General features: G+C 71.0%; 191 protein-coding genes and 20 pseudogenes (2 of these 211 only partly in view). 99 read left to right on the top strand and 112 right to left on the bottom strand.

Features of this window, described 5'->3' with window-relative positions; translation table 11 throughout:
- Window positions 1–1,967 carry the 5' portion of a SpoIIE family protein phosphatase gene (locus ACQEV8_RS02150; RefSeq protein ID WP_432956844.1) on the bottom strand. 130 nt of this gene lie to the left of the window's left edge, so 1,967 of the gene's 2,097 nt are visible here — the first part of the coding sequence; the start codon lies at window positions 1,965–1,967; its stop codon lies off the left edge, out of view.
- A gap of 243 nt (window positions 1,968–2,210) precedes the next feature.
- Here ACQEV8_RS02150 and ACQEV8_RS02145 point away from each other — a divergent pair, with 243 nt between their 5' ends.
- The 3 genes from ACQEV8_RS02145 (at window position 2,211) to ACQEV8_RS02135 (ending at window position 5,295) form a co-directional block, all read left to right on the top strand.
- Complete coding sequence (locus ACQEV8_RS02145) at window positions 2,211–2,579, top strand: hypothetical protein (RefSeq protein ID WP_215123612.1); 369 nt, start codon at window positions 2,211–2,213, stop codon at window positions 2,577–2,579.
- Between the two features lie 107 nt (window positions 2,580–2,686).
- A complete protein-coding gene (locus tag ACQEV8_RS02140) occupies window positions 2,687–4,702 on the top strand; it encodes an FAD-dependent oxidoreductase (RefSeq protein ID WP_432956842.1) in 2,016 nt (671 codons plus the stop codon).
- A gap of 32 nt (window positions 4,703–4,734) precedes the next feature.
- Window positions 4,735–5,295, top strand: a complete 561-nt coding sequence (locus ACQEV8_RS02135) for a PadR family transcriptional regulator (RefSeq protein WP_432956840.1) — start codon at window positions 4,735–4,737, stop codon at window positions 5,293–5,295.
- A gap of 65 nt (window positions 5,296–5,360) precedes the next feature.
- On the opposite strand, the pseudogene ACQEV8_RS02130 reads toward ACQEV8_RS02135, so the two are convergent.
- Together ACQEV8_RS02130 and ACQEV8_RS02125 are read right to left on the bottom strand one after the other, a co-directional pair.
- Window positions 5,361–5,905 (bottom strand): annotated as a pseudogene (locus ACQEV8_RS02130) (hypothetical protein).
- Between the two features lie 226 nt (window positions 5,906–6,131).
- The gene (locus tag ACQEV8_RS02125) at window positions 6,132–7,130 is read right to left on the bottom strand and encodes a fibronectin type III domain-containing protein (RefSeq protein ID WP_432956838.1); all 999 of its coding nucleotides are present in this window, start codon (window positions 7,128–7,130) and stop codon (window positions 6,132–6,134) included.
- Window positions 7,131–7,541: 411 nt separating this feature from the next.
- Here ACQEV8_RS02125 and ACQEV8_RS02120 point away from each other — a divergent pair, with 411 nt between their 5' ends.
- Window positions 7,542–8,255, top strand: a complete 714-nt coding sequence (locus ACQEV8_RS02120) for a glycoside hydrolase family 75 protein (protein WP_432956835.1) — start codon at window positions 7,542–7,544, stop codon at window positions 8,253–8,255.
- Window positions 8,256–8,353: 98 nt separating this feature from the next.
- Here the strand turns inward: ACQEV8_RS02120 and ACQEV8_RS02115 are convergent, their stop codons facing one another.
- The 5 genes from ACQEV8_RS02115 to ACQEV8_RS02095 form a co-directional block, all read right to left on the bottom strand.
- Window positions 8,354–8,764, bottom strand: coding sequence for a PTS-dependent dihydroxyacetone kinase phosphotransferase subunit DhaM (locus tag ACQEV8_RS02115; protein WP_432956833.1), 411 nt, complete (start codon window positions 8,762–8,764; stop codon window positions 8,354–8,356).
- Window positions 8,757–9,356 (bottom strand): dihydroxyacetone kinase subunit DhaL, encoded by a 600-nt coding sequence (gene dhaL, locus ACQEV8_RS02110; protein ID WP_432956831.1) that lies wholly within the window; start codon window positions 9,354–9,356, stop codon window positions 8,757–8,759. The genes ACQEV8_RS02115 and dhaL overlap by 8 nt, the downstream gene beginning before the upstream one ends.
- 47 nt (window positions 9,357–9,403) lie before the next feature.
- Window positions 9,404–10,396 carry a dihydroxyacetone kinase subunit DhaK gene (gene dhaK, locus ACQEV8_RS02105; RefSeq protein WP_432956829.1) on the bottom strand — a complete coding sequence of 331 codons (993 nt, stop codon included), beginning with the start codon at window positions 10,394–10,396 and terminating at the stop codon, window positions 9,404–9,406.
- Window positions 10,397–11,816: 1,420 nt separating this feature from the next.
- Entirely contained in the window at window positions 11,817–12,995 is a 1,179-nt protein-coding gene (locus ACQEV8_RS02100) for an alpha/beta hydrolase family protein (RefSeq protein ID WP_432956826.1), read from the bottom strand.
- 563 nt (window positions 12,996–13,558) lie between these two features.
- Window positions 13,559–14,170, bottom strand: a complete 612-nt coding sequence (locus ACQEV8_RS02095; RefSeq protein WP_432956824.1) for a TetR/AcrR family transcriptional regulator — start codon at window positions 14,168–14,170, stop codon at window positions 13,559–13,561.
- Between the two features lie 300 nt (window positions 14,171–14,470).
- On the opposite strand from ACQEV8_RS02095, the gene ACQEV8_RS02090 reads away from it, so the two are divergent.
- Window positions 14,471–15,031, top strand: coding sequence for a hypothetical protein (locus tag ACQEV8_RS02090; RefSeq protein WP_432956822.1), 561 nt, complete (start codon window positions 14,471–14,473; stop codon window positions 15,029–15,031).
- A 27-nt stretch (window positions 15,032–15,058) separates the two neighbouring features.
- Entirely contained in the window at window positions 15,059–16,669 is a 1,611-nt protein-coding gene (locus tag ACQEV8_RS02085) for an alpha/beta hydrolase (RefSeq protein WP_432956820.1), read from the top strand.
- A gap of 480 nt (window positions 16,670–17,149) precedes the next feature.
- Here the strand turns inward: ACQEV8_RS02085 and ACQEV8_RS02080 are convergent.
- A pseudogene (locus tag ACQEV8_RS02080) lies at window positions 17,150–17,495 on the bottom strand (helix-turn-helix domain-containing protein); the annotation flags it as partial.
- Between the two features lie 74 nt (window positions 17,496–17,569).
- The gene (locus ACQEV8_RS02075; protein WP_432956819.1) at window positions 17,570–18,115 is read right to left on the bottom strand and encodes a GrpB family protein; all 546 of its coding nucleotides are present in this window, start codon (window positions 18,113–18,115) and stop codon (window positions 17,570–17,572) included.
- Between the two features lie 536 nt (window positions 18,116–18,651).
- Between ACQEV8_RS02075 and ACQEV8_RS02070 the strand changes: the two genes are divergently transcribed.
- Window positions 18,652–19,170, top strand: coding sequence for a hypothetical protein (locus ACQEV8_RS02070; protein ID WP_432956817.1), 519 nt, complete (start codon window positions 18,652–18,654; stop codon window positions 19,168–19,170).
- Window positions 19,171–19,311: 141 nt separating this feature from the next.
- A pseudogene (locus ACQEV8_RS02065) lies at window positions 19,312–19,802 on the top strand (hypothetical protein); the annotation flags it as partial.
- Between the two features lie 245 nt (window positions 19,803–20,047).
- On the opposite strand, the gene ACQEV8_RS02060 reads toward ACQEV8_RS02065, so the two are convergent.
- The 4 genes from ACQEV8_RS02060 to ACQEV8_RS02045 form a co-directional block, all read right to left on the bottom strand.
- Entirely contained in the window at window positions 20,048–20,575 is a 528-nt protein-coding gene (locus tag ACQEV8_RS02060) for a DapH/DapD/GlmU-related protein (RefSeq protein WP_432972329.1), read from the bottom strand.
- A 429-nt stretch (window positions 20,576–21,004) separates the two neighbouring features.
- The gene (locus tag ACQEV8_RS02055; RefSeq protein WP_432956815.1) at window positions 21,005–23,812 is read right to left on the bottom strand and encodes a family 78 glycoside hydrolase catalytic domain; all 2,808 of its coding nucleotides are present in this window, start codon (window positions 23,810–23,812) and stop codon (window positions 21,005–21,007) included.
- Window positions 23,809–25,116: an MFS transporter gene (locus ACQEV8_RS02050; protein WP_432956813.1), complete on the bottom strand. Its 1,308-nt coding sequence runs from the start codon at window positions 25,114–25,116 to the stop codon at window positions 23,809–23,811. The genes ACQEV8_RS02055 and ACQEV8_RS02050 overlap by 4 nt, the downstream gene beginning before the upstream one ends.
- A gap of 174 nt (window positions 25,117–25,290) precedes the next feature.
- The gene (locus ACQEV8_RS02045; RefSeq protein ID WP_432972326.1) at window positions 25,291–26,310 is read right to left on the bottom strand and encodes a LacI family DNA-binding transcriptional regulator; all 1,020 of its coding nucleotides are present in this window, start codon (window positions 26,308–26,310) and stop codon (window positions 25,291–25,293) included.
- A gap of 461 nt (window positions 26,311–26,771) precedes the next feature.
- On the opposite strand from ACQEV8_RS02045, the pseudogene ACQEV8_RS02040 reads away from it, so the two are divergent.
- Window positions 26,772–28,958: pseudogene (locus tag ACQEV8_RS02040) on the top strand (alpha-L-rhamnosidase N-terminal domain-containing protein); the annotation flags it as partial.
- 50 nt (window positions 28,959–29,008) lie between these two features.
- Here ACQEV8_RS02040 and ACQEV8_RS02035 read toward each other — a convergent pair.
- Complete coding sequence (locus ACQEV8_RS02035; RefSeq protein WP_432956811.1) at window positions 29,009–29,170, bottom strand: hypothetical protein; 162 nt, start codon at window positions 29,168–29,170, stop codon at window positions 29,009–29,011.
- Window positions 29,171–29,264: 94 nt separating this feature from the next.
- Here ACQEV8_RS02035 and ACQEV8_RS02030 point away from each other — a divergent pair.
- Window positions 29,265–29,534 (top strand): annotated as a pseudogene (locus ACQEV8_RS02030) (discoidin domain-containing protein); the annotation flags it as partial.
- Window positions 29,535–29,965: 431 nt separating this feature from the next.
- Window positions 29,966–30,133 carry a hypothetical protein gene (locus tag ACQEV8_RS02025; RefSeq protein ID WP_432956809.1) on the top strand — a complete coding sequence of 56 codons (168 nt, stop codon included), beginning with the start codon at window positions 29,966–29,968 and terminating at the stop codon, window positions 30,131–30,133.
- A gap of 67 nt (window positions 30,134–30,200) precedes the next feature.
- On the opposite strand, the gene ACQEV8_RS02020 is transcribed toward ACQEV8_RS02025, so the two are convergent.
- Both ACQEV8_RS02020 and ACQEV8_RS02015 read right to left on the bottom strand, forming a co-directional pair.
- Window positions 30,201–32,840: a family 78 glycoside hydrolase catalytic domain gene (locus ACQEV8_RS02020; protein WP_432956807.1), complete on the bottom strand. Its 2,640-nt coding sequence runs from the start codon at window positions 32,838–32,840 to the stop codon at window positions 30,201–30,203.
- Window positions 32,837–33,580, bottom strand: coding sequence for an alpha/beta hydrolase (locus tag ACQEV8_RS02015; RefSeq protein ID WP_432956805.1), 744 nt, complete (start codon window positions 33,578–33,580; stop codon window positions 32,837–32,839). The genes ACQEV8_RS02020 and ACQEV8_RS02015 overlap by 4 nt, the downstream gene beginning before the upstream one ends.
- A 218-nt stretch (window positions 33,581–33,798) precedes the next feature.
- On the opposite strand from ACQEV8_RS02015, the gene ACQEV8_RS02010 reads away from it, so the two are divergent.
- The 5 genes from ACQEV8_RS02010 to ACQEV8_RS01990 all read left to right on the top strand — a co-directional run bounded on the left by ACQEV8_RS02010 (window position 33,799) and on the right by ACQEV8_RS01990 (window position 40,311).
- Entirely contained in the window at window positions 33,799–34,806 is a 1,008-nt protein-coding gene (locus tag ACQEV8_RS02010; RefSeq protein ID WP_432956803.1) for a LacI family DNA-binding transcriptional regulator, read from the top strand.
- 398 nt (window positions 34,807–35,204) lie between these two features.
- Window positions 35,205–36,764, top strand: a complete 1,560-nt coding sequence (locus ACQEV8_RS02005) for an ABC transporter substrate-binding protein (protein ID WP_432956801.1) — start codon at window positions 35,205–35,207, stop codon at window positions 36,762–36,764.
- Between the two features lie 9 nt (window positions 36,765–36,773).
- A complete protein-coding gene (locus ACQEV8_RS02000) occupies window positions 36,774–37,715 on the top strand; it encodes an ABC transporter permease (RefSeq protein ID WP_432956800.1) in 942 nt (313 codons plus the stop codon).
- Complete coding sequence (locus tag ACQEV8_RS01995; RefSeq protein ID WP_432956797.1) at window positions 37,712–39,472, top strand: dipeptide/oligopeptide/nickel ABC transporter permease/ATP-binding protein; 1,761 nt, start codon at window positions 37,712–37,714, stop codon at window positions 39,470–39,472. Before ACQEV8_RS02000 ends, ACQEV8_RS01995 begins: the two co-directional genes overlap by 4 nt.
- Window positions 39,469–40,311, top strand: a complete 843-nt coding sequence (locus tag ACQEV8_RS01990) for an ABC transporter ATP-binding protein (RefSeq protein WP_432956795.1) — start codon at window positions 39,469–39,471, stop codon at window positions 40,309–40,311. The genes ACQEV8_RS01995 and ACQEV8_RS01990 overlap by 4 nt, the downstream gene beginning before the upstream one ends.
- A 34-nt stretch (window positions 40,312–40,345) precedes the next feature.
- Here the strand turns inward: ACQEV8_RS01990 and ACQEV8_RS01985 are convergent, their stop codons facing one another.
- Together ACQEV8_RS01985 and ACQEV8_RS01980 are read right to left on the bottom strand one after the other, a co-directional pair.
- Window positions 40,346–41,368: a zinc-dependent alcohol dehydrogenase family protein gene (locus ACQEV8_RS01985; RefSeq protein ID WP_432956793.1), complete on the bottom strand. Its 1,023-nt coding sequence runs from the start codon at window positions 41,366–41,368 to the stop codon at window positions 40,346–40,348.
- Window positions 41,369–41,442: 74 nt separating this feature from the next.
- On the bottom strand, window positions 41,443–42,696 hold the full coding sequence (locus tag ACQEV8_RS01980; RefSeq protein WP_432956792.1) for an MFS transporter: 1,254 nt from the start codon (window positions 42,694–42,696) through the stop codon (window positions 41,443–41,445).
- Window positions 42,697–42,907: 211 nt separating this feature from the next.
- On the opposite strand from ACQEV8_RS01980, the gene ACQEV8_RS01975 reads away from it, so the two are divergent.
- Both ACQEV8_RS01975 and ACQEV8_RS01970 read left to right on the top strand, forming a co-directional pair.
- A complete protein-coding gene (locus ACQEV8_RS01975; protein WP_432956789.1) occupies window positions 42,908–43,006 on the top strand; it encodes a hypothetical protein in 99 nt (32 codons plus the stop codon).
- Window positions 42,993–43,280, top strand: a complete 288-nt coding sequence (locus ACQEV8_RS01970) for a hypothetical protein (RefSeq protein ID WP_432956787.1) — start codon at window positions 42,993–42,995, stop codon at window positions 43,278–43,280. Before ACQEV8_RS01975 ends, ACQEV8_RS01970 begins: the two co-directional genes overlap by 14 nt.
- Before the next feature lie 32 nt (window positions 43,281–43,312).
- Here ACQEV8_RS01970 and ACQEV8_RS01965 read toward each other — a convergent pair whose 3' ends face one another.
- Window positions 43,313–44,311, bottom strand: coding sequence for a LacI family DNA-binding transcriptional regulator (locus ACQEV8_RS01965; protein ID WP_432956785.1), 999 nt, complete (start codon window positions 44,309–44,311; stop codon window positions 43,313–43,315).
- A gap of 204 nt (window positions 44,312–44,515) precedes the next feature.
- On the opposite strand from ACQEV8_RS01965, the gene ACQEV8_RS01960 reads away from it, so the two are divergent.
- From ACQEV8_RS01960 to ACQEV8_RS01950, 3 genes are all read left to right on the top strand, one after another.
- A complete protein-coding gene (locus tag ACQEV8_RS01960) occupies window positions 44,516–45,676 on the top strand; it encodes an MFS transporter (RefSeq protein ID WP_432956783.1) in 1,161 nt (386 codons plus the stop codon).
- Entirely contained in the window at window positions 45,676–45,819 is a 144-nt protein-coding gene (locus ACQEV8_RS01955; RefSeq protein ID WP_432956781.1) for a hypothetical protein, read from the top strand. Before ACQEV8_RS01960 ends, ACQEV8_RS01955 begins: the two co-directional genes overlap by 1 nt.
- A gap of 103 nt (window positions 45,820–45,922) precedes the next feature.
- Window positions 45,923–46,492, top strand: coding sequence for an alpha/beta hydrolase (locus tag ACQEV8_RS01950; protein ID WP_432956780.1), 570 nt, complete (start codon window positions 45,923–45,925; stop codon window positions 46,490–46,492).
- Here ACQEV8_RS01950 and ACQEV8_RS01945 read toward each other — a convergent pair.
- Window positions 46,455–47,495: a LacI family DNA-binding transcriptional regulator gene (locus ACQEV8_RS01945; protein ID WP_432956778.1), complete on the bottom strand. Its 1,041-nt coding sequence runs from the start codon at window positions 47,493–47,495 to the stop codon at window positions 46,455–46,457. The genes ACQEV8_RS01950 and ACQEV8_RS01945 overlap by 38 nt on opposite strands.
- 347 nt (window positions 47,496–47,842) lie before the next feature.
- On the opposite strand from ACQEV8_RS01945, the gene ACQEV8_RS01940 reads away from it, so the two are divergent.
- The 4 genes from ACQEV8_RS01940 to ACQEV8_RS01925 all read left to right on the top strand — a co-directional run bounded on the left by ACQEV8_RS01940 (window position 47,843) and on the right by ACQEV8_RS01925 (window position 54,177).
- Window positions 47,843–48,793 (top strand): carbohydrate ABC transporter permease, encoded by a 951-nt coding sequence (locus ACQEV8_RS01940; RefSeq protein WP_432956776.1) that lies wholly within the window; start codon window positions 47,843–47,845, stop codon window positions 48,791–48,793.
- Window positions 48,794–49,166: 373 nt separating this feature from the next.
- Window positions 49,167–49,610: a carbohydrate ABC transporter permease gene (locus ACQEV8_RS01935; protein ID WP_432956775.1), complete on the top strand. Its 444-nt coding sequence runs from the start codon at window positions 49,167–49,169 to the stop codon at window positions 49,608–49,610.
- A gap of 56 nt (window positions 49,611–49,666) precedes the next feature.
- Window positions 49,667–50,938 carry an ABC transporter substrate-binding protein gene (locus ACQEV8_RS01930; protein WP_432956773.1) on the top strand — a complete coding sequence of 424 codons (1,272 nt, stop codon included), beginning with the start codon at window positions 49,667–49,669 and terminating at the stop codon, window positions 50,936–50,938.
- Window positions 50,939–50,973: 35 nt separating this feature from the next.
- Complete coding sequence (locus ACQEV8_RS01925) at window positions 50,974–54,177, top strand: family 78 glycoside hydrolase catalytic domain (protein ID WP_432956771.1); 3,204 nt, start codon at window positions 50,974–50,976, stop codon at window positions 54,175–54,177.
- A gap of 295 nt (window positions 54,178–54,472) precedes the next feature.
- On the opposite strand, the gene rph is transcribed toward ACQEV8_RS01925, so the two are convergent.
- Window positions 54,473–57,070, bottom strand: a complete 2,598-nt coding sequence (rph, locus tag ACQEV8_RS01920; RefSeq protein ID WP_432972323.1) for a rifamycin-inactivating phosphotransferase — start codon at window positions 57,068–57,070, stop codon at window positions 54,473–54,475.
- Window positions 57,071–57,363: 293 nt separating this feature from the next.
- Between rph and ACQEV8_RS01915 the strand changes: the two genes are divergently transcribed.
- Together ACQEV8_RS01915 and ACQEV8_RS01910 are read left to right on the top strand one after the other, a co-directional pair.
- The gene (locus ACQEV8_RS01915) at window positions 57,364–57,927 is read left to right on the top strand and encodes a snapalysin family zinc-dependent metalloprotease (RefSeq protein ID WP_432956769.1); all 564 of its coding nucleotides are present in this window, start codon (window positions 57,364–57,366) and stop codon (window positions 57,925–57,927) included.
- 17 nt (window positions 57,928–57,944) lie between these two features.
- Entirely contained in the window at window positions 57,945–58,811 is an 867-nt protein-coding gene (locus ACQEV8_RS01910; protein ID WP_432956768.1) for a helix-turn-helix domain-containing protein, read from the top strand.
- A gap of 32 nt (window positions 58,812–58,843) precedes the next feature.
- On the opposite strand, the gene ACQEV8_RS01905 is transcribed toward ACQEV8_RS01910, so the two are convergent.
- The 5 genes from ACQEV8_RS01905 to ACQEV8_RS01885 all read right to left on the bottom strand — a co-directional run bounded on the left by ACQEV8_RS01905 (window position 58,844) and on the right by ACQEV8_RS01885 (window position 60,510).
- Entirely contained in the window at window positions 58,844–59,191 is a 348-nt protein-coding gene (locus ACQEV8_RS01905; RefSeq protein WP_432956766.1) for a lasso peptide biosynthesis B2 protein, read from the bottom strand.
- Window positions 59,188–59,445 carry a lasso peptide biosynthesis PqqD family chaperone gene (locus ACQEV8_RS01900; RefSeq protein ID WP_432956764.1) on the bottom strand — a complete coding sequence of 86 codons (258 nt, stop codon included), beginning with the start codon at window positions 59,443–59,445 and terminating at the stop codon, window positions 59,188–59,190. The genes ACQEV8_RS01905 and ACQEV8_RS01900 overlap by 4 nt, the downstream gene beginning before the upstream one ends.
- On the bottom strand, window positions 59,426–59,638 hold the full coding sequence (locus ACQEV8_RS01895; protein ID WP_432956763.1) for a hypothetical protein: 213 nt from the start codon (window positions 59,636–59,638) through the stop codon (window positions 59,426–59,428). Before ACQEV8_RS01895 ends, ACQEV8_RS01900 begins: the two co-directional genes overlap by 20 nt.
- Window positions 59,635–59,775: a hypothetical protein gene (locus ACQEV8_RS01890; RefSeq protein WP_432956761.1), complete on the bottom strand. Its 141-nt coding sequence runs from the start codon at window positions 59,773–59,775 to the stop codon at window positions 59,635–59,637. Before ACQEV8_RS01890 ends, ACQEV8_RS01895 begins: the two co-directional genes overlap by 4 nt.
- Before the next feature lie 216 nt (window positions 59,776–59,991).
- The gene (locus tag ACQEV8_RS01885; RefSeq protein WP_432956760.1) at window positions 59,992–60,510 is read right to left on the bottom strand and encodes a hypothetical protein; all 519 of its coding nucleotides are present in this window, start codon (window positions 60,508–60,510) and stop codon (window positions 59,992–59,994) included.
- 181 nt (window positions 60,511–60,691) lie between these two features.
- Between ACQEV8_RS01885 and ACQEV8_RS01880 the strand changes: the two genes are divergently transcribed.
- Window positions 60,692–62,407: an IlvD/Edd family dehydratase gene (locus ACQEV8_RS01880; RefSeq protein ID WP_432956759.1), complete on the top strand. Its 1,716-nt coding sequence runs from the start codon at window positions 60,692–60,694 to the stop codon at window positions 62,405–62,407.
- 20 nt (window positions 62,408–62,427) lie between these two features.
- Here the strand turns inward: ACQEV8_RS01880 and ACQEV8_RS01875 are convergent, their stop codons facing one another.
- On the bottom strand, window positions 62,428–63,639 hold the full coding sequence (locus tag ACQEV8_RS01875) for a cytochrome P450 (RefSeq protein ID WP_432956757.1): 1,212 nt from the start codon (window positions 63,637–63,639) through the stop codon (window positions 62,428–62,430).
- Window positions 63,640–63,764: 125 nt separating this feature from the next.
- Between ACQEV8_RS01875 and ACQEV8_RS01870 the strand changes: the two genes are divergently transcribed.
- A complete protein-coding gene (locus ACQEV8_RS01870) occupies window positions 63,765–64,424 on the top strand; it encodes a TetR/AcrR family transcriptional regulator (protein WP_432956755.1) in 660 nt (219 codons plus the stop codon).
- 6 nt (window positions 64,425–64,430) lie between these two features.
- On the opposite strand, the gene ACQEV8_RS01865 is transcribed toward ACQEV8_RS01870, so the two are convergent.
- Window positions 64,431–64,829, bottom strand: a complete 399-nt coding sequence (locus tag ACQEV8_RS01865; protein WP_432956752.1) for a winged helix-turn-helix transcriptional regulator — start codon at window positions 64,827–64,829, stop codon at window positions 64,431–64,433.
- A 156-nt stretch (window positions 64,830–64,985) separates the two neighbouring features.
- Here ACQEV8_RS01865 and ACQEV8_RS01860 point away from each other — a divergent pair, with 156 nt between their 5' ends.
- Window positions 64,986–65,837 (top strand): NAD(P)H-binding protein, encoded by an 852-nt coding sequence (locus ACQEV8_RS01860; protein WP_432956750.1) that lies wholly within the window; start codon window positions 64,986–64,988, stop codon window positions 65,835–65,837.
- Between the two features lie 11 nt (window positions 65,838–65,848).
- Here ACQEV8_RS01860 and ACQEV8_RS01855 read toward each other — a convergent pair whose 3' ends face one another.
- From ACQEV8_RS01855 to ACQEV8_RS01825, 7 genes and pseudogenes are all read right to left on the bottom strand, one after another.
- On the bottom strand, window positions 65,849–66,304 hold the full coding sequence (locus ACQEV8_RS01855; RefSeq protein ID WP_432956748.1) for a DUF6174 domain-containing protein: 456 nt from the start codon (window positions 66,302–66,304) through the stop codon (window positions 65,849–65,851).
- A 112-nt stretch (window positions 66,305–66,416) separates the two neighbouring features.
- A complete protein-coding gene (locus tag ACQEV8_RS01850; protein ID WP_432956747.1) occupies window positions 66,417–67,316 on the bottom strand; it encodes a TauD/TfdA dioxygenase family protein in 900 nt (299 codons plus the stop codon).
- A 63-nt stretch (window positions 67,317–67,379) separates the two neighbouring features.
- Window positions 67,380–68,294 (bottom strand): ABC transporter permease, encoded by a 915-nt coding sequence (locus tag ACQEV8_RS01845; RefSeq protein WP_432956745.1) that lies wholly within the window; start codon window positions 68,292–68,294, stop codon window positions 67,380–67,382.
- On the bottom strand, window positions 68,291–69,127 hold the full coding sequence (locus tag ACQEV8_RS01840; RefSeq protein ID WP_432956743.1) for an ABC transporter ATP-binding protein: 837 nt from the start codon (window positions 69,125–69,127) through the stop codon (window positions 68,291–68,293). Before ACQEV8_RS01840 ends, ACQEV8_RS01845 begins: the two co-directional genes overlap by 4 nt.
- Window positions 69,128–69,132: 5 nt before the next feature.
- Window positions 69,133–70,149, bottom strand: coding sequence for an ABC transporter substrate-binding protein (locus tag ACQEV8_RS01835; RefSeq protein ID WP_432956740.1), 1,017 nt, complete (start codon window positions 70,147–70,149; stop codon window positions 69,133–69,135).
- Between the two features lie 269 nt (window positions 70,150–70,418).
- Window positions 70,419–71,648, bottom strand: coding sequence for an acyl-CoA dehydrogenase family protein (locus tag ACQEV8_RS01830; protein ID WP_432956738.1), 1,230 nt, complete (start codon window positions 71,646–71,648; stop codon window positions 70,419–70,421).
- 82 nt (window positions 71,649–71,730) lie between these two features.
- Window positions 71,731–71,919, bottom strand: a pseudogene (locus ACQEV8_RS01825) (amino acid ABC transporter permease); the annotation flags it as partial.
- A gap of 182 nt (window positions 71,920–72,101) precedes the next feature.
- On the opposite strand from ACQEV8_RS01825, the pseudogene ACQEV8_RS01820 reads away from it, so the two are divergent.
- A pseudogene (locus tag ACQEV8_RS01820) lies at window positions 72,102–73,201 on the top strand (winged helix DNA-binding domain-containing protein).
- A 76-nt stretch (window positions 73,202–73,277) separates the two neighbouring features.
- Complete coding sequence (locus ACQEV8_RS01815; protein ID WP_432956736.1) at window positions 73,278–73,859, top strand: Rv1733c family protein; 582 nt, start codon at window positions 73,278–73,280, stop codon at window positions 73,857–73,859.
- A gap of 66 nt (window positions 73,860–73,925) precedes the next feature.
- Here the strand turns inward: ACQEV8_RS01815 and ACQEV8_RS01810 are convergent, their stop codons facing one another.
- The 6 genes from ACQEV8_RS01810 to ACQEV8_RS01785 form a co-directional block, all read right to left on the bottom strand.
- Entirely contained in the window at window positions 73,926–75,161 is a 1,236-nt protein-coding gene (locus ACQEV8_RS01810; RefSeq protein ID WP_432956734.1) for a cation:proton antiporter, read from the bottom strand.
- A gap of 6 nt (window positions 75,162–75,167) precedes the next feature.
- On the bottom strand, window positions 75,168–75,653 hold the full coding sequence (locus tag ACQEV8_RS01805) for a cation:proton antiporter regulatory subunit (protein ID WP_432956731.1): 486 nt from the start codon (window positions 75,651–75,653) through the stop codon (window positions 75,168–75,170).
- Between the two features lie 131 nt (window positions 75,654–75,784).
- Window positions 75,785–76,240, bottom strand: coding sequence for a hypothetical protein (locus ACQEV8_RS01800; RefSeq protein ID WP_432956729.1), 456 nt, complete (start codon window positions 76,238–76,240; stop codon window positions 75,785–75,787).
- Between the two features lie 148 nt (window positions 76,241–76,388).
- The gene (locus ACQEV8_RS01795) at window positions 76,389–78,062 is read right to left on the bottom strand and encodes a purine-cytosine permease family protein (RefSeq protein ID WP_432956727.1); all 1,674 of its coding nucleotides are present in this window, start codon (window positions 78,060–78,062) and stop codon (window positions 76,389–76,391) included.
- A gap of 124 nt (window positions 78,063–78,186) precedes the next feature.
- The gene (locus tag ACQEV8_RS01790; RefSeq protein ID WP_432956726.1) at window positions 78,187–79,449 is read right to left on the bottom strand and encodes a glycosyltransferase family 39 protein; all 1,263 of its coding nucleotides are present in this window, start codon (window positions 79,447–79,449) and stop codon (window positions 78,187–78,189) included.
- Window positions 79,446–80,768: a glycosyltransferase gene (locus ACQEV8_RS01785; RefSeq protein WP_432956724.1), complete on the bottom strand. Its 1,323-nt coding sequence runs from the start codon at window positions 80,766–80,768 to the stop codon at window positions 79,446–79,448. The genes ACQEV8_RS01790 and ACQEV8_RS01785 overlap by 4 nt, the downstream gene beginning before the upstream one ends.
- Window positions 80,769–81,060: 292 nt before the next feature.
- Between ACQEV8_RS01785 and ACQEV8_RS01780 the strand changes: the two genes are divergently transcribed.
- Window positions 81,061–81,366 carry a hypothetical protein gene (locus tag ACQEV8_RS01780; RefSeq protein ID WP_432956723.1) on the top strand — a complete coding sequence of 102 codons (306 nt, stop codon included), beginning with the start codon at window positions 81,061–81,063 and terminating at the stop codon, window positions 81,364–81,366.
- A 70-nt stretch (window positions 81,367–81,436) separates the two neighbouring features.
- On the opposite strand, the gene ACQEV8_RS01775 is transcribed toward ACQEV8_RS01780, so the two are convergent.
- Together ACQEV8_RS01775 and ACQEV8_RS01770 are read right to left on the bottom strand one after the other, a co-directional pair.
- Window positions 81,437–81,946, bottom strand: a complete 510-nt coding sequence (locus tag ACQEV8_RS01775) for a SigE family RNA polymerase sigma factor (protein ID WP_432972320.1) — start codon at window positions 81,944–81,946, stop codon at window positions 81,437–81,439.
- A gap of 186 nt (window positions 81,947–82,132) precedes the next feature.
- Window positions 82,133–82,492 (bottom strand): annotated as a pseudogene (locus ACQEV8_RS01770) (DUF6479 family protein); the annotation flags it as partial.
- A gap of 102 nt (window positions 82,493–82,594) precedes the next feature.
- On the opposite strand from ACQEV8_RS01770, the gene ACQEV8_RS01765 reads away from it, so the two are divergent.
- The 6 genes from ACQEV8_RS01765 to ACQEV8_RS01740 all read left to right on the top strand — a co-directional run bounded on the left by ACQEV8_RS01765 (window position 82,595) and on the right by ACQEV8_RS01740 (window position 89,021).
- Window positions 82,595–82,969, top strand: coding sequence for a ferredoxin (locus tag ACQEV8_RS01765; protein WP_432956721.1), 375 nt, complete (start codon window positions 82,595–82,597; stop codon window positions 82,967–82,969).
- Between the two features lie 113 nt (window positions 82,970–83,082).
- Window positions 83,083–84,261 carry an acyl-CoA dehydrogenase family protein gene (locus tag ACQEV8_RS01760; RefSeq protein WP_432956719.1) on the top strand — a complete coding sequence of 393 codons (1,179 nt, stop codon included), beginning with the start codon at window positions 83,083–83,085 and terminating at the stop codon, window positions 84,259–84,261.
- Between the two features lie 110 nt (window positions 84,262–84,371).
- Complete coding sequence (locus ACQEV8_RS01755) at window positions 84,372–84,641, top strand: hypothetical protein (protein WP_432956717.1); 270 nt, start codon at window positions 84,372–84,374, stop codon at window positions 84,639–84,641.
- A gap of 448 nt (window positions 84,642–85,089) precedes the next feature.
- Window positions 85,090–86,037 (top strand): hypothetical protein, encoded by a 948-nt coding sequence (locus ACQEV8_RS01750; protein ID WP_432956715.1) that lies wholly within the window; start codon window positions 85,090–85,092, stop codon window positions 86,035–86,037.
- 172 nt (window positions 86,038–86,209) lie between these two features.
- A complete protein-coding gene (gene istB / locus ACQEV8_RS01745; protein ID WP_432956712.1) occupies window positions 86,210–87,346 on the top strand; it encodes an IS21-like element helper ATPase IstB in 1,137 nt (378 codons plus the stop codon).
- A gap of 889 nt (window positions 87,347–88,235) precedes the next feature.
- Entirely contained in the window at window positions 88,236–89,021 is a 786-nt protein-coding gene (locus ACQEV8_RS01740; RefSeq protein WP_432956711.1) for a hypothetical protein, read from the top strand.
- Between the two features lie 88 nt (window positions 89,022–89,109).
- Here the strand turns inward: ACQEV8_RS01740 and ACQEV8_RS01735 are convergent, their stop codons facing one another.
- Window positions 89,110–92,148, bottom strand: coding sequence for an aminotransferase class III-fold pyridoxal phosphate-dependent enzyme (locus tag ACQEV8_RS01735; protein ID WP_432956708.1), 3,039 nt, complete (start codon window positions 92,146–92,148; stop codon window positions 89,110–89,112).
- A gap of 891 nt (window positions 92,149–93,039) precedes the next feature.
- Here ACQEV8_RS01735 and ACQEV8_RS01730 point away from each other — a divergent pair.
- The 5 genes and pseudogenes from ACQEV8_RS01730 (at window position 93,040) to ACQEV8_RS01710 (ending at window position 98,329) form a co-directional block, all read left to right on the top strand.
- A complete protein-coding gene (locus ACQEV8_RS01730) occupies window positions 93,040–94,257 on the top strand; it encodes a PucR family transcriptional regulator (RefSeq protein WP_432956706.1) in 1,218 nt (405 codons plus the stop codon).
- A 594-nt stretch (window positions 94,258–94,851) separates the two neighbouring features.
- Window positions 94,852–95,535 (top strand): haloacid dehalogenase type II, encoded by a 684-nt coding sequence (locus ACQEV8_RS01725; protein WP_432956704.1) that lies wholly within the window; start codon window positions 94,852–94,854, stop codon window positions 95,533–95,535.
- 140 nt (window positions 95,536–95,675) lie between these two features.
- Window positions 95,676–96,245, top strand: a complete 570-nt coding sequence (locus tag ACQEV8_RS01720; RefSeq protein WP_432956703.1) for an NAD(P)/FAD-dependent oxidoreductase — start codon at window positions 95,676–95,678, stop codon at window positions 96,243–96,245.
- A 91-nt stretch (window positions 96,246–96,336) separates the two neighbouring features.
- A pseudogene (locus tag ACQEV8_RS01715) lies at window positions 96,337–97,345 on the top strand (NAD-dependent succinate-semialdehyde dehydrogenase); the annotation flags it as partial.
- A gap of 1 nt (window position 97,346) precedes the next feature.
- A pseudogene (locus ACQEV8_RS01710) lies at window positions 97,347–98,329 on the top strand (D-2-hydroxyacid dehydrogenase).
- A 54-nt stretch (window positions 98,330–98,383) separates the two neighbouring features.
- Here the strand turns inward: ACQEV8_RS01710 and ACQEV8_RS01705 are convergent.
- Window positions 98,384–100,137: pseudogene (locus ACQEV8_RS01705) on the bottom strand (ABC transporter permease subunit).
- A 6-nt stretch (window positions 100,138–100,143) separates the two neighbouring features.
- Window positions 100,144–101,661, bottom strand: coding sequence for an ABC transporter substrate-binding protein (locus tag ACQEV8_RS01700; protein WP_432956702.1), 1,518 nt, complete (start codon window positions 101,659–101,661; stop codon window positions 100,144–100,146).
- 205 nt (window positions 101,662–101,866) lie between these two features.
- Between ACQEV8_RS01700 and ACQEV8_RS01695 the strand changes: the two genes are divergently transcribed.
- The 3 genes from ACQEV8_RS01695 to ACQEV8_RS01685 all read left to right on the top strand — a co-directional run bounded on the left by ACQEV8_RS01695 (window position 101,867) and on the right by ACQEV8_RS01685 (window position 107,187).
- Window positions 101,867–102,715 (top strand): oxygenase MpaB family protein, encoded by an 849-nt coding sequence (locus ACQEV8_RS01695; RefSeq protein WP_432956701.1) that lies wholly within the window; start codon window positions 101,867–101,869, stop codon window positions 102,713–102,715.
- A gap of 66 nt (window positions 102,716–102,781) precedes the next feature.
- Window positions 102,782–105,010, top strand: coding sequence for a tetratricopeptide repeat protein (locus tag ACQEV8_RS01690; protein ID WP_432956699.1), 2,229 nt, complete (start codon window positions 102,782–102,784; stop codon window positions 105,008–105,010).
- A gap of 599 nt (window positions 105,011–105,609) precedes the next feature.
- Window positions 105,610–107,187, top strand: coding sequence for a phytoene desaturase family protein (locus tag ACQEV8_RS01685; RefSeq protein ID WP_432956697.1), 1,578 nt, complete (start codon window positions 105,610–105,612; stop codon window positions 107,185–107,187).
- Between the two features lie 4 nt (window positions 107,188–107,191).
- Here ACQEV8_RS01685 and ACQEV8_RS01680 read toward each other — a convergent pair.
- Window positions 107,192–108,972, bottom strand: a pseudogene (locus tag ACQEV8_RS01680) (serine hydrolase).
- A 161-nt stretch (window positions 108,973–109,133) separates the two neighbouring features.
- On the opposite strand from ACQEV8_RS01680, the gene ACQEV8_RS01675 reads away from it, so the two are divergent.
- The 3 genes from ACQEV8_RS01675 to ACQEV8_RS01665 all read left to right on the top strand — a co-directional run bounded on the left by ACQEV8_RS01675 (window position 109,134) and on the right by ACQEV8_RS01665 (window position 113,154).
- Complete coding sequence (locus tag ACQEV8_RS01675) at window positions 109,134–110,246, top strand: NAD(P)H-dependent flavin oxidoreductase (RefSeq protein WP_432956696.1); 1,113 nt, start codon at window positions 109,134–109,136, stop codon at window positions 110,244–110,246.
- Window positions 110,243–111,793 carry an acyl-CoA synthetase gene (locus ACQEV8_RS01670; RefSeq protein ID WP_432956693.1) on the top strand — a complete coding sequence of 517 codons (1,551 nt, stop codon included), beginning with the start codon at window positions 110,243–110,245 and terminating at the stop codon, window positions 111,791–111,793. Before ACQEV8_RS01675 ends, ACQEV8_RS01670 begins: the two co-directional genes overlap by 4 nt.
- Before the next feature lie 101 nt (window positions 111,794–111,894).
- On the top strand, window positions 111,895–113,154 hold the full coding sequence (locus tag ACQEV8_RS01665; RefSeq protein WP_432956691.1) for a DUF418 domain-containing protein: 1,260 nt from the start codon (window positions 111,895–111,897) through the stop codon (window positions 113,152–113,154).
- 52 nt (window positions 113,155–113,206) lie between these two features.
- On the opposite strand, the gene ACQEV8_RS01660 is transcribed toward ACQEV8_RS01665, so the two are convergent.
- Window positions 113,207–115,633 carry a penicillin acylase family protein gene (locus ACQEV8_RS01660; RefSeq protein WP_432956689.1) on the bottom strand — a complete coding sequence of 809 codons (2,427 nt, stop codon included), beginning with the start codon at window positions 115,631–115,633 and terminating at the stop codon, window positions 113,207–113,209.
- Between the two features lie 156 nt (window positions 115,634–115,789).
- Between ACQEV8_RS01660 and ACQEV8_RS01655 the strand changes: the two genes are divergently transcribed.
- The 5 genes from ACQEV8_RS01655 (at window position 115,790) to ACQEV8_RS01635 (ending at window position 120,318) form a co-directional block, all read left to right on the top strand.
- Complete coding sequence (locus ACQEV8_RS01655) at window positions 115,790–117,313, top strand: acyl-CoA synthetase (RefSeq protein WP_432956687.1); 1,524 nt, start codon at window positions 115,790–115,792, stop codon at window positions 117,311–117,313.
- Between the two features lie 27 nt (window positions 117,314–117,340).
- Window positions 117,341–117,652 carry a trypco2 family protein gene (locus ACQEV8_RS01650; protein ID WP_432956686.1) on the top strand — a complete coding sequence of 104 codons (312 nt, stop codon included), beginning with the start codon at window positions 117,341–117,343 and terminating at the stop codon, window positions 117,650–117,652.
- 10 nt (window positions 117,653–117,662) lie between these two features.
- Window positions 117,663–117,905, top strand: a complete 243-nt coding sequence (locus tag ACQEV8_RS01645) for a hypothetical protein (protein ID WP_432956684.1) — start codon at window positions 117,663–117,665, stop codon at window positions 117,903–117,905.
- 101 nt (window positions 117,906–118,006) lie between these two features.
- On the top strand, window positions 118,007–119,986 hold the full coding sequence (locus ACQEV8_RS01640; RefSeq protein WP_432956683.1) for a DUF4158 domain-containing protein: 1,980 nt from the start codon (window positions 118,007–118,009) through the stop codon (window positions 119,984–119,986).
- Window positions 119,935–120,318, top strand: coding sequence for a hypothetical protein (locus ACQEV8_RS01635; protein ID WP_432973403.1), 384 nt, complete (start codon window positions 119,935–119,937; stop codon window positions 120,316–120,318). Before ACQEV8_RS01640 ends, ACQEV8_RS01635 begins: the two co-directional genes overlap by 52 nt.
- Window positions 120,319–120,504: 186 nt before the next feature.
- On the opposite strand, the gene ACQEV8_RS01630 is transcribed toward ACQEV8_RS01635, so the two are convergent.
- Entirely contained in the window at window positions 120,505–120,882 is a 378-nt protein-coding gene (locus ACQEV8_RS01630) for a MerR family transcriptional regulator (protein ID WP_432956681.1), read from the bottom strand.
- Window positions 120,883–121,005: 123 nt separating this feature from the next.
- On the opposite strand from ACQEV8_RS01630, the gene ACQEV8_RS01625 reads away from it, so the two are divergent.
- Window positions 121,006–121,947, top strand: coding sequence for an aromatic alcohol reductase (locus tag ACQEV8_RS01625; RefSeq protein ID WP_432956680.1), 942 nt, complete (start codon window positions 121,006–121,008; stop codon window positions 121,945–121,947).
- Between the two features lie 169 nt (window positions 121,948–122,116).
- On the opposite strand, the gene ACQEV8_RS01620 is transcribed toward ACQEV8_RS01625, so the two are convergent.
- Window positions 122,117–122,986, bottom strand: coding sequence for a recombinase family protein (locus ACQEV8_RS01620; RefSeq protein WP_432956678.1), 870 nt, complete (start codon window positions 122,984–122,986; stop codon window positions 122,117–122,119).
- 204 nt (window positions 122,987–123,190) lie between these two features.
- Here ACQEV8_RS01620 and ACQEV8_RS01615 point away from each other — a divergent pair.
- Window positions 123,191–123,493: pseudogene (locus ACQEV8_RS01615) on the top strand (AraC family transcriptional regulator); the annotation flags it as partial.
- 149 nt (window positions 123,494–123,642) lie between these two features.
- On the opposite strand, the gene ACQEV8_RS01610 reads toward ACQEV8_RS01615, so the two are convergent.
- The 3 genes from ACQEV8_RS01610 to ACQEV8_RS01600 form a co-directional block, all read right to left on the bottom strand.
- A complete protein-coding gene (locus tag ACQEV8_RS01610; protein WP_432956675.1) occupies window positions 123,643–123,996 on the bottom strand; it encodes a hypothetical protein in 354 nt (117 codons plus the stop codon).
- A gap of 80 nt (window positions 123,997–124,076) precedes the next feature.
- The gene (locus tag ACQEV8_RS01605; RefSeq protein WP_432956673.1) at window positions 124,077–124,787 is read right to left on the bottom strand and encodes a maleylpyruvate isomerase family mycothiol-dependent enzyme; all 711 of its coding nucleotides are present in this window, start codon (window positions 124,785–124,787) and stop codon (window positions 124,077–124,079) included.
- Window positions 124,788–124,798: 11 nt separating this feature from the next.
- Window positions 124,799–125,308 (bottom strand): N-acetyltransferase family protein, encoded by a 510-nt coding sequence (locus ACQEV8_RS01600; RefSeq protein ID WP_432972317.1) that lies wholly within the window; start codon window positions 125,306–125,308, stop codon window positions 124,799–124,801.
- Between the two features lie 389 nt (window positions 125,309–125,697).
- On the opposite strand from ACQEV8_RS01600, the gene ACQEV8_RS01595 reads away from it, so the two are divergent.
- The 3 genes from ACQEV8_RS01595 to ACQEV8_RS01585 are packed head-to-tail and all read left to right on the top strand — an operon-like array spanning window position 125,698 to window position 127,561.
- Window positions 125,698–125,898 carry a hypothetical protein gene (locus ACQEV8_RS01595; protein ID WP_432956671.1) on the top strand — a complete coding sequence of 67 codons (201 nt, stop codon included), beginning with the start codon at window positions 125,698–125,700 and terminating at the stop codon, window positions 125,896–125,898.
- 45 nt (window positions 125,899–125,943) lie between these two features.
- Window positions 125,944–126,795 (top strand): alpha/beta fold hydrolase, encoded by an 852-nt coding sequence (locus tag ACQEV8_RS01590; protein ID WP_432956670.1) that lies wholly within the window; start codon window positions 125,944–125,946, stop codon window positions 126,793–126,795.
- A gap of 37 nt (window positions 126,796–126,832) precedes the next feature.
- The gene (locus ACQEV8_RS01585; RefSeq protein ID WP_432972314.1) at window positions 126,833–127,561 is read left to right on the top strand and encodes an alpha/beta fold hydrolase; all 729 of its coding nucleotides are present in this window, start codon (window positions 126,833–126,835) and stop codon (window positions 127,559–127,561) included.
- Here ACQEV8_RS01585 and ACQEV8_RS01580 read toward each other — a convergent pair.
- Complete coding sequence (locus tag ACQEV8_RS01580) at window positions 127,533–129,404, bottom strand: sulfatase (protein WP_432956668.1); 1,872 nt, start codon at window positions 129,402–129,404, stop codon at window positions 127,533–127,535. The two genes, ACQEV8_RS01585 and ACQEV8_RS01580, sit on opposite strands and share 29 nt — an antisense overlap.
- A 115-nt stretch (window positions 129,405–129,519) precedes the next feature.
- Entirely contained in the window at window positions 129,520–131,139 is a 1,620-nt protein-coding gene (locus ACQEV8_RS01575; RefSeq protein WP_432956667.1) for an acyl-CoA synthetase, read from the bottom strand.
- Window positions 131,140–131,314: 175 nt separating this feature from the next.
- Between ACQEV8_RS01575 and ACQEV8_RS01570 the strand changes: the two genes are divergently transcribed.
- The 8 genes and pseudogenes from ACQEV8_RS01570 (at window position 131,315) to ACQEV8_RS01535 (ending at window position 137,938) form a co-directional block, all read left to right on the top strand.
- Window positions 131,315–132,115: a crotonase/enoyl-CoA hydratase family protein gene (locus ACQEV8_RS01570; protein ID WP_432956665.1), complete on the top strand. Its 801-nt coding sequence runs from the start codon at window positions 131,315–131,317 to the stop codon at window positions 132,113–132,115.
- 44 nt (window positions 132,116–132,159) lie between these two features.
- Window positions 132,160–133,101, top strand: coding sequence for a Zn-ribbon domain-containing OB-fold protein (locus ACQEV8_RS01565; protein ID WP_432956664.1), 942 nt, complete (start codon window positions 132,160–132,162; stop codon window positions 133,099–133,101).
- A complete protein-coding gene (locus tag ACQEV8_RS01560) occupies window positions 133,098–134,162 on the top strand; it encodes a thiolase domain-containing protein (RefSeq protein ID WP_432956663.1) in 1,065 nt (354 codons plus the stop codon). The genes ACQEV8_RS01565 and ACQEV8_RS01560 overlap by 4 nt, the downstream gene beginning before the upstream one ends.
- Window positions 134,159–135,316: pseudogene (locus tag ACQEV8_RS01555) on the top strand (thiolase domain-containing protein); the annotation flags it as partial. The gene ACQEV8_RS01560 and the pseudogene ACQEV8_RS01555, both read left to right, overlap by 4 nt.
- 114 nt (window positions 135,317–135,430) lie before the next feature.
- Window positions 135,431–135,673 carry a DUF397 domain-containing protein gene (locus ACQEV8_RS01550; protein ID WP_215123856.1) on the top strand — a complete coding sequence of 81 codons (243 nt, stop codon included), beginning with the start codon at window positions 135,431–135,433 and terminating at the stop codon, window positions 135,671–135,673.
- Window positions 135,674–135,835: 162 nt separating this feature from the next.
- Window positions 135,836–136,729, top strand: a complete 894-nt coding sequence (locus ACQEV8_RS01545; protein WP_432956661.1) for a universal stress protein — start codon at window positions 135,836–135,838, stop codon at window positions 136,727–136,729.
- Window positions 136,730–136,768: 39 nt separating this feature from the next.
- A complete protein-coding gene (locus ACQEV8_RS01540) occupies window positions 136,769–137,368 on the top strand; it encodes a CGNR zinc finger domain-containing protein (RefSeq protein ID WP_432956659.1) in 600 nt (199 codons plus the stop codon).
- Window positions 137,369–137,440: 72 nt separating this feature from the next.
- Window positions 137,441–137,938: a hypothetical protein gene (locus tag ACQEV8_RS01535; protein ID WP_003987988.1), complete on the top strand. Its 498-nt coding sequence runs from the start codon at window positions 137,441–137,443 to the stop codon at window positions 137,936–137,938.
- A 74-nt stretch (window positions 137,939–138,012) separates the two neighbouring features.
- Here ACQEV8_RS01535 and ACQEV8_RS01530 read toward each other — a convergent pair whose 3' ends face one another.
- The gene (locus ACQEV8_RS01530) at window positions 138,013–139,152 is read right to left on the bottom strand and encodes an aminoglycoside phosphotransferase family protein (protein WP_432956658.1); all 1,140 of its coding nucleotides are present in this window, start codon (window positions 139,150–139,152) and stop codon (window positions 138,013–138,015) included.
- A gap of 234 nt (window positions 139,153–139,386) precedes the next feature.
- On the opposite strand from ACQEV8_RS01530, the gene ACQEV8_RS01525 reads away from it, so the two are divergent.
- Window positions 139,387–140,880: a DNA-binding protein NsdB gene (locus ACQEV8_RS01525; RefSeq protein WP_432956657.1), complete on the top strand. Its 1,494-nt coding sequence runs from the start codon at window positions 139,387–139,389 to the stop codon at window positions 140,878–140,880.
- Between the two features lie 5 nt (window positions 140,881–140,885).
- Here ACQEV8_RS01525 and ACQEV8_RS01520 read toward each other — a convergent pair whose 3' ends face one another.
- The 3 genes and pseudogenes from ACQEV8_RS01520 to ACQEV8_RS01510 form a co-directional block, all read right to left on the bottom strand.
- Window positions 140,886–142,295: a PP2C family protein-serine/threonine phosphatase gene (locus ACQEV8_RS01520; protein WP_432956655.1), complete on the bottom strand. Its 1,410-nt coding sequence runs from the start codon at window positions 142,293–142,295 to the stop codon at window positions 140,886–140,888.
- Between the two features lie 271 nt (window positions 142,296–142,566).
- A pseudogene (locus tag ACQEV8_RS01515) lies at window positions 142,567–143,660 on the bottom strand (chemotaxis protein).
- A gap of 76 nt (window positions 143,661–143,736) precedes the next feature.
- Entirely contained in the window at window positions 143,737–145,311 is a 1,575-nt protein-coding gene (locus tag ACQEV8_RS01510; protein WP_432956654.1) for an alpha/beta hydrolase, read from the bottom strand.
- Window positions 145,312–145,585: 274 nt separating this feature from the next.
- On the opposite strand from ACQEV8_RS01510, the gene ACQEV8_RS01505 reads away from it, so the two are divergent.
- The gene (locus ACQEV8_RS01505) at window positions 145,586–146,593 is read left to right on the top strand and encodes a chaplin (protein WP_432956652.1); all 1,008 of its coding nucleotides are present in this window, start codon (window positions 145,586–145,588) and stop codon (window positions 146,591–146,593) included.
- Between the two features lie 25 nt (window positions 146,594–146,618).
- Here the strand turns inward: ACQEV8_RS01505 and ACQEV8_RS01500 are convergent, their stop codons facing one another.
- The 3 genes from ACQEV8_RS01500 to ACQEV8_RS01490 form a co-directional block, all read right to left on the bottom strand.
- Window positions 146,619–147,353 (bottom strand): class I SAM-dependent methyltransferase, encoded by a 735-nt coding sequence (locus ACQEV8_RS01500; RefSeq protein WP_432956650.1) that lies wholly within the window; start codon window positions 147,351–147,353, stop codon window positions 146,619–146,621.
- Between the two features lie 6 nt (window positions 147,354–147,359).
- Window positions 147,360–148,328, bottom strand: a complete 969-nt coding sequence (locus ACQEV8_RS01495; protein WP_432956648.1) for a hypothetical protein — start codon at window positions 148,326–148,328, stop codon at window positions 147,360–147,362.
- A gap of 131 nt (window positions 148,329–148,459) precedes the next feature.
- The gene (locus ACQEV8_RS01490; RefSeq protein WP_432956647.1) at window positions 148,460–148,945 is read right to left on the bottom strand and encodes a nucleoside deaminase; all 486 of its coding nucleotides are present in this window, start codon (window positions 148,943–148,945) and stop codon (window positions 148,460–148,462) included.
- Window positions 148,946–149,053: 108 nt separating this feature from the next.
- Here ACQEV8_RS01490 and ACQEV8_RS01485 point away from each other — a divergent pair, with 108 nt between their 5' ends.
- On the top strand, window positions 149,054–149,977 hold the full coding sequence (locus tag ACQEV8_RS01485; RefSeq protein ID WP_432956646.1) for an NAD-dependent epimerase/dehydratase family protein: 924 nt from the start codon (window positions 149,054–149,056) through the stop codon (window positions 149,975–149,977).
- A gap of 144 nt (window positions 149,978–150,121) precedes the next feature.
- Here the strand turns inward: ACQEV8_RS01485 and ACQEV8_RS01480 are convergent, their stop codons facing one another.
- A complete protein-coding gene (locus ACQEV8_RS01480; RefSeq protein WP_432956644.1) occupies window positions 150,122–150,385 on the bottom strand; it encodes a GlsB/YeaQ/YmgE family stress response membrane protein in 264 nt (87 codons plus the stop codon).
- A 173-nt stretch (window positions 150,386–150,558) separates the two neighbouring features.
- The gene (locus ACQEV8_RS01475; protein WP_432956642.1) at window positions 150,559–150,999 is read right to left on the bottom strand and encodes an SPW repeat protein; all 441 of its coding nucleotides are present in this window, start codon (window positions 150,997–150,999) and stop codon (window positions 150,559–150,561) included.
- Window positions 151,000–151,227: 228 nt separating this feature from the next.
- Here ACQEV8_RS01475 and ACQEV8_RS01470 point away from each other — a divergent pair, with 228 nt between their 5' ends.
- Window positions 151,228–151,407, top strand: coding sequence for a hypothetical protein (locus ACQEV8_RS01470; RefSeq protein ID WP_432956640.1), 180 nt, complete (start codon window positions 151,228–151,230; stop codon window positions 151,405–151,407).
- A gap of 286 nt (window positions 151,408–151,693) precedes the next feature.
- On the opposite strand, the gene ACQEV8_RS01465 is transcribed toward ACQEV8_RS01470, so the two are convergent.
- On the bottom strand, window positions 151,694–152,743 hold the full coding sequence (locus tag ACQEV8_RS01465; protein ID WP_432956639.1) for an acyl-CoA dehydrogenase family protein: 1,050 nt from the start codon (window positions 152,741–152,743) through the stop codon (window positions 151,694–151,696).
- 55 nt (window positions 152,744–152,798) lie between these two features.
- Window positions 152,799–153,902 carry a substrate-binding domain-containing protein gene (locus ACQEV8_RS01460; protein ID WP_432956636.1) on the bottom strand — a complete coding sequence of 368 codons (1,104 nt, stop codon included), beginning with the start codon at window positions 153,900–153,902 and terminating at the stop codon, window positions 152,799–152,801.
- A gap of 76 nt (window positions 153,903–153,978) precedes the next feature.
- Between ACQEV8_RS01460 and ACQEV8_RS01455 the strand changes: the two genes are divergently transcribed.
- The 4 genes from ACQEV8_RS01455 to ACQEV8_RS01440 all read left to right on the top strand — a co-directional run bounded on the left by ACQEV8_RS01455 (window position 153,979) and on the right by ACQEV8_RS01440 (window position 157,919).
- The gene (locus ACQEV8_RS01455; protein ID WP_432956634.1) at window positions 153,979–154,416 is read left to right on the top strand and encodes a MarR family winged helix-turn-helix transcriptional regulator; all 438 of its coding nucleotides are present in this window, start codon (window positions 153,979–153,981) and stop codon (window positions 154,414–154,416) included.
- A gap of 191 nt (window positions 154,417–154,607) precedes the next feature.
- Entirely contained in the window at window positions 154,608–155,498 is an 891-nt protein-coding gene (locus ACQEV8_RS01450; RefSeq protein WP_432956632.1) for a glycoside hydrolase family 19 protein, read from the top strand.
- A gap of 96 nt (window positions 155,499–155,594) precedes the next feature.
- Entirely contained in the window at window positions 155,595–156,959 is a 1,365-nt protein-coding gene (locus ACQEV8_RS01445; protein ID WP_432972311.1) for a phospholipase, read from the top strand.
- Window positions 156,960–157,001: 42 nt separating this feature from the next.
- Window positions 157,002–157,919, top strand: coding sequence for an oxidoreductase (locus tag ACQEV8_RS01440; protein ID WP_432956631.1), 918 nt, complete (start codon window positions 157,002–157,004; stop codon window positions 157,917–157,919).
- Here the strand turns inward: ACQEV8_RS01440 and ACQEV8_RS01435 are convergent.
- From ACQEV8_RS01435 to ACQEV8_RS01425, 3 genes are all read right to left on the bottom strand, one after another.
- Window positions 157,916–158,374 carry a pyridoxamine 5'-phosphate oxidase family protein gene (locus ACQEV8_RS01435; protein WP_432956629.1) on the bottom strand — a complete coding sequence of 153 codons (459 nt, stop codon included), beginning with the start codon at window positions 158,372–158,374 and terminating at the stop codon, window positions 157,916–157,918. The two genes, ACQEV8_RS01440 and ACQEV8_RS01435, sit on opposite strands and share 4 nt — an antisense overlap.
- Before the next feature lie 413 nt (window positions 158,375–158,787).
- On the bottom strand, window positions 158,788–160,023 hold the full coding sequence (locus ACQEV8_RS01430; RefSeq protein ID WP_432956627.1) for an IS701 family transposase: 1,236 nt from the start codon (window positions 160,021–160,023) through the stop codon (window positions 158,788–158,790).
- Window positions 160,024–160,075: 52 nt separating this feature from the next.
- A complete protein-coding gene (locus tag ACQEV8_RS01425; RefSeq protein WP_432972308.1) occupies window positions 160,076–160,471 on the bottom strand; it encodes a tautomerase family protein in 396 nt (131 codons plus the stop codon).
- A gap of 127 nt (window positions 160,472–160,598) precedes the next feature.
- Between ACQEV8_RS01425 and ACQEV8_RS01420 the strand changes: the two genes are divergently transcribed.
- Together ACQEV8_RS01420 and ACQEV8_RS01415 are read left to right on the top strand one after the other, a co-directional pair.
- Window positions 160,599–160,991: a VOC family protein gene (locus ACQEV8_RS01420; RefSeq protein ID WP_432956625.1), complete on the top strand. Its 393-nt coding sequence runs from the start codon at window positions 160,599–160,601 to the stop codon at window positions 160,989–160,991.
- Window positions 160,992–161,035: 44 nt separating this feature from the next.
- Window positions 161,036–162,115: an adenosine deaminase gene (locus ACQEV8_RS01415; RefSeq protein ID WP_432956623.1), complete on the top strand. Its 1,080-nt coding sequence runs from the start codon at window positions 161,036–161,038 to the stop codon at window positions 162,113–162,115.
- On the opposite strand, the gene ACQEV8_RS01410 is transcribed toward ACQEV8_RS01415, so the two are convergent.
- The 3 genes and pseudogenes from ACQEV8_RS01410 to ACQEV8_RS01400 form a co-directional block, all read right to left on the bottom strand.
- Entirely contained in the window at window positions 162,097–162,612 is a 516-nt protein-coding gene (locus ACQEV8_RS01410) for a mycothiol transferase (RefSeq protein WP_432956621.1), read from the bottom strand. The genes ACQEV8_RS01415 and ACQEV8_RS01410 overlap by 19 nt on opposite strands.
- Before the next feature lie 27 nt (window positions 162,613–162,639).
- The gene (locus ACQEV8_RS01405) at window positions 162,640–164,139 is read right to left on the bottom strand and encodes a carotenoid oxygenase family protein (RefSeq protein WP_432956619.1); all 1,500 of its coding nucleotides are present in this window, start codon (window positions 164,137–164,139) and stop codon (window positions 162,640–162,642) included.
- A gap of 67 nt (window positions 164,140–164,206) precedes the next feature.
- Window positions 164,207–165,120: pseudogene (locus ACQEV8_RS01400) on the bottom strand (LysR substrate-binding domain-containing protein).
- A gap of 120 nt (window positions 165,121–165,240) precedes the next feature.
- Here ACQEV8_RS01400 and mgrA point away from each other — a divergent pair.
- Window positions 165,241–166,233: an L-glyceraldehyde 3-phosphate reductase gene (gene mgrA / locus ACQEV8_RS01395; RefSeq protein WP_432956617.1), complete on the top strand. Its 993-nt coding sequence runs from the start codon at window positions 165,241–165,243 to the stop codon at window positions 166,231–166,233.
- 50 nt (window positions 166,234–166,283) lie between these two features.
- Here the strand turns inward: mgrA and ACQEV8_RS01390 are convergent, their stop codons facing one another.
- Entirely contained in the window at window positions 166,284–166,571 is a 288-nt protein-coding gene (locus ACQEV8_RS01390; RefSeq protein WP_432956615.1) for a DUF1905 domain-containing protein, read from the bottom strand.
- A 345-nt stretch (window positions 166,572–166,916) separates the two neighbouring features.
- On the opposite strand from ACQEV8_RS01390, the gene ACQEV8_RS01385 reads away from it, so the two are divergent.
- Both ACQEV8_RS01385 and ACQEV8_RS01380 read left to right on the top strand, forming a co-directional pair.
- The gene (locus ACQEV8_RS01385; protein WP_432956614.1) at window positions 166,917–167,327 is read left to right on the top strand and encodes a hypothetical protein; all 411 of its coding nucleotides are present in this window, start codon (window positions 166,917–166,919) and stop codon (window positions 167,325–167,327) included.
- A gap of 47 nt (window positions 167,328–167,374) precedes the next feature.
- Window positions 167,375–169,705 (top strand): FHA domain-containing protein, encoded by a 2,331-nt coding sequence (locus ACQEV8_RS01380; RefSeq protein WP_432956612.1) that lies wholly within the window; start codon window positions 167,375–167,377, stop codon window positions 169,703–169,705.
- Between the two features lie 413 nt (window positions 169,706–170,118).
- Here the strand turns inward: ACQEV8_RS01380 and ACQEV8_RS01375 are convergent, their stop codons facing one another.
- Complete coding sequence (locus ACQEV8_RS01375; RefSeq protein ID WP_432956610.1) at window positions 170,119–170,457, bottom strand: hypothetical protein; 339 nt, start codon at window positions 170,455–170,457, stop codon at window positions 170,119–170,121.
- 185 nt (window positions 170,458–170,642) lie between these two features.
- On the opposite strand from ACQEV8_RS01375, the gene ACQEV8_RS01370 reads away from it, so the two are divergent.
- Window positions 170,643–171,629, top strand: coding sequence for a serine/threonine-protein kinase (locus ACQEV8_RS01370; protein WP_432956608.1), 987 nt, complete (start codon window positions 170,643–170,645; stop codon window positions 171,627–171,629).
- A gap of 10 nt (window positions 171,630–171,639) precedes the next feature.
- Here ACQEV8_RS01370 and ACQEV8_RS01365 read toward each other — a convergent pair whose 3' ends face one another.
- Window positions 171,640–172,938 (bottom strand): streptophobe family protein, encoded by a 1,299-nt coding sequence (locus ACQEV8_RS01365; RefSeq protein ID WP_432956606.1) that lies wholly within the window; start codon window positions 172,936–172,938, stop codon window positions 171,640–171,642.
- A gap of 139 nt (window positions 172,939–173,077) precedes the next feature.
- Here ACQEV8_RS01365 and ACQEV8_RS01360 point away from each other — a divergent pair.
- Both ACQEV8_RS01360 and ACQEV8_RS01355 read left to right on the top strand, forming a co-directional pair.
- Window positions 173,078–173,937 (top strand): annotated as a pseudogene (locus tag ACQEV8_RS01360) (DUF6777 domain-containing protein); the annotation flags it as partial.
- Between the two features lie 18 nt (window positions 173,938–173,955).
- Complete coding sequence (locus ACQEV8_RS01355; protein ID WP_432973400.1) at window positions 173,956–174,252, top strand: hypothetical protein; 297 nt, start codon at window positions 173,956–173,958, stop codon at window positions 174,250–174,252.
- Window position 174,253: 1 nt separating this feature from the next.
- Here ACQEV8_RS01355 and ACQEV8_RS01350 read toward each other — a convergent pair whose 3' ends face one another.
- From ACQEV8_RS01350 to ACQEV8_RS01340, 3 genes are read right to left on the bottom strand one after another with little or no spacing between them, the layout of a single operon-like run.
- Window positions 174,254–174,670, bottom strand: coding sequence for a PRC-barrel domain-containing protein (locus ACQEV8_RS01350; protein ID WP_432956604.1), 417 nt, complete (start codon window positions 174,668–174,670; stop codon window positions 174,254–174,256).
- Window positions 174,667–175,251 carry a PRC-barrel domain-containing protein gene (locus ACQEV8_RS01345; RefSeq protein WP_432956602.1) on the bottom strand — a complete coding sequence of 195 codons (585 nt, stop codon included), beginning with the start codon at window positions 175,249–175,251 and terminating at the stop codon, window positions 174,667–174,669. The genes ACQEV8_RS01350 and ACQEV8_RS01345 overlap by 4 nt, the downstream gene beginning before the upstream one ends.
- Window positions 175,248–175,388: a hypothetical protein gene (locus ACQEV8_RS01340; RefSeq protein ID WP_432956599.1), complete on the bottom strand. Its 141-nt coding sequence runs from the start codon at window positions 175,386–175,388 to the stop codon at window positions 175,248–175,250. The genes ACQEV8_RS01345 and ACQEV8_RS01340 overlap by 4 nt, the downstream gene beginning before the upstream one ends.
- Before the next feature lie 191 nt (window positions 175,389–175,579).
- Here ACQEV8_RS01340 and ACQEV8_RS01335 point away from each other — a divergent pair, with 191 nt between their 5' ends.
- The gene (locus tag ACQEV8_RS01335; protein WP_432956597.1) at window positions 175,580–176,044 is read left to right on the top strand and encodes an ATP-binding protein; all 465 of its coding nucleotides are present in this window, start codon (window positions 175,580–175,582) and stop codon (window positions 176,042–176,044) included.
- Between the two features lie 252 nt (window positions 176,045–176,296).
- Here the strand turns inward: ACQEV8_RS01335 and ACQEV8_RS01330 are convergent, their stop codons facing one another.
- Window positions 176,297–177,181, bottom strand: coding sequence for an RNA polymerase sigma factor SigF (locus ACQEV8_RS01330; RefSeq protein ID WP_432956595.1), 885 nt, complete (start codon window positions 177,179–177,181; stop codon window positions 176,297–176,299).
- Between the two features lie 275 nt (window positions 177,182–177,456).
- On the opposite strand from ACQEV8_RS01330, the gene ACQEV8_RS01325 reads away from it, so the two are divergent.
- The gene (locus ACQEV8_RS01325) at window positions 177,457–177,849 is read left to right on the top strand and encodes a helix-turn-helix domain-containing protein (RefSeq protein ID WP_432956594.1); all 393 of its coding nucleotides are present in this window, start codon (window positions 177,457–177,459) and stop codon (window positions 177,847–177,849) included.
- A 21-nt stretch (window positions 177,850–177,870) separates the two neighbouring features.
- Here ACQEV8_RS01325 and ACQEV8_RS01320 read toward each other — a convergent pair whose 3' ends face one another.
- The 3 genes from ACQEV8_RS01320 to ACQEV8_RS01310 all read right to left on the bottom strand — a co-directional run bounded on the left by ACQEV8_RS01320 (window position 177,871) and on the right by ACQEV8_RS01310 (window position 180,433).
- A complete protein-coding gene (locus ACQEV8_RS01320; protein WP_432956593.1) occupies window positions 177,871–178,473 on the bottom strand; it encodes a ClpP family protease in 603 nt (200 codons plus the stop codon).
- On the bottom strand, window positions 178,473–179,114 hold the full coding sequence (locus tag ACQEV8_RS01315) for an ATP-dependent Clp protease proteolytic subunit (RefSeq protein ID WP_432956592.1): 642 nt from the start codon (window positions 179,112–179,114) through the stop codon (window positions 178,473–178,475). The genes ACQEV8_RS01320 and ACQEV8_RS01315 overlap by 1 nt, the downstream gene beginning before the upstream one ends.
- A 107-nt stretch (window positions 179,115–179,221) precedes the next feature.
- Window positions 179,222–180,433 carry an epoxide hydrolase family protein gene (locus ACQEV8_RS01310; RefSeq protein WP_432956591.1) on the bottom strand — a complete coding sequence of 404 codons (1,212 nt, stop codon included), beginning with the start codon at window positions 180,431–180,433 and terminating at the stop codon, window positions 179,222–179,224.
- A gap of 124 nt (window positions 180,434–180,557) precedes the next feature.
- Between ACQEV8_RS01310 and ACQEV8_RS01305 the strand changes: the two genes are divergently transcribed.
- Complete coding sequence (locus ACQEV8_RS01305) at window positions 180,558–181,040, top strand: VOC family protein (protein ID WP_432956590.1); 483 nt, start codon at window positions 180,558–180,560, stop codon at window positions 181,038–181,040.
- 39 nt (window positions 181,041–181,079) lie between these two features.
- On the opposite strand, the gene ACQEV8_RS01300 is transcribed toward ACQEV8_RS01305, so the two are convergent.
- The 5 genes and pseudogenes from ACQEV8_RS01300 to ACQEV8_RS01280 form a co-directional block, all read right to left on the bottom strand.
- Complete coding sequence (locus tag ACQEV8_RS01300) at window positions 181,080–181,955, bottom strand: aminoglycoside phosphotransferase family protein (protein ID WP_432956588.1); 876 nt, start codon at window positions 181,953–181,955, stop codon at window positions 181,080–181,082.
- 33 nt (window positions 181,956–181,988) lie between these two features.
- On the bottom strand, window positions 181,989–182,891 hold the full coding sequence (locus ACQEV8_RS01295) for an SGNH/GDSL hydrolase family protein (protein WP_432956585.1): 903 nt from the start codon (window positions 182,889–182,891) through the stop codon (window positions 181,989–181,991).
- Between the two features lie 114 nt (window positions 182,892–183,005).
- Complete coding sequence (locus ACQEV8_RS01290) at window positions 183,006–183,890, bottom strand: geranyl diphosphate 2-C-methyltransferase (protein ID WP_432956583.1); 885 nt, start codon at window positions 183,888–183,890, stop codon at window positions 183,006–183,008.
- Window positions 183,891–183,934: 44 nt separating this feature from the next.
- Window positions 183,935–184,948: pseudogene (locus tag ACQEV8_RS01285) on the bottom strand (family 2 encapsulin nanocompartment cargo protein terpene cyclase); the annotation flags it as partial.
- Window positions 184,949–185,728: 780 nt separating this feature from the next.
- Window positions 185,729–187,186, bottom strand: a complete 1,458-nt coding sequence (locus tag ACQEV8_RS01280; RefSeq protein WP_432956581.1) for a family 2B encapsulin nanocompartment shell protein — start codon at window positions 187,184–187,186, stop codon at window positions 185,729–185,731.
- Window positions 187,187–187,825: 639 nt separating this feature from the next.
- On the opposite strand from ACQEV8_RS01280, the gene ACQEV8_RS01275 reads away from it, so the two are divergent.
- Window positions 187,826–188,626: a VOC family protein gene (locus ACQEV8_RS01275; RefSeq protein WP_432956579.1), complete on the top strand. Its 801-nt coding sequence runs from the start codon at window positions 187,826–187,828 to the stop codon at window positions 188,624–188,626.
- A gap of 41 nt (window positions 188,627–188,667) precedes the next feature.
- Complete coding sequence (locus ACQEV8_RS01270; protein WP_432956577.1) at window positions 188,668–189,384, top strand: ribonuclease H family protein; 717 nt, start codon at window positions 188,668–188,670, stop codon at window positions 189,382–189,384.
- On the opposite strand, the gene melC2 is transcribed toward ACQEV8_RS01270, so the two are convergent.
- On the bottom strand, window positions 189,385–190,206 hold the full coding sequence (gene melC2 / locus ACQEV8_RS01265) for a tyrosinase MelC2 (RefSeq protein WP_432956575.1): 822 nt from the start codon (window positions 190,204–190,206) through the stop codon (window positions 189,385–189,387).
- A gap of 31 nt (window positions 190,207–190,237) precedes the next feature.
- Window positions 190,238–190,606, bottom strand: coding sequence for an apotyrosinase chaperone MelC1 (melC1, locus tag ACQEV8_RS01260; protein ID WP_432956573.1), 369 nt, complete (start codon window positions 190,604–190,606; stop codon window positions 190,238–190,240).
- A gap of 397 nt (window positions 190,607–191,003) precedes the next feature.
- On the opposite strand from melC1, the gene ACQEV8_RS01255 reads away from it, so the two are divergent.
- Together ACQEV8_RS01255 and ACQEV8_RS01250 are read left to right on the top strand one after the other, a co-directional pair.
- Window positions 191,004–192,467: an MFS transporter gene (locus ACQEV8_RS01255; RefSeq protein WP_432956572.1), complete on the top strand. Its 1,464-nt coding sequence runs from the start codon at window positions 191,004–191,006 to the stop codon at window positions 192,465–192,467.
- Window positions 192,464–193,048, top strand: coding sequence for a TetR family transcriptional regulator (locus tag ACQEV8_RS01250; RefSeq protein ID WP_432956571.1), 585 nt, complete (start codon window positions 192,464–192,466; stop codon window positions 193,046–193,048). Before ACQEV8_RS01255 ends, ACQEV8_RS01250 begins: the two co-directional genes overlap by 4 nt.
- Here the strand turns inward: ACQEV8_RS01250 and ACQEV8_RS01245 are convergent.
- Window positions 193,038–194,759 carry a cholesterol oxidase substrate-binding domain-containing protein gene (locus ACQEV8_RS01245; RefSeq protein ID WP_432972305.1) on the bottom strand — a complete coding sequence of 574 codons (1,722 nt, stop codon included), beginning with the start codon at window positions 194,757–194,759 and terminating at the stop codon, window positions 193,038–193,040. The two genes, ACQEV8_RS01250 and ACQEV8_RS01245, sit on opposite strands and share 11 nt — an antisense overlap.
- 154 nt (window positions 194,760–194,913) lie before the next feature.
- Here ACQEV8_RS01245 and ACQEV8_RS01240 point away from each other — a divergent pair, with 154 nt between their 5' ends.
- The gene (locus tag ACQEV8_RS01240) at window positions 194,914–195,897 is read left to right on the top strand and encodes an aldo/keto reductase (protein ID WP_432956569.1); all 984 of its coding nucleotides are present in this window, start codon (window positions 194,914–194,916) and stop codon (window positions 195,895–195,897) included.
- Window positions 195,898–195,942: 45 nt separating this feature from the next.
- Here ACQEV8_RS01240 and ACQEV8_RS01235 read toward each other — a convergent pair whose 3' ends face one another.
- Window positions 195,943–196,287: a hypothetical protein gene (locus ACQEV8_RS01235; RefSeq protein ID WP_432972302.1), complete on the bottom strand. Its 345-nt coding sequence runs from the start codon at window positions 196,285–196,287 to the stop codon at window positions 195,943–195,945.
- Between the two features lie 225 nt (window positions 196,288–196,512).
- Between ACQEV8_RS01235 and ACQEV8_RS01230 the strand changes: the two genes are divergently transcribed.
- Window positions 196,513–196,938, top strand: a complete 426-nt coding sequence (locus ACQEV8_RS01230) for a DUF6328 family protein (RefSeq protein ID WP_432972299.1) — start codon at window positions 196,513–196,515, stop codon at window positions 196,936–196,938.
- Between the two features lie 45 nt (window positions 196,939–196,983).
- On the opposite strand, the pseudogene ACQEV8_RS01225 reads toward ACQEV8_RS01230, so the two are convergent.
- The 3 genes and pseudogenes from ACQEV8_RS01225 to ACQEV8_RS01215 all read right to left on the bottom strand — a co-directional run.
- Window positions 196,984–197,403: pseudogene (locus tag ACQEV8_RS01225) on the bottom strand (SsgA family sporulation/cell division regulator); the annotation flags it as partial.
- A 62-nt stretch (window positions 197,404–197,465) separates the two neighbouring features.
- A complete protein-coding gene (locus tag ACQEV8_RS01220) occupies window positions 197,466–198,527 on the bottom strand; it encodes a hypothetical protein (RefSeq protein WP_432956568.1) in 1,062 nt (353 codons plus the stop codon).
- 60 nt (window positions 198,528–198,587) lie between these two features.
- The gene (locus tag ACQEV8_RS01215; protein ID WP_432956566.1) at window positions 198,588–199,559 is read right to left on the bottom strand and encodes an LLM class F420-dependent oxidoreductase; all 972 of its coding nucleotides are present in this window, start codon (window positions 199,557–199,559) and stop codon (window positions 198,588–198,590) included.
- A 73-nt stretch (window positions 199,560–199,632) separates the two neighbouring features.
- Between ACQEV8_RS01215 and ACQEV8_RS01210 the strand changes: the two genes are divergently transcribed.
- Entirely contained in the window at window positions 199,633–201,066 is a 1,434-nt protein-coding gene (locus ACQEV8_RS01210) for a serine hydrolase domain-containing protein (protein ID WP_432956564.1), read from the top strand.
- Here ACQEV8_RS01210 and ACQEV8_RS01205 read toward each other — a convergent pair.
- The 6 genes and pseudogenes from ACQEV8_RS01205 to ACQEV8_RS01180 form a co-directional block, all read right to left on the bottom strand.
- A complete protein-coding gene (locus tag ACQEV8_RS01205; protein ID WP_432972296.1) occupies window positions 201,058–202,695 on the bottom strand; it encodes a serine/threonine protein kinase in 1,638 nt (545 codons plus the stop codon). The genes ACQEV8_RS01210 and ACQEV8_RS01205 overlap by 9 nt on opposite strands.
- A 342-nt stretch (window positions 202,696–203,037) precedes the next feature.
- The gene (locus tag ACQEV8_RS01200; RefSeq protein ID WP_432956563.1) at window positions 203,038–204,000 is read right to left on the bottom strand and encodes a threonine/serine dehydratase; all 963 of its coding nucleotides are present in this window, start codon (window positions 203,998–204,000) and stop codon (window positions 203,038–203,040) included.
- 99 nt (window positions 204,001–204,099) lie between these two features.
- Entirely contained in the window at window positions 204,100–205,263 is a 1,164-nt protein-coding gene (locus ACQEV8_RS01195; RefSeq protein ID WP_432956560.1) for a polyprenyl synthetase family protein, read from the bottom strand.
- Entirely contained in the window at window positions 205,260–206,324 is a 1,065-nt protein-coding gene (locus tag ACQEV8_RS01190; protein ID WP_432956558.1) for a tetratricopeptide repeat protein, read from the bottom strand. The genes ACQEV8_RS01195 and ACQEV8_RS01190 overlap by 4 nt, the downstream gene beginning before the upstream one ends.
- A 196-nt stretch (window positions 206,325–206,520) precedes the next feature.
- Window positions 206,521–207,198 carry an AIM24 family protein gene (locus ACQEV8_RS01185; protein ID WP_432956555.1) on the bottom strand — a complete coding sequence of 226 codons (678 nt, stop codon included), beginning with the start codon at window positions 207,196–207,198 and terminating at the stop codon, window positions 206,521–206,523.
- A 79-nt stretch (window positions 207,199–207,277) separates the two neighbouring features.
- Window positions 207,278–208,713, bottom strand: a pseudogene (locus ACQEV8_RS01180) (CAP domain-containing protein).
- Window positions 208,714–208,991: 278 nt separating this feature from the next.
- Between ACQEV8_RS01180 and ACQEV8_RS01175 the strand changes: the two are divergent.
- Window positions 208,992–210,236, top strand: coding sequence for an SGNH/GDSL hydrolase family protein (locus ACQEV8_RS01175; protein WP_432956554.1), 1,245 nt, complete (start codon window positions 208,992–208,994; stop codon window positions 210,234–210,236).
- A gap of 65 nt (window positions 210,237–210,301) precedes the next feature.
- On the opposite strand, the gene ACQEV8_RS01170 is transcribed toward ACQEV8_RS01175, so the two are convergent.
- The 4 genes from ACQEV8_RS01170 to ACQEV8_RS01155 all read right to left on the bottom strand — a co-directional run bounded on the left by ACQEV8_RS01170 (window position 210,302) and on the right by ACQEV8_RS01155 (window position 216,832).
- The gene (locus ACQEV8_RS01170) at window positions 210,302–213,238 is read right to left on the bottom strand and encodes a helix-turn-helix transcriptional regulator (RefSeq protein ID WP_432956552.1); all 2,937 of its coding nucleotides are present in this window, start codon (window positions 213,236–213,238) and stop codon (window positions 210,302–210,304) included.
- Window positions 213,239–213,354: 116 nt separating this feature from the next.
- Window positions 213,355–213,717 (bottom strand): UBP-type zinc finger domain-containing protein, encoded by a 363-nt coding sequence (locus ACQEV8_RS01165; RefSeq protein ID WP_432956550.1) that lies wholly within the window; start codon window positions 213,715–213,717, stop codon window positions 213,355–213,357.
- The gene (locus tag ACQEV8_RS01160; RefSeq protein ID WP_432956549.1) at window positions 213,714–215,159 is read right to left on the bottom strand and encodes an ATP-binding protein; all 1,446 of its coding nucleotides are present in this window, start codon (window positions 215,157–215,159) and stop codon (window positions 213,714–213,716) included. Before ACQEV8_RS01160 ends, ACQEV8_RS01165 begins: the two co-directional genes overlap by 4 nt.
- Entirely contained in the window at window positions 215,156–216,832 is a 1,677-nt protein-coding gene (locus tag ACQEV8_RS01155; protein WP_432956547.1) for an FAD-dependent oxidoreductase, read from the bottom strand. Before ACQEV8_RS01155 ends, ACQEV8_RS01160 begins: the two co-directional genes overlap by 4 nt.
- A gap of 198 nt (window positions 216,833–217,030) precedes the next feature.
- On the opposite strand from ACQEV8_RS01155, the gene ACQEV8_RS01150 reads away from it, so the two are divergent.
- Entirely contained in the window at window positions 217,031–217,906 is an 876-nt protein-coding gene (locus ACQEV8_RS01150) for a universal stress protein (protein ID WP_432956545.1), read from the top strand.
- 30 nt (window positions 217,907–217,936) lie between these two features.
- Here ACQEV8_RS01150 and ACQEV8_RS01145 read toward each other — a convergent pair whose 3' ends face one another.
- From ACQEV8_RS01145 to ACQEV8_RS01135, 3 genes are all read right to left on the bottom strand, one after another.
- Window positions 217,937–219,169 carry a DUF4032 domain-containing protein gene (locus ACQEV8_RS01145; RefSeq protein WP_432956543.1) on the bottom strand — a complete coding sequence of 411 codons (1,233 nt, stop codon included), beginning with the start codon at window positions 219,167–219,169 and terminating at the stop codon, window positions 217,937–217,939.
- 41 nt (window positions 219,170–219,210) lie between these two features.
- Window positions 219,211–219,957, bottom strand: a complete 747-nt coding sequence (locus ACQEV8_RS01140; RefSeq protein WP_432956541.1) for an MBL fold metallo-hydrolase — start codon at window positions 219,955–219,957, stop codon at window positions 219,211–219,213.
- Between the two features lie 115 nt (window positions 219,958–220,072).
- Window positions 220,073–220,696 (bottom strand): alpha-ketoglutarate-dependent dioxygenase AlkB, encoded by a 624-nt coding sequence (locus ACQEV8_RS01135; RefSeq protein ID WP_432956539.1) that lies wholly within the window; start codon window positions 220,694–220,696, stop codon window positions 220,073–220,075.
- 117 nt (window positions 220,697–220,813) lie between these two features.
- On the opposite strand from ACQEV8_RS01135, the gene ACQEV8_RS01130 reads away from it, so the two are divergent.
- Entirely contained in the window at window positions 220,814–221,446 is a 633-nt protein-coding gene (locus tag ACQEV8_RS01130) for a TetR/AcrR family transcriptional regulator (protein ID WP_432956536.1), read from the top strand.
- A gap of 17 nt (window positions 221,447–221,463) precedes the next feature.
- Complete coding sequence (locus ACQEV8_RS01125) at window positions 221,464–223,137, top strand: FAD-binding dehydrogenase (RefSeq protein WP_432956534.1); 1,674 nt, start codon at window positions 221,464–221,466, stop codon at window positions 223,135–223,137.
- 17 nt (window positions 223,138–223,154) lie between these two features.
- Here the strand turns inward: ACQEV8_RS01125 and ACQEV8_RS01120 are convergent, their stop codons facing one another.
- The 3 genes from ACQEV8_RS01120 to ACQEV8_RS01110 all read right to left on the bottom strand — a co-directional run bounded on the left by ACQEV8_RS01120 (window position 223,155) and on the right by ACQEV8_RS01110 (window position 225,153).
- A complete protein-coding gene (locus tag ACQEV8_RS01120; protein ID WP_432956533.1) occupies window positions 223,155–223,505 on the bottom strand; it encodes a DUF488 domain-containing protein in 351 nt (116 codons plus the stop codon).
- Window positions 223,506–223,580: 75 nt separating this feature from the next.
- Window positions 223,581–223,832: a WhiB family transcriptional regulator gene (locus ACQEV8_RS01115; protein WP_193478998.1), complete on the bottom strand. Its 252-nt coding sequence runs from the start codon at window positions 223,830–223,832 to the stop codon at window positions 223,581–223,583.
- 103 nt (window positions 223,833–223,935) lie between these two features.
- Complete coding sequence (locus ACQEV8_RS01110; RefSeq protein WP_432956531.1) at window positions 223,936–225,153, bottom strand: saccharopine dehydrogenase family protein; 1,218 nt, start codon at window positions 225,151–225,153, stop codon at window positions 223,936–223,938.
- A gap of 112 nt (window positions 225,154–225,265) precedes the next feature.
- Between ACQEV8_RS01110 and ACQEV8_RS01105 the strand changes: the two genes are divergently transcribed.
- A complete protein-coding gene (locus ACQEV8_RS01105; RefSeq protein WP_432956529.1) occupies window positions 225,266–225,973 on the top strand; it encodes a TetR/AcrR family transcriptional regulator in 708 nt (235 codons plus the stop codon).
- 11 nt (window positions 225,974–225,984) lie between these two features.
- Here ACQEV8_RS01105 and ACQEV8_RS01100 read toward each other — a convergent pair whose 3' ends face one another.
- Window positions 225,985–226,473: the 3' portion of a LysR family transcriptional regulator ArgP gene (locus tag ACQEV8_RS01100; protein WP_432956528.1), read on the bottom strand. It continues 411 nt past the right edge of the window; the window shows 489 of its 900 coding nt (coding positions 412–900); its start codon lies beyond the right edge, outside the window — the gene reads right to left on this strand; its stop codon occupies window positions 225,985–225,987.

Below are 226,473 nucleotides of genomic sequence, written 5' to 3'. Positions count from 1 at the left end.
CCCTCGAGCAGGGACAGGAGGGTGTCCAGGCGTTCGTCGAGCGGGTCGCGGCGGGTCTCGACGAGGCCGTCGGTGTAGAAGACCAGGCAGTCGCCCGGCTCGAGGTCGACCGTGGTCGTGGAGAAGGGGACGCCGCCCACGCCGAGCGGCACCCCGGTCGGCAGGTCGAGCAGTTCAGGAGGGCGGCCGGCCCGGACGCGTACCGGGGGCAGATGCCCGGCATTGGCGATCCGGCACTGTCGCAGATGCGGGTCGTGGACGGCGTAGACACAGGTGGCGATGGCCTGCTCCAGTCCCTCGGTGATCTTGTCGAGGTGCTCCAGGAGCCGGGCCGGGTCGAGGTCGAGGGAGGCCAGCGTGTTGGTCGCCGTACGCAGCCGGCCCATGGTCGCCGCCGCGGGGATGCCGCTGCCCATCACATCGCCCACGACAAGCGCGGTCGTGCCGCCGTCCAAGGGAATGACGTCGAACCAGTCGCCGCCGACCTCGCTGGTGGCGCCGGCCGGCTGGTAACGGGAGGCGACCTCGAGACCGCCCGTCACGGGGGGATGACTGGGCAGCAGACTGCGCTGGAGGGTGAGTGCGGTGTCCCGGGCGCTCTGGTACCAGCGGGCGTTGTCGATCTGCACGGCCGCCCGGGCGGCCAGCTCGCGCGCCAGCAGCAGGTCGTCCTCGGCGAACGGCAGCGGATTGCGGGTGCGCTTGAGGTCCAGCGCACCCAGCACCTCACCGCGCGCGATCAGCGGAACCGCCAGATAGGAGTGCACCCCGGCCCGGCCGAGCAGCTTGGCCGCCTCCGGGGAACGGGCGATACGCGGCAGATCCTCGTCCGTGACCTGCGGCAGCATCACGGGACGGGCCGTGCGCACGCACTCGGTGACGAGGCGGTCGGGCGCGTAACGGGCCACCTGCCCCGGAGGGTCGGCCGCCTCCAGGGCCTCGACCGAGTCGTACCCCTGGACCGCCAGCGCGCGGATCACGGCCGACTCGGCGGGCCCGAGGCTGGTGCGCCGGCCCTGCACCACCGCGTCCAGCAGATCGACGGCCGCGATATCGGCGAGTTCCGGCACGGCCACGTCGGCGAGCTCGCGGGCCGTGCGGTCCAGGTCGAGCGAGGTGCCGATCCGGCCGGAGGCGTCCGCGATCAGGGCCAGCCGCCGCCGCGCGGCCTCGGCCTCGATGCCCGCCCGGTACTGCTCGGTGACGTCGACGATCGAGACGGCCACGCCCAGCACGGTCCCGAAGGCGTTCTCCAGCCGGTACAGCGAGATCGACCAGGCGTGGTCCTGGTCCGGGTCGGCCGGTGTGCGGCCGATCGTGGACTGGTCGACGACCGGCGTGCCGGTGTCCAGGACCCGGCGCGCCGCGGCCTCCAGGGCCTCGACGTCCATCTGCGGCACCACCTCGTGCACCGTGCGGCCCAGGTGCCCCTCGGCCGGCACGCCGTTGAGCTCCTCCAGAGCCGCGTTGACCGAGACGTACCGCAGCTCGGTGTCCAGCACGGCCAGCCCGATCGGGGACTGCGCGATCATCCGCGTCGACAGCGCAACCTCCCGCTCCAGCCGGTGCACGGTCGACTGGTCGGCGCACAGACCGAGCGCGTACACGTCGCCCTCGTCGTCCAGCAGCCGCATGTTGCGGAACTCCACGAGCCGTGTGCTGCCGTCCTTGCGACGGATGGGGAAGGCGCCCGCCCAGCTCTGCCCGGTGCCCATGACGTCCGCGAACAGCTTGACCACGAGGTCGACGTGCTGCTCGTGGACCATGATGCGGGCGGCGTACTCTCCGAGCGCCTCCCGCGCCTCGTACCCGAACAGCTCCTCGGCCTGAGGGCTCCACAGCACGATGCGGCCTTCGGAGTCGAGGACGACCGAGGCCACGCGCAGGACGTCGAGCAGTCCGCTCGGTCGCGCGGACCCGCGCAGGGGCTCATCGCCCTCGGCCACGGGAGACCCGGCTGCACTCATCCCACGCCCCGCCTTCGCCGATCCTCGCGGCACGCCGTCATGGTGCCGACACCCCATGTTCTACCGCGCGGAGCCGCTTTCTCGAGGCCCCTTCCGTCACCTTCCACCATCTCCCAACACGGCGCGTACCGCCCCGCAAACCGGTCACGGTTGCCGGGGCGCTGCCGGTAGTGCTCGTCGGAAGGTGGTGCTTTGCTGGGGTAGGGGCGGATACGGCAGCGTGACCAGAAGAGGAGCGTCACGATGGACCTTGAGCGACCGCACCCCCACTCCGTCTCGGTGGAGATCAGCGGATGCAGCAAGCACGACGCCCGGATCGTGTTCGACACGCTGTGCGCCTGCTTCGAGTCGGACCGGTGCGCCGACGACGTGCCCGAGGAACTGCACGAGACCCGTCCGACCGTGTGGCTCGGCACCTTCGACGTCGCCGACACGCACGAGGGCGCGCGGCCGGCCCGGCTGTCGTCCTCCGTCGACGCCGACCTGCACGGCGGGTACTGGGCGATCGAACAGTTCCGCATGAGGCTGGACTCCCTGTTCGCCGTGCAGGACCTGACCACGGTCCCCGGCGACCAGGAGAAGGAACTGCACGTGCGCCTCGAGAGCCGGTGATCCCCTGGTCGTAGCCACTGTGCCCTCCATCACCTTATGCAACTAGTTGCATAAACTGTCGGTGGTCCTCTAGAACTACGGGGACGACACCGCGCACGGAGGGCCCCATGAGCCGCTACCCACACCTGCTGACCCCCCTCGACCTGGGCTTCACGACCCTGCCCAACCGGGTCCTCATGGGCTCCATGCACGTCGGCCTGGAGGAGGCCGAAGGCGGTTTCGAGCGCATGGCCGCCTTCTACGCCGCCCGCGCCCGCGGGGGAGTGGGCCTGACCGTCACCGGCGGCATCGCACCCAACGACGAGGGACGTCCGTACGAGGGCGGAGCGAAGCTCACCACCGAGGCGGAGGCCGAGCAGCACCGGGTCATCACCGACGCCGTGCACCACGCGGGCGGACGGATCGCGATGCAGATCCTGCACTTCGGCCGGTACGCCTACCACCAGGACCTGGTCGCGCCCAGCCCGCTCCAGGCGCCGATCAGCCCCTTCCCGCCCCGCGAGCTGAGCGACGCCGATGTCGAGCGGACCATCGACGACTACGTCCGCGCCGCCCGCCTGGCCCGGCACGCCGGCTACGACGGCGTGGAGATCATGGGCTCCGAGGGCTACCTCATCAACGAGTTCATCGCCCGGCACACCAACCAGCGCACCGACCGCTGGGGCGGCTCGTACGAGAACCGCACGAGGTTCCCGCTGGAGATCGTGCGGCGGGTGCGCGAGGCGGTCGGCGAGGACTTCATCGTCGTGTACCGGCTGTCGATGCTCGATCTCGTCCCGGGCGGCTCGACGCTCGACGAGGTGATCACTCTCGCCAAGGCCGTCGAGGCCGCCGGGGCGACGATCATCAACACCGGCATCGGCTGGCACGAGGCGCGTATCCCCACCATCGCCACCTCCGTGCCGCGCGGCGCGTACACCTGGGTGACCAAGCGGCTCATGGGCGAGGTGTCCGTCCCGCTCGTCACCACCAACCGCATCAACACCCCCGAACTCGCCGAGGAACTGCTCGCCGAGGGCGCGGCCGACATGGTGTCGATGGCCCGCCCGATGCTCGCCGACCCGGACTTCGTCATCAAGGCGGAGGCCGGCCGGCCCGAGGCGATCAACACCTGCATCGGCTGCAACCAGGCCTGTCTCGACCACACCTTCAGCGGCCTGATCACCTCCTGCCTGGTCAACCCGCGCGCCTGCCACGAGACCGAACTCGTGCTCTCCCCGACCCGGCTGCGCAAACGCGTCGCGGTCGTCGGCGCCGGACCGGCCGGCCTCGCCTGCGCCGTCTCCGCGGCCGAACGCGGCCACGACGTCACCCTCTTCGACGCCGCGGGCGAGATCGGCGGGCAGCTCAACGTCGCCCGCAAGGTGCCCGGCAAGCAGGAGTTCGACGAGACGCTCCGCTACTTCCGCACCCAGCTCGACTGGCACGGCGTCGACGTACGGCTGAACACACCCGTCACGGTCGCGGACCTCGACGGCTACGACGAGGTCGTCGTCGCCACGGGCGTCAGCCCGCGCACCCCCGACATCCCCGGCGTCGACCACCCGAGCGTCCTCGGCTACCTCGACGTCCTGCGCGACGGCGCCCCCGTCGGTGACCGGGTCGCGATCCTCGGCGCGGGCGGCATCGGCTTCGACGTCGCCGAGTACCTCACGGACGGTGGCGACAAGGCCCACGAGAACCCGGCGACGTACTTCCGTCAGTGGGGCGTCGACCTCGACTACCGCGCTCCCGGCGGCCTCGTCGCACCCGAGCGGCCGGCCCCGCCGCGCACCGTCCACCTGCTTCAGCGCAAGACCTCCAAGGTCGGCGCCGGACTCGGCAAGACCACCGGCTGGATCCACCGCGCCGAACTCAAGCACCGCGGCGTCACCATGGTCCCGGGCGTCCAGTACGACCGGATCGACGACGCCGGACTGCACGTCACGGTCGACGGGGCGAGCACGGTGCTGGAGGTCGACACGATCGTGCTGTGCACGGGCCAGGAGCCGCGCCGTGCTCTGTACGAGGAACTGGTCGCCGCAGGGCGCAGCACGCACCTCATCGGCGGGGCCGACGTGGCCGCGGAACTGGACGCCAAGCGCGCCATCAAGCAGGGCACCGAGCTGGCGGCGGCGCTGTAGGGGGCCTGCCGCCCGTCCCTAGGATGACGGGTATGTCACTCCCGCACGCGATCCTCACCGCCCTGCTCGAGAAGCCGTCTTCGGGCCTGGAGCTGACCCGCCGGTTCGACCGGTCCATCGGCTACTTCTGGTCGGCGACGCACCAGCAGATCTATCGCGAGCTGGGAAAACTGGAGGCCGACGGCCTGATCCGGGCCCTGCCGTCCGAGCAGCCGGCGCGCGGGCAGAAGAAGAGCTACGGGGTCCTGCCCGCGGGCCGCGCCGAACTGGCCCGCTGGACCGCCGCCTCCCAGGACCCCAAGCCGCACCGCGACACGCTGCTGCTGCGGCTGAGGGCTGCCGCCGTGGTCGGCACGGCGGGACTGGAGGCCGATCTGCGACGCCATCTGCAGCTGCACGAGCGGCAGCTGGCGGAGTACCGGGAGATCGAAGAGCGCGACTTCCCGCCCGGCCGGGGCGGCGCCGAGGACCGGCTGCGGCATCTGGTGCTGCGGGCCGGTATCGACCTGGAGACCTTCTGGACCCAGTGGCTCAGCCGCGCCCTGACGGAATTCGCCGAACTCCCGGACGGCGAGCCGACCCGCCCGGCCTGATGGGGGTGTGACGGCGGCCCGCCCGACCGGAGCGCTTCGGGAGGGCGGGCCGCCGTCCGTACCGGTCAGAACCGGTACGGCTTGTTGCGACGGCGCAGGTACCAGGCCGTCCCGAAGAGGCCGGCCCCGACCAGCGTGCCGCCCGCCACCAGTGTGACGGTCCCGTAGTCCGTGGCGCTTCCGCCGGAACCGCCCATGACGCCGCGGGACGGCGACGCCGACGGGGACGGGGACCTCGTGGCCGTGGGGGAGGGGCCGGGGACACGACGACGGACTGGGTGCCCGCGGTCGTGCCGTCCGAGCAGATCACGATGACGGTGTACGTCCCCGCGCTGACGCTCGACCAGGCGGCGGACTGGCTGGTGGACGTCCCCGACAGGGTCACCTGGCGCCCCTGGGCGAAGCTGCCCTGACTGCTGGTGAGCAGCGAGGCGGTGCCCCAGCTGCCGTTGATCTGGGTGCACGCGCTGGTCGTGACCGACACCGTGTTACCCGTGGTGCTCACGGAGATGCCCGGGCCCGCTGCTGCGGGCACCGCGGCCAGGGCGAGGGACAGAGCGGCGGCTGCCACGGTCAGGCCGGAGCGGAGAACTGGCGATGAGTTGCGCATGTGGACTGCCCTCCGGCGGCACGGTTGGCGGTACATCCCTAGCGCCGCCGAGGGTCGGGAAACGCCCGTGCTGCCTCAGGGGTCAGCCAAAGCTCCCCGGGCCCGGGCCGCACGCCGGGTTCCGCCGTGCAGGTGACGCCGACCGTCGGCCGGGCGTCGCCGGGTACGACATCGCCGTCGGCCCGGCGTCGCCGCCGAGGGGCGCGTCGCCGCCGTGGTCTCCGCGTCACCGCCGCGCGCCCGTCGTCACCGTCCGCTCCGCCGAGAAGCCGCCCCAGATGCCGTCCGGCAGCATCGCCCGGACGCGGACGCGGTGTGTGGCACCGGCGACCTGACCCACGTAGAAACTGTGCGCCGCCCGGTCGCGCGGGGCGTTCCCGCCGTACAGGAGGGACGTGACCGCGCGGCCGTCCAGCTGGATCTGGTACTCGGTGATCTCGCCGTCCACACGGGGCGGCACCCAGCTCAGGTCGACGTGGTACGCCCCGTCCTCGCGGTGGCTCGTCGCCCGGAAGCCGGTGGGGGCCGTGGCGCGGCCGTCGTCCGTGCCCGGGGTGGTGAGACGGACGGTGGTACTGGCCGGGGAGACGTTGCCGGCCGCGTCCCTGGCCCGGACGGTGAACGCGTAGGACGTGCCGGGCCGCAGCCCCGTGACCACAGCGGCCGTCTGATCCCCGCTCACGCTGTGGATCCTCGCGGCTCCCTGGTGGATGTCGTACGACACCACGTCCCGGTCGTCCCTCGAGGCGGACCAGGACAGCTGGAGCGCCCGGCTTCCGGCCGTCCGTCCTGCGGGCGTCGAGGGGCGGGTCGGCGCCGAGTGGTCGTCCGCCACGTCAGCGGGTGTCCGCGCCCGGACCTGACGGCTGGGCGGCCCGAGCCGCCCGTCGGCGTCCCGCGCCCGTACGGTGAAGACGTACAGCGTGGACGGCCGGAGCCTGGTGACATCCACCATGTGCCTCGGACCCGTTACTTCCCCGACCTTCGTGATGCCCCGATACACCTCGTAGGCGTGGGCCCGCGCGGTCACGTTCCACATGACGTGCACGCTCGTCGCGCTGCCCGCCTCCGCGGTGAGGCCCGTCGGTGCCCCGGGCGCCCCACCGACGTCCTCTTCCTCCGCTCCGCTCCAGCCGCAAGCGGCGGCCAGTGCGAGGGCCGCGCAGAGCGCGACGCGCCGGAGGCGAAGGGCGGGAGCCGGAAACGGGGCGAGAACGCGTGGCACGGCACTGCCTCCCGGGACGGCACTCGGGAATGGTCCGGACCAATATGGCGTGGCTGACGCGGTCGCATCAAGAGGGTGGGGGAGGGTGACATGGGTGTGCCGAGACGATCGCGCGTCACCCCCGCGGTTCGTGACCACTCGGGAGGGTTACGTATGCTGATGTTCCTCACGGTCGAACTCCTGGCGGACACCGGGGAGTTCGGACCTGTCGCGCGGACCGCTGTCGTCGCAGATCCCGTGCCGGCGCGGGTGGCCGGGGCGCCCGGGTCTCACACGGACTCAGGCCCCCGGCCCCTGTCGGTGGTTGGAGGAGTGCGCCGTCCGGCCCCTTGAGGGTGACCGGATGAACAGCCCGGGGGAACAGATGCGGCTGATGGTCCGTCAGGTCCCCTCAGGAGAGGCTCACTCATCGTGCGTGTCCAGTCGCTCACACTGGCCGCGGCCAGTGCCGCCCTGCTCGTCCCGACGGCACCGGTCGCCACGCCGGCCCAGCCGCGCACCCAGCCGGTGGTGTGGCGCCCGGTGGTGGGGCGCGGGGACCCCGTCAGCGCCGCCGACCTGCTGGCCAGGGCACGGGACTGCGCTCCGGTGTCCCGCGGCCGGTACCGCAAGGACATCGGCTCCCCCGCGAAGATCCCCGTCTGCGGTACCCGCGACGCCGTCTTCTGGAAGGCGGACATGGACATCGACTGCGACGGCCGCCCCGGCCCCCGCTGCAACCGCCGCACCGACCCCTATTTCGCCGCCGGCACGGCCTACTCGCAGTCCGACGGCCGTCCCTTGAGCGCCGAACGTCTCCCCTTCATCGTCGTGCCCGCCCCGAGCCGCATCTGGGACTACCGGGACCACGGCGTGGGCGGCGGTTCGGTCGTGGCCGTCGTGTACCGCGACCAGGTGCAGTACGCCGTCGTCGGCGACACGGGCCCGCGGGGCGTCATCGGGGAGGCGTCCTACGCGACCGCCGAGGCCCTCGGCATCCGCCCCCACCCGCTCCGGGGCGGCACCGCCTCGGGCGTCACCTACATCGTCTTCAAGAACACCCGGGTGTCACCCATCGAGGACCACGCGGTGGCCGTGACGACGGGGGAGCGGGCGGCGAGGCGGTTCGTCGACGGGGCCGAGTGATTGACGGGGCCGAGTGATGACGGGCCGAGTGATGACGGGGCATCGACCATGGCTCGCCGTAACCGGGCACGCCGCCGTCCGGCGTGCCCGGCCCGGTCTCACACCTTCCGGTACGTGTACGCCTCCGCGGCGGCCGACTCCACCGCCGCCAGATCCGCACCGGTGCCCGCCGTGACGACAGCGGCCACGGCACCCTCCACGAACGGGGCGTCCACCAGCCGTGTCCGCTCCGGGAGTTCGTCGCCCTCCGCGAGCAGCGCCTTCACGGTGAGCACCGCGCTGCCCAGGTCGGTGAGGATGGCGACGCCCGCACCGCGATCGACGGACGCGGCCGCCGCGGCGATCAGTTCGGCGCTGGTGCCGAGCCCGCCGCCCTCGGTGCCACCCGCCGGAGCGACGGGCACCGCCGGGCCGCCGCCCGCGAGCCCCTTCGCCAGCGCGGCGACCGACGCGGCCACCTCCGCGCTGTGCGACACCAGCACGATTCCCACAAGCCGCTCGTCACTCATCGGCGGCCTCCACGAGCGCGGCGACGAGGAGCGCCGCCGACGTGGCGCCCGGGTCCTGGTGCCCGATGCTGCGCTCACCCAGATAGCTCGCCCGGCCCTTGCGCGCCTGTAGGGGCGTCGTCGCCACGGCGCCCTCCTCAGCCGCGGCCCGCGCCGCCGCGAACGAGTCACCGAGCGCGTCCACCGCGGGCACCAGCGCGTCGATCATGGTCTTGTCGCCCGGGGCGGCACCGCCGAGCGTCATGACCGCGTCCACCCCGGTCCGCAGCGCCTCGGCCAGCTGCTCCGCGCTGACCTCGGCGGCATCCCCGAGCGCCTTGCCGGTACGGCGCAGCAGCGTGCCGTACAGCGGCCCCGAGGCACCACCCACCGTCGAGATGAGCCGGCGCCCGGCCAGCGTCAGCACCCCGCCGGGCGTGCCGGGGGCCTCCTCCTCCAGCGCGGCCGCCACGGCCGTGAACCCGCGCTGGAGGTTGCTGCCGTGGTCGGCGTCCCCGATGGGGGAGTCGAGGGCGGTGAGCCGTTCCGCCTCACGGTCGACGGACGCGGCGGTAGCCGTCATCCAACGGCGGAAGAAATCGGCGTCGAGCACTGGATCTCCTTGCCTGGTAGATACGGGGTGATCCTTTACCCCGCGCGTCACATGCCCCAGCGCAGACCCGCCGTCTTCACCGGCGCGTCCCACAGCCGCAGCAACTCCTCGTCGACCTGGCACAGGGTGAGGGAGGCGCCCGCCATGTCGAGGGAGGTGACGTAGTTGCCCACGAGGACCCGGGCGACGGGTACGCCGCGCTGGGCGAGCACCCGGTGCACCTCGGCGTTGAAGCCGTACAGCTCGAGCAGGGGCGTCGCACCCATGCCGTTGACGAGGACCAGCACGGGATTGCGCGGCTGGAGGTCCTCCACCACGGCCTCGACGGCGACCTCGGCGATCTCGCCGGAGGTCATCATCGCCCGCCGCTCCCGGCCGGGCTCGCCGTGGATGCCGATGCCCAACTCCAGCTCACCGGTCGGCAGGTCGAAGGTGGGGCTGCCCTTGGCCGGCGTGCTGCAGGCGCTCAGCGCGATACCGAAACTGCGGGAGTTCTCGTTGACCTGCCGGGCGATGGCCTCCACCCGCTCCAGCGGCATGCCCTCGTCGGCGGCGGCACCGGCGATCTTCTCCACGAACAGGGTCGCGCCGGTGCCACGCCTTCCGGCCGTGTAGAGACTGTCGGTCACTGCCACGTCATCGTTGACCAGCACTTTCGCGACCTGGATGCCCTCGTCCTCGGCCAGCTCGGCGGCCATGTCGAAGTTGAGCACGTCGCCGGTGTAGTTCTTCACGATGAACAGCACCCCGGCCCCGCTGTCCACGGCGGCGGCCGCGCGCAGCATCTGGTCGGGCACCGGCGAGGTGAACACCTCGCCCGGACAGGCCGCCGACAGCATGCCGGGACCCACGAAACCCCCGTGCAACGGCTCGTGCCCCGAGCCTCCGCCCGAGACCAGCCCCACTTTTCCGGCCACGGGAGCGTCCCGCCGCACGATCACCCGGTTCGCCACGTCCACGGTCAGCTCCGGGTGGGCAGCCGCCAGACCGCGCAGCGCGTCCGCGACCACGGTCTCCGGGACGTTGATCAGCATCTTCACTGGAACCTCCTGATGAGACTAACATCTGGGCCTCTGACCTTCATCTTCGCAGGTCAGCTTGGGTTTGACTAGTTTTCGATCTTGGCGGTCGGTAGCCCTCCGTAGCGCGTTGTGGCGGTACTGATGCTGACCCAATGCCGACTTTGGTGACGGATCGTCAGTTGTGGGTGGTCGTCGTGTGCGAGCGGGCCGGTGATCCTCCAGTCGGCAGTATCGACCTTGCGGAAGCGAAGGTCACGCTGCTGGGGCTCGGGTGGAAGGGGAACGGGCGAGGCGTTGCCTCAATGTCCAGTATCCAGGTCACCTGCCGGATCAAAGGGCCGGAGGCTGACGGTCCAGGAAAGCGCTTGGATGCTCTGCTCGTTGCAGGTAGTGCGCCGTATAAGGGAGGCTCAGTTCACAACTGCCTTGTGCGGCCGAACCCGGAGCGCAAGCCCTGGAGCAGACCGCCGATGAGAGTTCTGCAGGCGTCTGCCGCAGTTCTTGGGTGGCGGAATCCGGCGAGACGGGAGGGCGGCGTCCCGGCAGATTCTTCGTCTGCTGGTGGTACAGCAGCTGCGTCCACATTGACCAGGCGAAACGGTAGGTGGCGCAGCCTTCGGTCGGGAGCTGGTCCGGACACGGTCCGGATCTTGCTCTGGAGGTGTCGGCTCGGTTCATGCTGCGACTGCAATGCGAGCGATTGAGAGCGAGCGGGACTTGACGGCGCAGATGGTTGCCTGCCCGGACGATGACTATCTGGGATCGAGGGGGTGGTGGTGAACCCACAGGAACAAACCGAGCAGCCCGTCAGAGCCAGCCTTTGACCTTCTCCACGAGACGGCCTGCTGCCCCAGCAAACCCAGAGCCCCGCAAACTCGTAGTAACGGCAATGACCCAGCGGTTGGGGCTTTGGTGCAGGTCACAATGCCCCGCCAGCTGCCTGGCGGCACTCGAAGGAGACGTTGTCCACTACGGGCAGGTACGACGACGGGTCGATGGTCGCGGACTGAATCCACGGCGCGGGGCGCAGCTGGAAGTCATCGTGTTGAGTCCCGGCTGAGGTCGCCACAAGCGTCTACCAAGCCACGAGTTCGGATGTGCGGGCCTTCTTCTCGGGTGCTGCACCGGCCCGCTGTGCCGGGATTTGAGCCTGCTGCGGCTGGGCTGACGCCGGGGCACGACCTCCGACTCCGCACGATCTTGGACCGGCCTACTCAGCTCCAGGTCGGAGGAGTGCGGCCGGACCGTTTTCGCGGTCTCCGAGACGAGCTGGCTGGTACACCCGCTCGGAACACTTCCGTGTCACGGTCGCCCGACTCGTTCATGCGAAGGAGGCCCCGCAGGCCCATCCGCCTGAGACCAAGGCCGGGGCCATACGTCGGGCCTTCGGCGGTGGACGGTAGCGGACTCGCGGGTAGTCGAATGGTGCCCTGTCGCCTCACGGCTGGAATGCGACCTCGGGGTGAGCGGCAGTCGGACCGGTGAGGATCGGCTGCGGTATGTCCCGCAGGTGAAGGTCGAAGAAGGCTGTCACGTAGTCGCGGGTTAGGTGCCAGCCTCGTTCCCCGGTGAGCGGCGCGGTGGGATCCGACAGGCCCAACTGGCCGGCAAGGTAGGGCAGGTCCGTGAAGGAGAAATGCTCGGCGCCGGTCACTGTCAGCCAGCGTTTCCAGCCGCTCAGGTGCGGCCATGCCTCAGGCCAGTCGGTTTTCTCGCTGCCGGGGCTGTGCGTGGACTCGGCACCGAGCATCATGAACGGGCGTCGGCCGAGCCCTGTGGCGGCAGGGTGCAGGAAGAAGTCGCCGTCCAGGTCGACTCCGGCACGCACGCGACGGTCGGTGGCCATGGTTGCCGCGGCGGCCGCGCCCCCGATCGAATGTCCCGCGATCCCGATCCGGCTCGCATCGATCGCGCGGGACAGCGCCCCGACCTTTCGGCCCTTCGTCAGCTCGTCGATCACGAAGGACATGTCCTTGGCCCGGCCGTGCGCCGCGGCTGCCTTCTCCTCACGCGTGTGGACCTGCGCGCAGGCCGCACAGGTCAGTATCCGGCCCCCGGGAAAGGCCGTACCAACGGATTCGTATGCGTGGTCCACGGAGGCAACGACGTAGCCGCGACTGGCGAGATCCTCGGCGAGTGACGTGAGTGTGGTGCGCGGCATCGAGAATCCCGGAACAAGCAGCACCAAGGGGAAGCGCCCCGGCGCCGGGAGAACACCTTCCCGGGCGGGCGTACGCGCCCCTGCGATCGTTGCGGCAGGCACCACGCCGCCGAGACCTCTGGCCTCCAGCAGGAGCTGGGCCTCGTCATCGGTCATGTATGCCGCTGGTGAACCGCTCGTGCCACGTGCTGGGTAGGACACCGACACCATCAGCTCCCGGTTGCCCGCCCTTGGCACCCACGGGTCAGTGCGGTGCCTGTCGACCAAGTGCAGGGCGCGGCGTCCCACCGTGTACGGGCCGGCGGGAAGTGGCAACGCCGGCCCGCTGGTGTACGGAACCCGGGAGGGATTCTGCGCGCCCTGGGCAATGGCGGGGGGTGCGGTGTCAAGGAGCGGGGCGGAAAGGGCGAGGGTGAGCAGACTGGCTGCAATGGCTCTGCGACGTCCGGTGGTCATACAGCCGACGCTAGACCTCCGGTGTCCCCCAACTCGTCCGTCTACAAGCTTACTTGGGCGTACCTCTGTGGTCGGATCTCGTCGGGCCGGGTTTCCCGACAGTGTGAGAGCGGAGCGGCGCGATCAGCTTCGGCCGGTCACTGAGGCTCCTCCAATTTGAAGCCGCAGGGCAAAGGGCTGGTGTGAACGGTCCTGGACAGCTGGGCGACCTACTGGCTCGGCGAGATCGCCGAAGCCATCGACGACCGCGGTGGGTGGAGAGCTTCGTACGAGCTGTCCACGGCCACGCTCGGCAGCGCAATCAGCCCTCCACCACGACCGAGGAGGTTCGCCGAGCCCTGGCGTTGGCCACCGAGTTCACCTTTCAGGCACGGCCCAAGATCCCCGAGCAGATCCCGCGTTCCCAGTCTGGGAACTCAGGGCGGCGGCGCGAGCGCCGACGAACATTGCAGTGGCCAGCCGGCCCACTGACCCGACCCGAGCATTCCTTCACCCACGAGCCGCATTTCGTCGGTCCCCCCCAACGCCGGGTGGAACCGGTGCAGAGGGGTGGTTGGTTCGGTTCACGGCCGAGTCGGCCCGGCGGGTGGTGCGGGGCTGGTGGAGAGGACATGGTCGACGGCGGCGTTGAGGGTCTCGGTCTCGGCGATAAGGACGGATTCGCGGGTGGGCAGGGCGCGTTCGACCGAGAGTCCGTTGAGGACGGTGAGAAGGAACCTGACGTTGCGGGTGTGGTCTCCCGGCGGCAGTGCGCCTTCCTCGGCGAGCACGGTCAGCCAGTGTTCGACCCTGCGCTCCGCCTCCCGCTCATGGCCGAGGTACGCGGCGCGTACCGGTTCGGTCGGCTCGGGTTCGATGAAGGTCCGATACATCGTGCCCCATGCGGTTCTCGCGTCCTCGTTGGTGCCGAGCGGTGCGAGAACCTGCCGCAGGCAGTTCAGCAGCCGTTCGCGGGGCGGCAGTGTCCGGTCCCGGATCGGGTCGCCGGGCAGCAGGTGTTCGTAGATCCGCGCGAGCAAGCTGTCCTGCAGGGCGCGCTGGGTGGGGAAGTGGAACCTCAGCGAGCCAGTGCTCACTCCCGCACGCGCCGCGACCGCTCGCACGCTCAGCTTCGCCGTCATGTCCTCGGCGATCATCTCCGCGGCGGCCTGGAGGATCTTCTCGCGTGTTTCCATGCTCCGCTCTCCTTTGCTTCTCCCAGCCCTCACACTGTACTAGCACGCCGTACTAGTACGGTGTGTTAGCGTTTCTCTAACACGCTGTACTAGTGGTGTTGCCGCTGATGTGCACAGGAGGGACGGAGCATGACCTGGAGGCAGTGGGCGGCATCGAAGCGCCTCAAGCCGGGAGACGGCAGGGAGCTCCAGCGGTTCCGCTGGTGGCAGCTCCCCCTGCGCTCCCTGTTCTGGCTACGGCTTCCCGGGGCCGGTGGGCAATCCCGCCTGCACGCCGTCGACGTACGGCACTGGGCGCGGTTGGACAACAGCAGGATCCGGGCGCATCTGTTCCTGGACGGCAGGCACGTGGCCGAGTCGAAACTGCCCGCGGTCTTCCCTGTCGACGGGGGTGTCATCGAAGTGGCGATGAGCAACTGCGGCATCAGGCGCTGTCACTACCGCCCCTTGGGCGGACAGCCGCGTCAGCTCACGCCCGACCCGGCCTCGGCGGAGGGGCGGCGGGCGCGCTTCGGCGCCCGACATCCGGGACTGAGCCGGGCGATCGGCATCGGATCGGTGTTGCTGCTTGTCATCGGTGTGGGCCTGAACCTGTTGCAGCTCGCTGAACCCGTCTCTCACATTCCTCCTGTCACGCAGCGGGTCGGGACGTTCGAATCGCCGGTACACCTGCCGATCTGGCTGAACCTCGTACTGGGGGCGGGGCCGTTCTGGCCGGCATGGAGCGCGCGCTCCGCCTGCGGTACTCCTCTCTGCTCGACGCGGCGGGTCGCTGATCCCCGAAGCGAGGAAGGCGCGACCACGTCAGCCCTCTTCGGCTGGCTTCCTACGCGACCGGCATGGCCCGGCTGCATGGAATGACATGAGTACGACGAAAGGGAAGTCATCATGATCCGTTTGAGGCCAAGGCCCGCCGCCCGGTACGGCGCGGCGTTCGCCGCAGCCCTCTTGGTCCTGACCGGGTGTTCGTCCGGCGTCTCCGGGCTGCGCAACACGTCCGCAGCGGGCGCGTCGGCCTCGGCTCCCTCCCCGGACCCGCTCACTTGGAGCGCGTGCGGGAAGAACCTTGAATGCGCCACGATCAAGGTGCCACAGGAATACACCGAGCCTGATGGCACGCAGATCCCGCTCGCGGTCATGCGACACCGGGCCACTGATCCCGACCACCGCATCGGCAGCCTGGTCTTCAACCCGGGCGGGCCCGGGGTTCCCGCCATCGAAACACTGCGTAATCTGCCCAAAACTTCCGGCACTCCTGGCGCCTTCTCGCCCGCGGTGCTCGCCAGATTCGACATCATCGCGATGGACCCGCGCGGCGTCGGCGGATCGCAGGCCGTTCGCTGCCTGACCGACAAGCAGCGAGCAGACGCCGCCGGCACCGCCTTCGACCCGGCCGTCCCCGGGGGCAAACCCCTGCCTCAGTTGCTGACCGATGCCGCCGCGTTCACCGACGGCTGTGTCAAACACCAGAGCAAAAGGTTCCTGGCCAGCCTGTCCACCGACAACGTGGCCCGCGACATCGACCAGGTTCGCTCCGCGCTGGGCGAGGACAAGATCACGTATTACGGCTTGTCCTACGGCACCGTGGTCGGCCCGATGTACGCCACCCTGTTCCCTCACCGCGTCCGCCAGATGGTGCTCGACGCGCCCGTCGACACCAATCTGTGGTTCGGCAAGTCCCTTCCCTTCCTCAACGACGTCGCCGTGGCGAGCGAACGGACGCTCAACGCCTGGTTCAAGACCTGCCGCGCCGAAGGGACCGCAGTGTGCCCGTTCGGCGCGGAAGACCCGCAGGCGGCGTTCGACACACTGATCGACACGCTGGAAGTGAAGCCGCTGAAAATCGCACCCGTCAAGGGCGCCACCCCGGGCGGCCAACTCGACGGCGCCATGGCCCTTGAGGCCACCCGGGCCCTGGCCGGCGACCAGAACACCTGGCCGTTGCTGACCTCGGCTCTGCTTGCCGCACAGGACGGCAACGGTGCTCCCCTGTACACCTTGTGGAGCAGCGTCACGGTATCTCCCTTCCCTGTCCCTACCGCGATGTTCGAAGCCCACACCGCGGTACGCTGCGCCGACTGGCAGACCCCGGCCGGCATCGCCGCGCACAAGACCGCAGCCACCAAGGCCGTCGCTGAGGCCAAGCGCGTCGGGACACGGGCCGCCTACTCCGCCCTGAACTGCGCTCGGTGGCCCGCGCCGAACAAGGACCGCGTCACCAAGCCGCTCACAGGCGCTGGTACGCCGCCGGCACTGGTGGTCGCAGGCCGGCTGGACCCCGTCACCCCCCACCACTGGGCCGAGAACATGACCCGAACCCTGGACTCTGCGGTCCTGCTCACGCGTGAAGGAGTGGGACACGGCTCCTACGGCACCAACGCGTGTGTCAATAGCGCAGTTGACGCCGCCCTCATCCACGGCACCCACCCCGCCGACGGCACCGTGTGCAAGACGGACACGCCCGCCACCACCCGCCCCCTCGTCCTCGCGAACCGTTGAGTCACAGCCGGTCCTCACCCTGATAGGGCTGTCTGGAATTTTCAGAGGGCCCCATCAACCCGCGTACGCGTACCCACGGCATGACCGTTGAGCTTGCAGAAAGACACGCTCGCGGGCTTCGTGACATGCAAGGCAGCGGCTGGGACGGCCAGTTCAGGGCCATGATTTCACGCTGTCGCGGTGAACTGAGGGCGCCGCAGGCACGGGCAGGCAGTACCTCTACCGGGTCTGCCGCAAGGAAACGGACACACCCAACCGAACTGCATACCTCATCGCGCGGACTGGCCCAACAGACGATCTACTCCTCAAGCAGGCGCCCCCTACTGGCGTGAGCACCCCGGAGGCCGGTCACAACAGCGCTTTGACCTGCTAATTCAAGATGGCTGAGGCTCACCGCTGTGAACTGAGGCTTGGCCCCCACGCCGCGTGGGAGGCTGCTCCACTGATGAACGATTGACGACCGGGTGCCGCTTTCCGTCGCACCGTCAGCGCCTTGCAGGCTGCTGTCCGGACGGCAGCGGCGAGATCCGGTGCGCGGGCCGCAAGGATCTCGACGGCTTCGGCCACGTACCAGTACGCCGTGGTGGTCCCGACGCCGAATCCGGCGGCGAGCTGGGCGTAGGTGTGCCCGCACCGCAGATGGGCCAGTACGAGCAGGGCCTGCCGGCCCTCTGGAAGCCGGCGCCACCGCGTCCCACGCTTGCGATTGCTGTCCGACCAACAGGTCGGACAGCAATCGCAGGGTCGAGGTGGCCAGATCGATACCCGATGGGTAACAAGCACACGAAGCTCCGGGCGGACAGGTTGCTCTTGGTCGACAACCCATCCACCAGGAGCTTCACCTCTTCCTTCACGCAGCGCGTGGCAACTCAGCCCGCACGCAGCCAGCTTGGCAAAGACTCAGTGCTTCTCCCACACGGGTACAGATGGCAGACCGAGTTGTGTGCGAGCACGGTTGGTGAGTTCCTGCACCAGCGCCGTCTTGGCTCGCGCATACTCACCTGGTCCTGTACCAGCGGCGACGATCGCCCGCTTGAGCGATGTGTATCTGGTCGCGTCCTCGGGATGGGCGCGCAGGTAGTCTCGGAAGATCCGCTGGTTCCGGGTAGGCCAACTCGCCAGGGTCACCACGTGCAGGATATGGCTGCGGACCCCGTCATCTGCGCGGACGTACAGCAGCCGGTCAGTCATCCCGTTGTCGTGCGGGTGAAAGCCGAGGTCGGCGAGTGCTGCCTGGTGGGGTGTAGCGTGCGTGAGGTCGTAGACAGCAGCCATCAGGTCGATGACGGGCTTGGCCGCCAGTCCCGGGACAGCCGTCGAGCCGATGTGCTCGATCTCCACGAACAGCCCAGGCGCCGCTGCTCGGAGAGCATCGATGGCGATAGCGGCCTGCCGGGGCCAGCTCGGGTCATAGTCGACTACGTGGATGCCGCTGGGCTCTGACACGGCCGTCATCCTGGTCAACGCAGGCTGCGATGTCCATCGGAATTCTGCCCAGCCACCAAGCCCGCCCTCACATCCGAGGTTGGAAAAGGCTCACTGTTTCAGTATCTGGGTCGCCGCTGGCCGGATCGGAGTCTCGGATCTGACGGTGCGGGAAAACGTGCGGATGCTCTGCTCGTTGTGGGCAGTGGGCAATCCAAGGGCCCGTCCGACGGATTTTTCCTACGGCAGGAACGATGCGAAAGTGACTGTCGATGTCGCGGTCTTGAGCCGGTTGACGCAACGCTCCACGATGCTGCGCCTGCGGTAGGCCTGGCGGCCGGATGTCGGGGCCCTCGGTGTCCACTCGCTCTGGCGCTACGAGCCCGTAGCAGTGGCTGAATGTGATGATCGGAATGGCTTTATGCAGTCCATGCCGTGCGGGGGATGGCGTTACAGCCGAGTCACGAAAATTCCGTGATGGAATCCGAAGGATTCCTGCGCCATCGTGCTACTCCCGCAGCGAGGGAGGGAACTTGCCAAACTCAGGCTCCAACTGGATGGAACAGCATCCCGTCTTGTTGGCCACCGTTACGACGGTCGTTGGATCATTGATCACGGGCGGTGCTATGTATGCGGCCCAGAGCGGCAATCGTGCCACGGACCGCCAAAACGCAGTCCAAGCGACCACAAAGCCGACGGGGAAGATCACAACTCCTGGCATCCTCAAAGCCGGTGACAAATTCCGTCTGAGCGGGTGGATCAAGGACGTGCCCGAAGGGTATGCACTCTGGGCATTCAGTGAACAGGTGTCAAGTGGCAAGCTCTGGCCGCAGTATCAGCCGTGCAGAATCGATGACGTCAGCGGAGCTTGGACGTGTCCTGACCTCCGTGTCGACGGCATTGGTGACGTCGGCCAGGACTGGCAGGTACGAGTCGCACTCGTGACGGCTCAGAACGCGGTTGACATCAAGGCCTACGCGATTGCGAAGGAGTACAAGGACGAACAGCGGGACGGCTTTGCCGGCCTTCCTGACGGCGCCATTCCGATTCACGAAGAGAAGGTGCTCGAAGAATAGGCTGAGCGCCCTCAGGCTGAGGTCGGCCGTTCGACGCTGCATACGGCTTCGCGCGTTGGACTTGACCAGCTGAACACCGGTGCCTCCGAAGCTGGTTGAGGCGGCCAGGGGTTGTCAGTGGCTGGTGGCAGGATCACCGGCATGGGTTTCGTACGTACTACTTCGCCGCGGCCCGTGGACGTGACCGCGGTCTTTCCTGAGCTGGCGCCCTTGGCGCGTCCTGCGATTCGGCTGCACCCTCGTCCCGGGTCGCCTTCGGTCGGGGAGAGCTCGGTAGGGGGGCGTTGCTGTGGCCGGCTCAGGAGCCGTGGCCGCACTGCGAAAGCTCGCACCTGCACGTGGACAGTGGGTTCCGCCAGCCGCCGGCGGAAGTGCGACTCATGAGGCGCATGCGGGCCCGGTGGCATGGTGATCACGGTGGTCCTGGGATAACGCCCGAGGAGGAGGCGATCAAAGAGCGGAACGCCGCGATGCTCGCGGAGCGACTTGACGCCGGCCCTCCGTTCCCCGCGGACTGCCCGGTCCCCATGCTGCCCGTGGCCCAGCCGTATCTGCGCGACATACCTTTGCTGCGGCCGCCCGGCCAGGCCGATCTGCTCCAGGCTCTCCGGTGTCCCTACGACCACGAACCGGTTGGAAGAAGTGCCGCCGCGTCAGGGTGTGTGACAAGCCGTTAGCCTCACTGATGCCGGCCGCACTGCTTCGACCAGCCCGCATCTTGCCGCACTCGACCCGCCGCACGCGCTGGTTGAGACGACCAGTACTGAAGGGCAGCAGAGGTCGGATGCGTTCCCACTGACGGTCGGTCAGCCGGGCGTGACGAGGCATCAGCAGACTGCAGAGGTGCTGCGCACCCGGGCCGGCAGCCCGGCCGGGCTCAATCGATGGTCTTGATCACCCGGGCGGGCACTCCTGCAACCACGGTGCCGGCGGGAACATCACGAGTGACCACCGCACCCGCAGCGACCACCGCACCGGCACCAATGGTCGCCCCTTGCGTGATCACGGCAGCCGTCCCGATCCAGACGTCGTCCTCGATGACGATCGGGGCGAAGGAGAGGTACTTGCGACGCTCGGCCAGGGGCAGTGGATGGCCTCCGGTGATGAGGCTGACCTTCGGGGCGATCATGACGCCGTTGCCGATACGGATGCCCCCCTTGTCCATGAAGGTGCATCCCTGGTTGACGAAGACGTTCTCCCCGAACGTCGTGTTGAGCCCGTACTCGGTGAAGAACGGCGGGTAGATCATCACCGACTCCGGCAGCGGGCCACCGAACACAACAGAAAGTAGTTCCGTGCGACCTTCGCTGTCGCTGAACGGAAGCACGTTCAGTCGAGACGTCGCATCGGTCACCTCCACGATCCGCTCGGCATGACGCTCGAACTCAGGCGTCTGGACATACATGACCTGCTCTGTGCGGGTAGACATGCGCTCATCCCACCACCGCGCAGAACCCTCGATCAAACAACCCTGCACCACAGCAGACACAACCAATGGTTGTGGAAGAAGTGAAAGCCTTGATCAGGCCGTGCGCCCCGGCAGCCGTCCCTTGCGCGTCGATGTCGAGAACGGCGCCCAGGTGTTGCGCGAAGGGACCGTCGACGCGTCTTTTTGTGCCCTGCAGGCAGACCAGGTTCCGGCCGGGATCAGCCCAACGACTCCTGGACGCACCCCTGGAGCATCTGCGCACCGCAGGTCCGCGAACCCGCACGACTCGTGCCGCCAGCACCAGACCCCTCCACGAGCCGCGGCCAACCGTGCACGAGGTCGTTGGGGCCGAGAGCCTCCCCCCGTCGGCCGTTCACGGTGGCCGACGGGGGTACGTTCAGTGGATCACCGGTCGAGGGCCGGCAGGTCGGCGAGGGCCTTCTCCACCGCCATGAGGACGGGCAACGGCGCTTTGTCCAGAGGTTCACGCAGTTCCCGGCCCCGCCACCACCGCGTCGTACGGCGAAACGCCTCAGCGCGCTCCTCGTCGATCCCGCGGACGGCGTCCAGCACGGCCTGATACGCCGCCCGGTCGTCGATGACGGTGTCCAGGCCGCTGCCGAGATTCAGCCGACCGCGCGGTGTCGAGGACCGGGGGTGGTGCTCGACCCAGGTGTATGCACCACTGCCCACCGCGTGGCGTGCCCCGGAGGGCAGTTCGACCACGGCCCGCGCGTTCGGAGGGACCCGGGCGTGGAAAAACACCTCGTCGCCGTCGCGCCGCCATCCCGCTTCCGCGGGTCCGTACGGTGTCTCGTGCCGGGCCGAGGCGTCGTCCAGGTCGTCGAGCAGGGTCGGTGCGATGCGGATGACCCGGTAGGCCGGTTCCAGCGGTGCGAGTCCGGCGACGTCGCGGTGCAGCCAGTCGGCCACCGCTCCCAGGGCGTAGTGGTTGAAGGACGTCATCTGGCCCGGGTTGATCGAGCCGTCCTCCAGCATGGAGTCCCACCGTTCCCACACCGTGGTCGCACCCATCGTGACGGGATACAGCCATGAGGGGCATTCCGTCTGAGTCAACAGGCGTGAGGCGGAGGCGGCATGGCCCGTCGCCGTCAGGGCCTCACAGATGATCGGGGTCCCGACGAAACCGGTCGCGATGCGGTAGCCGGCGGCGCGGACCAGGTCGCGCAGACGGTCGCCCACGGCTTGCCGCCGCTCGCCGTGGACGAGACGGAAGACGATCGCCAGTGCGTACGCGGTGGGGGAATCGGACATCATGCGCCCGCGCGGCGTGACGTAGGCGCCGCGAAAGGCCTCGGCGACCTGCTCCGCCAGATCGCCGTAGTGACGAGCATCCGCTTCCCGGCCGAGGAGAGCGGCGGTCCGGGCGGTCAGCTGTGCCGAGCGGTGGAAGTACGCGGTGGCCACGATGCCCGCGTCGGTCTTGGCGTCGCCAGGCCGCTCGGGCGGCGCGTCGGGGTCGAGCCAGTCGCCGAACTGCAGCCCTTCCTCCCACAGCAGAGCACTGCCCGACCGGTCGTGGACCACGTCCACCCAGGCCGCCATGGACGCGTAACAGTCCCTGAGCGTCGCGTGGTCCGCGAAGCGCTCCCACAGCACGGCCGGTACGACGGTGATGGCGTCTCCCCAGGCGGCGACCGGTTTGAGGAGTCCGGGTACTTGTGGGATCACCGCCGGCACGACCATCGGCACGACCCCGTCCGCGGCACGCTGTTCGAGCCGGACATCCTCCAGCCAGGACCGGAGGAAGGAGTCGCAGTCGTAGAGGAAGGCGGCGGCCGGGGCGAAGATCTGCATGTCCCCGGTCCAGCCGAGGCGTTCGTCGCGCTGCGGGCAATCGGTGGGGATGGAGAGGAAATTGCCGCGCATGCCCCACACGACGTTGTCGTGGAAACGTTGCAGCAGCGGGTGGGAGGTGGTGAAGTCACCGGTCCGGGCCATGTCGGTGTGCAACACGGCTGCCGTGACGTCCTCGGGTGCGAACGGTCCCGGCCAGTTGTCGACTTCGGCGTAGCGGAAACCGTGGAAGGTCCACTTGGGTTCCCAGATCTCCTCCCCGTCGCCGCTCAGGGTGTACCGGTCGGTCGCGGCGGCGTTGCGGAGGGGCCGGGTTCCGAGTTCTCCGTGTTCCAGGACTTCGGCGTGGCGCAGGGTGATGGTGTGGCCCGCTTCCCCGGTGACCCGGATCCGGAGCCGGCCGACGAGGTTCTGGCCGAAGTCGAGGATGGTCCTGCCGCTCGGTGAGGTCAGGACCCGTTCGACGGGGCGGTGCTCCGTCACGCGAACCGGCGGTGCCGAGCGAGGAGTCGGCGTCGCCCCGGGGACGCCGGGGAGCCCGACGCGGCTCCAGTGCGAGTCGTCGAACACCGGGCCGGACCAGCCGGGGACGGCCAGGCGGGCGTCGTAGGTCTCGCCCTGGTACAGGCTCGCCGACACCACGGGAGCACGTGTCCAGCGCCATCGTTCGTCGGTGATCACCGTGTCCACGCCGCCGTCCTCGTACTCGAGCGTGAGTTGTGCGGCGGCGGCCGGCGGTCCTTCGTAGAAGCGCTCTGCGGCATCGCGGAACCCGAAACGCTCGGTGTACCAGCCGCCGGTCAGGGTGAGGCCGAGGGCATTGCGGCCGGAGCGGATGAGTGTCGTGACGTCCGCGACGTCGAGGTGGACGCGCCATTGGTAACTGCTCCAGCCGGGCTTGAGCTCGGCGTCGTCCACCGGTGCGCCGTTGACACGGAGGTCGTAGGCGCCGAACGCAGTGGAGTGCAGCAGGGCGCGGTGGACCGGACGGGGCACCTCGAAGGTGACGCGCAGGAGATGCGGCTCGTCGGAGCCTGAGCCGATGAAGCGGGCGCGCCACTGATCGGGGGCCAGGAATCCGGCGGTCACTTCACGGTCCGCGCTCCACTCGGAGACGGAGCCGTCCTTGCCGTGCACCCGCACGCGGACGAGGGCCGTCTCGAGCGGCCGCAGTGGCGCGAAGGGCCAGTCGACCAGCACGGACTCGGGCCCGTCGACCCGCGCCGTGGAGGTCTTGCCGTCGCGGGTGACCGCGATGTCGGCGGCGGCCTGTACCCATGAGGGCAGTTCCGTCGTGGTCTTCCAGGACAGCGAGGGGCGGGAGTCGGGGACGAACGGGTCGTCGCTGTGGCCGATGCGAGGGGCGCCGGCCTGCACCTGAGCGGCGTGGGTCATCGGGCCTCTCCTGCGGCAGTCGCGGTGAGGGCGCTGGTCGTGGCCGTCGTCCCGGCCGGCGGCCGCTGGACGCGCCGGATGATCAGCATGCCGATCCCGCCGGAGACCAGGGCGAAGAAGGTCAGCAGGATGTAGAGGCCCGACGGGCTCCAGTCGATCAGTGCCGGAGTGACGAGAGCGAATCCCGACGCGGCGAAGCGGGCGACCGCCATGGTGGCCCCCTGCACCGTGGCGCGTGCGTTCACCGGGAACGACTCCTGAGTCCAGATCTTGTACAGCGCCTCTCCGACGAACGGGAAGCCGATGTTGTACAGCACCAGCGCGACGATCATGACCGGCAGGACGACGCCGCCGGTGACGGCGATGAGCAGCTGGCACGACGTGAAGATCACGACCCCTGCCGCGAAGAAGCGGCTGCGCCACCTGGTGTCGGCGATGCGGGTGAAGACGACCGTGCCGGCCAGGCCGATCAGGGTGGTGACGAAGGACAGGGCGGTCGCGAAGGTCTGGGAGCTGCCACCCACCTCGACCAGGAAGTAGGTCTTGAACGAGCCGAAGGTGTTGGCCACCAGGGTGAAGAACAGGTAGAAGAGCGCGGTCAGCAGCATCATGGCGGCCAGGGAGCGGTCGCGGAACAGAGCGCGCAGGGGCATCGCGCGGAAGGGGTCGACGCCCTCGGCGGTGTGCCGTGAGTCGGCTTCGGCCTCCAGCTGCCGGAACGGTGGGTAGAACGCGCGGAAGGCGAAGGTCGCCACGGCGAGCGCCGCGAGAGTGGCGAAGATCAGCCGGATACCGAACGTGCCGAGCGTGGAGACGGCGAAGCCCAGGGAGGTCGCGAAGACCACGCCGGCGGTCCACATCACGTGGGTGAAGGCGACGAGCCTGCCCTCGGCCCCGGCCGGTGCCCGCTCCGAGAGGACGGCGATGGAGGTCGGAAGGTCCGCTCCGGCGGCGATCCCGATCACGATGACGCCGACGACGAGCACTCCCTCGCCCGGTGCGAACGTCACAGCGAGGGCAGCCACCGCGTAGAGCAGGATCGTCAGGGAGAAGACCCGCCCGCGGCCGATGAGGTCGGCGAGGCGTCCTCCGGTCAGCGCCCCCACAGCGATGAACAGGGTCAGTGCCGATCCCAGGAGACCGACCATCCAGACGTCGAGGCCGAAGCTGTCCTTCCACAGGGCCAGCCCCAGACCGACCGAGATGATGGCGCCGGAGTCGAGGAACGAGGCCATTCCGGCGGCCACGGCCAGCATCCAGTGTCTGCGGTCGAGCTGCGGCGGCGTCGCCTTCATCTGCGCCATGAGGTGCTCCATTCTGCACGGAGGCAGGCCCGTGCCCTCCGGTGGTAATACGTTTTACCAAGTGGCGTACATGAGAGCACGGTGTTTCATGGGCCGGTCAAGGGATCGGACGGTAAAATAGTGAAACGATTTACCGGCTTGCGCGCTGGATTTGCCTTCGAAGGCGTCCAGGGTTCAGGCCCCGGCGGTGGAGGAGCGCACCACGAGCTCGGGTGAGAACTCGATCTGCGGCACCGTGCGCCCGGAGTCTGCTTTCCCGGGATCGCGCAGCGCGGCGATCTCGTCGATCAGCAGGTCGGCCGCGGCGGCGCCGAGCCGGGCGTGCGGAGTGCGCACCGAGGTCAGGGGTACGACCGTCGACTGGGCGAACTCGATGTCGTCGTAGCCCACCACGGCGATGTCCTCCGGTATGCGCACCCGGCCACCGGCCACGAAGGACTGGATGACGCCGATGGCCAGCAGGTCGTTGGCGCAGAACAGGGCGTCGGGGCGGTCGGCGGGGTCGCGTGCCGCGAGCCGGTCCGCGCAGGCGATGCCCGCCTCCACCGAGCGCTCCGGAACGGAGATGATCTCCAGGCTCGCGTCCGGCACGGTCTCGATCACCGACAGGGCGCCGCGCTGCCGGTCGGCGACCTGTCGCAGGTCCAGCGCGGACGCCACGAACCCGATCTTCCGCCGCCCCAGTTCGATCAGATGCCGGACCGCCAGCCGGCTGCCGGCGACATGGTCCGTCGAGACCGAGGCCTGCGCCGGGGAGTCCGCGCGGCGTGCGCTGAGCACACTGGCGATGCCGCGCCGGCGGAGCCGGTCGAGCTCCGGCTCGACATCGCCCACGGGTGAGATGATGATGCCGCCGACGCGCTGCTGTTCGAAGAGCTGCAGGTACTCACGCTCCCGCTGACGGGAACCGGTGTCGTTGGCCATCAACAGGTACATGCCGCGCGCGGAGACGCGCTGCTCGATGGCCGCCGCGATCTCCGGAGTCGTGGCACTGGCGAGTTCGAACGCGAGATAACCGATCACCGGACTGACCCCGGTGCGCAGCATGCGGGCCGCGTCGTTGGGTACGAACCCCAGCGCCTCCACCGCCTGCCGGATCCGCTCCCGAGTCGCCTCGGAGAGCTTGTGGGGCTTGTGGAAGTAGTTCGACACCGACGACTGGGACACCCGGGCGAGGTCGGCGACATCCCTGATGGTGACCTTGTTCAGGAGTCCTCCCAGACCCGTCCCTCAACTGGCGCCGCAGCTCAGCGGTATGGCCATGGTAATCCTGCCGACTTCGATCACCGCACGTGACCGAACGCGCAACCACATCTCAATTGACTGCAGAAATCGGGTATTGGCCGGCCAATGGGGCGCGCCTTCATCGACGGTTCGGTCTGCTGACCAGCTGAGGGGGCGGGGGCTGCCGGCGCCGGTTGTCAGGCCTCTGGGCCGCGGCGTGCTTGCGGGATCCCTCCCGGCGCCGAGTTCCGACGGCACTCGACGCCGAGCGGCGTGAGCAACGTTGCCCATTCCCATGTCCGAAGCATTGACACGGTCTCGCGGAGGGGTCAGGATCACGCCTGCACACATGGGATTGAATCGATTCAAGGCGTCTGTTCCACACCTCCGCGCCCGGCCGCTCCCCGCGGCACTCCTGGGAAGGCCCCTCGATGCAGCACGTCTCCCGCCGGTCCGCCCTGCGCTCCGCCATAGCCGTGGCCCTCGCCCCGACCCTGGGCTCCTTGGCCCTCCCCGGCCTCGCACCGGCGGCGTCCGCCGCGAACTCCTGGACCGCGAAGTGGATCTGGGCGCCGTCCAGCACCACGAACCAGTGGGTGGCCTTCCGTAGATCGTTCTCCCTCGCGACCACGCCGTCGAAGGCGGTGACGCGGATCGCCGCCGACTCGAAGTACTGGCTGTGGGTGAACGGCACGCTCGCCGTCTTCGACGGCGGGCTCAAGCGCGGCCCGAACCGCACGGACACCTACTACGACGAGATCGACCTCGCCCCCTACCTGAGGGCCGGCGGCAACACGGTGGCCCTCCTGGTGTGGCACTTCGGCAAGCAGGGCTTCTCGCACCACAGCAGCGGCAAGGGCGGGCTGCTGTTCCAGTCCGACATCCGGACCGGCACGAGCACCACCCGCCTCGTGAGCGACACCAGCTGGAAGCACACCGTCCACCCGGGCTACTCGAACAACACCAGCGGTACGCAGGTCAACTTCCGGCTGCCCGAGTCCAACATCTTCTACGACGCCCGAGCCGCCGCCGTCGTGTCGGGCTGGCGCTCGCCCGGCTTCGACGACAGGGGCTGGACGGCGCCGACCGACCACGGTGCCTCAGGCGCCTCGCCCTGGAACGCCCTCGTCGAACGGCCGATCCCGCTGTTCCGCTATTCCGGTCTGAAGTCCTACACCAACGCCGCCTCGCTACCCGCCAGGGGCTGGGGTCCCAGCGCGATCTCGGCCACCTTGCCGTCCAACATCCAGGTGACCCCGTTCCTGAAGGTGGACGCTCCGGCCGGGGCGGTGATCGGCATCCAGACCGACCACTACGACGACGGCGCGGGCCTGACCGGGATCGAGCCCGGGACGCAGTACAACGTGCGCGCCACCTACGTCTGCGCCGGCGGGGTCCAGGAGTTCGAGCCACTGGCCTGGATGAGCGGCACGGCCGTGCGGTACACGATCCCGGCGGGTGTGACGATCCTGGAGCTGAAGTACCGGGAGTCCGGCTACGACACCGACTTCACCGGGTCGTTCAGCAGCAGTGACCCCTTCCTGGACGCCCTGTGGGGCAAGGCAGCCCGCACGATGTACGTCAACATGCGGGACAACTACATGGACTGCCCCACCCGCGAACGGGCCCAGTGGTGGGGAGACGTGGTCAACCAGCTCAAGGAGGGCTTCTACACCTTCGACACCCGCTCCCACGACCTCGGCCAGAAGGCCATCGCGCAGCTGGCGGCCTGGAAGAAGGACAGCGGCGCGCTGTACTCCCCGGTTCCCACCACCATCTGGACCTCCGAACTTCCTGTCCAGATGCTGGCCTCGGTGTGGTCGTTCTGGACCTACTACCTCTACACGGGCAACGCCGACGCGATCACCGTCGCCTACCCGGCGGTGAAGGGGTACCTGAACCTGTGGAGCCTGGACGGGGACGGCCTGGTCAACCACCGGGCGGGAGACTGGGACTGGGAGGACTGGGGCTCCGACATCGACGCCCGTGTGCTGGACAACTGCTGGTACTACCTGGCCCTGGACACGGCCGCGAAGCTGGCCGCCCTCAGTGGCAACAGCGGGGACGTGGCCGGCTGGCAGTCCAGGCGCGACAGCGTCAAGGCCAATTTCGACCGCGTCCTGTGGGACGCTTCCCGGAACGAGTACCGCTCACCCGGCTACACCCGTGACACCGACGACCGGGCCAACGCCCTCGCCGTCGTCGCGGGCCTGGCCCCCGCCTCCCGTCACCGAGCGGTGACCGAGGTGCTGCGCACCCATCTCAACGCCAGCCCCTACATGGAGTTCTACGTCCTGGAGGCGCTGTACCTGATGGGCGCGGCCACCGTCGCCGAGGAGCGGATGCGCAACCGCTTCGCCGCCCAGGTCGCCGACCCTGCCTGCCACACGCTGTGGGAGCTGTGGACCAAGTCCGCCGGCACCGACAACCACGCCTGGAACGGTGGCCCGTTGTACGCGCTGTCGGCGTACGCGGCCGGAGTGCGTCCCACCGCGCCCGGCTGGTCGTCGTACGAGGTCGTCCCGCAGACCGGCACGCTCACGCGGATCCACACAGTGACCTCGACCGTGGAGGGCGACATCCGCTTCGGTATCGAGCGCGACGGCACCCGGGTGACCTTGACGCTCACCTCGCCGAGCGGGACCACCGCGAGGGTGGGCGTGCCCACCTACGGCGGCTCCCAGCCGGTCATCAAGGCGAACGGCACCACGGTTTTCAGCGGCGGCTCCGCCACCGGCGGCGTCAGCGGTCTGAGCGATGCGGGCAGGGACTCCTCATATGTGTACTTCACCGTCCAGCCGGGGACCTGGACGTTCACGGCGACGGGCACGGGCCGTCTCGACGATCTGGCCCTGGGCCGTCCGGTCACCAGCAACAGCAGTGTGGAGAACGGTGACTGGGGCCGAACCCGGCTCACCGACGGCATGCTCCGGGGCGTGACCGGTGCCAAGGGCTACACCAGCGACGAGTTCGCCGCCGCCGACGTGAGCGCCGCCCCCGTATGGGTGGAGATCGACCTCGGAGCCGACAGCGACCTCGATGCCGTACGCCTCTTCCCCCGCACCGACACCCCGGCGGCGGGCGGCGCAACCGCGGGCTTCCCGGTCGACTTCACGATCCGGACCCGACCAGATGGCTCCGGCACGTACACCACCGTGCGCACCGTCACCGGGCAGCCGAACCCCGACGGGCTCGTGCAGACGTACGGATTCAGGACGACCACCGCCCGCCATGTGCGGCTGGAGGTGACCAGGCTCGGCACGCCCGCGTCCGACGAGGACACCAAGTACCGCCTCCAGCTCGCCGAACTCACCGTCCCCACCGCCGCGACCACCATCACCAGCAACTGCACACTGGAGAACGGCGACTGGGGGAAGACCCGGGTGCTGGACGGCAGCACCACGAGTGTGGCGGGCTCCAAGGGTTTCACGAGCATCGACTTCTCCTCCGCCGATGTCAGCGACACGCCGGTGTGGGTCGAGGTTGACCTCGGCGCCGACCGGCCGATCGGCGCCGTCACCCTCCACCCGCGCGCCGACACCCCGGGGCGGGGGGTGGAAGCGCGGGCTTCCCGGTCGACTTCACGCTGCAGACCCGCACCGAGGGAGCCTCCTCCTACACCACCGTGCGGACGGTCACCGGCCAGACCAACCCCGAAGGGGGTGCCCAGACTTACACCCTCACAGCCGCGAGGGGCCGGCACCTGCGGCTGCGCGCCAGCAGGCTGGGCAGGCCGGCGTCCGACGAATCGACCCGCTACCGCCTCCAGCTCGGCGAGATCCGCATCGAGTAGAACGACTGCCGCGGGAGCCCTTGTGCGCCGGGACGGCACAGCCCTGGCCCCCACGACCTCGTCGCCGTCACCTGGTGCACGCACGCAGGACGAGGCGATGACCTCCGGACCCGAGTCCACCGACGGCCTGTTCCGAGCACCAGCCCTCGGGTGGGAGGAACCGGCCGGTCGTGCCGGGGGGCAGTTCTGCCTTCACCGTGAGAGTGTCACCACTGATCGTCCAGTCGACGGACGCCGGCCCGTACGGGGTGGTGATCGAGGCGCCCGCCGAGCTGAGCGTGGATCCGGGGCGGGGCGCGATCTCGATGGTGCGGTAGCCGGGACCGGTGGCCCGCAGCCCGGCGACGGACCGGTAGAGCCAGGCGGCGACCGACCCGTAGGCGTAGTGGTTGAACGACAGCATCGTCCCGGCCTTCTCCGTGTCGATCGTGCCGTCCGGCCGGATGGCGTCCCACCGCTCCCACATGGTGGTGGCGCCGCGCTCGACCTGGTAGAGCCAGCCCGGACACTCGGTGTTGAGCAGCAGCCGGTACGCCTCCGCGGTGTGACCGCCGGCGGTCAGGGCCGGCAGGACGAAGGGGGTGCCGAGGAACCCGGTGGCGATACGCCCGCTGTTGGCGCGCACCAGGGCGGCCAGCGACTCACCGACCGCGGCGCGTTCGGCGGCGGGCGCGATGCCGAACTCCAGGGCGAGCGCGCACCCGGTCTGAGTGGTGCGGGCGTGGTCGCCCCACTTCCGCCAGGCGGCTTCGGCGGTCCGCCGGTGCAGGTCCGTGTACCGGTCGGCGTCTTCGGCGCGGCCCAGTTCCCGGGCCGCGTCGGCGAGCAGGCGGGCGCTGTGCGCGACGAAGGCGGTGGCGACGTAGGCGGAATCGGTGGTGGCGCGGGCGGGGTCCTCCGGTGGGGCGGCCGGGTCGAGCCAGTCCCCGAGCTGTGCGTTGCCGCTCCAGGTCCCGTCGTCGTCGAGGCGGCCGGCGGTGAACTCGACCCAGGCGCGCATCGTGGCGTAGTGCCGGCCCAGCAGAGCGCGGTGGCCGTAGGCGTCGAAGAGGGCGGCCGGTACGACGGTGGCGGCGTCGCCCCAGCCGGCGGCGGTACCGGCGAACGGCAGGTCCATCGGCGGCAGTTCGCCGAGGTCGACATCGGGAATCACCAGCGGGACCGCGCCGTCCGGCCGTTGCTCGATGCCGAGGTCGGTGAGCCAGCTGTCGAGGAAGGCCCGGCTGTCGAACGTGGCGCAGGCGGTCGGGGCGAAGGCCATGATGTCGCCGGTCCAGCCGAGCCGTTCATCGCGTTGCGGGCAGTCCGTGGGGACGGCGAGGAAGTTGCCGCGCTGGGAGCGGACGACGTTGGCGTACAACGCGTTCACCCGCTCGTCGGAGCAGTGGAACTCACCGATCCGGCGCAGGTCGCTGGCCACCACGGTCACCTCGACCCGCTCGACGGAGACGCCCGGGGAGACGTCGATCTCGGCGTACCGGAAGCCGTGGAAGGTGAACTCCGGTTCCAGTTCGGCCGGGCCGCCGGACAGGGTGTACCGGTCGGTGGCGCGGGCACCGCGCAGGATGCTGGTGAGCAGCCGGCCGTCGCCGTCGAGGACCTCGGCGTGCCGGACGGTGATCGTGCTGCCGGCCGGGCCGTCGGCGCGGAGCCGTAGCCAGCCGGTGATGTTCTCGCCGGCGTCGACGGCGAGGGTGCCGTCCGGCAGCGTGCGCGGCTCCGGCTGGATGACCCGCACGACCCGCACCGGCGGGTGGGCCCGCTGGGTCAGGCCGGAGGGCAGGGGGAGCGCGGCGGCCCGCTCCCAGGCGCGGTCGTCGAAGCCCGGCAACTGCCAGCCGTGCGGCTCGTGGCGCAGGTCGCGTTCGCAGCCGTCGTACAGGTCGGCCGCTCGCAGGTCGCCGTACCCGCTCCGCCACTGGTCGTCGGTGCCGACGGTGACGGTGCGGCCGCCAACCAGGGTCACCTCCAGCTGGGCGAGCAGCGCACAGGTGTCGCCGTAGACGTCGCGGTGCTTGTGCCAGGTGAGATGGCCCCGGTACCAGCCGTCCCCGACGGCGGCGGAGAGGGCATTGCGGCCGGGGGAGAGCAGGCCGGTGACGTCGTAGGTGGCGTACAGGAGCCGGTTCGAGTAGCTGGTCCAGCCCGGTTCCAGGAGTTCGTCGGAGACGGGCCGGCCGTTGACGGCGGTGCGGTGGACGCCCAGTGACGTCACGTAGAGGCGTGCGGATACCGGCTCCGCCGGGAGGTCGAACTCCCGGCGGAGCAGCGGCACCGGGCCGGGGGAGGTACGGCCCCGGTCGCCGGGCACATGGACGGGACGGGCCGTCCAGTCCCCGTCGTCGAGCAGTGCGGCCTCCACCCGGGCGGGCTCGCTCCACTCCGTCCACCCGAGGTCGGTGCGGACTCGCACCCGCCAGAGAAGGGCCTCGCGGCTGCCCAGCGGTCCGGCCGGCCAGGGGTGGTCGGTCACCACACCGGAATCGACCTCGCCGCTGGACACCGCGCCGGTGAAGGACCGGTCGGACGCCACCTGGACCTCGTAGGCGTGCTGCAGGACGCCCGGCCGGTCGCTCGCCAGCGACCACGACAGACGGGGTTCGGGGTAGGGGGTGGCCACCAGACCGGAGTCGTCCGCGGTGCGCAGCCCGGTGACCGTCGTCGCGGTGTCGGCCGTACGGAGTGCCTCGAAGCTCGGGGTCGTCATGACGTCAGATGCCTCCGGAGGAATCGCAGCGTGGACCGGTGCAGCGTGGTGCGGTGCGGGACGGTGCCCCAGGCGTGGTCCGCGCCCTCGATGATCTCGAGTTCCGCGTTGCCGTCGTAGTGCTCCAGGTAGCGGCGTACGTAGGGGAGCGGGGCGATGTCGTCCTTGTCGCCGTGCAGGATGTGGACGGGGCCACGGTAGGGCGCGGAGCGTCCGTACACGTCGAGACCCGCGATGTCCGCCACGAGCGCGGGACTCATCCGGTGCCCGTCGGCGTCGAAGTACCCCTTCTCCTCGATCTCCGCGGCGAGGCTGCGGCCCTTGAGGTGGCCCCCGGCGAGCTCGAAGGGGGCGACGGCTGCCGGGGACCACAGGCACAGCGCGCCGATTCCCGGCTCCTCGGCGGCGACGATTCCGGCGACCACACCTCCCATGCTCATCCCGACCAGGCCGATCCGGCCGGGGTCGACGAAGTCGAAGGTCCGGACCGCCTGGAGCACCGCGCGGGTCTCGGCGATCTCACCGGTGACGGTGACGTCGAAGAAGTCGCCGTCGCTCTCGCCGTGGCCGGACAGGTCGAACCGGACCGAGGCGATGCCGTGCTCCGCCAACAGCCGTGACATGGCGACGAAGTTCGGCAGTTCGAGCCGGTTGGAGGCGAAGCCGTGCACGAACACCACCGTGGGACGGCGGGCGCCCGCCGGGCCTTCGGGGATGTGCACCGTGGAACGCAACGTCATGCCGGCGTGGAGGAAGTCGTGATGGCAGATCACGCGGATGCCTTTCGGGACGTGTCGAGCGCGGGCGTGGGCGGCGGTCCGGCCGCGACGCGCGCCTCACGTGGAGAGGGACAGGGCGTCACTCAAACGCGTCTCACTTAAACGTGTAGGTAAGCTGAGCCGCCAAGTTAGCCGTGGCCGCAGTCTTTGGCAAGACGCCCGGCAGAGGGAGGGCACGTATGACCGGAAGACCCGGTGGCAGACGTGTGACCGGCGCGGATGTCGCCCGTGAGGCCGAGGTCTCCCGCGCGACGGTGAGCTACGTCCTCAACGACTCCCCGCACCAGCGGATCCCCGAAGCCACCCGGCGCCGGGTGCGGGAAGCGGCCGACCGGCTCGGCTACGCCCCGTCGCCCGCGGCGCGCAGCTTGCGCAGGGGACGCTCGGACATCGTGCTCGGCCTCCTGCCGGACTGGCCGATCGAGCACGTCCTCGGCAGGCTGGTGCAGCAGCTGACGGCCGCCCTGGCCCTGCACGAACTCACGTTCCTCGTGCACTCGGCGGCGCACCCCGCGAGGCCCCTTGCAGAAGTGTGGAAAGCCCTGACGCCGGCGGCCGTTCTGGCGCTGGACGCGTTCCCGGAGACCGAGGCCGGTGCCATGCGGGCGGCGGGTATCGAGGTCGTCATGGCGGTGCACGGCTCGGCGGGGAGCGGGAACCGGTCCGCTCTCGTGCCGGAGGAACCCATCGGCGCGGCGCAGGCCCGCCATCTCGCCCCCACGCACCGCCGACTCGGCTACGCCTACCCGGATCTGGCGGGGCTCGGCGTCCTGGCCGGGCCGCGCCTGGAAGGCGTGCGCGAGGTGTGCGCCGAACTCGGCCTCGCGGAGCCGGACGTCCGGACCGTTTCCCCCGATCCGGGCGGCGCCGTCGAGGCGGTGCGGGCCTGGCGCGCGGCCGATCCGCCGGTGACGGGCGTCTGCGCGTTCAACGACGCCGTCGCCCTGGCCGTGCTGGCCGCCCTGCGCTCGCTCGGGCTGCGGGCCCCGCGGGACCTCGCCGTGATCGGCGTCGACGACCTTCCCGGCGCCGCGCTGGCCCGGCCGGCCCTGACCACGATCGCCCGCGACACCGACACCATCGCGCGAGTCCTGGCCCACCGCATCGTCCACGCCCTCGAAGGGACAGGAGGCCGCGCCGAGCCCGTCCCGGAGCTGCTGCGCGTTCAGGTCCGGGTGTCGGCCTGACCGGCCCGGTGTCGTGCCGGCACCGGGCCGTTGAGCAGGGGCGGCCCGGTGTCGTGCCGGCACCGGGCCGTTGAGCAGGGGCGACAGGCCGCCGAGGGTCGTTTGCCCGCCCGTCCGGGGCGGGCTCGGCGTGAGGGCGAAGCCGGCCGTCGCCGCGACCATCGGCCGCGAACCTCTTGCGCAACCCAAGCGACACAGTTAATTTACGGACACTCACTTAAAGGTGTAAGTGGCGGTCTGCGTGCCGCTGCGAACCATGCCGCCGCCAGGCCGGTCCACCTCGGTGGCTCCCTCGTGATCCACGTCGGCCAAGCCCGTACCTCTCGTGCTCCCGGCCCTTCTCGCGCCGCCCGCTCTTCCCGTTCCACACCCTCGCTCCCGACCGCACGGAGACCTCGATGAAGAGAAGAACCGCCCTCCAAGCCTCGCTCGGCGTGGTGGCAGCGCTCGCGCTCGCCGCCTGCGGCAGTGGAAACGGCGGCAGCGGTGCCGGCGGCGCAGCCGCGGACACCCTCACGATCGGCCTGTCCTCGGCTCCCAACAGCCTGGACCCGGCCCAGATCGCCACCGGACCGTTCCTGAGCTACCTCGACCCGGCCTACGCCACGCTGCTGACCCGCAACACCAACGGCTCCCTCGGGGCCGGGCTGGCCGACAAGTGGGGCTACACCGGCACCGGGAACACCGAGTTCCGGCTCCGCCTGCGCAGCGGGGTGAAGTTCGCCGACGGCACGCCCATCACCGCCGCCGACGTCATCAAGTCGTTCCAGCACTTCCAGAAGGGCAGCGGCCCCAACGCCTCCAACTACCGCCCCCTGACCTTCACCGCGCCGGACCGCACCACCGTGCTGGTCAAGAGCCCGGCCCCCAACCCGGACATGGGGGCGCTGTTCACACCCCAGTTCCTGGGCGGCGCGATCATCAGCCCCGCGGGACTGAAGGCCCCGAAGAAACTGGCGTCCGCGACCTTCGGCGCCGGGCCGTACACGTACAGCGCCGCACAGTCCGTCTCCGGCGACCACTACGTCTACGTGCCGAACAAGAACTTCTACGACCAGTCCTCCATCCACTACAAGAAGATCACCGTCCGGGTGATCCCGAACGTCAACTCACAGGTGCAGGCGCTGAAGTCCGGGCAGATCGACTTCATGTACGGCACGCCGGACGTGGCGCCGACCATCGCCGGCGACAGCTCCCTCACCGTCGTCAAGAAGCCCACCACCTGGGCGGGCCTGTTCCTCCTCGACCGCGACGGCACCGTCGTCAAGGGGCTGGCCGACGTGCGGGTCCGGCAGGCGCTGAACTACGCCATCGACCGTGACGCGATCACGAAGGCGGTCTACGGCGCCTACGGCACGCCGGTCTCCCAGCCCGCGATGCCGGGCTACGACGGCTTCAGCACCGACGCGCAGAAGATGTACCCCTACGACCCGGCCAAGGCCAGGAAGCTGCTGGCCCGGGCGGGATACGCCAAGGGCCTGTCCATCCCGGTGAACTACGGGTCGTTCGACCCCACGACCGCCAAGCTCGTGCAGGCCGTACAGGGCCAACTCGAGAAGGTGGGCGTCACATTGAAGCTGAAGGCCGCCACCAACTTCGGCGGGTGGATCGACGACCTGCTGACGAAGAAGTTCGCCGCCACCGTTCTCTCCCCCGGCCAGGGCGGCGACGCGAACTTCTACGCCCAGCAGGCGGGATTCACCAAGACCGGCATCATGAACGTCTTCGGCGTGCAGGACCCGGACGTCGACGCCGCCTACTCACGGCTCGCCGCGTCGAACGCCAAGGCCTCGGGTGCGGCGGCGAAGAACCTGACCGACGTCATCACGCGCGACGCGCTCGCGCTGCCGGTGTCCGGTGCCGACCTGATCATCATGCACAACAAGAAGCTCCACGGCGTGCAGTTCCCCCAGGGCAGTTCCCTGCCGACATCTGTCACGGCGTGGACGTCTCGGTGACGAGGACCCATGCTCCCGATCATTCTCCGCAGGCTGGGGCTGTCCGTCCCGCTGTTGCTGGTCGTCTCGGCGATCACCTTCCTCCTCGAGTCGTTCGTCCCGGGCGATCCGGCACGCACCCTGCTGGGGCTCAACGCCACGCCGGAGCAGTACGACGCACTGAGGGCCGCGCTGCACCTGAACGAACCGGTCGCCGTGCAGTACTGGCTCTACCTGAGCGGTGTCCTGCACGGTGACCTCGGCACCTCCCTGTTCACCGACGAACCCGTGCTGGGGCTGATCGGGCAGCGTCTGCCCGTCACCCTGGCGCTGGTGATCGGGGCGACGGGACTGGCGAGCCTGGCCGGTGTCCTGCTCGGGGTGTACAGCGCGACCCGCGGCAGGTTCAGCCGCCGGGTGGTCGACGTCGTGTCCCTGCTGGGCGGCGCACTTCCCAATTTCTGGATCGCTCTGCTGCTCGTCGCCCTGTTCGCCGTCAGGTTCGCGCTCTTCCCCGCCACCGGGTACACCCCGTTCGCCGAGTCCCCGGGGCAGTGGGCCGCCGGCCTCGTGCTGCCGGTGGTCGCCCTCGCGATCGGCGGAGTCGCCATGATCGCCAAGGTCACCCGCGACGCGATGCTGACCACCCTCGGCCTCGACTACGTCAGAACACTGAGAGCGTCCGGTGTCCGGCCCGCGTCCATCGTCTGGAAGCACGCGCTACGCGGGTGCGGGCTCCCGGTGGTGACCACGATCGGACTCACGATGATCGCGTTCATTCCCGGCACGATCCTCATCGAGAACGTCTTCACCCTGCCCGGTCTCGGGACCACGGTCGTGGACGCGACGAACCAGCACGACCTGCCGGTCGTGCAGGGCGTCGCCGTCACCTTCACGGTCCTGGTCATCGTGGTGAACCTCCTCGTCGACGTCCTCTACGGCCTCCTGAACCCGAAGGTACGTGCGGAATGACCACTGCCGAACCGCCCCTGAAAGCGCTGCCCCGGGCCAGGGCCAACCCCTTCGCCGGACTCTGGCGCCGTCCCCTCACCGCCTCGGCGTTCGCCGTGGTCGCCGGGATCACCGCCGCCGTGATCCTCGCCCCGCTCCTGGCACCGCACCCGCCCCTGGCTCAGGACCTGCTGGGCGCGCAGGCCGGCCCGTCGGCGACCCACCCCCTGGGCACGGACAGCCTCGGCCGCGACGTACTGAGCCGGTTGCTGTACGGCGGCCGGCCGACCCTGCTCGGTGTGGGGCTCGCCCTCCTCGTCTACGCGGCGGTCGGCGTGTCCCTCGGTGTCCTCGCCGGGTATCTGCGCGGCTGGACCGACCGGGTGATCGTCGCCGTGTCGGACGTCATGCTCTCGGTTCCCGCGATCATCGTCACGCTCGCCGTCCTCGCGATCTTCCGGCAGAGCAACGCCGCCGCCATGCTCACGATCGGCTTCTTCGCCTCCGCCAACCTCGCCCGGGTCATCCGCAGTTCCTGCATCGCACTGCGCGAGGAGCTGTTCGTGGACGCCGCCAGGGTGTCGGGACTCGGCCCGGCGCGCATCATGGCCCGGCACATCCTGCCGGGCCTGGCAGGCCAACTACTGGTGCAGCTCTGCCTGTTCGCGGGAATCGCCCTCGCCATCCAGACCGGCCTCGGGTTCCTCGGCATGGCCACCCCGGCACCCGCCCCGAGCTGGGGCGGCATGGTCGGGGAGGCCGCGCAGACCATGCAGCAGGACCCTTACCCGCTGCTCGTCTCCGGCGGTCTGATCGGCCTCATGTCCATCTCCTTCGGACTGCTCGGCGACGGGCTGCGCGACCTGGAGGAGGACCGGCGCAGAGCCACAGGCGGCCGGTTGCGGCGGCCGGTGGCCGTCAAGGACGCCACGGGTGTGCCGGATGTGCCGGCCAAGCCGTCCGACGGGGCGGTGCTCGAAGTCCGGGACTACTCGATCGCGTTCGCCACCGCCCAAGGGCCACGGACCGTCGTCGACTCCATCGGCTTCACCGTGCGCCCCGGCGAGATCTTCGGCCTGGTGGGGGAGTCAGGCAGCGGAAAGACGGTCACGGGACTGTCACTGCTCGGCCTGCTGCCTCCCAGCGGGGCCGTGACCAAAGGCTCCGCCTGGCTCTCCGGCCGACGGATCAGCGGCATGCCGGAACGCGAACTGCTGCGCCTTCGCGGCCGCGAGATCGCCCTGGTGTCGCAGGAACCCATGATGGCGCTCGACCCGTACTTCACCATCGGCTCGCAGCTGTCGGAGGTCGTGCGGCGGACCGGCGCGGTGACCGGGGGAAAGGAAGCCGTACGGGCACGCGTCCGGGACCTTCTGACCAGCGTCCACCTGCGGGACCCCGACGACGTGGCGCGCAGGCACCCGCACGAACTGTCCGGCGGCATGCTCCAGCGGATCGCCATCGCCATGGCACTCGCCGGCTCACCGAAGGTGCTGATCGCCGACGAACCCACCACGGCACTGGACGTCACCGTGCAGGCGGGCATCCTCGATCTGCTCCGGACCCTGCGCGACGAGCGAGGCATGGCGATCGTCCTCATCACACACGACCTCGGGGTCGTCGCCGACACCTGCGACCGTGCCCTCGTGATGGAACGGGGCCGGATCGTGGAGGAAGGCCCGGTCGAGGACGTCTTCTACCGGCCCCGCCACCCCTACACGAGGCAACTCATCGCCAGCACCCCCAGCATCGCTCCTACCGAGGGCAGGACCGCGTGACCGGAACACCCGTACTCCAACTCGACGGCGTCGCGGTCCGTTATCCCTCCCGCGGCTTCCGGAAACCCCCGACCACCGTCATCGAGAACGTGTCGTTCGAGGTCGGCCAAGCCGAAACGGTCGCGCTCGTGGGCGAGTCCGGCTCGGGGAAGACCACCATCGGCAAGGCGGTGCTGGGACTGACCCCGGTCGGCGGCGGACGCGTACTGCTGGACGGGCGGGACATCACCCGGCTCACCGGCCGTGCCCGCCGGCCGCTGTCCTCCGACATCCAGGCCATCTTCCAGAACCCCTACGGGTCGCTGAACCCGGCGCTGCCCGTGGGCCGGACCCTGGCCGAGCCCCTGCTCACCGCCGGTTCCACTCTCACGCGCACAGAGGTCCACGAGCGCATCGCCGAGCTGCTCCGCCGCGTCGGACTGCCGGAGGACGCCGCCGGCCGGTACCCGGCCCAGTTCAGCGGAGGCCAGCGCCAGCGCATCGCCATCGCCCGCGCGGTGGCCCGGCGACCCAGGATCATCATCTGCGACGAACCGACCAGCGCCCTCGACGTCACCACCCAGGCCGCCGCCCTTGACCTCCTCGCGGAGCTCCAGGACACGCTCGGCTGCGCCTACCTGTTCATCACCCACGACCTCGCCGTCGTCAAGGAGTTCGCGGCGCGCACCCTGGTTCTGCAGCGGGGACGCATCGTCGAGGAGGGCCCCAGCGCCGACGTCTGCGACCGGCCCCGGCACGAGTACACCCGGCGCCTGGTGGCGGCCGCGCCCGTCCCGGACCCGGTCCTGCAACGCAGACGCCGTGAACAGCGGACGGAGGCGCGGGCCGCCACCGGTTGAGCCGCCCGGGCGATCCCGGGCGGCGGCGCACGCCTCAGAGGGTGAGGAGCACCTTGGTGGCGCGGCGTTCGTCCATCGCCTTGTAGCCTTCGGCGGCCTCCTCCAGGGGCAGCGTCAGGTCGAACACCTTGCCGGGGTCGATCTTCCGGTCCCAGATGAGCTGGATCAGCTCGGGCAGGAAGCGCCGTACGGGCGCGGGACCGCCGAGGGTGTGGATGCCGGCGAAGAACAGCTCGATGCCAGGGATGCTCACGTCGTAGTTGACGCCCACATAGCCCAGGTGCCCGCCACCGCGGGTCGCGCCGACGGCCTGCATGAAGGACTCCTGCGTGCCGACCGCCTCGATCACCGAGTGCGCGCCGAGGCCGCCCGTGAGTTCCTTGATCTTCGCGATGCCCTCCTCACCGCGCTCCTCGACGATGTCGGTGGCGCCGTAGTAGCGGGCCAGCTTCTGCCGCTCGGGGTGGCGGGACATGGCGATGACACGTTCCGCGCCGAGGTGCCTGGCAGCCAGGACGGCCATCAGACCGACCGCGCCGTCACCGACGACGGCGACGGTCCTGCCGGGTCCGGCCTCGGCGGCGACGGCCGCGTACCAGCCGGTGCCGAGCACGTCGGAGGCTGCCAGCAGGGCGGGGATCAGCTCCGGGCCGGGCTGTCCGGGGGTGGCGACCAGGGTGCCGTCGGCCAGCGGGATACGGGCCTTCTCCGCCTGGGTCCCGATCCCCGCGTGCACGAACTCGGCGTGCACGCACTTGGACTGGAAGCCGGCCTGGCAGATCTCGCAGGTGTTGTCGGAGATGACGAACGATCCGACCACGAAGTCCCCGGGCTTGACGCTCTTCACCTCGGAGCCGACCTCCTCGACCACGCCCACGTACTCATGGCCCATGAGCGTGTGGTCGGCGGGCTCGATGCCGCGGTAGGGCCACAGGTCGGAACCGCAGATGCAGGTCGCGGTCAGCTTCACGATCGCGTCGGTGGGCTCGACGATCTTCGGATCCTCGCGCTCCTCCACCCGGACGTCGCCGGCCTTGTGCATCACTACTCCGCGCATGGCTGTTTCTCCTTGTTCTGTGTTCTGTGTCTGGCGCCCGTGGCGCCGGTTCCTTCTCTGCTCGTCCCGCCGGGTCAGCCGGAGGACTGGGCGGGGGACTGGGCGGGGCGGCGGCGCTGGACGAGCGCGACGGTGATCGTGGGGATCAGGGTCAGTGCCGCGATGACGGTGCCGACGGCGGCGGGACCCCTGGCCCCCAGGGAGGAATCGAGGGACAGCCCGGCGATCCAGGAGCCGACGGCGGTACCCAGGTTGAATGCCGACACGGTCAACGCGGACCCCAGAGTGGGTGCCCGGCCCGCGAAACGAACCCCGAGGGAGATGAGGACCGGGTTGGCGCCCAGCCCGAACAGCCCCAGCAGGGCGATCAGCATCACCGTGGGCACGGCGTGCCCGGCCAGCAGGCAGACCGCCAGCAGCAGGGCGGTGGTCACGGCCGGGGCCACGATCGTCGTCAGGTACGGACGGTGGTCCCCGAGGCGGCCGCCCAGGAGGAAGCCTGCCAGGGCGCCGGCCCCGAAGCCGACCAGGACCAGCGGCACGAGGCCGGCGGCCAGCCCGGCCTCACCGGTCAGCAGTGGCGAGATGTAGGTGTACGTCGACAGCACGCCACCGGTGGTGGTCGTGCAGGCCGCGAGGACCAGCCACAGGCGCTTGGAGCGCAGCGCCGACAACTCCGAGCGCAGTGAGACCGCCTGGTCGCTCTCGGAGTCGCGCGGCACCTGGCGGGCGATGAGCACCATGGCGGCAGCCCCGAGGACGGCGAGTGCCCAGAACGGCCCTCGCCAGCCCATGAGCTGGCCGGCAAAAGCTCCCAGCGGCACACCGACGACGTTGGCGAGCATCGCGCCGGCGCCGACGACACCCAGAGCGCGGGAACTCGCGGCGGGGCCGGCGGCACGGGCGGCCACCACGTTGGCCACCGCCCAGAACGCCCCGGTCGCCAGCGCCGTCAGGAACCGGGCCGCAAGCAACAGCGCGAAACTGGAGCCGAGCGCGACGATGACGTGCCCGGCCGCGAAGACGCCCAGGGCGAGGACCAGCGTCAGGCGCCGGGGCAGTCGCAGCGTCAGCATCCCCATCAGCGGCGCGCCGATGATCATCCCGACCGCGAAGACGGTGATCAGCAGCCCGGCCCGGCCCACGCCGACCTGAACGTCCTGCGCGATCTCCGGCAGCAGTCCCGCCACCACGAACTCGGTCGTCCCCATCAGGAACGTGCCCAGGGCCAGTACGTGGACGACGAGCGGAAGCCGGGTGGGCGGCCGCTCGCCGTCGGGGACGTGGCTGTCGGCAGGTGCGTGGAGGGTTCCTCCTCGCGTGGTCATACATTGTCTCCGCAACGGATCGGGAACGTGGTGCGCATCCCACGAAACAACCTCTGCCGCGCGCGAGGGAGACCGCGTTTATGGGGGTACCAGCTCACCCCCTCCTCACCTACCTGTTCGACCTGGCCAAGGCCGCCGACGCCAGATCCGCGACCCGGCGTCGTCGCAAAGCCGTCGGCATCCCCCGCGTGTCCAGTGACTGCTGGACTCCATGACGCTGTCCGCGGCGTGCGTCAGCAACGGCCGCCTGGACATGGTGGCCACGAACCCGCTGGCCCGGGCCCTGTTCTCCGCCCTTGTTCGACAGTGACACGACCGACGAGCACGTCGCCCGAACTTCGCCTGGTATCACGTCCTCGACGTGGCCTCGCACGACTTCGCCGACGACTGGGAGGCGGAGTCACAGCTTCCACCACCCCGACGCCGGCAGCCTGGAATTCGAGTACCAGCCGCTGGATCTGCCCGTGTCCGCCCATGAGGCGCACTCGCTGACCATCTGCACCGTCGGACCGGGCACCACCGACGAGGACCGGCTCAAGCTCCTCGCCGGCTGGGCGGCCACCCCGCGCGACCGGTCACCATGAGGCCGCGAGGCCCCCGTCCGGGCGTGCCCCGATCAGGCGGATTCCCGGAAGCGGAGCAGCAGGTCGTCCCGGAGGGGCTCGTCAGGCGTCTCCTTGCCGCCCAGCGTGTCGACGACGCGGCGGGCCAGACCCCGGGCGATGGCGTCGGTGTCGCGGACGACCGTCGTGAGCGGCGGCTGGGCCAGGGACGAGCCCGGGATGTCGTCGACGCCGATCACGGCCAGGTCGCGCGGGGCCCGCAGCCCGAGATGGCCCAGGCCCGCGAGCACGGCGAGGGCGATGTTGTCGTTGAACGCGCAGATGCCCGTCACCGGCGGGTCCGCGCCCAGCCACCCCTTCACCGCTTCGGCGGCGCCGGCCGCGTCGAGGGGTACCGTCCGGACGTCCGGCTCCGGCATGCCCAGTTCGGCGCAGACCTTGCGGACGCCGTCCAGCCGCGGCCCCGCCAGGACGTCCAGGCCCGGCAGGTCGGGGTAGGCGTAACCGAGCCGCCGGTGCGGTGCGGCGAGGTGGCGTGCCTGCAGTGCGCCGATCGGCTGCTCGGACACCAGCGGAGGCCGGGGCTCGCCTCGCGCCGATCCGTGCATCGCCATGACGACCTCGATGCCCGCCGCCCGCATGGCCTCGGCTTCCTGGTCGTCGAAGTCCTGGAGGGCCAGCACGGCCGCCGGGGTCATGGCCTTCCAGATGTCCCGCAGGGGGCGCGCGGGGCGCGACGACGAGTGCACCACGAAGGTCAGCCCGTTCTCGGCGAACGCGTTGGTCAGCTGCTGGATGAGCCGTCCGAGGACGTGCTCGATCGGCCAGTCGGGCAGCAGGCCGAGCACGATTTCCGAGCGTCCCGTGCGCAGGGCACGCGCCGCGGCCGAGGGCGCGTAGCCCAGCCGGGCGGCCGCGTCCCACACCCGCTGCCGGGTGGTCTCGGGGATCTTCTGGTGGGGAACGCCGTTGAGGACGTAGCTCACCGTGGCGCGGGAGACTCCGGCCTCGCGCGCCACATCCGCGCTGGTCACCCGTCTGCCCTCGGCCACCCCGGTCAGCCCCCTCGCCTCGGTCGCACCTCTTGTCAAAGCCCACGGCCGCGGTTAGCTTACCGGCCAGATCGTTCAACTGGCACGCGTAAGTGAAACGAGTAGGCGGATGCCGCTCGGAGCGTCACCCCGACGACTCGCGGCCAGGCCACCCGACGACCCGCCCCCCTTCCTTGTACTCGTCGTGCTCGTCGAGGAGGACCCATGGCCGGCATCAAGGACGCCGCGAGAACAAACCCGTGGAAGACCGCGACCCTCGCCGGTATGGCCTCCTATCTGGACGCCGCGGCCCTGGTCACGTCGGGAATCGCCATCGGCGGCTACTACGCCGGGCCGCTCCAGCTCGGCGCCGGCGCGATCGGATCCCTGCTGGGCCTGCAGACGCTGGCGTTCGCGTGCGGCGCGCTGGCCGGCGGGCGGCTGGGGGACCGGTTCGGCCGCAAGACGGTCTTCACCCTCTCGCTCGCGCTCTACGCGGCCGGTGTCCTGCTGCTCCTGGTGGCCATGGGTCCCGCTGCGTTGTACGCCGGTGTCGTGGCCACAGGCCTGGCCATCGGCGCGGACCTCCCCGTCTCGCTCGCCCTCGTCAACGAGGAGGCCCCGCCCGGCAGGAAGGGCACCATGGTGGTGTTCTCCGGCATGCTCTGGCTCGCCGGGATCGTGGCCGTGCTGCTGCTGAGCTCCTTCATGGGGGTCGGCGGCATGCCGGGCGGCCGGATCCTGTTCGCCCATCTGCTGGTCGTCGCGGTCGTCGTGCTGCTCATGCGCCTCACCCTCGGCGAGTCGGCCGAATGGACCGCCGCCCGCCGGGCCGCCGACGCACGGAGGGCGACCCGCTCCCAGGCCATCGAGTTCAGCCGCGTCCGGGACCTCTTCCGGGCACCGGCCCGCCACGCCCTGCTCGCGACGGGCCTGTACTACGCCACCTGGAACCTCGGCGCGAACACCCTCGGCCAGTTCGGCACCTTCCTGTGGACCGCGCTGGCCAAGGGCGAGGTCGCACAGTTCTCGCAGCTGACCCTGGTCGGCCTGCCGGTCGGATTCGTCGCCGGCCTGCTGTTCATGCGGGTGGTCGACAAGCCGTCCCGGCACGCCTGGTTCGCCGTCGGCTCCGGCCTGATCGTCCTGGCCTGGGCCCTGCCCGCGCTGCTGGGGCCGGGCAAGGTCGCCCTGGTCGCCGTCATGCTCCTCTCCGGACTAGGCAACTCCTTCGCCGGCGAGGCCGTCTACAAGGTCTGGTCGCAGGAGCTGTTCCCGACCCTCCTGCGCGCCACCGCCCAAGGCGTCACGATGGCCTTCACCCGGGCCGTCGCCGGACTGGCCGCCCTGGGCACCCCGCGTTCGCCCTGGGGCACACCCGCCTGATGTTCGGCGCCCTGTTCGTCCTGGCACTGGCTGCGGCCGTCATCGGCCTGTTCTGGGTGCCCCGCCTGCCCACGGACTCTCGACCCGAGCCGACGGCACCCGACATCGCTGCACCCGGCACACCCCGGGCGACAGCGGTGTGACCACAGACAACCTTCAGAAGGACCCGATGGTCATGACCCCGCCGCCCTTCGATCCGCCGCCCTTAGACCCGGAGCTCGCCGCACACCTGGAGGCGATCCACGCGTGGCTGCCGGCGGCGACCCTGACCGCATCGTCCTCGGGAGCGGCGGGCCGGCCGCGGCGGTGGCGCTGCCGGCCCGCGACCGGGGCGGCCCGCGCGCGCTCGGCCGGATGCTGATGCGCTCGATGCTCGACGACTGGAACGACACCCCGTCCGCCCACCAGATGGCGGGCCTCGGCGTGTTCGACCGCACGTCCAGCGAGACCGGGTGGAGCGCGCTGCTGGGAGCGCCGCGCTCGTGCGGCGGACGTCTCGCCTTACGCCGCGCCCGCTCGCGCGGACGACCTGTCCGGTCTTCCCCCCCGGCGTTCATCGACGTGGGCTCGGCGGAGACCTTCCGCGACGAGGACGTCACCTGCGCGAGCCGCGTCTGGCAGGCGGGCGGCAGCGCCGAGCCGCACGTGTGGCCGGGCGGTTTCCACGGGTTCGACAGCCCGGTACCCGAAGCGGCCCTCTCCGTGGACGCCCGCGCGGCCCGGATCCGCTGCTGCGCCGGCTGCTGGGCGAGTGAACCGCCGCCACGCCCCGGCCGGGCTATCGGGGAGGAGCGGCGGTGGTTCGGCGCGGCATGAGCGAGGGGGAGAGCTTGATCTGAACCGATGACTTCCCCCGGTCGGCGATTCGCTCCAGGAGGAGGCGCGCGGCGTTGTCGCCGATCTCGCGGCCCGGCTGGTCGACGCTCGTGAGGGAGACCGGGCCGAAGGAGGCGAAGGTCGTGTTGTCGTAGCCGGCCACGGAGATGTCGCCCGGCACCGACACCCCGGCTTCGGCGAAGGCCTCCAGTACCCCCATGGCGACGACGTCCGCACCGGCGAAGACGGCCGTGGGGCGGTGAGGCCGCGCGAGCAGCCGCCGAGCGCCCTCGGACCCGCCCTGCTGGGTATAGCTGGTGGAGACGACGTCGATCTCCTCCCCGAGGCCGAGGGCGCGCATGGCACGCCGATAGCCGTCGGCGCGCTGGGCGTTGGGCATCTCCTCGATGCGGGTCGGGTCGGTCTCGTGGTGCTCGATGTGGGCGATCCGGCGGTGTCCGAGGCCGGCCAGATGACGGACGAGCATGGACGCGCCCGCCACGTCGTCGTCCGTCACGGTGTCGTACGCCGGGGAGTGCCCGTGACGGCCGACGACCACGGCCGGCACGGCGGAGGCGACGCGCTCGAGACGGGCGCGCGACGACACGGGGGCGATCAGGACGACGCCGTCCATGCCGCGGTCGATCATGGCTTCGGTGACGCGAGCCTCCGTCTTCTCGTCGTTGCAGCCGCCGGGCCCGAGGAAGACCTGGTAGTCGGTGTCCGCGAGCCGGCCGGTGATCCCGTCGACGATCTCGGGGAAGAAGGGGTTGCGGATGTCGGGCAGCATCACGCCGATGGTGTACGTCTGACCGCGCAGGCCCCGGGCGGCAGCGAGCGGCCGGTACCCCAGCTCGTCGATCGCCCGGCGCACCTTCGCGCGCATCTCGGGGCTGGCTCCGTAGGCGTTGCGCAACACCTTGGAGACCGCTGTCGTGGACACCTGGGCGTGCCGCGCGACGTCGACGATCGTGACGCGGCGAGGCGGTGCCGGCTGTTCCATCCCGGGGTCCTCCGGTGCGGTGGGGAACGTTGCCGGAGAGTGTACGGACGGCGTCACCCTTCAGTAAGCCCACGGCGAGATCGTCCTGAGCCGTCGCGCGAATCGAAACCTCGGGCTGACGTAACAGCACTGCAGCGTGCGCGGCATCTTGACGACATGCAGGACGCTCTCTAGGGTCTGGCAACACCCTTTGGGAAACGTTACCCACTAGCAGGGTCCGGGGACTCCGATCCCGGTGCCCAGTCCACACCCCCAAGACGCGGAACGCGGCCGGTGGTCACACGCCGCCGAGTTGGCCGAACCAGGCCGCGCCACGGTTTGAAACGTTTCAAGGAAGAGGTCCGCCCGTGACCCTCGCTCCGCACGAGCATCTGCCGGACCACGACCGCATGCCCCGCACGGCGCCGGCGGTCAGGGCACCGCGCCAACCTCGCGCCAGACCCTCCTGGTGGTTCGCCGCCCCCGCCCTGCTGCTGTTCGCCTTCGTCGTCCTGGTGCCGAGCGCCCGCGGTGTGTACTACGCCTTCACCGACTGGGACGGCCTCGACCCCGACTTCTCCTTCGTCGGTCTGGACAACTTCACCGCCATGGTGGGCGACGCCGACGCCCAGCAGGCCGTCTGGCACACGCTGCTGATCGCCGTGTCGATCACGGTCCTCCAGAACGGGCTCGGACTGCTGCTGGCCCTCGGGGTCAACTCGGCCATCAAGTCCCGCAACGTGCTCAGGGTGTTCCTGTTCGCGCCGGCCGTGCTCACCCCGATCGTGACCGCCTACCTGTGGCGCAACCTGCTCGGTCCGCAGGGCGCCGTCAACAGCCTGCTGGGCACCGTCGGACTGGACGGCCTGCGGCAGGACTGGCTGGGCAACCCGGGCCTCGCGCTGTGGGCCCTGGTCGCCGTGATCGTGTGGCAGTACGCGGGCTACTCCATGGTCATCTTCCTGGCCGGACTCCAGTCGGTGCCCAAGGAGATCCACGAGGCGGCGGCGATCGACGGCGCCGGTCCCGTACGGCGCTTCTGGTCGGTGACCCGGCCGCTGCTGGCCCCGGCGTTCACCATCAACCTGATGCTGTCGATCATCGGCGGACTCAAGCTCTTCGACCAGGTGTACGCGCTGACCGGCGGCGGACCGGGGCACGCCACCGAGACCATCTCGACGCTGATCTACAAGGACGCCTTCACGCTGGGCGAGTTCGGCTACAGCATCGCGCTGGCGGTGGTGCTGACGATCATCGTCGCGGTCGTCTCCACCGGGCAGTACGTCGCGCTGTTCCGCAACGAGAGGGCCGCGTCATGAACCGCTACCGTCCCCGTACCCTCGCCCTGGAACTGACGATGATCGCCGCCGCGCTCTTCGTCGGCTTCCCGGTGTACGTCCTGGTCAACCTCGCCGTACGACCGGCCTCCGACACCTCCTCACCCATCGCGCCGACGGCCTCGCCGACCCTGGACAACTTCACACAGGCCTGGGAACAGGGCGCGCTCGGTGGAGCGCTCGCCAACAGCGTGCTGGTGACGGCGTTCAGCGTCGCCGTCGTGCTGGCCGTCTCGTCCCTCGCCGCCTATCCGCTGGCCCGTGTCACCTCCCGCTGGTCCCGGGGGCGTACCTGCTGGTCCTCCTCGGTCTCATACTGCCCTTCCAGCTCGCCTCACTGCCGCTCTACCAGACCATGCGCGACATGGGCCTGCTCGGCACCCCGTGGGGACTGGTCCTCTTCTACTCCGGCCTCCAGGCACCCTTCACCGTCTTCCTCTACACCGGCTTCCTGCGCGCCCTGCCCCGCGACTTCGAGGACGCCGCCCTCATCGACGGCTGCACCCCGTGGCAGGGCTTCCGGTACGTGGTGCTGCCGATGCTCAAGCCGATCACCGTGACCGCGCTGGTGCTCAACACGGTCGCCGTGTGGAACGACTTCTTCACTCCGCTGCTGTACCTCAGCGGCAGCGCCCAGCAGACCGTGCCGGTCGCGATCGCCGGGTTCGTCGGCCAGTACGTCACCGACTGGAACCTCATCTTCGCCGCGCTCGTGATCAGCATCCTGCCCGTCCTGATCGTCTATTTCCTGCTGCAGCGCAGCATCATCAACGGCTTCACGGGCGGGCTGCGGGGATGAACACGCATCTGGAAGCCCGCTCGCACGGCCGCGGCCGTTCCTCCGAGGGAGACATCATGAAGACACGCATACCCACGGCCGTTCTGGCCGGTGTGACGGCGACGGCCTTTCTGGCCGCCTGCGCGGGCGGCACCAAGGCCCAAGACTCCGGCGGCGGCAGCGGATCCAAGACGCTGACGCTGGCCTCGATCGACCAGGGGTCCGTCGAAGACGTCGTGAAGGCCTTCGAGAAGGCCAACCCGGGCATCAAGGTCCGCTACACCACCAGCGGCGCCGACCAGTACCAGCAGCAGGTCCGCACCCAGCTCGCGTCGGGCACCGCACCCGACGTGATGTCGGTCTGGCCGGGCGACGGCAACCCCGGAGCCACCCACGTCCTGGCCAAGCCCGGCTATCTGCGTGACCTCTCCGACCAGCCCTGGGCCGCCAAGATGCCCGAGGCGATCAGGACCGTCGCTCAGTACGAGGGCAAGACCTACACCGCGATCTTCGGGCAGAACGGCATCGGCGCCGTCTACAACCAGCAGGCCATGGACAAGGCGGGACTCACCCCGCCGGACACCTGGAGCGAACTGCTGGACTTCTGCAAGGCCGCGAAGGCAAAGGGGACCCCCGCCTTCGCCCTCGGCAACCAGGACAACTGGGTGACCCAGCTCGTCCAGTACGCGCTCGTCGCCACGACCGTCTACGGCCCCGACCGCGACTTCGACAAGAAGATGCAGGCCGGTCAGGCCACCTTCGCGAAGTCGCCCTGGACCACCGCCCTGGACAAGTACCTGACGATGGAGAAGACCGGCTGCTTCCAGCAGAACCCCCTGGGCACCAACTACGAGGCCAGCCAGCAGCTCGCCGCCTCCGGCAAGACGCTCGGCATCGTCCAGGGCAACTGGGTGATCGCCCTCCTCAAGGGCAAGAACCCGAAGGGCACCTTCACCTTCAAGGCGCTGCCGGCCACCGACGACCCCTCGGCGACCCTCATCCCGGCCGCGGCGGGCGCCGGTTACGGCGTCAACGCCAAGACGAAGAACGAGAAGCTGGCGCTGAAGTTCGTGAACTTCGTGATGTCGCCCGAGGGCATGAACCTGTTCGCGAAGAAGCAGGGCAGCCTGCCCTCCCTGCCCGACACCGGCTATGCGGTCGACCCGTCCCTGACCGAACTCGCCACGTTCGTCAAGGCGAACCGCACCGTGCCGTTCATGGACCAGCTCTGGCCCGACGCCAAGGTCCAGCAGACCATGCTCAGCGGCCTCCAGGAGATCTTCAGCGACCAGTCCACCCCCGGCAAGGTCCTCAAGGAAATGGACGCCGACTACCGAGCCGGCAGCTGAGACGCGTGAATCCCCCTGCAGAAGCGGAGACTGGCATGCCCGAAGGCCCGAACGGAGCGCTGAACCGCAGGCAGGTGGTCGGCACCATGGCCGGACTGGCCGCCGTGGCCGGACTCCCCGCCGAGACGGCCGAGGCTCAGGAGGAGGATGACGGACACGGCCACGGCGCCAGGGTCGTCGGCCTCGCCGTCGACGGTCGCGAGGGCACCCTCCTCGGTGTCGACGACCCCGCGCCACGGCTGAGTTGGCGGGTGACGGGAGCGGGCGCGGGATGGACCCAGTCCGCCTACCGGGTTCAGGCCGCGCGCACCGAGTCGGACCTGGTCCGGGGCCGGCTGCTGTGGGACAGCGGCGAGGTCCGCACCCGGGCCCAGACCGACATCGTGTGGCGTGGCCCCGCGCCGGCCTCGCGCGACCGGGTGGTCTGGCGGGTGCGGGTGTGGAGCACCGACGGCGGGAGGACGCCGTGGAGCCGTCCCTCCGCGTGGGAGACGGGCCTGCTCAAGCGGTCCGACTGGGGCGAGGCCCGCTGGATCGAGTACCCGGGACGCACCCTCGATGAGCCGCTGCCCGTGTTCGCCCGCGCCTTCCGGGTGGCGGCGCGGCACGGCAAGGCCGTCCGGGCCCGGCTGTACCTCTCCGGCGTCGGGCTGCACGTGGCCCACCTCAACGGCACGCCCGTCACCGACGAGGTGCTCGCCCCGGGCAACTCCAACTACCAGCTCTCCACCGAGTACCGGGTGTACGACGTCACCGGCCTTGTCCGCCCCGGCGCCAACACCCTGGGCGTCGAACTCGGCCACGGCACGGCACTGGTGACCCGGTCCGTCACGCATCCCGCCACCGGCCGCACCGCCCCGTACAGCTGGTGGCAGAGCCAGTCCAAGGGCAGCGGCAGTCTCGTCGCGCCCGCCGCCCGGGGCGCCGGCACCGTCAAGGTGAGCAGTGTGGCGGGTTACCACCTCGGCGGCACGGTGAGCATCGACACGGGCGACGGCGGCGAGCGCCTGGAGTCGCGCACCATCACCGCGATCGGCAGCCCGGGTGCCGACGGCACCGGCATCACCTTCGAACCCGCCCTCGCCTCCGGCCACGACAGCGGCGCGGCGGTCACCGGCTCCGGCAACTCCCTCGCGAGCACCGACCCCAGCGCGGGAGCCGCCGTCACACCCCGGCTGATCGCCCTCCTGGAAGTCACGCACGCCGACGGCACGGTCGAGGCCGTCGTCAGCGACCGCTCGTGGCAGACGGCGCTCGGCCCGACCACCACCGCCAACTGGTACTCCGGCTCCGACTACGACGCCCGCCGCGAACAGCCCGCCTGGACCGCCCCCGGCGCGGACCTCGGCGCGACGGCGAGGCGCCGCGACGGGACTCCCACGGGCTGGACGGCCGCCGGCATCGCCCCGCCGCCCAACCTGACCACCGAACTGGTCCACCGTGTGGCCGAACCGCTCAGGGTCGTCGACAGGATCCGCCCGGTGCGGATCACCCGGCCGCGACCCGGCGTGTGGGTCTTCGACTTCGGGCAGAACTTCGCCGGCTGGCCGCTGCTGACGCTCGACGGCCCGATCCCGGCCGGGACCACCGTCAAGCTGCACCCCGCGGAGTCGCTGAACGCCGACGGCACCGTGAACCAGGCGTCGATCATGGGTGGCGGAGCCGCCCGAGGCACCGACGTGTTCGCCGCCTACACGACGTACGGCGACCGGCGCGGCGAGAACTGGCACCCGGAGTTCCACTACTTCGGCATGCAGTGGCTCCAGGTGACCGGCTTGCCCGAGGGGTACGTCCCGACCCGGGACACCGTCACGGGCCTGCAGATCCACGCGGACGTGCCGGAGGCCGGGTTCGTGCGCACCTCCGACGAGCGGATCAACCGCGTGCACCGCATGGCCCGTTACTCGATCATGAGCAACACCATGTCCACCTTCACGGACTGTCCCGGCCGCGAGAAGCTGGCCTACCCCGCCGATTACGTACAGCCCTTCGGATCCGTGCACCGCACCTTCCGCTTCGCGGCCTACCTGCGCACCATGGAGCGGCACCTGGCCGAGGGCCAGTCCAGGGCCGGGGACGACATCGGCAACGTGGCACTCAAGGCACCGGTGTACGACTGGGGTTACACCGGCCGGTTCGGCGACGAGATCAACTGGGGCAACGGCATCGTCCTGGTGCCCTGGCTGCTGTACGAGACGTACGGCGACACCGCGACGATGAGCCGCCACTACTCGCGGATGCAGGCCTTCCTGACCTACATCCGCACACGGAAGGCCGGCACCGGGGCGGACGCGTGCGTCGTGGACGCCGCCCTGGCCGACTGGATCGCGAGCGAGAACACCTCCGGCCGTATCACGGGAACCTGGGGCTACCACCAGGTCGCCGACCGGATGGCCCGGATGGCCGCCCTGCTCGGGCGCGACGCCGACGCCGCCGAGTACCGCAATCTCGCTGCCACCATCAGGGACGCCTTCAACGACGCCTTCTACAACGCGGCCCTCGGCCGGTACACCGCCGAAGGCGGCCGGGGCGGGGCCGGTGCCACGCAGGCCGCCCAGGCCCTCGCCCTGGACGAGGGCCTGGTGCCCGAGGGGGAGCGCGGGAAGGTCCTCGACGCACTGGTCGAACTCGTCCACGCCCACCACCCGTTCGGCGGAGGCCCCCACCTCAGCGGCGGCACCATCGGCCACGCCCCGATCGTCAGGGCCCTGCACGCGGGCGGCCGGGACGACGTCCTCTGGGACGTCCTCCAGGAGGACACCCGCCCCGGCTACGGATACTTCATGGCCCCCACCACGGCCAATCCCCAGGGCCTGACGACCATTCCCGAGCAGTGGGACATGGGCAACTCCAAGAACCACATGATCCTGCTGCAGATGGAGGAGTGGTTCCACAGCGGCCTGGTCGGCATCCGCCGGGCACGGGGCAAGGCCGGCTACCGCGAGCTGGTGATCGACCCCCGCCCGGTCGGCGGACTCACTCGAGCCGAGGGGAACTACCACACCCCGTACGGCGTGGTGTCCGCCCGATGGGTCCGCGGCAATGGCCGGTTCCGGCTCGACGTCGAGCTCCCGCCCAACACCACGGCGCAGATCCGGGTGCCCACCGGCGGACGCAGGGCCCGAGTGACCGGGGACGGCGCGGTGTTCCAGGGCATACGGGGCGAACGTGCCCTCTACGGTGCGGCCTCGGGGCGGCACGGGTTCGTCGCCCGCGACAGCGAAGGGCCGGCGCGTTGACACGACCGTGTTCAGGGAGCGAAGCAGGTCGGCTCCGGCAAGGAGGCGGGGCGGGCCATCCCGCCAGATCACCCCGAAGACCGCCGGGTTCGCGGCCGCTGCCCTCGTCTTCCTCAAGGCGCGCTGCGGCGAGAAGGAAGGCGTGCCCTTCACGGCGGCGACGGTGTCGGGTGACAGTCGCCGCTCGTGGACCTGGCGTTGGCGGGCGGCTCTCTTCGCCCGACTGGGAGATGGGCACCGCGCCCAGATCATGCTGCGCGGAGCAGGCCAATCGCAGGGGAGTTGCCCTGGCAGGTCAGGACAGAATCTCGACGTACCCGTCGGTTCCGTGCACGCGGATCCGCTGCCCGTCCCGGATCAGCCGGGTGGCCTGCTCCACGCCCACGACGGCCGGCAAGCCGTACTCCCGGGCGATCACCGCGCCATGGGTCATCAGGCCGCCCACCTCCGTCACCAGGCCCGCGATTCCGACGAAAAGCGGCGACCAGCTGGGATCCGTGAAGGAAGTGACCAGGATGTCGCCCGCTTCGAGATCGGCGTCCGCCATGTCGAGGATGACGCGGGCCCGCCCCTCGATGGTCCCGGCGGAGACCGGCAGGCCGATCAGGGCACCGGCCGGCACGTCGTCGCGCCGGTACGCCCCGGTGAGGGCCTCGCCGTCCGAGGTGAGCACCCGGGGCGGTGTGAGTGCCTGGTACGACCGGAACGCCTCCTTGCGCTGCTGCACGAGCCGGTCGTCCACCCGGTGCGAGCGCACCACGTCGTGGAGTTCCTGGAACGTGAGGTAGAAGATGTCCTCCCTCTCAGTGAGCACGTCGGCCCGTACGAGGCGCTCGGCCTCCTCCAGCAGGGCCCGCTTGTAGACGAAACAGCGGCTGACGATGCCGTACTTCGGGTACTCCCGGTACCCGATGAAGGTCCTGACCCGGTCGATCATCCGCTTGGCCTCGTCGGCCTTCCGCCCGCCGTCCGGCAGGTCCCGCAGGCGCGACAGCACGTCCTGTTCCTTCTGCCACGCCTTCCGCCGGCCTTCCTCGAAACGCCGCTCGGCGGCGCCCGGCTCGAAGTTCCTGACATTGTCGAGGATCACCGGTACGAGCGTGGTCGGGTGCTCGCGCCAGCGAGGCCTCGTGATGTCGATCTCGCCGACGCAGCGCATGCCGTACCGGTCGAGGTAGGCCTCGATGGCGTCGCGTGCTTCGGTCCCGCCCACGAGCTTAGGCAGCTCGTCCAGGAAGCCCTCGTCCTCGACGCCCTTCAGGAACGTCACCAGCTCCGGATACGGGCGGATCACGTCCGCGACGTCGAGCAGCGCCAGACCCATCTCCGACGTGACGTTGTCGGGGGCGGACAGAGTGAGCGTGTCAGCCGCGTTCTTCTCGCCCAGCCACTCCCGCAGCTTCTCGTTGAGCCACCAGGTGGCCTCCATCCCCGCCATGATCGCCTGCATGCTCAGCGGATCACTGAGGACCCGCTTGTGCTCCTCGAAGGCCTCCAGCAGGAAGTCGAACAGAGCCGGTCCGCTCTTCGTCCGGATGTCCCGCTCCAGAGCGGCGACGGACTCCTGGCTGCGCTCGATCAGCTCGGTGACGACGGCGGGATCGGTCTCGATCGGGGCGGACGCGCCGCCCGCCGGTGGCCCGCCCGGACCCGCGTCCGGGAGCGACGGGACGAAGTCTTCGCGGTCGAGGACGGTCTCCAGAGCGTCCCTGGTCAGCGGATCGCCCTTCCCGATGATGTCCAGGAGGCCGGCGCGGCTCGCGGGCGAGGCAAGGCGCCGGGTGACGTCGACGAACAGCCGCCCGGCGGCCTCATGCATCGGCACCATGGCCATCAGCTGCCACATGGAGAGCCCCAGGGGCTTCATGGGGTCGGTCATCATCTGCTGATGACCGACGGAGACGTACACGTGATTCTCCTGGTCGCCGGTCTCGGGGACGGGGAACAGCGTCGTGATCGGCCGGCTCTGAACGATCCGGAAGTCGTCGTCGACCAGGCACCATTCGATGTCCTGCGGGCAGCCGAACCGCGCTTCGATCCGCCGCCCGAGCTGTACGAGCCGCACGACCTGCGCATCCGTCAGGGATGGCTGCTCCTGCCGCCGGGAGTCGACCGCCACTTCCCGCGTACCGCCGTCCGGCAGGGCGTGCACGGCACGCTCTTTGGCGGCGATCGCCTTGGCGACGACTTCGCCGTCCCGCACCTTGAAGACATCCGGGTTCACCAGGCCGGAGACCAGGGCCTCGCCGAGGCCGAAGCCGGCGTCCACGGTGGCGACCTTCCGGTTGCCCGTGACGGGGTCGGCCGTGAACAGGATGCCGGCCGCGTGCGGGAAGACCATCCGCTGCACGACCACGGCCATGTGGACCATGCGGTGGTCGATGCCGTTCCGCTGACGGTAGGTCACGGCCCGCTCGGTGAACAGCGAGGCCCAGCACCGGCTGATGTGCTGGAGGATCGCCGTCGGTCCCACGACGTTCAGGTACGTGTCCTGCTGGCCGGCGAAGGATGCCGTCGGCAGGTCCTCAGCCGTCGCGCTGGACCGGACGGCGTAGGCGGCCTGCTCGCCGAGCCGGGTGAGCGGGCGGGTGATCGCCGCCGCGAGATCGTCCGGGACGGCGATCCCTTCGATGGTCCGGCGGATCTCCGCGCTGACGGTGCGGATCGCGTCCCGGTCGTCGGGGTTCAGCCGCACCAGCTGATCGATCTGATCGTCGATCGACGGTGATTCCGCCATGATCCGCCGGAAGGCGTCCGTCGTCACGCAGAAGCCGGCGGGCACGCGGACGCCTTCGATCCGCGACAGCATGCCCAGGTGCGCGCCCTTGCCGCCGACGACCGATACCTGTGTCGCGTCAACCTCTTGAAGGTCCCTCACATACTGCTCGTTCATCGCGATAGCTCCAAGGCGGTCGTGTCGCATACCGTGCCCCCCATATCCGCAGGTTGTGGCCTGGGTCGACGATTTTGTGCCACCACCCGGGTCTTGCCGCAAGTCCCCCAGTGCGCTATACGTTGAGACAGGCAAAGAGAGCGATCTCCTTGCCTTTCTTTTTTCCGGCAAGGCCCGAACCGGCCGTCGGCCGGACGGTTCGGCTCGGATTGACGGATTCATCTTCGTCTCCGCTGGGCAGTGGGCCAGGGAATGTCATGAGCACGACTGCCTTCCCCACAAGGAGGTCGATCATGCACGTCCGTACGCTGACCGGCGGCCTGGCCGCTGCTCTGGCTGTGTCCTTCGCCCTGGCCGGTGGCCAGGCCGTGGCCGCTTCCCCCGACGCGGAGGGCGCTCCCCTCGCCGCCCGTGTCCTCCTCTACGACGCCAGCGGTTCCGCGGAGTTCAGAAGCGCGGTCGACCGGGGCGCGGCCATCTGGAACGAGAGTGTCGACGCCGTCGAGCTGCGGCCGGCCGCAGCCGGGCAACGCGCGAACATACGGGTCCTCGCGGACAACGGATGGCCACGCGCCCTGCCCACCACCCTGGGCAACGGAACCGTCTACATCGGGCGGCAGGCCGTGGACCAGGGCTACAACACGGTTCGTATCTCCGCCCACGAACTCGGGCACATCCTGGGCCTGCCCGATCGCAAGCCCGGACCGTGCTCGAGCCTGATGTCCGGCTCCACGGCGGGCACCGCGTGCGCGAACCCGTATCCGAACGCGGCGGAGAAGACAGAGGTCGAGGGGAACTTCGACGGCGCGCTCATCGGGTCGGCACCGCCGGCACGTGATGGGGTGATCGTGGACTGACGCGTGCCGCACCACACATGAGCATGGAGGTCTGGCACATCGGGCCTCTCACCCTGTTCGACACCCGCAGCACGGGCGCGCGCTTCGTGCGTTCCTACCGGAAGACGCGCCGCGAACTGGTGGACACCGTCTCCATCATGACGCAGGCCGAAGGGTTCGGCACGGGCGCCTTCGGCTGCGACGGATACCAGCCACGACTGGGACCGGGCGGCGTCGGCCTGACCCCGCACATGGTCGCGTCACTCGAGTACGGATGGTCCGGCACCGGCCGCTCCGTGGCCTTCTCGGTCGACATCGCCCAGCTCGCGCTGCCCGTCGACACGGTGCGGGCCGCTGTTCCTTTGTTGCACCACAGCGCCGTCGAACCGCTGGTGGTGCAGCACATCCGCGGGCTGCGCCGGCACGCGGACCGGTTCAGCGGCGGCCCCGAGGCGAAAGCCCTCGCCGCCGCGACCGTGCAGCTCACCCGGGCTCTGATCGTCTCGGCCGCCGGCGATGACGCCGCGCGCCGGGAGGTGGCGCGGGAGACTCTGTTCACCCGGGTCCTGGCCTATCTGCGCGCACGTCTCACCGAGCCGGATCTCACGCCGCAACGCGTCGCCCGTGCGCACGGCGTCTCCGTGCGCAAGCTCTACCGGCTGTGCGAGGAAGGCGGAGTGAGCCTCGAGAAATGGGTCATCCGCCGTCGCCTCGAAGGCGCCCGTGAGGACCTGGCCGCGGTGGAACAGGCCCATCGCACCGTGGAAGCCATCCCCCGCTCCTGGGGCTTCGCCCATCCCGCCCACTTCTCCCGCCGCTTCCGCGAGGCCTACGGCACCAGCCCCAGCGAATGGCGGCGGCACTCCCGGAACCACCTGTCCCGCCGTGCGGCGCCTCCACCGTGATCAGCGGCCGGTAGGCGGCGGTGTCCGGGGGTTCACCGACGGGGCTCCACCCAGGCGTGGGCGGCGAAAGGGGATGTGCGCACCCCGGAGCACCAGGTGGGCCAGTGGCCGTGCACCCGGCACAGCAGGGCGGTGGCCAGGGAGCGTTGGAGGCAGTAGCGGCCCGCGCACAGGGTGCTGACGGCGGTCACGTCCTGCCGGGCCCGGAGGGCTTCGTCGTAGTGGGCGGGCCGGGCGCCGCGGCGGACCAGGAGCAGGGCGGTGCGGATGCGGCGGGGCGGCAGGAGCGCGATGAGCCGGGCGGCGGCGACGGCTGTGTGGGCGGCGATGCGGCGGCTCACCGGAGGCCGGGCGCCGCCGGTGTCCAGGACCTGGCTCACGAGGCGGTCACCAGCGCTTCCTTGAGGAGGTGGTCGAGAAGGGCGGAGACGTCGGCGGCGGCGCGCTCGCGGGTCGCCGGGCGGGTCGCGGCGAGTCGGTCGGCCACCTGGTCCGGTGCGGCGCCGTCGAGGAGGGCCTTGATGACCAGTGCGCCGGTGCTGTTGAGCTGCCAGTACCGGCCGGTGCGCTCGTCGAGCAGCACCATGCCGTCGCCTGTGGGGCAGGCGGTGACATCAGGGCGAAGTCGGTGCAACGTCCTTCTCCTGTGCGTCGTGTCGGGCATCGTGGTGCTCCAGGTCGCGCAGCCAGCCTTCCGCGCCGAGGGTGGCCTCCAGTTCCGGGGCCCCGCCGGTGAGGAGCTGGGGCGAGAGCAGGGCCCGGCGCAGCTGATCCGCGTCGGCCACTCCCGCGGCCGCCAGCCGGGAGTCCTCGGCCCAGGCGGTCACTCGTCGTGGTAGAAGAACTCGCCCTCCGGCTCGCCGCCTCCCTCGCCCTGGGTGAGGTCGGCGTAGGCGCCGGCCTCGGCCGGCAGCGGCGGCTCGTAGAAGTCCACGGTCTCCATGGTCATGAGCGCTTCGTTCACAGCGGTCACCTCCGGTCGCGGGGCGGAATTCCCGCCCCCGGTAAAGCAGTTACGCATCCCAGAACAGGACGAGGACAGGGGAACTCGGACAAACCCATCGTGTGAGGGATGAGAGACCGACACCTGTCGTGCGCCGGGGAAGTGCACCGGCGCTCGGCCGAACTCCCGGACGCGCCGCCGTCCTTCACCCGGCCCGGTGGCGCCGGAGGTGTGGTGTCAGGAGAGCCCCGATGCCCGGAACACCTCGTACCCCGTCTCGTCGTCGATGCGGTGGCCGAGCCGTTCCAGGACCTCCCTGCCGTGGCGCAGCGTGCCACGCTCCAGGGAGCGGCGGACGCCCGTGTCGAGTTCGTGCCAGAGCAGGGGGTTGGCCGCCAGGATCCGGGGGTCGAGTTCCAGGCGTTGGCCGTGGACGTCCCGCAGGACCAGGTGGGACGAGACGCCGTCGTACTGCCGTACGGCCGTCAGCGCGTCCGTGCGGACGACGATCCGGCGACAAGGGGTGCGAACGGCCAGCCAGCCGGGGCCCGCGCTGACCTGCGGCGGCAACAGGACGCCGAACATCGTGGCCGACAGGACGCCCCAGAGCAGAGCCCGGAGAAGCGTCAGGCTTCCGCCGTCCCAGTCGACGAGAAGGCACATGGCGCAGAACACCAGGGAGCAGCTCCCTGCGAGTCGCGCGCCGTCACGCCAGTGACGGTCGCTGACCGGGGCTGCCGGTGAGCTCCGTTCCATGCCCTGAAGGTAGGCGGCCGTCAAGGCTCTGTGGCCCCCGCTGACGGGGTTCTGGCGCCGTCCGGGCGAACATTGACGGGATTCAGACGCGCTCGGCGGGGTCTGTCGATCCGTCGACCCGCTGCCTATGCTTCATGACGTTCCGGAACGCAGACCTCCGTACCGTCTATGGAAGGGCTCCATGGAGAGACTCCGCAGCGCGCAGTGGTACGAGGGACAGGACCGCAACGCCTACATACACCGGGCCTGGATGCGACGCGGAGTGCCGGACGACGCTTTCACCGGCCGGCCTCAGATCGCGATCGCCAACACCGCCTCGGACCTGACTCCTTGCAACGCGCACCTGAACGAGGTCGCCGCGTCGGTCCGCAACGGCGTGTACGAGGCGGGTGGCATCCCGCTCGACCTGCCCGTGGTGTCGCTGGGGGAGACGCAGGTGCGGCCCACCGCCATGCTGTGGCGGAACATGGCCGCGATGGCCACGGAGGAGATGCTCAGGGCCAACCCCATCGACGGCGTCGTCCTGCTCGGCGGCTGCGACAAGACGATCCCGTCGCTGCTCATGGCCGCGGCCTCGGTGGACCTGCCCGCCGTCGTGGTTCCCGGCGGACCGATGCTCAACGGCACCTTCCGCGGCGGCCTGCTGGGCTGCGGCACCGGCGTGTGGAAGCTGTCGGAGGAGGTCCGGGCGGGCACCCTCACCCAGGAACAGTTCACCCGCTCCGAGTCGGCGATGATCCGCAGCCGCGGCCACTGCAACACGATGGGCACGGCCTCGACGATGGCCCTGGTGGCGGAGGCGCTGGGCACGGTCGTGCCGGGTACCGCGGGCATCCCGGCCCCCGACAGCCGTCTGCTGGAGGCAGCCCACCACACGGGCCGGCTGGCGGTGGACATGGTGGGCGCCGACCGGCGACCCGGGACGTTCCTGACCGAGGCGTCCTTCCGGAACGCGATCGTCGCGCTGGCCGCGATCGGCGGCTCGACCAACGCCGTCGTCCATCTCCTGGCCATCGCGGGCCGGTTGGGCATCCACCTGTCGCTCGACGACTTCGACCGCATCGGCTCCCGGGTACCGGTCCTGGTGGACCTCCAGCCGGCCGGGCGTTTCCTCATGGAGGACTTCCACCGCGCCGGCGGTCTGCTCGCAGCCCTGCGCGAGGTACGCGACCTGCTGGATCCCGAGGCGCTGACCGTCACCGGCAGGCCGTTGGGCGACTTCCTCGACGACGCCGAGATCTGGGACGGCGAGGTCATCCGTACCCGTGCCGAACCGCTGGTCGCCGAGGGCGGCATCGCCGTACTGCGCGGCAACCTCGCCCCCGACGGCGCGCTCGTGAAGCCGGCCGCCGCCTCCCCGCACCTGCTCCGGCACCGGGGCAGGGCCGTCGTCTTCGACAACGTCGAGGACTTCCACGCCCGTATCGACGACCCCGGGCTCGACGTCGACGCCGATTCCGTCCTCGTCCTGCGCGGCTGCGGGCCCAAGGGCTACCCGGGGATGCCCGAGGTGTCGAACATGCCCCTGCCGAAGAAGCTGCTGGAACAGGGAGTCCGTGACATGGTCCGCGTCTGCGACGGCCGGATGAGCGGCACGGCGTACGGCACGGTCGTCCTGCACGTGGCCCCCGAAGCCGCTGCCGGCGGCCCGCTCGCCCTCGTACGGACCGGCGACTTCATCGCCCTCGACGTCGAGGCCCGCCGGATCGACGTCGACGTGCCCGCGGACGAACTGGCCCGCAGAAGCCCCGGCAAGGCCACTGTCACGGGCTTCGCCAACCCCCGGCGTGGCTGGGAACGCCTCTACGTCGACCACGTTCTCCAGGCGGACACCGGCGCCGATCTCGACTTCCTCGTGGGATCCAGCGGCTCCGAGGTGACCCGTGAATCCCACTGACACCGGGTCACCTCAGGGCGTCACCAGGTCACGGGCAGCTCGGTGACACCGCCGGTGAGGGTCGTGCGCACCTCCAGCTCGTCCAGTTCCCTGGCGAGCCGCAGACCGGGCAGCCGGCGCGCCAGGGTGGCGAACACGATGCGCAGTTCGACACGGGCCAGGCTCGCGCCGATGCAGAAGTGCACGCCGTGGCCGAAACCGAGATGGTTGCGTTCGGGGCGGCCGGGATCGAAGGTCTCGGCGTCGGAGTAGACGGAGGAGTCGCGGTTGGCGGCGTTGATCGACAGGACCACGGCGTCGCCGCGCCGGATGGTGACTCCGGCGACGTCGACGTCGGTGTGGGCGTACCGCAGCAGGCCGAGGTCGCCGGGCGCGCCCAGCCGCATGATCTCCTCGACGGTGGCGTTGACCCGGCCGTCGGGGTCGGCGGTCAGCGTCTGCCACTGGTCGAGGCGAGTGAGCAGGAAGAGCGTGCCCAGGCCGATGCGGTTGACCGTGGTCTCGTGCCCGGCGAACAGCAGCCCGACGCAGAGCTGGATCATGTCGGCGTAGTCGTAGTCCGCGTCGGTGCTCTGCGCCTGGACCAGGTCCGAGATCACGTCCTCGCCCGGCTGCCCGCGTTTCGTCTCGGCGAGTCCCGTCATGTACTCGTTGAACTCGTCCCGCGCCTGGTGGGCCGCCTCGCCGATGGCGTAGTCGGACATGCGCTCCGACAGCGAGGCGAAGCGCTCACGGTCGCTCTCCGGCACTCCGAGCAGCCGGCAGATGACCGCGACCGGCAGCGGGAAGGCCAGGCCGGCCTGCAGATCGACGACCCCGCCGGGGGCGGTCGCGTGCTCGGTGATCAGCCGGTCGACGCAGTCGTCGACCAGGTGCTGGACGTGATCGGTCAGCATCCGCATCCGCTTGGCCGAGAACGCCGGGGTCAGCAGCCGGCGCATCCGCGTGTGGTCGGCCTCCTCGGTGTCGTAGTTGCCGGTGGGTCCGTCCAGTACGGCTGCGGAGGTCAGGCGTGAGGCGCGTTCCGGTTCGGGATGGGAGCGGCCGAATCGCTTGTCACTGAGCAGGTCGCGGACCTCCTCGAAGCGGGTGACCAGCCAGGCGGGGTCCCCGGCCGGGGTGGTGACCGGCGTGACGGGCGCCTCCCGGCGCAGCACGTCGTACAGAGGTGCGAGGTCGAGGACGTTCGGCCTCGGGAAGGGAAGTTGCTGACGCTCGGCGGTAACGCTCACGGCGCTCCTCCTGTGATCTCCGAATGTGATCTTCGAGCCGTCCCGACCGTAGCAGTTTGTTGGCAGTAACTGTCATTAAAGTTTCGGTCAGTCCTCCCGTGTCGCGGGCATGTTTAGATCGCCTGATGGAGGACTTCGTGGTGGACAGCGGGCGCGTGCCCCGCCGGGGACGGCCGCCGGTGAGCGACGAGCAGCGCGGGCGGCAACGCCTGGACATCTCCCGCCATGCCGTCCGGCTGTTCGCCGAGCAGGGCGTGGCCGCCACGTCCGGCGAGCAGATCGCGAAAGCCGCCGGAGTCTCCGAACGCACGCTGTGGCGCTGTTTTCCCACCAAGGAGAGCTGCGTCGAGCCGCTGCTCACGCGGATGATCGACGCCTTCCGGGAGGTGCTGCACGCCTGGCCGCCCGAACTCGGCCTGATCGAGCACCTGCGCACGGCCTACCAGCCCGTCATCGACTCGTCGACCGGCGCGGATGTGGAGGCGGTTCTCGCGGTGGTCCGGCTGACCCACGACGAACCCGCGCTGCGGGCCGCCTATCTGGCGCTGCGGGAGCGTGCCGAGGAGACGTTCACCGAGGTGCTCGCCGAACGCATGGGCATGCGGAGCGACACCTTCGACGTCCGAGTGCAGGCCGCCGTGATGAGCGCCGTGCTCAAGGTCGCGGCCGACGACTTCGCCCGGGAAACGGCCGGTCGAGGCATCACCCCGGAAGTGCTGGAAGGGCATCGCGACCACCTCGCAGACGCACTCGGCCTGGTCACCCGAGGCCTCTCGGGCCACTAGGGCCACCTACCGGCGAGCCGGGTCGCCGTCGTACTCGCGGCGGGCCCGGTCGACCTTGTCCAGGTTGCCGGCCGCCCACTCGGAGAGATGCGCGAAGAGCGGGGCGAGACTGCGGCCGAGTTCGCTGATCTCGTACTCGACGCGAGGGGGAACCTCCGGGTGGTACGTGCGCACGACCAGCCCGTCGCGCTCCAGTTGGCGCAGACGCTGGGTCAGCACCTTCGGAGTGATGCGGGCGATGCGCCGTTGCAGTTCCACGAAGCGCTGCCGGCCGTGTGTGTGCAGGGTCCACAGGACTGGGGTGGTCCACCGGCTGAAGACGATGTCGACGACCGGCGAGATCGGGCAGGCGAGCGCCGGTTCGGTCGTCGCGTCGGACGCGGGCGGTGCGGTGTCCTCGGCCATGCGCTTCCCCTCCGGGCAGCCACTTTCCTGTAGGTACCTACTTTACTTCCGGTGTTAGCGTCCCGCTGTCTCGCCCGGCCTTGCCTCGCCCGGCCTTGCCTCGCCCGGCCTTGCCTCGGTCGGCGTCAACGGCATTGCAGACAAGGGGAGTTACTCATGATCGTAGTGACGGGGGCGACCGGCAACGTCGGCGGTTCGCTCGTGCGGACGCTAGCGGCGGCCGGTGAGCGTGTGACCGCGACGTCCCGGAACATCACCGGCGCGGACGTTCCGGAGGGCCTTCCGCATCGCAGGGCCGACCTGACCGACGCCGAAAGCCTTCGCCCGCTGCTCGACGGCGCCGACGCGCTGTTTCTGCAGAACGGCGGGCCCAGCGCCCATCTGCTGAATCCCCGGCGCATTCTGGACGTCGCCAAGGCCGGGGGAGTGGAGCGCGTCGTGCTGCTGTCCTCGCAAGGAGTCGCCACGCGGCCGGAGTCGGCCTCGCACGGTGGAACGGCACGCGCCATCGAGGACGCCGTACGGAAGTCCGGACTCGACTGGACCGTCCTGCGCCCCGGCGGTTTCCACTCCAACATGCTCGCCTGGGCAGAGTCGGTACGCACCCACAGGGTCGTCGCCGCGCCGTTCGCCGACGTCGGCCTGCCCACGGTCGACCCGGGCGACATCGCCGAGTTGGCCGCCGTGACGCTGCGCGAGAGCGGGCACGCAGCCCGGACCTACGAGCTGACCGGGCCCGAGCTCAGCACGCTGAGGCAACGAGCAGCGTCGATCGCGGAAGCGCTCGGCGGACCGGTCCGCTTCATCGAGCAGACTCGTGAGGAGGCCCGGGACCAGATGCTCCGGTTCATGCCCGAGGCCGTGATCGAGACGACGCTGGCCATTCTCGGTGAGCCCACGCCCGCCGAGCAGCGGATCAGCACCGACATCGAGCGGGTCCTCGGCCGTGCACCCCGCACCTTCGCGGCGTGGGCCCGGCAGCACGTCGCCGCCTTCCGTCGAGGCTGACATGGCCGGCCTCAGGCGTCAGTGCGCTCATAGGAACTGATGACGTAGCGGGCCTCGTCGTCGATCGCGTTCTCCTCCCAGTCGAGGGAGATCAGCACCGGATGACCGTCGGCGGCGTAGTCCGCCTCGGCCGTGTCGGCGTCCTCCTGCCGAGCCTGCTCCAGCTCCTTCAGGAGTTCCCCGATGGTGGGTACCGCGTCGGGTGCGCTCTCGAGGGCGCGTCGGCCCATGTCGTCGAGGCCCACCGACCTGACCACGGCACCGTCGCGGACCGAGATCCGGAAGGTGCCGAGCAGACTCCGCTCGCCTTCGCTGGACCGGAGCGTGTAGGTGTACGAGGCGGGCTCCTGCCAGGGCGCGCGGCTCGGCGCCTGCGTCCCGGCCCGTGTGTCCGTGCCGCAGCCGGCGGCCGCGCAGATCACCCCGCCGATCAGTACGCCACGGGCAGCGAGCGATGCGGCAGTCATGGCGGTGGTCCCTTCGAAGACGGCTACCGCTATGACGCCGCCCGCCCGGGGAACGTTCGGCCTGCGCAGCCGCGGGGTAGGGACTTGTGCCCCTCCCCGCGGCCCGGGTGGCTCAGGCCACGGAGGGTGTGTAGTGGGAGGCGTCGTCTCCCTCGACGACATGGCTGAGGGTGCCGTCGACGCCGACGGGGACATCGCCCGCGACGGTCACACGGTGGAGCAGGCGGGGCAGGTCGCCGTAGTCGTCGGGGGCGTAGTGCTGGGTGATGCGGTTGTCGAACAGGACGACGTCGCCCGGCCTCCAGGCGACGCGCACGATGTTCTCCGGGCGGGTGACATACGCCTGGAAGAGGCGCAGCAGATCACGGGAGTCGGACGGGCCGAGACCGACGATGCTCTGGGCGAACCCGCCGATGAACAGGCCCCGTTCCCCGGTCTCGGGGTGGACGCGGACGAACGGGTGCGCGGTGCGGTACTTGCGGGAGACGAACCGCTTGCGGTGTTCGGCCGCCTTCTCGCTTTTCGGGGCGGCGTAGTCGTAGTCGTTGGTGTGGACGGCCCACAGTGTGTCGGCCAGCTCGCGCAGCGGCTCGGGCAGATCCCGGTATGCGGCGGCCGAGTTGGCGATGAGGGTGTTGCCGCCGTAGGGCGGGACCACGATGCTGCGCAGCGTGGACGCCTTGGGGGGTGTGCGGACGAAGGTGACGTCCGTGTGCCACTGGTTGGCGCGGATGCCCTCGTCGCCGTCGACGGGCAGGATCTGCGGCTGGCCTTCGACGGAGGGCACCGTGGGATGCGCCGTGGTGAGCTCGCCGAACAGCGAGGCGAAGCGGAGCTGGCCCGCGTCATCGAGGTTCTGGTCGCGGAAGACGAGCGCCTTGTGCTCCAGAAGCGCGGAGTTGATCTCGAATACGAGGGCGGGGTCGAGGTCGCCGGAGAGGTCCACGCCGAGGATCTCTGCCCCGATGCGTCCGCCGATCCTGCGGATGTCGAAGCCGGTGCTGGTGGTCATGTGCGGTGTCCTTTCAGAGGTGCCTGTGAGAAGTGGGGGGTAGGTTCCGCCGGGCGCGCCCGGTCAGCTGTCCGCCGGCAGTCGCCAGGAGCTGAGCCGTCGCTCCACCGCCACCAGGAACTGGTTGAAGGCCACTCCGATGGCGGAGATCGTGACGATGCCCGCGTACATCTGCGGGATCGCGAAGTTGTACTGCGAGGCGTTGATCAGATAGCCCAGACCCGCCTTGGCGCCGATCATCTCGGCGGCGACGAGCACCAGGATCGACACCGCCCCGGCCAGCCTGACGCCGGTGAACACGACCGGTACCGCGGACGGCAGGATGACCTTCTGGAACAGCCTGGGCACGGACAGGTCCATCGACTTCGCCAGCTTCAGCAACGTCGGGTCGACACCCCGGACCGCGCTGATGGTGTTGAGCAGGATCGGCCAGGTGCACGCGTACACCACGATCGAGATCTTCGAGGTCTCGCCGATGCCCAGCAGCAGCACGAACACCGGCAGCAGTGCCAGCGCCGCGGTGTTGCGGAAGACCTCCAGCAGCGGGCCGAGGAAGTCGGCCACCGGCCGGTACCACCCGATCAGCAGTCCGAGCGGCACGGCGACCGCCACGGCGAGCCCGAATCCGCTGAACGAACGCACCAGGCTGGCTCGGGCGTTGTCGGCGAGCGAACCGTCGGCGGCCAGGCCCCACCAGGCGCGGGCGACCTCGCTGAACGGCGGCAGGAACGTCCGGTCGACCAGCCCCAGGCGCGGCGCGGTCTCCCACACGAGCAGCAGAGCCACGATCGCCGCGGACCTGGTCGCCCCGCTCACCAGCAGATCCGGCAGCCTGCGCACCACCCGGCGGGCCCGGGCCGTCGTGACGGGGACCCGGCGCGCCTGCGGCGGCGGCACCCCGGGGGAGGCGACCGAGGCCGGCCCGGTGGAGCCGGACGTCGTGCTCTTCTCGGTGACCGTGTCGGTTGCCGGACTCATACGGCGGCCGCCTCCTTCTCCAACTGCTGGGCCCTGGCGACCTCGTCGTGCAGCAGCGACCAGATCTCGTGCCGGTGGTGTGCGAACTCGGGACTGGAGCGCAGGTCGTCCGTCGCGTCCCGGGAACCGAGGGCGACCGGCACGATCTGCTTGACGCGGCCCGGCCTGGACGTCATGACGGCGACGCGCTGTCCGAGGTAGACGGCCTCGTCGATGCCGTGGGTGATGAAGACGACGGTCTTGCCGGTGCGCTGCCAGATGCGCAGCAGCTCGTCCTGGAGCGACTCGCGGGTCTGGGCGTCCAGCGCGGCGAACGGCTCGTCCATCAGCAGCACGTCGGGGTCGTAGGCGAGGCTGCGGGCGATCGCCACGCGCTGCCGCATGCCGCCCGACAGCTCGTGCGGATGGCGGTCCGCGAAGCCGGTGAGACCCACCAGGTCGAGGAACTCCCGTGCCCGAGAGGCGCGTTGACGTCGCGGGACGCCGGTGGCCTCCAGGCCGAACTCGACGTTTCCCTGCGCCGTACGCCAGGGCAGCAGCGCGTACTGCTGGAACACGATGCCGCGGTCCAGGCCCGGTCCGTCGACGGGCCGCCCGTCCAGCAGGACGCGTCCGCCGGAGGGCCGGGTGAGCCCGCCGAGCAGATCCAGCAGGGTCGACTTTCCGCAGCCGCTGGGACCGACGAGGACGACGAATTCGCCGGCCGCGATCTGCAGATCGATTCTGTCGAGTGCGGTGAAACGGGTGGTCTGCCGTGTCCCCCTCCGGTTCTTGACGGTGAATTCCTTCGTCACGTTCTCGAACTCGATCTTCGGTGTGGTGGATTCCGGCATGAGGTTCAGCTCCCGCTGGCGTTGAACTCGTTGGTGTAGAGGTCCGACAACGTGATCTGGTCCTTCTTGATGTCTCCGCGCCCGGCCAGCCAGTCGATCCACAACTGGAGTTCCTTGCCGGTGATGCGGCCCGCCTTCTCGGCGACGCCCGTGGACCGCCAGTACTTGAGGGGCGCGGGGTCCTCGTTGCGGCCGCGTTTCTTCACGATGTCCGTCATTCTGGCGACGACTTCCTCGCGTGGAGTGGAACGGGCCCATTCGATGGCCTTTCCGGCGCCGGTGACGAAGGTTCGTGCGGTGTCGGGGTTCTGCCGCAGGAAGCGGTCGGTCATCACATAGGTGCCGGCGCTGAACGCGCCGAGCAGCTGGTAGTCGGTGAACAGGGGGCGTATGCCTCCGGTGGCCAGGGCCTTGTCGCGCAGGAGCCCGCCGAGTACGGCCACGTCGATCTGCTTCTGACGCAGGGTCTGCTCGGTGTTGACCGGCGGGACGACGAGGGGCTCGACCCTGCCGATGTCCGACCCCGACAGGCCGCCCCGCTGCAGCCAGATGTCGAGCATGGCCTCGGAGTGGGCTCCGAGGGTGTTCATCCCGACCTTCTTGCCGAGCAGGTCCCGGGCCGAGCGCAGAGGGCTGTCCCGGAGGACGTAGAAGCCGTTGTAGGCGTCCTTGTCGGCGCCGTAGTAGCTGATGACGGCCTTGATGGGCGCCTTGTTGGCGGCCAGTTTGACGACCGCGCCGTTGAACGCGCCGCCGAAGTCGATCTGGCCGGTCGCCGCGGACTGGATGTCCTGCGGCCCGCTGATGGTGTCGCCGACCCAGTCCAGCTTCACGTCCCCGAGACAGCCGAGGTCCTCGGCGAGTTCCGGAAGGATGACCTGACCGGCCCAGCCCTGATAGCGGAGCGTCTTGGTCCCGCCCTTGCCGGAGGCGGCACCGGCGGTCGTACCACAGCCCACCGCCACCGCCGAAAGACCGAGCAGGGAGAGGAATTGGCGTCGGGTCGATGCCGTCGTGGCCATGGAAAGAGTCCATTCGAAAGCTGGGGGTGAGGGCCTGGATGCCTTCTTGGGAAACTCGGCAGGAAATACCAGCGAGGAATCAGTCGACGACGAGGGCGGTGGAACGGCCGTGGTGGTCGACTGTCAGAGGGAGCGGGGACAGTGGTTCCCGGAATTGCTCACGAGAATGAGAATCGCAGCGAAATCCGGCCAGGTCAACGGCGATCGGGCGGGTGACACAAGAGTGAAGTGCGCTGTTCACAATCACCGTCGAGCCGGCCCGGTGAGGGTTACACGGGCAGGACGAAAGGAGGGTGTGCGCCGTTGAGGAAGTAGTCCCCGACATCGCGGAGCCGGTGGGCGACGGGCTCGTACAGGGTGTGGGTGCGGGCATTGCGCCAGAAGCGGTCGAAGCCCAGCCGCGCGGACGCGGAGCGGACACCGATGATGTCGAGGGCGCGAGCGGTGGACTCCTGCACGGCCTTGGACGCGGCGGCTTCCGCCATGGCCACGAGGACGGAGATCTCCGCGTACTCCTCGTAGCCGAGGTCCTCGCCGCGTGCCAGCCCCTCGCGCACGGCGTCCCGCGCCTGGTCGGCGAGCGCGGACGCGGAGCGGGTGAGCACGGTGAGCTCCCCGTACGCGGTCAGCACCTGCGGGTCCTGGGGCGAGCCGACCGGCCAGTCCGGGTGCCAGGGGGAGTGGCCGCTCCTGCTGTACTCACGGGCTTCGGCGAGCACGCCCTCGGCCATGCCGAGACGGAGCTGCACCGAAAGAAGACGCCCGACCGGGGACACCAGGGCGGTGCGGGGCGACAGGACTTCCTCGTCCGCGGCCAAGGAGCCCAGTACATCGCCAGGGGATACCGGTACGGCGTCGAACTCCGCGCTTCCACCGGCCGCGAGCCGCTGCCCGAAGGGGTCGGTGTCGCCGTCGATCACCACGCCCGGGAGGGCGGGGTCGACCACGACGGCGAGCGGCTCGCCGGTGTCGGACCGTACCGCCCGCACGGCGAGACGGTCGGCGACCAGGACGCCGGCGGCGTAGCTCTGGCGGCCGTTCAGCACGTACCCCTGCGCGTTCCTGCCGAGTGACAGTGCCGGTTCTTGCCGTGCCAGACCACCGCCCCAACACCACTGCGCCGCTGCGGAGCGCTGCGCCAGTCCGGCGGCGAGAGCGGGGTCGGTGAAGAACCGGGCGCTCCACGACATGAAGTAGTGACAGCCCAGCAGTTGGCCGATCGCGGCGTCGGCCGCCGCGATCTCCCGGACCGCGGCGTATGCCGTGGGCCAGTCCTCACCACCGCCCCCGAGCCCGGCCGGTATCAGGAGCGTCAGCAGGCCCGACTCGCGCAGCCGGGAAACCTCGTCGAACGGGGGCTTGCCGGCCTGGTCCCTGGCCACCGCGTCCGTGGCGAGGTCGTCCGCCGTCTCACGGGCCACATGCAGCCAGTGCGTACGTCCGGGTCCGGTCGGCTCGGACTCCGAGCCGGGGCCGGCCGGCGCAGGGGCTGGGCCCATGGCAGAGGTCTCCTCAACTTGTGTGGGGCATGCATCATCCTGCGCAGCGGCCCGAGGCGCCGTCAATGCTTTCCTAGTAATTCTATAGGAAACATAGGGAACGAGGGGAGCGGCGGTATCCGGCCAGCCGGGCCCTCAGCCTCTGCGCGGGCGTGGACGGCAGGGCCCGCGCCGCACCCCGCGCGTAGTGGCGCTCGACGTAGAACTTCCCCACGCTGAGCACGGTGGTGACGGCGATGTACCAGAGCGTGGCGACCATCAGCAGCGGGATGCCATGGCCGACCTCGAAGCCGAGCCGGCCCTGCTGCGGTCCGGGTCCTGACGGCGCGACACCTCGGCACGACACCGGATGCGGTCACGACCTGGCCGCATCCCGTGCGACGGTGACCCGGCAAGCGGCCCGGACCACTCGAACCACGGGTCGGCACACGACTCGAAGGCCGAGGTGCTCCTTTGACCGTTCTCGACGCCCGCGCGCTCAACCGCGCCACCCTCGCGCGGCAGTTGCTCCTCGACCGCGCGGATCTGCCGGTGCTCGACGCCGTCACTCATCTGTGCGGTCTCCAGGCACAGGAGCCGCAGGAGCCCTTCATCGGGCTCTGGTCCCGGTTGCGGGCCTTCGAGCCGACGGCGCTGTCGGACCTGCTGACCGGGCGGCGCGTGGCGCGCACCCACCTCATGCGCCGCACCGTCCACCTCGTCACCGCCGACGACCTGGTGGCCTGGCGGGCGCGCCACGACGCCATGCTGCGCCAGCGGGTGCTCGGCACCTACCGTCGCGAACTGGAAGGCGTGGACCTCGGCGAACTCGGGGCGGCCGGGCGGTCCGTCATGGCCGACGGCGAACCTCGCACGATGGGCGAACTCGCGCGCGCTGTCCTCGACCGCTGGCCGGCGGCGGGGCCCCGGCCCCTCGGCGAAATGCTGATCGCCGGACTGCTCCCGACGGTGCAGCTCCCGCCGCGCGGGCTGTGGCGCACCACCGGGGAGCGCGCTACGAGCTGGTCTCCGCCTGGCTGGGGCGCGAGATCGACCCACCGCACCCCGACGGCTCCGACCCCGTGGGGCAGGCACTGGTACGGCGTTATCTGGCCGCGTTCGGCCCCGCCGCCTCGGCCGACCTGCGCGCCTGGTGCGGCCTGGCCGGACTCCCCGCCGCCGTCTCCGCCGTGCGCGAGGAGCTGGTCTCCTTCCGTGACGAGCGCGGCCGGGAACTGCTGGACCTCCCCGACGCGCCGCGCCCCGACCCCGGCACCCCCGCCCCGGTGCGGTTCCTGCCGGCCTTCGACAACGCCATACTCGGCTACCACGACCGCGGCCGGATCATCGACAAGGCCCACCGCGGCCTGTCGGTCGCGGGCGCCCGTGTCGTCCTGGTCGACGGCCGGGTCGCCGCGACCTGGAGCGTCGAGGCGGACACCGTCCTGGTCACCCCGCTGGGCCGCCTCACCCGGGCCGAGCGCACCGCCGTCGACGAGGAGGGCCGGGCGATGGCGTCCTTCCTCTCCGGCGGCGACAGCCACCGGGTACGGATCGAGGCGTCCCCCGGCTGAGCGCCGCGCCGACAGGGGCACCGATCAGGCGCACACTGGAAGGGTGCTGCCGGTGCTCACGAGGGGGTGTCGGCCGATGGAAGCGTCAGAGCGTACGACCATGCGGTGGTGGCGGTGGCGACGCAACGCGCTCAAGCGGCGCGTGGACGTCGTCGAAGCCTGGGTCGTGCTCGCCGGCTGGGTGTTCGCCCTGCTGGGCGGGCTGGCCGGGGGGCTGATGGCGGCGGGCGCGGTGGAGCAGGCCGTGGAACGGCAGCGGGCCGGGAGCCACCAGGTCTCGGCGGTCGTCGTCAAGGACGCGCCGGGTCCGTCACCGGCCCGCGCGGCGAGCGACCACCGGGTGTGGGGCGAGGTGCGGTGGACCGCGCCGGACGGTTCGGCCCACAAGGACGAGGCACGGGTGCCGCCGCGGGCTCCCGCCGGGAGCACGGTCTCCGTGTGGGTGAACAACAGCGGTGACATCACGACCCCACCGGTGTCCGAAGGCGAGGCCTGGCTCCACACCACCATGGGCGGTGCCCTGGCCGGAGCCTTGGCCGGCGGGGCGGTGCTGGGAGCGTCCTGGCTGATCCGGCTGTCCCTGGACCGGCGGCGCATGGCGCAGTGGGACGCGGAATGGGCGCGGATCGACGCACGGCGGGGATGGAAGACCGGCTGACCGGGAGCCACCGCCGACGGGGGCGTGGGGCTCGGAGTGCCACAGCTGTACTACTGCCGAGGCGCGTCAGGCACGGCCGACCGGGTCCTGGCCCTCGATGCTCTCGTGGGCACCAAGAGCGACGGGCGCGGCCTTCCTCCGTCGTGCCCGTCCCGTCAGGAGCGTCGCCACGGGCTCGGTCCAGCGGGCGGTCAGCGGGCCGACGAGGACCAGGATGAGGACGTACGCCGTCGCCAGGGGGCCCAGGGAAGGCTCGATGCCGGCCGTGACGGCGAGCCCCGCGATGACGATGGAGAACTCGCCGCGGGCCACGAGCGTGCCGCCGGCCCGCCAGCGGCCCTTGGGCCCGATCCCGGCCCGGCGCGCGGCCCAGTAGCCGGTGGCGATCTTCGTGGCGGTGGTGACGGCCGCCAGCGCGAGGGCGGGCAGCAGGACGGGCGGGATGCTGGCGGGGTCGGTGTGCAGGCCGAAGAAGACGAAGAACACCGCGGCGAACAGGTCCCGCAGCGGCGCGAGCAGGCTCGTCGCACCCTCGGCGACCTCGCCCGACAGCGCGATGCCGACCAGGAAGGCGCCCACGGCCGCGGACACCTGGAGCTGCTGGGCGAGCCCGGCGACCACGAGGGTGACGCCGAGCACCACCAGCAGCAGTTTCTCGGGATCGTCGCTGGAGACGAAGCGGGAGACATGGCGGCCGTAGCGCACCGCCAGGACGAGGACGACGGTGGCCACGCCCAGGGCGATGGCCAGTGTGACGGCGCCCGCGGCCAGGCCCACCCCGGCCAGCAGCGCAGTGACGATGGGCAGGTAGACCGCCATGGAGAGGTCCTCGAGGACCAGGATGCTCAGGATGGCCGGGGTCTCCCGGTTGCCGAGCCGTCCCAGATCACCCAGCACCTTGGCGATGACGCCGGAGGAGGACACCCACGTGACGCCGGCCAGCACCACGGCGGCGACCGGGCCCCAGCCGAGCAGCAGGGCCAGTGCCGCCCCGGGCAGGGCGTTGAGGACGGCGTCGACGACCCCGGCTTGATAGTGGGTTCTGAGGTTGGAGACCAGGTCGGCGGCCGTGTACTCCAGGCCCAGCATGAGCAGCAGCAGGATGACGCCGATCTCGGCGCCGATCGCGACGAAGTCCTCGCTGGCGCCCAGCGGAAGCAGCCCGCCCTTGCCGAACGCGAGCCCGGCCAGCAGATAGAGGGGGATCGGCGAGAAGCGGAAACGCCCGGCGAACCGGCCGAGCAGCCCGAGCCCGAGGATGAGGCAGCCGAACTCGATCAGGAAGACCGCGGAGGAGTGCATGGCGGGTCACTCCCGCCCGAGTATCTCGGCGGCCGCCTCCACGCCCTCGCGGGTCCCGATGACGATGAGGGTGTCCCCGCCGGCGAGCCGGAAGTCCGGCGCGGGGGAGGGGATCGCCTCGGCCCGGCGCAGCACCGCCACGACGGACGCGCCGGTGTCGGTGCGGATCCGGGACTCGCCCAGCACCCGGCCGTTCCAGTGCGAGGAGCCGGACAGTTCGATGCGCTCGGCGACGAGCCCCAGGTCGGTGGTGGACAGCAGGTTCGGCGTGTGGTGCGCGGGCATCAGCGCGTCGATGAGTGTGGCCGCCTCCTCCGTCGTCAGGCGCACCGAGAGGTCGCAGGCGTCCGGGTCGTCCCTGCGATAGGCGCTGATCGTCCGGTGGCCGTCCCGGTGGGCGACCACAGACAGACGGCGGCTCTCCCGTGTCGTCAGGTCGTAGCGGACCCCGATGCCCGGCAACGGCGTACTGCTGAGGCGTGGCGCGCTCATCCCTGTCCCCCTTCGGTCGGCGTGCGCGTTGCGGTGACTCGCCTGCGGGGGCCGCGCCCGGACGAGCGACCGGATCCGGCCTGTGGGCTCATCCTAGGCGGCGGGGCGGAAGGGCACTCGTCCCGCGTGTGCTACCTGGACGGCTCCGGGAAGGGGGAACCGGAGGGGAAAGGGGTGGCCGAGGGCAGCCTCGCGGTCGCTCCCTCCACCTGCCGCACGGTGCCCGTTCCCGGCTGGTGGCCCGTGCCCGCGCCGGTGGAGAGCTGGGACCAGGCCCCGAGGGCCACGGCCACGGCGGCGGCGGTGGCGACGACGCGTCCCACACGCCGGGCCTTGGCACGGCGGTTCAGATCCCGCCAGGCCACACGGACCCAGAGCTCCTCCGGCTGCCACAGGTCGCCGACGGTGTGCGGGGGTTGGAACTGCCGCCCCGCCGCGCGCTCCCTCGCGGAGGGCTCCCTGGGGGCGGAGGCCCGTATGGCGTCCTCGGTGTCCGAGAGGAACCTCCGCCACACGTCCTCCGCGAGCGAGAAAACGCCGTCCGGCTCGTCGGGCGTTCCCTGTCTGCCCGGTCCTTCGGTGGTCATGTCCGTCATCCCCTCTCCGACCCTTGGCCTGATCACTGCACAGCGCAAGATCAGTATGCCGCCCGGTGGCGCGGAAGGCCTCGTCGGAGAGGGAGAAAAAACGACGGGCGGGCCGAATTCCGTCTCGGCGCCCCCGGCGCGGGGGCACTCACGCCACGGCGGGCGCCTCCGGCAGGACATGGTCGCCGACCTTGTCGGTGCTCAGGCAGAGCGAGCAGACCACGGCGTCGTGCGTCCGGCACGCGGCCACATCAGGCCGCTCGAACTGCTGCCGGCACACATGGCACTCGTACGTGACGGCGCTGGGGTTGCCGTCCTCGTCCAGGAGCGGCTCGGGGATGCCGTCGTCCGTGCGGCGCAGGTAGTACTTGCCCTTGGTGACGACGGCCATCAGCGGCGTGAGGACGAAGGCGATGACGGCCGCGGCGACGGGGGAGTACGGCTGAAGCGTGTCGCCCAGCGCGTGGAAGTACAGGGCGATGGACAGCCCGGACGCGGCGACGAAGGACACGACACCGACCGGGTTGACGGCGTAGAGCATGCCGCGGCGGAACTCGGGGGCGTGCGGGGACAGTTTCAGCACGTACTTGTTGATGCCGATGTCGGTGGCCACGGTGACCACCCAGGCGATCGCGCAGTTCGAGTAGAAGCCCAGGATGCTGTTGAGGAAGCTGAACATGTCGGCCTCCATCAGGGCCAGCGCGAAGCCCAGGTTGACCAGGACGAAGACCATCCGGCCCGGGTAGCGCTTGGTGACCCGGGTGAAGGAGTTGGTCCAGGCGAGTGAGCCGGAGTACGCGTTCGTCACGTTGATCTTGATCTGGCTGATCACGACGAGGGCCACGGCCAGCGGGAGGACGATCCAGGACGGCATCATCGCGTCGAAGGCGTGCTTGAACTGCTGGATCGGTTCGGGGGCCGCGGTGGGACCGACCTCGGCGATGATGTAGACCGCGAGGAACACACCGATGGCCTGCTTCAGCGCGCCGAGCACCACCCAGCCCGGGCCGGCCATCACCACGGCCGTCCACCAGCTCCGCTTGTTCTCCTCGGTCTTGGGCGGCATGAAGCGCAGATAGTCGATCTGCTCGCCGATCTGCGCGATCAGCGACAGGCACACGCCCGCGCCCAGCAGCACGGAGGCGGTGTTGACGCCGCCCTCCCCGTCGGTGCCCGCGTAGGCGAGGAAGCGGTCGACGGTCCCCGGGTCGGTGGCGACCAGATAGACCAGCGGGCCGACCATCAGCAGCAGCCAGATCGGGGTGGTCCACACCTGGAGCTTGCTCAGCGCCGTCATGCCGTAGATCACCAGCGGGATCACCATCAGCGTGGAGACCAGATAGCCCAGCCACAGCGGCAGCCCGAGGCCCAGCTTCAGGCCCTGGGCCATGATCGAACCTTCGAGGGCGAAGAAGATGAAGGTGAAGCTGGCGAAGATGACGCTGGTGAGGACCGAACCGAAGTAACCGAAGCCGGAGCCGCGCGTGATCAGGTCCAGGTCGATGTTGTAGCGGGCCCCGTAATAGGCGAGCGGGAAGCCGGTCACGAAGATGACGACGGCGGCGACGCCGATGGCGAGAAGCGCGTTGCCGGTGCCGTGGGCCAGGCCGATGCCGGCGCCGATGGAGAAGTCGGCCATGTAGGCGATGCCGCCGAGCGCGGTCGTCGCCACCACCATCGGAGTCCAGCGCCGGTAGCTGCGCGGCGCGAAGCGGAGGGTGTAGTCCTCCAGGGTCTCCTTGACGGCCTGGTCGGAACCCGGCGCCGCCTGCTGCGCCGGTTCCGGATCGGTGACTTCTGCCAGTCGTGGCTCGGTACTCATGCCACGCCTCCTCGCTGCGGGTTGGGGACGACAGGCAGGCACGGTAGGCAGCGGGCGTTACCCCTAAATACTTCCTGCGTGAAGGGAATGTTTCGGGGCCATCTCACGCGTCGGCGGTGGCGCTCTAGGGCACTCCGAGTTCGAAGAGCACATACCCCGCGTACGACCCGGAGGCCAGCGCCGCGGTGCCGAGGACCGTGACCAGGGACGGCCACCCGAGCCGGCTCATCGCGAGGGCGAGGGGGACGAACAGCGGGAAGAGGGGCAGCAGGTAGCGCGAGACGTTGCCGAAGATCTGCTGGGTGGTCATCACCATGAGGTACGACAGCACCGTGTACACGACGAGCACGGCCGGCGGGCGCAGACGCAGCAGCACCACCGTCAGCGCCGGCACCGCCAGCACGACGCAGACGCCGATGACATCCTCGAAGGCCCTGGCGAAGAGATAGTCGAAGTGCCCGACAGGGAGGGACGTCAGCACCTTGAACGTGTGGGCCCCCCAGTCGAACTTGTGGGCCCACGCGCCGTCCTGGAGCTTGGAGTAGCCGTTGATGTCGCCCATGCGGTAGTTGACCCAGGCGAGATAGCCGAACAGTCCCAGCGGTGCGATCGCCACGGCGGCCAGCGGACGCAGCACACCGTCCGAGCGCCGGCGCAGGGACAGCAGCGCGGCGACGGCGAGGGCGGCGACCAGCGCGGCGGCGGTCGGACGGCAGAGCCCGGCCGCACAAGTCAGCAGACCAGCTGTCAGCCAGCGGCGGGACATGACGGCGTGGCAGGCCCACACGGCGAGAGCCGTGTAAAGGGATTCCGAGTAGCCCGACCACTCCGTACCCGAGCCGGGCCAGACCGCCCACAGCCCTGCCGCGACCAGACCTGCCCGGTGGCCGCCCAGCCGCCGCGCCACCGCGTAAATGCCGAGCGCCGCGACGAACGAGGCGAGCACGGACACCGTCATGCCGGCGCCGAACAGTCCGAGCCCGGTGCACTCCGAGACCAGACGCATCAGCGCCGGGTACAGCGGGAAGAACGCCGCCGAGTTGCCCTCGAGGGTGATCAGCCCTGTCGCGCCCGGGACCGGTTCCAGGGCGGGGTCGTATCCGTGCTCGGCTATCTGCTGGTACCACCAGCCGTCCCAGCTGGCCAGGACGTCCCAGGCGTGCTCGCCGCCGCCGAAGCGGGGGTTCTTCTTCCGGAAGTCGCCCGCGGAATCCAGCAGGTACATGAAGACGGCGAAGCCGGCCAGCTTCAGCACGCCGTACGTCAGCAGCACGGGCCCGTAGCGCACGGCAGCCCAGTGCAGCCGTCGGCGGAAGTGCCGGGATCTTCGGGGGACTTCAGGAACCTCGTGGCCGGACGGCGGTCGGCTCAGCTCGACGGTGCTCATGAGGATCCTGTCGTACGGCGGGTGGACGGGGCTGGGGCGTCGTCGTGCGACGCGTCGTGGCGGTCGTCGTCGCGGGCGGGAAACACCCAGGCCCGGAAGAGGAGGAAACGCAGCAGTGTCGCGGCCAGGTTGGCGGCGACGAGGGCCATGAGCTCCACCGCGTGGCCGGCCCCGGGCGCGGTGTGGTGCAGGGCGGCCAGGGAACCGCTGGTCAGGGCCAGCCCCACCAGGAACGCCGCCAGGCCCTTGAGATGGTGGCGCAGCGCACCGCCGCGTCCCCGTACCCCGAAGGTGAGTCGCCGGTTGGCCGCGGTGTTGGCGATAGCGCTGGCGAGCAGGGCGAGCGCGTTGGCGGCCTGCGCCCCCGTCGCCGGTCTGAGCCCGAGGTAGAGCAGCAGGTAGCACAGGGTGCTGGCGACACCGACGGCGGCGAAGCGCACCGCCTGCCGGGCCAGGCCCGTCGGCAGCTCCCCGGCGAGGTCGCCGTCGCTGCGGCGCAGCGCGCTCAGCGGCAGCCGCCCGCAGGCCAGGGCCCGGCCCAGCCTCGCCATGCCCCGCAGATCGGCGAGCGCCGTGGAGACGATGCGCACCCGGCTGTCGGGGTCGTCCACCCAGTCCACCGGCACCTCGTGGATCCGCAGCCCCGCGCGCTCGGCGATCACCAGCAACTCGGTGTCGAAGAACCACCCCTGGTCCTCCACCAGCGGCAGCAGCCGCTCGGCGACGTCCCGCCGCACCGCCTTGAACCCGCACTGTGCGTCGGAGAACCCCACGGCGAGCGTGGAGCGCAGCAGCCCGTTGTAGCAACGGGATATGAGCTCTCGCTTCGGCCCGCGCACCACCCGCGAACCACGCGCCAGGCGGGTCCCGATGGCGATGTCCGAGTGCCCCGAGATCAGCGGCGCGACCAGCGGTAGCAGCGCCGCGAGGTCGGTGGACAGATCCACGTCCAGATAGGCCAGCACCGGCGCACGCGACCTCGACCAGGCCATGTGCAGCGCACGGCCCCGCCCCTTCTCGGCCAGCCGGATCCAGTCCGTGCCGGGAAGTTCGGCGGCCAGCCGTGCGGCGATCCGCGGGGTCCCGTCGGTACTGGCGTTGTCGGCGATGGTGATCCGGAACGCATAGGGGAACGTCTCGCCGAGGTGCGCGTGCAGGCGCCGGACACACGGCTCGAGATCGTTCTCCTCGTTGTACACGGGCACGACCACGTCGAGGACGGGGTCCGGGTGGTCCGCGGACAGGGGCGCCCGGCGCGGCAACGCGGCGAACTCTGAGGTCGGGCGGTCGATCAGGGCCGGCCGCCGTGCGGTTCTCATGGCTGCTTACCGGTCTCTTTCTGGCGCGCGGCATACGCGAGCGCCGGTACAGGGCATGCCGAAGGCGCCCGTGTCGGTGGTGCGGTGACGGAAGTGCGGGGCGATGACGCCCTGGCGGGAACGGCCTCTCAGACGGCTACTCGGAACTGAACGATGCGGAGGGCTCCTGTGTCGTCTCCAAGGCGGACGGCGGGGCCGTCGTCCGGGTCGGTGGAGGGGGCGATGGGGAGAGTGCCGTGGTGGTGCTGCTCTCGGAGGGCGTGGCGGTCGGCGGGGGCCGGCCGGGGCGCTCGTGGTCCCGGCCGGTGTGCCGCTGCCGGTCGAGGTCGCGGGCACCGACGTCGCCGACCCGGTCGGAGTCGGGCTCGGAACCGGGGTGCCGGTCGTGGGCCCGTTGTCGAGTGTGGGCGTCGGGCTGGTCGCGGGCCGCGGCCGGGGATCCGCGGGCTGGGCCTTGGTGAGCATGCCGGGCAGCAGGGCGAGCCCGACACTGAGCCCGGCCACCGCCACGGCGGAGCTGCCCGCCTTCCACAGCATTCGCGACCGGCGGCGGGACCGGATGCCCTGGTGCAGCCGCTGCCGCTGCGCGGGCTCATAGGGAGTGTGCTGCTGGGTGTCGCGCATCAGCCGCGACAGGTCCCGCTCGAAGTCGTCCATCGTTTCTCCCTTCACCTCACGGGCCTGACGGCGTCGGACAGGATCTGGCGGAGCCGTGCCACTCCGCGTGACGCGTGGGACCGCGCGGTGCCCACGGGGCAGCCCAGCGCCTGGGCGACCTGGGCCTCGGGCAGGTCCTCGTAGTAGCGCAGCACCACCGCCGCCCGCTGTTTCGGCGACAGCAGCGCCAGCGCGGCCTCCAGCCGCGAGCGTTCCGCCACGGTGGACGACACATCGCCCGGGTCGGCCCGGTCCGGCAGTTCGTCCACCGGGCGCTCACCCCACCAGCGCCGTCGCGCGGAGCGCGCCGCCATCCGCACCAGCACCGTGCGGACATACGCCTCCGGGGCCTGCTCCGCGACCTTCGGCCAGGCGAACCACAGCTTGACCAGGGCCTCCTGCACCAGGTCCTCGGCCCGTTGCCGGTCGCCCCCCGTGAGCAGCCGCGCGACATGGAGCAGCGACGACCAACGGGCGGCCACGAACTCGTCGAAGCCGTCCGCCCCCCGAACCTGCTCCATCCTCACCGTCCCGCGTCTCAGTGGCCTCTTACACCTGTGAAAAGACGCTGGACCCCGCCCCACGCTGCACTCAGATCCTGTGATCCACCTCACTCCGGGCGGGCCCGGGCATGGAAAAGGGCCCGTGCACAGGCACGAGCCCTTCCGATGTGCGCCCGGGGTGGCGCTTGTACGCCCGGGATCACCCCCGCCCGGGCCGCCGCTGCCGAACGAACCGCTGCTGCCCTCGTTCCAGCGGGGGCGCTCCTGCGACGCGCTCGTCCGGTCGCTCACGTTGCCGTGGCCCTTCAGCCGGTGCGGCGTCAGGCGGTCCTGGCTCCGCGGCACCTCCTCGGGCTCCCGGCGCTCACTGACCTCGCGGACCGGGCCGCCCTCGGGCAGTCGCGGCTGCTCCTCGGGGCGCGGCGTGGGCAGCTCCCTGCGCTTGATGCGAACGCCGAGGACGAAGGCCCCCAGCAGCAGGGCCACGACAGCCACACCCGCCACGACCAGCCCGATGCCGAGGGCGTCACGGCCCGCGGCCATCTCCATCCATGCGGTATTCATGGCGCGCGGGTACCCCTGGTCCTCACCGTGAACCTGCCCGCATCGGTCGCCCCCCTTGGGACGCCGGGTTTGACGGGCACCGACAGGGGCTACCCGCGCGGTGTGACTTCGACGACATCCCAGCAGGAGCTGTTCCGGTTCCTGGAGGACCGCTTCGCATGCGCGCAGGCGTGTACAGAGTGCGCGCGGGCGTGCGCGCTGCGCGCGAGCCTTGTGGATCCCGACGGCACCGAGAACCAGGAGCTCGTACGACGCAAGGGCATCATGTGCGCGGAGGTCTGCGACGCGACCTGCCGTGTGCTGTCCGAGCAGAACCAGGTGGACGAGAGCACCATCCGCGCCCAGGTGGAGTGGTGCCGGACCGTGTGCCTGGAGGCCGCCCACGCCTTCGACCGGCAGCCGGGAGCGGAGGACTCGGCGGCGGCGTGCCGCGCGTGCGCGAGGGCGTGCACGGACTTCCTGGCCACGCTGAACTGAGCCCACGCTGAACCGGGCCGACCGACACCGAGGTGACATCGCCATTCCCAATTTCTGAAACACGTTCTACGGTGTGCGCCGACAGGACCGGTCTTGGGGAGCCTGGAGGCGCCGTGCACCTCGAATACACGCCCGAGCAGCAGCGGCTGCGCGCCGAACTTCGCGCCTACTTCGCCGAACTGGTCCCCGACCACGCTCAAGCCCGGCACGGCGACCCCGCCGCCCAGAAGCGGTTCTACCGCGAGACGATCCGGCGGCTCGGCACGGACGGCTGGCTCGGCGTGGGCTGGCCCGAGGAGTACGGCGGGCGCGGCCTGACCGCCATGGAGCAGTTCATCTTCTTCGACGAGGCCGCCCAGGCCGGCGTCCCGCTGCCTCTGATGGCTCTGAACACCGTCGGCCCGACGATCATGCGGTACGGCACCGACGAGCAGAAGGCGTACTTTCTGCCGAAGATCCTCTCCGGCGAGATCGACTTCGCCATCGGCTACAGCGAGCCCGGCGCGGGCACCGACCTCGCGTCCCTGCGGACCCGTGCGGTGCGGGAGGGCGACCACTACGTCGTCGACGGCCAGAAGATCTGGACCACCAACGGCGACACCGCCGACTGGGTGTGGCTGGCCGTGCGCACCGACCCCGACGCCCCGCCGCACAAGGGCATCACCATGCTGCTGATGCCGACCACAGCCCCGGGCTACTCCTGCACCCTGATCAACACCCTCGCCTCGCACGACACCACGGCCAGCTACTACGAGAACGTCCGGGTCCCCGTCTCCCGCCGGGTCGGTGCTGAGAACCAGGGCTGGCGGCTGATCACCAACCAGCTCAACCACGAGCGCGTGACCCTGGCCGCCCACGGCACCATGGCGATCCGCGCCCTGCACGACGTGCAGCGCTGGTCGACGGAGACGAAGCTGGCCGACGGCCGCCGGGTCGCGGACCTGCCCTGGGTGCGGCGCCTCCTGGCCCGCACCCACGCCCGGCTGGACGCCCTCAAGCTGCTCAACTGGCAGATGGTCAACTCCGTCCAGGAGGGCACCCTCACCCCGCAGGACGCCTCCGCCGTCAAGGTCTACGGCTCCGAGGCCCGGCGCGACGCCTACGCCTGGCTCATGGAGATCGTCGCGGCGCCGGGAGCCTTGAAGGAGGGCTCGGCAGGCGCTGTCCTGCACGGCGAACTGGAACGCGGCTACCGCTCGGCAGTCATCTTCACCTTCGGCGGCGGCAATAACGAGATCCAGCGGGAGATCATCTCGTGGATCGGGCTGGGGATGCCGCGGGTGCGCCGCTGAGCGAATGTGTGACGAGGCGTTCTAGTTGGCACAAAAGCGACATAATTAGCACTGAGCTCAATTTTCGGCGGGCCGTGTAGATCCCTCGGTGATGCCGCTGACTGGGCTTTGTGTCGGGGCCAGGCTGCGATGTTTGTGTCGAGTGCTCCCGGTCGTCCCGCGTCTACCCCCGCACCCGCACCGGCGAGGCGATCTGCCGCAGCTGCTGGCGGCTGCCCGAGGGCGACCCGGTCGCCCTAATCACCACGGCCGTCACCTCCGTCACCCCGGACGCCGACCCCGCAGCCGTCCTCCGGGGCGTCGAGTCCATCGCCCCGGTCGGCAACCTTTACCTGATGTTCCGCCTCCTCTGGGAGATCGAGGACACCCTGGCCTGCTGACCGGCGAGGCGCCAAGGCATCCGCACGGGCCGCCAGGCTGATCACCGCGCTCACCGACGTCGGGGTGTCCGTCACCGCGCCGGCCTGCAGCGGCTGCGGCGAGGTCCGGCCGCTTGAGTACGTATTCGACGGTCTGCGGTGCTGCCTACTGTGTTACCGCAAAGTGCACTCCACGGCCTGTGGATACTGCGGACATGACAGAGCCGTCGCGTCCCGTCGCCCCGACGGCTCCGCTGTGTTCGTCCTGCATACGCTACGAGACCGACCGGGTGATCACCTGTGTCCTCCGCCACCGGTGTTTGTAAGCACTTCATTGGGCTCCAGCGCACGGACCAGAAGTGGCTCCACGGCGTAAGAAGTTGATCTGGCTCCACTCGGCGTGGCTGTGCTCTTGCTTCGGAACCGTGAGTGACTTGTCATGAAAAATTGAAAATGCCATGGTCTGCGCATGACACCTGCCTTCAGCGGCTCCTCCCCCTACTGCTACTCCAACTCACTGGCGATGGTCCTAGGCGCCGACTCGCCTGCGCCCTCAGCGATTGAGGTATTGACGGGATCTCCGTTCGGCGCGCAGTTGGTCGAGGGCGGTCTGCCCCACTTCGATCCGCTCGGATGGGATCCCGACCTCGGGCTGGACCAAGCCATCGATCTGCTCGGCTGGACGTGTCAGCGGACCAGCGGCGGCGACGTGACGGAGGCCATCGACCGCCTGCGACAAGCCAGCAAGTCGGGACCAGTGCTGGTCGGCCCTGTCGATATCGGACTGCTCCTGCACCAGCCTTGGTCCGCCGGTGAGGCCAACGGCAGTGACCACTGGGTTGTCGTACTCGACGTGGACGACGAGAAGATCCTCTTCCACGATCCCGACGGCTTCCCTTTCGCCACGCTGCCCATCGGTGCCTTTGCTGCCGCGTGGAACAGCCAGCTGGTGGAGTGCGCGGGCCCCTTCACCATGCGCAGCGACTTCCGGCGCGTGCGTCAGGCCGATGTCCTCGCGGCACTGCGGTCCTCGCTGCCGACAGCGCAGCGATGGCTCGCTGGTGGCCGACAAGACGTACGCCGAGCCGGGCCCGGCGACGGCGGCCTGGGGGCAGGCGCTGCAGTGGAACGGCTCGCCGCTCACATGCTGGCCGGGCTGGATGATCGGACTCACCGTCATCTGGCGGGCTTCGCCGTCCGGGTCGGCACCCGACGGCTTTCCGACGCGTCGCTGTGGCTCGCCGAAGTCGGTGCTCTCGACGCCGCCGAAATCGCCGGCCTCCAGGCCCGGCTGCTCGGCAGCGTGCAATACGGCCTCGTCGCGGGTGAAACGCAAACAGCCGCCGCCACGCTCCGGCAACTGGCAGCCACCTACGACGACCTACGTGCCGCAGTTGCAGCGGCCTGCGGGACATAGCGCGTGCTCAGCTGCCGAGTGCACATAGCCGCCCGGCGAGTGGTCTCCCACGACGTGCCCTCTTTGGAGTGAATGCGCTGGTCCGTCCGCCCGGCGGCGGCAGGGTTTGTGCGTCGATCACGGTCATGTCGGAGGCCGTGTTGCTTGATCACGGTCATGTCGGGAGGCCGGGATGGGTTTGTCGCGGGCGGAGCTGTTCGCTGCGATCCGGAGGGACAAGCGTCTTGATCCGGAACTGTCGCAGCGGGCTCTGGCGGAGAAGTACGGGGTGCACCGCCGGACGGTGCGGCAGGCGTTGCTGTCTGCGGTTCCGCCGCCGCGGAAGAAACCGGCCCCCAGGGCCACGGTCCTGGACCCGGCCAAGCCGTGGATCGACGAGATGCTGCGGGAGGACGCGAATGCGCCGCGCAAGCAGAAGCACACCGCGCGCCGGATCCATCAGCGTCTCGCCCAGGAGTACGACTTCGACCTGGTGTCCTACTCCACGGTCTGCGACTACGTGCTGGCCAGGCGCCCGCAGATTGAGGCCGAGGTGCTGGAGGGTCGCCGGCACCTGACGGGCATGGTCCCGCAGGTCCATCTGCCCGGCGAGGAAGCCGAGGTGGACTTCGCTGATGTCTGGGTCCGATTGGAAATGGCCGCCGACGCCATGCGGCAGCGCTCCAGCTACAAGGACTTCCTCGCCGACCTGCTGGAAGCTGAGTGCGCCGAACGCGAGGAACGGCGCAAGCAGCGGCTGGTCAGGGACGCCAACTTCCCCCGGCCCAAGCGGCTGGAGGACTTCGACTTCGCCGAGAATCCCAACGTCACCCCCGAGCTCGTCGGCACTCTCTCTGATCCGGCCTGGGTCAAGGCCGGACAGCCGCTCTGCCTGATCGGGGACTCCGGCACCGGCAAGTCCCACCTGCTGATTGGGATCGGCACGGCCATGGCCGAGGCCGGTCTCAAGGTCCGCTACACGACCACGGTCAACCTGGTCAACGAGCTCGCGGAAGCCGCCGACGAGAAGAAGCTGACCCGCCTCATCGCCCGCTACGGCCGCGTTGACCTGCTCTGTCTTGACGAGTTCGGCTATCTCGACCTGGACAAGGCCGGTGCCAAGCTGCTGTTCCAGATCTTCACCGAGCGGGAGGAGCGGCGGGCCATCGCGATCGCCTCGAACGCTCCGTTCTCGGAGTGGAAGCAGACCTTCACCGATGCCCGTCTCTGCACGGCGATCGTGGACCGGGTCACCTTCAACGCTCACATCGTCGAGACGGGCACGCAGTCCTACCGGTTCGCGCAAACTCAGCGGAAACGCCGCCGCTGACCCGCACCGACAACTGCGGCCGGCCTCCCCTTCGGGAGGCCGGCCGCAGCCATTTCGGGCCCGGCCGCCAAGTCCCAGTGCCGGCCGCACCATCGCCCGTTCTCGTCCAGCCGCCGCAGACACTGGGCGGTCCGCGACCTGAGTCGAGCCGGGTCGGCAACCCTCACACGCACCTGTCGGGGATGCGCTGGCGGAGGTCCACCGAGGCTTCAAAACTACCGTCAACACCCCCCACCCGGGCCAGCGGAACCACCCGATCGAAGTGGGGCCAAATCACCTTGCTACAAGGGCGTGAATCACACCACCGCACACCCCCTCCAGCCCACCAGTGGAGCCAAAACAGCTCGGTGTCGTGGTGCCCAAAGAAGTGCTTACAGACAGCCACCGGGTTCGCCCCGTCGGGCGACGCACCAAAACGGGCCTCTCTGTCTCGCATGCTGCCGACCGACGGTGCGGATCTGTTCGTTCTGCGGCAGGGGCCCTCGCCGCTGTTACCGGGCCGCAACCGGCATGCCCCGCTGCGGCACCTGCTCACGCACTCGCCGCACGTGTGTGGGCTGCGGCAAGAACAAGTACGCCCTCGCCCGGACCGAAGCCGGCCACCTCTGCGGGGACTGCTGGCGAAAGGACCCTGCCTCCTACAATCCCTGCCGGCTCTGCGGGACGGTCGAGTATCTGACAGCTACGGACGCTGCCACGGCTGCGTCCGTGACCAGCAGGTCCGCGATGTGCTCTGCTGCGACGGCGCGATACGTCCCGATCTGCAGCCGGTCCACGATGTTCTGGTCGCCGACGGAGCGAAGGCCGGACTGAAGCGGCTGGAGCAACCCAGCTTCCGCATGATCCTCGACGCGCTCGTGGACGAAGCTGCCCGCTCACCCATGAGGGCTTGGACACGCTGCTGCCGAACAAGTCCGTGGCCCTTCTCCGGGCCGCGCTCGTCACCGCCGCAGTGCCCCCCCCACGCGACGAACAGGTCGCAGCCCTGGAACGGTGGATTGCCTCGGCAACCGAAGCAATCACGGACGACAATGGGCGCAAGCTCGTCCGGCGCTTCGCGACCTGGCACCACCTGCGACGTCTCCGGAACGAATCCGCCAAGCGACCTCTCAGCCCAACCCAGGCCGCAACCGCCCGGGCCGGCATCCGCGCCGCCGTCGCCCTGCTGGCCTGGCTCCACGAGCAGGGCACCGCCCTCGGGCAGTGCACCCAGGTCCACCTGGACGAGTGGATCGACAGCGGCAACACGACCCGTTACAACGCCCGCGGATTCATCGAGTGGTGCCGCAAGAACCGGCACATCAGCAAGGGCCTGGCAATCCCGGCGTTTGAGAAGCTGAGCCGTGTCCGGCCGACGGACGAAGTCGAGCGCTGGGCCATCACCTGCCGCCTCATGCACGGCGGGGACCTCGCCATCGAGGACCCGTTCGCCGGGACGGGAGCCGTTGACAAGGATCAGGGGACCTCCGCCGTCGTGGGGCCGAGGTCGGCGGACAGGGCCCCGCGGGTTTTCTGGCCGGGCTCGGCCCTCAGCGGGCCGATGGCCAGGGTCATGTGTGTCCTCTTTCCAGCTCAGGCCGCGGTGCGGTCGTTTGTGGTGATGAGGTCGATCGGCTGGGAGGTGCGGCCCTCCAGGGCGAGGTCCACGATGCCGCCCATGGCGGCGAGAGCTTGAAGCCCTGGCCGGAGAAGCCGGCCCGCGGGGCGCTCCTCGCGTTTCGCGGGCCACTCTCGTTCACTGCCTCAGTAGACGGTTGCCCGTCTCAGGCCTGAACGGCTGAGCGCAGTTCGGGCAGGGTCAGGACCTCGTCCAGCGCGTCGACGTAGAGATCCACGTGCTCGCGGCGGAAGGTCATGGGCGGTTTGATCTTCAGTACGTTGTCGTGCACGCCATTGGGGAAGACGATGACGCCTCGTTCCTTCATGAGCTCGGTGACCATGAATGCCTGCTCAGTGGCCGGCATCTTGGTGGTGCGATTACGGACCAGTTCGACGCCGAGGTAGAGCCCTTCTGCCCGCACGTCACCGATGAGCGGTTGGCGCTGCTGGAGCTCGCGCAGCGACTGGGCAAAGTACCCGCCCACGCTCACGGCGTTCTCCCTCAGCCCATCCTGCTCGACGATGTCGAGCACGGCCTCGCCGATCGCGCAGGAGACCGGGTTGCCGCCGAAGGTGTTGAAGTACTTCATGCCCGTGTCGAACGCGTCGGCGATCTCCCGAGTCGTGACCACCGCCGCGAGGGGATGCCCGTTCCCGAGCGGCTTGCCCATCGTGACGATGTCCGGGACCACCCCCTGGAGCTCGAACCCCCACCAAGGCCCGAGTCGTCCGACGCCGACCTGGACCTCGTCGGAGATGCACAGGGCTCCCGCCCGCCTGGCAGCGGTGAACACGCCATCGAGGTAGCCGTCGGGGAACACGATGTTCCCACCCGATCCCATCAGGGACTCGGCGATGAAGGCAGCTGGGGGTCGGCCGTCGGCCGTGATCCGCTCGATGACAGCCGCGGCGTCGCGCGCGTACTTGACTCCGGCGTCCGTGTCGTCGTACCCGTAGGTGCTGCGGTAGCGGTCCGGGATGACGACTTCGTGGGTGGTCGCGGGTGCACCGGCGCCGCCGGGGCCCTTGTAACGGTTCGGGCTGATCCCGGTCACCACACCGGTGTTTCCGTGATACGCGCCGTCGATGTTGACGATGTGCTGACGACCTGTCACCTGGCGGGCGATCCGTAGCGCCAGGTCGTTTGCCTCGCTGCCGGTGCACACGAGGAAGACGACTTCGAGCGGGTCGGGCAGGGTGGCTACCAGCTTCTGTACGTAACTGGCGATCTGCGGGTAGACGAAACGGCTGTTGGTGTTGAGCTTGCGCATCTGTCGGGTGGCGGCGGCCGTCACGCGTGGCTCGGCATGGCCGACGTGGGTGACGTTGTTCAGCGAGTCCAGATAGGCCAGGCCGTTTTCGTCGTGGAACCACACGTCCCGCCCACGCACAAGGTTCATCGGATTGCGGTAGTAGTTGCGCTGGGAGCGAGCGATGTGGCGACGGCGCACTGAGACGACGTCGTCGATGGTGGGGACCGCGGCGGGGGACTCGGTGAGCCCGAAGAGCCGGGCGGGGTCGGGTGACAGGTGGCTCCATACCTGCCGTGCGGAGGGCGGAACGGCACGAGGCGGCGGCCACGTGGCCATCCGTGCGGTGCGGTGGACCTGTACCTGGACGCGGGGCCCGAGCGGGTCCGCCTCGTCGCTTGCGCAGGCGCGTCCCAACGGCGCCCCGGCCGGAACTGTCGCCGCAACGGGCGGCGAGTCGTCGAGTCCCCACCAGCAGGTCCAGAACTCCTGCCCGTCGACCGCATGTCGCAGCACCAACGGCATACCGGGGCCACCGCGGGCCTCGACGACGCCGGACAGCGGGCTGGCAACCTCCTCGGCGTCGGCCACGATCAGCAAGCCGCCGACTTGAACCGTCGCCGGCTCGTCGGCTCCTGGGCGGCGCCGGCCCCTCAGGAGCAGCGATGCGCTGAGGTGGGGCACGTAGCCCCGCCGCCGTCGTCCGTCGAGGATGTCGTCGATGCTCGCGCGCACCGCCCTCGCGTCGTGCCAGTCGACTTCGTCGTAGAGATCACTTGCCGGTCGCAGGTCGAGCAGCTGCGCGGCCGGTGCGTGCGGGGCACCGTCTCGGGCCGCCTCCACCAAGGCCTCTCCCAAGATCTCTTCCAAACCCCGCTGCTCCCGCGTCCGGGGAAGTCCACACGCGACCCGGAACGTCGCCTCGGCGATGTCGGGGCAGGTCTCGGCCGCCTGCGCGATCGCGGGCCAGGTGTGTTGCATGCGGGTCCGCCCGTATGGCGTGTCGCTCTCGGCGACCCGGCGCGTCCACGTCACGGCGTTCATGCACAGCCGGGCGGCCGCCAACGGATAGACAGCTGCCAGTTCCTCAGCCGTGAGGGGGAGCACCGAGTGGAAGCCGGCCACGACTTCGGCCGCCGCAGCGAGCGGGTCGGCCTTGCGGACCATGGCGTAGCCCGCCGCAATCGCCACCTCTGCCGCGCGCACACTGTAGAGCGAGTCGCCCAGGTCGACGATGCCTGAGATCCGCAGCACCCCGTCCTCGTCGGCGTCGGCCAGAACGTTGGCGTCATTGAGATCCTGGTGTACGACGCTCCGAGGCAGTCGGTCCAATGCTGGCAGGAGCTCGTCGTACCAGCCCATGATCGTGCGCACCGACTCCCGCCGGTCCGCGTCCTGTACAGCGTGCAGCGACGCCTCGACGATCTCAGCGGCCCGGCGCATGTCCCAGTCGTGCGGTTCCAGGCCCACCGGTGGCTCCATGCTGGAGAGTCCGAGGCTCAGCCGCCCGGCGGCTTCTCCCAGCTGACGCAGAAGCGCCGCGGGGTGGTCGTCGAGTTCCGCCAGGGCCCGGCCCTCGATCCAGCTCATCACGCGGACCACGTGCGTTCGGCCCTCGTGGACGACGTCAGCGAGGCACTTCCCCTCGCGTGTCGGGACCAGTCGTGGCACCGGAAGGCCGGGAACGGTGGCGGCCAAATGCTGGAGGAGCGAGTTCTGCCAGAGGACGTCGGCCGAGTCCGGCTCCGCGCGGGTGACCCGCACGAAGTAGCGCATGCCGTTATCGCCGGTGGCCCGGACGTTCTGGTCTATCTCCCCTCCCAGTGGGTGCTGGACGTATCCCTCGAGTCCGAAGGACTGCCGCAGCACGTGATCGAGGAGCGAGCCGGGCAGTTGGCCGGTGTGACCGGGGATGGACGTTCCGTCCTGGCCGGTGGTGGTCGCTGAGGTCATCGGTGCGTTCTCTCTCTCGTTGTCAGGTCGCTCATCACTCACCGTGTGGGCCTGTGTCACGACGCTCAGGTCGAGGCCGGTCCCCTGCCGCCACCCGTGTCGGACCTTTGCCCGACGCTGTCAGTCAGCTCCCGGACGGTCCGATCGATGCGGTTCCTGGGAGGAGGGGGACAGGGCTGCCGCGGCTGTGTCTCGATCGCTTCACGGGCTGCGCAGATCTCGACCACGTCGACGACCGACAGGTCCAGGGCGAACTCCCCGTTGGTGCTTCCCCTCGATGCCCCACTCCGACGGCTGCAGGGGCCCGGGCCAGGACGCGCTCCAACGCCTGGTCGGCGAGCAGGTCCGAGGTGGGCCGTCCGTCAAAGGCGGAGCGCTCGTCGAGACCGGTCATCAGCTCACGCGGCGGCGGTCATGACGTCCCAGGTGACGTTCTGCTCCTCGACCCTCGCCTTGAGCTCGGCGTAGTCTCTGGGGGAGTCCTGGGTGATCTCGATCTGGATCTCGCTCTGCTTGGCGAACCGGTTGGTTCGGGCGCCTTGGTCATCGCATCCTGGTGGGCCCCGTAGCGGACGGTTGAGACCGCCCGAGGGACGCGGCCCCCAAGCAGCGCCTACTCAAGGTGACGGACTAGGGATCAGGTACTCAAGAGAGCGCCATAGCTGCTCCAAGTGCGTGGTCATGTCACGAGCCCTCTCCAGCTCGAGGTGATGCATCAGTGAAACACCGGGGAGAATTTGGCAACAAGGGACACGAGGCCGCGACATCGATCCCGTATTTTGTGCCTGTGCACAATTTTCGTCAGGGAGTCCCACCGGCATGTCAGCGGCATTTCCCGGAGACTGCCTCGTACCCGTCCGGTGACGGCTGCCGTCGGGAGAAGCGGTCCCCGTGAGCGGCCCGGGACGCCGTCAGCGTGGGGCCCGCCACGACGCCGTGCAGGCGATCGCGCGCCGGCTCCTCGAGGAACGACTCGACGAACTGACCTCTCGTGCTCTCGAACAGCTGGAAGCCGAGGAGGCCGCCTACGCGTCGGCAGACTGGGACCCGGTCCGGAAACGGGAGGGGATGCGACGTACCCTCGAACTCGCCCTGACCCGGTTGGCCGGCGGCCCCGTGCCCCGGACGGTCTCGCGCGCCACCGAGGACGTGGGGCGCGAGCGAGCGGAGCAGGCGTTTCCCCTGACCGCTCTGATGCACTCCTTCCAGCTGGACCTCAGGACCCTGTGGGAGGCCGTCCTCGCGGAGGGGCGAGCACGTGGCATCAGCGCCGATCCCGACTTCCTCGACGGGTTGATCCGCGTCTGGGAGGCGACGGACGCCAACAGCGTCGAGGTCGTCGACGCCTACCGCCGCACCGAGCGCGACCTGGCGAGCCGTCGTACGGAGGTACGCAACCGCGCCTTCAGCCGCCTGGTCCTGGAAGGGGAGCAGGATCCCTCCACCGTCGCCGAGGCCTCGACGCTGCTGGGCTTCTCCGAGAACGTCGCCCTGACCGTGGTCGTGGTCGAATCCGTTCCTACCGGGGACCCGGCTGTTTCCCAGGTCGACGATGCGCTGCGTCGGGGCGGCCTGGTACGTCACTTCGGATGGATGGGTGACGAGCTCCTCGGCATCATCGGTCACGGACGGCGCGATGAAGAGGCCATGCTTGCCATGCTCCGGCCGTTCGCCCCGTGGCGCTGCGGTGTCGCGGAAGTCCCCGGGCTGGCGCTGACGGCGCGGGGCATCCGGTTCGCGCGCGCCGCGATCCGCAGCTCCGCGCAGCCCGGAGTGCGGCACGTGGAGGACCACTGGATCGGGGCGATCATGTCGGCGCAGGAGGAGCTCACCGGTGCGATGGCCACCGGCGTGCTGCGCCCGCTGCTCGAGCTGCGCGACCGCGACAGCATCGTCGAGACCCTGCGCTGGTACCTCGACCTGGGCTCGGTCGCTGAGGTGGCCGCACGCACCTACCGTCACCGGAACACGGTGGGCAATCGCCTGCAGACAGCGGAAGAGGCGACCGGGCTGAAGCTGTCCCGACCGAACGACGCCGCCCGGCTGGTCCTCGCCCTGGCTTGGCTGGAGACGGACGCGGGCGCCCGCTTCCGGGCGACGATGCCCTGATCCACCGATCGCTGGACGGGTCGAGGCAACCGACCGGGGCCGCGACCGAGAGAGCTGGAGCCAAAGCGCGGCGGTCGGGGGCCACGTGCCCTTCATGAGGACGGCAGCCTTGGCGGCCGACAGCCCGGTCACGCCGCCGGGCAGCAGCGCCAGGCGGCCGCAGTTCGCGCCGGAGCGGCTCGCGGTGCCTCTCAGAGACCCATGCGGTTCGGGCAGAGCCGCATCGGATCCCAGACAGCAAATTGTGCACAGGCACAAAATACGCGGCCGATCTCGCGGCCTCACGTCCCTTGTTGCCGGATTCTCCACGGTGCTTCACTGACGCATCACCTCGAGCCGGAAAGAGGCTCAGCGCATCGGAGCAGTGATGACGCTGCCGCCGACTACCTGATCAGCATTCGTCGTCCCCGGCCTGCCCGGGGGCTCGTCCTCCGGCGGCGGTTCCTCGGGCACCCCCTCAGCCCCAAAACAGGTCGCCGCCCCCACACCTCGGCAACCCCCTGAACCCCCGATGCGGCCGACCTGGCCGCACTCGACGAGACCGTGACTCCCGGTTAATAGAATGTCCCATATGCCCGGAAAGAGTTGAACACCATGCGTCAGATCGTCACCTTCGATGCCTACGGCACCCTGGTCGACTTCCAGCTCGGCCCCACCACCCTGAAGGTCCTGGCCGACCGGCTGGACCTGGACCGTCTGAACGTCGACGAGTTCCTCGACGACTTCCGCATCATGCGGTTCCACGCGGTCCTGGAGGCATACCGTCCCTTCCGTGAGGTACTGCCCTCCAGCCTGGAGATAGCGATGCGTCTGCACGGTCTGGAGTACCGGCAGTCCGACGGCGAGGCCCTGGTCGAGGCCGTGCCCACCTTCGGCCCCCACCCCGAGGTCCCGGCCGCCCTGGAGGCGCTGAAGTCCCGGTACGAGATCGCCATCATCTCCAACACGGACGACGACCTCATCGCCCAGAACCTGGCGAACATCGGCGTCGAGTTCGACCATGTCATCACCGCCCAGCAGGCCAAGGCGTACAAGCCGTCCCGGCAGACCTTCGAGTACGCCTTCCAGACCATGGACATCGACCCCGCCCAGGTCATCCACGTCGCCCAGGGGTGGGAGTACGACCTCATCCCCACCCGCGGCCTCGGCCTCGCTCGCCGCGTGTGGATCAACCGCTACGGCCACAACGGCTCCATCGGCGCCCGCGGCAGCGCCGACTACCAGCCCTACGACGAGCTGCCCGACCTGTCCGGCCTGCCGGCCCTGCTCGGCTGCTGAAGCCGGGACCCGGACAAGCACACCTGGACGACCAGGACGACCCGAGGACGTACGTCATGAAGTAGCTCCCCTACTGGCTCGACACAGCTCCTGCCTTCCCCGACAGGACCGGTAAGCCGCTGCCCGAGCAGACGGACCTGATGGTCATCGGCGGCGGCCTCACCGGCCTGTCCACCGCCTACCACGCGGCACGCGAGGGCGCCCACGTAGTCCTCGTGGAGAAGGACAAGGTCGGCTCCGGCGCCTCCGGGCGCAACGGCAGCATGTGCACCCAGGGCATCACCATCAGTCCCGCCGAGGCGCGCAAGCGCTACGGGCAGCCGCGGGCCCGGGAACTGTACGACGCCTTCCGCGAGGCGGTGGACGTTGTGGAGGAGCTGACGGTCAAGGAGCAGATCGACTGCGACTTCCACCGCGTAGGGCGTCTGGGCGTCGCGTTCAAGCGGCAGCACTTCGAGAGCATGCGGGCCAAGCAGCGCGACCTGGCCGGCAACTTCGGTCACGACACCACGCTGCTGAGCAAGAGCGATCTACGTGCCGAGCTGGGCTCCGACTACTACCACGGAGCCCAGCTCGACCCGCTCAGCGCGCACCTGCACGTGGGCAAATACGTCCATGGCCTGGCCGAGGCAGCCGAACGCGCCGGGGCTCAGATCCCCGGTGTCATCAGCAGCGCGAGGTCCTCGGTGCGCGCGATGATGAGGTCGTAGGCCCCGTTGCAGAGGGGGATGCGGGGCGGGGCGATGCCGCGGACCGGGCTGGCCTCGGTGGAGCCGACGATGAGGCGGGCCTTCGGGATGATGTCTGCTCATCACCCCCTGGAACTTCCCCCTGGCCATGGGCACCCGCAAGGTCGGCCCCGCTCTGGCCGCCGGCTGCGCCATCGTCCTCAAGCCCGCACCCCAGACCCCCTGTCCACTCTCGCCCTCGCCGCGATCCTCACCGAAGCCGGACTCCCGGACGGGGTCCTCAACATCGTCACCACCACCGACGCGCCCGGCGTCGTCGAACCCCTGCTGCGCGGCGGGCAGATCCGCAAACTCTCCTTCACCGGCTCCACCCAGGTCGGCCGCGTCCTCCTGGCCAGTGCGCCGACACCGTGGTGCGCACCTCCATGGAACTCGGCGGCAACGCCCCTCTCGTCGTCTTCGGCGACGCCGACCTCGACACCGCCGTCGAAGGCACCATGGTCGCCAAGATGCGCAACATGGGCGAATCCTGCTGCGCCGCCAACCGCATCTACGTCCACACCTCCATCGCCGAGGAGTTCGCCACCCGCCTCGCGTCCCGCATGGCCGCGCTGAAGGTCGGCCCCGGCATTGAAGCGGGCGTCCACGTCGGCCCCCTCATCGACAACGCAGGCCGCAGCAAAGCCCACGACCTGGTACACGATGCCGTCAAGCGCGGAGCGAAGGTGCTCACAGGAGGCGAACTCCCGGACGGCCCCGGCTGCTTCTACCCGCCCACCGTCCTTACCGATGTCCCCGCCGAGTCCGCGATCATCGACACCGAGATCTTCGGCCCCGTCGCCGCCATCATCACGTTCGACGAGGAGGACGAGGTCGTCGCCGCCGCCAACGACACCGAATTCGGCCTGGCCTCCTACCTGTTCACCCAGAACCTCGACCGCGCCCTGCGTGTCGCCGAACGTCTCGAAAGCGGCATGATCGGCCTCAACACCGGCCTCGTCTCCAACCCCGCCGCTCCCTTCGGCGGCGTCAAGCAGTCCGGCCTCGGCCGCGAAGGCGGACGCGTGGGCATCGACGAGTTCCTCGAGTACAAGTACGTCGCAGTCCCCACCGGAGCCTGACATGCCCGACCGCCTCGTCGTCCTCTACCGGGGTAACCGGCCACCCGCCACAGCACTCATCGAGCGGCTCGCGGACACGGTCTACGCGACCGAGGAGGAGCTGCCCTACCTCCTCCCCGGCGCGGACGCCCTCTTGGCCTGGGTCACCATTACCCCTGCCATCCGCGAAGCCTGGCCCGACAACCCCGACAAGGCGCCCCGCTGGGTCCACGCGGCCTCCGCGGGCGTCGACTCCTTCCTCTTCCCCGCCCTCGTCGAGGACGTGGGCGTCACCCTCACCAACGCCCGTGGCGTCTACGACCAGCCGACCGCCGAGTACGTACTCGGACTCATCCTCGCCCTCGCCAAGGACTTCCCCGGCACCTGGGAGCACCAGCGGCGCCGCGAGTGGCGTCCGCGTCCCAGCGACGGCATCACCGGACGCACCGTTCTGGTGTGGGGGACCGGCCCATCGGACGGGCCATCGCCCGGCTGCTGCGCGCTGTGGGGATGCGGGTCTGCGGCGCCGGCCGCAAGGCCCGGTCCGGCGACCCCGACTTCGGCACGGTCCACGGACCGGCCACCGTCCCCGCGGCCCTGGCGGAGTCGGACTACGTCGTCCTGGCCGCACCCCTCACCGAGGGCACCCGGGGCATGGTCGACGCCCCCGTGCTGGCAGCGATGAAGCCGGGGGCCCGGCTGATCAACGTCGGCCGGGGCGGTCTCGTCGACGAGGAGGCTCTCATCGACCACCTCGCCGCAGGACGGCTCGGCGGCGCTGCCCTGGACGTCTTCGGCCAGGAGCCCCTGCCGGCCGGGTCACCCCTGTGGGACATGCCCGGCGTGATGATCTCCCCGCACACGGCGGGCGAGACCACCGGCGAGCGGGAGGCGCTCGTGGAGGTGTTCCTCGACAACCTCACCCGGCACAACGAGGGCCGCCCCCTGCGCAACGTCGTGGACAAGCGGCGCGGATACGTGATCCACGAGACGCACCCCGCCTGAAAGACGAGGAGCGGAACGCCCCGGCCGGCTGCCTCCACCGGCCGGGGCGTTCCGCTATTCGCTTTTCCCTCGCGCCAGAACGCTGCCCGCCACCGCCAGTACGGACAGCACCACCAGCGCCGCGGCCGGCCCGAGCACGGTCCACGGTGCCAGTTCGGCGTACGGCTGGTTCTCCGACAGGAGCCGGCCCCACTCGGGGGTGGGCGGCTGTTCGCCGAGGCCGAGGAAGCCGAGCGAGGCGAGGACCAGGACGGTGGTGGGCAGCCGGAGCAGGGCGTTGAGCAGGAGGGGCGGCAGCACCGCGGGGAGCAGGTGGCGGCGCAGCAGGTGCAGCCGCCCCGCCCCGAGTGCGACCGACGCGGCGATGTGCCCGCTCGCCCGTTCCTGTTCGAGCAGTGCGGCGGTCTGGGCGGCGTAGGGGCTCCAGCCCACCGCGCAGACCGCGCAGGCCGCGCCCCACACCGACGGTCCGGTCACGCCCGCGATCAGCAGTCCGGCGAGGACGGCGGGCAGTGTCGAAACGATCTCCGTCGGACCGGCGCTCGCCCGCGCTGCCATGCCCAGCAGCAGTCCGGTGACGGTGCTGAGCGCGGTCACGGCGAGGGCGACCCCCGCCGTGCGCACCGCCCCGTGACCCAGCCGGGCCAGCAGATCCCTGCCCAAGGCATCGGTGCCCAGCGGGTGTTCGAGGGACGGGGACAGCAGCCGCGCCGTCGTGTCGACGTCCAGGGGTCGCGCAGGAGGCCGGCTGTGACCAGGGCCAGCAGGGCCAGCGCACAGGCCGCGGTGATCCGGCGCAGGGAGCGCGGCGCGATGAGAGGGGGCCGGTGCAGCGCCGGCAGGGCGCCGTCGCGCAGGGGACGGCCGAGGAGCGCGTGGCGCAGGGCCCGGATCAGGACGCCGGCGCTCACGCCGAGCAGGACCAGGGCCAGGGTCGCGGTCTGCAGCACCGGGAGGTCCTGCGCGACGGCGGCCTCCAGGGCGAGCCGGCCGAGCCCGGGGATGTTGAAGATCTTCTCCACGGCGACCGCGCCGCCGACCAGGGCCACGACGGTCGGCAGCAACTGCGGCAGCATGCCCGGCAGGGTGCGGCGCAGTGCGTTGCGCGCGATGTGGCCGGGCGGGAGACCGACGGCGTACGCCGTGCGTGCCCACGGTTCATGGAACGCGGCGGGCAGCGCCTGGTCGAGCAGCCCGCCCAGCATCGCGCCGGACGGGATGCCGAGGGCGAGCGAGGGCAGCACCATCGACTGCGGCCCCTCCCAGCCGCTGGACGGGAACCACCCCCACCACACCCCGCACACCGTGGCCAGTACAGAGGCGAGCAGGAACTTCGGCAGCGCGGCCAGTACGGCGGCCGTCGTACCCGCACGGTCCTGCCGCAGCCGGCGCCGGGAGCCCAGGAACACCGTCCGGGCGCACACCAGCGCGGCCACCACGGCGGTGACCACGAACGCACCCAGCATCAGCGTCAGGGACACCGAAAGGGCGGCCCCCACCTGCGGCATGACGGCCTCTGAGGACACCCAGGAGACGCCCGCGTCCCCGCGCGGCAGGCCGCCGAGCCAGTGCGCGAGATGCGCGAGCGGCCCCTCGTCAAGACCCAGCTGTTCCCGTACGACGGCCAGTTCGGCGGGAGTCGGGTTCTGGTCGGCGGAGCGGGCCCGCAGTACCGTGCGGGCCGGGTCCGCGCCGGTCAGCCAGGGCAGCAGGGCCACGGCCCCGAGCAGCGCGACCGCGGCGAGCACACGGCCGGCCGCCGCCGACCAGAGGGACGGGCGGGCGGCCGGGGCGTGGGCGGCGCTCATGCGGGGCTACTTGACGCGCGTGTCGACGTCGACGAGCGAGCGCTCGCGCGGGTCGAGGATCACGCCCTCGACACCGGCCGCGATGCCCTGCACGGCCTGCTCGTGGACCAGCGGCAGTACGGCGTCGGTGCGCAGGATCTCCGCCTCCGCCTTCATGATCTTCTCCTGTCGGCGCTCCGTGTCGCGCTCCGCTGCGGCGGCCCGGATGGCCTTGTCCACCGCGGCGTCCTTCAGGCCGGGGAGGTTGTAGACGCCGTCGCTGGTGAAGTCGCTGGCGAGGTAGTCGACCGCGTCACCCGTGTCGAGGAGGGTGACTCGGGAGAAGACCAGGGCGTCGTACTTGCCCGCGAGGAGGTCGGCCTCCATCTGCGTGTACTCGCGCACGTCCTGCTTCACCGTGAACCCGGCCTTCTCCAGTTGCTGCTGGAGCACGGTCGCGGCCTCCGGAAGCTCGGCCCGGTTGGTGTAGGTGGCCAGCCGCAGGGTCTGGCCCTTCGTCTTGGACCTCACCCGGGCGGTGGTCGCCGCCTCGGCGCGCCCGGTCACCTTCACACGCCGGTCGGAGGCCCACGGGACGGCGGGCCCGAACAGGCCCTCGGCGGGGTCGGCGTAGCCGCCGAAGACGGAGTCGACCAGCGCGGAGCCGTCGACGGCCATGAGGGCGGAGGCGCGCAGGGAGGCGTCGGTGAACAGGCCGCCGCCGGTGTTGAGGATCAGGCTGTCGGTGCGCACCGAGGGCACCTCGTGCCGGGTCCCCTCGTCGAGCAGCTTCGCCTGGGCGGTGGGGATCCACTCGGCGATGTCGGCCTCGCCGCCGCGCAGGGCGTTGGCGCGGGCCGCGCCGTCGGCGATCCAGCTCACGTCGATGCCCGGCGCCTTCGCCTTGCCGCCCCAGTAGCCGTCGAAGCGGTTGAGCGTCGCCTTCGCCTTGCCGCTGAGCCGGGTGATCTCGAACGGGCCGGTGCCGGTGCCGACCGGGCTGACGGCGCCGTCCTTCGCGTACGCCTTCGCCGAGAGGATCGCCAGCGCGGGGCTGGCCAGGCGCAGCGGCAGCACCGGGTCGGGTGACTTGGTGGTGAGGGTGACGGTGTCGGCGTCCTCGGCCTTCGCGGTGAGGGCCACATCGCTCAGGACGCGGGGCTTGGGCTTGGCGCTTCCCGCGTGGTCGAGCGCGTCGACGACGGACCGGGCGGTGACCTCGGTACCGTCCTGGAACGTGGCCTTGCGCAGTTCGAAGGTCCAGCTGGTGTCGCTGTCCTGCTTCCAGGACTTCGCCAGCGCGGGCTTGGCCGTGCCGTTCCTGTCGAGGGCGGTGAGGCCCTCGACGACGGACAGCTTGCTCAGCACGGTGGCGTCGTTGCTGTACGGGGACAGCGCCTGCACCGGCGGCACGGCCAGCGCCACCCGCAGCCGGCCACCCGATCCCGCCCCGGCGCCATCGCCGTTGTCGCTCGGGGCGAAACAGCCGGCCAGCAGAGGTGTGAGAGCGAGTGCCGCTATGAGGCCGCGGGAGGTGGTGCGCATGTCGAGTCCTGTCGTGCGGGAGGCCGGGCATGCCGTTGCCGCCCGGTGCGGGCTTGATCGGCAGCCACAGCCTATAAGGGGAGCCTTACCAAACCTTTAGCCGGGTGGGTGAAATCTCAACGACTGGACGGTCCTGTGGGTGTTCTCGCGGTGTCGACCTGCTGTTCGAGCTGTGTCATCGTGGGCGCCAGGCGGAGGTGAGTGCATGACCGGCGCGGACCCGGGGCTGTTCACTCCTGATTCGGTGACCTGGCAGCTGCACGGCGACCCGATGATGTGGATCGCCGGCATCCGGGCGCTCTACCTCCAGGCCCTGCACCCGCGCGCCGTACGCGGAGTCATGCAGAACTCCGACTTCCGCCGCGACGCCTGGGGCCGGCTGATGCGCACCGCGCACTTCGTCGGCACCACGACGTACGGCACCACCGAGGCCGCCGAGCGGGCGGGCGCCCGTGTCCGGAAGATCCACCGCATGCTGACGGCGACCGACCCGGACACCGGCGAGCGCTACGGCGTCGACGAGCCCGACCTGCTCCTGTGGGTCCACTGCGCCGAGATCGGCTCCTATCTGCACGTGCTGCGCGGATCCGGGTTCCGGCTCACCGACGCCGAGGCCGACCGCTACATCGCCGAACACCGCCAGAGCGCACGTCTGGTGGGACTCGAACCGGGCGCCGTACCGGCCGACCGGGCCGAGCTGGCCGCCTACTTCGAGAAGGTGCTCCCGGAGCTGGCGGCCGGGCCCGAGGCACGCGAAGTGGACGACTTCCTCCTCCACCCGCCGACGCACCCGCTCCTGGTACCGGTGCGCGACCTGCTGTGGCGGCGCGTGGCACAACTGGCGTACGCCTCTCTGCCACCGTACGCCCACGAGCTGTACGGCAGACCAGCCCCCGCACCCGCCACCGCTGCCCGGCAACTGCGCCTCACGGGTCTCCTGTTGCGCCGGATCCCCGCACGTCTGCGATGGCAACTCCCGCCCAAACACATCCTGCGCGCCATGGCGAGGCTCGGCCCGGACGCGCGCCCGGCACCGTACAAACTCGGACGATAGGCCGCCATACTGAGTGGGCCAGTGGGAGGAGCGAGCGAACAGCTACCGGGGGGAGCGTCGCGCGACATGGGGGAGACCAGGCTCATCCACGGCCGATACCGGCTGCTCGATCTGATCGGGCGCGGCGGCATGGGCGAGGTGTGGCGGGCACGGGACGAGTCCCTCGGCCGGCACGTCGCCGTCAAGTGCCTCAAACCGCTGGGCCCCAACCACGACCACGCCTTCACTCGCGTACTGCGGGAGCGGTTCCGGCGTGAGGCCCGGGTGGCCGCCGCGCTCCAGCACCGGGGCATCACCGTCGTACACGACTTCGGAGAGTCCGACGGCGTCCTCTACCTCGTCATGGAGCTGCTGGACGGCCGCAATCTCAGCCAGCTCCTGGAGGACAACAAGCAGCACCCGCTGCCGGTCGCCGACGTCGTGGAGATCGCCGAGCAGGTCGCCGCGGCGCTGGCGTACTGCCACGAACAGAACATCGTCCACCGCGATCTGAAACCCGCCAACATCGTGCGGCTCGGCGACGGCACCGTGAAGATCTGCGACTTCGGCATAGCGCGCCTCGGCCACGACATCGGCTTCACCTCCCGGCTGACCGGCACCGGCATCGCCATGGGAACCCCGCACTACATGTCCCCGGAGCAGATCAGCGGCACCGAGGTCGACCAGCGCAGCGACCTGTACTCGTTCGGGTGCGTGCTCTACGAGATCGCCACCGGCGTACCGCCGTTCGACCTCGACGATCCCTGGGCGATCCTCGTCGGCCACCGCGACACCCCGCCCCGGCCGCTGCGCGAACACCGACGCGAACTGCCCGAGTACCTGGAGCGCGTCGTCCTGGACCTGCTCGCCAAGGAACCCGGGCACAGACCCGACGACGCCCGCGAGCTGGCCCGCCGGATCAGCATGCACCGGGCCGCGCCGGCGTCGGTGCCGACCGTCATGGCGGCCCGTCCAGCGCCTCACGCGCTGGCGGGAGCGGGCCGGCTGCCGACCTGGACCCAGGGCATGACCACCGGCCACAAGGCGGCCGGCGCCGGGCTGCGCACCAATCCGCCGGACCCGGCGGCCGGACTCTCCGGCGAATGGATCGCCAGGCCCGCCGCAGGCCCGGTCGAGAAACCCGTCCTCGAGGAACGGCCCACCCCGCCCCCGGACGCTTTGACCGCCCTGGCCGGCCGGTACAACGCGGGCCTGAGCCTCGGCCGGCTCGGCCGCTGGGCGGAAGCGGGGGAGGTGCACCGGGCGGTCGCCGCCGAACGCGAGCACCTCCTCGGCCCCGACCACCCCGACACCCTCGCCAGCCGCTACGAGGTCGCCTTCACCCTCAGCCGCACCGGCCGTGCCGCGGACGCCCTGCGCGAGTACAAGCACGTCACCGAGGCGAGGATCCGCAGCCACGGCGCCGACCACCCCGACACGCTCGCCGCCCGCCAGGAAATGGCCTATGTGCTGGGCCAGTTGGGCCGCCCCTTCGACGCCCACCGGGTGTACACCTCGGTGCTCACCGCCCGGGAGCGCACGATGGGGACCGACCACCCCGACACCCTGCGCTGCCGGCACAATCTCGCTTTCAACCTCAGCCGCCTGGGCCGCCTCGAGGACTCCTACCGCATGGCCCGCGAGGTGGCCGCCGCCCGGGCGCGGGTGCTCGGCCCCGATCACCCGGACACCCTCGTCACCCGCTACGAAGTCGCTTACGCCCTCGGCCAGTTGGGTCGCTGGGCCGAAGCCCTGGAGACCTACCGTGAGGTCGCCGGAGCCCGGGCCCGGGCCCTCGGTGCCGACCACCCCGACACACTCGCAGCCCGGCACGAGATCGGCATCAGCCTGGGCCGACTCGGCCGCAGCGCGGAGGCCCTGGACCTCTACGGCGACCTGGCCGAGGACCGCACCCGCGCCCAGGGCCCCGCACACCCCGAGACCCTGCGCGCCCGCCACGGGCGCTGCGTCAACCTGGGGCGGCTGGGCCGGTGGGAGGAGGCCCTCGCCGAGTCCCGGGACGTCGGCGCCCTCCGCGAGCGGGTGCTCGGCCCCGATCATCCGGACACCCTGGTCAGCCTCCGCGAAGTCGCCGTCGGCCTGGGCTGGCTGGCCCGCTGGGCCGACGCGCTCATCGAGTACCGGCGCGTGGCCGCCGCCCGCGAACGCGTCCTCGGCGCGGACCACCCCGACACCCTCGCCAGCCGCAACGACGAGGCGCACTGCCTGCAGCAGCTGGGCCGCGACGGCGAAGCCGTGGCGCTCTACCGCCGCGTGGCGGCCCTGCGGGAGCAGCGGGCATCGGTCGGGCGGTGACACGCGGCGGAACCGGGTCGGGCAGCCGGGAAGACGGCCGATCGGAGGCGAGGGCCGGCCTGTGCGCCCGGGTGCCCGCGCGCATCGGGAGCCGCACCGGCTGCCCCGTGGCGGGCGGCCCGCCCGCCACGACACCCGCACCGCGGAGCTCGTCGCCCGGGTGGATGCCCGCGCCGATGAGCCCGCGGCCCGTGCCGCCCCCGACGGCCGAAGGCTTCGCGGCCCCTCTTGATGCCGACGGTCGATGGGCCGCCGCCTGCCTCGATGCCGACAGTCGTCAGGCCGCCGCCTGCCTGGACGCCGACGGTCGTCAGGCCGCCGCCTGTCTCGGCACCCGCATGGCAGAGCACGCTGCCCGTCTCGATCCTGGTGGCCGAAGGGCCTGCCGCCTGCTTCGACACCGATGGTCGAGGGCCCGCCGCCTGTCTGGACGCCGACGGTCGTCAGGCCGCCGTCCTCCTCGGCACCCGCATCGCAGAGCAAGCCGCCCGACTCAATGCCGACGGCCGAACAGCCCGCCCCTCAGACTCGACGCCCCACCCGAGCACCCAGTCGCCGCCCGTCTGGCCGACCCGGATCACCCCGTGTTACGAAGAACCATGACCGCACCCGAGGGACCCCGCGCACACCGGACGTACGATGCCGTCATCGTCGGCGGTGGACACAACGGCCTGGTCGCCGCCGCCTACCTGGCCCGGGCCGGCCGCTCCGTGCTGGTTCTGGAGCAGTTGGACCACACCGGGGGCGCGGCGGTGTCCACCCGGCCGTTCGCCGGGGTCGACGCCCGGCTGTCCCGGTACTCGTATCTGGTCAGCCTGCTGCCGAAGAAGATCGTCCGGGACCTGGGCCTCGACTTCCGCGTCCGCACCCGCACGGTCTCCTCCTACACGCCCACCGAGCGCGACGGCCGGCCCACCGGGCTCCTCGTCGGCGGCGGCGAGCGGCGGACCAGGGAGGCCTTCGCCCGGCTCACCGGATCGGATCGCGAATACCGGGCCTGGCAGGAGTTCTACGGCATGACCGGACGCGTCGCCCAGCGGGTCTTCCCGACCCTCACCGAGCCGCTGCCCACACGGGAGGAACTCCGCGGCCGACTCGACGACGAGGAGGCCTGGCGGACGCTCTTCGAGGAGCCGATCGGGGTCGCCGTCGAAGAGCGGTTCGCGGACGACCTGGTGCGCGGCGTGGTGCTCACCGACGCGCTCATCGGCACGTTCGCCGACGCCCACGACCCCTCGCTGAAGCAGAACCGCTGCTTCCTCTACCACGTGATCGGCGGCGGCACCGGCGACTGGGACGTGCCGGTCGGCGGCATGGGCGCCCTCACCGACGCACTGGCCGACACGGCACGCGCCGCGGGCGCCGTCCTCGCCACCGGCCACGAGGCGCTGCGCATCGACACGGACGGCCGTACGGCCGAGGTCACCTACCGCACGGCCGGCAACGAGGACACCGTCGCCGCCCGGCACGTCCTGGTGAACGCTTCTCCGCAGGCCCTGGCACGGCTGACCGGCGACACACACCCGGCTCCCGCCGAGGGTGCCCAGTTGAAGGTGAACATGCTGCTCAAGCGGCTGCCGAGGCTGCGGGACAGCGCCGTGGACCCACGCGAGGCGTTCGCCGGCACCTTCCACATCGCCGAGGGCTACCGCCAACTGGCCGCCGCCCACACCCAGGCCGCCGCCGGTGAGCTGCCCGCAGTTCCGCCCTCCGAGATCTACTGCCACTCGCTCACCGACCCGACCATCCTCGGTCCCGACCTGGCCGAGCAGGGCTACCAGACGCTCACGCTCTTCGGGCTGCACACCCCGGCCCGCCTGTTCGACCGGGACAACGACGCCGTACGTGAAGAGCTGCTGAAGTCGACCCTCGCTCAGCTCGACGCACACCTGGCCGAATCGCTCGCCGACTGTCTGGCCACCGACGCGGACGGGCGTCCCTGTGTCGAGGCGAGGACCCCGCTCGACCTGGAGCGGGACCTCGGCCTGCCCGGCGGCAACATCTTCCACCGCGACCTGAGCTGGCCCTGGGCCCAGGACGGCACCGGCCGCTGGGGCGTGGAGACCGGCCACGCGAACGTGCTGCTGTGCGGTGCCGGAGCCGTGCGCGGCGGCGGAGTGAGCGGGGTGCCCGGGCACAACGCGGCCATGGCGGTACTGGAGAAGGAACCCCGGTGACCCCTCAGTCCGCCGACGGCGTCCATCCCGCCGCTCGAAGGCGCGACGCGTCCGCCGGGCGTGTCTCGTCGAACAAGGCGTCGCCTGCGGCCTCGACCCGTAGTCCGTCCACGTAGCATCCGCGTCCTGCATACAGCCGGTCCGTCGCGTACCGCCAGCGCAGGGCGAGTTCCCGTGCGGCGGGGACGTCCGCGGTGAGCCGGTGCCAGACGCGGCCGGACCAGCCGGTGACCGAGCCCGACGGATGCTGCCGGGGTTCCTCGCCCCGGCGGGACGTCGTGAAGGGCACCGGCTGCCAGGTCGTGCCGCCGTCGGCCGTGGCCTCCAGGACCAGGACGTCGGCCTTCGGCTCGGTGTCCCACCACAGCGCACAGCGCAGCCGCGCCCCGCCGCCGGACGTGTCGAGCGCGGGGAGAGAGAGCGTCGCCGTCGCGGAGACCGCCATCCCGGAGAACCAGGCGCCGCGCCCTCGCACCGGCCGGACCGGCACGGCCCGTGCCAGGTGGTTCGCGGCGGCGACCCGAGGGGCCGACCCCGAACGCCAACTGCGCACCGGGTGCACGGAGTTGCCCAGCACCACGAGGAAGGAGTCGGTCGTCGGGTCGAGCACCAGCGAGGTGCCCGTGAAGCCGGTGTGCCCGGCCGTGCGCGGCGTCGCCATAGCGCCCATGTACCAGTGCTGGTAGAGCTCGAAGCCGAGGCCGTGCTCGTCGCCGGGGAAGGCGGTGTTGAAGTCGGTGAACATCAGCTCCACCGACTCGGGCCGCAGGATCCGCGCCCGCCCGTAGACACCGCCGTTGAGCAGCGTACGGCCGAGGACCGCGAGGTCCCACGCGTCGGAGAACACACCCGCGTGCCCCGCGACCCCGCCCAGGCTGAAGGCGTTCTCGTCGTGCACCTCACCCCACACCAGGCCTCGGGCCAGGCCGGACCAGGGAGGGCGTGCGTCCTCCGTGGCCGCGATCCCCGGCCGCCAGGAGGCGGGCGGGTTGTATCGGGTACGGCGCATACCGAGCGGCGCGGTGATCTCCTCCCGCAGGAGGGTGTCCAGCGAGCGGCCCGTGATCCCTTCCAGCACGAGCTGGAGCGAGACGAGGTTCAGGTCCGAGTACAGGTACGCCGTGCCCGGCGCGCTCACCGGCTTCTCGTTCCAGATGAGCTGGAGCTTCTCCTCGTACGTCGGCGCGCTGTACAGCGGGATCCACGCGCGGAAACCCGAGGTGTGGGTGAGAAGCTGACGGATCGTGATGTCCTGCTTGCCGGCCCGTCCGAAGTCCGGCAGGTACGAGGCGACCTTCCCTTCCAGCTCCAGCTCGCCCCGCTCGATCTGCTGCACGGCGAGGATCGAGGTGAACAGTTTCGACACCGACGCCAGGTCGAAGACGGTGTCCTCGGCCATGGGAATCTGCTCGTCCGGCGGGAACTCCACACCGGCGTCGGTCTTCTCGTCGTAGGCCCGGTAGCGCACCGCCATGCCGATGGGCCGGTGCAGGGCGACGGTGCCGCCGCGTCCGGCGAGCAGGACGGCGCCCGCGTACCAGGGGTGCGTGGGGAGGGGCCGAGGAACGCCTCGGCGTCGGTGACGAGCCCGCGAAGGTGCGAGGGCAGCAGGCCGGCGCGAGCGGCGGAGCCGTGTCGCAGGGTGGGGCGGTGGCCGGTCGCCGCCGGGGCGGCTTCGGCGGGGCCCGCGGGCAGCGGAGCGAGGGCGAGGGCACCGCCCAGGGCCAGGCCCGCTCTGCCCAGTTGACGTCGGGTCAGTTCATCACTCGCCGGTCTGTCGGTCATCGCGCACACCCCTCCGCCTCAACCGTCGCGCATGCCCCATGAAGTATGTCCGCCACACGCCTCCACAAATAGACGGCGCGCATGAACCGGGACCACTCCGAATCTGACGGAGCATCAGAAAACCCCTTCCGTCCTCCGGAGGACTCCGGCATCCTTCGCCCATGCAGACGGAGCTGAGCCAGAAACTGGGAGTCGAGCACGCCGTCTTCGGCTTCACGCCGTTCCCCGCCGTCGCCGCGGCCATCAGCAGGGCAGGCGGCTTCGGCGTGCTCGGCGCGGTCCGCTACACCGCGCCCGACGAGCTCAAACGCGACCTGGACTGGATCGAGGCACACGTGGACGGCCGGCCGTACGGCCTGGACGTCGTGATGCCGGCGAAGAAGGTCGAGGGTGTGACCGAAGCCGACGTCGAGGCGATGATCCCCGAGGCGCATCGGCAGTTCGTCCTGGACACCCTCGCCAAGCACGGCGTGCCCGAGCTCGCCGAGGGCGAGGCGTCCGGCTGGCGTATCACCGGCTGGATGGAGCAGGTCGCCCGCAGCCAGCTCGACGTCGCCTTCGACTACCCGATCAGGCTCCTGGCCAACGCCCTCGGCTCCCCGCCCGCCGACGTCATCGCACGCGCCCACGACCAGGACGTACTGGTCGCGGCCCTCGCGGGCAGCGCCCGGCACGCCCGCAAGCACCAGGAAGCCGGGATCGACATCGTCGTGGCGCAGGGCTACGAGGCCGGTGGCCACACCGGCGAGATCGCCTCCATGGTGCTCACCCCCGAGGTCGTCGACGCCGTCGCCCCGCTGCCCGTGCTGGCCGCCGGCGGCATCGGCAGCGGACAGCAGGTGGCCGCCGCGCTCAGCCTCGGGGCTCAGGGTGTGTGGCTGGGCTCCATATGGCTGACCACCACGGAAGCGGACCTCCACTCGCCCGCCCTGACCCGCAAACTGCTCGCGGCCGGCTCCGGCGACACCGTCCGCTCCCGCGCCCTGACGGGGAAGCCCGCTCGCCAGTTGCGCACCGAGTGGACCGACGCCTGGGACGACCCGGCCGGGCCCGGCACCCTGCCCATGCCGTTGCAGGGCCTGCTGGTCGCCGAGGCCGTCTCGCGCATCCAGAAGCACGAGGTCGAACCGCTGCTCGGCACCCCGGTCGGGCAGATCGTCGGCCGCATGAACAGTGAACGCAGCGTCCAGGCCGTCCTCGACGACCTCACCCGCGGCTTCGAACAGGCCGTGGACCGCGTCAACCGCATCGCCGGAAGGAGCGGCCAGTCGTGAGCACACCCGCAGTGGGCTTCTGGGCCCAGGCCACACAGGACCCCGGCCGCAGCGTGCTCGTCGCGCCCGACGGCGAGGAGTGGACCGCCGGACGCCTGCACGCCGCCGCCAACCGGCTCGTGCACGGCCTGCGCGCGGCCGGACTCGAACGTGGCGACACCTTCGCCGTGGTCCTGCCCAACGGCGTCGAGTTCCTGACCGCCTATCTGGCCGCCAGCCAGGCCGGGTTCTACCTCGTCCCGGTCAACCACCACCTGGTCGGACCGGAGATCGCGTGGATCGTCTCCGACTCCGGCGCCAAGGTCCTCCTCGCCCACGAGCGCTTCGCGGACGCGGCACGCCACGCCGCCGACGAGGCGGGCCTCCCGGCCACCCACCGGTACGCCGTAGGCGCGGTCCAGGGATTCCGGCCTCACGCCGAACTCCTCGACGGACAGCCCGAGTCGGCGCCCGCCGACCGCACCCTCGGCTGGGTCATGAACTACACCTCGGGCACCACCGGCCGCCCCCGCGGCATCCGGCGCCCCCTGCCCGGCAAGCCGCCGGAGGAGGCCTACCTGGGCGGTTTCCTCGGCATCTTCGGCATCCGGCCGTTCGGCGGCAACGTGCACCTGGTGTGCTCGCCGCTCTACCACACAGCCGTCCTGCAGTTCGCCGGCGCGTCCCTGCACATCGGCCACCGGCTGGTCCTGATGGACAAGTGGACGCCCCAGGAGATGCTCCGCCTCATCGACCACCACCGCTGCACCCACACCCATATGGTCCCCACCCAGTTCCACCGTCTGCTGGCCCTGCCCGACGAGGAGAAGGACCGCTACGACGTCTCCGCCATGCGGCACGCCATCCACGGCGCCGCGCCCTGCCCCGACCACGTGAAGCGGGCCATGCTCGACTGGTGGGGCCCCTGTGTCGAGGAGTACTACGCGGCCAGCGAGGGCGGCGGCGCCTTCGCCACCGCGGAGGACTGGCTGAAGAAGCCCGGCACGGTCGGCAAGGCCTGGCCCATCAGCGAACTCGCGATCTTCGACGACGACGGCAACCGGCTGCCGCCCGGTGAACTCGGCACCGTCTACATGAAGATGAACACCGGCGGCTTCTCGTACCACAAGGACGAGGCCAAGACCCGCAAGAACCGCATCGGCGACTTCTTCACCGTCGGTGACCTCGGCCACCTCGACGAGGACGGCTATCTCTTCCTGCGCGACCGCAAGATCGACCTGATCATCTCCGGCGGCGTCAACATCTACCCGGCCGAGATCGAGTCGGCCCTGCTCGCCCACCCCGCCGTCGCGGACGCCGCCGTCTTCGGAATCCCGCACGACGACTGGGGCGAGGAGGTCAAGGCGGTCGTCGAGGCGGCCCCCGGACACCGGGCCGGACCCGCCCTCGCGGCCGACCTCCTCGACCACTGCGCGCACCGGCTCGCCGGCTACAAGCGGCCCCGGAGCGTCGACTTCATCACCGAGATGCCCCGCGACCCCAACGGCAAGCTGTACAAGCGGCGGCTGCGGGAGCCGTACTGGGAGGGCCGGAACCGACCGGTGTGAGGTGCGCGGCGGCTTTGGTCGCACGGACGTCATCCTTTGGTCGAAGGGCGCTCGCCCTCCGGCCGATGTCCCGCCGCGTCCCGCTTTCCTAGCTTGACGACATGACGATCGCGACCGAAGAGGGACCGCTGCGGCGGGGAGGCGTACGGCCGGGCGAGCGGGCACTCGCCCCCGATCTCGCACGCGGGATCATGCTGCTGGGCATCGTGCTGTCCAACACCGCCTTCCACCTCTGGGCGGCCCCGCGCGGGCCCTCCGGATGGCAGCCCGTGGACGGCTCGTGGCTGGACCACGCCGTGCAGTTCACCATGATCATCGTGCTCGACCTGCGGGTCTATCCGCTCTTCGCCTTCCTGTTCGGCTACGGCATGACGCAGCTCTACCTCCGCCAGACCGCCGCCGGCACCGGCCCGCGCGACGCCGCGAAGGTCCTGCGCAGGCGCAGCCTCTGGCTGATCGTCATCGGCCTGACGCACGCCGTCCTGCTGATGGCGGGGGACATCATCGGCTTCTACGGAGTCCTGAGCCTCGTCCTCGGCCTGGCCTTCCTGCGACGCGGCGAACGCGCCCTGAAGTGGTGGATCGGGATCGGAGTCGCCCTGATCGTGCTCGTCTCGGCCGGGCCGGCTCTCTCGGCCCTGCTCCGGGGCGAAGTGGGCACGTTCGGCGACGCCGGGGCCGATCCGGGCTTCACGGCGTACGCAGCGCAGGAGGAGAACTGGCTCACCGCGGCGGGGACCCGACTCCAGACCGGCCTGTTCGTCACCTTCGTCGCCGCCCCGCTGACCCTCGTCGGCGGCGGGTTCATCCTCTTCCTGCTCGGCTTCCTGGCCGCACGGCGCCGCATCCTGGAGGAACCGGGCCGCCACCGGCCGCTGTTGCGCCGGACGGCGGTGCTCGGCATCGCGGTCGGCTGGCTCGGCGCGCTGCCCGCCGCACTCGCCCACATCGGCGTCCTCCACGTGCCGGACGACACGCAGAGCGAGTCCGGAGCGCTCACGGTGCTCCGCGACATCACCGGCAACGCCGCGGGCCTCGGTTATGTCGCGGCCGTCGCCCTCTTCGCGCACTGGTGGACCACTCGCACGACCCGGCGCGGTGCGACGGCGGTGACCGCGGTGGCCTCCGTCGGCAAACGCTCCCTGTCCTGCTACCTCGCCCACTCGCTGCTCTTCGCCCCGGTGCTGGCCGCCTGGGGGCTCGGCCTCGGCGAGCACTTGGGCAGCGCCACCATGGCGCTCTTCGCGCTTGCCGTCTGGCTGGTCACGGTGGCCGGAGCGTACGTCCTGGAACGAGCCGGCCACCGCGGCCCCGCCGAAACGGTGCTGCGCCGGCTGATGTACGGCCGCCGGGCGGGATGAACGGGGTGCCGCCCCACCCTTCGACGCGGGAGCGGCACCCCACCCGACACGGTCAGTGCCGCTCGTGCACCCGGACGACCTTCAGCTTCGGCGAGGACAGGATGTCCTTCTCGCAGAAGCGCGACGTCACCCACTTCTCACCGGAGAAAAGGCGCGTCTGATCGGCGAAGTGCGGCGACTCTGGGTTCGACGACTGGGAGTACGTCAGCAGGGTGCGGGCCACCGGACAGCGACTGCCGTCCCAGCCCACCGCCTGGAGATGGCTGGAGCCGAACGGCACCTCCGTGTAGCCCCCGCCGGCCGCGTCCCACGTCGGCTGGATCACGTTCCACACGCCGAGCTGCCCCGCACCGCCCGGCACCGGAAGGCGTTCGCCGTCGCGGACGACGAACTGGTGCGAGCCGAGCGGCGCGTCGAGCGCGATGCCGGCGGCCCGCAGCTCCGTCATCGTGTCGGCGAGGGCGGTGGCCAGGCCGGGAGCGTCCGAGTTCAGCGTGTTCGGCGTTCGTACCGGATCGGCCGCCGAGAACGGCACTTTCCACAACTGGCCCGGTGGCACCGCCTGTTCCAGCCTCCGCCAGAACCGGTCGAAGAGCAGCGCGCCCCGGCTCCCGGTGTCCATGGTGCGGTCCCACGCCTTCAGCACCCCGCAGGCCTCCGACACGTCGACGGATGTGCCGTCGCTGCCCGTCGCCCTGCCGCCGGGCAGCGCGGCGCACGCCCGTGCCACGCCCTCGGCGGCGAGATCGCCCGCGGGCACCCTGTTGGCGAACTGCTGCCGCTGCAGGTCGCGCACGGTCAGACGGCCCTTGTCCGCCATCGCAGCCACGTCTTCTATCCCGCCGCGCGTGCGCAGGCCGAGCTGCGTGCCCACCGTGCCGAAGACCCGCTCGTAGCCGGTGATCGGCCGGTCGGCGTTGGTCATCCACGCGGTGCCGTTCGAGTTCTCCACGTACGGAGCGTTCTCCAGCGTCGGCATCCTCGCCGGGCCGAAGATGCCCGGCACCACGGCACCGGGATCGCTGCCGAGGGCGCAGTCGCCGCGCGAGCCGTCGAGGATCGCGATGCCCGACGCCGGATACGTGGTCCGGCCGAGCTCCGTCGAGCAGCGCTCCGCCAGCCCGTCCGTGATCCGGGGGAGCACCTGGGACTGGGTGTAGAGGGAGTGTCCCGCCCGGTCGGCGGCGATCGTGTTCACCCAGGGGATGCCCTGGTGCCGCGCGAGTGAGGCGCGGACCTCGTCCGTGCTCCGCGCCTTGCTGAAACCGAGCGAGGTGTCGGAGAAGCGGAGGTTGGAGGCGTTCGGGTCGTACAGGGCGTACGCCGTCGTGCTGGTCCACGGCAGCGGGACCTGGCCGCTGAGCGAGGTGACGACCGGCCCGTAGCGGGTCCACCACTGGGTGCGGGTCACCGGCGCGCCGTCCTTCACCGCGACCGTCACGATCCGCTTCTTCATCCGCTCCGGCTCACCGTCCACGAGGTACGTCGTGGGATCGGCCGGATCCAGCGTCAGCCGGTGGAAGCTGGCTGGAACGCCGGTCGAGACGGTGTGGCTCCACGCCACATGTGCGTTGAACCCGATGGAGATCGCCGGGGTGCCGAGCAGGGAGCCGCCGGAGACGTTCAGCTCGCCGGGGATCGTCTGCTGCGACTGCCAGAACCGGCGCCCGCCCTCCCAGGGATAGTGCGGGTTGCCCAGCAGCAGACCGCGGCCGTTCGCCGTGGTGTCGCCGCGGAAGGCGACCGCGTTGGAGCCCATGCCGGGGTCGCCCCACAGCTCGTCCGCCGCCTTCGCCACGGCCTTCACGTCCGGCTTGCGGACGGAGGGGCCGCTCGCGGCGGGCGTTGCTCCGGTCGGGGGCTTCGCGGTCGTGATCGTGTCCACGAAGCGCCCCTCGCCGGAGATCGAGGCGATGGCGAGACCGCGGGCGGCCACGTCGAGCTCGGTGACCGGACGGACCCAGGAGGCGCCCGCACAGGCGGGATCCGTGGTCTTGTTCTTCTTCAGCCAGGCGTTGTACCCGGCCGCCCAGCCCTGCATCATGTCCCGCACCTCGCCGCTCGGGCCCACGGGAGCGGGCTCGGCGAGCGTCTTCTCCACGGTGCGGCTCTCCCGGACCCCGCGGAAGTACAGATCACTGGCGAGGTTCGTCCTGGCCCCGGAGAGGGCGCCGTCGGCCGCCGCGTCGGCACCGAAGTACCGGGAGCGCTCGCCCCGCAGGGTCACGAACCCGTCGGCGAGCGTGCAGACCTCGTCGGCGGCCTGCGCCCAGCCCGTGCCGAAGCCCAGGTCGGCGTAGTTCTTCGCGAGGATGTGAGGGATGCCGTACTCGGTGTAGCGGATGACGGCGGACAGGCCGTCGCGGGAAGGGTGCTGCTCCGCACGCCCCGGGCCCGGGGCGGCGGCCGCGGGTAACGCGGACGCGGCCGTGAACAGGGCCGTGGCCCCGAGGACGAGGCGTCTCAGGCGGTTGCGCATGGTGCCCTCCAACATCGTTGAGGGTAAGGAGACATGAGCGTACAAATGTTCTGCGTTCATACGTCAGTACCATCACACCGGACGCCTCTGACGGCGGCAGGGTTGAGCCGGTCGGTCCTTGACCTCCCCGGGCGGCCCGACCGAGGATCACTTGTCATGACGACGCCCGGACACGGCAGCACGGTCGACGGAGTCCTACGGCGCAGCGCCCGGCGCACACCGGCGCGCATCGCGGTGGAGTACGGCGAGCGCACCTGGACCTACGACGAACTCGACACCGCGGTCTCCCGCGCGGCGAGTGTCCTCCTCGACCAGGGCCTGTGCCCCGGGGACCGGGTCGGCGCCTACGGCCACAACTCTGACGCCTACCTGATCGCCTTCCTGGCCTGCGCCCGGGCCGGCCTGGTGCACGTACCCGTCAACCAGAACCTCACCGGAGACGACCTCGCCTACATCGTCGGCCAGTCCGGCAGCTCCCTGGTCCTCGCCGACCCGGACCTCGCCGGCCGGCTCCCCGACGGAGTACGGACATCGCCCCTGCGCGACGCCGGCGATTCGCTGCTCGCGCGGCTGGCCGAGGCGCCCGTGTACGACGGCCCCGAGCCGCGCCCCGAAGACCTCGTGCAACTGCTGTACACCTCTGGGACGACCGCGCTGCCCAAGGGCGCGATGATGACGCACCGGGCCCTGGTGCACGAGTACCTGAGCGCCATCTCGGCCCTCGACCTCAGTGCGGGCGACCGCCCCGCGCACTCGCTGCCCCTGTACCACTCGGCGCAGATGCACGTCTTCCTGCTGCCCTACCTCGCGGTCGGTGCGACGAACCTCGTCCTCGACGCACCCGACGGCGACCGGCTCCTCGACCTGGTCGAAGCGGGCCGCGTGGACAGTCTGTTCGCCCCGCCCACCGTCTGGATCGCCCTGTCCAACCGCCCCGACTTCGCCACCCGCGACCTGAGCGGACTGCGCAAGGCCTACTACGGGGCGTCGGTCATGCCGGTCCCCGTACTGGAACGGCTGAAGGAACGCCTCCCGAAGCTGGCCTTCTACAACTGCTTCGGCCAGAGCGAGATCGGCCCCCTCGCCACGGTCCTCGCCCCCGAGGAGCACAAGGGCCGCATGGACTCCTGCGGCCGTACCGTGCTGTTCGTCGACGCGCGCGTGGTCGACGAGGACGGCGAGGACGTACCCGACGGCAGCCCGGGTGAGATCGTGTACCGCTCCCCGCAACTGTGCGAGGGCTACTGGGACAAGCCCGAGGAGACCGCCGAGGCCTTCCGCGACGGCTGGTTCCGCTCCGGCGACCTCGCGGTCCGCGACGCGCACGGCTACTTCACGATCGTCGACCGGGTGAAGGACGTCATCAACTCCGGCGGCGTCCTGGTCGCCTCCCGCCAGGTCGAAGATGCCCTGTACACCCACCCCCGGGTCGCCGAGGTCGCGGTCGTCGGCCTCCCCGACGACCGCTGGATCGAGGCCGTCACAGCCGTCGTCGTCCCGCGCGGCGAGGTCACGGAGGCGGAACTGATCGACCACGTCCGCGAGAATCTGCCGCATTTCAAGGCGCCGAAGAGAGTGCTCTTCGTGGACGAACTCCCGCGCAACGCCAGCGGGAAGATCCTCAAGCGGGAGCTCAGAAAGGACCTCGGGGGCGGGACGGGGTCGGTAGTCTCCGGGTAGCGCGGTAGCGGGCACGAGGGGGGCGTCGTGATCGAACTGTCGGACAAGATCCGTGAGTTGAGGAGCCAGCTGACCACCGCGCTCGCGGACGGCGCGGGCGAGGCCATCCGGTTCGAGGCCGGGCCCGTCGAGATCGAGGCGACCGTCGCCGTCACCCGCGAGGCCGGCGCGAACGCCAAGGTCCGGTTCTGGGGCGTCGACGCGAGCACGAAGGGCACCTACGCGAACGCGCAGACGCAACGCGTCAAACTCACCCTCACGCCCACGACCGTCCCGGTCACCGGAGGACCGCCGCAACCCGCCTGGATCGCGGGCGACGAGGCCGTCGGCGAGCGATGACCGAGCGCGTATGGTAGCCGACCAAGGGCTGGTGCCGGAGCGCGTCGCCAAGATCATCGTCACCACGAACGGCGGCTCGCGCCGCCGCGGTTCGGGGTACCTCGTCGCCGCGGGGCACGTCCTGACCGCGGCCCACGTCGTCGAGGACGCGGCGAAGGTCGAGGTCCGCTTCCAGGCCGAGCGTCCGGACGAGTCGACCGTGACGGCCCTCTCCTCCCGAAGCTGCCGCGAAGTGACAAGTAGCGCTCTGTAGCAAATCAGGGGTGAGCTTGTCTGGGTTTTCGATCCTCTGAGGTTGTTGAGGGGGCTGTTCCGCGAGGTTGGTCCGGTCACGACGACCGGAGGGAGCGCGGGGTGCGGCAGGACTGGGAGCCGGAGGATCTGATCGAGGTCTGGACGCTGCTGGAAGAGGATCAGGAGCGGCTACGTAACAAGTCGGGGGCGAACCGGCTGGGGTTCGCGTTGTTGCTGAAGTTCTTCGAGGTGGAGGCCCGGTTCCCGGAGGACGCCGGGGAGATCCCGGTGCCCGCGGTGTCGTACGTGGCCCAGCAGGTGAAGGTGCCGGCGGAGGAGTGGGCCGGTTACGACTGGTCGGGGCGGGCGATCAAGCGGCACCGGATGGAGATCCGGGGCGCGTTCGGCTTCCGTGAGTGCACCGAGGATGACCAGGCCCAGCTCGCCGAGTGGCTGGCTGCGGAGCTGTGCGGGGTGGAGCTGAACCGGGACCGGCTGGCGGAGGCCGTGGTCGTGCGGTGCCGGGGCGACCGCATGGAGCCGCCGACGCCAGGACGTGTTGCCCGGCTGGTGGGCTCGGCGGTGAAGACCTTCGAGGAACGGTTCTGCGCGGCCACCGTGGACCGTCTGTCGGTGGCGACCCGCTCCCGGCTGGACGACCTGGTCGCCGAGGACACCGGCTCGGAGGAGTCCGCGGGCGGCGGCGTCACCTTCTTCACGGAGTTGAAGGCGGACCCGGGCGCGCTGGGCCTGGACAGTCTGCTGGCGGAGGTGAACAAGCTCCAGCGGGTGCGCGCGCTGGAGCTGGCGCCGGAGTTGTTCGGGGATGTGTCGGAGAAGCTGGTGGCGGCGTGGCGGGCGCGGGCGTCGAAGGAGTACCCCTCGGACCTGCGGGCGGCGGCCTCTCCGGTGCGGTACACGCTGCTGGCCGCGCTCTGCCATGTGCGGCAGACGGAGATCACCGATTCGCTGGTGGAGCTGTTCATCCAGCTCGTGCGGCGGATCAATACGCGGGCGGAGAAGAAGGTCGAGGGCGAGTTCGCCAAGGACCTCAAGCGGGTGCGCGGCAAGGAGGGCATCCTGCTCAGGCTGGCGGAGGCGGCCGTCGCGGAGCCGGGCGGCACGGTGCGCAGGGTGATTTATCCGGTGGCCGGGGAGTCCACGTTGAAGGCGTTGGCGGCGGAGGCCGCGGCGAACGAGGCCCGTTACCGGGCGCGGGTGCGGACCGTGCTGCGCTCGTCGTACTCGGCGCACTGGCGGCGGAGGCTCTCCCCGCTGCTGGGCGCGCTGGAGCTGAAGTGCAACAACACCGCGTACCGGCCGGTGATGGACGCCATCGACCTGCTGATGAGGTACCTGGACCAGCCCATCGCCAAGGAGGGCGCCTTCTTCGACGAGTCGGAGAAGATCCCGCTGGCCGGGGTGGTGCGCGAGGAGTGGCGCAAGGCGGTGGTGGACGAGCGCGGCCGGGTCGAGCGCATCCCCTACGAGCTGTGCGTGCTGGTGTCGCTGCGGGACGCGCTGCGGCGCCGGGAGATCTGGGTGCTGGGGACGGGCCGGTGGCAGAACCCGGAGGACGATCTGCCGCCGGACTTCGAGGACAACCGCGACGTGCACTACGACGCGATCCGCCAGCCGCAGGACCCGCACGCCTTCATCGAGGCGTTGAAGAAGCGGCTGCGCGAGGCCCTGACCCGCTTCGACACTGCGCTGGAGCTGGGCACCACGGGCGGCGTGGACATCGTCAAGAAGCACGGCGAGCCGTGGATCAAGGTGTCGCCGCTGGGCAAGCAGGCAGAGCCGGAGAACCTCGTCGCGCTGAAGGCCGAGATCGAGCGGCGGTGGGGCACCATCGACCTGATCGACATCCTGAAAGAGGCCGAGTTCGCGACCGGGTTCACCTCCGAATTCGCCTCGGTGGCCACCAGGGAGGCGGTGCCGAAGGCGGTACTGCGGCGTCGGCTGCTGCTGGTGCTGTTCGCGCTGGGCACGAACATGGGCATCAAGCGGGTCGCGGTCACCGGCAAGCACGGCGAGAGCGAGGCACCGTGCCCGATACACAGGACGCCGCCCAGGAGTCTGCTGTCACCGCTTCCCTGAACGGGGGCCGTTCCCACCGCCAGGCCCGCACGGTCGACGGCGGCCGCCACGGTTTCCATCAGGGTGTCCGCCCTGCCGCCGGTCACGCGTGTCGACAGCCCCAGGTCGTCGCCCGCGAAGATGAGGACGCCGCCCACGACTTCGGCACCCACATCTCCCTCCGGGGTCACGTGGTGTCGATCAAGCCCGACGAGGGCCTGGCTGACATCGACCGGCTGTCGCGACACTTCCTCGGCAGGGACTACCCCGCCAGGGACAGCCCGCTCGTCACAGTCCACGTCGCAATCGACCGCTGGTTCGGATGGTCCGGGGGGCGCTCTCTCCAGTACTGAGCCGACTCGTCGCGAGGCCGGGAATGCCGCACGGACGGCGCGCTCAGAGGTTGCGGTGTCTCACCCGCTGCACCAATCCACAACGCATGGGTGCTGGCCAGGCGGCCGGCGTCGACGCCGTTGAGGCCGACGTCGCCCACAGGCCGGGGCCATGCCCCTCCACCCTCGGGTCCCGGGGGTTGCGAGTCACGCTGGGGTCAGCAGGTCTGCGTGGCCCGTTCGCCGGAGGTAGTCGATCACCGCGTCTCGGCTCTTCTCCAGGCACACGATCCTGTTCTCGACGACGCGCAGCTCGCGAGCGAGCTCCTCTGCCAGGGTCTGGGTGCACGCGCCTGCTGCGTCCTGGGTCGAGGGAGCCTCGATGTCCAGCACGATCTTGATCATCTTCGTCGACAGACCAGCCTCGACGAGCGCCCGGACGTGACGTGCATGCTCGACCTGGTCCTCGGAGTAGTCGCGATAACCGTTGGTCGACCGCGACGACTCGATGAGCCCCTGCTGCTCGTAGTAGCGGAGCATCCGAGCCGGGGCTCCTACTTTTTGGGCGGCCTCACTGATCTTCATCACTCGCTCCTCCTCGTCAGCCGACGACTTGACCTTGACACTGATGTCAAAGTCTACGGTGATTTTCGAGACCCCAGCGACCAGAACACACTGGGGAAAGGCGAACACGAGAGGGCCCCTCAGATGACCAACGACAGCTCGATCCCCGCCTCCCGGGACATCCTCATCATCGGAGCCGGGGAGCTCGGCATGCCCGTCATCCGCAACGTCGTCCGACGAGCGAAAGACGTGGAGGGCTCATCCGTCAGCGTGCTCCTGCGGGCCAGCGCCATCGCGTCCACGGCACCCGACAAGCAGCGCGACGTCGCTGAGATCAAGAACCTGGGCGTGAAGATCGTCGAAGGGGACCTCGTGAAGAACACCGTCGACGAGCTCGCCTCCGTCCTCGCCGACTACGACACGGTCATCGGGTGCACGGGCATCACCGCCGGCCTCGAGACACCCATGAAGGTCGCCCAAGCCGCCCTCCAGGCGAGGGTCCCGCGGTACTTCCCGTGGCAGTTCGGCGTCGACTTCGACGTCATCGGCCGAGGAAGCCCGCAGGACATCTTCGACTCCCAGCTGGACGTCCGTGACCTGCTCCGGTCCCAGGACCAGACCGAGTGGGTCATCATCTCTACCGGCATGTTCATGAACTACCTCTTCGAGCCCGGCTCGGGCATGGTGGACCTGCCCGGCGACACCGTCAACGCGCTGGGAAGTCTCGAGACGGCGGTCACCGTGACGACGCCCGAAGACATCGGCGTTCTGACCGCGGACATCCTCTTCGCCGAACCTCGCATCCGCGACGAGATCGTCTACCTCGCCGGTGACACCATCACCTACGGCGAGCTGGCCGAGACGCTCGAGACCGTGCTGGAGCGTCCGTTCCGCCGTGTGGTGTGGACGGTTCCGTCGCTGCTCGACGAGCTGGCCGCCGACCCGGACAACATGACGCGGAAGTACCGGGCGGTCTTCGCGCAGGGCCGCGGCGTCGCGTGGGCGAAGGACGACACCTACAACGCACGCCACGCGATCCCCGTGACTGACCTCCGCCAGTGGGTCGAGGAGAACCTCGCCGGCTGACGCATCCCCCAGCACCTGCGCGCGGGCGGCATCGGCCTGCAGTTCCTCACCGGCGACCTCCAGGGCAGCCATGACCCGGACGGCGTCGTCTTCACCGTGCTCGCCGCGATGTCGGGCATGGAGGCCTTGGAGTTCCAGCTCAGACACCAGCCGCAAACCAGCCGGATGATCACGTGGTTGCCGCTCTGGCGGCCTGTTCGTCGTGCTCCCGCAGCATCCGCATGACGGTGGCGGGCGAGGGGTGCTGGCCCCTCTTCGCGCCGGTGGTGATGACTAGGCGCTTGGCGATGTCGCGCAGGCTCATCTCCTGGTCGCGTAGGTGGAGGGCCATGGACAGCATGTCGTCGTCGGTCACCCCGGCGCCGCCAATGGTCTTGCCGCGCTTCCGTGCGCTCTCGTGGCCTTCGAGGGTGCGGTCGCGGATGTACTCGCGCTCCATTCCGGACATGGCCGCGAGCACGGTGAAGACGATGCCGGACGGGTCGTGGGAGCCCTTCAGCTCTCCGGTGAGGAACTCCAGACCGACGTCGCTCGCCTTCAGCTCCTCGGCGAGCATGGCGAGTTCGATGCCGCGGCCGAGCCGTTTGTGCTCGTGTACGACGAGGGTGACGGCGACGCCGGAGGAGCGGATCTCCCCGGCGAGCTTTACGGCGGCCTCCAGCTCCGGTCGCTTGGTGGCACGGGTGGAGATCTTCTCCGAGAAGATCCGGGTGACCCCGGCCTCGCCGAGGGAGTCGAGTTGTGCGTCGAGGGACTGCCGGGCGCTCGAGGCGCGGGCGTAGCCGAGGCGGACGTGTCCGACCGGGTCGGTGCCGGCGCGCACGGGCCGGGGCAGCTCGGTCCACGCCGAGCCTGGCTTGCGTACGGCGGGGGTCGGCACGCTGAGCGCCTTGGCGAGTTGGGGCACCAGGCGGAAGCGGGCGGTGTGGTACTGGATCGCCACCTTGCCCTTGCCGGTCCTGCACGGGGACCCCGCGGCGGCAGCGCAGGTGGACATCGGGCAGTCGTGCGATTCCACGCGCTTGAAGTCGTCACTCACCGCCCCGGACTGTTTCATGAGGGTGTTTCAGGCGTCCAGCTATTCGCAACAACTCATGAAACATGATTGCTGCAGGTGGACGAGCGCGCGGCCGGGTGTTTCACGAGCGATCACCTATGAAACGGCCACACCGTCCTACGTGACGGAACGTCACACGAGTAACAGAGCGCTACTTGTCACTTCGCGGCAGCTTCGGGAGGACAGGGCCTGCTCGCCCGGCTCGGGTTGCTGGATGGCATGCCGGCTTGCACAGACAAGAAGAGCCGGCCGTACGTCGAGGCCTGTGGCGTCACCGTGCTGGACGCGCCGTTCCATGCCGAGGGGAATATCGCTACGGCGGGCGGCTGCCTGGCGTCTCAGTATCTCGCCACCTGGGTGATCACCCGGGTACTCGGGGAGGACGCCGCGCGCGCCGTCATCGACTACGTGGCTCCTGTCGGCGAAAATCAGGAGACTGTCGAGCGCGCGATGCATGCCGTCCACGCGGGCGTGGTTGCACTGCGCTGACGCCTCGCAATCAGCATTTCGGGGCCGCTTGCAATCACGACGACGACTCTTGAGCGCATTGAAGGCGTGGAGTTGTCAGAGGTACGCGTGGGCCGTGGACGCGGCGAAACAAGCGGAGGCCAGGACCTGCCATTCCCTCTGGTTGACCGTCAGCTTGACTTCCTCTGCGTTGTTTCGGCGAAGGCCAGCCCTTGCAGGGCGAGTCGTTGCGTTTCGTATCGACCTTCGGTCGTGGCCTCCACGTCGAACCTGTGCGCGACCTGCGGTGGGTAGCCGATGAGTTCGAGGGCCCGGCTGGGCAGCGCCTGCTGGGACGCCTCTTCCGACTCCCACAACAGAACAGCTCCCCACCGGTTGGTGTCCGGATCGGAGAGCCACATCTTGAAGCGAAGCCCAGGCACCTCGGAGAACACGGCGACAGATTCCTCACGCAGGTACTCACGCATGGACGCGATGGTCTGTCCGGAGGCGGACAGGTCCCACCAAACGATATCGGCACGCATGGCGCTCCTTCCCTTCGAGAACGGAACTGGCTGTCGGCTGGCCACGGGCACGCGGTTACGGCGCGATGCAGGTGACGAGGTCACAGGCGGTCCAGGCGCTGTGGAGGGTGGGGAGGCCAGGGCCCGAGAGCAGACAGCTCTTCCGCCGCCACCGATGACACCACGGGTGTACGTCCGGCCAGCCAGGCCGCCAGGTCGCGCACGCCTCCGGTAACCACCGTGCCCGGCAGTCCGTCACCGACGGACCACTGGCGGCCCACGTCCTCGGCACGGACGCGTGTGCCTGCCGGAAGGCGGCTGAGGAGGAAGTCGATGGCGTGTGCGGCCAGGTCCTCGGGCCAGTCGTCCGGCCGCACGCCGAGTTCCAGATCGACCATGTGGATCCATGCCTCGCGCCAGCGTGCGAAGACGGTTGCGGCAAGGTTCGAGTTGCGGAACGTAACTGGACGGCTCCAGTCCACGTCGGTGGCGCGTGCCCAGGATGCCTCCAGCCCGGCCGTGTGCGCGGCGAGTTGCACGCGATGCTCGGCTGCGCTGCGGCGAGCCGTCGCCTCGATGATCGCGTTACGCTCGTCGACCCCGCCGTCGTAGCCCGCGACCAGTTCACCGCGCAGGGCATGTTCCGCGAGACGGGCGAACATTCTCGCGTTGTCGGTGAGATGCGCGAGGACGTGGCCGCGTGACCAGCCCGGAAGGGCGGATGCCTCGGCGACCTGCTGGTCGCTCAGTCCGGCCACGAGCCTTTCCAGTGTCCGGTGGGCTTCGAGCACAGCTGCGACAGGAGGTTGCATGACCCTCCGTCCTACAGGGCCGGGGTCTGGGTGAGGACTGCCGGGGCCTGGGCAGCGAGTTCCTTGAGTGGTTCACCGCTCAGCCGGCATACCGTCCACTCGTTCAGCAGCTCCACGCCGAGCGACTTGTAGAAGTCGATCGTGGGTTCGTTCCAGGCCAGGACCCACCACTCGAAGCGTTCGTAGCCGTTCTGTTGACAGACCGCGGCCAGGGAGGCGAGCAGAGCCTTGCCGTGTCCTCCACCTCGGGCGTGCGACCGTACGTAGAGGTCCTCCAGGTGCATGCCGCGCGTGCCGGTCCAGGTCGAGAAGCGGGGGAACCACAGGGCATAGCCCACGGCTTGCCCCGTCTCGTCGTCCTCAGCGATCAGTGCGAAAGCAGCGGGATGTTTTCCGAACAGCGCGTCGCGGAGCTGCTCCCCGGTCGCTCGGGCCTGCTCAGCAGCCCGTTCGTACTCAGCGAGTTCGCGGATCATCGCGCGGATCTCCGCGATGTCGTCCACAGTGGCGGCCCGGATCATGCCGGAGATCATCGGCCACCGTACCGAGCCGTGTCCATCCGATTCCGGCCTTCTCAGCGGCGTGAACCCGACCGTGGTCTTCGCCTCAACGGCCCAGCTGCGGAACACGTCCGCTGGGCCAACAAGAGCCTGTGGCGCATCAACACGCTTGGCGATGCTGCCGATGATGACTGCCGTCGTTGCGTTCGTCGGTGCGGCCTTCCTGATCGCCATGGTCCCAGGGCCAAGCACGGTCGTGATCCTGCGCCGAGCGGTGGTGAACGGCCGGAGGACCGGCATGGCCACGGTCCTGGGTAACGAGTGAGGGGTGCTGCTGTGGGGCCTCGCCGCGGCCTTCGGTCTCTCCACCATGGACCCGGCTCGGGCTCGCGCTGCGCTGGGAGGCCCTGGTGTCCTCGCCCGGTCCACGGCTCGAGGACACCGCCGACGCGATCGCGGCACGGGCCCTGACCCACCGCCCCGAGGTCGTCCGTGCCGCCTTCGCCCGTATCACCGCCGAGACCGGCACCCAGCCGGAGCCGGTCGCACTCGCCGCCTGGCTCGGCGCTCCCGACGGACTTCCCGACCTGCCGTCCCCGCACCCGCTCTGACAACTCCGTTGCCACCGACCACGCCTGCGCCCGATGATCGACCGCATGCCGGTCTTCAGCGCCACCGACGGGACCCGACTCGCCTGCCACATCCGCGGCGAGGGCGAGCCTCTCGTCGTGTTGCCCGGCGGCCCGATGCGGGCTTCCGCGTACCTCGGGAACCTGGGCGGCCTGGACGCGCACCGGCAGTTGGTCCTCCTGGACCTGCGCGGCACGGGGCGGTCCGAGATCCCGGCGGATCCCGAGACGTACCGCTGCGATCGGCTCGTGGACGACGTCGAGGCGTTGCGGCGGCACCTGGGCCTCGAGCGGATGGACGTGCTCGCGCACTCGGCGGGCGGGAGTCTCGCCATGCTCTACGCGGCCCGCCATCCGGACCGGCTGGGACGGCTGGCGCTGGTCACCACCACCCCTTGGGCGCTGGGTCTGCCGGCGACGGCCGAGGACCGGCTGGCGGCGGCCCGGCTGCGCGAACCGGAGCCTTGGTTCACGGACGCCTTCCTGGCGTTCGAGGCCTGGCTGGCCGGCACCGGGGACTTCGACCCCGTGTTCCTCCCGTTCTTCTACGGACGCTGGGACGACGCCGCCCAGGCCCACGCCGACCGAGAGGAGGGCGAGACCAACGACGACGCGGCAGACCTCTACGGCGCGGACGGCGCATACGACCCGGACACGACCCGGACCGCGCTCGCCCGCGTCACCGCCCCAGTGCTCGTCCTGGCCGGCGAGGTCGATGGCGGCCCGCGTCCCGGTCTTGCCCGGCATGCCGCCGAGGCCTTCCCGGCGGGCGAGTTCGCGGTGCAGCCGGGGGCGGGGCACTACCCGTGGCTGGACGACCCGGCGTGGTTCGTGCGACGCGTGACCGCCTTCCTCTCCGGCTCCTCCGGACAGGAGTAAGGCCTCCTTCTGCTGTCGCCAGAGATGGCCCCGTCTCCTGAGCATCCCTCGCTACCGTGCCCGGCATGGACGCAGAACCGCGCACCGTACAGGCGAACGGCATCACCCTGGCCCACCGCGCCTGGGGACCGCAGGACGCGCCGCCCGTCCTGCTCCTCCACGCCCGCGGGGCCGACGGCGCCGGCTGGTCCGAGATCGCCCCGGCACTGGCCGCATCTACGCCCCGGACCTTCGCGGACACGGCCGCAGTGACTGGCCCGGCGACTACGCCTACGCGACCCTGCGCGATGACGTGCACGCCCTCCTCGGCGCCCTCGGTATCGCCCGCGCCGACGTCGTGGGCCACTCGCTCGGCGGGGCCGTCGCCTACCTGCTCGCCCAGCACAGCCCGCACCTCGTACGGCGACTTGTACTGAAGGACGTACCCGCGCCCTTCCCCCTGGACCCGCCGCGCCCGCTCGCCGAACGTCCCGGCAGGGACCTGTCGTACGACTGGGCGATGATCCTCGCCACCGACCGGCAGCGCAACGCCCCGGATCCTGTGTGGTGGGACCACATGGGGCGGATCACCATGCCCACGCTGTTGATCGGTGGTGGGCCGGCCAGTCCGATCCCCCAGAAGCAGATCGCCGCCTTCGCCGAACTGCTTCCCGATGCCCGGCGCATCACGATCGACGCCGGGCATCTCGTGCACGAAGCTCGGCCCGAGGAGTTCCTCGTGGCCGTGGAGGAGTTCCTCAGCCCTGCGGACCGTACGCCGTCATGAAGCGGTCGCGGAACTTGTCCATGCCCCACCGGGGCGCGTTCTCGGCCGGCTTCAGGCCGTCGGTCCAGCCCCAGTCGGCGACCCGGTCCAGGACCTTCTCGTCCTTGGCGACGATGGTGATCGGCACGTCCTTGCCGGTGTCCCCGGCGGTGACGGTCGGCACCGGCTGGTGGTCGCCGAGGAACACGAGGACCGTGTCCTCGTCGCCGTAGCGCTCGAGCCACTCGGTCAGGCTCCGGATCGAGTACTCGATGGCCTTGCGGTACTCGGTGCGCACCTTCTCCGGGTCCTTCCAGACCTCCGTCGGGTTGGTGCCCTCCTTCTTGATCTGGTGGAACACCGAGCCGTCGCCGAGGTCCTGCCAGTCGATCATCTTCGCGATGGGCGACCAGGGATTGTGGCTGGAGGCGAGGATGATCTCCGCCATGATCGGCTCACGGTCCTTCTTGCCGTGCTCCAGACGCTGGAAGGCCTCCATGCTGAACTGGTCGGGCACGGGCGTCCAGCTGAAGTAGGGGCCGTGATAACCGAGGTGCTCGGAGTCGTAGATGTGGTCCAGGCCGAAGTACTTCCCCTCCGGCCAGGCCCGGCGCACCCCGGGCACGACACCGACGGTCCGCCAGGCCTTCGTCTTGCCGAAGTAGTTCGTCAGCGTCATGCGATCGCTGGTGGTCAGGCTGCGGTACCGCTGCTGGTTCTTGATCCACAGCCCGGACAGGAACGTCGAGTGGGCGAGCCAGCTGCCCGCGCCCGTCACCGGCGACTGCAGCCAGCCGCTGCGCGACTCGAAACCGGCCGCCTTCAGCGAGCTGGTGCCCTCCTTGAGCACCGAGTCGATCTGCGGCGCCATCGCCGGGTCGTCGATCGCGACACGGCCGTAGCTCTCGATGAAGGTGAACAGCACGTCCTTGCCGCGCAGCCCCGTGAGCAACTGGTCGGGCGGCGTCTTCGCGAAGGCGTCCACGGCGGCCTGCTTCCGGAAGACCCGCGCGTCCTTCAGGCCCGCTTGCACCTGGTCCACCCGGTTGCCGATGAACTCGGCGTTCCCCTTGGTGGCGAACGGCACGCTGCCGATCTGCACGCCCAGCGTCATGGCGGTGATCCAGGCCGTGCCGAGGATCAGTGTCGTACGGGCGGCGACGGAACGGTGGCCGACCATCAGGTTCGTCAGCCGCACCACGGCCAGCGTCGTGAGGACCAGCACCGCGATGAACAGGACGATCACACCGACCACGGCCAGCACCTGCCCGGTACGGCCGAACGTCTCCCTCAGGAAGTCCGTCGCGTTCCCGATCAGTATCCAGTCCAGGACCAGATCGAAGGGCCGGGCCAGCACCTGGTAGAAGCCCATGTCGACGAACTTCAGGATGGTGACCAGCCCGAGGAACGCACCCGAGACCACCGCCGTGATCCGCCGGGCCCGCGGCGGCAGCGCGAGCAGCAGGCCCGCGAGGAGAACGCCCTCGGCCGGAATCCGGATGAACGACGCGAACTCGATCTTCTCCATCTGGTTGGGCACGAGGAGCGCGAAGAGCACGAGGGCCCCGGCGAGGACGGTCGTCCCGACGCTGACGCCGCGTGCGGTGCGGGGGTAGCGGCGCCGCCAGCCGAACCAGCCGGGCTTCGCCGCGTCCGGCGCCTCCTGGGGTGCGGCTTCCTGTTCGACCTCCGGGGTCTTCTCGGGGGCTTCCTCCGGTACGTCGGTGCCCTCGCCTGCTGGATCCTCCGTTACCGGATCACCATTCGGTTTCCCCGCCGTCGCTTCACCACCGGTGTCGTCATCCGGTTCCGCCCCGCCCCCGGCCGGGTCCGATGGCTGACGGGAGCGAGTGAAGAGCGACACCCGGAGGTCCTTCCGTGCGGTCTTGCTAGGCATGGCAAACAGAGCCCGGTGAGCCGAGCCTGCCACCACCAGTACGTCCGCACGTCACCTTAGGTTCAATCGACAGGCCGGAGAATCACCCGTCCGCCGCCACCGCCACCTCCCGCGCCCACCGGTAGTCGGCCTTGCCGCTCGGCGACCGGCGGACCGACTCCGTGAGCACCAGCTGGCGCGGGATCTTGTAGCCGGCGAGCCGGTCACGGCAGTGCGCCCGGATGTCCTCCAGGGACGGCCGCACCGCTCCCTCGCGCAACTGCACCACGGCCGCCACATGGTGACCCCACTGGGGGTCCGGCACCCCCGCCACCAGCGCGTCGTAGACGTCCGGGTGGGACTTGAGGGCCTGCTCGACCTCCTCCGGGTACACCTTCTCGCCACCGGTGTTGATGCACTGCGAGCCACGGCCCAGGACGGTGACGACGCCCTCCTCGTCGACGGTGGCCATGTCTCCGAGCAGCACCCACCGCTCGCCGCCCCGCTCGAAGAAGGTCCCGGCGGTCTTGGCGGGGTCGTTGTAGTAGCCGAGCGGCACGTGTCCGCACTGGGCTATCCGGCCCACCTCGCCGGCAGCCACGGGTTCGTACGTGGCCGGGTCCACCACCTGCGTACGGGCGTGGACACGGATCCGGAAGCCCCGCTCGGGTCCCGAGTCTTCCGTCGCGGTGCCGTTGAAACCGGACTCCGACGAGCCGAAGTTGTTCAGCAGCATGGCGTTCGGCACCAGCTCCTGGAACTGCCGGCGCACCGTGTCCGACATGATCGCGCCGGACGACGACACGCTGAACAGCGAGGAGCGGTCGATGTGCCGCAGCGGACCGCCCAGCGCGTCGATCAGCGGCCGCAGCATCGCGTCGCCCACCAGCGAGATGCTGCTGACCCTCTCCTTCTCCACGGCCCGCAGCACCTCCTCGGGCACGAACTTGCGGTGGATCACGACCCGCTGCCCGAAGTTGAAGCCGATGAACGCCGTGAGGGTGGAGGTGCCGTGCATCAGCGGGGCCGTGGGAAAGAAGGTGATCCCGGACCCACCCGCCGCGACGCGTTCGGCCAGCTCCTCCGGCTTCTTCACCGGTTCACCGGTCGGGGCACCCCCGCCGAGACCCGCGAAGAACAGATCCTCCTGCCGCCACATCACACCCTTGGGCATCCCGGTCGTACCGCCGGTGTAGATGATGAACTGGTCGTCGGCCGAACGCGCCGGGAAGCCGCGCGCCGGTGACCCCGCGGCCTCGGCGTCCGCGAACTCCGTACACGGAACCTCGGCGGCCGCCTGCGCCGGCGCACCCACCCGGACCAGATGCCGCAGCTTCTCCGCCCGTGGCCGTGCCGCCGCCACCCGGTCCGTGAACTCCGCGTCGAAGACCAAGGCCACCAGATCCGCGTCCCGGTAGAGGTACACCAACTCCTCTTCCACGTAGCGGTAGTTGACGTTGACCGGGACGATCCGTGCCTTCAGGCAGCCCAGCACCGTCTGCAGATACTCCACCCCGTTGTACAGGTGGAGACCGAGGTGCTCACCGGGCCGTATCCCGCTGTCGAGCAGATGGTGGGCGACGCGGTTGGCCGCCGCGTCCAGCTCCGCGTACGTCAGACGGCGCTCCGCGCCCGTACCGGGATGGTCGGCGTACACCAGCGCCTCACGGCCGGGGACGACGTCGACGACCGACTCGAACAGGTCGGCAAGGTTGTACTCCACCGCTCCTCCTGACCCGGGACGTGCCTGGCATCGGACGGTTCGCCGGTCATCAGAGCAAAGGGCGGTCCAAGTGTGAAGGGTCCGCGCGAAGAAAACTGATGACCTGTCAGAAAACCCTTGAAGTGCCTCGCGCCCTACTGCAACCTGTTCTCGTTCTTCGAGAGGGGAGTTGGCCATGGGTGGGACGGAACACCTCACCGTGCAGCGCGAAGGCGCCACACTGGTGCTCACGCTCAACAGGCCTCAGGCCAGGAACGCGCTCTCGCTGCCGATGCTCGTCGGCCTCTACGACGGCTGGCTCGAGGCCGACGCGGACGACTCGGTCCGCTCGATCGTCTTCACCGGCGCGGGCGGCACGTTCTGCTCGGGCATGGACCTCAAGGCCCTCGCCGGGAACGGCATGGCCGGCGAGGAGTACCGCGACCGGCTCAAAGCCGACCCCGACCTGCACTGGAAGGCGATGCTGCGCCACCACCGCCCCCGCAAACCGGTGATCGCCGCGGTCGAGGGGCACTGCGTCGCGGGCGGCACCGAGATGCTCCAGGGCACCGATATCCGCGTCGCCGGTGAATCGGCGACCTTCGGCCTGTTCGAGGTGAAGCGGGGCCTGTTCCCCATCGGCGGCTCCACGGTCCGGCTGCAACGCCAGATCCCGCGCACCCACGCCCTGGAGATGCTCCTCACCGGCCGCCCCTACAGCGCCCGCGAGGCCGCCGCCATCGGCCTGGTCGGCCATGTCGTCCCCGACGGCACCGCACTCGCGAAGGCACTGGAGATCGCCGAACAGATCAACTCCTGCGGCCCGCTGGCCGTCGAGGCCGTCAAGGCCTCCGTCTACGAGACCGCGGAGATGACCGAGTCCGACGGCCTCACGACCGAACTCACCCGGGGCTGGCCGGTGTTCGACACCGCCGACGCCAAGGAGGGCGCCCGCGCCTTCGCGGAGAAACGACCGCCCGTCTACAAGCGCGCCTGAGCGCCCCCTCCCGCCCGCGCGCCTGACCGAAGGAGCCCCGTGGCATGCCCGAAGTCCTCAAAGCCCCCCTCGTCGTAGAGTTCCCCTTCACCCGCTCCCTCGGCCCCGTCCAGAGCGCCTTCCTGACCGGCCTGCGCGAACGCGTCGTGCTGGGGGTACGGGCGAGCGACGGCCGCGTCCTCGTCCCGCCCGCCGAGTACGACCCCGTCACCGCCGAGGAGATCCGCGACCTCGTCGAGGTCGCCCCCACTGGCACGGTCACCACCTGGGCCTGGAACCCCGCCCCGCGCCGCGGCCAGCCCCTGACCACCCCCTTCGCCTGGGCCCTGGTCCGCCTCGACGGCGCCGGCACCGCCCTGCTGCACGCCCTCGACGCCCCGGGTCCCGACGCCGTGCGCACGGGCATGCGCGTCCGTGTCCGCTGGGCCGAGGAACCCACCGGAGCCATCACGGACATCGCCTGCTTCGAGCCGTACGACGGCGAGCCGCCGCACCTCACCGGCGCCACCGGCGAGTTCGAGGACCCCGTCACCGGCATCGTCGCCGCCGCCCGACTCGACTACACCTACTCGCCCGGCCGCGCCCAGACCGCCTACATCAACGCCCTCGGCGGCCGGCGCACCGTGGGCGAGCGCTGCCCGTCCTGCCGGAAGGTCTACGTCCCGCCGAGGGGTGCCTGCCCCACATGCGGGGTCGCCACAGACGAACAGGTCGAGGTCGGGCCGCGCGGCACGGTGACCACGTTCTGCATCGTCAACATCAAGGCGAAGAACCTGGACATCGAGGTGCCGTACGTCTACGCCCACATCGCCCTCGACGGCGCCGGCCTCGCGCTCCACGGCCGTATCGGCGGCATCCCGTACGACGAGGTCCGCATGGGGCTGCGGGTCGAACCCGTGTGGACGGAGGGCGCCCGCTATCCCGACCACTACCGGCCGACGGGCGAGCCCGACGCGGACTACGACACCTTCAAGGAGCTGTTGTGACGAGCGCACCGCGAGACCGCGAGATCGCCGTCGTCGCCTTCGCCCAGACCGCCCACCGGCGCACCAGCGAGGAGCTCTCCGAGGTGGAGATGCTCATGCCGGTACTGCACGAGGTCCTCGACCGCACCGGCCTCAAGACCGCCGACATCGACTTCACCTGCTCCGGCTCCAGCGACTACCTCGCCGGCCGCGCCTTCTCCTTCACCCTGGCCCTCGACGGCGTCGGCGCCTGGCCGCCGATCTCCGAGTCCCATGTCGAAATGGACGGCGCCTGGGCCCTGTACGAGGCCTGGACCAAACTCCTCACCGGCGACGCCGACACCGCCCTGGTCTACTCGTACGGCAAGTCCTCTCCCGGCCCGGTCCGCGACGTGCTGACCCGCCAGCTCGACCCGTACTACGTGGCACCCCTGTGGCCCGACTCCGTGGCGCTCGCCGCCCTCCAGGCGCAGGCCCTCATCGACGCCGGCGACACCGACGAGCCCGCCCTCGCGGCCGTCGCGGCCCGCAACCGGGAGGCGGCCTCCGCCAACCCGCACGCGCAGCTCAAGGGCTCCGTGGCGCAGGGCGACTACCTCGTACGACCCTTGCGTACCGGCGACTGCCCGCCCATCGGTGACGGTGCCGCCGCCGTGATCCTGGCGGCCGGAGACCGGGCCCGTGAACTGTGCGCACGCCCCGCCTGGATCCGGGGTATCGACCACCGCATCGAGGCACACGGTCTCGGCGTGCGCGATCTGACCGACTCGCCGTCCACCCGTCTGGCCGCCGAGCGGGCCGGGGCCTTCGAGGGGCCCGTCGACACCGCGGAGCTGCACGCGCCCTTCACCGCGCAGGAGGTCGTCCTGCGCAAGGCCCTACGGCTCGATGACGGCGTTCACGTCAACCCCTCCGGCGGAGCCCTCGCCGCCAATCCGATCATGGCCGCCGGTCTCATCCGCCTCGGAGAGGCCGCCGCCCGCATCCACCGCGGCGAGTCCGACCGCGCCCTTGCCCACGCCACCTCCGGCCACTGCCTGCAGCAGAACCTGGTCGCCGTACTCGAAGGGGAGCCCCGATGAGCAAGGAGCCCGTGGCCGTCGTCGGCATCGGCCAGACCAAGCATGTCGCGGCACGCCGGGACCTGTCGATCGCCGGGCTGGTCCGGGAGGCGGCGCGACGCGCGCTCGACGACGCCGAGCTGACCTGGGCCGACATCGACGCCGTCGTGATCGGCAAGGCGCCCGACTTCTTCGAGGGCGTCATGATGCCGGAGCTCTACCTCGCCGACGCGCTCGGAGCCGTCGGCAAACCCATGCTCCGCGTGCACACCGCCGGGTCGGTCGGGGGATCCACCGCGCTCGTCGCCGCGAACCTCGTCGCTGCCCGCGTCCACGGCACCGTCCTCACCCTCGCCTTCGAAAAACAGTCCGAGTCGAACGCCATGTGGGGCCTGTCCCTGCCCATCCCCTTCCAGCAGCCCCTGCTGGCCGGGGCGGGCGGCTTCTTCGCCCCGCACATACGCGCGTACATGCGACGCAGCGGCGCTCCCGAGTCGGTCGGCGCCCTGGTCGCCTACAAGGACCGGCGCAACGCGCTCAAGAACCCCTACGCCCACCTGCACGAACACGACATCACCCTGGAGAGGGTGACCGCCTCGCCCATGCTGTGGGATCCGATCCGCTATTCGGAGACCTGCCCCTCCTCCGACGGTGCCTGCGCCATGATCCTCACCGACCGCGCCGGAGCCGCCCGGGCACCACGACCGCCCGCCTGGATGCTCGGCGGCGCGATGCGCAGCGAACCGACCCTCTTCGCCGGCAAGGACTTCGTCTCCCCGCAGGCCGGCCAGGACTGCGCGGCCGACGTCTACCGGCAGGCCGGGATCACCGACCCCCGCCGCGAGATCGACGGCGCCGAGATCTACGTGCCCTTCTCCTGGTACGAGCCGATGTGGCTGGAGAACCTCGGCTTCGCCGACGAGGGCGAGGGCTGGAAGCTCACCGAGGCGGGCGTGACCGAACTGGACGGTGACCTGCCCGTCAACATGTCGGGCGGTGTCCTGTCCACCAACCCCATCGGAGCCTCCGGCATGATCCGCTTCGCGGAGGCGGCACTCCAGGTGCGCGGACAGGCCGGGGAACACCAGGTGGACGGCGCCCGCCGGGTCCTCGGACACGCCTACGGCGGCGGATCGCAGTTCTTCTCGATGTGGCTCGTGGGAGCACGGCCCCCGAGTCCTGAAACGACTCCCGGGACGACTCCTGAAAGGTCCCCCTCACGTGCCCTGTTGGCCATGGGACACGATCGCTAGGCTGGCCGCGGACGACGAATCGGGAGGAGCACGGACGTGGCCGAGACCACCACCCAGCAGCGCCCGCTCATGGGCTGGGACAAGCCGGAGCTGGACCTCACCAACGCCGACTGGCAGTCCAGCAGCCGTGGCGTGGGGGATGTCCAGATCGCCTTCGTGGAGGGCTTCATCGCCATGCGGAACAGTGGCCGCCCGGAAAGCCCTTCCCTGATCTTCACGCCCGACGAGTGGGGCGCGTTCGTGTCGGGAGCGCGGGAAGGGGAGTTCGACCTCACGTGACGCGGGCCGGGTGAACCGCCCGGGCGGCCGTGATCCGACGGCCGATCCGGGGGTGTTGCGCCCGCTTTTCCGGACACGCGACCCGATTCATCCTCCCGGGGCCGGCGCCTGAGCCAGGCTGGCCCCCGGAAGGGACGGTCGTAACCCGGAGGTGAGAAATCCGTGAGCACCCTGCCGGTCATCGCGGCGGTCGACGGTTCGGACGACAGCCTGTGTGCCCTGGAGTGGGCCATCGACGCCGCCCGCCGGCGTTCGGCGCCCCTGCGCGTGGTCCACGTACGCCAGTACGCCCACTGGGCACAGCCCGAGGTCCTCGCAGCCGGGCCCGCGGACCCACAGGAGGACCCCGTCCTCGACCGGGTCCGCACCCGCCTGCAAGGACGCGCAGACCAGCCGGACACGGAGTACCTCGCGCTTGAGGGCGCGGTCGGCGCCGTCCTGCCCGAACTGGGAGCCTCCGCCCAGCTGCTGGTGCTGGGCTCCCGGGGCCGTGGCGGGTTCGCCGGCCTCGTGCTCGGCTCCAACGGCATGGCCGCCGCCCGTGACGCCGAGTGCCCCGTCGTCGTGGTGCCCCGGGCCGGAGGCGATGTCCAGGACGACGGCCCCGGCCGCCGGGTCGTCGTCGGCCTCAAGGTGGACGGCCCCGACGACGCCACGCTCGAGTTCGCCTTCGCCGAGGCCGCCCGGCGCGGGGCGCGACTCCAGGCGGTCGCCGCCTACCCGTGGCCCGCACAGCCCTGGATGATGCCCGGGGAGATGCCCCCGCCGGTGGTCGACCAGGACGTCATCGAGGACGAGGCCCGGGTCCTCGCCGAGGGTTTCCTCGCCCCGTACCGCGAACGGCACCCCGGCGTCCCGGCCGAGCCGCTCGCCGCGGCGGGCGACGCGGCCGGGCACCTCGTGGCGGCCTCCCGGGACGCCGACCTCGTCGTGGTGGGCCGGCACCGGCGGCACCTGCTGACACCCGCCCGCATGATGGGCTCGGTCACCCACGCCGTCCTGCTGCACGCCGTGAGCCCCGTCGCGGTGGTCCCGCCGACGCCGCCCACTGACTGACCTCGCTTAATGGATGGAGGCGGGCTTATCATTAGCCCCATGCGGGAACCGATCAGCAGGGAAGCCCGGCTCGCCCTGGACCTGGCCCTCACCGTCCGGCACGACGGCGACGGCGGCGTAGCCGACGATCTGACCGACCCGGCGGGCCTGACCGTCTGGGTCCGGGCACACCCCGAGGCCCTGCCGGACACCGAGGGGTTCACCGCCGACGCCGTGCGGCTCGCCGAGGTCCGAGAGATGCGCGCCGCCGCCCGCGCGCTCTTCGCACGCGCCGTGCGCCCCGGCGAGCCCAGCCCCGCGGACGCGACCCGCCTCCTGCCCGAGGCCGAGGCCGTCCGGCGCCTCAACGAGGCAGCCGCCCGCACCCCCACCGTGCCGGTCCTGCGCTGGCCCCGGGAGGCCGCACCCCTCGTCCACCAGCGGCCCGTACACGGCCCCGACGACCTGACGGCAGCACTCGCGCACGCCGTGATCGCGTTCCTGGCGAGCCCCGACCGCGACCGGCTGCGAGCCTGCCACGCACCGCGCTGCGTGCGGTACTTCCTCAAGGAGCACCCACGCCAGGAGTGGTGCAAACCGTCCTGCGGCAACCGCGCCCGGGTCGCCCGCCACCACCAACGGCACCGGGCGACGACTTGAGGCCCCGTCGCAGGCCGACCGGCCCGCCGCCCGCCCGACACTTCGCAGGCCGGGACACGTACCATTGGCGACATGTCGTTCCTCCGCCGCCGCAGCGCCACCCCCGCCGGGCCTGACTTCGACGTACTGGCCATGGACCCGGGCGACTGGCCCGGCAACCTCGGTGCGGGACTGCTGCCCGCCCCCGACGGAACCTGCCAGGGCGTCTTCCTGCGCTACGACCTGTTCGGCGGCCGCGGCCCCGCGATGATCATCGGCAATCTGCCCGAGGGCTCCCCGGCGCGCGAGGTCCCCGAGGGTCAGGTCCCCTTCGAGGTGGCCCAGCTGCTGCTGGCGCTGGAGAACGACGAGGAGGTCACCGTCGTCAGCACCGAGGACGTGCCGGTGATGCAGGGCGACAACCTTCTGATCGTGCGCCGCGTCAAGCTCTCCGAGGGCCGGATCTCCTGCGTGCAGTTCGACCGCAGCGACAACGTCCTGGTGACCATCGCCGCCTGGGACCGCCCCATCACGGACGACCTGTACGCGCTCCTCAAACCGCTCCCCGCTGAACTCTTCCAGCAGGGCTGAACCGGCGGCGGTACGCCACACACGAAGCGGCCGCTGTGCGCCTGGACAGGCGCACAGCGGCCGCTTCGTCCCCGTCAGCGAGTGCCGACCGCCGCGCGCACGGCCCGCCGGGCCAGCTGGCAGTCGTCGTGCAGCCGCCGCAGCAGCAGGCGCTGCTCCTCGCCGGACGGCGCAGCACCAGGATGGGCCGGGCCCGGTGCCGCCGGGGCCGCGTCGTGCATCGAACGTTGCACGGCCGTCTCGTACGTACGGATCTCACGGGTCAGCACCAGCATCAGGTTCACCAGGAAGGCGTCCCTGGACGCAGGGCCCGCCGACTGGGCGATCTGGCTGATCTGGCGACGGGCCACCGGTGCGTCCCCGAGCACCGACCACAGCGTCGCCAGGTCGTACCCCGGCAGGTACCAGCCCGCGTGCTCCCAGTCCACCAGCACTGGACCGGCTGGTGACAGGAGGATGTTCGACAGCAGTGCGTCGCCGTGGCAGAACTGGCCCATTCCCTGCCGTCCGGCCGCCTGTGCGATGCCGTGCAGCAGCTTCTGGAGATCGCCCAGGTCCCGGTCGGTGAGCAGGCCCAGCTCGTGGTACCTCGAGATCCGCGCCGCGTAGTCGAGCGGAGCGTCGAACGTCCCAGCCGGCGGCCGCCAGGCGTTCAGCCGGCAGATCGCGCCCAGCGCGGCTCTGATGTCCGCCCGCGGTGGCGCCTCGGCCGGATGCCGCTGGAGCGCCGCCACCCGCCCGGGCATCCGCTCGATGACCAGTGTGCAGTTCTCCGGGTCCGCCGCGATCAGTCTCGGCACCCGCACGGGAGGGCGGTGCCGGACGAACGAGCGGTACGCCGCTATCTCGTGGTGGATCCGCTCGGACCAGGCGGGGGAGTGGTCCAGTAAACACTTGGCGACGGCCGTGTTCCGACCGGTCGTACCGACCAGGAGTACGGACCGGCCGTTGCGGCGCAGCACCTGCACCGGGGCGAACTCCGGGCAGATGCGGTGCACCGATGCGATGGCGGTGCGCAGCTGCGCGCCCTGGGGGCCGGACAAGTCGAGTCTTCCGCTGAGCGGTTGGGTTCCGAGAACCGCGCCGCGCCGAGCCCTGCCCGCACCGAGCACGGGGGCCGCCGACCGCGCGGGGGCGAGGTAGGGGCCGCTGTCCGTGGGACGCGGGTGCAGCGACCGGGGTGGTGCGGACACGGAGGACGATGCTGCGTACATGGGCGAGACAGATCCCTTCGTGTGCCTGCGACGACAGCGCACCACCCGGCCCGGACCCCCGGGAGCATCCTGGGGAATGTCCCTGCGGCGACCGGGTCGGGGTGGCGCGTTCCTACCTGACACCGGATGCCCGGTGGCACACCATCTGGCGAACCCTGGCGAACCATGGCGAATAGTCGCCCGGCAAGTCTCCCCGGGCTACTGTCAACTCAGCCGAGTACCTGGGGGCTTGATGTGAGCGGACAACCCAACACCCGTCTCTCGGACCTGTTCGGCCTGGCCGGCTGGTCGAAGGGCGAACTCGCGAGGCTGGTCAACCGGCAGGCGGCGGCCATGGGCCACCCCCAGCTCTCGACCGACACCTCCCGGGTGCGGCGTTGGATCGACACGGGAGAGATCCCGCGCGATCCGGTGCCGCGGGTGCTGGCGGTTCTGTTCACCGAGCGTCTCGGCCGTGTCGTGACCATCGAGGACCTCGGTCTGGTCCGGCACGGGCGTGCGGGGAAACGGCAGGGCGGCGGGAGCGCGGAGCCTCCCGACGGTGTGCCGTGGGCGCCCGAGCGGACCGCCGCGGTCCTCACCGAATTCACGGGAATGGACCTCATGCTCAACCGACGCGGCTTGGTGGGCGCGGGCGCCGCGCTCGCCGCGGGATCCGCACTCAGCAGCGCCATGTACGACTGGCTGCACACCGACCCTGCCCTGACTGCCGACGCTCCCGATCTCGACCGTCCCCTGCACGCCGACCCCGCCGGGTTCGACCGCTACGAGGCCGCCCCCATCGGGTCGCAGGAGATCGAGGAACTGGAGCGCTCGGTCGAGGTGTTCCGCGCCTGGGACGCGGCCCGCGGCGGCGGGCTCCAGCGTAAGGCCGTGGTGGGCCAGCTCAACGAGGTGGGCGGCATGCTCGCCTACCGTCACCCACCCCATCTCCAGCGGCGCCTGTGGGGCGTCGCCGCCAACCTGGCCGTCCTCGCGGGCTGGATGTCGCACGACGTCGGCCTGGAACCCACGGCCCAGAAGTACTTCGTCATCGCCGCGCACGCGGCCCGGGAGGGCGGGGACCGGCCCCGCGCGGGCGAGGCGCTCTCCCGTGCGGCCCGCCAGATGGTCCATCTGGGCAAGCCGGACGAGGCCCTGGACCTGATGAGACTCGCCACCTCCGGCTCGGGCGGCGATGTGCTGCCCCGCACTCGGGCGATGCTCTGCACCATCGAGGCCTGGGCACAGGCCGCCATGGGCAAGGGCCAGGCCATGCGCCGCACGCTCGGGCAGGCGGAGGACCTGTTCGTCTCCGACAAGGCCGACGTGCCGCCGCCGGACTGGATGCAGACCTTCAAGGAGGAGGACCTCTACGGCATGCAGGCCCTGGCCTACCGCACGCTCGCCGAGTTCGAGCCGGGTGCGTCCGCGCATGCCCAGCACTACGCGGAGAAGGCGCTGGCCCTGCGGGTCGACGGCCGGCAGCGGTCGAAGATCTTCGACTATCTGTCGATGGCGTCGGCCTGCTTCATCGCGGACGACCCCGAACAGGCGGACCGGTACGCGCGGTTGGCCCTGGTGTCGATGGGATCCAACTCCTCCCATCGCACCTGGGACCGGCTGCGTGAGATGTACCGACTCACCGCCGAGTACGCCGGTTACCCGAGGATCCAGGAGCTGCGGGAGGAGATCAAGCTCGCCCTGCCGAAGACGAAGGGCAGGGGCGGCAACAGCGCGCGGGCCTGAGTTCTCTATGCCATGACCTTGGCGACGAGCACACAGGCGTTGTCCTCGCGCGCGCTCTCGCCGAACTCCTGGAGGACCGTCCGTACGCAGTCCTCCGCGGTGCGGTTCCCTGGCATGCGCGGGGCCAGGTCGAGGAGGAGGTTCACCGCCGCCGCTCCGGTGTGCCCGGGTACCAGCCCGTCGGTGTGCAGGAGCAGCAGGTCGCCCACCTCGAGGGTCTCTTCGGCCTGTCCGTAGACCGCGCCCGAGGTGGCGCCGAGCAGGACACCGTCCGGTGTGTTCAGTGCGCGCCCCGTCCCGTCGCGGAACAGCAGCGGGGCGGGGTGTCCGGCCTGCGCCCACACCAGGGTGCGAGTTCCTGGGCGGTAGCGGCAGCAGACGGCGCTGCCGAGGGCGGGTTGCACCGTGGCGTCGAGTAACTGGTTCAGCCAGGCCATCAGTTGACCCGGCGGGGAGCCGGCCATCGCCATGCCGCGTACGGCGCCGAGCAGCATGGTCATGTTCGATGTGACACCGACTCCGTGTCCGGTGAGGTCGCCGACGCTGAGGAGAGTTTCGCCGTCGGTCAGTTCGAGCGCGTCGTACCAGTCGCCGCCGATCAGTGTGTTCGTGGACGCCGGCAGGTGGTGGGCCGCGAGGTCCAGGGTCCCGGTGCCCCGGTGCGGGAGCCGCAGGGAGCCGCGCCACGGCGGGAGCACGGCCTCCTGCAACTCGACCGCGAGCCGGTGTTCGGTCCGCGCGGCATGCCCGTGGTGGTGGAGCGAGTCACGGGTCTCGCTGACCACCCGCTGGCTGCGGCGCAGTTCGCTGACGTCCCGCAGCACGGCCCACATCGAGGCGGTGCTGCCGTCAGTGTCGAGCACCGGTTCGCCCATCATGTGCACGGTGCGGACGTCGCCGTCCCGGCGTACGATGCGGAACTCGCCGTCGATGGGCCGGGCGTCGACGAGGCAGTTCGTGACCATCGCCGTCAGCTTCGGCCGGTCCTCGTCGAGGACCAGGGACGGCATCTCGTCGAGGGTGAGCGGTGGAGCCTCGGGGTCGCGGCCCAGGATCTGGTAGAGCTCCCCGGACCAACTGGCCTCGTCCGTCAGCAGGTTCCACTCGGCGCTGCCGACCCGGCTGAGCAACGAGCCCAGCGGGGGCGCGGCCGGTTCCAGGGGAGCCGCCGAGGTCGGCGGGCCGTCCCGCAGCTGGGCGAGATGCTCGTCGAGGTCGTTGAGCTGGTGCAGGGCCAGGTCGTACAGGGCGCGCTGCCAGCGACCCCGCGGGTGGTCCGATCCGTCCTCCTCGGCGTCGCGCCGCACCGCGTCCATGTCGCCCTTGAGCCGCCGCGTCTGCGATATGAGCGCGTCGACCGAACCGCGTCCGGGAGGCTGGGCGGCTGGGCGGTCCGCGGAGAGGTGGGACGGCATGACGCACTCCGATGCGGGGACGGTTCGACCAAGGCGGACGGAGGGACCGTTACGACTGTCGCACAGCCCGCGACGCCCTGTAAGGGATTTGGCAACACACGACACGGTGGTGCTTCTGGCATATGCCACAGTCTCACGGAGTTACTCCGAGGTAGGTGCGAGGCGTGCCGCCCGGATGCCCAAGTCGTAGGTTACACAGGGCATTTGACAACCCGTGGGTAACTCTCGCGCCGGGTGCTGCGTACGTTCGAAGGGTATGTGTTCGAGGTCTTCAGTACCGCAGCACTCCTGCGATGCCGTCCGCCTCACCGAGCGCGCCGTCGGGCACGAAGCGGACGTCGGCGCCCGTCTCCAGACACTGCTCGACGATCTCGTCCACGATGTCCTCGCGGGAGTCGAGGTCGCCACTCTCGGTGAGGACCAGATGGTCCCCGGCGTCCCGGACCGTCACGCGATAGTTCTCCTCGACGGCCAGCAGCCGGACACGGCCGTCCCGGGCGCTCTGCCACAGCTCGTCGACTCCGGCGGCGAACTCCCGCCGTCCGCGTGCCGTTTCGAGGGCTCGGCTCACGGCGTCCGTGCTCCGGCGGGCCTCCGCCTCGATCACCGGCCGCATGGCCTGCCACACGGCATCGGGGGTCCCGTGGGCGAGGCCACCGTGCGGAACGTTCACCGCGCCCCCGGCGGTGGTGCCGGCCTCGTCGATCAGCGAGAGGGCGGCCGGCTCGCCGGTGACGTACAGCCGTCGCGGATGGTCGCGCAGGACAGCGCTCATCGCGATGTCGGCCTCGCGCAGGAACTGGCGGGTGCGTTCCTCCCGGAAGGCGCTCGGCGTGTCACCGATCCGCTGCAGCCGTTCCGGGTCGAAGTTCTCCACCCGCCTGGTCAGGGGAAGCCGCCGACACGCGCCTCCACGACCCGGTCGGCACCGCCGTTCCACAGCGTGACGCGGTCCGCGGCGAGCGACAGCACCCAGAACGGCCGCCCGGCCGTCTGGGCGGAGACCAGGTTCCGGGTGAGGAAGGTGTCCGAGAGCACCACGCGTTCGGGCACCGGCCGGGCGAGCGACCACACCTGGTGCTCACCGGGGGCCGCGAAGATCGCCAGGCCGTCCTCGGCGTGCGTGAGATCGACCTCGGACAGGGCCCGGTCGAGGTGCCGGGCGACCTCCGCCCGGCGTTCCCGGGTGACGGCGGGATCGACCTCCAGTTGCCTCTTGGCCTCGGCCACGACATTGCGCAGCCGGACCTGGTCCTGGGCGTTGTGGGGTTCGCGCCGGTGTGTCGGCGTCAGCACGGAGACCGCGGGGTAGGGGCGCGGGCGCCGCAGCTCGGCAAGGGTCGCGGGACTCAGAACGTGCTCCATGACAGCACGATAGAGCCGATTCGCGATGGGGCATTTGGGGCAATCGGTTCACCGGTTCGAGTGGGGGAGCCGGAACTCACTCGGTGTCGTGATCGGAGCCGCAGGAGCTGCCGTCCGGCGGGAGGGTGCCGTACAGCAGGAAGGCGTCGACCTTGCCGTGCACGCACTTGGAGGACCCGTAGCCGGTGTGGCCCTCGCTCCGGTTGTCGAGCACCACGGCCGACGAGCCGAGCCGCTCGGCCGTCTCCACCGTCCAGCGGTACGGCGTGGCGGGGTCGCCCCGGGTGCCGACGAGCAGCATCCTCGGCGCGTCGACGTCCTTGACCTCGTCGCGGATGTAGTCGGTGCCCTTGGGGCGGCCGTAGCACAGCAGCACCTGGGCGAGCCGGTACCGGCCGAAGACCGGTGACGCCTGCTCGTACCGGGCGCGCAGCCGGCCGAGGTCCTTGGTGATCTGCGCGGCGGCGGGGCGGTCGGGATCGTCCGCGCAATTGACCGCCATCAGCGCCGCCGGCAGGTTGTCCAGGGGCACGTCCTCCGGGTCGACGAGTCCGCGGTGCTCGCCCCGCAGCGGCGGGAGCGTGACACCTCCGGACGCGAAGGCCTCCAGGCCACGCGTGTCGCCCTCCTCGAGCAGCTGGGCGACCGCCCGCTGCAGCAGGGGCCACAGCTCCCTGCTGTAGAGGCCCTGCCCGAGCGCGCCCGCGAAGTCCTGGCCGGAGAACGCCTCGCCGAAGTCCGTCGGCACCGGTTCCCGGTCGAGCGACTCGACCACCTGTACGACGTGTTCCCTGGCTTTTCGCGGATCCTGCCCGAACGGGCAGGCGATGTCCTCCGTGCACCAGGTCAGGAAGTTCTCCAGCGCTGTCTGCAGTCCCCGGGCGCTCGCCACGCCCTGCTCGGACAGCGGCTCGGTCAGCGTGTCCACACCGTCCAGAGCCATCCTGCCGACCTTCTCGGGGAACCGGGCCGAGTACACCGCTCCGAGTCGGCTTCCGTACGAGAAGCCCAGGTAGTTGAGCTTGTCGTCGCCGAGCGCGTCGCGCATGACGTCCAGGTCGCGGGCGGCGTTCACCGTGCCCATCTGGCGCAGCACGGGACCCGAGTGCTCGGCGCACTCGGCCGCCGCCGCGCGCAGCTTCTCGAGCACGGCCTGCGGATCGGCGGCCCCGGCGTCGCCGTCCGTCTCCTCCAGTGCGCCGGTGGAGGCGTTTCCGCAGCTCACCGGTGCGGAGCGGCCGACGCCGCGAGGGTCGAAGCCGACGACGTCGTAGCCGTTCGTCAGGCCCATGAAGTGTTTGCCGCCGAGGGCGAGTTGGGTCACGCCCGGGACACCCGGGCCGCCGAAGTTCACCAGTACCGAGCCCCGGGACTTGGCGGTGGCCCGGTAGCGGGCCAGGGCGAGATCGAGAGTGCCCTTCTCGGGCCTGGCGTAATCGAGCGGGACGGTGACCTTGCCGCACTGCAGGTCCTTGGGCATGTCCATGCCCTCGCACGGCGACCACTTGATCTTCTGGTCGTAGAAGCGCGTCAGGCCGGGCGGTGGGTCGTCGGCCGCGCCCGGCAGGCCCGCGCCCAGCAGGGCCAGCCCGGCCACGCCGGTGACCGAGCAGCGCCGGATCGAGAGGTGCGTGGACAGCTTGGCCAGCATCAATGCCTCCAGAGGCGCCCCACAGCGGACCGGGAACCGGCGCCCTCGCCCACCATAAACGGGCCCCCGAAGCGGCGCCTCCGGGCGGGTGGGGCCGCTCGATGCGGCTTGCGGTGTGCTGCTCCGTGCCGCATACGAAGGGCTTTACCGCTAGTTCGACAACCGGGCCGCTCGATGGAGTGAAAGGCCGATAAGCCATAACTCGGATCGTGCGCCCCGCGTTCTATCCCGTGCGGGTGAGTGCCCGCGACGATGTCTGGAAGGCAGGGAACCTATGAGACGGGTTACCCGAAACGGTGTGATCGCCGTCGCCGCCGCCTCGGGCGCGATGGCCCTGGCCGTCCCCGCGTCCGCGGATTCCGCGGCGGACGGATCGGCGGCCGGTTCGCCCGGGGTGGTCTCCGGCAACACCGTTCAGCTGCCGGTGCATGTCCCGGTGAACGTGTGCGGGAACACGGTGAACGTGGTGGGGGTCCTGAACCCAGCCGCGGGCAACAGCTGCGCTAACAAGGGCGACGGGCGGGCCGGCCGGCCGGGCAAGCCCGGCGGTGCGGTCGCCGAGGGCGGCGGAAAGGATTCACCGGGCGTGGCCTCCGGCAACGGCGTACAACTGCCGGTCGACGTCCCGGTCAATGTCACCGGCAACAGCGTGAACGTGGTCGGCATCGGCAACGCGGCGACCGGCAACGAGTCCTCGAACACCCCTGGTGACCGGCCGGTCCGCCCCCACCACCCACCGAAGCCCGCGGCCCCGAAGCCGTCCGTCCCGCCCCGGGCGCACCCGGCCCCCGACCCCGCCCCCGCCCCGCACTCCGTGCCGCGGGCCTCGGGAGCCCTTGCCCACACCGGCTCGGACCACACCCTGCCGGCCGTCGCGGCGAGCGCGGCGCTGGTGCTCGGGGAGTGGTGCTGCGCAGGAGGTTCCGCCCGGCGGCGGAGGCCTCGCAGGGGAGCTGAGGCAGCGGAGCCCGTCGGCACGCGATGCCGCTCCCGGACCCGGAAACGGCGGTGCCCTCGCGGCCCCGCCGATCGGTGGCAGGCGACACCGATCCGTTCCGGCCCGGGAGCCCGGGCGGCGCTGCCGCGTGGTGGCACGTCGTGGTGCTCTCGGGCGGAAGGCCGCGAAGCCCTCGCGGTGCCGCGGACGGCGGCATGCGACGCGGCTTCGGGGCCCGAAGGCTGTGGGCCCGTCGCGCTTTCGGGCCGGCGACGCCCTGAACTCGCCGGAGCTGCCGGGGCCGCGGGGGCGGTGGAGGTGGCCTCGGCCGCATCGGCGTCGTAGGAGCGCCCTCGGCGGCCGGTGGTCGTCAGACCGGCTCCGCCACCCCGGTGAGCAGCACCGTCCCGGAGTCGCCGTAGGCCGGCAGGGCGCGGTCGGCGTCGATGTGGGTCACGTCCAGGTCGCGGGTCAGAGGGGTGAAGACCTCTGTGACCGTCGTCGGGTTCACCGGGCAGCCCGGCCAGCGGGACGCCGGGCCGATGCGATAGGTCGGCAGGTTCTCCATGAACGCGGCGACCAGGTGGCCGCCCGGCGTGACCGTGCGGACGAAGGTGCGGCAGAAGTCGGCGAATTCGGCGAAGTCCTCCGTGGCGCCCTCGGCGACGAAGTGCATGGAGGCGAGTTCGTAGCAGCCGGGCGGCAGGTTCCGGACGTCGGCGTGGACTACGTTCACCGGCGCCAGCGCCCCGGCCAGGGTCGCCGGCACATCGGGGTTGAGCTGCCGGCACAGCGCGTGGAAGGGGAGCCAGCTCGCGTCGAGGCGGTGACAGATCTGTTCCTGGAGATAGGCGACGCTGCTCGCCCCCGCCTCCACGGCGTCGATCCTGCGGCACGCGGCGGACGCGAGGATCAGCGGGTAGAGGTTGGGGCCCGCCCCGAACTCCACCGAGCGGTCGATGCCGCCGGGCGGGAAGCGCCGGTAGAAGGCGCTGTGGTGGGCGATGATCGCCGCGTCCGAGGGATGCACCTCGCGGTAGTTCTCCGCGAGGTAGTCCGCGACCGGCCAGCGGTCCCAGTCCACGTCGTCGTTGTGCGTCGTCATGGCCGTTCAGCCCTTCAGCCGCAGCGGGAATCGCTCGGACAGCCGGGTCAGGGTCCCGTCGACGCCCAGGGAGCCCGAGGTCTCGGCGAGCAGTCGCTCCGGGGCGGCGGCGAGCAGGACGCCCGGGTCCGCTCCGGCCGGACGGTCCGGCTGGGTCATGGGGCACACCAGGACGGAGGGCGGACCGTCCAGCACGGCGGCGATGCCGGGTTCGAGGGCGACCGGGCTCATCAGCCGGGTGCCGTGCGCCCCGAGGTCCGGGTTGCTGTCCGTCGGCAGCAGGGTCCGGTGCGGTACGTCCGGGCCCAGCAGCCGGTCGACCGCCGTACGGCAGGACCGGTCGACCCCCTCCTGCCGGAACGCCGAGACCAGTGACGCGGCGGCCCCGAGCAGTGCGAGCTCCCGGGGCACCGCACGGCGATGGGCCACTACCATCCCCGTCAGCCGCAGGATCACCAGCAGGAACAGCGCTCCCGAGAAGACCGCGATCACGGTGGCGTCCCGCGTCTCGTCGCTCAGCCCCTGGTAGAGAAGGATCCCGGGCGCGATCAGCGTGGCCATGGTGAGTACGACCAGGGACTCCCCCTGCGGCACGGCGGCGGTCAGCTCGACCATGGACGGGTGCGGCGCGGCGAGGCCCCACGCGGTGCAGAAGACGGTCCCGCCGGTGCCCAGCAGGGTGCCCGTCCGCCACAGGTCGTTGAGTTGCGGGATCCCGTACGCGATGTCGAAGCCGGCGTCGTAGCAGGTGTCGCCTGTGATGCAGGTGAGCAGCCCGCCGGCCGGCACCCACCAGGGCCACCGATGGGCGGGGTGGTGGAGGCGCGTGCCGACCAGGACGGCGGTGACGCCCGCGAGACCGATGACGGCCCACAGGGCGGGACGCGTCGCCGGGACGGTGATATAGACGAGGGTGGCCACCGCGACCAAGGCGATGCAGGCGGTCGGCAACCGCCGTGCAGGCAGCGTAGACATGCGCCTCCCCCCGTTGGGGAGACCGGGGCGTGACGCCTGTTCCGGTTGAATTCGATCGTAGATTCGCCCATCCGGCCCTGCATCTCGGGCGGGCGGCGCCCCTCGATGGGAGCGAGGAATCCGGGGGCGGCTCAGTCGCGCCCGCGATGGAACCTCATGTGCAGATCCCGGATCCGACCCGTCAGTTCCGGCACCGGACCGTCCACGATCACACCGGGTGCCACCTCATGGACGGGGAGTGTCCGCACCGGTGGCGCGGGGGCTCCCAACTCGCCCAGCCAGGATACGAGTTGCTCGGACGAGGCGACATAGGCGATGCGTCCCAGGCCGACCCAGGCGTGCGCCGCCGCGCACATCGGGCAGTGCTCGCCGGAGGTGTAGACCGTGGCCGCCGCCCGCTCCTCGAGTGTGAGATGAGCCGCCGACCAGCGCGCCAGTTCGAACTCGGGGTGCCGGGTGTGGTCGCCCGAGGCCACACGGTTGCGGTCCTCGGCGAGGACCGTGCCGTCTCTCCCCACCAGAACCGAACCGAACGGTTCGTCCCCGGCGTCCAGTGCCTCGGCCGCGAGCTCCACGCAGCGGCGCAGGTGAAGCAGTTCCGTGTCCTTCACGACCATGGTGCCGGGCCCTTCCGCGTGACGAAGTGATCAACAGGACTTTACGGCGGGCGGGGCGTGCGACCGTCCGGATGTCACATCACCGCCCGTCCGATCCGTCGCATGGTCATGACGACGAACCGGAAGAACCAGAGCATCCTCCTCGCCGGCGCGAGCGGTGTCCTCGGACGGCACATCACCCACGCGCTCACCGAGGCCGGCCACAAGGTCACCGGACTCGGCCGGAGCCGGGAGAACGGAGTCCGCGCCGACCTCATGGACCGCGACGCGCTGCTGCGCGCCGTCGACGGACACCACTTCGACACCGTGATCCACGCCGCTACCGCCCTGCGCAAGCCACCGATGCGCGACCGCGACATGGACGCCACCGACGCGCTGCGCACCCAGGGCACGGCCCACCTCCTCGAGGCCGCCCATGCCACGGGCGCCCGCCGCTTCGTCGCTGAGTCGATGGTCTTCGGCTACGGCTACGGGGATCACGGCGACCGCCCGCTGACCGAGGACGACCCCTTCGGTCCGCCCGGCAGAACGCCGCGGCTGGAGCGGCATATCGCCGGGATGCGGACCAAGGAGCGGCTCACCTTCGAGTCGGAGGCGCTGGAGGGCATCGCGCTTCGCTTCGGCTTGTTCTACGGCCCCGGCGGCACCGACGCCCTGCTGCCGCTGCTGCGCGGGCGGCAGTTGCCCATGCCCGGCGACCGCGACCGGGTGCTGCCGTGGGTGGAACTCACCGATGCGGCCCGCGCGGTGGCCGCCGCCGTGGAACGTGGCCGGCCGGGGCAGGCGTACAACATCGCGGACCGAACTCCGCTCGGCTTCCGCGCCCACATCGAGAGCGTGGCCGCGACGTTCGGACTGCCGAAGCCGATGACCGTGCCGCTGTGGCTGATGAAACCCATGTCGTACGCGCACACCGTGATGGCGTCGCGGCTGCGGATGTCCTGTGCCAAGGCGGAACGCGAACTGGGCTGGACTCCGCGCTATGCGTCCAGCGGCGAGGGGCTCGCCGCGATGCGGCCGTCTGGCCGCTGATGCCGGGGGCGCACCGGCCGGGGTGCCGGGGAGCACCAGCCGGAACCGGCTCCGGTGTGCCGGGCCGCCGGGCCGCGGCACACCGGAGCCGGATGACTCCTGGTGTCGCGCACGTACTGTCGATCGCCGTCGCTCGCTACGCCGTCAGCGGCGTACCTTCGAACGGTCCAGCGCGGCGACGCCGAGCGCGGCGAGGCCGATCTGGATGAGCCATTCGACCCAGTCGACACCCTTGGTGTCGGCCACGCCGAACGCGCCGGCGAGTGCGGAGCCGATCAGCGCGGCGATGATGCCGACGACGATCGTCCACAGAATTCCGATTCGCTGACGGCCCGGGACCACGAGCCGGCCCAGGACGCCGATGACGATGCCGATCACGATGGCACTGATGATGCCGTCGACTTCCATCTCCGCCCCTTCTCCTCAGATCCCCCGCTGCAGTGCGTGTGCCCCCTGGCGGCCGGGACACTCCGGGCCCGCGCCCCGTGGCCGCCCGCGGCGTGGACGGTGACATGAGGATGCGGACACGAGAGGGCCGGTCCGGGAGCGCGGACCGGCCTTCGTCTCCCTCCCGGCGGGGGCTACGGCCTCGGGGAGGCCTTCGCGGCCGTTCCGGCGCACACCAGACCCAGCAGCACGGCCAGTGCACCGATGATGATGTTGTTCCACACGACTCCGGCGTCCGGGCTCTCGCCGACGATCCAGGGCGAGATGATCATCCACACCCCGAGGGCGCACATGGCCCAGCTCAGCCCGTACATACGCTCCGGAGCACGAGTGAACCCGAGTGCCAGCAGACCGATCGCGATACCCATGATCAGGTTGTGCGTCACGAGCGGCGGCTGGCTGGTCGTGTAGTGGACTATCCACGGGGAGGCCGCGCAGTACAGACCCAGCAGGAACACCGGTCCGTCCACGAGCGCCACATCGCGACCACCGAGCACGCGGGCGTACCGATCCCGCATCTCGGAGGCATCAGGGTGGCTGGTGATGTCACCTCTGGTGGGCGAGACGTTGGCCATGACTCGTCTCCTTCGTCTTACAGGGCGACCGCGTCTGGTGGGGTATGCGGTAAGCGCCGCGTAAGCACATTCTGCTCTTATTTTTCCTTTATGTGTAGGGGTTGTGCAGGGGTGCGGGCTCCTACCGGGCGGTACATGTCCGGGCGGATCGCGGGCAATCGGAGGGATACGGCAGTGACCGATCGACGTCGCCCGACGGGTGGCGCGGGACAGCGGAGGGCAGCGGACATGTCTACGGCGATCAGCGCGAAGGTCCTGGAGCGGTTCCCGGCGGGAGCCCCGCGCGGATCGTGGCCGGCGGAGGAGTACGCGGCGCGCTGCCGCGCCGAGGGTGAGCCCGCCACCGTCGTGATGGATCTGGAGTCGGACGCCTTCCTCGTGGTGGTTCCATCGGACGGCGAAGCCTGATCCCGGCCGGGATCAGGAACCCGGGTCCGGGGCCGGGGCGCGAGACGAGCCGCGCATTCCTTGGCGACCTCAACCGGTTCCAACGAGCCCCTTTGGTGGGCAAGACCGGTCGTACGAACGGCTCCGTGTCCGCGACGGTGGGCATACACGACGGTGAGCACCAGCTGACGTTCAACATCAACGGTGACTGGCTCCGGGACGGAGCGCTCTACGTCGATGTGATCGAAGCGGAGTTCTGCGGCAAGGTCCCGCACCGGGGTGCCGAGCCGTCCCTGACGCCGCTCGGTCAGCCGGAGGCCAGTGCGCCGAGGTGCGTCCGGCGTGCCTCGGTCGTCTGGCCCTGCACCAGCAGGAACATCCCCTCGCGGGCCAGCCGCTGCGCCCGGCTGTCCAGGGCCATGGACCGGCCGCCCCCGGCCACGACCGCGGCGGTCGTGGCCGCGCGCATGAGGTCGTAGGCGCGTGTCTTCACGGACAGGCGTTCCGGGACGCACTCGTGGGGGACCGGGTGGTCGGCCAGCGCGTAGGCCTCCCGCCGGACCTCGTCCAGCCGGGCCCGCAGTGAGCGGGCCGCGTCCTGGCCGTCCGGGGTGTCCGCCACCAGGTCCAGCGCCGCTTCCGCCACTCCGAAGACGGCCGGACTGGCGTTGGCGGCCCGCGGCAGGTCGACCAGGGCGAACTCCTTCTGTGGCACGCGCAGCACGACAGCCTCGTCCGGCACCCACAGGCCGTTCAGTTCCAGGGAGACCGTACGGGCGGCGGTCAGTGCCGCGAGCCGCATCGGCGCCGACGGAGACAGCCCCGGCTGCTCGCGGGCCTCGGCGAGGACGAACACCACCTCGGCCGTCTCCGTCACACCGGCCAGCAGCATCACGTCGTTCAGACCCCAGCCGGTGAACCAGGGCACCGTTCCCCCGAAGCGCCAGCCGCCCCGATCGGGCACCGCCCGCACGGGGACGCGGGGGAAGGCGCGGACATGGGCGAACGCGATACCGGCCATCACCTCACCGGTCGCCAGCGGCCGTAGGAGCTTCTCGCGGATGGGCGAGTCACAGGTGGCGAGCAGCTTCACCGGGGTGTGGTGCTGTGTCTGCACGAACCATGTGGAACAGCACGCCCCGGCCAGGATCTCCGCGGTCTCCCGCGCCACGCCGACGGGCGCGCCCGCCCCGCCGTACTCCTGCGGCGCGCCCACCCCGAGCAGCCCCGACCGCTTCACGGCCGCGATATGGCTGGCCGGCACACCCTCCTGGTCGACGCGCTCGGCGTCGGGGACGAGGAGATCGTGCGCCAGTCGTCGTGCGCGGGTGACAAGGGGATGAGGTGTGGTGGTCATGGGAGAAATTCTCCTGGCCGCACGGCGCGGAGTGTCGATCCGGGGGTGTGTCGTTTCAGGGACGTACGTCGAGCTCCGTGAGCACGTCGAAGTCGAGACCGTCGGCACGGGCCAGATAGATGCGCTGGCGCACATGACTGTCCCGAAGGTGCAGCAGCCCGCGCGGGCCCTCGTACGACACCGCGCCCGCCGCCGCGCCGATCGCCGACACGTCCAGCGTCCCGGCCCGCCGCAGCAGCGCGGCCAGCAACAGCACACCCTCGTAACAGGACTCGCCGAGGCTGCCGAGGGCGGGTGCGTCGACGCCGTAGCGGGTGGCGTACCGCCCGTGGAAGTCGAGAGTGTCCCCGTTGGCCAGCGAGGCGAAGAAGCCGGCCGTGCTGTAGAGGTCCTCGGTGGCCGCCGGGCCGCTCGCCATCAGCATGTTCTCGTCCATCAGGGTGCTCAGCCGCAGACAGCGCGCATGCAGGCCGTGCGCCGCGAACGCCCGGTTGAAGCGCACCGCGTCGCTGCCGACGAGCAGCATCAGCACCCCGTCGGCGTCGGCGCGCTCGACGCGGCGCAGCACCGGCCCGAAGTCGTCGGTGCCGAGCGGGAGATAGGCCTCACCGGCGACACATCCGCCGGACGCACGGGCGTACACCCGGGCCGCCCGTGCCGTACGCCGCGGCCACACGTAGTCGTTCCCGACGACGAACCACCGCCGTGCCCCGCGCTCGCGCGCCAGCAGATCCATCGCGGGCCGCAGTTGATCGCGCGGGGTCTCGCTCGTCAGGAACACGCCCGCGGTGTCCTCCCCGCCCTCGTACAGCGCCGTGTACACGTACGGCACGCGGTGCGCGATCCTCGGCGCCAGCGCCTGGCGCACCGAGGAGATGTGCCAGCCCGTGACGCCCTGCACCACGCCCAGGTCGACCAGCGCCTCGACCTGGCCGGCGACCTCGTACGGCGGGCCCGAGCCGTCGACCGGGACGAGCCGCAGCTCCCTGCCGAGCACGCCGCCGTCCCGGTTGACCTCCTCGGCGGCCAGCCGCGCGCACAGCTCGCACGTCGGCCCGAAGATCCCGGCCGGCCCCCTCAGGGGGAACACGAGGGCCACGCCGAGCACCGAGTCGTCGGCCGTGAACCACTCGGGCGCGGGGAGGTCGTGCCGGAACATGCCATCATGATTCCGGCTCCACCGTACGAACTCCAGTGCGTCTCTTACCATGGACGCACCTCTAGCTAGGAGCGGCATGGCCACCCCATCCCCGCGTCGGTCCGACGACCTCGTGCAGCTGCTGACGCGGGCCGAGCGGCTCGCGGCGCGGCGGCTGCAGGCCGTGCTGGAGGAGGAGGGCTGCTCGCTCGACGCGTGGCGGGTACTGGCCCTGCTGTCCGAGGGCGAGGGGCACCACATGACGGCGATCGCGGAGGCCGTCTTCCTGCCGCCTCCGACGCTGACCAAACTCGTCGACCAGCTTGTCGACCAGAATCTGCTGCACCGCCGGGTCGACCCGTTCGACCGCCGCCGCGTCCTCGCCCACCTCACCCCGCGCGGCCGGGAGTACTGGCAGCGCGTCGACCGGGCGGTCCACACCGGCCGGCCCACGCTGGGCGACGGCGACGACGAGCTGCTGCGGTCCCTGCTGGACCGACTCGCGGCGACGCTGGGCGAGTCGGCCCCCGTGTGAGCCCCCGGCAGCTCCGCACGCGGATGACTGGTCTACACCCTTGACTGGTACAGACCAACGCGATTGAGTGTGCCTCCACACCCCCACCACGGCCGCCCCACGCCGTGACCGGCCCGGCCGGCGCGTGCGCCCAGGCCCTGCTTCGCCCTGCCTGGCCGGGTGCGGCCGTGCTCCGCAAAGGAGTCGATCCCGTGTCGAGACGCCGTCTGTCCGCCGTCCTGGTCACCCTCGCCCTCGCGGGCACCGCCCCGGTGCTGCTGCCCGCCTCGAACGCCTCCGCCGCCGCGTGCTCCAGTTACCCGAACTGGACCGCCGGCAAGTCGTACAACGCCGGAGACATCGTCCGCTACACCGACGGCAAGGCGTACATCGCCGAGCACGCCAACCCGGGCTACGACCCGGTCATCAGCACCTGGTACTGGGAGCCCTACGCCTGCGACAGCGGGCCGGGAACACCCCACGCGCGCTTCGTCGTCACCGAGGCGCAGTTCAACCAGATGTTCCCGCACCGGAATTCCTTCTACACGTACAGCGGGCTCACCGCGGCCCTGAGCGCCTACCCCGGCTTCGCCAACACCGGGGGCGACACGGTGAAGAAGCAGGAGGCCGCCGCCTTCCTCGCCAACGTCAGCCACGAGACCGGCGGCCTGGTGCACGTGGTGGAGCAGAACACCGCCAACTACCCGCACTACTGCGACTGGAGCCGGCCCTACGGCTGTCCGGCCGGACAGGCCGCCTACTACGGGCGCGGCCCCATCCAGCTGAGCTGGAACTTCAACTACAAGGCCGCGGGTGACGCGCTCGGCATCGACCTGCTGAACAACCCCTGGCTGGTCCAGAACGACTCGGCCGTCGCCTGGAAGACGGCCCTGTGGTACTGGAACACCCAGACCGGCCCCGGCACCATGACCCCGCACAACGCCATGGTGAACGGCGCCGGCTTCGGCCAGACCATCCGCAGCATCAACGGCTCCCTGGAGTGCGACGGCAAGAACCCGGCGCAGGTGCAGAGCCGCGTCAGCAACTATCAGCGGTTCACGCAGATCCTCGGGACGTCACCCGGCGGCAACCTCTACTGCTGACGCCGGACCCCAGGGCGTGGTGTCATACGGGATGTCATGCACCTGATCAACCCCGATCGGTCCTGATCAGTCCGACGAAGGGCATCCCTCATGCGTCTGCGCACCCCCCACGCCCTGCTCGCCACGACCGCCGCGCTGGCCGCCGCGGTCGTGGCGCCTCCGCCCGCCGCTGCCGCATCGGTTCCGGCCGCGGGCACGTACTACGTCCAGAGCGCCACGACCGGGCTCAACGCGGCCGACAGCGGCGGAGCGGTCGAGCAGCACAGACCCCGTGGCAACGAGGACCGCCAGCAGTGGCGGCTGCAGCCGAACGGGTCGACCCACCTGCTGGAGAACACCGACACACCCGGCAACTGCCTCGGCCGCAACGGCGACCAGGCCGCGACCGTCGCCTGTACGAGCGCGGACGCCGTCTGGGAGATCACCCCGGCCGGCACCGACCGCTACACCCTCAAGGCCCCGGGCACCGCACGCCATCTCACGGTGGCCCCCAAGCCGTCCGGCGCCACCTACCCCGCCCGGCTCGCCGTCGGCGGGGCGGGCGACCTCGCAGTGTGGTACCTCACCCCCGTCGACCCCGCCACCGGCCCCATGCCGCCGCAGGGTCAACGCACCCTGGACCAGGTCACGTTCCTCACCTCGCACAACGCGTACGCCAACGGCGTCGACGGCGGCTTCGCACCGCCCTTCGTCAACCTCGTGCCCAACCAGACGCGCGGTATCGAGCGGCAACTCGCCGACGGAGTCCGTGGATTCATGCTCGACATCCATCAGACCCCCGACGGCGCGATTCTCTGCCACAACAGCTGCACCCTCGTCAGCAAACCGGTCGCCCTCTGGGTCGACCTCCAACGCATGGTGGACTTCCTCAAGGCCCACCCCGACCAGTTCGTCACCGTCTTCCTGGAGGACTACGTCGACCCGGGCGTCCTGCGCGCGGAACTCGCCAGGGTCAACGGCCTGTCGGACGTGCTGTACCGGCCCGACCGCACCGGCGTACGGCAGAACGGCTGGCCGACGATGGCGGACCTGGCCGCCGCCGGCCACCGCCTGCTGATCTTCACCGACCACAGCCGCTCCGCCGACCAGGCGGCGGGCCTGACCCGGGACGGCTTCGGCGTCATGTACCAGCGCGAATGGACCGTCGAGAACTACTGGTCCATGGGCTCGCCCATCGGCTCCTCCGACTGGTCCTGCTACAGCCGCTGGTATGACGCCGGCACGAACATCCCGCTGACCCGCACCGAACCCGGATTCCGCCCGCTGTTCGTCATGAACCACTTCCGCGACGCCGGACTCACCGCCACGGCTGCCACGGACAACACCAAACTCGCCGACCGAGCGCAGCGGTTCTGCCGGCCGGCCGCCCGCAAGAAGCCCAACTTCCTCGCCGTGGACCACTACGACCGCGGTAACCCGGCCTCCGCCGTCGCCGCCCTCAACTCGTACACATATCCGTAAAGCGGCCACACCGGTCCCCGTGGCGTATGTGAGACTCCGCCGATGAGCTCACAGACGATCACCGCGGACGCCGCGGGCACCTGGAAACTCGGCGACCTGCCCGTCCACCGCCTCGGCTACGGCGCGATGCGGCTGACGGGCAGCGCCGCCTTCCACCACGGCACACCGAGCGACCGCGACCGGTCGATCGCCGTCCTGCGCAAGGCGATCGACCTCGGTGTGAACCACATCGACACGGCCGCCTTCTACTTCTCGTCGCTGCGCTCGGCGAACGAGCTCATCAACACCGCGCTGGGGCCGTACCCGGACGACCTGGTCATCGTCACCAAAGTGGGCCCGTACCGGGCCTACGACGGGGAATGGGGCACCTCGGCCCGCCCCGAGGATCTGCGCGGCCACGTCGAGGAGAACCTGCGCCAGCTCGGCCGCGACCACCTGGACGTCGTCAACCTGCGCCGGATGCCGAAGTACGGCTCGATCGCCGAGCACTTCGGAGCCCTCGCGCAGCTCCGGGAGGCGGGCCTGATCCGGCACCTGGGGGTCTCCGGCATCGAGCCCCGCCACCTCGCCGAGGCACAGGCCATCGCGCCCGTGGTCTGCGTGCAGAACCGGTACGCCCTCGACCGTCCCGACCCGGCGACCGACGAACTGCTGCGGATCTGCTGCGAACAGGGCATCGCCTTCGTGCCGTTCTACGCCGTCGCCGGCGAGAGCGGGGAGCACGGTGCCACCACCGCCCACGACGAGGAGGTGCGCACCGTGGCCCGGGCCCACGGTGCGAGCCCAGCACAGATCCGCCTCGCCTGGACGCTGCACCAGGGCCCCCACGTCCTCGCCATCCCCGGCACCGGTAACCCCGGCCATCTGGCGGAGAACGTGGCGGCGGGTGCGATCCGCCTCACCGCCGAAGAACTGGATCGGCTGAGCGCACCGCGGCGGAGAGCCGGGGCGATCGGCTAGACCGCCCAGCTTCCGTCCCGCATGAGATGCCTGCGGGGCAACTCCTGCACCTCGCACCACGCCTGCACCGCTCGCGGCCGCACCCGGAAGAACGCATACGACGCGTGGTCCTCGCGCGGATCCCAGCCGGTCTTCGCACGGAACGCCTCGGCCGCGGCGGGTGGCACCTCGCCGGAGGCGAAGGTCTCCACGTCGCCGTCGACGAGCACGACGTCCCGGGTGTCCCCGAAGGCCAGCCGGGCACGCCGGCCGTCCCGCAGATTGCGGCCGGTGGGGTTGGTCAGCCGGGTGCACAGCCACACGGCCTCGTCGTGCCACACGAACCACAGCGGAACCAGACACGGCAGCCCTTCGGCGTCGGCCGTGGCGACCCAGATGTCGATTTCCCGCTCCAGCCGGACCAGCAGGTCCGCCTTGCGCCGCGCGGGGGTGCGAGGTGGCTCGGTGATCTTCATGGACGGGACGTTAGCGGCCGGGCCGGGGGTGCCGCCTCGGGCTGCGGGCGTAGGCCGAAGGTCTAGGTGTGCTGTTCGGAGAGGTTGGTGACGCGGCTGGCTGGGGTTTGGATCAGGTCGCAGGAAACTGACGGTTCCTCGTAATCGCCGGTGAGCGGGGTCTGGTGCGTGCAGCTGCAAGGCGGAGGAGGGCGGCGATGCGGAGCATCGGCAACCGACGACAACGCGGCAGATGCGCGTGCCGGACCCCGCGTCTGCGGCGTGATCCGAACGGCAGGCCCTAGTAGTGCTTCGTTAGGTTCTGGGCTGTCTGTGGCTTCTTCGGGGGTTGGGCAGGGGGCGTCCGCAGGTGGTGCAGGTACCGGTCCAGCACCTGAGCAGGTCCTGAAGAATGTCGAGGACCTGGTAGAGGGTCAGGCCGGTGTGCGGACTTTTGGGTCGAGCCGCCTGAGGGTGAGGAAGGCCTGGGCGGCGGTGACGAGGGTGACGTGGTGGTGCCAGCCGCGCCAGGTGCGGCCCTCGAAGTGGTCCAGTCCCAGGCCATGCTTGAGCTCGCGGTAATCGTGCTCGATCCGCCAGCGCATCTTCGCCCACCGCACCAGGTCAGCGGCCGGTGTGGTGGCGGGCAGATTCGATATCCAGTAGTCCGTCGGAGTGTCCTGGCCCTCCGGCCATTCAACGAGGAGTGTCTGGACGGGCAGGACACCGTCCCACTGGTTGCGGCCGCCGCCCGCCGCCTGGGCTGCGGCGAGGGACTGCTTGCCCGCGGGCCGCACGCTCAGCACCGCGAACCGTGAGGTCATCGCGCCTTTGCTGCCCTGCCGCCAGGTCACCTCGGTGAACCGCTCCGCACCCGCCTCCGCTGCGAGGACGCAGACGGCTCGTGGTGGGGTGCGATAGCGGGGAAGGGTGGGCGGCCCGAGCCCACCGTAAGCAGGCTGGTGCGGCTCGGTATTCTCCGGGTGAGCGACTTCCTTCCCGTTCAGGGCCAGAACATAGGACAGCCCTCGCTCCTCAAGGCCGAGCCGGAAGGGGGTGCTGACGCCGTATCCGGCGTCGGCGACCACGACCGGCGCCTTCAACCGCCAGTCGGCGAGCGTGTCCAGCAGGCCGAGCGCGAGACGCCACTTCTCCTGGTGCACCACGTCGTCGGGGACTCCTGCTCTGCGGCATCGGTCCGGCTCATCCGTCCACTCACGCGGCAGATACAACTGCCACTGCAACGGGCACGAGGCGGTGTCGGTGGCGGCATGGACACTGACCGCGACCTGGCAGTTCGCCCGTTTGCCGAGTGCTCCGCAGTACTGGCGGGCCACTCCGGCCGACGCCTTGCCGCACTTGGGGAACGACACGTCGTCGATCACCCACACCTCAGGTGTGATCACCTCGGACAGCCGCTCGGCGATCCGCTGCCTGACCGGCAGCGGATCCCACGGCGACTGGTTCACGAACTGCTGCAGGGCCTGCATGTTCCCGTCCGGCAGACGCTCGGCCATCGGCTGGACCGACTTGCGCCGGCCATCGAGCATCAGGCCCCGCAGATAACACTCGCCCCACCGCCGCTGATCCCGCCGCGGCAACGACCCGAACACATCGGCAACGAACTCCGCCAACTCACCCCGGAGCCGTTCCACCTCCCCCAACCTCACCCCGGGAAGCTGCCCACAATCAACCGAGATCACTCAACGTAACGAAGCACTACTAGGTCCGAGAGGAATCGAGGTACTGCGCCAGCCCTTGGCCCAGTGACCAGTCGGCCGACTCGTTCTCGGTCAGGACCACGAAGACGTTCCTCGGCTCGGTGCCCGCGTACGCCTGGGCGAGCTCGGCGACTCTCCGGTACAGCGCCTGTTTCCGCTCGGGCGTGCGACCGGAGCGGAGCGTGATCGCGACGTAGACGATGCCGTCGTCGCGGTGCACGCCGAGGTAGTCGTCGTACCGGAGAGTCCCGCTCGTGCCGTCGTGGTCCCTCAGGATCTGGAACCGGTCGTCGGCCGGAATGCCGAGCGTCTCCCGCAGGGCGTCGTGGACGGCACGGCCGATCGCGGCGAGGCGCTCGGGGCCGGCGCGGAGCGTGTCGATGCGGACCAAGGGCATGGGGCCTCCGGAGAAGTTGTCGACCATGAATGTACATACTAGTAGTTACAGTCGCTCCGCTGTAACTGGCGTCCCGTGCGTTTTACGTATAACCTCTCCCGTCAACCGCACGCTCCGAGAGGTCCCGATGAGACGTATCGCCCTGGTCACCCTCGTCGTCGACGACTACGACGAGGCGATCCGCTTCTACACCCAGGCCCTCGGATTCCGGCTCGTCGAGGACGCGCCCCGGCCTGACGGATCCCGCTGGGTCGTCGTCGAACCCGGTGCCCCGGGAGTCGGAGCCGGTCTGCTGCTCGCCCGTGCCAAGGGGGAGGCCCAGGCCGCCCGGGTCGGGGACCAGGCCGGAGGGCGGGTCGGGTTCTTCCTGCACACCGACGACTTCGCCCGCGACCACGCCCGGATGGCCGCCGCGGGCGTCACCTTCCTGGAGGAGCCGCGGTACGAGCCGTACGGCGTCGTCGCCGTCTTCCAGGATCTGTACGGCAATCGCTGGGACCTGCTCCAGCCCGCCGGCTGACCTCCCTCTCCGCTTCGAACCGCCCGCTCAAGGAAAGACCCGCCATGACTGCTACGCGCGTAGATGACGCATTGATCCGCCGGCTGCCCAAGGCCGTGCTGCACGACCACCTCGACGGCGGCCTGCGCCCCGCCACCGTCGTGGAGCTCGCGGACGCGGTCGGTCACACCCTGCCCACCACCGACCCCGACGAGCTCGCCGCCTGGTACTACGAGGCCGCCAACTCCGGTGACCTGGTGCGCTACATCGCCACCTTCGAGCACACCCTCGCCGTCATGCAGACCCGCGAGGGCCTGCTGCGCACCGCCGAGGAGTACGTCCTCGACCTCGCCGCCGACGGTGTCGTGTACGGCGAAGTGCGCTACGCCCCCGAGCTGAACACGAACGGCGGGCTGACCCTCGCCGAGGTCGTCGAGACGGTTCAGGAGGGCCTCGCCGCCGGCATGGCGAAGGCCGCGGCCGCGGGCACCCCGGTCCGCGTCTGCACCCTGCTGTGCGGGATGCGCATGTTCGACCGGGTGCGCGAGGCCGCGGACCTGGCCGTGGCGTTTCGCGACGCCGGTGTCGTCGGCTTCGACATCGCCGGTGCCGAGGACGGCTTCCCGCCCGCCGACCACCTCGCGGCCTTCGAGCACCTGCGCCGCGAGAACGTGCCGTTCACCATCCACGCCGGGGAGGCGCACGGCCTGCCCAGCATCCACCAGGCCCTCCAGGTGTGCGGCGCCCAGCGCATCGGGCACGGCGTGCGCATCACCGACGACATCCCCGACCTCGTGGCGGGCAAGCTCGGCCGTCTCGCCGGCTGGGTGCGCGACCGGCGCATCGCCCTGGAGATGTGCCCGACCTCCAACCTCCAGACCGGAGCCGCGACCTCCATCGCCGAGCACCCGATCACCGCGCTGAAGGACCTCGGCTTCCGCGTCACCCTCAACACCGACAACCGGCTGGTGTCGGGCACGACGATGACCCGCGAGATGTCCCTGCTGGTCGAGCAGGCGGGCTGGACCGTCGAGGACCTGCGCACGGTCACGGTGAACGCCCTGAAGAGCGCGTTCCTGCCCTTCGACGAGCGGAACGCGCTCATCCGGGACGTCGTGCTGCCCGGCTACGAAGCCGCGCTCTGAAGGAGTCCCCGCAGGTAGGCGGCCTGTCCGATGTGCTGGAGATCGTCGGACAGGACGCTGACCAGCCGGACCCCCAGGGTGACCGGCGGATTCCACCGCTCGTCGACGACCCGCTCCAGGTCCTTGGCGGCCAGGCCGCGCAGGGCCTCCAGGCTCTGGTCGTGCACGGCGTCGTAGTAGCCGGTCAGCATCTCGCCCGAGTCGACCCGGACCTTGGCGACCTTGGCGGGGCTGTGGCCGTAGCCCGTGTCGTGGCGGGGCAGGCCAAGACCGAAGCGCTTCTCCCAGTCCTGGGCGAGCCACACCTGCTCGAGGCCGAAGGCGTCGGCGATGTGGTCGTCCTGGACCCGGGTGAGGTGCCAGACCAGCCAGGCGACCGAGTTGGCGTCGGGCGCGGGCCTGGCGGCGAGGTCATCGGGGCCGAGGCCCTCGACGGTGGCGTGGACTTCTTCCCTGATGCGGCTGTGAGCCTCGATGAGGACGTCCTTTGCATGCATACGTCCACCATCGCCCATCGCGTCACCTCACGCGTCGGGGACCCAGCTCCCGTGGAAGCCCAGAGGCACCCGCCCCGGCAGATGGATCCGGGCGACCGGTTCGCCGGTGAAGTCCTGGGCCGAGAGGATCACCAGGTCCGACGCACCGCGGTCGGGGTCGTGCACGTACGCGATCGCGTAGCCGTGGTCCTCGGCCGCGCCCGGGTCGGCCGGGTCGCACGGTACGAACACGGCCTCGCTCGCCGCCGAGCCCCGCGGCAGCCGGTGCACCTGCGCCGTGCCGCGCAGCAGATCGTGCTTGAACAAAGCGTTGCCGAAGGCCCGGTCGGGCGGGCTGCCGTCGGCCGTAAGGTACGCCGATGTCATCTCCGCCGACGCCGCCGTGTAGCCGTAGCGGTGCCGGCGGGACACCAGCGACTCGTTCACGCGCGGGAACTCCTGCGGACGGTCGTCGAGCGTCTTTGTGCGCACCCGGCCGCGGTGCAGGTCGACCGTCCAGCGGTCGAGCCGGGCGGTCCCCGCCCCGTACGGCCCACCCGACCCGCGGCCGGCCACGAAGAAGGGCGCGTCGAAGTTCGTCATGTCGATGACGATGTCCGAGCCCTCCTCATAGGCGTTGAGGGTGTGCGAGTAGTACACCGGGTCCACCTCGAACCAGCGCACCGCGCCACCTGCTCGCGGCAGGACGCCGACCCGCGCCGGGTGTTTCCTGTTCCAGACGTACGGCACGATGTCGCCGCGCTCGGCGCCCGCCGGGTCGAATGTGACCGGCATGTCGAGGATGACCACGTGGTTCTCGGTGAGCGCGAAGTCGTGGATCATCGGCGCGTCCGCCACCGGGATCGTCGTGGTGCGCGAGACCCGGCCCGTCGGGTCCACGACGAGGTGGCGCACATGGTCCCAGGTCGGGTAGTAGGCGATCGCGTGCAGCTCACCGGCGTGCACGTCGAACTTGGTGTGCGCCGTCAACGGCCCCTTCAGGGTGCCCCGGAAGTCGTACGTGCCGACGGTGTGGAGCTCGTCGTCGAGTTCGTACGGCAGCGGTCCGCTCTCCTGGAGCGCGAGGATCCGTCCCCGGTAGGGGATCACATGGGTGTTGCAGGGGAAGTCGTCCGGCGGCACGGGGCCCGGATAGGGCTCGCCGAGCTTCTTCGCCACCTGGGACGAGCGCACCCACCGGCTGCGATACCACTCGGCGCGGCCGTCGCGCAGCCGGACGCCGTGTACCATGCCGTCGCCGAGCATCCAGTGGTGGGCGCGCGGGTCCTCCAGGCCCAGGACGTTGGGACCGTTGCGCAGGTAGCGCCCGTTCAGCTCGCGCGGGATGCGGCCGGTGACCGGAAGGTCGAAGGCTGTCAGTTCCTCGGTGACGGGCTTGAACGCGCCCTCGAGAAAGGGGAAGTGCCGCTTCGCCGGGACCGGCGCCGCAGCCGCGGGCCGCGCTCCCGCCCCGGTGCCGACGAGTCCGCCGGCCGCCGTGATCGCGGCCGCGCCTCGCAGCACGTTCCGTCGCGTGTGGATCGCCATCTTCCGTACTCCTGACCGCAGTTGTCGTTGGGTACGGTCACGAGTCTGCGACGTGAGACGGTCCGGGTCAGGAGGGGCAGACACCCTCCTGGGGTGTTGCCAGACCCCCTGTTTCCAGCAGGGCCATCAGCGCCCGCGCGGCCGGACTGGTCGCCTGCGCGGGCGGCAGCAGGGCGACGGTCTCGTACGGCATCTCGCCGGTGCCCTCCACCGGCAGGGCGGTCAGCGACGCTCGCTTGTGCCGGAAGTGCCGAGGCACGACGGCGATGCCCAGTCCCTCGTCCACCAGGTCGAGGAGGCTGTGCACGTCGTTCACCTCCAGGGCGACGGTCCGCCGCACGCCCGCCGCCGCGAACGCGGCGTCGGTGGTGCGGCGCGGCCCCCAGTCCGGGTGGAAGTCGACGAACACCTCTCCACCCAGATCCGCCGGCGTGACAGGCGCACCGGCGGCGGCGAGCCGGTGGCTGGGATGGCACAGGACCGTCATCGGTTCGCTGGTCAGCGGCACGGACCTCAGCTGGTCGGTGTCCTCCTGGGTCCGCACCACGAAGGCGAGGTCGAGCCGCCCGGCCGCGACCTCCTCCGCCAGGGCCCCGAGCCAGCCTGCCGCAGGCAGATCTCGACATCCGGGTGCTGCCTCCGGAACGCGGCGAGCAGCCCCGCCACATTCACCCCGGCGACGCACTGCTCGCTGCCCAGCGCGAGCATGCCGCGCAGCACGCCCTGTACCGCCGCCACCGCCTCGTGGGCCGTCCGCACCTGCGCCAGGATCCGCTCCGCCTCACCGAGCAGCGCCCGCCCGGCCGGAGTCAGCGTCACCCGGCGGGTCGTCCGCACGAACAGCGGCGTCTGCAGCTCCCGCTCCAGCGCCCGGATCGAGGCCGACAGGCCCGACTGGGAGACCAGGAGGCGTTCCGCCGCCCGGGTGAAGTGCTGGTCCTCGGCGACCGCGACGAAGTGCTGCAAGTGGCGCAGTTCCATGACTGAGAAGCGTAGCCGCTGAATTCCATCGGATTCTTCTGTTGGACGCATGGGCGCAGGTCACGCCAGAGTGGACAGCGGTTTCATCCGACCGCGCCAGCCAACCCCTCTGGAGTCGCGTTGTACACCGCACACCCCGACCGCTACGCGGACATGCCCTACCGGCGCACCGGACGCAGCGGCCTGAAGCTTCCCGCGCTCTCGCTCGGCCTGTGGCACAACTTCGGCCCGGACCGGCCCGTAGAGACCCAGCGCGCCATCCTGCGCCGCGCCTTCGACCTCGGCGTCACCCACTTCGACCTCGCCAACAACTACGGCCCGCCGCCCGGCTCCGCCGAGTCCGCGCTGGGCGAGTTCCTGAAGTCGGACTTCGCGGCGTACCGCGACGAGCTGGTCATCTCCACCAAGGCCGGCTACCTGATGTGGCCCGGCCCCTACGGCGAGTGGGGCTCGCGCAAGTACGTGCTGTCCTCCCTGGACCAGAGCCTGAAGCGGATGGGCCTGGACTACGTCGACATCTTCTACTCGCACCGCCCCGACCCGGACACTCCGCTGGAGGAGACGATGGGCGCCCTGCACTCGGCGGTGCAGCAGGGCAAGGCGCTGTACGTCGGTGTGTCCAACTACTCCGCCGAGCAGACCCGCGAGGCCGCCCGCATCCTGGGCGAGCTGGGCACCCCGCTCCTGATCCACCAGCCGCGCTACTCGATGCTGGACCGCCGCCCCGAGGACGAGGGCGTGCTGGACGCCCTCGACGAGCTCCAGGTCGGCTCCATCGTCTTCTCCCCGCTGGAGCAGGGCCTGCTCTCCGCCCGCTACCTGGACGGCATCCCGGAGGGCTCCCGCGCCGCGAGCGACAGCCCGTTCCTGAACTCCGACGCGCTCACCGAGGACCTGGTGGGACGGCTGCGCGACCTGAACGACATCGCCAAGTCGCGCGGCCAGACCCTGGCCCAGCTGGCGCTGGCCTGGGTGCTGCGCGGCGGCCGGGTCACCTCCGCGCTGGTCGGCGCGAGCAGCGCGCAGCAGATCGAGGACAGCGTCGGCGCCATCCGCAACCTGGACTTCGACGCGGACGAGCTGGCCCGGATCGACGCGATCGTCAAGCAGTAGGGGACCTCTCGGCCGGGGGCGGGCAGCCGCCCTGGCCGAGCGGGCACGGTCTAGGAGCCGATCCGCTCCTCCAGCCGCACGGTCACCGTGTCACCCTCCTCCTTGCCGATGGCCTTGCGGATGTCGGCCTTCACGGGCAGCTTGTGCGTGCCGTCGCCCAGCGCCATGAAGGAGCTGCGGAACGGATGCCCGTCGATCGTCCCGCGGACCTTGACCAGGCCGCGGGTGCCGAAGAACTCGACGGACCGGGGCCAGACCAGATAGGTCCAGCCCCCCTCGGCGGGGCTCCTGCGCAGGACCGTGGTGAACTCCGCGTCCAGATCTGTGGTCGTGGCCATGACGTCCTCCGGTGCTCGGCGGCCTCTCCTTCATCAGACCGCCGGACACCGGGAAACTCATCGCGCCCAGCACCTGTCGGCCGGTGCCCGGAGGCCGTACTCGCTGGTCAGGGCCCGGATCACCGCACGTCGCGAACCCGGCACGGATCACCCGGCCGGGTTTCGGCCAACTCAGGGTGTGAATATGCCAGGAGAGTGGCCGGAAAGTCGTGGTGACAGTGATTCAGCAGTGAACATACTGACCTGCGAGAGCGCTTTCACATCCAGCGACGGTGTCCTCACGCACAGCACGCGAGCCGCGGTGGAGCGAGTCCGGCAGGCGGGCAGGGCAACGGGGGAGGTCACGTGCACGACGAGTTCCTGTGTCACGTCACTGCGTACGGGGTTTGCGACGGCCGCCGCATCGGAGTACCCCTGGGGACCTATCGGGCGCCCACCCTCGCCCTCGCCCTGTGGTGGCTGCGCGACCGCGCCTCCTGGATCGCCCAGCGCCTCGACCCTCAGCCCGACGCCGAGCACTTACCGCCGGGCGCGCTCGTGCCGGTCGCCGACACCGTGCCCGACGTGCCCACACAGCTGCGCGCCTGGTGCGCCGACCCCGGCCACCAGGAGCGGATCGCCGAGGAGTTGGCGGCCGGACGGCTGGTGCGCATCGCCACCAGCGACGACACCACCGAATACGAACTGCTCGCCGAGTCCGTGGACGCCCTCCGGATGCAGCGGACGGCCCCCGGCCTGGGAATCCCCGTGGCCTGACTCCGTCCGCAGAGGCGTAAAGCGGGCAAATCGGTAGAATCTTGGTCATGGCGCAGTCTTCGGTAGCACCAGAACTCGTGCTGGAGACCGAGACGGACTCCACCGTGATGATTCCGGGTCGCGACTACCACGTAGGACGCGACCCGTTGAGTGACATCGTCATCGACGACGACCGGGTCTCCTGGCACCACGCCGTGCTGCGGCCCACCGACGGCCACTGGACCATCGAGGACGAGAACAGCACCAACGGCACCTACGCCGAGGGCCGCCGCATCCACGAGTGGGACGTCGGTCCCGGCACCGTCATCCGCTTCGGCAACCCGGCCGACGGACCGCGCGTGGTCCTGCTGGGCCGTCCCGAACCAGCCACCGAACGGCCCTCCGCCGTCTCCATGCCCGCGGCGACCGGCACCTACCGGCAGCCCACCACGGTAAGGCCGCTGCCCGCCCGCACCATCCGCATCGGCCGCGCCACCGACAACGACCTGATCGTCGACGACCTGGTGGTCTCCCGCCGGCACGCCGAGCTGCGCGCCCTGCCCGACGGCACGTACGAGATCACCGACCTGGGCAGCCACAACGGCACGTACCTCAACGGCAGCCGCGTCACCGGCGCCCCCGTCCGCCAGGGCGACATCGTCGGCATCGGCCACTCGGACTTCTGCCTGGTCGGCGACGAACTCCAGGAGTACGTCGACACCGGCGAGATCTCCCTCGACGTACAGGACCTCGCGGTCACCGTCGACCGCGGCCGCAAGACGCTGCTCGACCACGTGTCGTTCCCGGTGGGGGAGAAGTGCCTGCTCGCCGTCGTCGGCCCGAGCGGCGCCGGAAAGTCCACGCTCCTCAACGCCCTCACCGGCCAGCGGCCCGCCGACCACGGCACCGTCCTCTACGACGGCCGCGACCTCTACCGCGACTACGCAGAGCTGCGTCAGCGCATCGGCCTCGTCCCGCAGGACGACATCCTGCACGCCCAGCTGACCGTCCGCAAAGCCCTCTCCTACGCCGCCGAGCTGCGCTTCCCGCAGGACACCGCCAGGGCCGAGCGGCGCGCCCGGGTCGACGAGGTGATCCGCGAACTGGGCCTGGAGCAACGCGTCGACCAGCCCGTGCACAGCCTCTCGGGCGGCCAGCGCAAACGCGTCAGCGTGGCCCTGGAACTGCTCACCAAGCCGTCACTGCTGTTCCTCGACGAGCCGACCTCCGGCCTCGACCCCGGCATGGACCGCTCGGTGATGCACATGCTGCGCGGCCTCGCCGACGACGGCCGGACCGTCATCGTCGTCACCCACAGCGTCCTCAGCCTGGACGTGTGCGACCGGCTCCTCGTGCTCGCACCCGGCGGGAAGATCGCCTACTACGGACCGCCCGAGGACGCCCTCGCCTACTTCGGCTTCGAGCAGTGGCCCGAGGCCTTCGAGGCCTTCGAACGGGACAAGGACCGGGACTGGGCGGGGGACTACCGCGCCTCGCCGCTCCGGGACCACTACGTCGCCGAGGCCACCGCCCAGCCCCGGCAGCCCCGGTCCGGGCCTGTCGTCATCACGGCACCGCCCCGGCCGCGCAGCCGGTCCGCCCAGCTGGGCACCCTGGTGCGCCGGTACGCCTCCGCGCTCAGTGCCGACCGCACGTTCCTGATCATCATGATCGCCCTGCCGTTCGTGATGGGCGTGATGGCGCGGGCCCTGTCGGGCGGCAAGCTGACCCTAGACACGGCGATGAACACGCTGCTCATCCTGTGCGTCGGCGCGGTCCTCACCGGCGCGGCCAACGCCGTGCGCGAACTCGTCAAGGAACGCGTCATCTACCAGCGGGAACGCGCGGTGGGCCTGTCCAGATCGGCGTACCTGATGTCGAAGGTCGTCGTCCTCGGCGTCATCACCGTGCTCCAAGCCGTGGTGCTGACCCTGGTCGCCCTGCTCGGCGTGGACCTCGGCGCGCCCGGCGACGAAGGCGTGCTGATGCCGCCCCTGGTGGAAATCACGGTCGCCGTCGCCCTGTTGGCGTTCACAGCGATGATGCTCGGGCTGCTCATCTCGGCGCTGGTGCGCAAGGAAGAGGTGACGATGCCGCTGCTGGTGCTCGTCGCCATCGTCCAGGTCGTCTTCTGCGGTGCCCTGCTGAAGCTGGACGGCGTACCCGGACTGGAGCAGCTCGGCTGGCTGGTGCCGGCGCGCTGGGCGCTGGCCGCGATGGCCGGCACCGTCGGGCTGGCCCGGATCGTGCCCGACGAGCTGACCAAGGATCCGCTCTTCGAGCACTCGGCGGGCGTGTGGCTGCTCGACGTCGGGATGTTGGTCGTGCTGTCGGCGCTCTTCGGCTTCCTCGTGTCCCGGCTGCTGCGCCGGCACGAACCGGCCGTGATGCGGAAGTAGGGAGCCCCCATGACGACTCCCGGCTTCCGGCCCACGCACGTCGTCCCGCAGCACGGGATGCCCGCCTGGGAGGCACCCGACCCGGCCCGGCCCACCGTGGACCTCGACCCCCTGCTGCCGGTGCAGCTCGTCGAGCAGCAGGGCGACTGGGGGCATGTGCTGTGCTTCAACGGCTGGTCGGCCTGGGTCGACGGCCGCCGGCTGGTCGCCGTACCGCAGGATCCGCCCGCCGCGGACGGGCCGCTCACCCGGACCGCCGATCCGCGTCCCCTGCTGACCCGCGCGCAGGAGGTCCTGGCGCGCTACCGGTCCGCGGTGGAGGACCTCGCGGGCGGCCTCGACCGGGAGTCCTTCCACGCCCGCACCCACGGGCTGCGGATCGGCGTCGTCGTCGACGGCGAGTCGGTGTGGCTCTACGACGCCGCGCACGGGCACTGGGTGTACGCGGACGGCACCCGGGCGACCACGTACGCGACGGACGAGACACCGAGTTCCCAGCCGGAGTCCCGGCCGTCCGAGACCCCGGCACCCACCCCCACGCGGGTGGTGCCCCCGGATGCGGCCGAGGAACCGCCCCGGGGCGAGGTACCGCCCTCGCCGGTCGTTCCGCCTGAGCCGACGCGCGTGGTGCCGCCGGAGGCGCCTGAACCGGTGCGTGCCGCGCAGCCCGAGGCGCCTGAGCCGACGCGCGTGGTGCCGCCGGAGGCTCCCGAACCGACCCGGGTCGTGTCCGCCGAGGTCCCCGAGCCCACTCGCCTCGTGGCCCCGAGGAGGCCGAGGAGACCGCCCGGCCTCCGGACGCACCGCCCACGCGCGTGGTGTCTCCCGAAGAGGCGGAAGAAGAGGCCGAGGACCCGGACGCCCCCGCCGAGGCGCCGCCCACGCGCGTCGTGGGGTCCGAGCCCACCCGGGTCGTGTCGCCCGAGGATGACACCCGTTGACCCGCGAGACGAGCCTGTTCTCAGGGCGGCCCTCCGAGCTGCTCGGGCAGCAGATCGCCGGGTACCGGATCGAGAAGGAGATCGGCCGGGGCGGCATGGCCGTGGTCTACCGGGCCCGCGACCTGCGTCTGGAACGCACCGTCGCCCTGAAGCTGCTCGCCCCGGAACTCGCCCGCAACGACACCTTCCGGCGCCGCTTCACCCACGAGTCCCGGGCCGCCGCGGCGATCGACCATCCGCACATCGTGCCGGTCTTCGAGGCCGGTGAGACGGACGGCGTGCTGTACATCGCCATGCGGTACGTCGTCGGCAGCGACCTGCGTCATCTCCTCGACCGGGAGGGCCCGCTGTCCCCCGCCGCCACTCTGCGTCTCGCCGCCCAGGTCGCCTCCGCGCTCGACGCGGCCCACGACCACGGCCTGGTGCACCGGGACGTGAAGCCCGGCAACATCCTGGTGGCCCGCGGCACCGACAGCGACCACCCCGAGCACGCCTACCTCACCGACTTCGGCCTGACGAAGAAGTCGCTGTCACTGACCGGCTTCACCACCGTCGGCCAGTTCGTCGGCACGCTCGACTACGTCGCTCCCGAGCAGATCTCGGGCCGCCCGGTCGACGCCCGCTGCGACGTGTACGGCTTCGGCTGTGTCGTCTACGAGATCCTCGCCGGCCACCCGCCCTTCCGCCGGGACGACGACATGGCCCTGCTGTGGGCCCACCAGTACGACGAGGCGCCGCCGCTGACCGAGGCCCGGCCCGACCTCGCCGCGCAGACGGACCCCGTCCTCGCCAAGGCCCTCGCCAAGAGCCCCGACGACCGGTACCCGTCCTGCCTCGCCTTCGTCGCCGCCCTGCGCGCCGCGACGACCGGCGCCACGCCCGCCGTCGGACACACTCCCACCCGGGCGGGCCGGGAGCCGGGGGAGGAACGGCCGAAGCCGCCGCCGCGCTGGGCCGAACCGGTCTTCCGGCAGCGGATGTAGCGCCCTGGTGTCAGCTCTCGCTGTCGGAGCGGACCTCACCCCGGCGCCGTACGTGCCGCGCCAGCAGCGCTCCGGCGAACCCGGTCACCAGACCCCAGGGGACGGCCAGGCCGACGGCACCCCACAGCCGGGGTCTGAGGAAGAGTTCACCCCCGAGGCTCCCGCCCAGGTCGCCGATGCCGAGCACGGAGAGGCCGTAGTGCGCGGAGATGCGTCCGACGAGACAGATCATGAACACCGTGAGCATGAGGGCGACCGCCGTGTGCACGGCGTGCTGCCAGGCCCGGACCCGGGCCGGAGAGCGGGCCGCCATCAAGAACGCGGCTGCCAGCAGCAGCACCACGTCGACGACCAGCAGCCACCACACCCGGCCGTCGTGCTCGGAGAGCGTGCGCAGGTTCAGCTCCGAGATGTCCGGAGTGCGCAGCACCTCGTCGAGTACCTGCGGCATGGGCAGGCCGAACGGCCCCTCCACGCGGCCGGTCCAGGTCGCGCCCAGGCCGATCGTCAGAGCCAGCCACACCAGGTTGGGCATGCCGAGCAGGATCACGGCGAACGTCTCCGCCGCGTGGCCTCGCGTCGCCGCGACGACCAGCGCGATGACGACGCCGATGACGACGTGCGCGAGCAGCAGGGCGACCATCGCGTACGCGGCCGGCCGTACCGACGTCTGGAAGCGCAGCAGCCCGGCCGGCAACGGGGCGCCGCGTGACACCAGAAGGGCCAGCACCAGCACACCGGCCAGCCACACCAGACCGACGAACACGGACAGCGGAACGTCGGTGGTGAAACCGATCTTCGGCGAGGCGCCGAACAGGTCGCCGAGTTCGCCCAGCTGCTCGTCGCCGAGGGAGATCTCGAACGTGTGGCGGGCGGCGAGCGTCAGGCCGATCAGGGCGAGCAGCCACAGGGCCGCGATCCTGGCGGCCCAGCCGGCCAGCTCCCTGGCGCCGGCGACCGCGCGATGGCGCAGCGGCCGCAGGAATCCCCAGGCGATCACCAGCGCCCCCGTGAGCGTGACGGACAGCGGGATCACGGTCAGTCCGGCCTGGGTGTCGGCGAAGTCGCCGGCGCTTCCGGAGAGCTTCACCGTGCCCCCGACGGCGGTGACGACGGTCGCCATCACCACCGGGGCGAACGCGCCGTCCGGAAGGTCCGCGGCCCCGGCGGCCCACAGGCCGAGCGTGGCCACCACCATCATGGCGAGCAGCCCGCCGAGCACCGTGACGAGGGCGTGCACCCACCCGTGGCGGGCGACGGCCCGCGCGCCGGAGGTACGTGCCTGGCCGGAGGAGGTGCGCGAACTCACGCTGCCACGCTAAGCAGCGCCCGCCCGGGGCGCCCGTCGGGAGGTCCGTCCGCGTCGGCTTGCGGGCCGTACGGGACCGGGGCACACAATGAACCCGTAGTGGAAGAAGCGGTATATACCAGTACTGATCGCCTCGGGTGTGCGCAGGCTGTACAGAACCCACGTCGGGAGAAGAGCTCGTGAGCGTCGAACCGCCGTCGTCCGGTCGCCCCACAGGACCTCCCTCGGGCCCGCTGTCGGGTCCCTCCGAGCCGCCCTCGGGGGTGGCGGCCCGCCCTCCGAACCGCCGAGCGGGGGCGGTGAGCCACCGGAGCCCGGCCGCCCGTGGTGGGGTTCCGTGCCCCGTGTCGCGCTGATCGCCGGCGCGGTGGTGGCCGCCGTGGTCCTGGCCGTGGTGTTCACCCGCCCCGACGGCGGCACCGGGGCGTCCGACGGAGGGACCAGCACCTCCGACGGCGACGTGCTGCTGCAGCCCGCGGCCGATACCGGCCCGGACCCGTTCACCGACTCGACGGCCAAGGAGAGTTCCGCCCCGTCGGTCACGCCGACGCCCGCCGGAACGGCGCCGCCGAACACCGTCCGGGCAGTGCGGGGCGGAACGCCCGGCCTGTACGGCGGCACTCGCAACGTCGCCAGCTGCGACGTGGAGAAGCAGATCACGTACCTCAAGGGCGCTCCGGACAAGCAGCGCGCGTTCGCGTCGGTCCAGGGCATCGACCCGTCCGAGGTCCCCGCCTACCTGCGCTCGCTCACCCCCGCGCAGCTGCGGATGGACACCTGGGTCACCAACCACGGCTACAAGAACGGCCGCGCCACGCGGTACCAGGCCGTCCTCCAGGCGGGCACGGCCGTCCTCGTCGACGACCGCGGCGTGCCCCGGGTGCGCTGCGCCTGCGGCAACCCGCTGAGCCCGCCGGCCCCCAGCAGAAGAAGACGACCGGAGAGAAGTGGCCGGGGTACAAGGCGTCGGACGTCGTCGAGGTCAGGCCCGCCGAGGAGCCGATCGACGTCTTCGTCATGTGCGAACCCGACGGCGAGTGGTTCAAGCGCGACAAGGGCGACACGGGCGAGAACGACCGCAAGACCGCCCCGCCCGGCAAGCCCACCCCGTCGGCCGACGTCACCACACCGACCGACGCGACCTCGTCGGAGCCGACCACGAGCGAACCGCCGACCACTCAGACGACTTCACAGCCGCCGACGGACGAATCGCCGCCTGCGGACGACTCGCCGCCCCCGCCCGGGAACGACACGGGCGATGACACCGGAGGCGGCACCGGGGGTGACACCACGGACCAGGCCCCGGCCTCCTGAGTCACCCGGCCCGGACCACCAGGGCGTAGTCCCCGAGCCCCAGCAGACGACCGGCCGGTACATCGCCCTGGGCGGTGACGACCGCCTCGATACGGCCGGTGTCCGCCTCGAACGCGACGTCCCGGACCGTGCCGAGCCAGTCGCCCGTCTCGGTGAGGATCCTGAGGCCCGGCAGCTCGTGGTGCGGCGGCACCTCGGCCGGGGCGGCGGCGGAGCGGACGAGCACGGCGTCCGGGCCGAGGGCGTGCAGAGCACCCCAGGCCAGCACGGTCTCCTTTCGGGAGCGCTTGCCCCGCACCCGGACATGCGTCACCACACCGGCTGCCGCGTCGACCGTCAGCGACCTCAGGACGCCGAGTTCGTCCGCCTCGGTCAGGGTCAGCACCGGCAGGCCCCGCGCCTGCGAGAACAGCATCATGACGGCGTCCCCTCGCGGCCCTCCTGGAAGGCGCCGACCCGGGCGACGAAGGCCGGCAGGTCGTCGGCGACGTAGCGGGTGGCGTCCGCCGGGATGACCAGGGCGCGGCCGGAGACCGCGAGCGTCTCGCCACGCGGCACATACACCCGGTGCCGGCGCCGCCGGGAGCCCCCCACCAGTGCCTTGGCCGCCGCTATCCGGAATCCCACGACCCGGCCACTGGTACCGCCCTCGACGACCACGTCGAGCACGGTGCCGACCTCGGCGCCCTCGTCGGTCAGCACCTTGGCGTGCAGTACCCGGCCCTCCTGGGCCTCACGGCGTGCCACCACGACGGGAGTGTCCGCCAGGGCACCGGCATCGACGATCATGACCGCGTGCGGGCCCAGCGCGTGGACCGCGGGCCAGGGCAGGCTCTGCTTCATCGGGCCCGACAGCAGACCCCGTCCGCTGAGCGTGAACCCGGTGATCCGTCCGGCCGCGGCGTCGAAGACGGTGTCCTTGATCTGTGCGACGGCGTCGCCGCCCAGGGTGACCACCGGCAGGGTCGTCAGGCTCCGTGCCGCCATCAGCTGGTTCATCGGACACCCTTCCCGCCGGGCCGGCGCCGGACCGCGATGACCGTTCCCGACCGCCGGCCGGCCTGTACGGCGAGCGTCATCACAGCGACGCCGATCAGCGCCGCGACCACCACGACCAGCCATGTCCACCAGGCCACCGCACACCTCCGGCGATCCGGCCCGGCCGCCCTCGGCCGGTCCATTTTCCCTCCGAGTGCCCCGCGCGCGCGGGGGACAATGCCGAGGACACGGGACGGACGAAACGTGTCAGGACTGCGAAGCCCGGCTCGGGGTACGAGCACTGGTGCAGAGCGTCCGGCCAGTCCGGCTTCTTCCCAGAAAGAAACGAATGATCGACCACGTGGACGGGGCAGTGATACCGACTGGTTTCGACGTGCCCGTGGAACCGCTGAGGCGGGCGGCACACTACACAGGCGAGCAGGGATGCATCGCCGAGGCGCGGTCCTTCGCCGCGCTCTTCCTCGACCAGCTCAGGACCGAGTGGTGCGCGGGCATCGACGACCGGGCCGACGGCGCGGTGCAGCTCGTGGTCAGTGAGCTGGTCACCAACGCCGACCGGCACAGCGACGGTCCGTACATCCTGGAACTCGTGGGCACGGACACCGCCGTGACCGTGTCGGTCTACGACAGCAGCTCGGCCCTGCCCCGCATCTTCCCGCGCGACCCGGAGCGCGTCGGCCGGCACGGCCTGGAGATCGTTCACGCGCTCGCGGAGCAGGTCAGCGTGGAGCGGGTGCCGGTGGGCAAGCGGGTGCGCGCCGTGCTGCCGCTCGCGGGTGCGACCGCCGCCTGAGCTGTCAGCCTGAGCCGTCGGGGTGAGGCGTCCCCCGAGGGCGCTCGCGTGCGATGAGAGCCGGACACCATCGCGGCGCCACAGAAGCCGGACACCATCGGGCCGTTGGATCCGGACACGATCGCGGTGCCGTGGGAGCCGGGCACCTGTGCGGTGCCGTGGAAGCCGGCACAATCGCGGGTGCCGTCCCACTCCCGCATGGGGGACAGCACCCGCTGGTCACCGGTATGCCCGGCCGGCCCGCCGACGGTGTCAGGCGCAGCCGAGCTCGCCCAGCATGCCCTCGCGCAGCCGGGTGATGATCCGCTTGATCAGACGCGAGACATGCATCTGCGAGCAGCCGAGCTCCTCGCCGATCTCCGCCTGGGTGGCCTCCTCCACGAACCGCATGTGGAGGATCTGCCGGTCGCGCTCGCTGAGCTCCGCCATGAGCGGGGCGAGCGAGTGGAAGTCCTCGACGAGCCGCAGCCCGTCCTCCTCGACGCCGATGAAGTCGGCCAGGACCGCCTCGCCCCCCTCCGGCCCGTCGCCGGTGAGCGCGGCGTCCAGCGACGACGAGTTGTACCCGTTCGCTGCGATCTGTCCCTCGACGACCTCGTTCTCGGAGATGTTCATCAGCGTGGCCAGCTCGGCGACGGTCGGCTCGCGGTCCAGCCGGCTCGCGAGTTCCTCACGGGCCTTTGCCAGCTCCACGCGCAGCTCCTGCAGCCGCCGCGGCACATGCACCGCCCACGTGGTGTCCCGGAAGAACCGCTTGATCTCACCGACGATGTACGGCAGCGCGAAGGAGGTGAACTCGACCTCGCGCGACAGCTCGAACCGGTCGATGGCCTTGATCAGACCGATCATGCCGGTCTGGACGATGTCCTCCATGTCGTCGCCGCGGCCCCGGAAACGACCGGCCGCGAACCGCACGAGCGACATGTTCATCTCGATGAGCGTGTTGCGCGCGTACTGGTACTCGTGCGTGCCCTCTTCGAGTTCCGTCAGACGCTGGAAGAACTGGCGGGACAGCGCCCTGGCGTCCCGCGGGGCCACGGACCGCGGGTCCACGACCGGCAGTGCTCCGTCACCCGTCCCGGCCTCGGCGTTCTCCCCGGCGACCTCTGCCTTCGACCGGATCACGGCGGTCTCCATTACCTCTCCCCACGAAGTCACGGCTACATCTGCCTAGGTCCTTCCGGGTTGCGGATACCCGGGAAGGCGCAACACATGCCCCCGAACACCGTGCGGCGGGAAATCGGTGGAGCACGGCATTCCGGCCCGTCCATGCTCACCCGAACGGCCGACAGAGGGCAAGAGGCAGTGCGCGGCCCGCGGCTGGAGCCGAAACGACGTACCCCGCCTGTGATTCCACCCAGGGCGGAACGCCGGGCCCTTCCCCTGACGGCCGGCGCTCCTAGGCTGGAGCAGTGACCAACCACGTGCCGAACGAAGCCCGCGTCATCCCGCTGCGCCCGCAAGGTGCGAGCCCTCCGGCCCCCGCCGTGAAGGAGCCGCTGTGGCGCGATCTGGTCGGTGACGTCCTGCGCCGTGAACGCCTCGCGCAGGAGCGCACGTTGAAGGACGTCGCCGACGAGGCACGAATCTCCATGCCGTATCTCTCGGAGGTCGAGCGCGGCCGCAAGGAGGCCTCCTCGGAGGTCCTCGCGGCCGCCGCCCGCGCCCTCGGGCTGAGCCTCGGCGACCTGCTGTCGAGGACGCAGGGCGAACTGACCCGCGTCACCTCGCGGTACACCGGCAGCGGCAGCCGCCGAGGGATGGCGTCCCCGTCCTCGCACGACGGAATGTGCCTGGTCGCCTGAGTCTGCCTGTCGGCCGGCGCCTCAGACCTGCACGAGGCGCCGGCTGAGTACCTCGTCGGCCAGCCCGTAGCCCACCGCCTCCTGCGCGGTGAACACCTTGTCGCGGTCCATGTCGGCCCGCAGGGTCGCCACCTCGTGGTGGGTGTGCCGCGCCAGCACCTCCTCCACCTGGGAGCGGATCCGCACCATCTCCCTGGCCTGGAGCGCCAGGTCGGAGACCATGCCGCGCTGCCCTCCGCTCGCCGGCTGGCCGAGCAGCACGCGGGCGTGCTCCAGCACGAACCGCCGTCCGGGGTCCCCGCCCGCCAGCAGCACGGCCGCCGTGGAGGCCGCCTGCCCGACACAGAACGTCGAGATCGGCGCCCGCACGTACGACATCGTGTCGTAGATGGCCATGAGCGAAGTGAACGATCCCCCGGGCGAGTTGAGGTAGATCGCGATCTCGCTCTCCGGGGACGAGGACTCCAGATGGAGAAGCTGCGCGATGACGACGTTGGCGACACCGTCGTCGATCTCCGTGCCGAGGAAGATGATCCGCTCGGACAGCAGCCGGCTGAACACGTCGTAGGACCGCTCGCCCTGCGGGGTGCGCTCGACGACGTTCGGAATCGTGTAGGTACCCATCACTGCAGCCCCATCCTGCGCCGGCCGGCCGTCGGGCGGACGTCCGCGAGGGACTCCACGACCCGGTCGACCATGCCGTACTCCCTGGCCTCCTCGGCCGTGAACCAGCGGTCCCGGTCGCCGTCCCGGGAGATGGTCTCCTCACTCTGGCCGGTGTGCTCGGCGGTGATCCGCTCGATGGTCCGCTTTGTGTGCTCCAGGTTCTCCGCCTGGATCTCGATGTCGGCGGTGGTGCCGCCGATCCCCGCCGACGGCTGGTGCATCATGATCCGCGCGTTGGGCAGGGCGTAGCGCTTGCCGGGCGCGCCGACGCTGAGCAGGAACTGGCCCATGCTCGCGGCGAAGCCCATGGCCAGGGTGGAGACCTCGTTCGGGACGAGCCGCATCGTGTCGTAGATGGCGAGGCCCGCGTGCACCGCCCCGCCGGGGCTGTTGATGTACAGGCTGATGTCGGTGCGGGGGTCCTCGGCGGACAGGATCAGCAGCTGGGCGCAGACCCGGTTCGCGGAGACCTCGTCGACCTGCGTGCCCAGCAGCACGATGCGCTGCGCGAGCAACTGGGCGGCCAGCTGGTCGTCGAACCGGGTCGGAGGGGTGTCGCCCTCCTCCGCCCGTGGGGCGAGTGCCGTGCGTGGAGTCATCGGTTCTCCTTGTGGTCGGGGATGCCCTCGACTCCACTCTTGACCTCGGACGATGCCGTTGTGCGGATTCTCTGCCCGCGGCAGATTCGCTACGGGCAGAGCGGGCGTCAGCCCTTCTCGCGCAACTGCCGGAAGAACGCCCGCACGTCCTCCACCAACAGGCCCGGTTGCTCCATCGCGGCGAAGTGCCCGCCCCGCTCGAACTCCGTCCAGCGGACGATGTTCTCCGTGCGCTCCGCCTTGTGTCGCAGCGGGATCTGAGGGTCGCCGAAGAAGGACGCCACCCCGGTTGGCGCGGTGGAGGCCTCCTGGGGGGCGGCGATCCGCTCGCCCCGGGCGTGGGCGCGCTCGTAGTAGACCCGGGCGGACGAACCCGCCGTGCCCGTCAGCCAGTACAGCATCACGTTCGTGAGCATCAGGTCCCGGTCGACGGCCTCCTCGGGCAGCTCCTCGGAGTCCGTCCACTCCCGGAACTTCTCGACGATCCAGGCGAGTTGGCCCACCGGCGAGTCCGTGAGCGCGTACGAAAGCGTCTGCGGCCGGGTGGACTGCACATGGAAGTAGCCCGTCCCGTCGCGGGACCACTTCTCCCACCGGCGCCACGAGACGAGCGTGCGCTCCCGCTCCGCGGGACTCAGCGCGTCCAGCTCCTCGGCGGTCGGCTCGGCGGTCGCCTGTCCGCCGGGCAGCAGATTCAGGTGGACGCCGGTGACCCGGCCGGGGTGGACGCGGCCCAGTTCGCGGGAGATGCCCGCACCCCAGTCGCCGCCCTGGGCGCCGAACCGCTCGTAGCCGAGGCGCGTCATCAGCTCGGCCCACGCGTCGGCGATGCGGCGCGCCTCCCAGCCGGTCTCCCGGGTGGGCCCGGAGAAGCCGAAGCCGGGAATGCTCGGCAGCACCACATGGAAGGCGTCGGCCGGATCGCCGCCGTGCGCGGCCGGGTCCGTCAAGGGCCCGACGATGTCGAGGAACTCGACGATCGACCCCGGCCACCCGTGCGTGACGACCAGCGGGGTGGCGGCGGGTTCGGGGGAGCGGATGTGCGCGAAGTGCACCCGTGCGCCGTCGATCTCGGTGGTGAACTGCGGCCACGCGTTCAGCCGCGCCTCCGCCGCCCGCCAGTCGTACGTGTGCCGCCAGTACCGCACCAGCTCGCGCAGATAGCCCGACGGAACGCCGTACGTCCATCCCACCCCGGGCAGCTCGTCGGGCCACCGGGCCCGGTCGAGGCGGTCATGGAGGTCGTCGAGGTCGCTCTGCGGGATGTCGAGGCGGAACGGATGGAAACTGCTGCCGCTGTCGGCGGGCGAAGACGTCATGCCCGGGATGCTAGTTCCGAACGGTGTAACGGCCACCTGAATTCGCCGGCCGGCCCACCGATGAGTTCCGGGGCGAGTACCGGTCGACAGTGGTGACAGCGTTCCACGCGCCCAGGAGGTACCCATGGCCACCGACGGTTTCACCACGTGTCTCTGGTACGACGACCAGGCCGAGGAGGCCGCCCACCACTACGTCTCGATCTTCAAGAACTCCAGCATCGGCGAGGTCGCCCGCTACCCCGAGGGGACGCCCCACCGGGCGGGCACGGTCATGACCGTCGAGTTCACGGCCAACGGCCACAAGTTCCTCGCGCTCAACGGCGGACCTCAGTTCAAGTTCACCGAGGCGGTCTCCTTCATGATCTTCTGCGCGGACCAGGAGGAGATCGACTACTACTGGACCAGGCTCACCGAGAACGGCGGCGAGCCCGGTCCGTGCGGCTGGCTCAAGGACAAGTACGGCGTGTCCTGGCAGGTCGTCCCCGACCGGCTCCAGGACATGATCACCGACCCGGACCCCGCGAAGGTGGCCCGTGTGACCGAGGCGTTCATGGCGATGACCAAGTTCGACATCGCGACCCTGGACAAGGCTTACGCGGGCGAGTGAGACGCCCCCTCCGGTCGAGGGGCGGGCCCCTGCCCGCCCCTACGCCGTCTCGGCCAGGATCTCCCGGATGGCATGCCGGGAGTTCTCCGCGACCGGCGGGTTCGTGTCCCAGTAGTACGGCAGCGCGATGACCGCGATCGACAGGGCCCAGCCCCGGCCCCGCGCCCACTCGGCCTCGCCCGCGCCCGCTGCCTCCCGAAAGGAGCCGCGGACCCCCGCCGGCAGCACACACCAGGCGCTGATGAGGTCGACGGCGGGATCCCCCACCCCCACCGTGCCGAAGTCGATCACGGCGCTCAGCCGTCCGTCCGTGACCAGCAGGTTCCCGGCCATCAGATCGCCGTGCGCCCAGACCGGCGGCCCGGCGTGCTCAGGGGCGCGCAGCACCTCCTCCCACACCTTTGTCACCGCCGCGGTGTCGATCCGCCCCGAGAGCCGGGCGAGCGCCTCGCGCACGAAGGGGTCCCGGGCCGCCAGCGGCACTCCGCGGTAACCGGTCGGTGCCCCTGCCGGGTCGATCCGGCGCAGGGCCGCGACGTAGGCGCCCAGGTCCTCGGCCAGCAGCCCCGGTTCATCGAGGGCGCCGGGCACCGGGTGGCCGCCGTCCAGCCAGCCGTAGACCGACCAGGGCCACGGGAATCCCTCGCCGGGATCGCCCAGTCCGAGGGGTTCGGGCGCGGCGGCGGGCAGGCCCGGGGCCAGCCGGGGCAGCCAGCGCAGTTCGTGCGTGATGGCCTCGACGGCGCGGGGATGCCGGGGGAGCCGCACGACCTTGTCCGCGCCGAGGCGGAACATGGCGTTCTCGGACCCGGAGGACTCCAGACGCCGCAGGGGCAGCCCCGCCCATCGCGGGTACTGGCCCGCGATCAGCCGGCCGACGAGCGATACGTCGATGTCCCTCTCGTCCTCATGCATTCGCACAGCGCACATGACGCCCATTCGAGCGGGTCAATCCGCCGACTGTCGAACGGTTTTGGTGATCTCCCGGGCGATGCGCAGGACGCCGGGGGAACGCACCGGGCAGGGCTTCGGCGTGGACGTCGTGGGAGCCAGGCAGAAGTGCAGGTAGTCGTCGTCGCGGTGCAGGGCCGTCCGGTCGCGGCCGGGCTGGGTGCAGTAGTCGGGGTGGACCCGCTCGTAGGCCGTGCAGGGCAGGTGCTGCGTCCAGGTGTAGCGGTCCGAGCCGGGGCTCACCGCCCGCCCGGCGTCGGCGACGATGTCGTCCGAGTCGGCGGCCAGCCGCTCGTACAGCCCGTTCACACGCCGCACCCGGTCGGGTGTGATCGGGTCCGGGCCCTGGAGCACCCACACGATCCGCGGCCGGCGCGCCCCGCCGGCCGTCGTGATCTGCTCGACGAGCCTGCGCGCGTCGGCCTCGTACCGCTCGAAGTACCGTTCCCGCGAACCGTCGTACGTGATCTTGTCCATGCACCAGGTGAAGTCCCAGGCGTTGCCCCAGAACTGCAGCACCACGAAGTCCGGCCGCAGCGACCGCACCAGGGCGGCCGCCTTGTCCCGTGCCGGGACGAGCGACCGCTCCGCCGTGCCCTCCAGGTAGTCGCACAGGGTGGTGCCCGAGTAGGGGGCGCTCGTGTACTTCGCGCGCAGGTCCCGGCGCAGCTCCTGGCCGAGGACCTTCTGGTTCTCCATGGCGAGCGAATCACCGAGATACAGCACGCGGGGCGCCTTGGCGGGGGCGCGGGGGCCGGGTGAGGCCGGGGCCCGCTGATGCGTGGTCGTGGACACCTCCGGCGCGGACGGCGGGGACGTGCCGGGTCCGGACGACGGATCCCCGCACGCCCCGAGCAGCAGCCCGGCCAGCAGGACACCCACGATCCACGGTCCGCGCATACGGCAACTCCCGCCCCGGCCGGTGAAAAGGCTCCCCAGGCAAGCACAGCCGGGCCCGGTGCGGAAGACGCGCGTCGGCCACGGAGTGGCCGTGGCCGACGAATTGACGAGCGGTCAGACCCGGTCGGCCACGATCATCAGGTACTGGAAGCTGCCGTTCTTGTATGCGGACAGGAACGTGTCCTCGATCCCCGTGACGAGATGGTCGGCCCGCCTGCGGAGCTCCCAGTAGGGGATGGCCGTGTCGGTGAGGTCCTGCACATGGACGGGGACCAGCCGGTTGCGGGCCATCGCCCGGAAGTACTCCGAACGCGGATGGATGTCGCAGATGTAGTGGGCGTTGATCAGGGACACCTCGCGGGAGGCCCGCCCGTAGGTGTCGTTGTAGCAGCCGGTGATCACCACATAGCGGCCGCCGCGACGCAGCAGCCGGGCGTGCTCGGCGAACAGCAGGTCCAGCTCCACGTACATGGTCGACTCGTTGTTCCACGACGCCGCGACCGCGCCCGAAGGGAAGCCCGTGTCGAGCATGTTCCGGCAGTGGTAGCGGACCTTGCCGTCGATGCCGCGCAGCCGGGCCTGCTCGTTCGCGAAGTCCGCCTGCTTGGCCGAGAGCGTCACACCGTCGGCGCGGCAGCCGTACCGCAGGTTCGCTACGACGCTGCCGCCGCCGCGTCCGCAGCCGGCGTCGAAGACGCGGTCGGCGGGGGAGAGGGGGCCGAGGTGGGCGGCGAGCAGTTCCGCCTGGGCGTGCTCCAGGCGGTGCAGTTCCGTGGTGACCCGCTCGCGGAGCAGCGCCGGGTCGGGCTCGTCGAGCACGGACCAGTCGGCCTCCCCGATGCCGTAATGGTGGTGGTACAGGTCGTCGATCTTCCCCAGTTCGAGGTTGACCGGGTTCTCCTCCGCGTTCCAGTAGTCGGCCACCCGGGTCTGATACGTCGAATCGGCGGCGGACGCGGGCTGCAGCGAAGCGGTGGTGGCGTCGGCGGTGGTGGTCAAGGACGGCTCCTCGTGCTTCTTGCGTGACGTCAAGGGACTGTGCTCTACCAGTAGTCGGGCAGGTGGTAGCGGTGGGTGTTGGTGGCGTGCCACTCGTGGTTGCCGGAGACCCAGGCGGCCAGGCTCCGGGTGTAGCGCTCGACGAGCGGCGAGCCGGCGGACAGGACCGCGGACTCCTCCTCGAAGGCGTCCATGATCTGGTTGTGGATCTCGACGGCCTTCAGATAGGCGGCCTTGAGCCCGCGCTGTTCGTTGGCGGCGATGACCAGTGGCAGGTTGAGGTGGTCCGGTTCGGCCGCCAGCTCCTTCGTGAAGGAGTACAGGTCGTTGACGATTGTGGTGGCGTTGCACGCGAGCGCCGTGATCCGCTGGATCTCCGGTCGGGCGTAGAGCGCCTCGGGCAGTTCGTAGCCGTCCACGGCGTCGACGATCGACAGGCAGGGCCGGAAGTTGTTGAACTGCCGCATCACCAGGTACTCCCAGACGCGCGGCACGTACCGGGTCTGAGCCCAGGCGGCCTCGGCGACGTACCCGAGGTGCAGCCGGGCGATGTCGTGCACGAACCGGTCGGTCTGGCTGGGTGTGGCGAAACCGGCGTAGTCCCGCAGCGCGCGGTGGTACGAACGCAGCGGACCATCGGCTGTCAGCCCCTGGCGCCACTCCGTCTCCGCCTCGGGCGGCCCGTGGAAGGGGTCGAGTGCCGACTGGGCGATGACCAGCCGTCCGCCGAGACCGCGAGACGATCCGCCCCGGTCCTCGTCCTCCGAGCAGTAGCAGCTGTCGACGAGGTTCTCGGCCAGCAGCAGCTCGCCCGCGACGGTAAGGCGGTCCAGATCCACCGCCCCCGGATGCTGGAGCACCACGGCCCGGCCGAACTGGAACCCCGCGAAGTCCCCCGTCCACGCCGGCGGAAACAGCTCGAGCCCGTGCGCCCAGGCCTCCAGCCTCCGGTCGATCTCCTTGACCTTCTCGGGATCGGCGGGCACGGCGTCCCGATACCGAAGCCCGGGCACGGGCCCGCCACGCCGGGCCCGTCCGCTACGGGCGAGGCCCGGGGGCCGGGTGGGGTGCGGCGGGGGGTGGAGACGGCCGGGTCGCCGGAGGCCGGGCTCGGCGGGATCAGGGAGTCCGAGAGGCTCGGGGCCGAGAAGCTGAAGGTGGGTGGAGCGGGAGGGCGGAAAGCCGGCCGGGTCGAGGGTGCCGGTGTGGTCGCGGAACTCGGAGGTGATGGGGCCGGGGATTCGGCGGCCAGCGGCATGGGGAGGCCGAGGGTCCCTGGGGCCGGAGCATCGAGGGCCGGACAGGGCGCGGGGCCCGGTGGGACCGCGCAGTCCGAGGGCAGCGCTGCCGGCGTCTTGGGCGCTGGTCGGGTCGAGAAGCCGGAGGCCGGTGGTGCCGGAGGGCGAAAGGCCGCCTGGTGCACGGAACTCGGTGCGGCCGCGGAGCCGGAGGGCAATGGGGCCGCAGCCGGTGGGATCGGCAAGCCGGGGGGTGGCGAGGCCGAAGGCCCTGAGGCTGGCGGGCCGGGTCGGGCGGCGGGTCCCGAGGGCAAGGGCGACGGAGTCCCGGGGGCCGGGCGGGGCGCGGAGCCCGAGGGCAGCGGGGCTGGGAAGCCAAGGGGAAGGGCCGGTGGGCCCGGTGCTTGTGGGGGAGCGGAGCCCGGGCACAGTGGGGCCCGGGAACCAGGAGCCGGTGGGGCCGGAACTGGTGGGGCCGGAGGCCCGAGGGCCGGTGGCACCGGAAGGCCGGGCGTCGGGTGGGGCTCGGTGTCGGAGAGCCGACGGGGCTCGGAGCCGGGAGGCGGGGGCGTGTTCATGGGCGTACTCGACTCCACCCCGTCAGCCGGCCGTCCGGCCGATCTGGACGTTTTCCAGGATGCCCGCGGCGTCGGGGACCAGGATGGCCATCGAGTAGTACGCGGTGACCAGGTAGCGGGTGATCGCCATCTCGTCGACGCCCATGAACCGTACGTTCAGGCCGGGCTGGTACTCCTCCGGGATACCGGTCTGGAACAGACCGACGACCCCCTGGTCGGCCTCGCCCGTGCGCAGCGCGATGATGCTGCTGGTGTGGTGGTCGTTGACCGGGATCTTGCCGCACGGGAAGAACGGCACCCCCCGCCAGGCGGGCACCTCGTGCCCGTCCACGTTCGCCGTGCCGGGCACCAGCCCGCGCTTGTTGCACTGCCGGAAGAACGCCGCGATCGCCTTGGGATGGGCGAGGAACAGCCGCGTCTTGCGCCGCATCGCCAGCAGCTCGTCCAGGTCGTCCGGGGTCGGAGGCCCCGAGAACGTGCTGATGCGCTGGCTGTGGTCGATGTTGTGCAACAGCCCGAACTCGCGGTTGTTGACCAGCTCCCACTCCTGCCGCTCACGGATCTCCTCGATGGTCAGCCGGAGCTGCTGCTCGGTCTGGTCCATCGGGTCGTTGTAGAGGTCGGCGACCCGGGAGTGGACGCGCAGCACGGTCTGCGTGAGCGACAACTCGTACTCGCGCGGCGCGAGTTCGTAGTCCACGAATCCGCCCGTCAGCACCGGCTCGCCCACATGCCCGGCCTGTACCGGCACATCCGCCTCGCCCTTGCGGTTCGTCGGCTTGCTCTGCCGCTCCGCGTACGCCTCCAGATGGGCCGCGAAGGACGGGACACGGTCCGTGTACTCCCGGAGGGCGTCCCAGGACAGCACCAGCACGACGCCCGAGGTCTCCGCCCGCACGGACGTGAGCCACAGCGGGTCGGCCCGCCCCACGGCCTCGTCACCGAGCCCCTCGCCGTCCGTGACGACCCCGATGACCTCCTCCTCGCCGTACTTGCCGGTGGCGTACCGGGTGAAACGGCCGTGCACGATCAGATAGGCCTCGGTGACGGGCTGCCCGGCCTCGAAGAGCACCTCGCCGACGCGCACCTCACGGACCTCGAAGCGCGACGCGACCTGCTTCAGCACCTCGGCGTCGGAGTAGCCGCGCAGCACGGGCAGTTCGGTGAGCGTCCGGGGGATGACCCTGATGTCGTCGGCACCGTTCTGCTCGAACTGCACCCGGCCCCGGCCCGGACGCAGTGTCAGACGCCGGTTGACCCGGTAGGAACCGCCCCTGACGTCGACCCACGGCAGCATCTTGAGCAGCCAGCGCGAGGTGATGGCCTGCATCTGTGGCACGGACTTGGTGGTGGTGGCGAGCTGGCGCGCCGCCTGGGTGCTGAGACTGGTGAGCTGAGCCTCGGTCAAGCCGGTGCCGACAGCGGGCTCGGGGGCGGGGTCGTCGGTGGCGGGGCCGGTGGTGCTTTCGGGGGCGGACACATTCCCTCCCTGGGATCGAACGAGATGTTCGCTGGGTGAGCGGTGTGGAGCCTTGGCCGAGCAGGTGGCAGCAGGCGGTCCTGAGGTGAGTGGTCGGCCGGCACGGGCGGAGTGGTGGCAGTGACGGTGGGGTGGCCGGCGAAGGCGGCGGCCTTGTGACGCCGGTGGGTCGGACGCGGCGTGAGGCACAGCCAAACAGCGGCGGAGGTGGACGGATAACCGCGTGAAGGGGGCGGATTCTTGCGCCGGAGGTGGCAAACCCACGATGGGGGCGGAGGGCGAGCGGGCGTGTGCCCTCACGCCGGTCACTCACCCGGATCCGCCCGGCGCACAGGGCGCACAAGGCGCTCGGACGCAGCGTGTCGCCGGTGTCACCACCCGTACGTCCCGGCGCACACCTCGTCGCGCCTCTCGGCGTGCGGCTCTGCCCTGCCGCACGTAGGCGAACGCGGCCGGTACCGTCCTGTACTCCGTGTAGCCGCCATCGGCGTACCGGCCCGTGCGCTCGGACCCGGTACAGAGGCTGCCGAGGGCTCCCGCCCGGCCTGCGGCGGAACCGCCCGTTCGGCGCGCGGGCCGACCCGAGGGTGACTAGCGTGAGGAAACGGACGATCCATCCATCCGGAGAGGGCCGCAGCCATGGCCGTGCAACCTGAGGGAACCCCTTGCTGGGCCGACGCGACGTTCAGTGATCTCGAAGGGGCCAAGAACTTCTACGGAGACGTCCTCGGCTGGACCTTCACCGAGGCGTCCGCGGAGTACGGCGACTACACCCAGGCCTACGCGGACGGCAAGGCGGTCGCCGCCGTCGTCCCGCCCATGCCCGGCCAGCCGGAGGCCCCGTCGCAGTGGTGCCTGTACTTCGCCGCCCGGGACACCGCCGCCACCGCCGCCCGGATCCGCGACAACGGCGGCGAGGTGCTGATGGAGCCGATGCCGGTCGGCGACTTCGGCACCATGTGCCTGGCCCGCGACCCGGGCGGTGTCGTCTTCGGGGTCTGGCAGGCGGGCACCCACGAGGGCTTCGAGGCGATGGCCGAACCGGGCGCCTACATCTGGGCCGAAGTCTTCACCCGCGAGCCCGAGAAGTCCGACGCGTTCTTCCCCGCCGTCTTCTCCTACCGGCAGCGGGACATGGAGGACGGCGAGATGGACTTCCGTATCTACGACCTCGGCGAACGCACCGTCCTGGGCCGCATGAGGATGACGGAGGAATTCCCGCCCGAGGTGCCGCCGTACATCAACGTCTACTTCACCGTCGAGGACTGCGACGACGCCGTGGCGAAGGCGACCAAGCTCGGCGGCGTCCTGCGCTTCGGCCCGATGACCACGCCGTTCGGCCGGTTCGCCGCCATCAGCGATCCGCAGGGCGCGCACTTCTCGGTGATCGACATCACGACGACCGAGGGAGACATGCCGAAGCTGACCGACGTGTCGTAGCAGCCCGCCCCTCCCGGCCGGGCGGACCGTGCGGCCATGGCATGATCGAGCCCATGCCTGAACGTGTTGTGGCCGCGTGTGACGGGGCTTCGAAGGGAAACCCGGGGCCCGCGGGCTGGGCCTGGGTCGTCGCCGACGCTTCCGAGAGCCCGGTGAGCTGGGAGGCCGGGCCGCTCGGCAAGGCCACCAACAACGTCGCGGAACTGACCGCGCTGGAGCGCCTGCTGACGGCGACCGACCCCGGTGTACCGCTCGAGATCCGGATGGACTCGCAGTACGCGATGAAGGCCGTCACCACCTGGCTGCCCGGCTGGAAGCGCAACGGCTGGAAGACGTCCGCCGGCAAGCCGGTCGCCAACCAGGACCTCGTCGTGCGCATCGACGAGCTCCTGGACGGGCGCTCGGTGGAGTTCCGCTATGTGCCCGCCCACCAGGTCGACGGCGACCGGCTCAACGACTTCGCCGACCGCGCCGCCAGCCAGGCCGCCACCGTCCAGGAGTCCGCGGGCAGCGAGCTCGGTTCCCCCGAGCCGCCGCCCGCCCCGGACGCCCCGGTCAAGGCGCCCCGCTCCCGCCCGCGCGGCGGCTCGGCCCGCACCGCGAAGACCTCCGGCGCCAAGGGCTCCTCGTCGCGCACCATCAAGGCGAAGTTCCCCGGCCGCTGCCAGTGCGGCCGCGCCTACGCGGCGGGCGAGTCCATCGCCAAGAACGACGTTGGCTGGGGACACCCGGAGTGCCGCACGGCCGCGACCGCCTGATCAGGCGTCGAACGTGTAGTGCGCCGTGTGGTCCAGCAGATCCGCCGGGCTCGTGTCGTGCCACGGCCGCATCGTCTCGTTGAGGTCGATCACGTTCGGCGTGCCCGAGACCGGCAGATAGCCGGAGCCGGGGTGCCGCCGCTGCCACTCGGCCCACAGCTTGTCGATGTAGGCGTGGTGCAGCCAGAACACCGGATCGTTGGGCGAGGCGCCGGTGGCCATGTGCCCGCCCACCCAGACGTGGACGCGGTTGTGCAGATTGACTCCGCGCCATCCTTCGAGATGGTTGCGGAAACCGTCCGAGCCGCTGTTCCAGGGAGCCATGTCGTACGTCGGCATCGAGAGCACCGACTCGACCTCGGCCGCCGTCGGCAGCTGGCGTCCCCCGGAACCGAGGGAGCGGCGCAGGAACGTACGGCCGTCGACCCGCACGTTGATCGTCCAGGTGCCGGCGGACGCGGCGAACGGCCCGTCCGGCACCCGGCCGTCCCGCTCGCGCCCGGTACCCCCGAGGAAGTCGGGCGCCCACAGCGAGGCGCGCGGCGAACGGTCGACGGTCCAGTCCCAGTACGGCAGGGCCACCGAAGTGTCCACCGACTGGAGTGCCCGCTCGAATTCCAGGAGGAATCTTCGGTGCCAGGGCAGGAAGGACGGTGAGCGGTGGCCCGTCCGCTCGCCGTTGTCGGTGTCGGAGACGATGAAGTCGTTGTGCGTCGTGACGAATTCGTCGTAGCGGCCGCTGCGCTTCAGCTCCATGAGGGCGGCGACGAAACGCCGCTTCTCGTCGGTGGTCAGGGCGGACTGGTTCTTGCGGACGGTCATGTGCTGGTGCTCCAGAGCCTTTCGGTGCGGGTCAGTTGGCGGGGAAGGGCAGCAGCGGCGCGCCCTGCAGCTCGTCCACCGCGGTGCGGGCGGCGGCGCGCGGGGTGGCCACCGGGTCGTAGTGGCTGACGACACTGATCCAGGTGCCGTCGGCGTTGCGCATCACGTGCAGTTCCACACCGTCGACGAACGCCGCGTATCCGGCGCCGTGGTGGTGATGACCGGTCCCGGTGGCCGGGCGGCCCTGTATCCGGCGGCCCTTGTAGACCTCGTCGAAGGTCCCGGGGGAGTCGTGGTGCCCGGTGGCGGCCGTGGCGGGTACGACGGCGGGCAGGACGCCGGCCGTCCCGGCGAGGACGGCCGCGGCGGTGAGCGCGCGGCGACGGCTGAGTTCCGGCATGCGGACCTCCTGGGTCGGTTCGGGTGTTGACCTGGGCATGCCTACCGGTCCGGCCGGTACCGGGAGAAATCCGCGCGAGCCGGTTGGCTGCGATCCGGGCGATTCCCCTCATGTCGTGCAAGGTTGAACGAAGGTGATCTTGCTGCGCGGGGTGGCGGTACGGGTGCGGAAGGGGAAAATCCGCCCGCGGGGACGGTGGGGCGGTTGTTCCTCCCTGCGTGGCCCGTTGCCCGTGGTGCACGTCACGCCGCGAAACTGGCGCGATCCGGCGGTACGGCCTCCCGGCGGGGGGCCGACGGCGAATCCGCCCCAAGGCTTGGGGTGAATGGCAATTCACCGATAAGGTGAATTACCATTCACCTGCCTGTCCCGCCAGGCGCTGCCCGCTGGAGAGCAGATGGACCCGACCGCCGCGATACGCAACCGGCCCACCGTCCCGGTGCTCGCGTTCGGCGGCATCCTCATGGCCGTCATGCAGACCGTGGTCGTGCCCCTGCTGCCCGACCTGCCCCGGCTGACGGGCGCCTCGGCGGGCACGGTCTCCTGGATGGTCACGGCCACCCTGCTGTCCGGGGCCGTCCTCACCCCGGTCCTGGGCCGGGCCGGCGACATGTACGGCAAGCGACGGGTGCTCATGGCGGCCCTCGCGCTGATGACCCTGGGCTCGGTCCTGTGTGCCCTGACCTCCGACATCGGGGTGCTGATCGCCGCCCGCACCCTGTCCGGAGCCGCCGCCGCGGTCGTCCCGCTGTCCATCAGCATCCTGAGGGACGAGCTGCCGCCGGAGCGCCGGGGCTCGGCCGTGGCGCTGATGAGCTCCACCGTCGGCATCGGCGCCGCGCTCGGCCTGCCGCTGGCCGCGGTGATCGTGCAGTACGCGGACTGGCACACCATGTTCTGGGTGACCAGCGCCCTCGGGGCCACGGGCGTGACCCTGGTGTGGTGGGCGGTGCGGGAATCGCCGGTGCGCGAACCGGGCCGGTTCGACGTGCCGGGCGCGCTGGGACTGGCCGTCGGGCTGGTATGCCTGCTGCTCGGGGTGTCCCAGGGCGGGCAGTGGGGCTGGGGCAGTCCGCGCGTCGTGGGACTGTTTTTGGCCGCCGCCGTCGTGCTCGCGCTGTGGTGGTGGCAGCAGTTGCGGGCCGAACAGCCGCTGGTGGACCTGCGGCTGGTGGCCAGGCCCCGGGTCGGACTGTCCCATGCGGCCGCACTGCTCGCCGGATTCGCCTTCTACGCCAACACCCTGGTCACCGCCCAGCTCGTGCAGGCACCCGAGGCGACCGGATACGGGCTCGGTCTGTCCATCGTCGCCACCGGACTGTGCCTGCTGCCCAGCGGAGTGGTCATGCTGCTGCTGTCGCCCGTCTCCGCCCGGATCTCCGCCGCGCGCGGCGCGCGTGTCACGCTCGCCCTCGGGGCGGCGGTCATCGCCGCCGGGTACGCGGTCCGCATCGCCGACAGCCGCGACCTGTGGATGATCATCGCCGGGGCCACGGTCGTCGCGACCGGAACGACCCTGGCCTACTCGGCGCTGCCCACCCTCATCCTGCGTGCCGTGCCGGCCGGGCAGACCGCCTCCGCCAACGGCGTCAACGTCCTGATGCGAACCATCGGCCAAGCCTGCTCGAGCGCCGCGGTGGCAGCCGTCCTCGTACACCACACCAGCCAGGTCGGCGGGGCGCCGGTCCCCACCCTGCACGGATACCTGCTGGCGTTCACGATGGCCGGCGCGGTCGCGCTCCTGGCCGTCGCGGCGGCGCTGTGCATCCCCGGCGACTCCGCCTCCGACGAACCGGACGGTCCTGAACCGGCCGGGGACCACACCCGGGGCGCGCACGACCGGGCGATGGAGGGAGCATGAGTGCCGTGAGCACTCCACCCGTCACGCCCACGCCGGCCCGCAGGGACGCCGAGGCCACCAAGGCGGCCATCCTGAAGGCGGCCCGTCATCTGCTGGCCCGGCACGCGCACGCCGACATCACGCTCAAGGCGGTCGCCGAGCGCGCCGGTGTGAGCCCGCCGCTGATCCTCAAGTACTTCGGCAACAAGGACACGCTGTTCGCCAGGGTCATGTCCTTCGAGACCGACGCCGCAGCCCTGCTGGCCGCGCCGCTGGAGGAACTCGGGCCGCACATGGTCCGGCACGTCCTGGTCAGCCAGTCCGAGCAGGGCGCCGACCCGCTGCTGCGGATCGTGTTCGCGCCCCTGCACGGCGAGCAGGGCGACATCCTGCGCGCCAACTTCCGCACGCAGGTGACCGACCGCCTGACCGACCGCCTCACCTGCCCCGACGCCGGCCTGCGCGCCGAACTCGCCGTCGCCACCCTGCTCGGCCTGGGCGTGATGTACGGCATCGCCCGCGGCACCGAGGTGCGGGCGAGCACGGTCGACGCCCTGGTGGACCGCTATGCGCCCTCGGTGCAGGCGCACCTCACCCCGTAGCGCCCCGGCCGAACAGCCGGTCCAGGAAGGCGTTGCCGTAGACGCGGTGCGGGTCGAGCCGTTCCAGCACCGCGTCAGCCTCGGCCCACTCCGCTGTACCGACGGCGGCCGGCACCACCGACCCCAGTACCTCCTCGTCGCTCCACACCCCGTCGTCCGTGTACGCCCACCCCTTGGACCACTCCACCCGGGTGAGCGCGAACCCGCCGTCGAAGGTGCGCAGCAGGAACCGCTCGATCTCGCGCAGGAACGCCTCCGCGTCCGGGGTGCCCGGCAGGGTCAGGACGTCCAGCCACAGGGCCGTGTCCCACTCGGGGTGGTCCTCGCGAGGCCGGAGCGCGGACAGCAGCGGCGGGCGGGCCCCGGCCACCCCGGTGTCGCCCGGTTCGTCCAGGCCGGTCACCCGGATCTCCACCGAGCCGTTGACCGGGAAGCTGCCGCGGGCCGCGTACGCCGCCAGCCGCTCCCGGTAGAAGGCGGCGAACTCGGAGACCACCCGCTGCACCTGCTCCCGCGAGGTGAGGACCGCGTAGCCGTCGGCGTGCACCCGCAGGGTGCTCGGCTTCAGATACAGCAGCGTGTTCTTGGACGGCCCCCAGACATCGGCGGACAGCGTCGTCACCAGCCCGAGCGCGGCCGCCTCGTACTGCGCGGTGCCCAGCACCGGTGCCAGATACCAGGCCGCGTCCGACGTCATCCGCCCCACCAGCTCCGCCACCGGCGTCGGAATGTTGTCGGAGAACGGGTAGTTGTACGGCCGCGTCACGCGTCGCGAGCTCAGCGGCCGGGTGGGGGAGTCGCTCCACACCTTCAGCCAGGGATGCTCGGTGAAGGCGAACCAGATCGCCTCCACCCGCCCGGCCTCGTCCAGGTAGCGCGAGAGGGTACGCCCGTCGGAGCCGGGCGCGGCGAACAGCTCGCCCGCCGGGATGTCCGTACGGCTCACGCACCGCAGGTTCGTGTTCGCGCCCACCCGCAGCACCACCTCGGTCACCAGGGACCGTCCGAGATGGGTCAGCAGCGCGGCGGCGTCCGCCTCGTCGCGACGGAACGTGCGCACCACGTACGCGTCGGCCCGGGAGTCCCAGACGACCGCAGTCAGGGACAGGATCAGGTTGCTCAGCGAGCCGTATGTGTGCCCGGGCCGCCGGTGTTCGCCCCGGGCGGGGACGGCCGTGCCGTGCGCGTCGATCGCCAGGGTGCCGCCCAGAGTCAGAACACCGGGGGCGGGAGCGGCCGTGACGCCCAGGCCGTGTTCCTCCAGGAAGGTCAGCAGCGCCTCCATGGTCACGCCGGTACCGGCGCGTACGGCCGTCGGGGAGTCCAGCGCGAGGCCCGTCAGATGAGGCGTGGTGTCGACCAGGAGGACGGGCGCGCCGGACGGCGTCCCCTCCGCCACGGTCAGGGGCGACCAGCCGTGCGCGGCACCCCGGGCACGGACTCGCCACCCGTGCCGCCACGCCCAGTTGACGACGTCGGCCACCTGCTGCGGGCTGTCCGGGGCACAGGCCCACAGACCGTCGGCGGTGATCTCGCCGACCCAGTTCCGGTACGCCGAGCGGTACAGCGCGACGTCCGCAGGGAAGTCCGGCAACTCCGCCGCCGCGGCCGCCGGATCCGCCGGCAGACCCGGTACGGCGGCGAGGGCGGCCGCCGTGCGGAGGAAGCCTCGGCGCGTCCAATGCGGTTTCTGGGAAGGGCAGTTGCCCATGGAACCGGTAGTCACGTGGAGTCACGCTAGGGGCCCTGTTGACACGTGACATGTTCCTGCCGCGTCTATTCACTCGTGTGAGTGAATCTGGCGGGTCCGCGGGCCGGAGGGAAACGTTCCGCGCGGAGCCGTGACGGATGACAGACTGACGCCCATGGACGAGCGCACATTCGACAGGTCAGGCCAGCACGCTTCCGTCGTGGGCCTGGGCACATGGCAGCTGGGTGCCGACTGGGGAGACGTCGACGACAAGGAAGCCCTCGCGGTACTGGAGACGGCGGCCGAGTCCGGGGTGACCTTCTTCGACACCGCCGACGTGTACGGCGACGGCCGCAGCGAGCAGACCATCGCCACGTTCCTCAGCGGCAGGCCGGACCTGCACGTCCTGGTCGCCACGAAGATGGGCCGCCGGCTCGACCAGATCCCCGAGAACTACGTGCTCGACAACTTCCGCGCCTGGAACGACCGCTCCCGGCGCAACCTCGGCGTCGACCGGATCGACCTGGTGCAGCTGCACTGCCCGCCGACGCCCGTCTACTCCACGGACGAGGTGTTCGACGCCCTCGACACCCTGGTCGAGGAGGAGCGCGTCGCCGCGTACGGCGTCAGCGTCGAGACCTGTGAGGAGGCGCTGACCGCGATCGCCCGGCCGAACGTGGCGAGCGTGCAGATCATCCTCAACCCGTTCCGCATGAAGCCCCTGCGCGAGGTGCTCCCGGCCGCCCGTGCGGCGGGGGTCGGCATCATCGCCCGCGTCCCGCTGGCCTCCGGCCTGCTGTCGGGCAAGTACACGCGGGAGACGGTCTTCCCCGAGAACGACCACCGCGCCTACAACCGGCACGGCGAGGCCTTCGACGTGGGCGAGACCTTCTCCGGCGTCGACTACGCCACCGGTGTCGAGGCGGCCGCCGAGTTCTCGGCGCTCGCCCCCGAGGGATACACCCCGGCCCAGCTGGCCCTGCGCTGGATCATCGAGCAGCCCGGCGTCACGACCGTGATCCCCGGCGCCCGCTCGCCCGAGCAGGCCCGTGCCAACGCGAACGCCGCCCGTCTGCCGGAGCTGTCCGGCAAAACGCTGGCGGCGGTTCGTGACCTCTACGACCTGCGGATCAAGGACCAGGTCGAAGCCCGCTGGTAGGGACTGCCTCGCCGAGGTCAGGCCTTACGGCACCCCTTCACGCCTTCACGGCACCAGGAGCAGCTGCCGTTCCTGTTCCTGGTCGCCGGAGGCGACACCGTCGTCGCGGGCCGTGAAGGCCCGGGTGAGCGTTTCGCTCGCCCGCCGCACCGCCTCCGGGGTGCCCTGCACGGTGACGGTCACCGGCGCGGACAGGTGTTCGGCGCTCGCCGCGGCGCTCTTTGAGGCACCGGCCTCCGCATCGCCGAAGGTCGCCATGTGCACCGTCGCGTTCTCGTCGGCGGGAAGCTCGTCCGACGCCCCGAACGTGCCTTCCAACGTGCGGACGACCGCTCGTGCGTCGTCCGTACCGCCGCCGCTGAGCGTCACGGTGAGTTGCGTACCGGACATGCGTCCACGACCTCCTCGGGTTTCTGCGTCATTCGCCTCGTCCGTGTAACCGTCGCCTGACCGCTCAAACGCCGCGCGGCCCCGGGACGACGGCGCCATACGGGGAACTCGCGGGAGAGAAGGTCGACGCGAGGTCTCACAACGGGAGGAACAGTGTCGGACACGGTCGAGGGCGGTGCCAGGCGCCGGGGGCGGGACGAGACGGAGGAGGAGAGAGCGGACCGGATGTGGCAGGAGCTCATCCAGGAGGTCCGCGTGGCCCAGATGGGCGTGCAGATCCTCTTCGGTTTTCTGCTCACCGTGGTGTTCACCGAGAAGTACGACGATCTGACCAGCACGGACCAGACGATCTACCTCGTGACGGTCGTCCTCGGCGCGTGCGCGACCGGGGCGCTCATAGGCCCGGTGTCCCTGCACCGCATCGTCTCCGGGCGGCGCGTCAAGCCGCAGGCGGTGCGGCTGGCCTCCCGGCTGACGCTGCTCGGCCTCGCGCTGCTGCTGGCCACGACGACCGCCTCCCTGCTGCTGATCCTGCGCGTGGCCACGCACGACGGTTTTGTGCCCTACCTGGTCGCCGGGGTGGTCGGCTGGTACCTGCTGTGCTGGTTGGTCCTGCCCCTGTGGACCAGGTACCGCCATACGTCGGAGTGACGGCGGTCGCCGCCGCGGGGCCGGCCCGCGGACCCGCGGATCAGCCCCGGCGATGACGCCCGCCAGGAAATCGTCCACGTGGACCTCCTCGCGGCCCGGCGGCACCACCTCGTGGGTCTCCCGGAGGAACGCCGCGAACCCCGGGGCCCACCCGAACACCAGGGCGTGGTGACGGCCGCCGTCGGGGCGGGCGTCACCGAGGAACTCCAGGCGCAGCTCCTGCCACATGCCCCGCGCCACCGGGCGGATCCGCACGTCCCCCACCCCGACCGGACGTCGCAGACCGTCCGCGAGCATCTCGCGGTCCAGCTGCCACCGGGCCAGGACCCGGCCGTCGTGGCTGAACACGAGGGTGACGGCGAACGGGTCCGCGGCGTCGTAGCTCAGGTGGGCGAGTACCGAGAAACGGTCCGTGTCACCGGCCTGGAGCTGCACCACCAGGGTCTTGTGCACGAAGGAGTTCACGAAAGGGCCTCCGGGATGAACCGACGTAGAGCCCTCTAGTACCCCTCACACGCGCAAGATGCTCAGCCCTCCGGGTGATTCCCGCGGGCACCGCGCAGGGACTCGATGCACACGGCCACGGCCCGCTGCAGCTCCTCCAGGCGCTCCACCATGTCGTCCTCGTAGAACTCCGGGGTGTCGTCGAAGGTCAGCTCCTCGAACACCTTGGTCGCCTTCTGCAGGCTGCTGTAGAACTTCGTGCGCCGCTCCCGCACCCGCAGCCCCGGGTCGGCCTCCACGGTCTCGACGACGAGGGACTTCATGGTGTCGTACGCCTCGGAGGCCCACTCGCCGGAGTCCTCGTCCTCATCCAGCTCGTCGATGAGCGACAGGTGCCGCTCGGCCTCCTGACGCAGATCGGCGGGAGCGTCGAGGGTCTGCCCGGCGGGCGTCTTGATCTGGCCCGACTCGGCGATCTGGCGCACGTATCCGATGCGGTCGGCCGCCCTGCTCTCACCGGCGACGGCCTTCTTCAGCTCGTCGGTGCGCACGACGTCACGGGCCAGCTCGGCCTGCAGGTCGGGGTCCTCCCGGACCCGGTCCAGCAGGGCCTGACGGGCCGCGCGGGCGGTGGAGGGGTCGGCGAGGATCGCGGCACGCAGGGCGGTGGGATTCTCCGCGACCTCCAGCGCCTTCGTGGGCCGGATGCCCTCCGCCTCGGCTGCCTCGGTGATGGCGGTGCCGCGCTCGGAGGTGGCGCTGTTGCGGGAGACGTAGTAGCTCAGCCACACGTCCGCGTCCGGCAGTTCCACGTCCTGGCCCGGCGTCAGCGCCTCGAAGTGCGGGACCAGGCCGTCGTCGGCGGCCCGGTCCCACGCCTTGTAGTAGCGCATGACCCGGTCCGGGGAGCACCCGGCGAGCTCCGCGAACTCCTTCGCCGACACCTTCGGCGTCTCGTCCGCGCCCTGCCCACCGGGCCGCACGCTGCGCGCCACCTTCAGCCCGAAAGCCCACCCTCCGGTCCGGGCGTACGCCCCGAACTCCCGGGCGTCCAGCGCGACCAGGTCGGAGACGGGCGCCGGGGAGGTCTCGGGCGGGGTGATGGCTACGGTCACGGACGACTCTCCTGAGGGGGTTGGCTGCATCGAGTACGTGCAGGCCAGCAGCCTATATCCACCGTCGGAGAGCCTTGGCGGCCACCGGCCTCAGCCGAACGCCTCCCGCAGCGCGGGCAGCAGGGTCTTCTCCGACCAGTCCAGGTACGCCGGCTGCGACTCGCCGCCGATCTGGACCAGGGCGACCTCGGTGAAGCCCGCCTCGGCGTACGGACGGACGGCCTCGACGAACGCGTCCGGGTCGTCACCGCACGGGATCGCGTCGGCCACGTCGTCCTGCGTGACGAACTGGGTCGCCGCATCGAAGGAATCCGGGTGCGGCAGCTCCGAGTTGACCTTCCAGCCGCTGCCGAACCAGCGGAACTGGGAGTGGGCTCGCTTGACGGCCGCGTCCCGGTCGGGGTCGTAGCAGACCGGGAGCTGGCCGATGCGGGGCTTGCCCGCGCCGCCGTGCCGGTCGAACGCCTCCAGCAGCCCCGCCTTGGGCTCCGTGGCGATCACCGCGTCGCCGAGCCGGCCCGCGAGTTCGCACGACCGCTCCCCGGAGACCGCGACGCCGATGGGCGGCGCCTCGTCCGGCAGGTCCCACAGCCGGGCCGATTCCACGTCGAAGTGCGTGCCGCGATGGTTGACGTGGCCGCCCCTGAAGAGAGCGCGGATGATCTCCACAGCCTCCTCGAACATCTCGTGCCGTACGTCGACGGACGGCCAGCCGCCGCCCACCACATGCTCGTTGAGGTTCTCACCGGAGCCGAGGCCCAGCCGGAAGCGGCCCTCGGACAGCAACTGCAGCGTCGCCGCCTTCTGCGCCACCACCGCCGGGTGGTAGCGGAACGTCGGGCACGTCACATACGTCATCAACGGGATACGTGACGTGGCCTGGGCGGCCGCGCCGAGCACCGCCCACGCGTAGGGTGAGTGGCCCTGCGAGCGCAGCCACGGGAAGTAGTGGTCCGAGGTCACCGAGAAGTCGAAGCCCGCCTCCTCGGCCCGCACCACATGGTCGACGAGCTCTCGGGGTCCGGCCTGTTCGGTCATCATCGTGTATCCGATTTGCACCATAACCGGCGAGTCCCCTGACAGCGGGCGTGAAAACGGCTCGATCAAGGTCCGTCGGCAGGGAGAGGATGCCTCCATGAGTGCCTCCGCCCTGCCGACCGGCAGCCCCGCCGCCCAGGGTGTCGACGCCTCCGGCGTCCACGCCTTCCTCGACGCCCTCGAAGCGGCCCCGGAGATCGAGCCGCACAGCCTGATGATCATGCGGCACGGACACCTCGTCGCCTCCGGCTGGTGGGCGCCCTACACCCCCGGCCGCCCCCACCTGCTGTACTCGCTCAGCAAGAGCTTCACCGGGACCGCCGCCGCCCTGGCCGAGGCCGAGGGACTGCTCGACTTCGACGCACCTGTCATCTCCTACTTCCCGGAGTTCGAGGCCGACATCACCGACCCCCGCAGCCGCGCCATGCTCGTACGGCACGTGGCGTCCATGTCGAGCGGCCACGAGCGGGAGACCGTCGAGGAGACCTACGGGCTGGACCGGGCGGAGCCCGTGCGCGGGTTCCTGCTGCTGCCGCCGGACCGCGATCCCGGGACGGTCTTCGCCTACAACCAGCCCACTACCTACACCCTCGCCGCGATCGTCCAGCGGGTGACCGGGCAGCGGCTCACCGAGTATCTGCGCCCGCGCCTGCTGGATCCGCTCGGCATCGGCGAGGCGTTCTGGCAGCGGGACCGCGCCGGCCGCGAGATCGGCTACAGCGGTCTGCACGCCACGACCGACGCCGTCGCCCGGCTCGGCGAGCTGTATCTGCGCGACGGCGTCTGGGAGGGCGAGCGCCTGCTGCCCGAAGGGTGGGCGGCCCGGGCCGCGCGTCCGCACATCGCGACCGCCGGTGCCATGGGAGACACGGACCGGCAGGACTGGGACCGGGGCTACGGCTACCAGTTCTGGACCTCCCGGCACGGCTACCGGGGCGACGGCGCGTACGGCCAGTTTTGCCTGGTGCTGCCGGAGCACGACGCGGTGATCGCGACGACCGCGGCGACCGAGCGGATGCAGGACTTCCTGAACCTCGTCTGGAAGCATCTGCTGCCCGCCTTCGGCCCCGAGCCGCTGTCCGGCCGGAAGGCCGACGACGCGGCCCTGCGCGAGCGTCTCGCCGGGCTCGCGCTGCCGCCCGCTCCGGGCAGTCCCGTACCGCCCGGAGGCGCCGGGGACTGGGCCGCCGCCGAGTTCGGCTCACCGGAGGGAAACGGCCCGGCCTGGTCGGCCGGGCTCGTACCGGACGCGGACGGCTGGACGCTCGGGCTCACCGAGGGCGAGAGCCGGCTGGACCTGCGGATCGGGAAGGCCGGCTGGACGGTGGCGGAGGAGCCGCTCCCGACCGCGGTGAGCGGCGGCTGGACCGATGCCGGCACGCTGGCCCTGGAGGTGGCGTTCCTGGAGACCCCGCACCGCCTGGCGCTGACCTGCTCCCTCGCCGACCGTACGCTCACCGCGCGCTGGCGCACGCAGCCCCTGCGTCCCGGCCCGCTCACCTCCCTGCGCGCACCACGCGGCTCAGCCTGAGGCCGGCCGGAATGTCTTGAGGAAGGTGCGCAACGTCTCCTCGTTCGCGCTGTCCTCCCAGTCGGCGGCGGGGGTCGTCCAGCGCAGCGAGAAGCTCCGGCCGCCGCCCAGCAGGATGCCCCGGCCGAAGGTGCGCACGCGGGTGTCGCCGAGGTCCGCCGTCCACTCCATGTCGGCGGCCTCGCGCCCCTGGTACGTCGTCGCACGGATCGCGCCGATCCGGTCGTAGCCACCGGACTGCTTCAGGTTCGGTTCGACATCGTCCCGCCACACGGCCACAGGGTCCGGACCCGCGTCCGCGCTGAAGGTGACGGCCAGCGTGCGGTCGTCGCCATCGGCGCCGAAGACGACCCGGTACGCCGGGCCCTGGCGGTCGGTGTCCAGCCGCTTCCAGTTCTCGGGCAGCGCGACGGAGAAGCCCTCCGGCGCGCGGTAGCGGTGGAAGCCGGGCGGCAGGCCGGTGGCCGGGGCGGAGGGCGTGGGATCGGCGGACGACGGGGTGGGCGTGGGGGAGGAGGGCTTTTCCGTCGGGCTGGGCGTCCGGGACGGCTCGGGAGCCTCGCCGCCGGTGCTCTCGCCCGGCGAGGCGGCGGAGGCCGGCGGCCGGGCCGGCGAGTCGGCCGCCCCGCCTCCGGTGTCACTGCCGGGCAGCCCCTGGGTCGCGGCGAGCACGGCGACCGCGACGGTGACGACGGCCAGGGCCGTCCCGGCCACCATGGTCCGTCTGCTCCAGGCCGGGTTCCCCGGCAGCATGGCGGCGTAGGAGCCGCGCAGCCGCGGGGCCTGCACCGAACCCAGGGCCGCTTCCGGGTCCTCGCTGAGCGCACGGGTCAGCGCCTCACGGACCACCTGGCGGGTCAGCCGCTCCCGAGAGTCCTTGCGGAGCAGCCCCTGCACGACCTGGGTGAGCGGCCCGGTGCGCACCGGCGAGCGCAGCGGCAGCCGGTCCACGGCCTTCAGGGTGTTCTCCGGGCGCCCCCGGTCTCGGAACGGCGGGCGTCCCTCGACCATCGTGTAGAGGATCGCGCCCAGCGCCCACAGGTCGGCGGCGGGGCCGATGCGCTCGTCCCGGGCCTGTTCCGGAGAGGCGTAGGCGGGCGCCGTGAGCCGGGGCGCGAGGGTGGCGCCGGCCAGGCCGTAGCCGGTGACGACGACCGAGTGGTCCTCGCGTACGAACACCTGGCCGGGGCTGAGTTCGCCGTGGGTGATGCCCTCCGCGTGCGCCGCGTCCAGCACGTCGAGCAGCTCCAGGCCGACGCGCGCGGCCCTCACGTAGTTGAACGTGCCCTGCTCCGAGAGGAGTTCCCCCAGCGGCGTGCCGTCGATCCACTCGTTGACGGTCCACAGGGCGCCCGCCTCCTCGACGGTGTCGACGACCGCGGCGATCCGGCCCGGGCACAGCAGGGCCATGTTCTCGGAGGTGCGGAGCAGCCGGGCGGAGGCCCGGCGCTCGGGCTCGAGCGGGTCGTCCGGAAGCCCGATCTGGGTGACGAGACACGGCCGCGAGACCTCGCCGGCGCCGGTGTCCTCGGCGTACCAGCAGATGCGGTTGGTCTCGCGCTGGATGATCTCGAGCAGCCGGTACCGGCCGGCGACCAACTGGTGTGTGGAGACGTGCGCCCTGCCCATGGCCATCCCTCGACTGGAAACCTGGCTTTCAACCTTTTCCAGAGGTACGGGGAGTAAGGCGCACTCCGTTCAATCGGATCGCAACTCCGTGTTCATTCTTGTCTTTTGTTCAAGAGGTGGGGTCAAGTGTGCGAGGAAAAACGGTCTTCCAAGGGCTCAGGCATGGCTTACCTCGGCCGCCGGGGCCTCCACGTGCTCGGAGAATTCGCCCGCCGCCGCCCGCGGATTCGCAAATTTCGGGGCTGGCCTGGTGGTAACCGCCGGTAAATGTGGCGGTGTACAACATCTGAACTCAGAGCCCTCCGATGAATTCCACGACGGATTCCCCGAAGGGCGGCCGGATCATCGGCGCAGACCGAAGCGACGAGACCAGGCGATCATGTCCCCCGTGGTCGCGTTGCCCCCGCACACCACCAGGCCGAGCCGGGCTCCGTCCCCGACCCGCTCCAGGACCTGCCGGGCGGCGGGCAGCAGACAGCCGGCGGCCGGCTCGGCCCACACCTTGGCGTGGTCGGCCAGCTCCAGCGAGCCCCTCACGGCTTCCCGGTCCGGGACCACGAGTACCTCGGTGACCAGGGCCGACACATGGTCGTACGTCAGCTGCGACACGGCCGGGGCGCTGAGGGTGGAGACGATCGACGACAGGGCGACCGGCAGCGGGCCGCCCGCCGTCAGCGCCTCGGACATGGCCTGCGCGCCCTCGGTCTCCACCCCCCAGACCCGCACCCCGGGCCGGAGCGCCCGCAGCGCCGCGGCGACGCCGGAGATCAGCGCGCCGCCCCCGATGCTGACCAGCACGTCGGTGAGCTCCCCGGCGTCGGCGGCGAACTCCAGGCCGACCGTGCCCTGCCCGGCGATCACCACCGGGTCGTCGAAGGGGTGGACCAGGGTCAGCCCCTCCTGCTGAAGCCGCGTCATGAGCGCGAACGCGCCGTCCATGTCGTCGGTCACCCGCACCGACGCGCCCGACGCCTCCGCGATCTCCACGGCACGGGCGGGCGCCGAGCGGGGCATCACCACCGTGGCCTTCACATCGAGGGCCGCGGCCATGACCGCGACGGCGATTCCGTGGTTCCCGCCGCTGACCGCCACCACCCCCGCGGCCCGCTCCGCCTCGCCCAGTGACAGCAGCTTCGCCGTCGCTCCGCGTGCCTTGAACGAGCCGGTGCGCTGCAGCAGTTCCAGCTTCGCGGTGACCGGGGCGCCGAGCAGCGCCGAAAGCCCCGGGCTCGTCACGGTCGGAGTGCGCACGACGTGCTCGTCGATCTGTTCAGCCGCTGCTTCGATCTCCGAGATGCCGATCACTGCGGTCGTCCTTCCGGCGCGGGGTCGCGGAACGCGCCTGGTCGCACCCTGGCCCGCCGACCCGGCCCAGGTCAATCCGGCCGGGCGGAGGCCACCGGATCAGACGTCGCGCCGTACCAGGAAGTCGAGCAGCGACCGCAGCTCGTCCACGGCCCCCGCCGCCAACGGCACCCCGGCGAGCGCCGAATCGACGGCGGCGATGTGACGCCGGGCCTCGGCGAGGGCCGCCGAACGGCCGCCCGCCTCCTCGATCAGCGCCGCCGCCGCATCGGGCTCCTCGCCGCTCTCCAGTAGCGCGGCGAGCCTGCCGCCGCTCGGGGAACCGAGCGCGACCAGCACCGGGAACGTCTTCTTGCGCTCCCGCAGATCGCCGTGGACCGGCTTGCCGGTGGTCCGGGGGTCACCCCAGATGCCCAGCACGTCGTCGACGATCTGGAAGGCGATCCCGAGGTGCCGGCCCGCCCGGTCGAGCGCGGTGACCGTCTCCGGCGCGGCACCCCCGAGCACGGCACCCAGCGCGGCCGCACAGCCGAGCAGGGCGCCCGTCTTGTGCTCCGCCATCGTCCGGTACTCGTCCGGCCGCACCCGTCGCGGTCCCGTCCAGGGCCGCTCGGCGAACAGCAGGTCGTCCGCCTGCCCGCGCACCAGGTCGCCCAGCGCCCCGGACAGCGTCCGCACGGCACCGGCACCGCCCGGCTGCGCGGCGAGCGTCTCGATCGCCAGCGCGAACAGGGCGTCACCCGCGAGAACCGCGGGCCCGGTGCCGTAGGCCTTCCACACGGCCGGGCGGCGGCGCCGGTCCGTGTCGCCGTCCATGATGTCGTCGTGCAGTAGGGAGAAGGTGTGCACCAGCTCCACCGCCACGGCCGCGGCCACTCCGGACCGGCCGGGCGCACCGGCCGCCTCGGCGCCGAGCACCGCGAGCGCCTGCCGTACGCCCTTGCCGCCGGAGGTGGCGGCCGGGGCACCGCCCACCTCGCACCAGCCGAAGGAGTACGCCGCCATCTCGCCGACCCAGGGGTGCAGCCGCCCGACGGCCTCGATCAGAGCGGGGCGTACGAGGGCACGGCAGCGATCGAGGACCGCGTGGGGGTCGTGGGAGAGGCCGGGGGCACTCACGAGACCCTGCGGCTCGCCGGGCGCCGCGGTGTCCTGCCGGGTCGCGTGCGCGCTGGCCGGGGATTCCGTCGCCGTGTCCTGCCGCGCTGCCTGTACCGCCGTGTCTCGCCGTGCCGTCTGTACCGCCATGGGGAGCGCCGTCATCGTGCGGCCTCCGCCCCCGCGAGAGCGAGCCCCGTGTCCGGTATGCCGAGCTCCTCATGGGCGCGGGCCACCATCGTGCGGGCGTGCCGGAGGCCGATCCGCTCCAGCGTGCCGGCGAGGTCGGCCAGTTCGGCCGCCGTCTCGCCGCGGTCGCGTCCCAGCCGGGCCAGGGACTTGGCCAGTCCGAGGCGCGAGAGGGCCTGCCCGCGCGGCTCGCTCATCTCGCGGAACTCCGCGAGCGCCTGCACGTACAGGTCGCGTGCCTCGGCGTAACGCCCGGCCCGGTACAGCACGTTGCCGCGCATCTTGTGGTTGTACGCCAGCGCGCTGGACAGCCGCATCGCGCGGCAGGCCGTCTCAGCCTCGCTCAGCAGCTCCAGGGCCCGCTCGGTGTCCCCGTCGCGTACCGACACCACGTCGGCCAGACCGCGCAGCGCCCAGGCGTGTCCACGCCGGTCGTCGGCGCGCGCGGCGATCTCGGCGGACTCCTCGAACAGGGCGTACGCCGTGTCGTAGTCCCCGGTGTTGCGGTGCATCTGCGCGATGCCCTCCAGCGCCCACACCGTGTGCCGCGCCTCCCCGCGCCGCCGGGCCTCGGCGAGCAACTGTTCGTGCAGCCGGCCGACGGCCTCGTAGTCGCCCTGGATGCGGCCGGTCTCGGCCAGGCCCGCCAGCGAATAGCCGCGTACGACGATGTCCCCGCCGCGTTCGCCCAGATCGGCCGCGAGCTGGAGGAGGCGGCGGGCCAGCGGGAGCGCGCCGCGTTGCCGGGCCAGGGTGCCGCCGCTCCACAGGGCCCAGGCCATGGCCCCGGTGTCCTCGGCCTCGCGGGCGGCGCGGTAACTCGCCTTCCAGGCCCGGTCCGCGTCCGCCACCCGGCCCAGCCGGCGCTGGGCCTCGGCCACCGCGAGTCCGGAACGCGCCACCTCCCCGGGCTCGCCGGCACGCTCGGCCGCCTTCAACTGCTCGGTGCCGGCGGCCAGTACGTCGGCCAGTGAGGAGTTGACGGACAGAGTGGTGAGCGCGCCCTGGTACTCCGGTGCGAATGCCTTGCCGTACATCGATGCCTTTCGGTCCGTATACGCACCATGTATACGTGCTGTGTATACATGGTGCGTATAGAAGGGGGAAACCGGCCCTGGCCGCGAGGGCCAGGGCACACCTGTTGTCGATCAAGACGTCGATGAAACGGACCGGGTTGCCTGTGAGGCGTAGATCACCCGAGGCGGACCACCCGCGGGGAATCCAGTGCCGGAGTCAGTGCTGCCCGGGCTTCTGCGGGGTCGCCTCGCTCGGCCGTACGACGACGTACCCCTCGCCCTGGAGCAGCAGTTGCACGGCCTCGCCGGAGCCGCCGCGCAGCATCGACCCGATGGACTGGGAGCGGTGCAGGGAGGTCTGCAGGCCCGCCGTCCAGCCGACGATCGCGTCGGTGTCGACGTACACCGGGTACTGCGCGGAGACCGGGATGACGAGCGGGGTGCCCTCGCAGACCAGGCCCAGTTTGCCGTGCCCGGTGAAGACGCTGTTGAACAGGCCGCCGCCGGTCATGCCGGCGCCCTTCACGGTCGCGATGCGGTACGACAGCGTGGCGTCGAAGCACAGGACGTTGCGGCCGTTGACGGTGAACTCGTCGCCGGGTTCGACGTCGACGATGAAGCAGTTCTGCGCTTCGTGCGCGAACCAGGCCTCGCCCTGTCCGCGCACCGCCATCAGCGGCAGCCCCTCCCCGGTGACCGCACGCTTGAGCATGCCGCCCACGCCCTGGCCCTTGCGCTCGAACTGGAGGTTGCCGCGGTAGGCGATCATCGCGCCCTGCCGGGAGAGCATCTCGCCGTTCACCGTGTACCGGACGCACTTGGCATTCTCGATCGTCATGCCCGCCGCGACGGGCGGCTGTGTCATGTGCTCGCTGGAAAAGAGGTCACCCTTCATGCGGGCATCCTCGCCCGGAAGGCCTCCCTCCGCCAAGATCGCAAGCGGGGCTGACGGCCCGGAGCGAGGTGGTGCGGTGTCAGGCGCCGAAGAGCTGCGTCCAGTAGGTGCCCGCCCGGCCGCCGCCGGCGAAGCCGATGCCGATGTGGGTGAAGCCGGGCTTGAGGATGTTGGCCCGGTGACCCGGGCTGTTCATCCAGCCCTCCACGACGTCGCGGGGGAGCGCTGGCCGCAGGCTATGTTCTCGCCGATGGAACGCCGGGCGGACCCCGCCGCGGCGGCCCGGTCCCAGGGCCGGCTGCCGTCCGGCCCGGTGTGCGAGTAGAAGGCGCGGGCCACCATGTCGGCGCTGTGCGCCTGTGCCGCGGTGGTGAGGAGAGGGTCTACGGCCAGGGGCGGGAGCCCGGCCCGTGCGCGCTCCCGGTTGGTGAGGTCGGTGACGGCCGCTGCCGTGCCCAGCAGCCCGTCCGCTGTGAAAGGCCGGGCCCACAGCGCGGTCCAGTAGGTGTCATTGGAAGGGCCGTTGTGGACGTGGGCCAGTCCGGTGTGGGTGAAGGCCGGGTCGAGCAGGGTGCGGCGCGGCACGTCGGTGCGCATGCAGTACGCGACGAACTCGGCGGCTGTGCGCGGGCCGGACACCAGGTGCTCGCCGATGGTCAGGTACGCGTACCCGGCGCCGGTGACGCGCTGGTAGACGGTGACACCGTCCCGGCTGCCGACGCCGAGATGTCCCGTCATCGCCATGGCGGCGGCGTGCTCCCGGGCGGCGGACGCCAAGCGGGCGTCGAGGGTCGTCGGGGGTGAACCAGCCTCGGCGCGCGCGGAGTTGACCAGGGTGACGAAGCCGTCGGGACCGGGTGCGACGGGCGCGAGGACGGGAGGTCCGGGGGAGTGGGCGACACGGTCGGCCGGTTCGGTCCCGGTCCGGTGCCGCGCACCAGAAACCCGGGCCCGCCCGGCCGTGGGCGTGAAGGCCGCTTGCCGCGCCCCGCCGTCGAGCGGGCCGGGCCGCGAGCCCGGCCCGGACGTGTCGTCCGCGACATCGACGCCGAAGTCCCGGGCCACTCCCGCCAGTCCGTCGGCGTACCCCTGGCCCAGGGCCCGCAGCTTCCAGCGGTCGCCGCGCCGGTAGAGCTCTGCGAGCAGCAGCACCGTCTCCTGACGGGGGCGCGGCGGGGTGAACCGGGCGAGCGGGTGGCCGCCGGCGCCGGCGCCGGCGATGTGGAGTGTGGGGGAGGACAGGCGGCCGAAAGTGATTCCGGGCTCGGCGGGGCTGACGGCGACGGTGACCCGGGTGGCACCGGCACGCAACCTCACAGGGTCCACGGTGAGGGTGTCGCCCCGCAGCACGGCTCCCGGCGCGGTCGGCTGGTTGTAGAAGACGAAGTCGCCGTCGCCCCCGGCCTTTCCGCTGTCGTCCGTGATCAGCGCGGACACGTCGAACGGCCCGGGCACCCGGACGGTCACCGCGCCGCCCGGCAACGCCAGATTGCCGCCGGCGGCCAACTCGCTGATCACGTCCGGACAACGGCCTGGGAAGCGCGTGGGTTCCCACCGGAGCCGGGTCCCAGCACTTCGAGTGCGATCCCTTGCTTGTTCCCTTGACGCCGGCGACCGCAAGGACGGCGACCTCTGCCGCGGCGGGGAGCCCCCTTCGACAGGGCCGTGATCGAGAGGCTCGTCCCGGTCGCGGCAGGGGCGTGTGCGCAGCGTGGGAGACCGCACCACTACCGTGTCGTACGCCGGGACCACCCCGGACGATCGCCCGCCGACCGGCCGAAGGAGCGCCGACGATGCCCCGCACCGCCCGCCCCCGCCGACGCACCGCCCTGGCCGCCCTCTCCATCTGCCTCGTGCTGGGCTGCGGAGCCGGTGCTACGCCCCAGGGGGACGAGCAGGCCCGGCCGCCCAGCGCTCCGGCGGAGCCGGGGGACGGTGTGGTCACCTGGGCCTCCTCGGTCGACCGCTTCGGCGAGGCGGCCGGCGGCCGCGGCTACCGGTTGGTGGTGCACACCAGCGTCGGCGGCAGCGGCCTGCGGGTGCGGCTGTCCAATGCCTTCGGCGACCAGCCGGTGACCTTCGGCAACGTCCACGCCGGCCTGCAGCGGGACGGAGCCGCGCTCGTACCCGGCAGCAACAGACGCCTGACCTTCGACGGAGCGCGCTCCGTCACCGTCCCGGCCGGCGGCATCGTCCACAGCGACCCGCTGCCCGGCCATGTCCCCGCCGCGAGCTCGCTCGCCGTCAGCCTGTACGTCGCCCGGGCGGGAGGTGCGCTCACCGGGCATTGGCTGGCGATGCAGACGTCGTACACCGCCGAGGGCGACCACACCGCGGAGGAGAGCGCGGCCCACTGGAAACAGCGGACCGGCTCCCGGTTCTACCTCGACGCCGTCACCGTGCGGCCGCGGTCCACGGCGGGCGCCGTGGTCGCCCTGGGCGACTCCGTCACCGACGGCTGGCAGTCCACCGCCGACCTCGACCGGCGCTGGCCCGACTACCTCGCCCGCCGGCTGGCCAAGTCCCCCACGACGACCGTCAAAGGGGTGGCCAACGCGGGGATCGCCGGGAACAGGGTCCTGACCGACGGTCCCGGGCAGAGCGCCCTGCACCGCCTCATGCGGGACGCGCTCTCGCTGCCGGGCGTGCGCACGGTGGTCCTCTTCCAGGGCGTGAACGACATCAAGTTCGAGCCGGGCGTCACGGCCGCCGAGCTGATCGCGGGATACCGCACCCTGATCGACCGGGTGCACGCGGCCGGCAAGTGTGTCGTCGGCGCCACGATCGCCCCCTTCAAGGGCTGGCCGGAATGGGACCCCGCCGGTGAGGCCGTGCGGCAGAAGGTCAATGCCTTCATCCGGAACAGCGGCGAGTTCGACGCGGTCGCCGACTTCGACCGCGTCCTGCGCAGCCCCCACGACCCCGAGCGGATCGACCCGGTCTTCGACGGCGGCGACCATCTGCACCCCAACGACAAGGGGATGCGGGCGATGGCCGACGCCGTCGATCTCGAGAGCCTCGACTGCGGGAACCGCTAGCCCCGCCACGACCAGGGCCTCGGCGCCTCGCCGGCGTGCTCACCCGGTCATGTCGGTCGTCCCGGTCAGCCGGACGCCGACGGCTCCGGGGTGATCAGACCTTCCCGGTAGGCGATCGCCACCGCCTCGCCGCGGCTCGACGCGCTCAGCTTGGCGAGGATGTTGGAGACATGGACGCTCGCCGTCTTGCCGCTGATGAACAGCTCGTCGCCGATCTGCCGGTTGCTGCGGCCGAGGGCGAGCAGCCGCAGTACCTCCTGCTCGCGTGCGGTGAGTACCCCGGCCCGGTCGTCGGTGCCCGGTGTGTCCGAGAGCCGGCCGCGCCGGACCAGGGCGTCGAGCTGCTCCCGCAGCGGCGTGGCGCCGAGGGCGTCGGCGGTCTCCCGGACCGCCCGGGCCTGAGCCACCGCCTCCTCGCGCAGCCCGGCCACGACCAGGGCCTCGGCGTACCGCAACCGGCAGCGCGCCCGCTCGTAGACCTCGCCGTAGCCGAACGCCTCCACCGCCTCCGACCAGGCCGCCGCGTCCGGCCCCGACACGGCCCGGAGCCACTCCGCCTCCGCCCGGGCCAGCCAGGCCTGCCCCTCGGGACCCTGGGGAGTGCCGTCCTTGCCGCCCGCGGCGGTGGCCCGCGCCAGTTCCACCAGTTCGGTCGCGGTGTCCGTCCAGCGCTGAGCCCCGGCCTCGTCGCCGGACAGCCGCAGCCCGGCTGCCGCGTCGGCCACCGCGGACAGCGCAAGGGCGGCGAGCCGGACCGTGACGCCCGGGCGGGGAACCGCCTCGTCGGCCAGGGCCGTGACCGTGGACCGCACCCACCGCACCGCCTCCTCGGGATCGCCGCGCAGCCCCGCGGCGTCCGTGAGCACGATGCCGGCGACCAGGGTGGCCATCCAGTCGAAGGGCCCCTCCAGCAGGGCACGTGCCCGGTCGGCGGCGGCCAGATCGCCACGCGCCAGCGCCACGTACAGCGCGGGACCGACCGTGTAGCCGCCGGCCGCCGGCAGCACCTCGGCGTCGGCCGCTGCCGCGCGCATGCACTCGTCCCAGCGGCCCAGCACATGCAGCACCAGCAGCCGCAGGTACCGCATCTCCAACGGGTACGTCGAGGACAGCAGCCCGGCGCGCCGGGCCCGGTCCAGGCCCTCGCTCAGCCAGGGCACGCACTCCGCCAGCGCACCGGACTCGTAGCAGCCCATGGCCAGGTTGAACAGGGCGCGCAGCTCCACGAGAGCGTTGCCCGAACTCCGGGCCAGTTCCCGGGCCTTGATCAGCCGCTCACGGCCCTCCGGGCCGCGCCGCCCGTCGCCGTCGAACACGGCCAGGGAGATCAGCAGATCCGCCTGGGCGTCGGTCACCCGCAGCCGCTCCGCCACGCCGAGGGCCCGGTGGGCCACCCGCAGCGCGGTCTCGTTCTCCCCGACGTGGCGTGCGGCCAGGACATGGGTGGCCGCCGCCCACACCCAGGTACGCGACGGCGGATCCTCGGGAATCATGCCCAGGGCCTCGCTGCTGTAGGCGAACGCCGCCGTCAGGCTGTCGACGCTCAGCAGGTTCCCGGCGAGGGTGTAGCGGACCCGGGCGGCGAGCTCGGAGCCGGTGTCCTGGCCGAGTTCGGCCAGCGCGGACCGGCTGAGGGAGACCGCGCGATGCAGCTCCCCGGCATGCGCGGCAGCGGCCGAGGCGCGCAACGTCAGCGTCACCCGGTCCACGCCCCCGCCCGAGGGCCGGGCTTCGGGGCCCACCGCGGGCCACAGATCGAGCGCGGCTTCCAGATGCCGCTGCTCCTCGGCGGGCGCACCGACCCGCTGGGCATGGTCGGCGGCCTCCAGGGATGCGGTCAGCGCCTCGGCGAGGTCGTGGCTCTCGCGGTAGTGGTGGGCGCGCTCGGCAGCGCTCTCGGCGGTCCGGCCGCGCCCGGCGAGCAGCCGTGCGAACGCGCCGTGCAGTCTCGCCCGCTCCCCGGGGAGCAGATCCGCGTAGACGGCCTCACGCGCGAGGGCGTGCCGGAACGAGTACGTGTCGTCGTCCCCGGCCACGAGCAGCTGCCGTCCCACCGCCTCGCGCAGCGCCGACTCCAGTTCCTCCTCGGGCAGCCCCACTGCCTCCCGCAGCACCTCGTGCTCCACCCGGCGCCCGGCGACGGCCGCGGTCCGCAGCACCTGCTGCGCGGTGTCGGAGAGTTGCTCGAAACGGATCAGCAGTACATCGGCGAGTCCGCCGGGCACCCCGCCGGGCTCCGAGTCGGTGGCCGCGAGCAGTTCTTCCGCGTAGAAGGCGTTCCCCTCGGCGCGCTCCACGATCCGCCGCACGGTGCTGTCCGGCAGCGGCCGGTCCTCCAGGGCACGCACCAGCCGGGCCACATCGGGATCGGCCAGCGGCCGCAGCTCCAGCCGTTCCACGGCGGGCAGCCGTATCAACTCCGCCAGCAGCGGCCGCAGCGGATGCCGTCGGTGCAGGTCGTCGGCGCGGTACGAGGCGAGAACCGCCAGCCGGTGCCTGAGGACACCCCGGCCGAGCAGGAAGCGCAGCAGATCCCGCGACGACTGGTCGGCCCAGTGCAGATCCTCCAGCACGAGCAGCAACGGGGCGACATCCGCCGCATCGGCCAGCAGCCCCGCCATCCCCTCGAACAGCCGCAACCTCCCGTCCACGTCCCGCACCCCGTCGGACCCGGCCCCCAGCAATCGCTCGACGACAGGGTGCGCGGCCAGAGCGCCCGCGAACCGCTCGTCGGCGGCCAGCACCCCGAGAATCTCGGTGAACGGCAGATACGGCAGCCCGACGTCCCCGAGATCCACACAATGCCCGGTGACGACGGTCATCCCGGCCCCAGCGGCCCGCCCGGCCATCTCGTCCAGCACCCGCGTCTTACCGACCCCGGCGTCCCCGGCGACCAGCACGGCCCGCGCTTCCCCGGCCCGCGCACGCTCCAGTACGCCCGTGAGCCGGGCGAGTTCGGCATCCCGTCCGACGACCGGCGTGACCAACGAAGCCTGTGGCACTGAACCAACCTTCTTTTCTTGGGGGCGCGGGGCTGTGACATGGTGCGGCTCCGCCGCGTGGGCGCGATCGACCACGAACAACCCGCAGCTGCCGTGTCTCAGACCGCCCCGAGCTCCTAGGCCCGCAACACCTTCGCCCAATCAACCGGCACCCGCCCCGCAGGCCCCGGCGTCGGCTGATCCGCAGGATGACTCACGGGCGGAACCAGTTCAGGCCCGGCCTCGTACAACTCGTTCGCCGAGTAGTCCCAGTACCAGTCCTCCCCGGGCTCGAAGCTCTGCACCAGAGGATGCCCAGTGGCCCGGAAATGCCCCGTCGCATGCTTCGCGGGCGAACTGTCACAACACCCCACATGCCCGCACTGCGCACACCGCCGCAGATGGAACCACCACCCCCCGGCCGCATCGCACTCCACGCACCCGTCGCTGCTCGGCGGCACGCCCGGCTCGATGCCGTCGCCACCACTGTCGCCACTCATGAAGGCTCCTCCTCGACCGAAGTGAGCGGAAGCAGCACCTGGAACCGTGTGTCCCCCGGCTCCGACTCCACCTGGATGCTCCCGTGGTGCTTGTTGACCACGATCCGCCAGGAGATGTCGAGGCCGAGCCCGGTCCCCTCACCCACCGGCTTCGTCGTGAAGAACGGATCGAAGATCCGCCCCCGGTCCTCCGCCGGAATGCCGACACCCGTGTCCCGGAACTCCACCAGCAGCCGGTCGTGGTCCGGAGCCGTCCGCACGGTCAACGTCCCCGAACCGCCCGCGCTGTTGATGGCCGACACCGCGTTGTCGATCAGGTTCGTCCACACCTGGTTGAGCTCGGCCGGGTACGCCGGGATCCTCGGCAGCGTCCGGTCGTACTCCTTGACGACTTTGATCTCCTTGCCGATCTTGGCCGACAGCATCAGCAGGGTGGAGTCGAGGAGTTCGTGCACATCGGCGTTCTGAAAGGGCGCCCGGTCGAGCTGCGAGTACTGTTTCGCCGCGTCGACGAGATGCGAGATGCGGGTGGTCGAGTCGTTGATCTCGTCCATCAGCAGCTCGGTCTCGACGGTGTAGTTGAGCCACCCGATCGCGCTCGGGAGCATGTCCTCGTCGACGGCCGCCGCGACCTGGTCCAGCCAGTCCACGTCGAGACCGGCCTGGACGAACGTCGGCGCGATCCGCCAGCCGTCCGGGATGCCCCGGTCGTCGAGCCAGTCGCTGAGTACGTCCTCCCGGTCGGAGGCCTCCAGCGGACTGAGCGTGGGGGCCTTGGCGACCCGCTCGGCGGTGCGCTCCTGGATGTCGATGAGGTTCGCCATGACCTCCGGGGAGTACGACCCCTGCGCGATGACGGCCAGCTTGTGGCGCATCTTGCCGACCCGCTCCCGCAGCGTCGCGGTCGCCCGGACAGCCGCGGCGGCGGGGTTGTTGAGCTCGTGGGTGAGCCCCGCGGACAGCGAGCCCAGCGCCAGCAGCCGTTCACGCTGACCGATGGCCCGCTGGGTGCTCTTCGAACCGAAGAACAGCCCCTCCAGCAGATGCACCGCCATCGGGAACCACTCCTGCATGATGTCCGCGAACGTGTCGGCGGGCAGCACGAAGAACCGCGTCGGCTCGGTGACGCGCATGGAGTTGTTGTAGACCTGCCGCACCCGGTCGCCCAGATACGCCTGCATGGACCCGGCGTACACCCCGCGCTGGGAGGTCCGGGTCACCTCCACGTCGTCCCCGCCGACCCGGCGGTACAGCACGACCGTGCCCTCGAGCATCACGTAGAAGCAGGTGGCGGGCTCGCCCTCGGTGTACACCGGACCGGGCTCGAACCGCTCCACCCGCCCCTCGCCGCACAGCCTGCCGAGCTGCTCGGGCGTGAGCTTCTCGAACAGGAACAGCGCCCCGACCTCCTGGGGGTTGCAGGGCATCGACTGCCCGCTCATGACTGCTCCAGATACCGGTGGACGAGCATCACGGCCATGGCTCCCTCTCCGACGGCGGACGCCACGCGCTTGGCGGACTCGGCACGGGCGTCGCCCGCCACGAACACGCCGGGCACATTCGTCTCCAGGTGGTACGGCGGCCGGTCCAGCTCCCAGTCCTCGGGCGGGCGGCCGTCAGGGGTCATATCGGGCCCGGCGAGGATGAAACCGCGCTCGTCCCGCAGCACCGTGCCGTCCAGCCAGTCGGTCAGCGGGGCCGCGCCGATGAACACGAACACCCACTGCGCGTCGACCTGTTCGGTGTGCCCGCTGTCCACGTCCCGCAGAGTCAGCCGCTCCAGATGCCCGTCGCCGTGCGCGGCCTCGACGACCGTGCGGGAGCGCACCTGGATGTTGGGCGCGTCGTCTATCTGCTGGATGAGGTAGTGCGACATCGACGCAGACAGCGACTCGCCACGCACCAGCAGCGTCACCGACTTGGCGCCCCGGGACAGATACATCGCCGCCTGCCCGGCGGAGTTGGCGCCGCCCACGATGTACACGTCCTGCCCCTGGCAGGAAGGGGCCTCCGTCAGGGCCGACCCGTAGAAGACCCCGCATCCGGTCAGGTCGTCGCAGCCGGGCGCGGCCAGCTGCCGGTAGGACACGCCGGTCGCCAGGATCACGCTGTGCGCGGCGACCGCCGAGCCGTCGGAGAACCGTACGATCCGGGCGGCGCCGTTGACCTCCAGTGCCGTCACCTCGCGCGCGGTGAGGATCTCGGCGCCGAACTTCGCCGCCTGCCGCCGCGCCCGGTCGGTGAGCTGCCCTCCTGACACACCGTCGGGGAAGCCCAGGTAGTTCTCGATGCGTGAGCTCTGCCCCGCCTGCCCGCCGGTCGCCGACCGCTCCACCAGCACCGTGCGCAGCCCCTCGGAGGCGCCGTAGACGGCCGCGCCGAGCCCGGCCGGCCCGCCGCCGATCACGACCAGGTCGTAGAAGTCGGCCGTCGGGGTCGTCGCAAGACCGACCCGGGCGGCGAGGTCGACGGCCTCCGGTTCGACCAGGGGCGTGCCGTCCGGCGTGATGACCACCGGCAGCCGCATCCCGTCCGTGCCGGCCGCGGCCAGCAGCCGCCGGCCCTCCGGTTCCTCGGCGGAGTACCAGCGGTACGGCACCTGGTTGCGGGCCAGGAACTCCCGGATGTCCGAGGACCGCGACGACCAGCGGTGTCCGACGACCTTGGTGCTGGGCACGGGCCGGAAGTCACTGGTCCGCCACGCCTGGAGCAGATCGTCGAGCACCGGGTAGAGCTTCTCCTCGGGCGGGTCCCACGGCTTGAGGAGGTAGTGGTCGAGGTCGACGACGTTGATCGCGTCGATCGCCGCGTTGGTGTCCGCGTACGCCGTCAGCAGCACCCGCCGCGCGCCCGGGTACACGTCCAGGGCCCGTTCGAGGAACTCGATGCCGTTCATCTGAGGCATCCGGTAGTCGGCCAGGATCACCGCCACGAGATCGCCGCGCAGCTTCAGCTCCCGCAGCGCGTCGAGCGCGGACTCGCCGGACTCCGCGCGCACGATCCGGTACGACGCGCCGTACCGCCGCCGCAGATCCCGGGCCACGGCCCGGGAGACTCCCGGGTCGTCGTCCACGGTCATGATGACGGTCCGTGCCGCGTCGGCGGCCTGTGCCATACGTCCCCCACACCGGGCGGTCGACTCACGGCACGGCGTCCCGGGGCGCCGCGCCGGCCTTCGCCCATCGTATGTTCGATCGCCGAGCGGCGCTCCGAAACGGAGATCATCCCGGGCGGTCCGGAACTCGTAGGGGTGGTGAGGAGGGGTAGTGAAGACTGGACGCACGCAGTGACCGTTCCTCAGGGAGGCAGCCGGATGACACGCCCGATCACCGCAGGAGTCGACGGATCGCAGGAGAGCGTCGCCGCTCTGTCCTGGGCGGCCCGGGAGGCAGTGCGGCGCGGGCTGGCACTGCGGGTGGTGCACGCCTGGCGGGCCCAGCCGCAGGAGGCGCCCGAAGCGCGGATCGCCGGGGACGCCGACGGCCAGGCGGAGTGGGTGCGCAGCGCGGTGGACGAGGCCGTCGGGACCGTCACCGAACGGCACCCGGAACTCGACGTGAGCACCGACATCGTGCAGGGGCCGGCCGTCGACACCCTGCTCGCCGCCGCTGCCGATGCCGAGCTGCTGGTGCTGGGCTCGCGGGGGCACGGGCGGATCGTCGGCTTCCTGCTCGGTTCGGTCGGCCAGCAGGTGATCGCCGGGGCCGCCCGGCCCGTCCTCCTCGTCCGCGCGGGCGACGAACCCTCGGCCGAGGCAACCGGACGCGAGATCGTCGTGGGCCAGCAGGGCGACCCGGAGGACAGCGCCGACGCGCTGCGCTTCGCCTTCGAGACGGCGGCCGCGCGCGGGGCGACCGTGCGGGTCGTACGGGCCTGGACCCTGCCGCCCGTGTTCGCCTACAGCCCCGGCTCGCTGAAGCTCCTCGACGAGGCCGGGGGACTGGAGCCGTACGAGAGGAAGAGCCTCGCCGCGGCGGTCCGGCCGTGGCGGGACCGCTTCCCCGGCGTACCGGTGGAGGAGCACGTGGAGATGGGCAGTGCCGCCCAGGTCCTGCTGTCGGTGGCCGGGACGGCCCAGCTGATGGTCGTGGGCCGCCGGGCGCACCGTACGGCCGTCGGTGCCCGGATCGGCTCGGTGGCGCACGGCATGCTGCACCACGCGGACTGCCCGGTCGCCGTGGTGCCGTGAGCCCGACTCGTACCTGACGGCCGCGGCTGCTCAGTCCGCGGTCGGCTGCAGCGTCTTGCGGGCCTTGGGCAGGATGTTCCGGATGTAGTCCTCGACCGCGGTGTCGATGCCGATGTCGTGCTGGGCCCGCTCGGACATGTACCAGCGGTGTTCAAGGAGCTGGTGGTAGATCTCCGCCGGGTCCACGGCGCCGCGCAGCTCGGGCGGCACGGCCCGCACGGTCGGCCGGAACACCTCCCGTACCCAGCGGTGCGCGAGGACCTCCGGACGGGCGCCCAGCGGGTCGCCCGGCGCGTAGTCGTCCTGGGTCGCCATCCAGCTCTCCAGGTCGTTCAGCAGCCGCCGGGCCTGGTTCTCCTCGGTGTCGAGGCCGGTCAGGCGCAGCAACTGCCGCTGGTGGTGGCCCGCGTCGACGACCTTGGGCACGAAGCTGACCGTGTCACCGTTCGAGGCATGCTCGATCTGCATCTCGGCGACGTCGAAGCCGAGTTCGTTCAGGCGGCGGATCCGGCGCTCGATGTGCTGGTACTTGCCGGCCGGATAGACGGAGGTGCGGGTCAGCTCGTCCCACAGGCCGCGGTAGCGGGCACAGATCTCCATGCCGAACTCGATGGGGTCCACGGACGGGTGCAGCGCCCCGGACGCCTCCAGGTCCAGCAGCTCCCCGCTGATGTTCACCCGGGCGAGGTCCAGGTCGTACTCGCGCTGTCCCACGCTGAGCTGCGGATGCAGATCACCGGTCTCGGCGTCCACCAGATAGGCGGCGTAGGCACCCGCGTCCCGCCGGAAGAGCGTGTTGGACAGCGAGCAGTCGCCCCAGGCGAACCCGGCCAGGTGCAGCCGCACCAGCAGCACGGCGAGCGCGTCCATCAGCCGGTGCATGGTGGCCGGGCGCATGGTTGTCTCGAACATCGAGCGATAAGGCATCGAGCCGCCGAGGTGCCGGGTGATCAGGACGCTCTCCAGCGGGGCGCCGTCCGCGGCGGTGCGGCCGGTCACCACGGCAAGGGGGTCCACCGACGGGATGCCGAGCCGGTCCAGGTCGCGCAGCATGTCGTACTCGCGCTGCGCGGGCCGCGCGGCCAGTTCCTTGACGGCGATCACCTCGTCGCCGGCGCGGGAGTAACGCACCACGTGCCGGGAGATACCGCGCGGCAGCGGCACCAGGTACTCCTCCGGCCACTCCTCGAGGGGCACGTCCCACGGCAGTGCCAGCAAGAGCGCGGGATGCTCGGGGTTGGTCGCGCTGATCTGCAGTGCCATGGGCCGGGTGTCCTTGTCTCGCCGCCGGTCGTCACATCAGATTAGAGGGCGAGCTCGCGGGCCCGGTGCGCGGCGTCCCTCACCGGACCGCGGTGGACCGGCCCGTGCCCCGGCAGCAGCACCTCGCCCTCCAGTTCCGCGAGCAGGTCCAGGGAGGCCAGGGCACGCGGGCGCTCGTGGTGGAACATGTCCGGCAGCAGCTGCGGCCCCTCGATCCGCGAGGTGGGGTGTCCACTGACCAGGGCGTCGCCGGAGATCAGCACGCCGGTGTCCGGCACGTGGTAGGCGCAGTGCCCGTCGGTGTGGCCCGGCGTGTGCACCGGAACGGGCCGGCCCGGCAGGTCCAGGGCGCCCGCCGTGGGGAACGGCTCTGGGGCCGTGACCGGGTTGTGCGTCGTGCCGCCGGAGCGCAGCGCGTGCACCACCCACGGCAGCACACCGGGGCGCCAGCCGTTCTTCAGTACCGTCCCGACGGACACCTGGTGCAGGAACTCCCGGCGCGCGTGCGGCACCTCGGTCTCGTGCAGGTGGACGGGCGTGCCGTAGGTGGCGCGCAGGTACTCGGCGGAACCCAGGTGGTCGTTGTGCGCGTGCGTGATCAGCACGGCCGCGACCGCCTCGGGCGAGCTGCCCACGTCCGCGAGCGAGGCGAGGACCTGCTCCCTGTCGCCGGGGTAGCCGGTGTCGACCAGCGTGACGGCGTCCCCCTCCGTGAGGATCACCCAGTTGGTGTTGGAGCCGTGCACCAGGTAGGTGCCGTCCGCGACTTGCCGTACGTCTGCCCGCATGATCGCCCCGCGTTTGTGGTCCCAGCCCGACGTGAGAAGGAAAGCAGATCCCGCGACAGGCGGAATCACCGGGTCCGCGATCAACGGCCCGCGCGCCAGGGCGGTTCGGTCGGCCTCAGTGCACGCCGTGCGGGCGGAACTGCACGCTGACGCGCGGCCCCGTCGCCCGCGTGCTCTTGGGTACGGAGTGTTCCCAGGTGCGCTGGCAGGAGCCACCCATCACGACGAGGTCGCCGTGGCCCAGAGGCCTGCGCACGGTGTCCCGGCCACCCCGCATCGGGCGCAGCAGCAGATCCCTGGGTGCGCCCACCGACAGGATGGCGACCATGGTGTCCTCGCGGGCCCCGCGTCCGATCCGGTCGCCGTGCCAGGCCACACTGTCCCGGCCGTCGCGGTAGTAGCAGAGCCCGGCCGTGGTGAACGGCTCGCCCAGTTCGCCGGCGTAGTGCGCGGAGAGGGCGTCCCGCGCCTCGTCCAGTACCGGGTGCGGCAGCGGGTCGTCCGCGCCGTAGAACGCGAGCAGCCGGGGGACGTCGACGACGTGGTCGTACATCGTGCGCCGCTCCGCACGCCACGGCACCTCGGCGGCCAGCTGTTCGAACAGGTCGTCGGAACCCCGGAGCCATGCGGGCAGGGTGTCGAGCCAGGCGCCGAATCCGAGGTCGGTGCGGCTGATCCCGTCGAGAGGACCGAGGCGCAGCTCGTCGGTCTGGTCGAAGAGGGAGCCCTGGAGGTGCATGTGCCCAGCGTACTCCGTAATCGAAAATATGTTCCATCAATATGAGGGACTTCCACGCGGGAGGCTTTCGATACATCGGTGTATCGAATACAGTCATGTATCGAAAGGGGGCCGGACATGGCCGTGGAGGGGACGACGGGGCGGGTGACCAGGCGCCGGGTGCGCACGCGGGCCAATCTCCTGGACGCGGCGTTCTCCGTGTTCGCGGCCAAGGGCTTCGGCCACGTCTCGATCGAGGAGGTCTGTGAGGCCGCCGGCTACAGCAGAGGCGCCTTCTACTCCAACTTCTCCAGCCTCGACGAGCTGTTCTTCGCCCTCTACCGCGAGCGGGCCGACCTGATCGCCGAGCAGGTGTCGGAGGCCCTCGCCCTCGACGGACCCGGCCTCGACGTGCCGGCCGCCGTGGACCGCGTCACCGACGTGCTGCTCCTCGACCGGGACTGGCTCCTGGTGAAGACGGACTTCCTCGTGCACGCGGCCCGCGACCCGGACGTGGCCCGCAGCCTGCTGGAACACCGCGCGCGGCTGCGGCAGGCGATCGCCGACCGGCTCGGCCGGGCCCGCGGGCACACCGCACTGCCCGCCGTCCTGGGCGACACGGACGGCGCCGCCCGTGCCGTGGTCGCGGCGTACGACGGCGTCACCACGCAACTGCTGCTGGACCGGGACGTCGAACACGCCCGCGCCTGGCTGAAGCAACTGCTCACGGCCCTGCTGACCGACGGCAGCGGCACCCCCGGTCAGAACTGAGGAAGGGAACGGTCGTCATGGACGCCGACGTCATCGTCGTAGGAGCGGGCCTCGCCGGCCTGGTCGCGGCACACGAGCTGACCCGCGAGGGCCGCAGGGTCGCCCTCGTCGACCAGGAGAATGCCGCCAACCTCGGAGGGCAGGCCTTCTGGTCCTTCGGCGGGCTGTTCCTCGTGGACTCGCCGCAGCAGCGGCGCCTGGGCATCAAGGACTCCTTCGATCTCGCCTGGAGCGACTGGCGGGGCAGCGCGGGCTTCGACCGGCTGGACGACGAGGACTCCTGGGCCGTGCGCTGGGCGCGCGCCTACGTCGAGTTCGCCGCGGGGGAGAAGCGGTCCTGGCTGGACGGGCACGGCATCACCTTCCTGCCCACCGTCGGCTGGGCCGAGCGCGGCGACCTCACGGCGCACGGGCACGGCAACACCGTGCCCCGCTTCCACGTCGCCTGGGGCACCGGAACCGGCGTGGTCGAACCGTTCGTGCGCTACGCCAAGCAGGCAGCCGGCGACGGCCTGCTCACCTTCCACCACCGCCACCGCGTCGACGAACTGGTCGTCGAAGGCGGCACCGCCCGGGGCGTACGCGGCACGGTCCTGGCCGAGGACACCTCACCCCGCGGCGTCGCCTCCAACCGGGACCCGATAGGCGAGTTCGAACTCACCGCCCAGGCCGTCGTCGTCACCAGTGGCGGCATCGGCGCGAACCACGACATCGTCCGCCGCTACTGGCCCGAACGCCTCGGTACCCCGCCGCAGGAGATGGTCACCGGCGTACCCGCCTACGTCGACGGGCGGATGCTCGACATCAGCGCCGAGGCGGGCGTACGGCTGGTCAACCGCGACCGCATGTGGCACTACACCGAGGGCCTGCGGAACTGGGACCCGATCTGGCCCGGCCACGGCATCCGCATCCTGCCCGGCCCGTCCTCGATGTGGTTCGACGCCCTCGGCCGCCGTCTGCCCGGGCCCTGCCTGCCCGGCTACGACACCCTCGGCACCCTGAAGCACCTGCGCACCACCGAGGACATCGCCGGGTACGACCACTCCTGGTTCATCCTCACCCAGAAGATCATCGAGAAGGAGTTCGCGCTGTCGGGCTCCGAGCAGAACCCCGACATCACCGCCAAGGACCGAGCCGGGTTCCTCAAGGAACGCATCCTCGGCAAGGGCGCGCCCGGACCGGTCGACGCGTTCCTGCGCAAGGGCGCCGACTTCGTGACCGCGACCGGCCTCGAACAGCTCGTCGCGAAGATGAACGACCTCACCGACAAGCCGCTCCTCGACGCGGCCGGGATCAAGCGCCAGATCGAGGCCCGCGACCTGCAGATCGCCAACCCCTACGCCAAGGACGCCCAGGTGCAGGGCATCCGCAACGCCCGCCGCTACATCGGCGACCGGCTCGGCCGGGTCGCCACCCCGCACCGCATCCTCGACCCGGCGGCCGGTCCCCTGATCGGCGTCAAGCTGAACATCCTCACCCGCAAGACCCTCGGCGGCATCCAGACCGACCTCGACTCCCGCGCACTCGGGGTGGACGGCAAGCCGGTGGAGGGGCTGTACGCGGCGGGCGAGGTCGCCGGCTTCGGCGGCGGCGGTGTCCACGGCTACAACGCGCTGGAGGGCACCTTCCTCGGCGGCTGCCTCTTCTCGGGCCGGGCGGCGGGGCGGGCGGCGGCGAAGCAGACCGCCTGACGAGCGGGCCCGCCTCCTCAGCCTTCGAGGAGGCGGGCCAGTACCGTCGCGTGGCTCTGTTCCGGCGTCTTGGACGCGGTCAGCAGTGTCACGTCGCCCTGGTGGACCAGGCCCCGTACCCGGCCCAGGAGTTCGGCGGCCTCGTCGCCGTCGAGCTCCGCCTCGTACCGCTCGGCGAACTCCTCGTAGGAGGCCTCGCCCGCGTGGTACCAGCGGCGCAGCTCAGTCGACGGGGTGAGCGCCTTCGGCCACTCGTCCACCCGGGCCGCGTCCTTCGACAGGCCGCGCGGCCACAGCCGGTCGACCAGGACGCGCGTGCCGTCGGCCGGCTCGGGAGGATCGTAGACACGGCGGACGCGCACGCTCATGGCCGGCCCCTTCTGTGACGGACGGGTATGGCGCGAGCGTAACCCCGGCCGCGCCGGACGGCCGGTGGAGGGACGTCAGCCGGAGCGGCGCCGGGCCGCCGCGCGCCGCTTCAGCGCACGCCGTTCCGTCTCGCTCGTGCCGCCCCACACACCGATGGACTGCCCCGTGTCCATGGCCCATTGCAGGCACTCGTCCTGGACGGGGCAGCGCCGGCACACCGACTTGGCCTGCTCCGTCTGCAGCAGGGCCGGGCCCGTGGTGCCGATCGGGAAGAAGAGTTCGGGGTCCTCGTGCCGGCAGGCAGCGTGGTCTCGCCAGTTGTCCATCGAAGTCACCTGCATCACAGTAGAAACGTGCCCGTTCGGATGCTTACTCCTTTTCGGGTGGCCTGTCGATGCCTCGTGAAACAAAATCGTACGGACAACAAGGTCACTGCTCGCGCATGCCCCAGGGCGAGCCGTACGCCGTCAGCAGGTCAAGGAACGGGCCGGCCGGGAACGCCTCCGGGCCGAGCACGCCCGTGCCCGACCAGGCGCCGGTGGCGAGGAGTTCGAGCGCGACGACCGGGTTGACGGCGGTCTGCCACACCACGGCCTGGCTGCCGTACTCCTTCATGGACCACTGGTTGTCGACCACGTGGTACAGGTACACCTCGCGCGGCTTCCCGTCCTTGACGCCCCGCACCCAGGTGCCCGCACAGGTCTTGCCGTGCATCCGCTCGCCCAGGGTCGCCGGGTCGGGCAGGCACGCGGCGACCACGTCCCGGGGCGAGACCGCCACCGGGCCCCCCGGCCCAGGCACGGTCACCGGGTCGGTGCGGTCCAGACCCAGCAGGTGCAGCGTCTTCAGCGTCTCGACGAACTCCCGGCCCAGGCCGTACTTGAAGGTGACCCGGCGTGCGTCGACCCAGCGCGGGACGAGCAGCACCTCCTCGTGCTCCACGTTGACGCACTCGACCGGGCCGATGCCCTCGGGGAAGTCGAAGACCTCGGGCTCGCTGAAGGGCTCGGTGGTGAACCAGCCGCGGCCGGTCTCGTAGACGACCGGGGGGTTGAGACATTCCTCGATGGTGGTCCAGATGCTGAACGAGGGCGCGAAGTCGTAACCGTCGACGGTCAGGTTCGCGCCGTCGCGGATGCCGATCTCCTCGATCTCGTCGAAGAGTTCGTCGGCGGCGTGGCGTGCGAAGACGTCCGACAGGCCCGGCTCCACCCCCATGCCGACGAGGGCCAGCACCCCCTCCTTCTCCCAGTCGGCCGCCTGCGCGAACTGGTCGTCGCCGAGCTTCACCCCGCACTCCGCGTACGGCCGGTCCTCGTGCGGGTGGGACAGCGACATCGCCATGTCGAGATAGGTGGCGCCCGCGGCGCGGGCCGCGCGGAACAGGGGCATCACGAAGCGGGGGTCGGTGGCGTTCAGCAGGACGTCGCAGCGGTGCCGTGCCAGCAGGCGGGCCACCGCCGCCTCGTCTCCGGCGTCCACCCGCTCGGCGGTGAACCGCGTGTCGCCGCCGAGCGCGTCGACCGCCGCCTCGGCCCGGGCCGGGGCGTAGTCGGCCACCACCATCGCCTCGAAGAACGGCCGCCGGGCCGCGATACGGGTGATCGCGCCGCCTACACCGCCGGCGCCCACGAGCAGTACACGCATGACAGAAACTCCCTATTTGCGAAGAACGTGGCGGGCCCTTGAGGAGATGAAACGCCGCCCTCTGTCTTAAGGTCAATGGCGTTGGCATAAGGCATCGAGGGAGGGAGCCGTCGTGCCGAAGCCCGTGGTGCGCGAGGAGAAACGCCGTCGGCGCAGGCCCACCAAGAGCGGCACCGTGCTGTCCGAAGAGCTGATCGTCGAGACGGCGCTGCGCATGCTGCACGAACACGGCAGCGCGGGACTGACCGCCCGCAGGATCGGCCTGGCCCTGGACGCCGACCCGAGCACCCTCTACCGGTACTTCCGGGGCATGGACGACCTGACGCTCGCCATCGGCGACGCGCTGATCGGGCAGGCGCTCGGCGGCTGGGCTCCCACGGGGGAGTGGCGGGCGGACCTGCGGGGCGTCGGGCTGCGCATCCACGCCGCGTACGTGGCGCATCCGCAGGCGGCCGTGCTCACCGCCAGCCGTGTCTCGGGGCGGGCCCACGAACTCGCCGCCGACGAGGCGGTCCTGGACGTCCTGCGCACGGCGGGCTTCCCGCTGGCGGACGCGGTGCGGGTCTACCACGCCTTCGTCGACACGACACTGGCCTTCGCCGCACTCGACGCCGCCTCCTTGGCGCTGCCCCGTGCCTCACTGCACGCCGACGAGGAGATGTGGCGTTCGACGTACGCCCGCCTGCCCGCCACCACTCACCCCCGCATCGCGGAAGCGGCACCCCTGCTCGCCACCCGCATGCTGACCAGCGCCTATCCGACGGCCCTGGACATGCTGCTGCACAGCGCGGCGGCGCAGTTGGACAGCATCGGGGAGTAGGGCGGCACGCCTCAGTCGCGCAGCGCCTCAGCGGCGGTCGCCGTCACCGTCTCCGCGACCTGCGCCAGCGCAGGGGAGTCGAGCTTCCACTGCTGCCAGTACAGCGGGACGTCCACCGTCCGGCCCGGGGCGAGTCCGACGAGCCCGCCGGTGCGCAGCAGGGGGTCCGCCTGCGCCTCGGGCACCAGGCCCCAGCCCAGCCCGGCGGCCACGGCGTCGACGAATCCCTCCGAGGTCGGTACGTAGTGCCGCAGCGCGCTCGCGCCGCTCCGCCCCCGGGTGAGCCGGCGCACGAAGCCGTCCTGGAAGTCGTCCCTGCGGTCGAAGGTCACGACGGGCGCGTCGAGAAGCACCTGCTCAAGGGGGCCGCCGAGATGACGTGCGGCGAAGTCAGGCGCGGCCACCGGGACGTAGCGCATCCGCCCGAGGGACCGCACCGAGCAGCCCGGCACGGCTTCCGGCGACGAGGTCACCGCGGCCATCACCACCCCCTCCCGCAG

The sequence above is a fragment of the Streptomyces sp. CA-179760 genome (genome assembly GCF_050937045.1).
Taxonomy (GTDB): Bacteria; Actinomycetota; Actinomycetes; order Streptomycetales; family Streptomycetaceae; genus Streptomyces.
This window is presented reverse-complemented; position numbering and strand designations above follow the sequence as displayed.

Excerpts from the sequence above, each read along its gene's own strand:
- ACQEV8_RS01480 (WP_432956644.1), bottom strand. The coding sequence starts at position 150,385 with ATGGAAGTCGACGGCATCATCAGTGCCATCGTGATCGGCATCGTCATC.
- ACQEV8_RS01980 (WP_432956792.1), bottom strand. The coding sequence starts at position 42,696 with ATGACCACGCGAGGAGGAACCCTCCACGCACCTGCCGACAGCCACGTC.
- ACQEV8_RS01855 (WP_432956748.1), bottom strand. The coding sequence starts at position 66,304 with ATGACTGCCGCATCGCTCGCTGCCCGTGGCGTACTGATCGGCGGGGTG.
- ACQEV8_RS02085 (WP_432956820.1), top strand. The coding sequence starts at position 15,059 with ATGATCCGTTTGAGGCCAAGGCCCGCCGCCCGGTACGGCGCGGCGTTC.
- ACQEV8_RS01625 (WP_432956680.1), top strand. The coding sequence starts at position 121,006 with ATGACCAACGACAGCTCGATCCCCGCCTCCCGGGACATCCTCATCATC.
- ACQEV8_RS01435 (WP_432956629.1), bottom strand. The coding sequence starts at position 158,374 with ATGAAGATCACCGAGCCACCTCGCACCCCCGCGCGGCGCAAGGCGGAC.
- melC1 (WP_432956573.1), bottom strand. The coding sequence starts at position 190,606 with ATGCCGGAACTCAGCCGTCGCCGCGCGCTCACCGCCGCGGCCGTCCTC.
- ACQEV8_RS01440 (WP_432956631.1), top strand. The coding sequence starts at position 157,002 with ATGAGCTCACAGACGATCACCGCGGACGCCGCGGGCACCTGGAAACTC.
- ACQEV8_RS02015 (WP_432956805.1), bottom strand. The coding sequence starts at position 33,580 with ATGACGTTGCGTTCCACGGTGCACATCCCCGAAGGCCCGGCGGGCGCC.
- ACQEV8_RS01295 (WP_432956585.1), bottom strand. The coding sequence starts at position 182,891 with ATGCGCGGACCGTGGATCGTGGGTGTCCTGCTGGCCGGGCTGCTGCTC.
- ACQEV8_RS01785 (WP_432956724.1), bottom strand. The coding sequence starts at position 80,768 with ATGAGAACCGCACGGCGGCCGGCCCTGATCGACCGCCCGACCTCAGAG.
- ACQEV8_RS01245 (WP_432972305.1), bottom strand. The coding sequence starts at position 194,759 with ATGGGCAACTGCCCTTCCCAGAAACCGCATTGGACGCGCCGAGGCTTC.
- ACQEV8_RS01805 (WP_432956731.1), bottom strand. The coding sequence starts at position 75,653 with ATGAGCGCGCCACGCCTCAGCAGTACGCCGTTGCCGGGCATCGGGGTC.
- ACQEV8_RS01565 (WP_432956664.1), top strand. The coding sequence starts at position 132,160 with ATGCCCGAAGTCCTCAAAGCCCCCCTCGTCGTAGAGTTCCCCTTCACC.
- ACQEV8_RS01505 (WP_432956652.1), top strand. The coding sequence starts at position 145,586 with ATGAGACGGGTTACCCGAAACGGTGTGATCGCCGTCGCCGCCGCCTCG.
- ACQEV8_RS01605 (WP_432956673.1), bottom strand. The coding sequence starts at position 124,787 with ATGCAACCTCCTGTCGCAGCTGTGCTCGAAGCCCACCGGACACTGGAA.
- ACQEV8_RS01160 (WP_432956549.1), bottom strand. The coding sequence starts at position 215,159 with ATGAGCGGGCAGTCGATGCCCTGCAACCCCCAGGAGGTCGGGGCGCTG.
- istB (WP_432956712.1), top strand. The coding sequence starts at position 86,210 with ATGGGTTTGTCGCGGGCGGAGCTGTTCGCTGCGATCCGGAGGGACAAG.
- ACQEV8_RS01865 (WP_432956752.1), bottom strand. The coding sequence starts at position 64,829 with ATGGCCGAGGACACCGCACCGCCCGCGTCCGACGCGACGACCGAACCG.
- ACQEV8_RS01840 (WP_432956743.1), bottom strand. The coding sequence starts at position 69,127 with ATGCCGGAATCCACCACACCGAAGATCGAGTTCGAGAACGTGACGAAG.
- ACQEV8_RS01995 (WP_432956797.1), top strand. The coding sequence starts at position 37,712 with ATGACCACTGCCGAACCGCCCCTGAAAGCGCTGCCCCGGGCCAGGGCC.
- ACQEV8_RS01700 (WP_432956702.1), bottom strand. The coding sequence starts at position 101,661 with ATGCGCACCACCTCCCGCGGCCTCATAGCGGCACTCGCTCTCACACCT.
- ACQEV8_RS01815 (WP_432956736.1), top strand. The coding sequence starts at position 73,278 with ATGGAAGCGTCAGAGCGTACGACCATGCGGTGGTGGCGGTGGCGACGC.
- ACQEV8_RS01960 (WP_432956783.1), top strand. The coding sequence starts at position 44,516 with ATGGCCGGCATCAAGGACGCCGCGAGAACAAACCCGTGGAAGACCGCG.
- ACQEV8_RS01720 (WP_432956703.1), top strand. The coding sequence starts at position 95,676 with ATGGTCATCGGCGGCGGCCTCACCGGCCTGTCCACCGCCTACCACGCG.
- ACQEV8_RS01210 (WP_432956564.1), top strand. The coding sequence starts at position 199,633 with ATGAGTGCCTCCGCCCTGCCGACCGGCAGCCCCGCCGCCCAGGGTGTC.
- ACQEV8_RS01530 (WP_432956658.1), bottom strand. The coding sequence starts at position 139,152 with ATGTACGCAGCATCGTCCTCCGTGTCCGCACCACCCCGGTCGCTGCAC.
- ACQEV8_RS01455 (WP_432956634.1), top strand. The coding sequence starts at position 153,979 with ATGGCCACCCCATCCCCGCGTCGGTCCGACGACCTCGTGCAGCTGCTG.
- ACQEV8_RS01410 (WP_432956621.1), bottom strand. The coding sequence starts at position 162,612 with ATGCATGCAAAGGACGTCCTCATCGAGGCTCACAGCCGCATCAGGGAA.
- ACQEV8_RS01300 (WP_432956588.1), bottom strand. The coding sequence starts at position 181,955 with ATGCATGAGGACGAGAGGGACATCGACGTATCGCTCGTCGGCCGGCTG.
- ACQEV8_RS01985 (WP_432956793.1), bottom strand. The coding sequence starts at position 41,368 with ATGCGCGGAGTAGTGATGCACAAGGCCGGCGACGTCCGGGTGGAGGAG.
- ACQEV8_RS01845 (WP_432956745.1), bottom strand. The coding sequence starts at position 68,294 with ATGAGTCCGGCAACCGACACGGTCACCGAGAAGAGCACGACGTCCGGC.
- ACQEV8_RS01420 (WP_432956625.1), top strand. The coding sequence starts at position 160,599 with ATGAGACGTATCGCCCTGGTCACCCTCGTCGTCGACGACTACGACGAG.
- melC2 (WP_432956575.1), bottom strand. The coding sequence starts at position 190,206 with ATGACCGTCCGCAAGAACCAGTCCGCCCTGACCACCGACGAGAAGCGG.
- ACQEV8_RS01390 (WP_432956615.1), bottom strand. The coding sequence starts at position 166,571 with ATGGCCACGACCACAGATCTGGACGCGGAGTTCACCACGGTCCTGCGC.
- ACQEV8_RS02145 (WP_215123612.1), top strand. The coding sequence starts at position 2,211 with ATGGACCTTGAGCGACCGCACCCCCACTCCGTCTCGGTGGAGATCAGC.
- ACQEV8_RS01830 (WP_432956738.1), bottom strand. The coding sequence starts at position 71,648 with ATGGGCCCAGCCCCTGCGCCGGCCGGCCCCGGCTCGGAGTCCGAGCCG.
- ACQEV8_RS01320 (WP_432956593.1), bottom strand. The coding sequence starts at position 178,473 with ATGGGTACCTACACGATTCCGAACGTCGTCGAGCGCACCCCGCAGGGC.
- ACQEV8_RS01800 (WP_432956729.1), bottom strand. The coding sequence starts at position 76,240 with ATGACCACCGAAGGACCGGGCAGACAGGGAACGCCCGACGAGCCGGAC.
- ACQEV8_RS01425 (WP_432972308.1), bottom strand. The coding sequence starts at position 160,471 with ATGCCCTTGGTCCGCATCGACACGCTCCGCGCCGGCCCCGAGCGCCTC.
- ACQEV8_RS01685 (WP_432956697.1), top strand. The coding sequence starts at position 105,610 with ATGACCGCACCCGAGGGACCCCGCGCACACCGGACGTACGATGCCGTC.
- ACQEV8_RS01610 (WP_432956675.1), bottom strand. The coding sequence starts at position 123,996 with ATGCGTGCCGATATCGTTTGGTGGGACCTGTCCGCCTCCGGACAGACC.
- ACQEV8_RS01790 (WP_432956726.1), bottom strand. The coding sequence starts at position 79,449 with ATGAGCACCGTCGAGCTGAGCCGACCGCCGTCCGGCCACGAGGTTCCT.
- ACQEV8_RS01155 (WP_432956547.1), bottom strand. The coding sequence starts at position 216,832 with ATGGCACAGGCCGCCGACGCGGCACGGACCGTCATCATGACCGTGGAC.
- ACQEV8_RS01485 (WP_432956646.1), top strand. The coding sequence starts at position 149,054 with ATGACGACGAACCGGAAGAACCAGAGCATCCTCCTCGCCGGCGCGAGC.
- ACQEV8_RS01150 (WP_432956545.1), top strand. The coding sequence starts at position 217,031 with ATGACACGCCCGATCACCGCAGGAGTCGACGGATCGCAGGAGAGCGTC.
- ACQEV8_RS02100 (WP_432956826.1), bottom strand. The coding sequence starts at position 12,995 with ATGACCACCGGACGTCGCAGAGCCATTGCAGCCAGTCTGCTCACCCTC.
- ACQEV8_RS01310 (WP_432956591.1), bottom strand. The coding sequence starts at position 180,433 with ATGACGTCTTCGCCCGCCGACAGCGGCAGCAGTTTCCATCCGTTCCGC.
- ACQEV8_RS01190 (WP_432956558.1), bottom strand. The coding sequence starts at position 206,324 with ATGTACGGCAAGGCATTCGCACCGGAGTACCAGGGCGCGCTCACCACT.
- ACQEV8_RS01665 (WP_432956691.1), top strand. The coding sequence starts at position 111,895 with ATGACGATCGCGACCGAAGAGGGACCGCTGCGGCGGGGAGGCGTACGG.
- ACQEV8_RS01510 (WP_432956654.1), bottom strand. The coding sequence starts at position 145,311 with ATGCTGGCCAAGCTGTCCACGCACCTCTCGATCCGGCGCTGCTCGGTC.
- ACQEV8_RS01275 (WP_432956579.1), top strand. The coding sequence starts at position 187,826 with ATGGCCGTGCAACCTGAGGGAACCCCTTGCTGGGCCGACGCGACGTTC.
- ACQEV8_RS02000 (WP_432956800.1), top strand. The coding sequence starts at position 36,774 with ATGCTCCCGATCATTCTCCGCAGGCTGGGGCTGTCCGTCCCGCTGTTG.
- ACQEV8_RS01350 (WP_432956604.1), bottom strand. The coding sequence starts at position 174,670 with ATGATGCTGTTCTCGCAGGCGCGGGGCCTGCCGGTGCTGACCCTGACC.
- ACQEV8_RS01165 (WP_432956550.1), bottom strand. The coding sequence starts at position 213,717 with ATGAGTGGCGACAGTGGTGGCGACGGCATCGAGCCGGGCGTGCCGCCG.
- ACQEV8_RS01570 (WP_432956665.1), top strand. The coding sequence starts at position 131,315 with ATGGGTGGGACGGAACACCTCACCGTGCAGCGCGAAGGCGCCACACTG.
- ACQEV8_RS01835 (WP_432956740.1), bottom strand. The coding sequence starts at position 70,149 with ATGGCCACGACGGCATCGACCCGACGCCAATTCCTCTCCCTGCTCGGT.
- ACQEV8_RS01660 (WP_432956689.1), bottom strand. The coding sequence starts at position 115,633 with ATGCGCAACCGCCTGAGACGCCTCGTCCTCGGGGCCACGGCCCTGTTC.
- ACQEV8_RS01465 (WP_432956639.1), bottom strand. The coding sequence starts at position 152,743 with ATGACCACCACACCTCATCCCCTTGTCACCCGCGCACGACGACTGGCG.
- ACQEV8_RS01230 (WP_432972299.1), top strand. The coding sequence starts at position 196,513 with ATGTGGCAGGAGCTCATCCAGGAGGTCCGCGTGGCCCAGATGGGCGTG.
- ACQEV8_RS01235 (WP_432972302.1), bottom strand. The coding sequence starts at position 196,287 with ATGTCCGGTACGCAACTCACCGTGACGCTCAGCGGCGGCGGTACGGAC.
- ACQEV8_RS01850 (WP_432956747.1), bottom strand. The coding sequence starts at position 67,316 with ATGACCACCAGCACCGGCTTCGACATCCGCAGGATCGGCGGACGCATC.
- ACQEV8_RS01690 (WP_432956699.1), top strand. The coding sequence starts at position 102,782 with ATGGGGGAGACCAGGCTCATCCACGGCCGATACCGGCTGCTCGATCTG.
- ACQEV8_RS01335 (WP_432956597.1), top strand. The coding sequence starts at position 175,580 with ATGATCGACCACGTGGACGGGGCAGTGATACCGACTGGTTTCGACGTG.
- ACQEV8_RS01195 (WP_432956560.1), bottom strand. The coding sequence starts at position 205,263 with ATGACGGCGCTCCCCATGGCGGTACAGACGGCACGGCGAGACACGGCG.
- ACQEV8_RS01725 (WP_432956704.1), top strand. The coding sequence starts at position 94,852 with ATGCGTCAGATCGTCACCTTCGATGCCTACGGCACCCTGGTCGACTTC.
- ACQEV8_RS02115 (WP_432956833.1), bottom strand. The coding sequence starts at position 8,764 with ATGAGTGACGAGCGGCTTGTGGGAATCGTGCTGGTGTCGCACAGCGCG.
- ACQEV8_RS01500 (WP_432956650.1), bottom strand. The coding sequence starts at position 147,353 with ATGACGACGCACAACGACGACGTGGACTGGGACCGCTGGCCGGTCGCG.
- ACQEV8_RS02060 (WP_432972329.1), bottom strand. The coding sequence starts at position 20,575 with ATGTATGTCCAGACGCCTGAGTTCGAGCGTCATGCCGAGCGGATCGTG.
- ACQEV8_RS01240 (WP_432956569.1), top strand. The coding sequence starts at position 194,914 with ATGGACGAGCGCACATTCGACAGGTCAGGCCAGCACGCTTCCGTCGTG.
- ACQEV8_RS01600 (WP_432972317.1), bottom strand. The coding sequence starts at position 125,308 with ATGATCCGGGCCGCCACTGTGGACGACATCGCGGAGATCCGCGCGATG.
- ACQEV8_RS01255 (WP_432956572.1), top strand. The coding sequence starts at position 191,004 with ATGGACCCGACCGCCGCGATACGCAACCGGCCCACCGTCCCGGTGCTC.
- ACQEV8_RS01935 (WP_432956775.1), top strand. The coding sequence starts at position 49,167 with ATGCGCGACATGGGCCTGCTCGGCACCCCGTGGGGACTGGTCCTCTTC.
- ACQEV8_RS01110 (WP_432956531.1), bottom strand. The coding sequence starts at position 225,153 with ATGCGTGTACTGCTCGTGGGCGCCGGCGGTGTAGGCGGCGCGATCACC.
- ACQEV8_RS02135 (WP_432956840.1), top strand. The coding sequence starts at position 4,735 with ATGTCACTCCCGCACGCGATCCTCACCGCCCTGCTCGAGAAGCCGTCT.
- ACQEV8_RS01220 (WP_432956568.1), bottom strand. The coding sequence starts at position 198,527 with ATGCAGCCAACCCCCTCAGGAGAGTCGTCCGTGACCGTAGCCATCACC.
- ACQEV8_RS01405 (WP_432956619.1), bottom strand. The coding sequence starts at position 164,139 with ATGGCGATCCACACGCGACGGAACGTGCTGCGAGGCGCGGCCGCGATC.
- ACQEV8_RS02010 (WP_432956803.1), top strand. The coding sequence starts at position 33,799 with ATGACCGGAAGACCCGGTGGCAGACGTGTGACCGGCGCGGATGTCGCC.
- ACQEV8_RS01140 (WP_432956541.1), bottom strand. The coding sequence starts at position 219,957 with ATGCGGGCAGACGTACGGCAAGTCGCGGACGGCACCTACCTGGTGCAC.
- ACQEV8_RS01910 (WP_432956768.1), top strand. The coding sequence starts at position 57,945 with ATGAGCATGGAGGTCTGGCACATCGGGCCTCTCACCCTGTTCGACACC.
- ACQEV8_RS01885 (WP_432956760.1), bottom strand. The coding sequence starts at position 60,510 with ATGGAACGGAGCTCACCGGCAGCCCCGGTCAGCGACCGTCACTGGCGT.
- ACQEV8_RS01590 (WP_432956670.1), top strand. The coding sequence starts at position 125,944 with ATGCCGGTCTTCAGCGCCACCGACGGGACCCGACTCGCCTGCCACATC.
- ACQEV8_RS02020 (WP_432956807.1), bottom strand. The coding sequence starts at position 32,840 with ATGACGACCCCGAGCTTCGAGGCACTCCGTACGGCCGACACCGCGACG.
- ACQEV8_RS01795 (WP_432956727.1), bottom strand. The coding sequence starts at position 78,062 with ATGAGTACCGAGCCACGACTGGCAGAAGTCACCGATCCGGAACCGGCG.
- ACQEV8_RS01655 (WP_432956687.1), top strand. The coding sequence starts at position 115,790 with ATGACGACGCCCGGACACGGCAGCACGGTCGACGGAGTCCTACGGCGC.
- ACQEV8_RS01490 (WP_432956647.1), bottom strand. The coding sequence starts at position 148,945 with ATGGTCGTGAAGGACACGGAACTGCTTCACCTGCGCCGCTGCGTGGAG.
- ACQEV8_RS01470 (WP_432956640.1), top strand. The coding sequence starts at position 151,228 with ATGTCTACGGCGATCAGCGCGAAGGTCCTGGAGCGGTTCCCGGCGGGA.
- ACQEV8_RS01205 (WP_432972296.1), bottom strand. The coding sequence starts at position 202,695 with ATGGGCAGGGCGCACGTCTCCACACACCAGTTGGTCGCCGGCCGGTAC.
- ACQEV8_RS02005 (WP_432956801.1), top strand. The coding sequence starts at position 35,205 with ATGAAGAGAAGAACCGCCCTCCAAGCCTCGCTCGGCGTGGTGGCAGCG.
- ACQEV8_RS01675 (WP_432956696.1), top strand. The coding sequence starts at position 109,134 with ATGCAGACGGAGCTGAGCCAGAAACTGGGAGTCGAGCACGCCGTCTTC.
- ACQEV8_RS01945 (WP_432956778.1), bottom strand. The coding sequence starts at position 47,495 with ATGGAACAGCCGGCACCGCCTCGCCGCGTCACGATCGTCGACGTCGCG.
- ACQEV8_RS01735 (WP_432956708.1), bottom strand. The coding sequence starts at position 92,148 with ATGACCTCAGCGACCACCACCGGCCAGGACGGAACGTCCATCCCCGGT.
- ACQEV8_RS01345 (WP_432956602.1), bottom strand. The coding sequence starts at position 175,251 with ATGAACCAGCTGATGGCGGCACGGAGCCTGACGACCCTGCCGGTGGTC.
- ACQEV8_RS01860 (WP_432956750.1), top strand. The coding sequence starts at position 64,986 with ATGATCGTAGTGACGGGGGCGACCGGCAACGTCGGCGGTTCGCTCGTG.
- ACQEV8_RS01315 (WP_432956592.1), bottom strand. The coding sequence starts at position 179,114 with ATGACTCCACGCACGGCACTCGCCCCACGGGCGGAGGAGGGCGACACC.
- ACQEV8_RS01380 (WP_432956612.1), top strand. The coding sequence starts at position 167,375 with ATGGCGCAGTCTTCGGTAGCACCAGAACTCGTGCTGGAGACCGAGACG.
- ACQEV8_RS01535 (WP_003987988.1), top strand. The coding sequence starts at position 137,441 with ATGTCGTTCCTCCGCCGCCGCAGCGCCACCCCCGCCGGGCCTGACTTC.
- ACQEV8_RS01115 (WP_193478998.1), bottom strand. The coding sequence starts at position 223,832 with ATGGACAACTGGCGAGACCACGCTGCCTGCCGGCACGAGGACCCCGAA.
- ACQEV8_RS01270 (WP_432956577.1), top strand. The coding sequence starts at position 188,668 with ATGATCGAGCCCATGCCTGAACGTGTTGTGGCCGCGTGTGACGGGGCT.
- ACQEV8_RS02070 (WP_432956817.1), top strand. The coding sequence starts at position 18,652 with ATGGAACAGCATCCCGTCTTGTTGGCCACCGTTACGACGGTCGTTGGA.
- ACQEV8_RS01145 (WP_432956543.1), bottom strand. The coding sequence starts at position 219,169 with ATGGCACTGCAGATCAGCGCGACCAACCCCGAGCATCCCGCGCTCTTG.
- ACQEV8_RS01870 (WP_432956755.1), top strand. The coding sequence starts at position 63,765 with ATGGAGGACTTCGTGGTGGACAGCGGGCGCGTGCCCCGCCGGGGACGG.
- ACQEV8_RS01185 (WP_432956555.1), bottom strand. The coding sequence starts at position 207,198 with ATGAAGGGTGACCTCTTTTCCAGCGAGCACATGACACAGCCGCCCGTC.
- ACQEV8_RS01415 (WP_432956623.1), top strand. The coding sequence starts at position 161,036 with ATGACTGCTACGCGCGTAGATGACGCATTGATCCGCCGGCTGCCCAAG.
- ACQEV8_RS01355 (WP_432973400.1), top strand. The coding sequence starts at position 173,956 with ATGTGCGAACCCGACGGCGAGTGGTTCAAGCGCGACAAGGGCGACACG.
- ACQEV8_RS01810 (WP_432956734.1), bottom strand. The coding sequence starts at position 75,161 with ATGCACTCCTCCGCGGTCTTCCTGATCGAGTTCGGCTGCCTCATCCTC.
- ACQEV8_RS01955 (WP_432956781.1), top strand. The coding sequence starts at position 45,676 with ATGTTCGGCGCCCTGTTCGTCCTGGCACTGGCTGCGGCCGTCATCGGC.
- ACQEV8_RS02050 (WP_432956813.1), bottom strand. The coding sequence starts at position 25,116 with ATGGCGCAGATGAAGGCGACGCCGCCGCAGCTCGACCGCAGACACTGG.
- ACQEV8_RS01495 (WP_432956648.1), bottom strand. The coding sequence starts at position 148,328 with ATGTCTACGCTGCCTGCACGGCGGTTGCCGACCGCCTGCATCGCCTTG.
- ACQEV8_RS01880 (WP_432956759.1), top strand. The coding sequence starts at position 60,692 with ATGGAGAGACTCCGCAGCGCGCAGTGGTACGAGGGACAGGACCGCAAC.
- ACQEV8_RS01630 (WP_432956681.1), bottom strand. The coding sequence starts at position 120,882 with ATGAAGATCAGTGAGGCCGCCCAAAAAGTAGGAGCCCCGGCTCGGATG.
- ACQEV8_RS01175 (WP_432956554.1), top strand. The coding sequence starts at position 208,992 with ATGCCCCGCACCGCCCGCCCCCGCCGACGCACCGCCCTGGCCGCCCTC.
- ACQEV8_RS01215 (WP_432956566.1), bottom strand. The coding sequence starts at position 199,559 with ATGGTGCAAATCGGATACACGATGATGACCGAACAGGCCGGACCCCGA.
- ACQEV8_RS02095 (WP_432956824.1), bottom strand. The coding sequence starts at position 14,170 with ATGGAAACACGCGAGAAGATCCTCCAGGCCGCCGCGGAGATGATCGCC.
- ACQEV8_RS02140 (WP_432956842.1), top strand. The coding sequence starts at position 2,687 with ATGAGCCGCTACCCACACCTGCTGACCCCCCTCGACCTGGGCTTCACG.
- rph (WP_432972323.1), bottom strand. The coding sequence starts at position 57,070 with ATGAACGAGCAGTATGTGAGGGACCTTCAAGAGGTTGACGCGACACAG.
- ACQEV8_RS01750 (WP_432956715.1), top strand. The coding sequence starts at position 85,090 with ATGACACCTGCCTTCAGCGGCTCCTCCCCCTACTGCTACTCCAACTCA.
- ACQEV8_RS01925 (WP_432956771.1), top strand. The coding sequence starts at position 50,974 with ATGCCCGAAGGCCCGAACGGAGCGCTGAACCGCAGGCAGGTGGTCGGC.
- ACQEV8_RS01475 (WP_432956642.1), bottom strand. The coding sequence starts at position 150,999 with ATGGCCAACGTCTCGCCCACCAGAGGTGACATCACCAGCCACCCTGAT.
- ACQEV8_RS01645 (WP_432956684.1), top strand. The coding sequence starts at position 117,663 with ATGGTAGCCGACCAAGGGCTGGTGCCGGAGCGCGTCGCCAAGATCATC.
- ACQEV8_RS01330 (WP_432956595.1), bottom strand. The coding sequence starts at position 177,181 with ATGGAGACCGCCGTGATCCGGTCGAAGGCAGAGGTCGCCGGGGAGAAC.
- ACQEV8_RS02055 (WP_432956815.1), bottom strand. The coding sequence starts at position 23,812 with ATGACCCACGCCGCTCAGGTGCAGGCCGGCGCCCCTCGCATCGGCCAC.
- ACQEV8_RS01135 (WP_432956539.1), bottom strand. The coding sequence starts at position 220,696 with ATGCACCTCCAGGGCTCCCTCTTCGACCAGACCGACGAGCTGCGCCTC.
- ACQEV8_RS01915 (WP_432956769.1), top strand. The coding sequence starts at position 57,364 with ATGCACGTCCGTACGCTGACCGGCGGCCTGGCCGCTGCTCTGGCTGTG.
- ACQEV8_RS01305 (WP_432956590.1), top strand. The coding sequence starts at position 180,558 with ATGGCCACCGACGGTTTCACCACGTGTCTCTGGTACGACGACCAGGCC.
- ACQEV8_RS01125 (WP_432956534.1), top strand. The coding sequence starts at position 221,464 with ATGGACGCCGACGTCATCGTCGTAGGAGCGGGCCTCGCCGGCCTGGTC.
- ACQEV8_RS01975 (WP_432956789.1), top strand. The coding sequence starts at position 42,908 with ATGACGCTGTCCGCGGCGTGCGTCAGCAACGGCCGCCTGGACATGGTG.
- ACQEV8_RS01695 (WP_432956701.1), top strand. The coding sequence starts at position 101,867 with ATGACCGGCGCGGACCCGGGGCTGTTCACTCCTGATTCGGTGACCTGG.
- ACQEV8_RS01460 (WP_432956636.1), bottom strand. The coding sequence starts at position 153,902 with ATGTTCCGGCACGACCTCCCCGCGCCCGAGTGGTTCACGGCCGACGAC.
- ACQEV8_RS01250 (WP_432956571.1), top strand. The coding sequence starts at position 192,464 with ATGAGTGCCGTGAGCACTCCACCCGTCACGCCCACGCCGGCCCGCAGG.
- ACQEV8_RS01130 (WP_432956536.1), top strand. The coding sequence starts at position 220,814 with ATGGCCGTGGAGGGGACGACGGGGCGGGTGACCAGGCGCCGGGTGCGC.
- ACQEV8_RS01930 (WP_432956773.1), top strand. The coding sequence starts at position 49,667 with ATGAAGACACGCATACCCACGGCCGTTCTGGCCGGTGTGACGGCGACG.
- ACQEV8_RS01120 (WP_432956533.1), bottom strand. The coding sequence starts at position 223,505 with ATGAGCGTGCGCGTCCGCCGTGTCTACGATCCTCCCGAGCCGGCCGAC.
- ACQEV8_RS01775 (WP_432972320.1), bottom strand. The coding sequence starts at position 81,946 with ATGGAGCAGGTTCGGGGGGCGGACGGCTTCGACGAGTTCGTGGCCGCC.
- ACQEV8_RS01520 (WP_432956655.1), bottom strand. The coding sequence starts at position 142,295 with ATGCCGTCCCACCTCTCCGCGGACCGCCCAGCCGCCCAGCCTCCCGGA.
- ACQEV8_RS01540 (WP_432956659.1), top strand. The coding sequence starts at position 136,769 with ATGCGGGAACCGATCAGCAGGGAAGCCCGGCTCGCCCTGGACCTGGCC.